A 214,046-nucleotide genomic window follows, 5' to 3' on the forward strand; every position below is an offset into this window, starting at 1 on the left:
CGTCTGGGCCGTTTGACGCCGATCGAGTTCGAGACCATCATGAACCAGAACCTGGCCCTCGCGGCCTAACCGAAACTGTCACCACTTCGTTCAGCAGACCCGTGTCACCGCGCTGCGCTCGTTGCAGTTCGGTGGCCAGCTTCACGCGCTGCGCCTCCCCACCGGAGAGCTCTGTGGCCGGCTGTCCCAAGCGCAGATAACCGAGCCCGACATCGACCAGCGAGGTGAGGGAGCGCATCACGTCGTACTCGCCGGCGAAGAACTCGTGAGCCTCTTCGACGCTCATCGCGAGGATTTCCGCGATGTTGCGCCCTCGCCAGGTGATCTCCAGGGTGCTCGATTGATAGCGGGTGCCATGGCAGTCGGGACACACGGTGTAGACCGAGGGCAGGAAGAGCAGCTCGACCATCACGGAGCCTTCACCCTCACAGGTCGGGCAACGGCCGCCGGCGACATTGAAGGAGAACCAACCGGGCTTGTATCCGCGGGTCCGAGCTTCCGGCGTCTCGGCGAACCGGCGCCGCACATGATCGAAGAGTCCTGTGTAGGTCGCGACGTTGGAGCGGGGCGTGCGGCCGATGGGTTTCTGGTCGATGCTCACCACACGCCGGACGGTCGTGAGATCGCCCTCGACCGACCCTCCGAGTTCGTCGGGCTCGTCAGTGAGGAGCAGGGCGTCGGCCTCAGCGCTTTCCTCCTCGACGCGAGGGGCGTCTCCTTGCCTGGCGCCGATGAGGGCGGGCAGGACTTGACTGACAAGGCTGGACTTCCCCGACCCTGACACGCCAGTGACAGCCGTGAGCGTTCCGAGCGGTAGCGCCACAGATACGTCCCGCAGGTTGTTGCGGGTGACGTGCTCCAGCTGCAACCAGTCGTGGGCGGCACGGGGCTGGTGCGGTGGAAGGCCGCTGCCCCCGAAGATGTATCCGCGCGTCACCGACTCGTCGACCTCCGCGAGCCCGTCCGTGGGTCCGCTGTAGATCACGCGCCCGCCGCGTTCCCCGGCTCCGGGGCCGATGTCGACCAGCCAGTCCGCGTGCCGCATGACGTCGACGGAATGCTCCACCACGAAGAGGCTGTTGCCGCGCTGCTTCAGTCCGTCGAGGATACCCAGCAGCGCGGTGACGTCGTGCGGATGGAGACCGGCTGACGGTTCGTCGAGGACGTAGACCACACCGAACAGTTCCGACGTGAGCTGCGTGGCGAGTCGAAGTCGTTGTAGCTCCCCTCCGGACAGCGTCGGCGTAGTGCGACCTAGCGAGAGGTAACCGAGTCCGAGATCGATGATGGGGCGCAGGCGGTCCAGCAATTCTGCGCCCAGGCGGGCTGCCGCGGCGCGCTTCTCGACAGACTGATTCGGTGTGCGACGGACATCCGGCGCAGCGGAGTGCGCGGAGCCGCCAGCAGCAACGCGCTGCGCGACGGCTTCACGTCTCGTCGCGACGTCTACCGGGCCGGAGGTCTCGCCCTCGCGGTCAGACTCGGCGACGACGGACTCGAGGAGCTCAGCCAATTCACGCAGTGGCAAGGCCGAGAAGTCCGCGATATCGAGTCCTTCGAAGGTCACCGTCAGTGCTTCGGGTTTGAGCCGCTTCCCATGGCACACCGGGCAGACCGCCGCGCTCATGAACTGGGCTACGCGGCGCTTCATCGACGCGCTCTTCGTGTTCGCGAAAGTGTCGAGCACGTACCGCCGCGCGCCGACGAAGGTGCCCGAGTAGCTCGGTTCGATTCCTGCTCGGATTGCCCGGCGCGCCTCGGCGAGTGTGAGTCGAGAGTGGACGGGAACGAAGGGGGTCTCGTCGGTATAGAGGATCCAGTCCCGATCCTTCTTCGGCAGATCCTTCCACGGTACGTCGACGTCATAGCCGAGCGCGACGAGCACGTCCCGCAACTGGTGGCCGTGCCAGGCGGTCGGCCATGATGCGATGGCGCGCTCCCGGATGGTGAGTGAGGGATCGGGCACCATCCGCTCCTCGGTGACCGCGTACACTCTGCCGATACCGTGGCACTCGGGGCACGCGCCCTGCACGGTGTTCGCGGAGAAGTCCTCGGCGTAGAGCATCGGCTGACCATCTGGGTATTCACCGGCTCGCGAATAGAGCATCCGAACCACACTCGACAGCGTGGTGATGCTGCCTACAGAGGAGCGCGCGCTGCGCCCTCCGCGCTGCTGCTGCAAGGCGACTGCGGGCGGCATCCCGGTGATGGAGTCGACGTCGGGGACACCCGCCTGGTCGATCAGTCGCCGCGCGTACGGGGCAACTGACTCCAAGTAGCGCCGCTGCGACTCCGCGTACAACGTGCCGAAAGCCAAGGAGGACTTCCCGGATCCGGACACGCCCGTGAACACAACCATCGCGTCACGCGGAACCGTGAGATCGACGTCCTTGAGGTTGTGTTCGCGGGCACCACGTACCCGGACATCGGGCTGGACGTGGGTGGACACTGAGGAAAGGTGATCCATTTCGGAACTGTACCAAGCGGGTGTCGTGGTAAGCAGGTTCATCGACCGTGGGAAGCAAGCTGATGCGGCTGTTCAATCGCCCCGGGCCAACCGGGTACGAGTAGGTAGACGAGCATCGCGATGGCTCGGAGCAACTGTCCGGTGCCGATCACCCTGCGAGGGCCAACTCGGTCGACCTCGACTCAGGAGCGCACTTCCTGGGTTCGTATGCCTCGGCGGCTGGCTTCGAGGGCTGAGGTGAGCGTTCGAGCGTCGTAGCTACCAAGCAACCGTCGGCCGCCTATGAAGAACGTCGGGGTGGCGTGCGCCCCGCTTGCATTGGCGCTTTCGAGATCCCGCTCCACACGGGCACGTACGGCGGCACTGTCGAGGTCAGTCGTGAACTGGGCGACATCCAGGCCCAGCTCTTCGGCGTAGCGGATCAGATCTTCGCGCTCGAGCGCATCTTGCCGCGTGAAGACGAAGTCCAGCCACGGCCAGAACATCCCCTGATTCGATGCCGCCTCCGACGCTCGTGCGGCTATGGGGCCGTGAGGGTGATGTGGCAGGTGGCGAACGACATACCGGAGATCGTCCCCGAACCGGCTGCGAAGGTCCTCCCAGGAACCCGTTGCGTGCGCGCAATAGGGGCATTCGAAGTCGATGAACTCGACGAGCGTGAGCTGGGCGTCCTCTGGTCCGCGGATGTGGTCGACTTCAGGATCAACGGGTGGTGTGAGCACCATCGGCAGATCTGCCGTCTCCTCTCCCCAGCGTTTCGCAGCAACCCGGAAAATCAGCCAACCAAGCGCGGTAGCGAACACCATCGCGACCAACACGCCGACGGTCGCTTGCCGACCCAGGTCGGACGTCGAGCCGAACGCCAGGCCGATCACCAGGAGCGACACGGTGAACCCGATCCCTGAAAGCGCCGCGCCGCCAAACACGCTGCCCATCCCGACACCCTCGGGTAGCCGACCGGCTCCAAGCTTCACAGCGACGAACGTGGCGAGACCGATGCCGAGAAGTTTGCCGAGCACGAGACCCACGATGACTCCCCACGTCACCGAGGACTGGAAGGAATCGACGAGCATGCCGCCGCGCAGGTCGACGCCAGCGTTCGCGAGGGCGAAGATCGGGACGATGACGAGCGCGGTCGGCATGCGCAAGACCTCGTGCATGCGTTCATTTACCGAGATACCTCGCGCCAAGCCTCGATCGACTGCGCGGGCCGATGCCGCGCTCGGCGACTGCCAGAAGTCGCGAAACAGCTGACGAGCCGCGACCACCTGGTGCCGACGCGTCGGGTAGGCGGGGATAAGGAGTCCTGCGACCATGCCCGCGAGGGAGGCGTGGACTCCGGAGTCAACGGTCGCGAACCAGAGCACAATGACAATCAGCACGTACGGTGTGGCGCTCCATTGCCGCGAACGACCCAGAAGCCACAACCCGGCGAGGCAGGCAACTGCGATCAGCAGCGGAACGAGCCGGATCTCGTCGCTGTAGACAATGCCGATGATGGAGACGGCGAGGAAGTCATCGACGACGGTGATGGTGAGGAGGAACACCCGCAACTGGCCGGAGAGTTTCGGGCCGACGAGCGCGAGGGCACCCAACAGGAACGCGGTGTCGGTACCGACCACGGCGCCCCATCCACCGAGCCCGTCGCCGCCCGCGGCGGCCACGATCAGGATGTATAAAACTGCGGGCAGTGCCACGCCGGCGACGCCAGCGATCAACGCGAGACGCGCGCGGCTGGCGTCTCGGAGCGACCCATGCGCGAACTCCTGTCGCACCTCGAGGCCAACGACCAAGAAGAAGACCGCCATGAGGCCGTCGTTGATCCAGTGGTGCAGGTTCATGTGCAGTCCGAACCCGCCGACATCGACCCCGATCTCGACATCCCACAGCCCGAAATAGGCCTCGGAGAGTGGCGAATTCGCCCAGAGCAGGGCGACCGCTGCGACGACGACCAAGAGCACAGCCGAACCCGACTCCGTGCGAATCGTTCGCCAAAGAGTGCGCCGTTCTATCTGCCCGCTCGTCATGTGGGAAGCATATCGGGGCCCAAGGGCAGCGCCCGGCGGCGAGTGAAGCGCCCTGGGTCTGATGGAGACTCGCGCTATTTGATTCCGACCAGCAGATTGCGGTCGTTGGGGACAGCATAGAACGCGTTCTCGAACTCGACGGGCGGGACGTCGCCGAGATAGCCATGCAGGCGTTGCGTGTTATGCCAGTGCACCCACCCGACTTTGGCGGTGCCGAGGCGCTTCGACAACTCGTGGCTTCGGTACACAGTTGGCGTGCTCAAACCCCAGCTGCGTTCGCCAGGAACCGCTAGATTCCGCAGTTCTACAGGGGTGAACGGCAGTTCCAAAGGGTTTGAGTAGACGCTCGCCAAGTCAGCTTCAGAGAAACCCCCGGTCAGATACGAATCTGACCGGGGGTTTCCGCATCTGAGCCGGATCGCCCGAGCAGGCTGTCAGCTGGCGTCGCGCAGGACCTCGCGCAGCGCCTCGTACTGCGCCTTGGGGTTGTCGTGCATGTCGTAGAGCAGGCCCGCGCCCTGGCCGGTGAACCAGCCGGGGATCCACGAGTTGGCGTCCGAGACGCCCCAGACCGTGTACGAGTTGCACGCCTCGACCGCGAGGCAGTCCTCGAGGGTCTGCGCCCACCAGTCGATCTGCTGGGCCTCCTCGGCCGGGTCCGCCGGGGTGTTCGTGTAGGTCCCGTTCGGCTTCTGCGTGACGAACGTGCGCACGTCCACCTCGGTCATCGCGACCTCGAGGCCCAGGGCGGCGAACCGCTCCAGGTTGTTCCGCAGGTCGGGGTAGCCGTACTGCGTGTCCAGGTGACCCTGGAAGCCGACGCCCTCGATGGGCACTCCGTCGGCCAGCAGGTCCTGCACGAACGTGTAGGCGAGGTTGCTCTTGGGGCCGGTGAACTCGAGGTTGTAGTCGTTGTAGAACAGCACCGCCTCGGGGTCGGCCTCCTTGGCCCAGCGGAACACGTCGGCGACGTACTGCTCGCCGGGCAGGCCGAGCTCCTCGTACGCCTGGTACCAGATCGTCTCGCGGAAGGTGCCGTTGTCGTCGATGACCTCGTTGACGACATCCCACTGCTGGATGTCGCCGGCGAAGTGCGCCGCGACCGTCTTGACGTGCTCCTCGAGGATGGCGCGCAGCTCCTCGGCGCTGTAGTCGCCGGTGGTCAGCCACGCCGGCAGCTGGTTGTGCCACACGAGCGTGTGCCCGCGCACGACCTGGCCGTTGGCCTCGGCGTTGGCGATGAGCGCCTCCGCGGCCTCCCAGTCGTAGACGCCGGGCTGCGGGTTCAGGGCCTCCCACTTCATGACGTTCTCGGCCGTCACGCTCGAGTACTGGGTGTTCACGATGTTGCGGTACTTGACGTCGCTTGCGAGCAGGTCGGTGTTCACGGCCACGCCGATCTCGATTCCGGCGGCCTCGGCGAGTGCGCGCAGGGTGTTCTCGCCGATCGCCGCCGAGTGCTCGGAGGCGTTCGGGTCGGCGGGCGGGGCCGGTGCGGCGAGGGCCGCGCTCGGGGCCAGTGCCACTGAGGCCAGCGCCAGGGCGGCGCCGACGAGCAGGGGGCGGGTGGTGCGCATGAATGCTCCTTTGCATCGGGGGTGGTCGCCGGGACGCGTTGCTGATCCGGCGACTGTCGTATGGTAGGCACCGATAAGTGGGCGATGTCAACAAATTAGTCACAACTCGGTCCGCGGGGTGCCGCGCAGGGGATCGCCCGAGTCGCGCGCGGGATCGGGTGATGGAGCGGGTGAGATCCGGCGTCCGCCCGGCGCGCGGCCGGTGATGCGACTTGGCTGAGCTCGTGCGGAGCCGCCGCGAGAAGCGGCGGCCGCGGGTCGTCATCGTCGACGTCCCGGGTCGTGCCGTATCAGCACGGCGGCTCCCGCATCTGTGCAGGTGACGCGGGCCGTCCCCCTCGGCCCCACGGAGAGAGCAGGGACTATGAAGAGGACGATGACGGGCTGTGCCGTCGCGCTCATGATGATGCTGGCGGGCGCGGGTGCCGCGCACGCGGGCGAGGCGAACGGCAACGGCGACCCGACCGAAGGGCCCGGGCACGCCGCATCGGAGTGCGTGTACTCCGGCCTGGACACGGCGGACGCCGTGGAAGGCAACCCTCCGGGCTTCGACGACGACATGCTGGCGATGCGGGGCAACCAGAGCCCGGCCGGCAAGGACCGGTACCACGGCGTGCAGAGCTTCGGCATCTACGCGAGCGCCGGCATCGATCTGGGCGTGAATCCCGGCATGGCATGCCGCGGCGGCGGCCACGCGGAGTGATCCGCGCGTCGCGCCGGCTCGGCTGACCAGAGCGGAGCCCCCGGCCGGACCTCGATCCGACCCGGGGGCTCCGCTTCGTCCGTGCGATGCTCACGGCATCGTGAGGGCCTCCATGTAGATCGCGATGACCGTCTCGATGTGCGCGTCGAAGAACCGGTCGATGCCCTTGGCGTCGGACAGCAGGTACTCCGGCACGTCTCCCTTCGGGATCGTGAAGCGGCCGAAGAGCGCGAAGCTGTCCGGCACGCCGCGCGCGTCGGCCTCGGCCAGCGCCCAGGCCAGCTGGGAGTCCGTCAGGGGCGGCACGCCGATCTCGCCGGGCGCCGAGAGGAAGAGATCCGACAGCTGGACGTAGAACCAGTTGCCCGAGTGCGCGGCGCCGACGCTGCCCTGATCGGAGCGCTTGACGACGTAGCACTCGTGGGCCGAGGCGGCGCCGGTGCCGGCGAAGACGAGACCGAGTGCCAGCGTGGCCGTGGCGGCGGTCGTGACGAGGGACTTGCGGATCATGGGTGGTGCTCCTGCTTCATCGAAGGCGACGCCGACGGCGGCGGTCGCCGCCACCGGTCCCGGGCCGCGACGGCGGCCCGGGGAGGAGGAGCGGCCTCCGTGCGGACAGATACATCCGGATCCGGCGGACATCGGCGGGTCGCCGAGCGCCGGCCCGGGCGGACGGCTCAGCGGGTCGCGCCCAGCCGCGCCGAGAGCTCGTGCGCATGCGCGAGCAGGATCCGCCCGAGGGAGGGGATGCGGTCGGGGGAGAAGCGGAACTCCACGCCGGTCAGGCTGAGGGCGTACTCGGGCCGGCCCTGGCGGTCGAACACGGCGGCACCCATGCCCCAGCTGCCCTCGACGATGAGGCCGGGGTTGAGCGCGTAGCCCTGGTCGCGGGTCTCTGCTCGTCGCTCCCGCAGGCGTTTCACATCGTGGGCGGCCCCCCAGTGGTCGCCGAGCTCCGGATGCCGGGCGAGGTAGGCCTCGGCCTCGGCGTCGGGCAGGTACGCGAGGATCGCGGTGCCCGCGGAAGCGACGCCGAGCGGGAAGCGCACGCCCTCGCTCAGCACGAACGAGCGGATGGGGAACGCGCCCTCCTCGCGCAGCAGGCAGACGGTCTCGTCGCCGCGTCGCACCGACAGGAACGCGCTCTCCTCGGTGCGGGCGGCGAGCGAGCGCACGATGTCGCGCGCGACGGCCGTCACGTCGTACCGCGCGGCGGCGACGGTGCCCATGACGTACAGCTCGGGGCCCGGCAGCCAGCGCCCGGTCTCGTCGTCGCGGTCGACCATGCCGGCCGCGCGCAGTGCGCCGAGCAGCCGGTGCGCGGTGGCGCGGGACAGGCCGGCGTCGCGAGCGAGCTCGTGAGAGGTGCGCCCCTCCACGCCCGCCGCGGTGACGAGCCGCAGCAGATCGGTCGCGCGGGTCACGGCCTGGGTGCCGGGGATGGCCGCACCGCGACCATCGGCCGGCTGGGCCCGGGGGGTGTCCACGATGTGGACGCTATCGCCGGAACCGTCCACATCGCAAGACGCCGGTTGCCTCCCCGGGGGAGGAGGGGCAGTGTCGGATCGATACCCGTTCAGGGACCGACGAAGGAGTCATGCGTGATCGACAAGACCATCGCATCCGCCGCGGAGGCGGTCGCCGACATCCCGGACGGCGCCAGCCTGGCGGTCGGCGGGTTCGGCCTGTCCGGCAACCCGACGGCGCTCATCCAGGCCCTGCTCGAGCAGGGGACGACGGACCTCGAGATCGTGTCGAACAACTGCGGCGTGGACGACTGGGGCCTCGGGGTGCTGCTGGCCGCTCACCGGATCCGCCGAATCACCGCGTCGTACGTCGGCGAGAACAAGGAGTTCGAGCGACAGTTCCTCTCCGGCGAGCTCGAGGTCGAGCTGACCCCGCAGGGCACGCTCGCCGAGAAGCTCCGCGCGGGCGGGTCCGGCATCGCCGCGTTCTACACGCCGACGGGCGTCGGGACGCAGGTCGCCGAGGGCGGGCTGCCCCGGAAGTACGACGGCTCGGGCGGGGTGGCGATCGCGAGCCCGCGCAAGGACACCCGCACGTTCGCGGTGAACGGCGTCGAGCGCGAGTACGTGCTCGAGGAGGCGATCGTCACCGACTTCGCGCTCGTGCACGCACTGAAGGGCGACCGGCACGGCAACCTCGTGTTCAACAAGGCCGCGCGCAACTTCAACCCGATCGCCGCCACGGCGGGGCGGGTGTGCGTCGCCCAGGTGGAGCGGCTCGTGGAGCCGGGCGAGCTCGACCCCGACGAGATCCACCTGCCGGGCGTGTTCGTGCACCGGATCGTCGAGGTCGGCGGCGACATCGAGAAGCGCATCGAGAAGCGCACCGTGCGCGCGAGCGAGGAGAACTGACATGGCGCTGACACGCGACCAGATGGCGGCCCGCGCGGCGCGCGAGCTCGCGGACGGGCAGTACGTGAACCTGGGCATCGGCCTGCCGACGCTCGTGCCGAACTTCGTGCCCGAGGGCATGACGCTGGTGCTCCAGTCGGAGAACGGCATCCTCGGCGTCGGGCCGTACCCGGCCGAGGACGCGGTCGACCCGGACCTGATCAACGCGGGCAAGGAGACGGTCACGGTCCTTCCCGGGGCCGCGTTCTTCGACTCGGCGACGAGCTTCGGCATGATCCGCGGCGGCAAGATCGACGCCGCCATCCTCGGCGCCATGCAGGTCTCCGCCCGCGGGGACCTCGCGAACTGGATGATCCCCGGCAAGATGGTCAAGGGCCCGGGCGGCGCCATGGACCTCGTGCACGGCGCGGGACGCGTGATCGTCCTGATGGAGCACGTCGCGAGGGACGGATCGCCGAAGATCGTGAACGAGTGCTCGCTGCCGCTGACCGGGCGCGGCGTCGTCGACCGGATCGTCACCGACCTCGCCGTGATCGACGTCACGGCGGAGGGGCTCGTGCTGATCGAGACGGCGCCCGGGGTTACCGTGGAAGAGGTCATCGCTGCGACGGAGCCCGCGCTGATCGTCGCCGTCGAGGAGGACGTCGCATGAACGGATCCGACATCGTCATCGTCGCTGCGGCGCGCACGCCGCAGGGTCGCCTGCGCGGGCAGCTCGCCTCGTTCTCGGCGCCCCAGCTGGGGGCCCTCGCGATCCGCGGCGCGCTCGAGCGCGCGGGCATCGCGGCCGAGGAGATCGACGCGGTCATCCTCGGTCAGGTCCTGCCCGCCGGATCCGGGCAGAACCCGGCCCGCCAGGCCGCGATCGGGGCCGGCATCGGATGGGATGTGCCCGCCCAGGCGGTCAACAAGGTCTGCCTGTCCGGGCTGACCGCCGTGATCGACGCCGCGCGCATGATCACCCTGGGCGACGCCACGGTCGTGGTCGCCGGCGGCATGGAGTCCATGACGCAGGCGCCGCACCTGCTTCCCGGATCGCGGGTCGGCCATGCCTACGGATCGATCGAGCTGCTCGACCACATGGCCTACGACGGGCTCACCGACGCGTACGACGGCGAGAGCATGGCCGCGTCCACCGAGCGTCACAACGCGCGGTTCGGTCTGACGCGCGCGCAGCAGGACGAGGTGGCGGCGCTCTCGCACCAGCGCGTCGCGGCGGCCCAGGAGGCGGGCCTGTTCGACGCCGAGATCGTGCCGGTCGAGGTGCCGCAGCGCAAGGGCGACCCGGTCGTGCTCACGCGGGACGAGGGCGTCCGCCCCGACACGACCGTCGAGTCCCTCGCCGCCCTGCGCCCCGCGTTCACACCGGATGGCGCGATCACCGCGGGCAACTCCTCGCAGATCTCGGATGGCGCGGCCGCGGTGGTGCTCACCACGCGGGCCCATGCCGCCGAGCGCGGGTGGCCGGTGCTCGCCGCGCTGGGCGCGTGGGCGCAGACCGCCGGGCCGGACAACTCGCTGCAGGCGCAGCCGGCGCAGGCCGTCCGCCGCGCCTGCGAGCGCCAGGGCATCGCGGTCGCCGACCTGGACCTCGTCGAGATCAACGAGGCGTTCGGCGCGGTGGTGGCGCACTCGCAGGCGGAGCTCGGCCTCTCGAGCGAGGTCGTCAATCCGCACGGCGGAGGCATCGCGCTCGGACATCCGATCGGCGCCTCCGGCGCGCGCCTCGTCGTCCACGCCGCCCACGAGCTCGCACGGCGCGGCTCCGGGATGGCCGCGGTGTCGCTGTGCGGCGGCGGGGGACAGGGCGACGCGCTCATCCTGGTGCGCTGACCAGTGGCGCTCCTCCGATCGATTCTTTCGGTTCGGCGCGGATCCTAGCGCTGAGTCGTTAGGGACCAAATGTTCCCGTACTCTTGACATCATGGGGGTACTTCACTATGGAACCGAGTCTTCACCGATCCACATCGACGACCGCGCGCTCGCGCACCTGAAGGTCGTCATCGTCAGCAAGCTGCGTCGCCAGGAGAGCTTCACCGTCTCGTGGCAGCACCCGGAGGAGGACGGTGCCGGGCGCAGCACGATCTGGGTGCACCCGTCGATCCCGGTCCGCTTCGAGTTCGACGACGCCGTGTCGGTGGAGCTGAACCGCGAGTGGCTGGAGGAGCTGGCTCACTCGGCCAACGCGCTGGGCGGGATCGCGCTCGTCTCCGAGCACGTCAACTCCGAGCCCGAGCCGACCGCGCGCGCCGGCGATCTCGTCACCGCGGCCTGACTCCGTACCCGCGACTTCACGTCCCACCGCACCGACCTCACGAGGCTCCCGTCACCAGACGGGAGCCTCTTCTCGTGTGGGGACATCAGGCGTAGCGGAGGGTGCGGGACCGCACGCGGCTCACATGTACGGGAACGGCGCGGACTGCACCCGCAGCTCGATCGCATCGGCGGCGAGCGAGGCGCCGACCCACGTCTCGGCGTCGACGGTCAGCTCCTCGCGCGCGACGAGATCGCCCGCCACGATCTCGAGCTCGTGCGCCCCGGGCTCGACCTCGAACTCGAGCGCCTCGGCGAGCCCGATCTGGTAGCGCGTCCTCGGTCGCAGGTCGGCCAGTAGGGACCCGTCGAGGCGCACCTCGACGGGCCGGCCCTCCCAGCCGTCCTGCAGCTCCACGTGGAGTGCGGTCACTTCTTCGTCGTCCCCTTCGATGATCCGCCGGTCCGGCGCCGGCTCGCGGCCGGCTTCGACGCGGTGCGCGACGCCGAGGCGCGCGAGGGGCGGCTCGGCGCGAACGACGCTGCGGTGGCGGCCACCTCCTCGAGCACGCGGGGGAGCACCCCGCGCGACTTGAACACGTCGTGCATCGACATCTGCAGCTCGGCGGCCTCGCCGGCGGCGCCCTCGCGGGCGACATCCTGCGTGAACGCGTCGACCAGGTCGTGCACCCGGATGTGACCGAGCGACTCGGCGGCCTCGGCCGTCGCGAGCGTGGCCGCGGCGATCTGGACCGCCTCGTCCACGTCGGCCTTGCGGGTCCGCACCCGGCCCCCGGCCTCCGCGAGCGACGTCGCGGCGGCGCCGTCCGGGATCTCGAGCAGCTTGTAGTCGCGCGCGAGCGGACGCGCGATCGCGACCGCCGCATGGATCGCGGCGCGCGAGCCCGGCAGGCGGTCGATCGTCTCGCGGAGGGTGTCCTTCGCGGAGGCGTCGATCTCGGTGCCCGCGAACGCCAGCGCCCGGCCGACGCCCTCGTTGAGGAAGTCTCCCGCGAGCTGCGCCTCCTCGAACGACCGCGGCGGCGCGACCTTGAGCGAGAACGGCTCGGACCGCACGGGATGCCCGTCGATCTCGACCACGGCGACGACCCGGTACTCGCCGGGCTCCGAGACGTCCCAGCCGTTGAGCCCCGCGAACACCGGCAGAGACGCGTACAGCGACTCGCCGGGGTTCAGCACGGTGGCCTTCGACTCGGTGCAGGTGCGGGCGAACGGCACCCACTGCCGCGCGTCCTTCCCGTGCGCCGACACGATGGTCAGGATGTGCTGGGGGTTCAGGACGTCGCCGGGCACGATCTTCGGGGCGCCGCTCGTGTTGGTCAGCTTCACCTCGAGCACGACGGGCTCGAGGAAGTCGAACACGGCCCTCTCGCGGTTGGCGCGCACCTCGAAGCGGTACTCGGCGGGAGGCAGCATGCCGAACGCCTGCTCGAACGCGTGGTGGTCGAACCAGTCCGCATTGCCCATCTGCACGAACCGCGACGGCGCGTGCCGCAGGAACAGCAGCTCCTCGTTCGAGAACCGGTACGCGAAGTCGGAGAAGAACGCCGCCTGACCTCCCGACACGAAGTACGGGTAGTTCATGAACGAGCGCGCCTCCGGCTGGTCGGAGAGCGGGATCCACGGCGTGCCGAGGGACTTCTGCCACGAGTGCGCGAGGTTGAACGCGTGCCCCATCTCGTGCACGGCCGTCCAGAACCGCATGCGGCGGTCCCACGCGTCGGGCGCGGCGTCCCCTGAGGGGGCGTCGCGGATGAACGAGTCGGTGAAGATCGCGGTGCCCTGCCGGTGGTTCGGCCCGATGTCGTCGAACATGATGCCGCCGAGCCCGTGCCCCATGTCGTGCTGGCGCGCCCAGAAGGTCCACAGCGACCACTGCGGCGCGTTCGCGAAGCGCGACCAGTAGGTCTGCATCGCGTCGTGCATCTCGGCGTCGCTCCAGGTGCTGTTCGCCCCCGCGCCGCTCACCGGCACCGTGCCGTCCGGGGCCCGCTTCACATCGAATCCCGCGCGACGGAAGACGTCGTCGATCGACAGCGACTCGTTCGCGAGCGACGCGGGGCGGTTCGGGTGGTCGTGCGTGCCGATCTCGAACACCGGCTCGGCGTCGCTCGTGGAGTCGAACTCGAACTCGACGCGGTGGAAGTACGGCGTCGTGAAGGAGTACACCCGGGTCAGGCTGGCTCCGCTCCTGCTGCTGTAGACGACGACGGCCTTGCCGCCGCCCGCCAGCAGCGACGGCGTCGCCTTGATGTCGACGTGGTCGAACGCGAAGCCCGCGGGTCCGTACCCGTCGGTGTACGTGATCGGACCGGCGTACCGCCAGCTGCCGATCCGCGCGATGCTCGCGATCCAGGTGCGCGGCGTCGACAGCAGCGCGGTGCTTCGACCGCTCGCCGTCATCTGCGGGTAGGACCCGTCGACGTCGAGCCGGAGCTCCTCGAACAGCAGCGCCGGGATGAACGCCGAGCCGTGATCGACGTCCGGCACGTCCTCCTCGACCTCGACGCCGCCGCCCGGCGTGGGGAGCGGCCCCTCGATGGGGATGCGCGGCGGGAACTTGATGGGAAGCCGCTCGGGCTGGAGCGGCGGGCCGAACCGCCGCCAGGTGTACGTGCCGCTCACGCGCAGCCTCAGCGGGAACGGGATCTTCTTGAGTGGCAGGTCACCGATGAGCAGTCGATCGAGGTCGACCGTCCCCACTTCTTCGACGTCGATGATGGTCATGACTCCTCCTCGAGTGGCGAAGACGTCCGTCGTCTTCGTTGACGGGGAGGAGGGGCGGTCCGAGCGGGGTGATACGGCGGGGCGACCTCCTCCGCGACGTCCCCCTTCGCGGCGTCGATGCGGTTGAATGAGCGCGTGGACGAAGACGTCGAGCTGGCCGCGCTGCGCCGCCGGGCCTACGGGCCGGACGCGGACATCGACGCGGCCGGGCTCGCCAGGCTGACGGAGCTCCAGAGCCGATCGCACGACATGCCCGACCTGGTCGAGGCCGTTCCCGCCGAGCTCCGCCCGGTTCCGGAAGCGGAGGCGGCCGCGGCGCCCGCGGCCGCCGCGTCCGATCCAGCGCCGGCGAGCGCGCCCACCCTGCGCGACCGCGTGCGGATCGGCTGGCCCCTGCTCCTGGCCGGTGCGCTCGGGGGCGCCGTCCTCGCGGGCGCGGTGGGCGCCGGGGCGTCCCAGTTCGACCGGCCCTACGCGACGCTCACCGCCCCCGCCGGCGCCGAGCCCTCGGACCGCGGGCCGTTCGGCTCGGGCATCCCGTACGGGACGGTCGGCGAGATCGAGGTCGGCACGTCCGTCCAGGCCGGCGAGCCGTGCCTCTGGCTCCGCGTGCCGATCGAGTTCGCCGACGGCTTCTTCGGGGACGAGATGACCGAGCCGATCGAGTTCGCGGACTGCGCGCCGGAGCCGTTCATCCCTCGCCTGCGGCTGACGGTGGGCGCGATGAACGGCGGCTGGGGCTCCACCTTCCCCGTGACGGCCGACGCGTTCCCGGATGTCCCCGCGGGGTCGTCCCTGGAGTTCTCGCTGCGCGACGACGTCGTGATCGTGCGCCTCGCCGAACCGGCGACCCCCAGCCCGGCCCAGGACCCGGCAGACGGCGCGACGTAGGTCAGACGTCGAGGCTCTGCCCGGGCTCGAGCGCGTGGAACACGCCGCCGTTCTGCTCGGTGGCCCACTGCATCCGGCTCAGGTGCATCTTCCGGCCCGTGACGGACAGGGTCATGTCGTGCGTGCCGAAGGCGCGGCGCGGCTTGACGTCGAGGATGAAGTCCATGGCGTCGCCGAGCCGCAGCCACGGGGCGCCGGTCGGCGCGGCCAGCGTTCCGACCTCCACGCCGTCCGGCACGGTGAACGAGTCGCCCGGGTAGTACAGCTCGTCGTTGACGAGCACCCCCACGTTGTCGATCACGGGGATGCTCGAGTGGATGGGCTCGTGCACGCCGCCGAAGAACCGCAGCGAGAACGCGCCGATCGTGAGCTCGTCGCCGGGCAGCACGACGGCCGGATGACGATCCTCGATCTGGGCCGCGACCGCGGCGGTCGTGTAGATCGGCACGTCCGGCGCGGCCGTGAAGATGCGCGCGAGGTTGTCGGCGGTCCAGTGGTCGGCGTGCTCGTGCGTGATCACGATCGCGTCGAGGGCGTGCAGATCGCCCAGGGCCGTCGTGAACGACCCGGGGTCGATCAGCAGCGTGCGCCCCTCTGCCTCGATGCGGAGGAGGGCGTGCTCGTGCTTCGTGATGCGCATGTCAGAAGTCAACCATCCGAGGTCCGCGGCCGGCGCGGATCGGTGGGGATGACGCGTCGGGAGGGCGCGACACGCGCGGGATGCGTCTCCGGGCCGCCTCGATTTGTTCACCGCCCGGACCTCGTGCCATACTCTTCTAGTTGCCGGAAACGGGAACGGGATCCGAAAGGGTCCGAAGTACGGCCCCATCGTATAGCGGCCTAGTACGCCGCCCTCTCACGGCGGTAACGCGGGTTCGAATCCCGCTGGGGTCACACACAACGCAGGAAGCCCGGTCCGAATGGACCGGGCTTCCTGCGTTCCGCGTCGCATCAGCGCCCGAGGATGCGGTCGCGCACCTGGCGACGCAGCACCTTGCCGATCAGCGAGCGCGGCAGGTCATCCATCACGACGATCCGTCGCGGCACCTTGTACGCGGCCAGATGCAGGCGGCAGAAGTCGCGGAGCGCGTCGGGCTCGATGGCCGCGCCGTCGCGCAGGACCACGGCCGCCGCCACGGCCTCGCCGCCCTCGCCGCGGGGCACGGCCACGACCGCGGCCGCGGAGACGTCGGGGTGAGACTCGAGCGTCTGCTCGACCTCGGTCGGCGAGACGTTGAACCCGCCCGTGATGATCAGCTCCTTGAGCCGGTCGACGATCGTCACGAACCCGTCCGGCGACACGGTCGCGACGTCGCCGGCGCGCAGCCAGCCGTCCGGCAGGAGGGCGGCGGCCGTCTCGTCGGGACGCCGCCAGTAGCCCCGGAACACCTGCGGGCCGCGCACGAGCAGCTCGCCGGGCTCGCCCGGAGGCACGTCCTTCGCGGGATCGTCGGTGTCGACCACCCGGATCTCGGTGCTCGGGAAGGGGACGCCGACCGTGCCGGGCCGGCGGGTCGGCCCCATGGGATTGCCGAGCGCGACCGGCGAGCTCTCGGTCATCCCGTACCCCTCGACCAGCAGGCCGCCCGACGCGTCCTCCCAGCGGTCCACGGTGGCCACCGGCAGGCTCATCGCGCCGGAGATCGCGAACCGGATGCTCGTGACGTCGATCCTGCCGTGCGCCGCGGCCCGCGCCAGCGCGTCGTAGATCGGGGGGACGGCCGGGAGGAACGTGGGCGGGCTCTTGCGCGCCGCCTGGGCGACGAGGTCGACGTCGAAGGTCGGGAACAGGACGAGCCTCGCCCCGATGCTCAGGGCGAACGTCAGGCACAGCGTCATGCCGTACGCGTGGAAGAGCGGCAGAACCCCGTAGAACGTCTCGGCGCCCTGCCGCAGCCCGGGCACCCACGCCTCGCCCTGCATCGCGTTCGCGCGGAGGTTGCGGTGCGTGAGCATGGCGCCCTTCGGGGTGCCCGTCGTGCCGCTCGTGTACTGCAGCAGCGCGATGTCGTCCAGGCCCGGGCCGGGTACGCGGCGCGGCAGGCGCCGGCCGCCCGTGAGGTCCGCCCAGGTCAGCACGCGGCGGGCCTTCGGCTTCGCGGTCAGCTTCGCTCGCGCGTCGCGCGCCCTGCGGATCGGCAGCCGCAGGGCGAGCCGCTTGCCGAACGGCAGGGCCTCGGTCAGATCGACGCTCACGATCACGTCCGGGCGCACGTCCGACGGGAACTCCGCGACGGTGTCGTAGGCCTTGTCCCACACGATCGCGTGGCGGGCGCCGTGGTCCTCGAACTGATGGCGCAGCTCCCGCGCCGTGTAGAGCGGGTTGTGCTCGACCACGATCGCGCCCAGCCGCAGCACGGCGTAGAACGCGACGACGTGCTGCGGGCAGTTCGGCAGGACGATCGCCACGCGGTCGCCCTTCGTCACCCCGCGCCGCCGCAGCCCCTCGGCCGCCATCGCGATCTCCCGCCCGAGCTCCCGGTACGTCGTGGTCGCGCCGAAGAACTCCAGTGCGGTGGCGCCCCGGTACCGCCGTACGCTCGCATCGAGCATCTCCGGCAGCGTCTGGGTGACCTCGCCGATCTCGGCCGGCACCTCCGGGGGATAGGCGGCGAGCCAGGGCTTCGACGCGTACGGGTGGGATGCGGTCACGGGTCCTCCTCGGATCGGGGCGGGGTGGCACACACTACGGTGCCGCCTCATGCGATCGCTCGTGAGGGGGTTGACGCGCGGCCCGACCTCAGCGGAGGAGATCTCCGCGGATCCGGATGCTTCAGCCTCGGAACCTCCGAATCGGTGGATTCCTCCTCGCTCAGCGGCGTCCTAGTCTCCGGCCTCCTCGACCCGCGCGCCCCGGCGACTCCGCGCCGCGCGCAGGATCGCCCACACGATCAGCCAGGCCAGCCCGATCACGGCGAGCCAGGGGAGCAGGAAGCCCAGCGCGATCACGATGCCGTTCAGCGTGGCGAGCAGGCCGTTCCAGCCGGCCTCCAGGCCGTCCCCGAAGCCGGCCGGGTCGGGCTCGACCGGCGGCGCCTCCTCGGTCAGGGTGACCGAGAGCGTCGACATCGCCACCTGGCTCTCGTAGTACTCGAGCTGCTGCTCGAGCGACTCGAGCTCGGCCTGACGGGCCGAGAGCTGCGCCTCGACCTCGACGAGGTCGGCCACGCTGCCGGACTGCTCCAGCAGCGCGGTGAGCCGCTCGACGGACGCCCGTGCGGCATCGATCCGGGCGCGCAGGTCGCGCGTGACGGTCGACACGTCCTCGGTGCCGACGCGGGTGCCGGTCACCTCGCCCACGTCGTCGAGCCGCGCCATGACGGCGTCGAGCCGATCCGCCGGGACCCGGATGGACACCCAGCCGCCGTTCGGCGGCACCGGGATGTACTCGGTCACGACGCCGTCCTCGGTCGTGCGCGTCGCGTCCTCGCCGATCGACAGGCTCTCGACCCAGCCGTCGAACTCGGTCGCGAGCGCCGAGATCTCGTCGGCCGCGGCCGACACGTCGTCGACCACGATCGTCGCGCTGCCGGTGCGGATGACCTCGCGCGCGACCTCGCCGGCGTCGTCCGCGGCGCCCGGCCGGACCGCGCTGTCCTCGGCCGTCCCGGCGTCCGGTGCGGGCGCGCCCTCGGGGACAGCGCCCGACTCGCCACCGCCGGACTCGGCGCCGTCGCGCGACAGGGTCACGCCGGAGTCCGCGCCGCTCCCGGCCCCGCCGATGCCCTGCAGCACGGCGGGGGAGATCACGGCCGCCACCGCCACGATGGCCGCCGCCGCGCCCACGCCCTGCCACACGCGGCGCCTCCGACGCGCGCCGGAGCGCACCTCGCGCCGCTCGCGGCCGATCGCGTCGAACACGCGGGTCTCGATCCGCGCGAGCGTCTCGTCGGACACCTCGGGCAGGACGTCGTCCCGCCGGGTCTCGTTCTCGCTCATCGCGCTTCCTCCGTCTCTCTGGCGACGCCCCGCAGTCTGCTGCGGATGCGGGAGAGACGATTCCGGACGACCCCGTGCGCGACGCCGAGCTCGTCGGCGGCCGCCTGATACGCGTAGCCCTCGCCGATGCAGAGCCGGAAGATGCGCTGGTCGATGGGGCTCAGGCCCTCGACCTCGCGGAGGATCCGGTCGGCGAGGTCGGCGTCGATCACCTGCTGCAGCACGTCGGCGTCGAGGTCGGGCTGGCGCTCGTCGAGCGCGTCGGCCTCGGCCCGGCGCCGCGCCCGCAGCCGGTTGGCGGCCTGGAAGCGGCAGATGGTCGCGAGCCACGGCAGCAGCGAGTCGCCCGCGAGCTCGAGGCCGCGGAGCTTGCGCCACGCCACCACGAACGTCTCCTGCGTGACGTCCTCGGCGTCGGCCGCGGAGCGCAGCAGGCCGTGCGCGATCCAGTAGACGGGCCGCGCGTGCCGCCGGTACAGCAGCCGGAACGCGTGCTCCATCCCGTCCGCCGCCCGCGCGACGAGCTCGGCGTCGCTCATGGTGTCGCTCATCGCACCGCCATCCGGTCCCGGCGCCCGGCGGGCGCCTGTGTCGTCTCTCACCCTGTCAGTGTCCGGATGCCGCCGATCGTCTCGGTTCCGTATCGGATCGGCGCGCATCGGCGGCGCGGGCGGCCGGGTATCCTGGAGACGCGAGAGGGAGTATCCCGGCAACGCGCGCTCGTCATCACGGATCTCGACGGTGGGATCCCGGGCCCGCACCGCACGCGCCTCGGGCGCAGCGCGGGGGAGAGACTCTCGACGCATCCCCGTGCCTGCTGAAGGCCGTATCGAAAGGCCCTGAATGGACCTCGCTCTGCCCGTGTGGTTCGAGGTCGGCTCGCTCGTCGTGCTGACCGCGATCCTGATCCTCGACCTGCTTCTCATCCTGAAGCGGCCGCACATCCCCTCCACGAAGGAGTCGACCCTCTGGGTCGTCTTCTACATCGTGCTCGCGCTGATCTTCGCGGTGCTGATGTGGGTGTTCGCCGGCGCGACGCCCGCGCAGGAGTTCCTGCTCGGCTGGATGACCGAGTACAGCCTGTCGATCGACAACCTGTTCGTCTTCGTGCTGATCATGACCCAGTTCGCGGTGCCCCGGAAGCTCCAGCAGGAGGTGCTGATGGTGGGCATCATCATCGCGCTCGTGCTGCGCGGTGCGTTCATCCTGCTGGGTGCGGCCCTGATCGAGAACTTCTCCTGGATCTTCTACGTCTTCGGCGCGTTCCTCGTGTACACGGCGATCCGCCAGGCGATGCCCGAGAAGCTCGAGGAGGACGAGAAGCAGGAGACCGTGATCGTCCGGTTCCTCCGCCGCTTCGTCGACATCAGCGACCACTACGACGGCGCCAAGCTGCGCACCGTGGTGGACGGCAAGCGCCACTTCACCCCGATGCTGCTCGTCTTCGTCGCGATCGGCGTGACCGACCTGATGTTCGCGATCGACTCGATCCCGGCGATCTACGGCCTCACGCAGAGCCCGTTCATCGTGTTCACGGCGAACATCTTCGCCCTCATGGGCCTCCGCCAGCTCTACTTCCTGCTGGGCGACCTGCTCGAGAAGCTGCGCTACCTGCACTACGGCGTGGCGTTCATCCTGGCGTTCATCGGCGTGAAGCTGTTCCTGCACGCGATGCACGTCAACGAGCTCCCGTTCATCAACGGCGGCCACCACATCGAGTGGGCGCCCGAGATCAACAACTGGGTCTCGCTCGGCGTGATCGTCGCGTCCATGGCCGTGGCCACCGTCGCGAGCCTCATCGCCTCGTCGCGCGAGAAGCGCACGGAGTCGATCCAGCGCTGACGTCGGCCGGCTCGAGCCGGTCGCATGAGCGATCTGACACGCGGCGCGGGGATCTGCTGAGAGAGCGGATCTCCGCGCCGCGTCCGTCTGTGCACTCTGCGCGCGAAACGTCCCCTCTGCGTGCAGGATGTTACGCTGGAGACATGCGGTTCGCGGGCCTCCTTCTTCTTCTGCGCCGCGACGGGAATCTGCTCTAGGCCTTCCCCGTCGCGGAGTTCGTCGAGGCCGACATCCGACGACGCAAGGAGAAAGACCCCATGAGCACCACCGAATTCCCCGCCGATCCGGCCGCCATCCCGGACCGCCCTCGCACGCTCGCCGAGAAGGTGTGGGACGACCACCTGGTCGTCAAGGGCGAGGACGGCCAGCCCGATCTGATCTACATCGACCTGCACCTGGTCCACGAGGTCACGAGCCCGCAGGCGTTCGACGGCCTGCGCGCCGAGGGGCGCCCCGTGCGCCGTCTCGACCTGACGATCGCGACCGAGGACCACAACACCCCGACGATCGACATCGACAAGCCGATCGCCGACCTCACCAGCCGCACCCAGATCGAGACGCTGCGCCGCAACGCCGAGGAGTTCGGCGTCCGCATCCACTCGCTGGGCGACAAGGAGCAGGGCATCGTCCACGTCGTCGGCCCGCAGCTGGGGCTGACGATGCCGGGCATCACGGTCGTGTGCGGCGACAGCCACACCTCGACGCACGGCGCGTTCGGCGCCATGGCGTTCGGCATCGGCACGAGCGAGGTCGAGCACGTCCTGGCGACGCAGACGCTGCCGCTGAAGCCGTTCAAGACCATGGCGATCACGGTCGAGGGCGAGCTGAAGCCCGGTGTGACGGCCAAGGACATCATCCTGGCCGTGATCGCGAAGATCGGCACGGGCGGCGGCCAGGGCTACGTCCTGGAGTACCGCGGCAGCGCCATCCGCTCGCTCTCGATGGAGGGCCGGATGACGATCTGCAACATGTCGATCGAGGCCGGCGCCCGTGCGGGCATGGTCGCGCCCGACGACATCACGTTCGAGTACCTGAAGGGCCGCCCGCACGCCCCGCAGGGTCAGGACTGGGACGACGCGGTCGCGTACTGGCGCACGCTGCCCACCGACGAGGGCGCCGTGTTCGACGCCGAGGTGTTCATCGACGCGAACGAGCTGGAGCCGTTCGTCACGTGGGGCACCAACCCGGGGCAGGGCGTGTCGCTGAGCGACGCCGTGCCGGCTCCCGAGTCGTTCACCGACCCGAACGAGCGCGCGGCCGCCGAGCGGGCGCTGCAGTACATGGACCTGACTCCGGGCACCCCCATGAAGGAGGTGCCGGTCGACGCGGTCTTCATGGGCTCGTGCACCAACAGCCGGATCGAGGACCTGCGCGCGTTCGCGTCGGTCATCAAGGGCCGCAGAAAGGCCGAGGGCGTGCGCGTCATGGTCGTGCCGGGCTCGGCCCGCGTGCGCCTGGAGGCGGAGGCCGAGGGCATCGACAAGATCGTCACGGAGTTCGGCGGGGAGTGGCGCTTCGCCGGCTGCTCGATGTGCCTGGGCATGAACCCCGACCAGCTGGCTCCGGGGGAGCGCTGCGCCTCGACCAGCAACCGAAACTTCGAGGGCCGGCAGGGCAAGGGCGGCCGCACCCACCTGGTGTCCCCGCTCGTCGCCGCGGCCACCGCGGTGCGGGGCACGCTGTCCAGCCCCTCCGACCTGGAGCCGGTCGACGGCGCCGAGGTCGCCATGACGCAGTTCGCGCAGACCGGGGCGGAGGCCTGACATGGAGAAGTTCACGACGCACACCGGTGTCGCCGCGCCCCTGAAGCGCTCGAACGTCGACACCGACCAGATCATCCCGGCCGTCTACCTGAAGCGCGTCACCAAGACGGGCTTCGAGGACGCGCTGTTCGCGGGCTGGCGGCAGGATCCCGAGTTCGTCCTGAACCAGGAGCCGTTCCGCGCGGCGTCCATCCTGGTGGCCGGCCCGGACTTCGGCACCGGCTCGAGCCGCGAGCACGCCGTGTGGGCGCTGCGCGACTACGGCTTCAAGGTCGTGCTGAGCCCCCGCTTCGCGGACATCTTCCGCGGCAACTCGGGCAAGCAGGGCCTGCTCACGGGCGTGATCGCCGAGGACGACCTGGAGCGCTTCTGGGCCGCGATCGACGCGCAGCCGGGCGTCGAGATGACGGTCGACCTGGTGGCGCGAACCGCCACTGTCGGGGACTTCACGGCCGGTTTCGACATCGACGATTACACTAGGTGGCGGCTCCTCGAAGGGCTCGACGACATCGGGCTCACGCTGCGCAACGAGGACAGGATCGCGCAGTTCGAGGCCCGCCGCGAGGCGTGGAGGCCCCGGACCATCCCGGTCCTGTGACCTCGGGGCAACCGCCCCGCGACGATCGTCAGCACCCCCGGGCGCCGAGGATCCGGCCCGCCTCGTGACCGAATGCGGCTCGTGCCGCGAAGACCCTAGTGAGGCACCACCACATGACACTTCTCGGCGACGCGCATACTCCCGGAACCCCGGCCCCTCTGGCCGGTGAAGTGCTCGAGATCCGCGGCGGCCGGCCTCTGAAGGGTCAGGTCGACGTGCGCGGGGCCAAGAACCTCGCGACCAAGGCCATGGTCGCGTCGCTGCTGGGCGAGACGCCCAGCGTGCTGCGCGACGTGCCGGCGATCCGCGACGTCGAGGTGGTGCGCTCGCTGCTCGAGGTGCACGGCGTGCACGTGAGCGAGGGCGAGGAGCCCGGCTCGCTCGTGCTCGACCCGGCCGACGCCAAGTCGGCGAATTTCGAGGAGATCGACGCGCACGCCGGCTCGTCGCGCATCCCGATCCTGTTCTGCGGCCCGCTGCTGCACCTGCTGGGTCAGGCGTTCATCCCCGACCTCGGCGGGTGCCGCATCGGCGACCGCCCGATCGACTTCCACCTCGACGCGCTGCGCCGCTTCGGCGCGATCGTCGACAAGCAGCCCAGCGGCATCCGCCTGTCGGCGCCCGAGGGTCTGCACGGCGCGAACATCGAGCTGCCGTACCCGAGCGTCGGCGCCACGGAGCAGGTGCTGCTCACGGCCGTGCGCGCCAAGGGCGTCACCGAGCTGCGCAACGCCGCGATCGAGCCCGAGATCATGGACCTGATCGGCGTGCTGCAGAAGATGGGCGCGATCATCTCCTACGAGCCCAACCGGGTCATCTTCATCGAGGGCGTGGACGAGCTGCGGGGCTACGACCACCGCTCGCTGTTCGACCGCAACGAGGCCGCGTCGTGGGCGTGCGCGGCGCTGGCCACCGACGGCGACATCTTCGTCAAGGGCGCCCGCCAGTACGAGATGCTCACGTTCCTGAACGTGTACCGCAAGGTCGGAGGCGACTTCGACATCACCGACGACGGCATCCGCTTCCGTCGCGGCAGCGCGCCGCTCAAGCCCGTCATCGTCGAGACCGACGTGCACCCCGGCTTCATGACCGACTGGCAGCAGCCGCTCATCGTCGCCCTGACGCAGGCCAACGGCCAGTCGATCGTCCACGAGACCGTGTACGAGAACCGCCTGGGCTTCACGCACGCGCTGAACCAGATGGGCGCCGACATCGTCGTGCACCCCAAGGGCCTCGACGGCCCCTACCGTCGTGTGCCGCGCCGCGAGCTCGAGCAGGCGGCCGTCATCAACGGCCCGACGCCGCTGCACGCCGCGGACATCGTCGTGCCCGACCTGCGCGGCGGCTACGCGTACGTCATCGCGGCCCTCGCGGCCGAGGGGACGTCGCGCGTCTCGGGCGTCGGCATCATCAGCCGCGGCTACGAGAAGTTCTTCGACAAGCTCACGGCGCTCGGCGCCGACTTCGACGTCGTCGGCTGAGCGGGGCGGGGATGAGCTCCTCGGAGAAGAGCCGGCCGAGTTGGTTCTGGCCGCTCGCGGCGATCGTGATCCCGGCCGTCGGCCTGATGGCGCGGATCCGGATCGCCGGCGCGGAGAAGATGCCGCGCGACGGCGCGTACATCCTCGCGCCCAACCACGTCAGCGAGCTGGATCCGCTGATGGTCGCGGTCGCCGTGTGGCGGATGGGCCGCGCGCCGCGGTTCATGGCCAAGGACAGCCTGTTCCGCGTGCCCGTGCTCGGCGCCGCCCTTCGGGCGACCGGCATGGTTCCCGTGGCGCGCACGTCGTCGCGTGACGGCGCCGCGCAGACCATGGCGCAGGCGACCGCGCTCGTGAAGGACGGGCGTGGCGTGATCGTGTACCCCGAGGGCACGCTCACGCGCGACCCGCACCTGTGGCCCATGCGCGGCAAGTCCGGCGCCGCGCGCCTCGCGCTCGCGGGCGACCTCCCGCTCATCCCCGTCGCGCACTGGGGGGTCCAGGACATCATGGGCCGCTACGCGAAGGGTCTCAGCCTCTGGCCGCCGCGCAAGCTCGTGCGCATGGCCGTCGGCGACCCCGTGGACCTGTCCGATCTGAAGGACCGCCCGACGGACCCGGCGGCCATCGCGGAGGCGACGTCGCGCCTCATGGCGGCGATCACCGCGCTGCTCGAGGGCATCCGCGGCGAGAAGGCGCCGGACGAGCGCTGGGACCCGTCCTCGCACGGCCAGTCCGAGACGGGTCGCCTGTGAGCCGCCGCGTCGACGCCCCCAAGGTCGTCGTGGTCGGCGCCGGCAGCTGGGGCACCACCTTCGGCAAGGTGCTGGCCGACGGCGGCGCCCAGGTCATGATGTGGGCGCGCCGCGCCGAGCTCGCGCACGAGATCGACGAGGCCAAGCGCAACTCGAAGTACCTGCCGGGCATCAACCTGCCGCGCACGCTGCACGCCACGCACGACCTGCGCAGGGCGCTCGACGGCGCCACCCAGGTGTACCTCTCGGTGCCGAGCCAGTCCGCGCGCGAGACGCTGCGGGCCCTCCGCCCACACGTGCGCGAGGAGTCCGTGCCGATCGTGAGCCTGATGAAGGGCGTCGAGAAGAAGACCGGGCTGCGGATGAGCCAGGTCATCGAGCAGGAGCTGCACTGCGACCCGCTGCGCATCGCGGTGGCGAGCGGGCCGAACCTGGCGCTCGAGATCGCGCGGGAGCAGCCGACGGCCGCCGTCATCGCGTCCAGCAGCCAGGAGACCGCGGACGCCGTCGCACGCCGCGCGCGCAACACCTACTTCCGGTCCTTCGTCAACACCGACGTGATCGGCACCGAGTTCGGCGGCGTGCTCAAGAACCTCATCGCGGTCGCGATCGGCATCGTGGACGGCGTCGGCTACGGCGAGAATACGAAGGCGTCGATCATCACGCGCGGCCTGGTGGAGATGACCGACTTCGCCGTCGCGTACGGCGCGCAGCCCGGCACCCTGCAAGGGCTGGCCGGACTGGGCGACCTCATCGCCACGTGCCAGTCGCCGCTCAGCCGCAACAACACCGCCGGGCGCCTGCTGGGCCAGGGGTACACGTTCCAGGACGTCGTTCGCCAGATGGACCAGACGGCCGAGGGACTCGGATCGGTCGCGCCGATCCTCCAGCTCGCCAAGGAGGCGGGCGTCGAGATGCCGATCGTGCAGCAGGTCAAGATGGTGCTGGACGGCACCATGAACCCGCGCGAGATCGCGCCTCATCTCACGACAGACGACGACACGCCGCAGGGCGAAGGGACGCAGAATGGCCAGCACGACCGTGGCGGTGCTCTTCGGAGGGCGATCGAGCGAGCACTCGATCTCCTCCGCGACGGCGGGCGGGGTCCTCGGAGCGATCGACCGTGACCGCTTCCGCGTGATCCCGGTCGGGATCACGCGCGACGGCCTCTTCGTGCTGGAGCAGGACGAACCGGCTCGCTTCGCGCTGGACGCCGCCAAGCTGCCCGAGGTCGTGGACAACGGAACGCGCATCCTGTGGCCCTCGTCGGCGGGCGACCGCACGCTGCGCGTGGTGCGCGCGGACGGCGCGGTCGAGGACCTCGGCGAGGTCGACGTGGTCCTGCCCATCCTGCACGGCCTGCACGGCGAGGACGGCACCATCCAGGGCTTCCTCGACATCCTCGAGCTGCCCTACGCGGGCGGCGGCGTGCTCGACTCGGCGCTGTGCATGGACAAGCACTTCATGAAGGTCGCCCTGCAGGCCGAGGGCCTGCCTGTCGCGCCGTGGGTCACGGTGCGCGGCGCGCGCTGGGCGGCCGACGCCGATGGCGTGCGCGCCGACATCGAGGCGCTGGGCTACCCCGTGTTCGTGAAGCCGGCCCGCGCGGGCTCGAGCGTGGGCGTGTCGAAGGCCCATGACGAGAGCGAGCTCGACGACGCCATGCGCGTCGCCCTGGCCGAGGACGACAAGGTGCTGATCGAGACGGGGATCGTCGGCCGCGAGATCGAGGTCGCGATCCTCGAGGGCCGCGACGGGGGCCGCCCGCGCGCGTCGCTGCCGGGGGAGATCGTGCTGACCACGCGCGAGTTCTACGACTTCGAGGGCAAGTACCTGGGCGGCGACGGCGCCGAGGTCGTGTGCCCCGCGACGCTCACCGAGGACGAGACCGAGCGCATCCGCGAGACCGGCCGCCGGGCGTTCGAGGCGGTCGACGGCCGTGGGCTCGCGCGCGTGGACGTGTTCCTCACCGCGGACGGCGAGGTCGTCATCAACGAGCTCAACACCATGCCGGGCTTCACGCCGATCTCGATGTACCCCAAGTGCTGGATCGCCTCCGGGATGACCTACGGGGAGCTCATCACCGAGCTCATCGAGCTCGGCCTGGCCCGCGCGGCCTGACCCGGGCGGGGCGCGGCCGCGCGGCGTCGGCTACTCGTCGACCTTCGTGGCCTCGTCGGGGTCGACGCACCGGCTCTCGGCGGGGATGGACGACACCAGGCGGCTGACGGCGGCCAGCACCTGATCGGGGCTGATGCGGCTCGTGTCGACGTAGACCTGCGTCGCCGGCGTGCGGCCGTAGGTCGTGATGCGCTGCATCGGCAGGGCCTCCGGATCGACGATCCAGTCCACGCCGTCGAAGGTCACGCACTGCAGGGTCGTGGGTCCGGGGGGAGTGACGCCGCAGCTCAGGATGACCGCCGTGCCCTCCTCGTCCGCCCACGCGCCGGTCGACTGGGCGTCGGTCCAGCGGCGCTCCAGGTGCTGGATCGCGTCGGGCAGGCGCACGGTGACGTCCGCGCACAGCGGGTCGTTCGCATCCTGCGCCGCCTCGAGATGGACGGTCGCGGCGCATCCGGACAGGCCGAGGGCGAGCACGAGCGCGGCCGCTGCGGCGAATCGACGGATCACCCGAAGAGTCTAGATCCGGCATCCTGGGCGTCCGGTCGGGGCCTCGAAACCGCAACGCCGCGCCGAGACTGCAACGCCGCGCTGAGACCGCCGCGGGCCACTGCACTCTCAGCGCGGAGTTGCAGTGTCGGGGACCGCCGCGCATACGCTGAGGGGATGCACGACGCTCCCGCGCCCGAGACGGATCCCACGGTCGGCGAGCTCAGCGAGGCCGAGGTGCTGCGTCGCATCGCCGCCCGCACCGGACGTGCGGCGGCCGCGCACGTCGGGCCCGGTGACGACGCCGCGGTGGTCGCGGCGCCCAGCGGATCCGTCGTGGCGACCACCGACACGCTCGTGCACGGGCCGGACTTCCGGCTCGCGTGGTCGAGCGGCTACGACCTCGGCTGGAAGGCGGCGGCGGTGAACCTGGCCGACGTCGCCGCGATGGGCGCCCGTCCGACCGCGCTCCTGGTGGCCCTCGCGATGCCCAACGACACTCGGATCTCGTTCGTGGAGCGGCTCGCCGACGGCCTGCGCGAGGCGTGCGACGCGCTCGCCCCCGGCTGCGCGGTCGTGGGCGGCGACCTCACGGTGTCCGCCACGCTGACCGTCGCCGTCACGGCGCTCGGCGACCTCGAGGGACGCGACCCCGTGCTGCGCTCGGGCGCGAGGCCCGGCGACGTGGTCGCGCTCGCGGGCGAGCTCGGGATGGCGGCCCGCGGCCTCGCCGTGCTGTTCGGCCGATTCCGCGACGCCGACGGGGCCCCCGTGCCCGTCGATCCGGGCCGGGTCGCGGCGGGGGAGTCGGATGCGCTCGCGGCGCAGCTGCGCCCCGTGCCTCCGATCGGGCTCGGACCCATGGCGGCGGTCGCCGGAGCCACGGCCATGATGGACGTCTCGGACGGCCTGGGGCTCGACGCCCGTCGCATGGCCGACGCCTCCGGGGTCTCGATCGACCTCGATCGCGCCGCGTTCGGCGACGACCCGGTGACCGCGCTCGAGGGCGGCGAGGACCACGCGCTCCTCGCGACCTTCGCGGGCGACGCGATCGCGCCGGGCTTCCGCCCGATCGGACGGGTCGTCGAGCGCGGCGAGGCGCCTGTGCTCGTCGGCGGGCTGCCGTACGCGGGCCCGGGCGGCTGGGACCCCTACCGCGACTGGGACTCGGCCGCCGGCTGACCCCACCACAGCGCGGTGTCGCCGTACGCGCGGTCGCGCAGCGGCTCGAGGCCGGCCGCGGCCCAGTCAGGGGCGCCCGAGCGCGAGGAGCGCTCCACGACCACGACGGCATCCGCCGACAGCAGCGGCGCGAGCGCCGCGAGCACCGCGTCGAGCTCGGCGCCGGGAAGGTCGTAGGGCGGATCCAGGAACGCCAGGTCGAACGGGCCGGTCGCACCGCGGAGCCACGTGCCGACCGCGGCGGCGTGCACGCGCACGGGCGGCGCGCCCCCGCCGATCGAGCGCCGCACGCCCTCCGCGTTGCGGCGCGCGATCGCGGCGGCCGCCTTGGCGCGCTCCACGAGGTCGACTGCCGCGGCGCCGCGGCTGGCCGCCTCGAGTCCCAGCGCGCCGGACCCCGCGTAGAGGTCGAGCACGCGCGCGCCGTCGAGCGCGCCGGCCACCTCGAGCGCGGCGAACAGCGACTCCCGCACGCGGTCGCTCGTCGGGCGCGTCCCCGCCGACGGCACGTCCAGCCGCACGCCGCCCGCGGCCCCGGCGATGATCCTCGTCACCCGTCCACGGTATCCGCTCGCCGGCCCGGCGCTGTCGGCACCCCGACCTAGACTCGGGGCATGTCGTTCACGCTCGACACGCCGCTGAGCCTCGCGCTCGGCGACAAGGCGGCCAAGACGCTCTCGCGCGCGTTCGGCATGGCCGTCGTGGGCGACCTGGTGGCGCACTACCCGCGCCGCTACGCCGTGCGCGGCGAGCTCACGCCCATCCTGGACCTGCCGCTCGGCGAGCTCGCGACCGTCGTCGCCGAGGTCAGAAGCGTGCGCCGCCGGCGGATGCGCAACCGCCGCGGCGAGCTGCTCGAGGTCGTGATCGGCGACGGCGTGGGCGAGCTCACGCTCACCTTCTTCGGCCAGGCGTGGCGCGAGAAGGAGCTCAAGCGGGGCCGACGCGGCGTGTTCTCGGGCAAGGTCGGCGCCTTCAAGGGCGTGCTGCAGTTCGCGAACCCGGACTACCAGCTGTTCGAGGACGACACGGCCGCGCTCGCGAAGGCCGACGAGATCGTGCGCACGCCCATCCCGATCTATCCCGCGACCGCCGCCGTGACGAGCTGGAAGCTCCAGACCTGGATCGGCGAGGTGCTCGACCGGCTCGAGGACATCCCGGATCCGGTGCCCGACGAGCTGCGGTTCCGCGAGGCGCTGCTGACGGCGCGCGAGGCGCTCGAGTGGATCCACCGCCCCGAGACGCGGGCGCAGATCGACGCCGCCCGCCAGACGCTCCGCATGCACGAGGCGCTCGTGCTGCAGACCGCGCTCGCGCAGCAGCGGCAGTTCGTGCGGATGATGTCGGCCACGCAGCGCCCGGCGCGGCCCGGCGGCCTGCTGGAGCGCTTCGACGCCGCCATGCCGTTCGAGCTCACGCCCGACCAGGCGGCGGTCGGCCGGTCGATCGCGACGGACCTTACGGCCGACTGGCCCATGAACCGGCTCGTGCAGGGCGAGGTCGGCTCCGGCAAGACGCTCGTGGCGCTGCGCGCCATGCTGCAGGTCGCCGAGTCAGGCGGGCAGTCGGCCCTCATCGCGCCGACCGAGGTCCTCGCCGGGCAGCACCTCCGCTCGATCACCCGGATGCTCGGTCCGAAGCTCGCGCCGGAGCTCATGCCGACGCTGCTGACGGGCCAGATGCCCGCCGCGGACCGGCGCAAGGCCGCGCTGCGCGTCGCCTCCGGTCAGGCGCGCATCGTGGTGGGCACGCACGCGCTGCTCAGCGAGGGCACCACGTTCGCCGACCTCGGGCTGGTCGTCGTGGACGAGCAGCACCGCTTCGGGGTCGAGCAGCGCGAGATGCTGCGGGCGAAGGGCACCAGCCCGCACGCGCTCGTCCTGACGGCGACGCCCATCCCGCGCACGGTCGCGATGACGGTGTTCGGCGACCTGGACGTCTCGACCATCCGCACGATGCCGGCCGGGCGCGCCGGTATCCAGACGTTCGTCGCGCCCATCGCCGAGAAGCCCGGCTGGTTCGGCAGGGTCTGGGAGCGCGTGGCCGAGGAGGTCGAGCGCGGGCACCAGGTCTTCGTGGTCTGCTCGGCGATCGACGCCGAGAACGCGAAGGCCGTCGCACCGGGCGAGGACGACGGCTCGGGGGAGTTCGCGCCTCCCGTCGAGGGCGAGGCCGCCCGCCCGCACTGGGGCGTCGTGCAGGTCGCGGACATGCTCGCCCGCCATCCGCGCGTGGGCGAGCTGCGCATCGCGACCCTTCACGGCCGGATGCCCTCGGACGAGAAGGACCGCATCATGCAGGACTTCGCGCGCGGGGACATCGACGTGCTCGTGGCGACGACCGTGATCGAGGTCGGCGTCGACGTCCCGAACGCGTCGACCATGGTGATCCTGGACGCGGACCGGTTCGGCGTCTCCCAGCTGCACCAGCTGCGCGGCCGCGTGGGCCGCGGCGGCGTGCCCGGCCTGTGCCTGCTCGTGACCGAGGCCGAGCAGGGAGCGACAGCGCGCGAGCGCGTCGACGCCGTGGCGGCGACGCTCGACGGCTTCGCGCTCGCGGAGGTCGACCTCGAGCTCCGCGGCGAGGGCGACGTGCTGGGCGATGCGCAGTCCGGCGCGCGCTCGTCGCTGCGGCTGCTGCGCGTGGTCAAGGACGCCGACCTGATCGCCCGCGCGCGCGGCGAGGCCGAGCGCATCCTCGAGGGCGACCCGACGCTCGACCGCCACCGAGGGCTCGCGGAGGCGCTCGCGCGCCGCATGACGCAGGAGGAGCGCGCCGCCCTGGCGAAGAATTGACGCGGCGCGGGGCAATGCCGACGAAGGAGGCGTTGATGCGCGCCGGGTCAAGGTCGAGCGAGCGGAGCGAGCCGAAACCCGGTCCTCCCGAGACTCGTGGATAGGCTGACGCGTATGAGCAGCCGGATCGCCGTCGTCCCCGGATCCTTCGACCCGCCGACGCTGGGGCATCTCGACGTCATCCGCCGGGCCGCAGCCCTGTACGACGAGCTGCACGTGCTCGTGGTGCACAACCCCGACAAGGCCGGCATGCTGCCGATCGCCCAGCGCGTCTCGCTCATCGAGCAGTCGATCGCCGAGGACGGCATGGACGGCAACGTGATCGTGGGCTCGTGGAGCGTCGGCCTGCTGGTCGACTACGCGCAGGAGGTCGGCGCGGGCGTGCTCGTCAAGGGCATCCGGTCGCAGGTGGACGTCGCCTACGAGACGCCGATGGCGGTCGTCAACCGGCACCTGGCCGGCATCGAGACCGTGTTCCTGCTGCCCGAGCCGTCTCACGCGCTGGTGTCGAGCTCACTCGTCCGCCAGGTCGCGGGGCTCGGCGGCGACGTGTCGCCGTTCGTGCCGCCGGCGGTCGCGCGCTTCCTCGCCAAGGCGAGCGCCCGGGACTTCTGACCCGCGCCTGGGCGTCCGCCGGGCACCGGCCCGTCGCGGCCTCCCGGAACGACCTCGCGAGTAGCATCGAAGCGTGAGATCCCGACTTTCCGGCCCGTTCGTCCTGCCTGCGCGCGACATCGTGCGCACGCCGGGCGAGATGCGCGAGCACCGCCTGACCATCCCCGCGCCCGAGAAATGGGGCGAGGGTCTCGTCGCCGTGCCTCAGGGCAAGGACCTCGAGCTCGACGCGCGCCTGGAGTCCGTGCACGAGGGCATCCTCGTCTCCGGCACGCTCGACACCGAGTACGAGGGCGAGTGCGGGCGCTGCCTGCGCGAGATCGTCGCGCCGCTCGAAGTCGAGTTTCAGGAGCTTTTCGAGTATCCTGGGGAGGAAGCGGCTGACTTCGAGGTTCAAGACGACCACGTGGATCTTGAAACTCTGGTCAGGGACGCGACCGTTCTGGCGCTCCCGTTTCAACCGGTCTGTCAGCCGGATTGCCCCGGGCTCGACCCGAACACGGGCGAGCGGCTGACCGAATCGGGAAGCGCGCAGCAGGCGCCCGTCGACCCTCGATGGGCCGCGCTCCAGAACCTCACCGACCACGGATCGGCGTCTGACGCCGCCCGCGACACAGAAGAGAGCTGAATCATGGCTGGTAACCCTCCGAAGCGGAAGGTCTCCCGTTCCAACACCCGTTCGCGCCGCGCGCAGTGGAAGGCCGAGGCCCCCGCGCTCGTCAAGACCGTCGAGAACGGCAAGGTCGTCTACAGCCGTCCGCACCAGGCGAAGGTCGTCACCGACTCGCAGGGCACCGAGCTGTTCCTGGAGTACAAGGGCCGCAAGGTCGCCGACGTCTGATCCGGCTGCCGTGACGGATTCCGTTCGCGGACCTCAGCACCTGACCGAGAAGCTCGGCGTCGACATCGACGCCGAGCTTCTCGGTTTGGCGCTGACGCACCGCTCCTTCGCCTACGAGAACGGCGGCATCCCGCACAACGAGCGCCTGGAGTTCCTGGGCGACTCGGTGCTGGGGCTGGCCGTGACGACGATGCTGTACTCGCGTCATCCCGAGCTCGAGGAGGGAGCGCTCGCCAAGCGCCGCGCCAGCGTCGTGTCGACCGTCGCCCTCGCGGAGATCGCCCGCGGCATCGGGCTGGGCGATCACCTGCGCCTCGGCCGCGGCGAGGAGCTCACCGGGGGCCGCGACAAGGACTCGATCCTCGCCGACGCCATGGAGGCCGTGATCGGCGCCACCTACCTGTCGGCCGGGAGCGAGGCGGCGACCGCGATGGTGCTCCGCCTCATCGAGCCGCTGCTGAAGGACCCCGAGCGCTACGGCGCCGCGATGGACCCGAAGACCGCGCTGCAGGAGATCGCCGCGCGTCAGGGGCTCACGCCGCCCGTGTACGCCGTCGAGGCCAGCGGCCCGGACCACGACCGCCGCTTCGTCGCCACGGTCGCGGTGGGGGAGCTCACCACCACGGGCGAGGGCACCAGCAAGAAGACCGCCGAGATGGCCGCCGCGCTCGAGGCGTGGCGCCGGCTCAGCGACCGCGTCACGGCCTGACGCCGCCGATGCCGGAGCTGCCCGAGGTCGAGGTGGTGCGCGCGGGCCTGGCTCCCGCCGTCACCGGAGCACGCGTGCTCGGCGTCGAGGCGCACGATGCGCGCGCGCTCACGCGGCACCTCGGCGCACCGGACGACTTCGAGCGCCGCCTGACGGGGCGCCGGATCACCGGCACCGCGCGTCGCGGCAAGTTCCTGTGGCTGCCGCTCGGCGACGATCCCGCCGCGGGGCCCGAGGCCGTCATGGTCCACCTCGGCATGAGCGGCCAGATGCTGCTGCGCGCGCCGGGGGCGCCGGCCGAGCGGCACGAGCGCGTGCGGCTCGCGATCGAGCACCCCGAGCACGGCGAGCTCGCGGTCGTGTTCGCGGATCAGCGCACGTTCGGATCGCTCGCGATCGACGCGCTGATCCCGACGCCCGACGGGCATCCGGGCGGCTTCGGCGACGCCGCGCCGCTCGTGCCCGCACAGGCCGCGCACATCGCGCGGGATCCGATGGACCCGGCGTTCGACGATGCTCTGTTCCGGCGCCGGATCGCGGGCAAGTCGTCGGCGATCAAGCGGGTGCTGCTCGACCAGACGGTGGTGAGCGGCATCGGCAACATCTACGCCGACGAGGCGCTGTGGGCCGCGCGCGTGCACCCGGAGACCCTGGCGCGCGACCTGTCGACGCGCGCGATGAACCGCCTGCTCGCCGAGGTGCGCGCCGTGCTCGCGAAGGCGCTGGCTGAGGGCGGCACCAGCTTCGACGCGCAGTACGTCAACGTGAACGGCGAGGCGGGGTACTTCGCGCACAGCCTCAACGCCTACGGGCGGCACGGGAAGCCGTGCCCACGTTGCGGGCGCGCGATCGTCCGTGTCTCCTTCGCGAACCGCTCGAGTCACTACTGTCCCGCGTGCCAGCGCCGCGCCCGATCGGTGATATCCGGCACCGATTAAGCGAATTCGCTTATGTGGTTTCGGTATCAGTGATACGGTGAAGGCATGGTCGTAGCCGTCATCGCAGACATCGTGGCCTCGCGGGAGGCCCCCGACCGCGACGTGCTGCAACGCGAGATCGAGTCCGCGGCTCTCGCGATCGAGGAGGCGCGCCCGCGCGCGGTGCAGCGCTGGTGGCCCACGGTCGCCGACGAGTTCCAGGCCGTGTACGGCACCGTCGAGGACGCCCTGGTCGCGACGCTGTACCTGCAGCTCGCCCTGCCCAAGGGCGTCGCGTGCCGCTTCGGGCTCGGCCTCGGCGACATCAAGCCGGTCGAGTCGATGCTGGCCGACGCGATCCAGGACGGACCCGGATGGTGGGCCGCGCGCGAGGCCGTCGAGCGCGCGGAGGCGCTCGAGCGCGGCCGGCTGCCCGGCACGCGCTCGCGCTTCGTGGTGCATGAGACCCAGCCGGCCGAGGCGCGCGCCCAGGAGGCCGTGGTCAACGCCTACCTGGTGCTGCGCGACCAGGTCGTGGCCGACATGAGCCCGCGCGCCCGGCGCGTGGCGTTCGAGAGCTGGCGCGGACAGCAGCAGAAGGACATCGCGGCGCGCGAGGGGATCACGCAGGCCGCGGTGTCGCAGTCGATCAACAAGCCGCTCGTGCGGGCCCTGCGCCTCGGCGCAACCGAGCTGGGCGAGGCGGGCGGCCCGCCGAAGGGCTGACCCGGGTCAGCGCGGCGCGAGCGCGAGCGCCACGGCGTCCCCCGCGAGGCGGGCCGACGTGTCGGCGTCGCGCATCCACAGCGGCACCGCGCGCGTGCGGATGCCGATCCGCTCGAGCGGCTCGACCGCGCCGGCATCCGCCTCGTCGACGAGCCAGCCGTCGAGCAGCCCGCCCGACGCCCTCGCGCCGTAGTGCTCGGCGACGGCCTCGGCCGAGGTCTCCACGCCGATCGTGGCCAGGCACGCGTCGGCCATCCCGCGCACCACGGCGCCCGAGATGATCCCCGACACCCCGACGATCGGCGCATCCGCGACCGCGAGCGCCTCGCGCATCTCCGGCACGGCGAGCACCGGGCCCACCGACACGACGGGGTTCGACGGCGCGATCAGGATGACATCGGCCCCAGAGATCGCCTCCAGCGCGCCATCGGAGGGGACGGCCCGCTCGATGCCGCGCTGCACGAAGCCGGTCGCGGGCAGGGCCGCGCGGTGGTGCACCCACCACTCCTGGAAGTGGATCGGGTCGCCGTCGGCCAGGATCACGTGGGTGTCGATCTCGCTGTCGGTCGCGGGATGCATCGTCACGCCGAGGTCCCACCGGGAACCGAGCCGCCGGTAGACCTCCGACACCGTGAGGCCCGCGCGCAGCCACGCCGTGCGCGCGATGTGCGTGCCGAGATCCAGGTCGCCGAGCGTGAACCACTCCGGCGCCGTGCCCCAGGCCGCCAGCTCGGCCGAGACGCGCTCGGTCTCGCCCGCGCGGCCCCAGCCCCGCTCGGCGTCGTTCACGCCGGCCAGCGCGTACAGCAGGCTGTCGTGGTCGGGGGCGATCCGCAGCCCCGACACCCACCAGTCGTCCGCGGTGTTGACCACCACGTCGATCCGGTCCTCGCCGCCGGTCCGCCGCACGTGCTCGCGCAGCCCCCTGACGAACCGGGCGCAGCCGACGCCGCCGCCGATCACGGTGAATCTCATGTCACCAGTCAACCAGCGGCGGCGCCGGCCGGGAGCTACGCGAGCTTCTTCTCCCACGCGCCCGCGTACGACGCCGGAACGAAGCCCACGGCCTCGTTCACGTCGAGCATGTACCGGTTCTCCTCGGGCACGATCTCGTGCCAGCGCCTCAGCCCGACGCACTTGACGATCGCGCCGAGCCGGCGACCGCGGTGCTCCGGCATCACGAGCGTGCCCCACTGGGAGGTCGGGCGGGTGCGATCCGGCCCGATCTGCAGCTCGTTGAACGCCGCGACCTCGCCCGTCGGCTCGTGGATGACCAGGGTCACGCCCATGAGCGTCCCCGCCTCGGCGAACCGCCCGTCGCGCTCGAACACGCGCTCCGTGTCCCAGACCGACTGCTCGGCCGACAGCTCGCCGACGGGGACGTCGGAGCTCATCCGCGCGATCGCGGCGGCGTAGCCGGCGGCGTACTCGGGTGGGGTGGCCCCCGACCACCAGACCGCGCGGTAGTCCGGTCCGGCCTTGGCGAGCGCCTGCTCGAGCAGCCGGTCGACCGCGTCGTAGGAGCCCTGCAGGTCGAACACGCTGTTGCGCTCGACCTGCCCCAGCGCGTAGCCGTTGCGCATCATGCGCCGGTACCCGGCGTCGAGGGGAATCCATCCGGCTCCCGTCGGCGGGGTCACGCGGTCCTCGACGGGCTCCGCGCGGTGGATGGTCCACGACTGCAGGATGCGGCGGCCCGACTCGCGCGCCATGCGCTCGAGCTCGGCGAACAGCGCGTCGGCGACGGGACCGTCGTCGTGCTCCGCGGCGAGCGACACGTCGATCTCGGCCGACTCCTGGGTGGTCTTGTCGAGCTCCAGGTAGGCCATGCCGGCCGGCTCGCCGTCCACCCGCGCGGCGATCACCCGCGTCGCGCGGTACGGCGTCTCGCGCCACCGGACGATCAGCTCCCGCGGATCGTCGTCGTGCAGGTCGGTGCCGGACTCGCGTCGCCACGCCTGGTTCGACAGCTCCGCGAGGGCGACGAACTCCGCCGCCTCCGGGGCGTCGAGCGTCTCGGGCACGGCGACCGACTCGATCCGGATGTCCATCACAGTTCCTTCTTCCACTCGCCTGACGTGGCCGCGGGAGCGAACCCGACGGCCTCGTTCACGTCGAGCATGAACCTGTTCTCCTCGGCGTTGAACGTCATGACCCGCGGCGAGGTCGGCACGAGCTCGTGCCAGCGGATCAGGCCGAGGCACTTCACGATCGTGCCGAGGCGGTGCCCGCGGTGCTCCGGCAGCACGAGCGTTCCGTAGTTCTGCGTCGGGCGCGAGCGGTCACGTCCAATCACGAGCTCGTTGAACGCGGCGACGGCGCCGGTCGGCTCGTGGACGACCGCCGCGACCGCCATGAGCTGGCCGGCGTCGGCCTGGAGCCGCTCGCGGTAGCGGATGCGCTCCGCGTCCCAGGCCTCGGGCTCCCAGTCGAGCTCTCCGCTCGGCACGTCCGTGGCCATCCTGCCCACGGCGTAGGCGTAGCCGTCCACGAGCTCGTCGGCGGCCGGCGACGGCCACCACACCGGGCGGTACTCGGGCCCGGCCGCGGCCAGCGCGGTCTCGAGCATCCGCTCGGCACGCGTCAGCGACGCCGCGAACTCGAACGTGCTGACGCGCTCGACCTGACCCAGCGTGTACCCGTGCCGAAGCAGACGCCGCGTGCTGTCCGCCTCGAGCGGGACGGAGCCGATGCCCGCCGGCGACGGGAGGCGTTCGCCCGGCACGTCGATCGTGGTGAGGTTCCAGGTGTACAGCACCGAGCGGCCTGCGTCGCGCGCGAGGCGCTCGGCCTCCTCGATCAGCGCGTCCTCGATGCCCGCGCCGCGGGCGTCGGGCGCGACGTGGAAGCCCGCGTTCGCGGAGCGCTCGCCGTCGAGCGGGACGTCGAGCTCGAGGACGCCGACCACGCGGTACTCGAGCCGCGCCAGGCGGACCCGGCGGTCGACGTACCGGGTGGCGCGCAGGCCGGCGAGCCACTCCGCGGGCTCGGCGTCGAACAGCGTCGTGCCGGTGTCGTGCCGCAGGGCGTCGGTCATGACGCGCGCCGCGGCGAGGAGGTCGGCGGCCTCGGGGGCGTCGACCGAGGAGGGGAGCCGGAGCGCGTCGATGCGCAGGCCGGCGAGAAGGGATCCCGTCGTGGGGGACATGGTGGAGCTTTCCTTCCGGATGGAGGTTCGGCCGGGCGGGGGATCGCCCCGCCCGGCCGGGGTGGGGTTCGTCAGCGGCCGAACTGGCCGGTGTAGGCGATCAGGCCGCTGGCGGCGCGGGCCCGTTCGAGGGCCGCGCGGTGTTCGCGGATCGCGCGCTCGGCGAGGGCCTCGCGCAGGTCGCGGCGTTCGATCGTCTCGGCGTCGCGCGGCTCGGGGCGGGTGCCCCACAGCAGCAGCTTGAGACCGATCCACATGGCCACCCGGTCGGGAAGCGCGGTGCGTGCAGAGCGGTTCTGCAGCGCCTGCGCGGCCTGTTGGGGAGGCCCCGGCGGATGCGACGTGCGCGCCGCGAGGCTCTCGGCCTCGTGGCGGTTGTCGCGGCGACCGGTGATGAGCGTGTTCGACATGGTGTTCTCCTCAGGAGCGCCCCGGACAGGGGCGGATGGACGTCCCCACGGCTCGGGGGACGGGGATTGCGGCGACCCTCGCGGAGAAGCGGGATCGCGGAAGGCGCGGACCGCGGAGGCCGGGTCAGGCGCGGAGCCGACGGAGTCGGCGCGGGGACCATTCGGCGCGGGCGGTCATGACGACCGGCGGAGGCGCGGCGGAGGTCCGGAGGCGGGGCCGGGTCGCCCGGGGTGGGCGACGGCGGACGTCAGCCGAGGATGCGCGCGGCGCGGTGCGCCGCATCGAGCGCGCGGATGGGGCCGGACGCCTTTCCGGTGAACCGGGTCACTGGTGCAGTGATCATGAACATGACGCCCTCCTCTCGATCTCGCGGGCTTGCGGAGAATGACGCTATAGCGGCGCGGACGTCGTCGTCAAGCGGATTCTCAGATTCGATGCGAACCGCGTGCGCGCTGCGCGGTGCGGCGAGGCCCGTCCGGTAGCGTGAATCCCGGCGATTTCCAGGGATCGCGGCCCCGTGCGGGCACCGGAATCGAGAGGACCGCGGATGCACCTGAAGAGCGTGACGCTCAAGGGCTTCAAGTCGTTCGCGCAGCCCACCACGTTCGCGCTCGAGCCGGGTGTGACCGCGATCGTGGGGCCCAACGGATCCGGCAAGTCCAACGTCGTCGACGCGCTCGCGTGGGTGATGGGCGAGCAGGGCGCCAAGACCCTGCGCGGCGGCAAGATGGAGGACGTCATCTTCGCCGGCACGGCGACGCGCGGGCCGCTCGGCCGCGCCGAGGTGCAGCTCACGATCGACAACTCGGACGGCGCCCTGCCGATCGAGTACAGCGAGGTGACGATCAGCCGCACGCTGTTCCGCAACGGCTCGAGCGAGTACGCGATCAACGGCGAGTCCTGCCGCCTGCTCGACGTCCAGGAGCTCCTGAGCGATTCGGGTCTGGGGCGCGAGATGCACGTGATCGTCGGCCAGGGCCGCCTCGACGCGGTCCTGCAGGCGACCCCCGAGGACCGGCGCGGGTTCATCGAGGAGGCCGCGGGCATCCTGAAGCACCGCCGCCGCAAGGAGAAGACCCTCCGCAAGCTCGAGGCGATGGAGCAGAACCTGACGCGCCTGAGCGACCTGGCGGGGGAGATCCGCCGGCAGCTCAAGCCCCTCGGCAAGCAGGCCGAGATCGCGCGCGAGGCGCAGACCATCGCGGCGATCGTGCGCGACGCCAAGGCGCGCCTGCTGGCCGACGAGGTCGTTCAGCTGCGCGCCGCGCTCGCGGACCACGCGCGCAGCGAGCAGGAGCGCCACACCGAGCGCCTGGTGCTGCAGGAGCAGGCCGACGGCGTGCGCGCCCGCATCGCCCAGCTCGAGCGCGAGCAGAACGCCGAGGCGGTCGACGAGGCCCGGCGCGTGGCGTTCGCGCTCGAGCAGGTGCAGGAGCGGCTGCGCGGCCTGTACACGCTGGCCAACCAGCGCCTGGCGCTGCTCGGCGCTGACGAGGACCCGAGCACGGTGGCCGTCACGGTCACGCAGGCCGCGATCGACGAGGCGCGTGCGGAGATCACGCAGATCTCCGACGGTCTGGGCGATGCGCAGGACGCCGTCCAGGAGGCCGCGCGCGCCGTGATGCGCGCGCGGGCCGAGCTCGACGCGCTCGACGCCGACATCGCCGAGCAGAGCGCGCTCGTGTCGGAGCACGACATGCGGCTGACCGCCCTGCGCGGCTCGGCGGAGGCGGCCCAGTCGGCTCTGGCAGCCGTCCGCGGCGCGGTGCTGCGTCAGCAGAACGCGCTCGACGCCGCCGATCAGCGCCGGATCGAGGCGGCCGAGGCGCTCGAGCAGATCGACCCCGCCGTGGTGTCCGAGGGCACCGCCGCCGAGCACCAGGCGGCGTACGAGGCCGCGCAGCGCGAGACCGCCGACGCCGAGGCCGAGCTGGAGCGGATCCGCGAGACCCACCGCACGGCCGAGCGCGAGGCCGACGCCCTGACGGCGAAGGTCGCGGCGCTGTCGAGCGCGCTCGACGTCCAGAACGGCGCGGCGGCGCTCGTGGCGCGCGGAGGCGAGGGCGTGCGCGGGCTCGTGGGCGACGCGGTGCACGTCGACGCGGGCTACGAGGCCGCCGTCGCGGCGGTGCTCGGCCCCCTCGCCGAGGGCGTGCTCGTGGACTCGCGCGCCGCGGCGTACGCCGTCGCCGAGGGCGCCGCGGAGTTCGGCGTGCTCGACATCGTGATCGCCGAGGCGGACGTCGACGTCGCCGCGCTTCCGTCGGTCGCAGGCGTCGTCCGGGCGCGCGACGTCGTGCGCGCGCCCGAGGGCGTGCTGCGCATCCTGGACCACGTGGCCATCGCGGACGACCTCGCAGCGGCCCGCGCCGCGTTCGACGCCGCGGGCGCGGACGTCGGCGGCCGGCTCGTCGTGGTGACCCGTGCGGGCGAGGTGTGCACGGCGCAGACACTGCGCGCGGGCACGGGGGAGCGATCGCGGCTCGAGCTGCAGGCGGAGCGCGACGCGGCCGCCGCGCGGCTTGACGAGGTCCGCGTGCAGGTCGAGGCCCTGACCGTCGAGCGCAGCGAGGCGAACGAGCGCCTGCAGACCGCACGGCGCGTCGGCAAGGAGGCGCTGCAGGCGCTGCGCGAGCACGATGCGCAGCTCGCGCAGCACGCCGAGAAGCTCAACCGCGCCACGGTGCGCCACGAGTCGGCCGTCGCGGAGTGCGAGCGGCTCGAGGCGGGACTCGCCCAGGCGCAGGGGGCGGTCGCCGACGCCGAGACCAAGGCCAAGGCCGCCGCCGACGAGCTCAACCGGGCCCTCGAGAAGCCCCGCCCCATCCTCGACGCCTCGGCGCGCGACGGGTATCTCGCCGCCCTCGACGCGGCCCGCGAGGAGGAGATGCGCGCGCGCCTGGAGGTCGAGACGCTCCGCGAGCGCGTCCGGGCCGCCGAGGCGCGCGCGGCGAGCCTGGAGCGCCAGCGCGAGCGGGAGCGCGAGGCGGCCGCTCAGGCGGCCCGCCGTGCCGTGATCCGCCGCGCCCAGCGCGAGATCGCGGAGGGCGTCGCGGCCGAGCTGCCGCGCCTGCTGGACTCCGTGGACCGGTCGGTCGCGGAGGCCCGCCTGGCGCTGGCCGAGGCCGAGAGCGCGCGCAGCGCGGTATCGAGCGAGCTGCGCGAGCTGCGCGGCCAGGAGGCCGCCCTGCGCGAGCGCCTCACCGGGCTGACCGAGAGCGTGCACGGCCTCGAGCTCCAGATCCACGAGAAGAAGCTGCACGTCACGAGCCTGCTCGAGCGGGTGTCGAGCGAGCTCGGCCTGAACGAGGACGTGCTGGTTTCGGAATACGGTCCGGACCAGCCGGTTCCGCGCGATGTTGCCGACATCGGCACCCCGGACGACGCGCACGCCGAGAGCGCGGAACATGCCGCGGACGACATGCCCGCCACGCTGCCGTACGACCGGAGCATGCAGGAGCGCCGCCTCCGCGACGCGGAGCGCAAGCTCGCCCAGCTGGGGCGGGTGAACCCGCTCGCGCTCGAGGAGTTCGCCGCGCTGGAGCAGCGCCACAGGTTCCTCACGGAGCAGCTGGACGACCTCCTGCAGACCCGCAAGGACCTGATGACGATCATCGCGGACCTGGACGAGCGCATGCAGGTGATCTTCGAGGCCGCGTTCGAGGACACCAAGACGGCCTTCGCCGAGGTCTTCCCGATCCTGTTCCCCGGCGGCACGGGATCCATCGCGCTCACCGACCCCGAGAACATGCTCACGACGGGCATCGAGGTCTCGGTGCGGCCGGTGGGTAAGAAGATCGAGCGGCTCTCCCTGCTGTCCGGAGGCGAGCGGTCGCTCGCCGCTGTGGCGTTCCTCACCGCGATCTTCAAGGCGCGGCCCAGCCCGTTCTACATCCTGGACGAGGTCGAGGCGGCGCTTGACGACGCCAACCTCGGGCGCCTGCTGGGCGTGTTCGAGCAGCTGCGCGAGTCCAGCCAGCTGATCGTGATCACGCACCAGAAGCGCACGATGGAGATCGCGGACGCGCTGTACGGCGTCTCGATGCGCCAGGACGGCGTCTCGGCCGTCGTCGGCCAGCGGATCTCCGAGCGCGCGGCCTCGTGAGCGCCGCGCCCGCGCCCGATCGACTCGAGGCGTTCGACCGGCTCGCGCCGCGCCTGCGCCGGCGCCCCGACGTCGAGGCGCACGATCTCGTGGCCGCCGACGCGAGCGACCGGCTCATCCTGAGCGAGGCGGGCGATCTCGGCGACGAGGTCATGGTGATCGGCGACCGATACGGCGCGATCACGCTCTCGCTGCTGGCCGCCCAGCCGGACATCCGGATCCGCGTGCATCAGGATGCGATCACGGGGAAGCGGGCCCTGCGGCTCAACGCCGAGGAGCTCGGGCTCCCGCTCGATCGGGTCGCCTGGCAAGACCTCGGCCCGGAGCTGGCGGAGGGAGCCGCGACCGTGCTCATGCAGCTGCCGCGCTCTCTGGACGCGCTCGACGAGATCGCCCAGGGCGTCGCGGCGTCCGCGGCGCCCGGTGCCCGCCTCGTCGCGGGCGGGCGCGTCAAGCACATGACGCTCGCGATGAACGACGTGCTCGCGCGCCACTTCGAGGAGGTGACCGCCAGCCGGGCGGCGAGCAAGTCGCGCGTGCTGCACGCGTCGGGCCCGATCCCGACGGAGCCGTCATGGCCCCGGCGTCAGGAGCACTCCGATCCGCGCATCACGGTCTGCGCGCACGGCGCCGCGTTCGCCGGGACGTCGATCGACATCGGCACGCGCTTCCTGCTGCGGTTCCTGCCGGACATGCGGGAGGCGGCCTCGGCGATCGACCTCGCGTGCGGCACCGGCGTCCTGGCGACCATGCTGGCGCGCGAGCGGCCCGGCATCCGGGTCGTCGCGACGGACCAGTCCGCCGCCGCGGTCGCTTCCGCCCGCGCCACCGCAGCGGCGAACGCCGTCGCCGACCGCGTCGACGTCGTGCGCGACGACGGGCTCGGATCGCAGCCCGGTGCGTCGGCCGACCTCATCCTGCTCAACCCGCCGTTCCATTCCGGCGCCGCGGTCACCGACGCGATCGCCCCGCGGCTGCTCGCCGACGCGGCGCGCGTGCTGCGCCCCGGCGGGGAGCTCTGGTGCGTGTACAACTCGCACCTCGGCTACCGCCCGATCCTCGAGCGCCTCGTCGGCCCGACCCGTCAGGCCGGCCGCAACCCGAAGTTCACGGTGACCGCGAGCGTGCGTCGCGCGGACTGAGCGCGCGTCAGCGGCCGAGGACCTCGGAGTAGAGCTCGATGGTGCGGTCCGCGATCGACAGCCACGAGAACTCGCGCTCGGCCCGCTCGCGGCCGGCCTCGCCCAGCGCGCGGGCGCGGTCGGGGTCCGAGACCATGTCGGTCAGGGCCGCGGCGAGATCCGCGACGAAGCGGTCCGGGTCGGTCGGGGTGCCGGTGCCGTCGTCCAGCTGGTCGATCGGCACGATCGTGCCCGTGACGCCGTCGGCCACGACCTCGGGGATGCCGCCGGTGCGGGTCCCGACGACCGGGGCGCCGCACGCCATGGCCTCGAGGTTCACGATGCCGAGCGGCTCGTACACGGAGGGACACGCGAACGTCGTCGCGGCGCTCAGCAGGGCGCACAGCTCGGGGCGCGGCAGGTGGCGGTCGATCCACACGACGCCGGAGCGCTCCTGGCGCAGCTCGGCGACCAGGCCCTCGACCTCCGCCATGATCTCGGGGGTGTCCGGGGCGCCGGCGCACAGCACCAGCTGCACCTCGGGCGGCAGCAGGCGCGCCGCGCGCAGCAGGTACGGCAGGCCCTTCTGGCGCGTGATGCGACCGACGAACACGACGGACGGGCGATCCGGGTCGACCCCCAGCGCACGGACCGTGTCGGGGTCGTCGACGCGCTGCCAGGCGCTGAGGTCGATGCCGTTGTAGACGACCTTGACGCGGTCCGGCTCGAGGTCCGGGTAGACGCGCAGCAGGTCGCGCCGCATGCCCTCGCTCACGGCGACGACCGCGTCCGCCTGCGTCAGCGCGTCCCGCTCGATCCAGCTCGACAGGCGGTAGCCGCCTCCGAGCTGCTCGGCCTTCCACGGACGCAGGGGCTCGAGGCTGTGCGCCGTGGCGATGTGCGGGATGCCGTGCAGCATCTTCGCGACGTGGCCCGCGAAGTTCGCGTACCAGGTGTGCGAGTGCACCAGGTCGGCGCCCGCCGCATCCGAGGCGATCTCGAGGTCGACGCCCATGGTCTGGAGCGCGCCGTTGGCCGACGCGAGTCCCGACGGGATGCCGTACGCGAACGTGCCCGGCTCGTCGCGGGCGGCGCCGAAGCACCGCACCAGGACCTCCAGGTCGACGCCCGGCCGCGGCAGGCGCAGCGCCTTCGCGAGCTCGGCGACGTGGACGCCCGCGCCTCCGTAGATCTCCGGCGGGTACTCGCGGGTGAGCAGATCGACGCGCATGCAGTCACCGTACTGCGTCGCGGCCCTCCGCGACGCCCCATGACAATCGGATCCTTCGAGTGATCGGCTAAGTCGCACTCCCGCTGGGGGCGCATACGACAGTAGTGTCGGGCTCGAGGTCCGACGAAGGGCAGGTGACCGCATGGCGGCGACGAAGAAGGTTCTCGGTATCGTCCTGGCAGGCGGTGAGGGCAAGCGATTGATGCCCTTGACGCTGGACCGGGCGAAACCGGCAGTGCCGTTCGGTGGGCACTACCGCCTGATCGACTTCGCGCTGTCGAACCTGATGAACTCCGGTCTGCGCCAGGTCGTCGTGCTGACCCAGTACAAGTCCCACAGCCTCGACCGGCACATCTCGACGCTGTGGCGCCTGAACGGTCTGTTCAACTCGTACGTCACGTCGGTGCCGGCGCAGCAGCGCCTCGGCAAGCGCTGGTACCTCGGCTCGGCCGACGCGATCCTGCAGAGCCTCAACCTCGTCTACGACGAGAAGCCGGACTACATCGTCGTGGTCGGCGCCGACCACGTGTACCGCATGGACTTCGAGCAGATGATCGAGGCGCACATCGCCTCGGGCGCGGAGTGCACCGTGGCGGCCATCCGGCAGCCGATCTCGCTCGCCAACCAGTTCGGCGTGATCGACGTCGACCCCGAGAAGCCGGACAGCATCCGCGAGTTCCTCGAGAAGCCCGAGCACCCGCAGGGCCTTCCCGACTCGCCCGGGGAGGTCCTCGCATCGATGGGCAACTACGTCTTCACGGCGGATGCGCTGGTGGACGCGGTGCTCGCGGACGGCGAGCGCGCCGACTCGAAGCACGACATGGGCGGCGACATCGTGCCCTACTTCGTGGAGCGCGGCGCGGCCGGGGTCTACGACATGAAGCACAACGACGTGCCGGGCAGCACGGCGCGCGACCGGTACTACTGGCGCGACGTGGGGACGATCGACTCGTACTTCGACGCGCACCAGGACCTGATCTCGGTGCTGCCGGTGTTCAACCTGTACAACGACGAGTGGCCGATCTTCAGCCGGCAGGACAACATGCCTCCCGCGAAGTTCACGCGCGACGCGCGCGGCACGCTCAGCACGGTCATCGACTCGATCGTGTCGCTCGGATCCGTGATCTCGGGCGCGCACATCGAGCGCAGCGTGCTGGGAGCGCGGACGGTCGTCGAGTCGGGGGCCATGCTGAGCGACTCCATCGTGTTCGAGCAGTCGCGCATCGCGGCCGGGGCCACCGTGCGCCGCGCGATCGTCGACAAGAGCGCGATCGTGGAGTCCGGGGCGACCGTGGGCGTCGACCCCGAGCTGGACCGCTCGCGCGGCTTCACGGTCACCGACAGCGGCATCACGGTCGTCGGCAAGGGCGTGCGCGTCACGCGCGACTGAGCCCCGCGCGCATCCGCATAGGCTGGACCCATGGCGGAGAAGTGGTCCCTGGGTCGTGCCCTGCGCGGCGTGTTCGTGCGTCCGACGATCGACGAGGACACCTGGGACGGGCTCGAGACCGCCCTCATCCAGGCGGACTTCGGCCCGGACATCACGGAGCGCGTCGTCGAGCAGCTGCGCGCGGACGTCGAGCGATACCGCACGACGGACCCGCGCGACCTGAACCGCATGCTCCAGGAGACGCTCGAGGAGCGCTTCGCGAAGTACGACACGACCCTGAAGCTCACCGAGCGACCCGCCGTGGTGCTCGTGGTGGGCGTCAACGGCGTCGGCAAGACCACGACGATCGGCAAGTTCGCGCACTTCCTGCGCCGCTACGGGCGCTCGGTCGTGGTCGGGGCCGCCGACACGTTCCGCGCCGCCGCCGTCGACCAGCTGGCGACGTGGGCCGAGCGCGGGGGCGCCGCCATCGTCCGCCCGGAGCGCGAGGGCCAGGATCCGGCGTCCGTCGCGTTCCAGACGATCGACCACGCCAAGCGCACGGGCACCGAGATCGTGCTCGTGGACACGGCCGGGCGCCTGCACACCAAGGGCGGGCTCATGGACGAGCTCACCAAGATCCGCCGGGTGATCGAGAAGCAGGCGCCGATCAGCGAGGTGCTGCTCGTGCTGGACGCCACGACGGGTCAGAACGGCGTGATGCAGGCCGAGGCGTTCCTGCAGCACGCGGGCGTCACGGGCCTCGTGATCTCGAAGCTCGACGGCTCGGCCAAGGGCGGCTTCGTCCTCGCCGTCCAGGAGCGCACGGGCATCCCGGTCAAGCTCGTCGGCCAGGGCGAGGGCATCGGCGATCTCACCGGTTTCACCCCGCATGTGTTCGTCCAGTCGCTGGTCGAGGGCGCCGTCGACTGACGGCGCGGAGCGTCGCGGCGGCCGGCGGGGTCGCGTCGCCGCGGTGCGGGGACACGCTCGAGATGCGCAACCTACCGCCGCGGCGGTGCGACTGCTTACATAGGTCTATGGCGATCGAACACGACTTCTTCGGTCTTCTGGAGTCCGGTCCCGACGGCTCGATCTTCTGGTCGGAGAACGTCGATCTGGGCGACCAGAACGTGACGGTCGACCTGACCGCGCCCGACCAGGACGACGTGTCCCCGGCCGCCCTCGACGCGGCGGCCGCCATGGTGTCGGCGCTGGAGGAGCTGGATCGCCGCGCCCGCGTCGCGATGCTCGCGGAGGTGGACAACCGCGCGAGCGAGGTGACCGAGTACATCCTGATGCAGCAGGAGACCCTGGGCGACGAGCTCGAGGACTACCTGGTGGACATCAGCGGCGAGCCCGCGGTGGACATCATCCGGTCGCTGCAGCTGATGAGCATGACGATCCTCGCCGACGAGCACGGCGGCGACGACCCGTTCGCGGTGCTCGAGTACGCGCTCGACCCGGATGCGGCCGACGACGTGCTTCTCGTGAACCTGGACTCGGCCGGCTCCGTGCTGTCGGTCACCAGCGCCGACTGACGCCTAGCCGAGCGCGGCGGCCACCAGGTCGCGGGTGAACGCATGCTGCGGATCGCCGAACACGGACTCGGTGCCGCCCTCCTCGACCACGACGCCGTGCCGCATGACCGCGACGCGGTCGCTCACCCTCCGGACGACCGCGAGGTCGTGCGAGATGAACACGATCGCCAGGCCCTCCGTCCGCTGCAGGTCCAGCAGCAGGTCGAGGATGCCCGACTGCGTCGTGACGTCCAGCGCCGACACCGGCTCGTCGCAGACCAGCACGTCCGGGTCCGCCGCGAGGGCGCGCGCGATCGCGACGCGCTGGCGCTGGCCTCCCGACAGGCTCGCCGGGCGGCGCCGCAGCACCGCGGCGGGGTCGAGTCCGACGCGCTCGAGCAGCGCGGTGGGCGAGGGCGCGGCGCCGCGCCGTGCGAGGCGCAGAATGCGCTCGACCGTGTGCCGCGGATCGAACGAGCCGAGCGGATCCTGCGGCACGAGCCGCATCCGCGCGCCCTCCGCCCGGTGCACCTCGCCGGCGTCGGGGCGCTCGAGACCTGTGAGCAGCCGGGCGAGCGTGGTCTTTCCCGAGCCCGACTCTCCGACCACCCCGAGCACCTCGCCGCGCCGCACCGACACGTCGACGCCGTCGACCGCCGCGAACGCTCCCGACGGGCCCGGGTAGCGGCGCACCAGTCCGGTGGCCTCGATCACGGGTCCGCCGGGTGCTGCCGCCGTGGGCTTCGGGCCCGTGGGGGCCGCCGCGAGCAGCGCGCGCGTCGCGGGATGCGCGGGCGCGTGGAGCACCTGTTCCGCGGACCCGTGCTCGACGATGCGCCCGCCGTCGATCACCGCGATCCGGTCGGCGACGCGCGCGACGGCGGACAGGTCGTGCGTGATGAGCAGCAGTCCCGTGCCCTCGTCGCGCAGGCGGCCCAGCAGGCCGAGGACGCGCACGGCCGTCGTCGCGTCCAGGGCCGTGGTCGGCTCGTCGGCGACGATCAGCCGCGCCCCGCCGACCACCGCCGACGCGATCAGCGCGCGCTGGCGCATCCCGCCCGACAGCTGGCCCGGGCGCTGCCGCAGGCGCGCATCGGACTCCACGCGCGCCGGGCCGCCGAGCGGGAGGCCGGCCGCATCGAGCGCGTCCAGCACGCGGGATCGCCGCTCGGCGCGCGGGACGCCGCGGACCGCGAGGGTCTCGCCGACCTCCGCGCCGATCGTACGCAGCGGGTCCAGGGACTGCAGGGCGTCCTGCAGCACGAGGGACACGTCGGCGCCGCGCAGCGCGCGCCACGCGCGCTCGGGCAGCCGGCGCGCATCGCGCCCCGCGATGTCGAACACGTCGGCGGCGACGCCCGCGCCGTCGCGGCGCGTGAGGCCGAGCAGGGTGCGGGCGAGCACGGACTTGCCCGCACCGGACTCGCCCACGACGGCGAGGCATTCGCCGGGCGCGACCTCCAGGTCGACGCCGCGCAGCACGTCGGCTCCGCCGAGCCGCACGCGCAGCCCGCGGACGCTGAGCAGGGGAGTCGTCATGAGCCCGCCGATCCGGCGCCGGACGCCCGGCGGCCCAGCACGGTCAGGACGGTCGCGGTCGCGACGATCGCGAGGCCGGGCAGCACGGTCATCCACCACGCCGTGCCGATGTACACGCGACCCGCGTTGAGCATGGCGCCCCACTCCGGCGAGGGCGGCAGCGCGCCCAGCCCCAGGAAGCTGAGGGCCGACACCCACACGATCGCCTGGCCGACGCCGAGCGTCGCGGTCGCGACCAGCGGCCACAGCGTGTTGGGGGCGATGTGGCGCGCGAACACCGCGACGGGTCCGACGCCCTCGTGCCGCGCATACGCGACGTAGTCGCTGCGGACCACGCCCCGCACGCGGGCCCGCAGGATGCGCGCGTACCCGGGCGCGGTCGCGGCGCCGATCGCGATGACGGACGCCTGCGTGCCGGGCCCGATGACGGCGACCAGGAGCAGCGCCATCACGAGCGTGGGGAGCGCGAAGAGGACCTCGACGACGCGGGCGATGGCGGCATCCAGCCAGCGCGGGCCCAGGGCGCCCGCGAAGCCGAGCACGAGGCCCGCGCCGATGCCGATCCCGGTGGCGGCCAGGCCGATGCCGGCCGATGCGGCCGCGCCGTGCACCACGCGCGTGAACAGGTCGCGCCCGGACTCGTCGGTGCCGAACGGATGCGTCCACGACGGCGGCGAGAACGCCTCGGCGGGCGCGATCGCGAGCGGATCGCCGGGGGCGAGCACGCCGGGCGCGACGACCGCGAGCAGGATGGCCGCGAGCCCGAGCGCCGCGACGACGCCGCCGGGACCGAGGCGCCGGAGGATCCGCGCGGCATCGGCCGCCATGACGCTCACGATCCCACCGCCAGCTCGGGCGTGCGCATCGCGTGCGGCGCACGGGGCGTGCGCAGCCGCGGATCCACCACGAGCTCGACCGCGTCGACGACCGTTACGACGACCACGTAGAGCAGCGCCACCACCACGACCGCCCCGATCACGAGCGGCACATCGCGCGACATCGCGGCGTCGAGCAGCAGGCGACCGAGGCCGGGGCGCGCGAACAGCGCCTCGACCACGACCGCGCCGCTCAGCAGGTGGCCGAACGCCCAGCCCGACAGGGACAGGGCCGGAAGGCTCGCGTGCCGCAGCGTGTGGTGCAGCAGCACGCGCGGCTCGCTCGCCCCGCGCGACCGCGCGGTGACGGCGAACGGCGACGCGTCGGCCTCCAGCAGAGCGTCGCGGGACACCTGCGCCAGGAAGCCCGCGATCGGGATCGCGAGCGTGACGACGGGGAGGACCAGGCCGGCCGGGCCGGCGCCGGAGCTGGTGGCGGGAAGAATCTGCAGCGACGACGCGAACACCAGGATGAGCACCGCGCCGAGCCAGAACTGCGGCATCACGGTCGCGACCAGCTCGAGCCCCCGCAGCACGCCCACCGCGGCGCGACCGGCCCGGCCCCGCCATCCCGATCCGGCGCCCGCGGTCGCCGCGATCGTCGAACCGGCGACCGCGAGCGCCCACGCGAGCAGCAGCGCGAGGACCGCGAGCAGCAGCGTCCCCGGGAGCTGGGCGCCGATGAGCTCCGCGACCGGCTGGCGGCGGGCATACGAGTCGCCGAGCTGGAACGTCGCGACGCGCCACAGCTGCGCGAGGTACTGCACGACCAGGGGATGGTCGAGGCCGTACGCCGCGCGCGCCTGGGCGACCGCCTCCGGCCCGGCCTGGGAGCCGGGTCCGCCGAGGATCGCCTCGAGCGGGTCGCCGGAGGCGCGCAGCGCGAAGAACACCGCGGTCGCGACGACCCAGATCACCAGCAGCGCGGAGCCGATCCGGCCCAGCAGCCAGCGCAGCCAGGCCGGGAGCCCGCGCGCCAGTCGCGCGGGGAGGGGATCAGCCGACGAGTCGGGCATCGACGAAGGTCGGCGTCGCGACCGTGCCGAGCGTCGTCACGCCCGTCACGCCGCGCGTGAGGAAGTGGTTCTGCTGGTCGTACAGCGGCAGGATCGTGAAGCTCTCCAGGATGCGCTGCTGCGCCTGCGCGTACAGGTCGGCGCGGGCCGCCTCGTCGTGCGTCGCCGAGGCCTGGTCGAGCAGCGCGTCGAGCTCGGGGTCGCTCAGCTGGGCGTGGTTCGCGAAGTAGCCGGACGGCGCGGGCACGATGCCGTCCGAGTGGTACAGCACGCGGAGCACCTCGGGACCCACGCGCGTGTAGGGCGCGCTCACGGCCTCGTACTCGTTCGCGCCGAGCGCGCCGTACCAGGTGGACAGGTCGACGGGGGAGAGCTGCACGTCGAAGCCGACCGCGGCCGTGTTGGCCTGGATCTGCTCGAACAGCGACTGCTCGGCCGCGACGGACTGGTTGGTGCTCACGGGGAAGCGCACCGTGAGGCGCTGCCCGTCCTTCATGCGCGTGCCGTCCGCGTCGCGCTCGGTCCACCCGGCCTCGTCGAGCAGCGCGTTCGCGGCATCCGGGTCGGTGCCGAACAGCGACTCGTCCGAGACGCCCATGGGCTCGGTGCTGCCGAGCGGCGAGTACGAGCGCGTGACGGTGCCGAGGTAGAGCGACTCGATGCCCGGGTTCGGGTCGGCCGCGCGGATGAACGCCTCGCGCACGCGGGCGTCGTCGAACGGCGTCTGGCCGGCGTTGAGCTCGATGCGGTTGACCGAGCCGGGGCGCGGCGCGTCGATGTGCTCGATCTCGTCCCCCTGCTCGGCCGACACGATCGCGTCGGGCTGCGGGTTGTCGATCACGTGGACCTCGCCCGAGGCGAGCGCGGCCTGGCGCGTCGCGGCGTCCGGGATGAAGCGCCACACGATCTCGTCGAGGTAGGCGGGCCCCTCGTGCTCGCCCTGCGGGCCGGGCGAGGCGTAGTCGTCGTTGCGGACCAGGGTGATCTGCTGCTGGGGCACCCACTCCTCGACGATGAACGGGCCCGTGCCGATGGGCGCGGCGCAGTTCTCCTCCATGCCCCGCTCGATGCCGGCGGGCGACTGGATGGCGGTCCACGGCATGCTCAGCGACTCCAGCAGCGCGGAGTCGGGCTCCGAGAGGTGGAAGCGCGCGTGGGTCTCGTCGACGACCTCGACCTCGGCGACCTTAGACACCGCGAGGTAGCCGGTCGACGACGCGGTCTCGGGGTCCTGCAGGTGCTCGATGTTGACCTTGACGGCCTCCGCGTCGAACGGCGTGCCGTCGGTGAAGGTCACATCCTCGCGCAGCGTGAGGTCCCAGGTCAGCCCGTCCTCGGACACCTCCCAGTCCTCGGCGAGCCACGGCGTGATCTCCCCGTCGGCCGTGCGGCCGACGAGCGGCTCGAGGTACTGCGAGCTGATCAGAGCCTGGGGGTAGTTGCCGCCCACGTGCGGGTCCAGGCAGGTCGGCTCCGCGTCGCCGGTGGCGTACACGAGCGTGCCGCCCGTCGCCGGCTCGGCCGCCTCCTGGCCGGCAGGGGAGCAGGCGGTCGCGATCAGGGCGACGGATGCCGACAGGGCGAGCAGGGACAGGGCGCGACGGAGCATGGGGACCTTCGTGAGGGATCTGCTGTGCGGTCCGAGGATTCCGGACCGCGTCCAAGAATAGTCCCGCGGGGAGGGGCGGGCTCCGGCCCGCAGGACGGCGGTCCGGCTCACGCGCTCGCGTGCGCGGGCATGTCCTTGATGTGGTTCGTGATGCGCACGGTCGAGCAGCGCCGGCCCTCGTCGTCGGTGATCACGATCTCGTGAACCGCGACCGTCCTCCCGAGGTGCAGCGGCGTGCACACCGCGTGCACGTGGCCCGACGTCGCCGATCGGGTGTGCGTCGCGTTGACGTCGACGCCGACCGCGAGGCGGCCGGGGCCCGCGTGCAGGTTGGCCGCGACCGATCCGAGCGACTCGCCCAGCACGACGTACGCGCCGCCGTGGACGAACCCGACCGACTGCCGGTTGCCGAGCACGGGCATGCGCGCCACGGAGCGCTCGACCGTGAGCTCGAGGAACTCGATGCCCATCCGCTCGGCCAGCTCGCCGGGGCCCTGCTGAGCCACGAAGTTGCCGGCGGCGTCGGTCGTCGTCCCGGTGTCGGCGTCGGTCATGTCCGCTCCTCTCATGCCCGGCCCGTGAATGCCGGTCGGCGCTTCTGCTGGAAGGCCGCGAAGCCCTCCCGGTAGTCGTCGGTGTCGCACAGCGCAGCCTGCGCGCGGTTCTCATCCGTCATCGATCGCCAGAATCCCACGCGCTCGTCGCGCAGCGCGGCGATCAGCCGCTTGGATGCGACGAACGCCTGCGTCGGCCCGTCCGCGGCCTTCGCGGCGGCGGCGCGCGCCGCGGCCAGGACGTCGTCGTCGGGCAGCGCCTGTGAGAACAGCCCCAGCGCCACAGCCTCCGCGCCCGTCATGAGGCGACCCGTGTAGATCAGGTCGAGCGTGCGGTGCGAGCCGAGCCGCTCGAAGAACAGCGCGTGCCCGCCGGAGTCGAGCGTCGCGCCGAGGTTGACGAACGGGCTGCCGATCTTCGCCGACTCGGCGACATAGACGACGTCGCTCGCGATCAGCAGGCCCAGGCCGACGCCGAGGCACGCACCGTGCGCCACCGCGAACGTCGGGGCCGGGAACTCCGCGATGCGGCGCATCACCGGCTCCACCCGGCCCTCGAGGTAGCCGAGCACGTCGTCCTCGCGCGGATCGACGCCCGCGATGTCGCGGCCCGCGCAGAACGCCCGGCCCTCGCCGCGCAGCACGAGCGCCCGGACGCCCGCCGCCTCGGCCTCGGCGTGCGCGGCGCCGAGCGCGTCGAGGTCTTCGGGGCCCAGCGCGTTGAGCTTCGCGGGCGCGTTCAGCGTGACCTCGGCGACGCCGCCCTCGATCGTCAGGTCGATCATCCGGACTCCTCGGTTCTGCGCCCGTCAGACGTCGTAGTCGACGACGACGCGGTCGGACGTGGGGTGGGACTGACAGGTGAGCACGTAGCCGCGCTCGATCTCGTCGGGCTCGAGCGCGTAGTTCTCGCGCATCGTGACGCTGCCGTCGAGCACGCGGGCCCGGCACGTGCCGCACACGCCGCCCGCGCAGGCGAACGGGACGTCGGGCCGCACGCGCAGCGCCGCGTTGAGGATCGACTCATTGGCGCTCACGGGACTCTCGACCGAGGCCGACGTGCCGTCGAGTGTGAAGTCGATGCGGAACGTCTTCTCGCCCTCCCTCACCTGCACGGGGCGTCCGCGCTCGGGCGGCGCCTGGCCCGGCTCGCCGGTCGTGAAGAGCTCGTACCGAATGTGCTTCGGGTCGACGCCGTGCTCCTCGAGCAGGTCACGGCACAGCTGCACGAGCTCGAACGGCCCGCACAGCGCCCACTCGTCGACCGTGTGCACGGGGATGAGCACGTCCAGGATCGTCCGGAGCTTCGCCTCGTCGAGGCGACCGGAGAGCAGGGGAGCGGTGCGCTGCTCGCGCGAGAGCACGTGGTGCAGGGCCAGCCGGTCGGGGAAGCGGTCCTTCAGATCGGCGAGCTCCTCGACGAACATGACGTCGAGCGACGAGCGGTTCGTGTAGAGCAGCGTGAACCGCCCGGTCGCGCTGTCCTCGAGCACGCGGTGCGCCATCGTGATCACGGGCGTGATGCCCGATCCGGCGGCGATGCCGACGACGTGCCGGCCCTCGAGGTCCGCGAGGTTCGACGTGAAAGTGCCCTGGGGGCTCATGACGTCGAGCTCGTCGCCGGGCCGCAGCTGCTCGTTGGCCCACGGCGAGAAGACGCCGTGGTCATCGCGCTTGACCGCGACCGACACGCGCCCGGGCGCCGGCGGGCGGCAGATCGAGTACGATCGGCGCACCTCGTGCCCGTCGATGGTCGCGCGCAGCGCCAGGTACTGGCCGGGCAGGTAGCGGTACTCGCCCTCGAGCTCCGGCGGCACGGCGAACGTGACCTCGACCGCGGACTCGGTCAGCGGGCGCACGTCCTGGACGCGCAGGCGGTGGAACGTGGCGCGCTTCTTCGCGCCGATGTCGGTGGCGGGCATCAGTGCACCTTGAAGAAGTCGAACGGCTCCTGGCACTCCAGGCACTCGTACAGGGCCTTGCAGGAGGTCGAGCCGTAGCGGGAGACCTCGCGCGTGCGGAGGGAGTGGCATCGCGGGCATTTGACCGCGACCGGCACGGGCAGCGGGCCCCGGCGGACGGGCGCGCGGCCGTTGGGCGGGGCGATGCCGTAGCGCTCCAGCTTGACCCGGCCGGCCTCGCTCATCCAGTCCGTGGTCCAGGCCGGCGAGAGCGTGAACGCGACGTCCACGCGGTCGTAGCCCGCCGCCGTGAGCTGCAGGATGACGTCGTCGCGCATCTGCTCGATCGCGGGGCATCCGGAGTACGTCGGCGTGAGCACGACCTGCACCCGATGCCCGTCGGAGTGCACCGAGCGGAGCACGCCGAGGTCCTCGATCGTGAGGACCGGGACCTCGGGGTCGGCCACCTTCGCGGCGATGTCCCAGGCGGCCGCCGACGCGGGGTCGGCCGGGCGGACGCCTGTGGCGTCGGACTGCGTGACCACGGCGCTCACCACTTCGCCGTTCACCACTTCGCCCCGGGATGACGCCGCGCGAGCCACTGCATCTCGGCGAGGATGTAGCCCAGGTACGACGTGTGGGAGCCGGAGCGGCCGCGCGCCATCGCGGGCTTGGCGGCCGGACGCTCGAGCTCCGCCTCCGCGAAGACGGCGTCGATCGCGGCGTCGAAGCCGGCGCGCAGCGTCGACGGCCGCGGCACGACGTCGCCGAGGCGGTCGATCAGCTCGTCGTCCTGGAACGGCTCGTCCGCGTACGCCCAGATGTCGCCGAGCGCGCGGACGATCCGGCGCCGCGACTCCTCCGTGCCCCCAGCCAGGCGCAGCGTCCACTGCACCGCGTGGTCCCGGTGATACGCGACCTCTCGGGCCGCCTTGGCCGCGATCGCCTGCAGGCCGGGATCGGGGCTGTGCTCGAGCGCGTCGTAGAGCTCGACCTGATAGGTCGAGAACAGCAGCTGCCGCGCGATCGTGTCGGCGAAGTCGCCGTTGGGCTGCTGCACGAGCCAGCAGCAGCGGAACTCGTGCTCGTCGCGCCAGTACGCGAGGTCGTCCTCGGTGCGGCCCGACGCGGTCCCGGCGTAGCGGAGCAGGGCGCGGGCGTGCCCGAGCAGATCCAGCCCGATGTTGCCCAGCGCGAGGTCCTCCTCCAGCTCCGGCGCGCGCGAGATCCACCACCCGAGCTGCTGGGACAGGATGAGCGCGTCGTCGCCGAGCCGCAGGGCGTACTCGGCCACGTCGGGCGACGCGATCCCGCCGGCCCCGGGGAGCTCGTCGGCGAGGTCCAGGGCGTCGACCGCCACGTCGCCGTGGTGGTCGAACTCCCCGTCGTGCCCGTGGTCGACGGGCGCCTCGGCGGTCACAGGTGCTTCACCCCCTCGGCGCGCGTGTAGTACACCGCGTGCCGGTAGTTCTTGCCCGCGGGCGACTCGAAGAAGGCGCCCTTCGCGTCGGGGTCGCTGGTCGTGATGGCGGCGGCGGGGACGACCCAGATCGACACGCCCTCGCCGCGCCGGGTGTACAGGTCGCGCGCGTTGCGCAGCGCCATCTGCTCGTCGGGCGCGTGCAGCGACCCGACGTGCACGTGGCTCAGGCCGCGGTTCGCGCGGACGAAGACCTCCCAGAGGGGCCAGGTCTCGGCGGGGGAGTCACCGGGGGTGGACATCGTCGTCTCCTCGTAGCGGGGTGGCGGGGATCAGGCCGCGAAGCGGGCCTTCTCCTGCTGCTTGCGGGCGTACTCGGCCGCGGCCTCGCGGACCCACGCCCCGTTGTCGTGGGCGTCGCGGCGGTGGCGCAGGCGGTGGGTGTTCATGGGACCGCGGCCGTCGAGCACGGCGTGGAACTCGTCCCAGTCGATCGGGCCCGAGATCCAGCGGCCCGTCTCCTCGTCGAAGCGCAGGTCCTTGTCGGGGCACTCCAGGCCCAGCGCCTCGAACTGCGGCACGAGCATGCCCACGAAGCGCGAGCGCAGCTCGTCGTTCGAGAACCGCTTGATCTTCCAGGCCATGGACTGCGCCGAGTTGGGGGAGTCGTCGTCGGGCGGGCCGAACATCATGATCGAGGGCCAGTACCAGCGGTTCACGGCGTCCTGCGCCATCTGCTTCTGCTCGGGGGTGCCCTGCGACAGCTCGAGCAGGATCTCGAAGCCCTGGCGCTGATGGAACGACTCCTCCTTGCAGATGCGCACCATCGCGCGGCCGTACGGTCCGTACGACGCGCGGCACAGCGGCACCTGGTTGCAGATCGCGGCGCCGTCGACCAGCCAGCCGATCGCGCCCATGTCGGCCCACGTCGGGGTGGGGTAGTTGAAGATCGACGAGTAGCGCGCGCGGCCCTCGATCAGCTGCTGCGTCATCTCGTCGCGCGTGATGCCGAGCGTCTGGGCGGCCGAGTAGAGGTAGAGCCCGTGACCGGCCTCGTCCTGCACCTTGGCCATCAGGATGGCCTTGCGCTTCAGGCTCGGGGCGCGGGTGATCCAGTTCGCCTCGGGCTGCATGCCGATGATCTCCGAGTGCGCGTGCTGCGAGATCTGGCGGATGAGCGTGCGACGGTACGCGTCGGGCATCCAGTCCCGGGGCTCGATGCGCTGGTCCGCCTCGATCAGGGCGTCGAACTGCGCCTGCGCCTCCTGGGCGTCCAGCTCCGGTGCGGTCGTCGTCGACATCGCTGGCCTCCTCGCCGTCGTCCCGGATCGGATCCGGGAAGTTCGCTTCCAGTAATTACTTACCGAACATTCAGTGAGTATACTCGCCACAGGTCGGCCCGCAACACGGCGGGTGCGGAACGCGAAGGAGCGTGCATGACTGCCGAGCAGGTGGAGACGTTCGAGGACACGATCACGCCGGATCCGGCCTGGCGTGCGACCACGATGGCGCCGACGGACTACACGAAGCAGCACTTCGGCATCGAGATCGAGGCGCTGGAGCCCGGCCGGGCCGTGCTGTCGATGACCGTGCTCGACTGGATGGCCAACGGCTTCGGGATCACCCACGGCGGCATGGTGTTCACGCTCGCGGACACGGCCTTCGCGTACGCGTGCAACGAGGGCGAGGCGATGGTGGTGGCGCAGGCGGCCGACATCACGTTCCTGCGCGCGACGCGCGCCGGCGACCGGCTGACCGCCACGGCGGAGCGCCGCTGGGTCGGCGGCCGCAACGGCATCTACGACATCACCGTGACCGACGACTCCGGCGAGCCCGTCGCCGAGTTCCGCGGCCGCTCCCGGGCGCTCGCGCCGGGCCGCGGCGACTGACCGACCGAAGACATCCAGTGACGAAGGAGTCCGAGATGACCGACACCATCACCCCGCCCGCTCCGGTCGAGGCGGCGCCCGCGTACACCGAGCCGCCCGCCGGCCCGGCCGCGCCCGAGACGCTCGACCGCGCCGCGCTCGAGGCGCTCCAGCTCGAGCGCCTCCAGTGGACCGTGCACCATGCCTACGAGAACGTGCCGCTGTACCGCGAGAAGTTCGACGCGGCAGGCGTGCACCCCGACGACATCCGGACGCTCGCCGACGTCGAGAAGCTGCCCTTCACGACCAAAGAGGACCTGCGACGGAGCTACCCGTTCGGGATGTTCGCGGTGCCGATGACGGACGTCCGCCGCATCCACGCGTCGTCCGGCACGACCGGCCGTCCGACCGTGGTCGGCTACACCGAGGGCGACCTCGACCGATGGGCCGACCTGATCGCGCGGTCGCTGCGTGCCGCGGGCGTGCAACCGGGCTGGAAGGTGCACAACGCGTACGGCTACGGCCTGTTCACGGGCGGGCTCGGCGCGCACTGGGGCATCGAGCGCCTCGGCTGCGTGGCGATCCCCGTGTCGGGCGGGCAGACCGCGCGGCAGGTGCAGCTCATCCGGGACTTCGAGCCCGACGCCATCCTGTGCACGCCGAGCTACCTGCTCACGATCGCCGACGCGTTCGAGGAGCAGGGGCTCGATCCGCGCGAGACGTCGCTCAAGGTCGCCGTGTGCGGCGCCGAGCCGTGGACCAACGAGATGCGCCGCGAGCTCGAGCAGCGCATGGGGCTGAAGGCCGTCGACATCTACGGGCTGTCCGAGGTGATGGGTCCCGGCGTCGGCCAGGAGAGCGTCGAGACGCAGGACGGTCCGCACATCTGGGAGGACCACTTCCTGCCCGAGATCGTCGGCGACGACCTGCAGCGGGTCGCGGACGGCGAGCGCGGCGAGCTGGTGTTCACGACGCTCACGAAGCAGGCGTTCCCCGTCATCCGGTACCGCACGCGCGACCTGACGCGCCTCATGCGGGGCTCGGCATACCCGGCGATGCGGCGGATCGAGAAGATCACCGGCCGCAACGACGACATGATCATCCTCCGCGGCGTGAACCTGTTCCCGACGCAGATCGAGGAGATCGCGCTCGAGATCGAGCACCTCACGCCGCACTTCATCCTGGAGCTGACCAAGCGCGGCCGGATGGACGAGCTCACCGTCAAGATCGAGTGCACGCCGGGCATCGAGAAGGAGACGTCCGAGGCGGCCGCGAAGATCCTGCAGGCGCGGGTCAAGGAGCGCATCGGCACGACGGTCGACGTCGTGATCGTGTCGACCGGATCGCTGCCGCGGTCCGAGGGCAAGTACAAGCGCGTCTACGACCTCCGCGACCAGGCGTGAGCGGCTCCCGGGTGCCCGCGGCGATCTGCGGCAGGATGGGACGATGAGCACGACCACGGATGTCCCTCCCGCCCGCCGCGGGCGCCCGGGGTACGACCGCGACGGCATGCTTGAGGTCATCGTCGCGGCGTTCAACGACCACGGCTACGACGCCACGTCGCTCGGCATCATCGCCCAGCGCCTCGGCCTGTCGAAGTCGGCGGTGTACCACCACTTCGCCTCGAAGGAGGAGATGCTCGAGCTCGCGCTCGAGAAGGCGCTCGGCGAGCTGCAGGCCGTGTTCGAGGCGCCCGAGGCGAACGAGGGGCCGGTCGACCTGCGCATCCGGTTCGTGCTGCGCGGCGCCGTCACGGTCGCGTGCGAGCAGCTGCCCTATCTGACGCTGCTGCTGCGCCTGCGCGGCAACACCGACGTGCAGCGGCGCGCGATGGAGCGCCGGCGCGAGCTCGACCACCGGCTGCGCCGCCTGTTCGAGCTCGCCCGCGAGGAGGGCTCGCTGCGCGACGACATGGATCCGGGCGTCGCGGAGCGGCTCACGTTCGGCCTCGTGAACTCGATCGTCGAGTGGTATCGCCCCGACGGCCCCATGAACCCCGACCAGCTCGCCGACGCGGTCGTCGCGTTCGTCCGCAGCGGCCTCCGCGTCAGCGAGACCCGCGACTTCCGCTGAATATTCGGGTCACACGCTGCGGCCTGCGGACCTGTTCCGCCGTGCGAGCGAAGCGAGCGTGGAGCGCAGCGACTGCCGACCACCTCGAATCCGCGACGTCCCTCGTCGATGGAGCGCAGCGACAGCGATCGATCCCGAGTCCCGGCGCGAAGCGTCGGGCGAAGGATCGATGACGTTCACTGCACTACCCGCGAAGCGGCGAAAGAACAGGAGACTTCGACACCAGCGTCAGCACGTCGTAGGTGGCGACCGTCTCGCCGTCCTGGTTGGTGAGGACCGCGTCCCAGTGCACCTCGCCGTACTCGTCGGTCTCGCGCGGGATGATCTGCTTGGCCGTGAGCGTGACGCGGATGCGGTCGCCGGGGGAGACCGGTGTGAGGAAGCGCAGGTTCTCGAGACCGTAGTTCGCGAGCACCGGGCCCGGCTCGGGGTCGACGAACAGGCCGGCGGCGAAGGACACCAGCAGGTAGCCGTGCGCGACGCGGCCCGGGAAGAACGGATTGGCGGCGGCGGCCTCCTCGTCCATGTGGGCGTAGAACGTGTCGCCCGTGAACTCGGCGAAGTGCTCGATGTCGGCCAGGGTCACCTCGCGCTCGGCCGAGACGACCTGGTCGCCGATCCGCAGCTCCTCGAGCGACTTGCGGAACGGGTGCACCCCGTCGGCGTTGGCGCGCGCTCCGGTGTGCCACACCCCGGTCACGGCCGTGAGCATCTCGGGCGATCCCTGGATGGCTGTGCGCTGCATGTAGTGGAAGACGCTCCGGATGCCGCCCAGCTCCTCGCCGCCGCCCGCGCGGCCCGGGCCGCCGTGCACCAGCATCGGCAGCGGCGAGCCGTGGCCTGTCGACGACCGGGCGTCGTCGCGGTCGAGCAGCAGCATGCGGCCGTTCGCCGACGCCACGCGGCGCGTGAGCCCCGCCACGAAGGCCGGATCCGCCGACGCCACGCTGGTGACCAGCGAGCCGCCGCCGCGCACCACGAGATCGGCGGCCTGCTCGGGCGTCTCGTACGCGATGATCGACGACACCGGCCCGAACGCCTCGGTGTCGTGCACGCGCTCGGCGAGCGGGTCCGCGAACCGCAGCAGGATGGGGGAGAGGAAGGCGCCCTCGCCCGCCGACCCGCCGTCGGCGTCGCCCACGACGACCTCGCCCCCGCCCTCGATGAGCCTGCGCACCTGACGCAGCACCTCGTCGCGCTGCTCGACCGAGGCGAGCGCGCCCATCGTCACGCCCTCGGCGCGCGGGTCGCCCACGACGACCTTCTCGTCGATCCGGGCGCGGACCGCGTCGATCACGGCGTCCGCGGTGGCGGCCGGCACGATCGCGCGGCGGATGGCGGTGCACTTCTGGCCGGCCTTGGCCGTCATCTCCGTCACGAGCTGGCGCACGTACGCGTCGAACTCCGGCGTGCCGGGCGCGGCATCCGGGCCCAGCACCGACGCGTTGATCGAGTCGGTCTCGGCGTTGAAGATCACGCCGCCGCGCTGGACCGCATCGTGCCGGCGCAGCGAGTCGGCGGTCGACGCCGATCCCGTGAACGACACCACGTCGCCCAGGCGCGTGTGCTCGAACAGCTCGCGGACGGATCCCGACACGAGCTGCACGGATCCGGCCGGCAGCAGGCCCGACTCCACCAGGATCCGCACCAGGTGCTCGGTGACGTACGCGGTCGGGGTGGCGGGCTTGATCACGCTCGGCATGCCGGCGAGGAACGCAGGCGCGAGCTTCTCCAGCGGGCCCCAGACCGGGAAGTTGAACGCGTTGATCTGCACGGCTACGCCGGGCAGGGTCGTGCGGATGTGGCGGCCGAGGAACGACCCGTCCTTGGCGAGCACCTCGAGCGGACCGTCGAGCTGGACTGTCGCGTTGGGCAGCTCGCGGCGGCCCTTGCCCGAGTACGTGAACAGCACGCCGATGCCGCCCTCGACATCGACCCAGGAGTCCGTCTTGGTCGCGCCCGTGCGGTACGACAGGTCGTACAGCTCGTCCTTGCGCTCCTGCAGCGCGAGCGCCATCTTCTTCAGCAGCACGGCGCGCTGGTGGAACGTCAGGGCCCCGAGGCTCGCCTGACCGACGGTGCGGCCGTGCTCCAGCACGGCGCCGAGGTCCAGGCCCTCGCTCGAGACCGCCGCGACCACCTCGCCCGTCGAGGCGTCCCGCACCTCGGCGCCGGCGGCGCCCTCGGCGGGGCTCCACCAGCCGTCCTGCACGTAGCTCTGCAGCATCCGGGTCGCGGTCGTCGAAGCGCTCATCGTGTCGTCTCCTTCGCGGCGGCGTCGCCGCCCTCGGTCCAGTCGTAGAACCCTCGTCCGGCCTTGCGGCCGATCCTGCCCTCGGCGACCATGTCGCGCAGCAGCCGGGGCGGGGCGAAGCGGGGGCCGAGCTCGCGCTCGAGCTGCTCGGCGATGCCGAGCCGCACGTCGAGGCCCACGATGTCGGTCGTGCGCAGCGGCCCGGTCGGGTGGCGGTAGCCGAGCTCCATGGCGAGGTCGATGTCGGCGGGGCTCGCCACGCCCTCCTCGACCATGCGGATGGCCTCCAGCGCGATCGCGACGCCGAGGCGGCTCGACGCGAAGCCGGGGGAGTCGGTCACCGTGATGGGCGTCTTGCCGAGGGCCTCGATCCAGCTGCGCGCCGCCTCGGGGAGCTCGGGCGCGGTCTGCGCGCCGACCACGATCTCGACCAGAGACGACGCCGGCACCGGGTTGAAGAAGTGCAGGCCGATCAGGCGCTCGGGGCGCTCCAGGCCGTCGCTCAGGCGCGCGAGCGGGATTGACGACGTGTTCGAGGCGAGGACGGCGTCGGCCGCGAGCACGGCCTCGACGCGCGCAAGCGCCTCGAGCTTGAGATCGAGATCCTCCGGCACCGCCTCGATCACCAGCCCGTGGGCCGCGAAGGCGGCCGCGTCGGTCGTCACCGTGAGCCGGTCGCGCAGCTCCGCGGCGTTGCCGTCGAACCCGCGCGCGATGGAGCGGTCGATGCTCTCCTCGATCCGGGCGCGGGCGGCGTCCGCGGCGTCGAGGTCGCGCTCGACCACGGTGACGTCGGAGCCGGCGAGCAGGAAGGCGTGCGCGATCCCGCCGCCCATGCGGCCGCCGCCGAGCACGCCCACGCGGGCGGGGGTGTGAGGGGTCATCGGGCCTTCTTCCTCTCGAGGAACGCGGTCATCCGGCGCTCCTTCTCGGGGCTCTCGAACAGCACGGCCTGCTCCTCGAGGTCGATGTCGGGGTGCGCCTCGCGCGGGGCGAGCAGCGCGCGCTTGGTGGCCTGCGTCGCGGCGGGGTCGAGCGCGGCGATCCGCCGGGCGATGCCCTCCGCCTCGGCCATCGCCTCGGTCGGCTCCGCCACGCGCGTCACCAGTCCCGCCGCGAGCGCCTCGTCGGCGTCGAGCACGCGTCCCGTGAGCAGGATCTCGGCGGCGAGCGGCTCGCCGACGATCTCCCGCAGGCGCCAGGTCGCGCCGGCCGCCGCGATGATGCCGAGTCCGGTCTCGGGGTTGCCGATCTTGAGCGAGGGCGTTCCGATCCGGATGTCCGCGGCGTACGCGAGCTCGGCTCCGCCGCCGAGCGCATAGCCGTCGATCACCGCGATCACGGGCATGGGCAGCCGCCGGATGCGCTCGAAGCATCGCGTGTTGATGCCGGCGCGGGCGTCGGCGGCGCGGCGCCCGCGCAGCTGCGCGATGTCGGCGCCGGCCGCGAACGTCCCGCCCGCTCCCGTGAGGATGAGCGTGCGCGGCTCGTCCTCCAGCGCCTCGCACAGCGCGTGCAGCGCGTCGACGAGGTCCTGGTCGATCGCGTTGCGCTTCTCGGGACGGTCGAGCGTCGCGGTCACGTGCGTGTCGTGCCGCTGGATGCGCAGGGTCTCGCTCACCCCGTGACCTCCTCGTCGCGCGGGCCGCCGCGTCGTCGCGGAGGCGAATTCCTGACCGAACGGTCGGTGATGAAGTCAGGATAGGCGGCAAGGGGCGCGCGCCGCAAACGGCGCGCCCGTCATCCCGCTGAGCCCGGCCCTACGCTGGAAGCCATGAGCACCTCGCGCGCCGGCCGCCCCAAGGCGTCCTCGCGCGAGACGCTCGCCGAGGCCGCGAGCGAGCTGTTCCTCGAGAAGGGCTACGACGCCACGTCGATCGCCGACATCGCCGCGCGTGCGGGCGTGAGCCGGTCGAGCTTCTTCAACTACGTCGATTCCAAGGGCGCGCTGCTGTGGGGCGGGCTGGACGAGCGGCTCGACGCGCTCGAATCCGATCTCGACGAGCACGGGGTGCGCGACGCGGTGCGCCGGGTGGCCGTGGGTCTCGCGCCCGACGCGCTGGCGCTCGCGTTCGCGAACGCCGAGGCGATGGGGCTCGTCGCCGAGCTGGAGCGCGAGGCCGCGCTGCGGCGCGCCCGCATCGGCCGGGCCGTGTCCCGCGCGCTGCGGCGCCGGGGGCTCGATCCGCTCGCGGCCGACGTCGCGGGCGCCGCGTACGGCGGCGCCGTGCTCGCGGCCGTGGAGCGCTGGGCCCTCGCGGGCCCGGGGCGCAGCGATCTCGAGGCCACGCTCGACGCCGCCCTCGCGGCGATCGCGAGCATCCCGGTCGACTGAGCGCGGCCCCTCGTGAGAGGGATCAGACCGCCTGCAGGAAGCCGCCGTCGACGTCCGCGGCGATGTGCGCCAGGTGCGGCGGGATCTCGCGGCCCTTCGACAGCATCGACTGCGCCCACAGGCGCCCGGCGCGGTACGACGAGCGCACGAGCGGGCCGGCGAGCACGCCGAGGAACCCGATGCACTCGGCCTCGGCCTTGAACTCGATGAACTCCTGCGGCTTGACGTAGCGCGCGACCGGCAGGTGGCGGGGCGTCGGACGCAGGTACTGCGTGATCGTGATGATGTCGCACCCTGCGTCGTGCAGATCCTGCAGCGCCTCGATGACCTCCTCCGGCTCCTCGCCCATGCCGAGGATGAGGTTCGACTTCGTGATGAGCCCGGCGCGGTGCGCCTGCGTGATCACGTCGAGCGAGCGCTCGTAGCGGAAGGCGGGGCGGATGCGCTTGAAGATCCGCGGCACGGTCTCGACGTTGTGCGCGAACACCTCGGGACGCGCCTCGAAGATCTGGCCCAGGAACGCCGGGTCGGCGTTGTGCTCGTTCGCCAGCAGCTCGACACCCGTGTTCGGGTTCAGCTCGTGGATCTTCCGCACGGTCTCGGCGTTCAGCCAGGCGCCCGTGTCGGGCAGGTCGTCGCGCGCGACGCTCGTGACGGTCGCGTAGCGCAGGCCCATGCGCTGCACGCTCTCGGCCACGCGACGCGGCTCGTCCGTGTCGTAGTCCGCGGGCTTGCCCGTGTCGATCTGGCAGAAGTCGCATCGGCGCGTGCACTGCGAACCGCCGATGAGGAAGGTCGCCTCCTTGTCCTCCCAGCACTCGTAGATGTTGGGGCAGCCGGCCTCCTGGCAGACCGTGTGCAGGTCCTCGCCCTTCACGAGCGACTTCAGCGCCGTGTACTCCGGGCCCATCTTGGCCTTGGTCTTGATCCACTCGGGCTTGCGCTCGATCGGGGTCTGCGCGTTGCGCACCTCGAGGCGCAGCAGCTTGCGGCCCTCGGGCACGGCGGCGCTCACGCGGCGACCTCCGCCCCGGTCGCGGCCGCGGCGCGGGCGAACTCCGCCACGAAGGCGGCCGACACGACGTCGACGACGTCGCGCGGCGCGATCCTCTCGCCGCGCACCTCGCTCACCGACGTGACGCCGGCGTCCGCGATGCCGCACGGCACGATGCCGTCGAACCCGTCGAATGCGTTGTCGCAGTTGAGCGCGAAGCCGTGCATCGTGACGCCGGCCTGCACGCGCACGCCGATGGCTGCGATCTTGGCGGGGGAGCCGATCACCGGCTGCACCCACACGCCGCTGCGCCCGTCGACCTGCATGCCCTTCACTCCGAGCTCGGAGAGCGCCGCGATCAGCGCGCGCTCGAGTCGGCGGACGTGGCCGACGGTGTCCTTCGAGTCGCGCAGCCTCACGATCGGATAGCCGACCAGCTGACCCGGGCCGTGCCACGTGATGCGCCCGCCGCGGTCCACCTTCACGACCGGGGTGCCGTCCTTCGGCATGTCCTCCGGCTGCGTGCGCACGCCCGCCGTGTACACGGCCTCGTGCTCGAGCAGCAGCAGCGTGTCGGGCCGCGCGCCCGAGAGCACGTCGGCGTGGACGCTGCGCTGCAGGTCCCAGCCCTCCAGATAGGGCACGTAGGCCGGTGCGAGGCCGACCTGGACGACGTCGAGCATCGGAAGTCCTCCCTGAGGCTCGTGGCCTCGGATAGTTGGATCGCGTCCAACAATACCCCCGGGGGTCCGAGGCGGCGTCGAGGGCGGGCGGGGTCCGCGCCGGTAGAATCTTCAGCATCATGGCTACCTTCGGCACGCTCTCCGACCGGCTCACAGAGACCTTCCGCAACCTCCGCACGAAGGGCAAGCTCTCGCCGGCCGACGTCGACGGCACCGTCCGCGAGATCCGGCGCGCGCTGCTCGACGCGGACGTCGCGCTCACGGTCGTCAAGGACTTCACCGCCAAGGTGCGCGAGCGCGCGCTGGGCGACGAGGTCAACAAGGCCCTCAACCCGGCCCAGCAGGTCGTGCAGATCGTCAACGAGGAGCTGGTCGGCATCCTGGGCGGGCAGCAGCGCCGCCTCCAGTTCGCCAAGACCCCGCCGACCGTCATCATGCTCGCCGGTCTGCAGGGTTCCGGTAAGACGACGTTCGCCGGCAAGCTCGCGCGCATGCTCGAGAAGGACGGGCACACCCCGCTCCTGGTCGCCGCGGACCTGCAGCGCCCCAACGCCGTGAACCAGCTGCAGGTGGTCGCGGAGCGCGCCGGTGCCGCGATCTACGCCCCCGAGCCGGGCAACGGCGTCGGCGACCCCGTGCGGGTCGCGCGCGACGGCGTCGAGTACGCCAAGCAGAAGCTGCACGACGTCGTCATCATCGACACCGCCGGCCGCCTCGGCGTCGACGCCGAGCTCATGAAGCAGGCCGCCGACATCCGCCGGGTGACGAACCCCGACGAGGTGCTGTTCGTCATCGACGCGATGATCGGTCAGGACGCCGTGAACACGGCCAAGGCCTTCCAGGAGGGCGTCGACTTCACGGGCGTCGTGCTGTCGAAGCTCGACGGCGACGCGCGCGGCGGCGCCGCGCTGTCGGTCGCATCGGTCACGGGCCGCCCGATCATCTTCGCCTCCACGGGCGAGGGACTCGAGGACGTCGAGCCGTTCCACCCGGACCGCATGGCGAGCCGCATCCTCGACCTGGGCGACATCCTGACCCTGATCGAGCAGGCGCAGCAGGCCTTCGACGAGGAGCAGGCGGCGAAGGTCGCCGAGAAGTTCGCGAAGGACCAGTTCACGCTGGACGACTTCCTCGAGCAGATGCAGCAGCTGAAGAAGATGGGCTCGATGAAGAAGATGCTCGGCATGCTGCCGGGCATGGGCCAGATGAAGCAGCAGCTCGACGACTTCGACGAGCGCGAGATCGACCGCACCGAGGCGATCATCCGCTCGATGACGCCGGCGGAGCGCCAGAACACCAAGATCCTCAACGGCTCGCGCCGCGCCCGCATCGCGCGCGGATCGGGCATGACCGTGACGGATGTCAACCAGCTCGTCAACCGCTTCGAGCAGGCGTCCAAGATGATGAAGACCGTCGCGCGCGGCGGCATGCCGAACATCCCCGGCATGGGCCCCGTGCCCGGCATGGGCCGCCCCGGCGGCTCGTCGAAGCGCGGCAAGCAGGCCAAGAAGGGCGGCTCGCGCTCGGGCAACCCGGCCAAGCGCGCGGCCGAGAACGCCGGCCTCGCGGCGCAGCAGCCCACCGGCTCGGGCTTCGGCCTGGGCGGCGCCCCCAAGCCGAGCGAGGCGGATCTCGCGGAGATCCAGAAGCTCTTCGGAAGGAACTGACACGCCGAACGGCCCCGGGGACGGATCCCCGGGGCCGTTCGTCCCCCTCCCCGCGGGTCAGCGCACGTCGTCGTCGACCCAGTCCATGGCCTTCGTGACGGCCTTGCGCCACAGGCGCAGCTGGCGGTCGCGCTCGGCGGCCTCCATCGACGGCTCCCAGCGCTTGTCCTCCTGCCAGTTGGCGCGGAGGTCGTCGAGGCCCGCCCAGAAGCCGACCGCGAGCCCGGCGGCGTAGGCCGCGCCGAGCGCCGTCGTCTCGGCCACCACGGGGCGCACCACCGGCACGCCCAGCACGTCGGCCTGGAACTGCATCAGCGCGTCGTTGGCGACCATGCCGCCGTCGACCTTGAGCTCGGTCAGGTCGACGCCCGCGTCGGCGTTGACCGCGTCGAGCACGTCGCGCGTCTGGTACGCGACGGCCTCGAGCGCCGCCCGGGCGATGTGGCCCTTGTTCGCGTAGCGGGTGAGGCCCACGATCGCGCCGCGCGCCTCCGGGCGCCAGTACGGGGCGAACAGGCCCGAGAACGCCGGGACGATGTACACGCCGCCGTTGTCCTCGACCGACTTGGCGAGCTCCTCGACCTCCGGGGCCGATCCGATCAGCCCGAGCTGGTCGCGCAGCCACTGGATCAGCGATCCGGTGACGGCGATCGACCCCTCCAGCGCGTAGTGCGTCGGCTGGTCGCCGAGCTTGTAGCCGACGGTCGTCAGCAGCCCGTTCTTCGAGTGGACGATCTCCTCGCCCGTGTTGAAGATCAGGAAGCAGCCCGTGCCGTAGGTGTTCTTGCTCTCGCCGGTGTCGAACGCCGCCTGGCCGAAGGTCGCGGCCTGCTGGTCGCCCAGGATGCCCGCGATGGGCGTCTCGCGCAGCAGCGACGAGCTCTCGGCCGTGCCGTACACCTCGGACGAGGAGCGGATCTCGGGCATCATCGAGCGCGGCACGCCGAACACCTCGAGGATGTCGTCGCGCCACTCGAGCGTCTCGAGGTCCATGAACAGCGTGCGCGACGCGTTCGTGACGTCCGTGGCGTGCACGCCGCCGTCGACGCCGCCCGTGAGGTTCCACAGCACCCAGCAGTCGGTCGTGCCGAACATCAGCTGGCCGGCCTCGGCCTTCTCGCGCGCACCCTCGACGTTCTCGAGGATCCACGCGATCTTGGTGCCGGAGAAGTACGTCGCGAGCGGCAGGCCCACGATGTCCTTGAAGCGGTCGCCTCCGCCGTCCGCCGCGAGGCGGTCGACGATGCCCTGCGTGCGCGTGTCCTGCCAGACGATCGCGTTGTACACCGGCTTGCCGGTGGTGCGGTCCCACACCACCGCGGTCTCGCGCTGGTTGGTGATGCCGACCGCGGCGATGTCGTGGCGGGTCAGATCGGCCTTCGCGAGCGCGACGCCGATCACCTCCTGCACGTTGCGCCAGATCTCCAGCGGGTCGTGCTCGACCCAGCCGGGCTGGGGCAGGATCTGCTCGTGCTCCTTCTGCCCGACCGAGACGATCGAGCCCTTCTTGTCGAAGACGATGGCGCGACTCGACGTCGTGCCCTGGTCGATCGCGATGATGTAGTCAGCCATGGGATTCTCCTTCGAATGGGCGGCGTTCAGCCGAGGCTGAGCAGGGGGCGGGCGAGCGCGGCGAGCGCGCCGCCGATGAGCGGGCCGACGACCGGCACCCACGAGTAGCCCCAGTCGCTGGAGCCCTTGCCCTTGATGGGCAGGAGGGCGTGGGCGATGCGCGGGCCGAGGTCGCGGGCCGGGTTGATCGCGTAGCCGGTCGGGCCGCCGAGCGACGCGCCGATGCCCACCACGAGCAGGGCGACGGGCAGGGCGGTCAGCGGACCGAGGCCGCCGGGGGTCCCGACCTCGACGTCGCCCCACTGGGCGAACGCGAAGATCACGAACACGAGCACGAACGTGCCGATGATCTCGGTGATCAGGTTGTGGCCGTACGAGCGGATGGCGGGGCCGGTGGAGAAGACGCCGAGCTTGGCGTCCGGGTCGGCCTCCTCGTCGAAGTGCTGCCGGTAGGCGGCCCACGCGAGGACCGCGCCCAGGAACGCGCCGACGAGCTCGCCGGCGGTGGCGATCAGGAACATCGGGAAGGTGATGTTCCCCGCGATCAGCAGGCCGATGCCGACGGCGGGGTTGAGGATCGAGCCGGAGTACACCGAGACGAGGACGCCCGCGAACACCGCGAGACCCCAGCCCCAGTTGATCATCAGGAAGCCGCCGCCGAAGCCCTTCGCCTTCACGAGGATCGCGTTGGCCACGACGCCCGCGCCGAGGAGGATCAGCATGCCTGTGCCGATCACCTCTGACAGGAAGTACAGCCCGAGATTCACTTCATCCATGTCTTCTTCGACCTTTCGGATTCATCACGCGGCTCCTCTGCCGCGTGAAGGGGGACACCCGGGGATCCGCCCCGGTGCGGGGTTCAGGGCAGCGTCACCCCGTGGCGCGTCGTGAGCAGCTGCCGGGTCTGGTGCACCTCGTCGTCGCGACGCGCGTCGCTCCAGCCGAGCAGGGGGGCGAGCGCCTCCGCGACCTCCTCGAGCACGGCCGCGTCCGCGTCGCCCGTGAAGGCGAGCGACGTGCGGCGCAGCACCACGTCGGCGAGGTGGACGACGTGCTCGCGCGCGACCATCCAGTCGAGCTCACCCGTCGAGAGGCGGCCGCCGGCGAGGAGGCGGTCGTCCTGCTCCTGGATGTGCGCCCAGACGGCCGCCGCGCGGGTGCCGTACCGCTCGAACAGGGTCGCGGCGCGGTCGCCCGCGCCGTCCAGGTGCAGGCGGAACCACGCCTCGCGGTCCGAAGTGGTGCGCGGGAAGTCGCGCCCGCCGCCGATCGTGCGCCCGGCGGTGCTGACGCGGCGTTCGCGGCCGAGCAGCTCGAGGACCTTGCCGGACAGCGCCTCGCCGAGCGCGCGGAAGGTCGTCCACTTGCCGCCGACCAGGCTCACGAGCGGGGCCCGCCCGGAGGAGCGCTCCACCTCGATCCGGTAGTCGCGCGACACGAATCCGGGCGCGGTGTCCTCGTGGCGCGGCAGCGGGCGGATGCCCGAGAAGCGGTACACGATCTGGCCGCGGTCGACCGCGATCGACGGGAAGACGTGATGGATGAGGTCGAAGAAGTAGTCGACCTCGGCCTCCGTGCACACCGCGGGCTCGCGCGGGTCGGCGTCGATGTCGGTGGTGCCGACGAGCACGCGGCCCTTGAGGGGGTAGATCAGCACGATGCGGCCGTCGGAGTGCTCGAAGAAGATCTCGCGGCCGCCGGTCGCCTTCAGCAGCTCGGGGTGGTCGAGCACGATGTGCGATCCCTTGGTGCCGCCCATGAACGCCGTGCTCGTGCCGAGCGCCTCGTTCGTGAGGTCGGTCCACGGGCCGGAGGCGTTCACGACGACGTCGGCCGCGACCGGGAACTCGGCGCCGGTCTCGCGATCACGCAGCAGCACGCCGCGCTCGTCGCGGCCGATCGCCTCGACGTAGTTCAGGGCGCGTGCGCCGCCGGTCGCGGTCGCGGGGTGGGCCTCGAGGCCGTCGATCAGGACGTCGAGCGCGAGTCGCTCGGGGTCGTGCATCGACGCGTCGAAGTAGGTGGCCGTGTACTTGATCTTCGGATCCAGCATGGGCAGCTCCTCGAGCGAGCGGCGCCGGCCGTGGAACCGGTGGCGCGGCACCGTGCCGCCCGCGCGGGAGAACGTGTCGTAGATCGTCAGGCCGACCTTGATCAGGAACGCGCCGCGCTCGGTCGGCTTGCCCTGCCGGTGGGTCAGGAAGCGCAGGGGAGCGGAGAGGACGCCCTTGAACGTCGAGTAGATCGGGATCGTCGTCTGCAGCGGCTTGACGTAGTGGGGCGCGATCTTCAGCAGGCCGTTGCGCTCCTGCACCGACTCCTTGACGAGGCGGAACTCGCCGTTCTCCAGGTAGCGGATGCCGCCGTGGATCATGTGGCTCGACGCGGCCGAGGCGCCCGACGCGAAGTCCCCGCGCTCGACGAGGAGGACGTCGACTCCCTGCAGGGCGAGGTCGCGGAACGTCGAGATGCCGTTGATGCCGCCGCCGATGATGAGGACCGTGGCCCGCCCCGTCTCTCGCACGGCGGCGACCTCGGGGCGCTCCTGCGTACCGGGCTGGTTCATCGTCGACCTCGTTCCTCTCGACTGCCTCTGTCGATGGGAGCCAGCATCCGCCCCCGGCGCACATCCGCGCAATTCGAGTGCACAAACGTGCACGCGGGTGCAGAATGGGGCTCATGGTGGACCAGATCGAGGCGGTGCCGCGCACCCCGCCGACCGACCGGCGGGCCCTCGCAGCGCACAAGGCCGCGCAGCTCTACTACATGCAGGACATGACGATGGAGGCCATCGCCGCCGAGCTCGCGGTGTCGCGGTCATCCGTGTCCCGCCTGCTCAGTCACGCGCGCGACATCGGCATCGTCGACATCCGGATCACCTCGCCGCTCGAGGGCGGGGTGTCGCTCGAGCGCGAGCTGCGCTCGCGGTTCCGGGTCGCGGCGCACGTCGTGCCGATGCCGGCGAGCGTGAGCGAGATCGAGCGCCTGGAGCGCGTCGCGATCACGGCCGCGCGCCTGCTGACGCAGTTCGTGGACTCCAACATGACCGTGGGGATCGCATGGGGATCCACGCTCAGTGCGATCAGCAGGCACCTGCCGGCCAAGGAGCTGCACGACGTGACGGTCGTGCAGCTCAACGGCGCGGGCAACGTGCAGACCACGGGCATCGAGTACGCCAGCGAGATCATGCAGCGCTTCGGCGCGGCGTTCGGGGCGCGCGTGCAGCAGTTCCCGGTGCCGGCGTTCTTCGACGATCCCGCGACGCGCGAGGCCATGTGGCGGGAGCGGAGCACCCGTCGCGTCCTCGAGATGCAGGCGCGGATGGATCTCGCGGTGTTCGGCGTCGGCTCTCCCGCGGCGGACGTGCCGAGCCGCGTGTACGCGGGCGGCTATCTCGACCGCGCGGACTACACGAGCCTGGCCGAGGACCGCGCGATCGGCGACGTCGCCACGGTGTTCTTCCGCGCCGACGGCTCGTGGCGCGACATCCGGCTCAACGCCCGCACCACGGGCCCGGGGTTGGACCGGTTGCGTCGCGTGCCGCGGCGCATCTGCATCGCCGCGGGCGTGCACAAGGCGGCCAGCCTGCGCGCCGCGATGGCGGCGGGGCTCGTCACCGACGTCGTGATGGACCAGGGCCTCGCGAGGGAGGTCGTGGAGCTCGGCTGACCGGGGCGCTCAGATGCCGAACGGCGCGGAGAGCGGGTCGATCCTGCTGCGGTCGCGCAGCGTCGGGCCGTTGCGGAACTCGCGCATGAGCATCTTCGCGACCTCCCGCAGGTCGCCGTCCGCGGCCTCCGCGACCGCGATCTGCCGCTGGTAGCTCGCGCCGCGCTCGAGGATGCCGCGGATGCTGGTGAACTCCCGCGCGCATTTGAGCTCGACGGCGATCGGCTCGAGCCGGTCGAGCGTCTCGAGCAGGTGCTGCTGCACCGGCACCTGGGTGCCCTCGCGGTCGACGATCACCTCGGCGTCGAGCCCGTAGCGCGCGGCGCGCCACTTGTTCTCGCGCGTGAACCAGGGCTGGAGCACGGGCAGCTCACGGCCCTCGTCGATGTCGCGAGAGAACGACTCGACGAGGGTCTGCACGAGGGCCGCGACGGCCGCCAGTTCCGGCAGGGTCGACATCCCGTCGCACGCGCGCACCTCGATCGTCCCCCAGTGCGGAGCGGGGCGGATGTCCCAGCGCACCTCGGTCGCGTCGGCCATCACGCCCGTGCGCGTCATGTCGTCGAGGTACGCCTCGTACTCCGACCAGGACCTGAGCTGCCACGGCAGGCCCGTCGTCGGCAGCTGCTGGAACACCAGCGCCCGGTTCGAGGCGTAGCCGGTGCGCTCGCCGGCCCAGAACGGGCTCGACGCCGACAGCGCCTGCAGGTGCGGGATGTAGCCGGTGAGGGCGTGGATGATCGGGAACACCTTGTTCACGTCCTCGACGCCCACGTGCACGTGGATGCCCCAGATCATCATGTTGCGACCCCACCACTGGGTGCGCTCGATCAGCGCGGCGTAGCGGTTCTTGTCGGTGACGGTCTGCCCGTACCACTTGGCGAAAGGGTGGCTCCCGGCGCACATCAGCTCGATGCCGCGCGGATCGGTCTGCGTGCGCACAGCGTGGATCGCGTCCGAGATGTCGTGGATCGCTGCCTCCACCGTGTCGCCGACGCCGCTCGTGACCTCGACCGTGTTGGTCAGCAGCTCGGCCGTGACCGTGTGGCGCTCGAGCGCGGTCAGCTCCTCGAGGGCCGGCATGATCTCCGGGGCTCGGCCGACCAGATCGCCGGTCTCGCCGTCGGCCAGCATCAGCTCCCACTCGATGCCGACGGTGGAGCGGGCGGAGGGCGCGAACGCGATCGTCATTCGCCCAGTGTCCTGGCCCGGCACGCCAGGGGCAACTTGTACGCGGGGCCCCGCGTCATCTGGCAGAATGGAGGGTCGGACCGGGTGCTCGACCCTCTATCCAGCGCCCAGAGTCCTCCTCTTGAGCTTCCGCCGGTGTGCACCCCACTACCTGGCGACTGGTTCGTCTCGCTTTACACACCACACAGGAGAATCGTGGCTGTCAAGATCCGTCTGAAGCGCCTGGGCAAGATCCGTGCGCCGTACTACCGCATCGTCGTGGCCGACTCGCGCACCAAGCGCGACGGTCGTGTGATCGAGGAGATCGGCAAGTACCACCCGACCGAGGAGCCCTCGTTCATCGAGGTCGACTCGGAGCGTGCGCAGTACTGGCTGTCGGTCGGCGCCCAGCCGACCGAGCAGGTGCGCGCCATCCTCAAGATCACGGGCGACTGGGGCACCTTCAAGGGTGAGAAGGATGCGAAGAGCACCCTGAAGACCCGCGAGGAGAAGGCCGGCTACGTGGCCGACTCGTCGAAGAAGTCGGTCGTCAAGCCCAAGGTCGAGAAGAAGGCCGAGGAGCCCGCCGAGGCTCCGGCCGCCGAGGCCGAGGCCGCAGAGTAATCGTGCTGGCCGCCGCGCTCGAGCACCTCGTCAAGGGGATCGTGGATCACCCGGACGACGTGCGCATCGACTCGTCCACCTCGCCTCGCGGGGACGTGCTGGAAGTGCACGTCCACGCGGACGACCGTGGGCGCGTCATCGGGCGCGGCGGCCGTACCGCGAAGGCCATCCGCACGCTCGTGTCGGCCCTGGCGGACGGTCGTCGCGTGCGCGTCGACGTCGCGGACGACTGATCGTGGCCGCAGGAAAGCCCGCCAAGAACCAGCTTCGCGTCGGCCGCCTCGTCAAGGCCCACGGCCTCAAGGGCGCGCTCAAGCTGGAGCTGTACACCGACGACCCCGACGGGCGGTTCACGCCCGGGGCGACGTTCACCCTGCAGGTGCCTGAGCACTCGCAGTGGCACGGCAAGACCATCACCGTGCGGGAGTTCCGCTGGATGAACCAGCACCCCGTCGTCTTCTTCGAGGGCGTCGACGACCGCAACGCGGCCGACACCCTCGTGCGCGCCATCCTGTGGATCGACCAGGATGAGGACGCGCCCGCCGAGCCCGACGCCTGGTACGACCACCAGCTGGTGGGTCTGGACGTCGTGCGCGACGGCGTCGTCGTCGGAAAGGTCGCGCGGGTCGACCACTTCCCGGCGCAGGACCTGCTCGTGGTCCGCGCCGGCGAGGACGAAGTGCTCGTGCCGTTCGTCTCGGCCATCGTGCCTGAGGTCGACATCGAGGGCGGCCGCGTCGTCGTGACGCCGCCCGCCGGTCTGTTCGAGGAGCTGCCCGAGCCCGAGACGCCTGAGGCGGAGACGCCCGCGTCCGAGGACTGACCCGATGCGCATCGACATCGTCACGATCTTCCCGGCGTTCTTCGATGTGCTCGACGTCTCGCTGATCGGAAAGGCCCGCGACAAGGGCCTGCTCGACCTGCGCGTGCACGACCTGCGCGACTGGACCCACGACCGCCACCGCACGGTCGACGACACGCCCTACGGCGGCGGCGCCGGCATGGTCATGAAGCCGGAGCCCTGGGGCGAGGCGCTCGACGAGATCCTCCAGGACGACGCCGTGCTGGTGGTTCCGACGCCCTCGGGCGAGGTCTTCTCGCAGCCGATGGCGCGCGAGCTGGCGCAGGAGTCGCAGCTCGTTTTCGCGTGCGGCCGGTACGAGGGCATCGATCAGCGCGTGATCGACCACTACGCGTCGCGGGGCCGCGTGCGCCTCGTGAGCATCGGCGACTACGTGCTCAACGGCGGCGAGGTCGCCGCCATGGCGATGATCGAGGCCGTCACGCGGCTCGTGCCGGGCTTCATGGGAAACCCCGAGAGTCTGCTCGAGGAGTCTCACGAGGACGGCCTTCTCGAATACCCGATCTACACCAAGCCCGCCGTCTGGCGCGGGCTGGAGGTGCCGCCCGTGCTGCTCAGCGGCAACCACGGCGCGGTCGCCGCCTGGCGCCGCGAACAGAGCCTCGAGCGCACCCGCGAGCGTCGCCCCGACCTGCTGGCTGACTGACTGACGTCAGAAGGGCGGCGGGTCGCTCCCGAAGTCGGCGCGCGCGATCTCCGCGGACGCTTCGAACCGGACGACCGGGGTGGGTTTGTGCTTGTAGGCCCTGCCGGTGGGACTGATGACCTCCATCACCCCGCCGGGCCCGTGGCGGAAGTCCCAGTTCGAGTTGTGTTTCAGGACGTGGTGGGCGCGGCACAGGTTGGCGAGGTTGCGGACGTCCGTGACCCCGCCTTCCGAATACGGGATGGTGTGGTCGTCCTCGCACCGGATCGCGGGTTGCCGGCAGCCGGGGAAGCGGCAGTGCTCGTCCCGGGCGACCAGGAAGCGGCGCTGCGCTTTCGTGGGCGTGTAGGTGTCGACGGTCTTCAGGCACCCGGTGTCGGGGTCCTGGAACAAGCGCGTCCACTTGGCGGCCTCGCCGGCCAGGCGGCGGGCCGCGTCGGCGGGTATGGGTCCGTAGCCGGCGAGGAACGCGGACTCGTCGCCGACGCCGGTGAGGGTCTGCCACGGGACGGTGACCTGAACGGTGGCGGTGATCTTCGTGAGGGCGTCGCCGCCGTGCTGGTCGATCAGCTCGGCGGTGGGGAGGCCGGCGAGGGCGATCTCGGCGAACACGTCCGCCCGGATCTGATCCAACGTCCGCTCGTCGGTCTCATCCTTGGTGCGGTGGATCGTGCGGGCCATCTGGGTGGCCCGGTCGTGCATCGCGTACACCGTCACCGCCGGACCGATGTAGGTCAACTCCCCCATCCCGTCCGGGAGCGGCGCCGCCCGCAGGGAGCGGTCGGCCATGGCCTCTTCGTGCCGCTCCTCCAGTGGCAGCGGCTCGATGTCGTCCGCGAGCTTCCGCGCGACGGAGCCCAGCTGGCCGGCGGTGAGCTTCTCCGCCCGTGGCAGGATGATCCGCTCGAACTCCGCCCGGGAGTCGTCATCCTCGAGGCGACTGCCGGCGTCGAGGATGGCTCGCACGTGCGGCTCGCTGATCCGGCCTTCCTCGAACAGGGCGAATGTGGCCGGGAATCCGTCGATGAGGTCGACCGCCCACTCCATCCGGGCCCGGATCGTGCGGTCTGACGTCCGCCCGGCGACCGCGAACTCCGCGGCCATGGACCTCAGCGGGTGCTCGAACTCCGAACCCGTCCCACCCCGGCGGGTCTGGGCTTCGGCGATCGCGCGGCCCTCGGCGAGGATCCACGCCTGCCGGGCCTTCGCCTGGGCGATGATGACCTGCTGCTCCAGGTAATCGTCGACGAGCTCTGACGTGCGGGCGCGTTCGGCCGGGGTGGGAGCCCACCGGGTCGAAGTCGCGGCCCGATTCTCCTCCGGGCCACCGACATTCACCGGGCCGGAAAGCGCAGATCAGCGATTCAAACCGAATCTGTGGAGAAGTCCTCGCGGGGGCATCCTGTGGACGAGCGGTGGGCCGGTCGGCAGGGAGGGTTCGGACACGTTTCGACTCCGGCGCTGGCGCGCCTCCGCTCAACGACCACAGGGTGGGGGCGGCGCTGGCGCTCGCTTCGCTCAAGGCCCGGAGGGGTGGGCCGGCGTTGGCGCTCGCTTCGCTCAACGACCGAAAGGGGGAGCCGGTCTCGACGGGCAGACGCTCGCGGCGTAGTGGGCGGGCATTCCGGGAGGTCGAGATGAATGCCAAGCGGACCCTTCAGAAGGCGGCGGTCGCCTGCGTCGCCGTGGCCGGGGCGGTCGTCCTGTTCGCGCCCGCATACTCGACGGCGAGCATCGGCGCCGACGGGGTCGAGCGGGCCGGCAGCGCCTCGGTGCTGCAGCACGTCGGTCCCTGGACGCTGCTGCTCGTGCTGATCCCCGCGGCCATCGCCGCCGTGCCGCTGGTCGCGGCGCCGTGGCCGGGGCAGTCGTCCACGATCGTCTCGGCGTCCCTGATGGTGGCGTGGGGCATCGTGGGCGCGGCGAGCATCGGCGTCCTCTACTGGCCGGCCATCCTGTGCTCGGTCGCGTCGGTGTTCGCGCCTACGCGGTCACCACGCGGGTCAGGGTCACCACGGCGTTCTTGAACTCCGGCATCGACGAGATGGGATCGAGTCGGTCGCTCGTCAGCAGGTTCGCGCTCGCGCCGTCGGGGAAGTGGAACGGGAGGAACACGGTGTCGGGCCGGATGTCCGAGCTCACGCCCACGCGGGCCTCGACGGCGCCGCGCCGGTTCTCCAGCCGCACGAGGTCGCCGTCGGCGACGCCGCGATCGCGGGCGGTCGCGGGATGCAGCTGGGCCACGAGCTCGGGACGGGCGTCGTTGAGCTCCGGCACCCGGCGGGTCTGGGCGCCCGACTGGTAGTGCTCGAGCAGCCGACCGGTGATGAGGCTCAGCTCGCCGCCGTGCGGCGTCTCGGGGGAGTAGGAGCGGACCGCCACGAGCCGTGCGCGGCCGTCCGCGTGCGCGAACCGGTCGGCGAACAGCCGCGGCGTGCCGATCCCTCCCGGCGGGTACGGCCAGTGGGCGCCGACGCCCTCCGCCTCGAGCGCGTCCAGCGTCGCGTGGCTGAGGCCGGAGTAGTCGGCGAGCCCGCCCGCCGAAGCGCGCGCCAGCTCGTCGAACACCAGCGACGGATCCAGGTCCCACGTGCCCGGGGCGTCGAACCGGCGGGCGAGCTCGGCCATGATCCACAGCTCGCTGCGCGGCCCCGCGGGCGGCTCGAGGGCGCGGCGCCGGCGCAGCACGCGGCCCTCGAGGTTGGTCATCGTGCCGTCCTCCTCGGCCCACTGCAGCACGGGCAGCACGACGTGGGCCAGGCGCGCGGTCTCGGACAGGAAGAAGTCGCTCACGACGAGCAGGTCGAGGCGCGCGAGCGCGTCGCGCACCGACTGCACGTTGGGCGAGGACACCACGACGTTCGAGCCGTGCACCAGCAGCGCCCGCACGCCGCCGGGGCGGCCGCAGCTCTGCAGCAGCTGCACGGCGGGGATCCCGGGCCCGGGGATGATTGCCGGGTCGACGCCCCACACGGCCGCGACGTACTCGCGAGCGGCCGGGTCGTCGATCTTGCGGTAGCCCGGCAGCTGGTCGGACTTCTGACCGTGCTCGCGGCCGCCCTGCCCGTTGCCCTGGCCCGTCAGCGTGCCGTAGCCGCTGCCCGGAGTGCCGGGCAGCCCCAGCAGCAGCGCGAGGTTGATCGCGGCGGTGGCGGTGTCGGTGCCGTCGGCGTGCTGCTCGACGCCCCGCCCCGTGAGGATGTACGTCGATCCGGATTCCGCCAGCCGCCGCGCGAGCGACTGGATCGCCGCGGCCGGAACGCCCGTGACCTGCTCGGCGCGCTCGGGCCACCACATCGAGACCGAGCGGCGCAGCGCCTCGAAGCCGCGTGTGCGTCGGTTCACGTAGTCAGCGTCGAAGAGACCCTCGGCGATCACGACGTGGATCAGACCGAGCAGGAGGGCGAGGTCGCTGCCCGGCACGGGCTGCACGTGCTGGCCCGCGCCGTCCGCCGTGAGCCGGGCGGTCGTGCTGCGACGCGGATCCACGACGATCAAGCCGCCGCGCGCCCGCGCGCCCTGCAGGTGCGACACGAACGGCGGCATGGTGTCGCCCACGTTCGAGCCGAGCATCAGGATGGTCTCAGCCGTGTCCAGGTCCGTGAGCGGGAACGGCAGCCCGCGGTCCACGCCGAACGCGCGGTTCGCGGCGGCCGCGGCCGACGACATGCAGAACCGGCCGTTGTAGTCGATCCGGGACGTGCGCAGCGCGATGCGGGCGAACTTGCCGAGCTGATACGCCTTCTCGTTCGTGAGGCCGCCGCCGCCGAAGATCCCGACCGCGTCGGCGCCGCTCTCCCGCTGGATCGCGCGGAGGCGCTCCGCGATGAGGTCGAGGGCCTCGTCCCACGTGGCCGGGTGCAGCTCGCCGTCCGCGCCGCGCACGAGCGGGGACGTGAGCCGGTCGGGCGCGGCGAGCAGCTCGTTCGAGCTCCAGCCCTTGCGGCACAGGCCGCCGCGGTTCGTGGGGAACTCGCGCCCCTCGACCGACACCGGCAGCCGCTCGCCGGGCGTCGGCGTGAGGGTCATGGCGCACTGCAGCGCGCAGTACGGGCAGTGGGTCGCGGCCGTCTGCGCGGGGGCGGACGGCGCGTCGGTCAGCGAAGCGGGCGTCATGCGGGCGCCACCTCGCGGGCCGAGATGAGCTCGGCGATCCGCGCGCGGCAGCCGCCGCAGCCGGTGCCGGCGCGCGTGCACCGGCCCACATCCGCCACGGTCTCGCAGCCGTCGTCGACCGCGTCCTCGATCGTCCCGGCCGTGACCCCGTTGCACACGCACACCGTGGCGTCGCGCCCGGTCGCGATCGGGCCCTGGTCCTCGTCCGCGTCGAGGCGCAGCAGCAGGGATCGGTCGGCCGGCAGCTCGCCCGCACGCGCGTACAGAACGCTCAGCTCCGCGGCGGTGCGCGGCATCCCGACCGACACGAAGCCCGTGAGGACGCCGTCGCGGCTGACCATCTTCACGTACGTGCCGTGCTGCGGGTCGGCCCACATCGCCACGCCCGGGGCGGTCTCTCCCGCGGGAACGGGGGCGAACGGGTCGGCCGACACGTCGCCCGCCGAGACCAGGTCCACCTGCTCCGCCTTGAGCGCCACGACGCCCGGCACGTCCTCCGCGAACGGCATCGCCTCCAGGCCGTCGAGCTCGGCGCGCAGCGCACGCGCGAGCCATTCGGCCTGGCGCCAGCCGGGGCCGATCAGGCCGCTGGGCCCGCCCGGCACGTGCGCTTCGTGCAGCAGCGTGGGGTCGCCGCCGTGCTCGAACACGTGCGCGCAGTCGCCGATCGCGTGGATGTCCGGGTCCGTCCACGAGCGCAGGCGCGCGTCGACGAGCACGCCGCGGTCGACGCGCAGCCCGGCCGTCTCGGCGAGCTCGGTGCGCGCCCGCACGCCGCACGACAGCACGAGCAGGTCGCCCTCGATGCGGCGGCCGTCCGAGCTCACGAGCGCACGGAAGCGGCGCACGCCGTCGCCTTCATCCCGCGCGATGATCGCCTCCGCGCGCGTGTGCGGCACGACGTGGACGCCGGCGCTCTCGAGCGCCGCCGCGAGCACCGAGGCCGATCCGCGGTCGAGCTGACGCGGCATCGGCATGGGGCCGAAATGCGCGACCTGCGGGACGGCGCCCGCGCGCGCGAGCAGAAGGGCCAGCTCGATCCCGAGCACCCCGGCGCCCAGCACGACCACGCGGCCGCCCGTCGCGACCACGCCGCGCACGTGCTCGGCGTCCTCGGGGGTGCGCAGCACGCACACACCCGAGGTCAGGGCGAGATCGAGGCCGGAGTCGTCCGGTCCCAGGTGCTCCAGCCCGTCGAGCATCGGCACGATCGCACGCGCGCCCGTGGCGAGCACGACGCGGTCGTACGCGAGGCGGCGCCCGTCGCTCAGCTCGACCTCCCGTGCGCCGCGATCCAGCGATGTCGCGCGCACGCCGGTGACGACGTCGGCGCCGGCGGCGCGCAGCTCGGACAGATCGGCGATCGCGAGGTCGTCGCGCTCCAGCTCGCCCGTGGCGTACTCCGCGACCAGCACGCGGTTGTACGGCTCGTGCGTCTCGGCGCCGACGATCGTCAGCGCGACGCGTCCCGTCGCGATCTCGGGGAGCAGCTCCTCCGCGAAGCGCACGCCGACCGGGCCGAGCCCGATGAGCACGACCCGGAGGGCGGGGGAGTCCTGGAACATCCGGCCCCTCAGATCCGGTGACCGGCGAGCGAGGCCCGCGGCACGATGTACACGACGGCCGTGATGGTCATGAGCACGGCGTAGGCGGCCACGAAGCCCCAGAACGCCGCGACGTAGCCGCCGGTCGCCGCGTGCGACGCGTTCAGCACCTGCGGGATCACGAAGCCGCCGTAGGCGCCGATCGCCGAGATCAGGCCCAGCGCGGCCGCGCCCTGGCGCTGCGTGCTGACGGCGTGCGGGTCGCCCGCGGTCGCCGCGCCACGCGCCGCGAAGATGCTCGGGATCATCCGGTACGTCGCGCCGTTGCCCATGCCCGTGGCGACGAACAGCAGCAGGAAGCAGCCCAGGAACACCCAGAAGCTGCCGAGCGGCAGGGTCAGGATGAGCGACAGCGCGCCGAGGATCATGACGCCGAACGCCGCGACCGTCATCCGCGCCCCGCCGAAGCGGTCCGCGAGCTTGCCGCCGTACGGGCGGGCGAGGGACCCGACGAGCGCGCCCATGAACGCCAGCGACAGCGACGCCCCGGCCACCTGGAAGGTCGAGAACTCGGGGAACTGGTCGGCGATCAGCTTGGGGAACACGCCCGCGAAGCCGATGAACGAGCCGAACGTGCCGATGTACAGCACGGCCATGATCCACAGGTGCGGCTCGCGCAGGGCGGACGCGGCGCCCGCGAAGTCCGCCTTGGCGGAGGACAGGTTGTCCATGAAGCGGTACGCGCCCCACATCGCGACGAGGATCAGCGGGATCCACATCCAGCCCGCGAGCTGGATGTTGAAGGTGCCGGCCGCGCCGAGCGTGACCGCGATGGGCACGAGCAGCTGCGCGATCGCGGTGCCGATGTTGCCGCCGGCCGCGTTGAGGCCGAGCGCCCAGCCCTTCTCGCGCTGCGGGAAGAAGTACGTGATGTTGGCCATCGAGCTGGCGAAGTTGCCGCCACCCACGCCGCCGAGCGCGGCGATCAGCAGCAGCACGCCGAACGGCGTCTCGGGGTTCTGCACCGCGAAGCCGAGCGCCGTGGCGGGGATGAGCAGCAGCGCGGCCGACACGATGGTCCAGTTGCGGCCGCCGAACGTCGCGACCGCGAACGTGTACGGGAAGCGCAGCGTGGCGCCGACGAGGCTGGGCAGCGAGATCAGCCAGAACGACTCGGTGGTCGTGAGCGTGAATCCGGCGTTCGGCAGCATCACGACGACGATGCTCCAGAGCTGCCAGATGATGAAGCCGAGGAACTCGGCGAAGATCGACCAGCCCAGGTTGCGGCGGGCGATCGCACGGCCCTGCGACGCCCAGAACGCGGCGTCCTCGGGGTTCCAGCCGTCGATCCAGCGGCCGGGGCGGAAGGTCAGGGTGGTCTGCGGCGCCTCGATGACGGAGGCGGACGGGGCGGTGCCCGATGCGGTGATGCTGGGTGCGGTGGAGCTGAGCGGCGTGGCCATGGCGACTCCTCGGAGGTCAGCGGATGCGGGGGACATCGGGTGGGGCGATTCCGACCGTAGGGCGGGCGTGTTTCGGCGCCGCGCGTGCGCCCGTTACCTCTCCATCACCGTTCGATCACCGCCCGGGCGCAGGTCGGTTGAGGGCTTCGTCACACGCCGGAAACATCGCGCCCCGGTGGCCGGCCGGAGGGTGCGGCTCCGGGAGCCGAGAGGTCTCGGCGAGCGGAGCCGGCCGGCGCCGGGGTCCTTAGACTCGGAGCATGGATGATGCCGGGAAGCCGCCGCGCGCCGCGGTGATCACGGTGAGCGACCGCTCCGCGCGGGGCGAGCGCGAAGATCTGTCCGGGCCCGAGGCGGTCGCGGCGCTGCGCGTCGCGGGCTTCGACTGCGACGACGCCGTGGTGGTGCCCGACGGCGCCGAGAGCGTCGAGCGCGCGCTGGCCGCCATGATCGCGGCCGGGGCGGGCGTCATCGTCACGACGGGCGGCACCGGGCTCGGTCCGAGGGACCAGACGCCCGAGGGCACGCTGCGCGTGATCCAGCGCGAGGTGCCGGGCATCGCCGAGGAGCTGCGGCGGATCGGTGCGGCCGAGAAGCCCGCGGGGATGCTGTCCCGCGGCGTCGCGGGCGTCGCGCACGGCACGCTCATCGTGAACCTGCCGGGCTCGCCCGCGGCCGTGCGAAGCGGCATGCCCGTCGTGGTGTCGATCGCCCGTCACGCCGCCTCGCAGCTCGCCGGGGAGGACCATTGAGCGCCGGCACAGAGGACGCTCTCGCGGCGGAGACCGTGCGGATCGCGCGGATCTCGGCCACGCCGATCCGGCTGGACGAGCACGTCGCCGCGATCGACGACCCGCGGATGGGCGCCGAGACCTCGTTCGTGGGGCGCGTGCGCGATCACGATCCGGATGCGCGCGGCGCGGTCTCGGCGCTGGAGTACACGTCCCACCCCGACGCGGAGGCCACGCTGCACGCGATCGCGCTGCGCGCGGGGGAGGCCCACGGCGCGATCGTCGCCGTGAGCCATCGCATCGGCCGTCTGGAGGTGGGCGAGGCGGCGGTCGTGATCGCGGTCGCCGCGCCGCACCGCGCCGAGGCCTTCGCCGTCTGTCGCGAGGTCATCGAGGACATCAAGCGCGAGCTCCCGATCTGGAAGCGGCAGATCGAGGCCGACGGCACGGCGGAGTGGAAGGGCCTCGGCGGCTGAGCGCGCCCGGCGCGAGAATGCATTCCTGAGGGATCGGAAAGAAAGCCGAATCCTTCTGCGGTGTGTCGGTTGATTCGCGTCGCGCACCGGCGCATTCTCGGAATCAGCCGGCCTCAGAGGTGAGTCGGCGGAGACGGAGGACCCGAATGTCCATCGCAGTCACGGGAGCCAGCGGACGGCTCGGCTCGTACATCATCGACGCCCTCGTCGAGCGCGGCGTCTCGCCCACCGACATCGTCGCCATCACCCGCACGCCCGAGGGGGTGCGGTTCCGGGACCGCGCCGTCACCGTGCGGCAGGCCGACTACGACGATCCGGCCTCACTCGACCTCGCCTTCCGGGGCGTCGAGCGGCTCATGCTCGTGGCGGGCACCGAGATCGGCCGGCGTCTCGGCCAGCACCGCAACGTGATCGCGGCCGCCGAGCGGGCCTGGGTGGGGTGCATCGTCTACACGAGCATGCTCGGCGCGGACACCGCCGGGCTGACCCTGGCCGAGGAGCACCGCGAGACCGAGGCGGCACTGCGGCAGACCCGCATCCCCACGACGTTCCTCCGCAACGGCCTCTACCTCGACACGTTCATGGAGCAGGCCCCGCAGCATGTGGCGCGCGGCGAGGTGCTGGGCGGCCCGGGCCGGATCGCCGCCGCGCATCGCCGCGACTACGCCGACGCCGCCGCGGCGGCCGTGCTCACGCCGTGGGCCGGGCGGGTCTACGAGCTGGGCGGAAGCCCGTTCACGCTCGAGGAGTACGCGCGCGAGCTCTCCCGCGTCTCCGGCAAGGACGTGGCCTACCGGCCGCTGCAGGGGGACGCGCTGCGCGCCGCCCTGGTCGCGCAGGGCATGACGGAGACCGAGGCCGTGCTGGCCGTGGAGCTCGACGAGGCCGCGGCGCGCGGTGCGCTCGACACCGACTCCACCGAGCTGGTGGAGCTCAGCGGCCGTCGCCCGACCACGCTCTCGGACGCCGTGCGCCAGGCGCTCGCGCCGCAGGTCGCGGCTGCCTGACCGCGGGGGCCGGCTGACCGCCGGACCGCCTGACCTCCCGGCTCAGCCTCCCGCGAACGGCGGCAGCACGTCGACCGTCGCGCCGGCGGCGAGCGGCGCGTCGTCGTCGCGACGCTCGCCGTCGACGAGGACAGCGCACCGCGGCAGAATGCCCGCGAGCGCCGGATGCTCGGCGATCAGCGCGGCGCGGAGCGCGCCGAGCGTGGCCTCGGTCCGCTGCTCCTCGGCGCGGCCGGCGGCCTCCTCCGCCGCGGCGAAGAAGCGGACCCGGCTCACGCCGGCTCCCCGCCGGTGCGCGAGCGCCACGCGTGCGCGAGCTCCGTGACGTCCGCGACCGCCTGGGCGATGTCGTCGGGAGAGCCGCCTGCGCGGCCCGCCGCGAGACCCGCGAGGAACGCGGTCAGCGGGGCGGCCGGGCGAGCGACGCCGTGCGCGACGTCGCGTGCGAGGTCGAGGATCAGCGTGACCGGGACGTCGTCGGGCGACAGCCCGAGGGTCTCGCTCGCCGCGCGGGCCCACTCGTCGAGCGCCTCGGGGGGAAGCGTGCGATCGCTCATCGTTCAGTCCTCCTCGCGCGTCCAGGATCCGCTCCGCCCGCCGGTCTTCGCGACGATCCGGGCGTTCTCGATGCGGGCCGAGCGATCCATGCCCTTCACCATGTCGACGACCGACAGCGCCGCGATCGCGACGGCCGTCAGGGCCTCCATCTCGACGCCCGTGCGGTCGGCCGTGCGCACCGTGGCCTCGATCGCGACGCCCTCGTCCTCGACCGCGAGGTCGACGGCCGCGCCGTGCACGCCGATCACGTGCGCGAGCGGCAGCAGCTCGGCGCAGCGCTTCGCGCCCTGGATGCCGGCGATCCGCGCGACCGCCAGCACGTCGCCCTTGGGCACTGCGCCGTCGCGCAGCGCCGCCACGGTCTCGGGGGCGACGCGCACGAAGCCCCGTGCGGTCGCCGAGCGGACGGTCGGCTGCTTGTCGGTCACGTCGACCATGCGGGCGTGACCGGCGGCGTCGAGGTGGGTGAAGCTCATGGCAACAGCATGACATCGACGAGGTCGCCCTCGGCGACCGCGTCGACCTCGGCGGGCACGACCGCGTAGGCCTCGGCGCGCGCGAGACCGGCGGCCAGGTGCGAGCCCGAGCCACCGGCGGTCGCGGGCCGCACGGTCCAGCGCGCCGGGTCGGAGCGGTCGATCGCGGCCGGCACGTACTGGCGGCGTCCCGGGGGCGTGCGCCAGCCCGTCGCGGCGGGAAGACGGAGCACGGGGCGCTGCAGGTCCTCGCGGCCCTGCATCGCGAGCAGCGCGGGGCGCACGAAGGTCTCGAACGACACGGCCACGCTCACAGGGTTCCCCGGGAGCCCGAACAGCAGCGCCCCGTTCGACAGCCGCCCGAAGGCCTGCGGCTTGCCGGGCTGCATCGCGACCCGGGTGAAGGCGATCTCGCCCTCGAGCGCGTGCCGGACGACCTCGTACGCGCCGGCGCTCACGCCTCCGGACGTGATCACGACGTCCGCCTCGCTCGTCTCGGCGAGCAGCGCGCGCAGCTCGTCGGGGTCGTCGGACACGCACGCGGCCCGCAGCAGCTCGGCGCCGGTCGCGCGCACGAGCCCCGCGAGCAGCACCGAGTTCGACTCGGGGATCTGGCCGCGCTCGAGCTCGGCGCCGGGCTCCACGAGCTCATCGCCGGTGGAGACGACCACGACGCGCGGGGGCCGCGCCACGATCACGCGGTCCACTCCGGTCGCGGCCGCGGCCGAGAGCTCGAGCGGTCCGAGCCGCGCGCCGGCCGGGATCACCAGACTGCCCGCCGGCTGGTCCTCGCCGCGACGACGGATGTGCGCGCCGACGGCCCGGGGAGCGCGGATCACCCGGATGTCGCCGAGCGAGTCGGCGAGGCCTCCGGCCGTGTCCTCGAACGGCACGATGGCGTCGGCGTCGCTCGGGACCGGTGCCCCCGTCATGATGCGCGCGGCCTCGCCGGGCGCCAGCGCAGGGTCCTCGGACGATCCCGCCGGGAGATCCGCGACGACGCGGAGCACGATGGGCTCGTCGGCCGACGCGTGCGCGACATCCGCGCAGCGCACGGCGAAGCCGTCCATCGCGGAGTTGTCGAACACGGGCACGTCGACCCGTGCGTGCACGGGCTCCGCGAGCGTCAGCCCGACAGCGCCCGGCAGCGTCAGGGTGATCGGGCCGTTCGGCTGGATCGCGGCGAGCACGTCCGCGAGCTGCTCTTCCACGGTGCGGAGCGGGCCGGGCGCGGTCATGTCGTCACCGCCGGCTCGACCAGGGGCTCCGGCCAGGTGCGGATGCCGCCGTCCAGGGTCCGGGCGTCGATCCCGTGTGCCGCGAGCAGCGCCGCCCCCTCGGCCGAGCGCACACCGCTGAGGCACACGACCACGACGGGGCGCCCGTCCGCCGCGTCGCGCACGCGGGCGGTCGCGGCGCCCGGATCGGCGCGCAGTTCGCCGAGCGGCACGTGGAGCGCGCCGGCGATCGTGCCGGCCCGCACCTCGTCCGGCTCGCGGACGTCCACCACGAGAGGCGCGGCGGGCGAGCCGAGCGCGCCGGCGAGCTCGGCGGGCGGCACGCGCGCTGGCCCGGACGCGGCCGGCGCCGCGACCGCGGCCTCGGGCGAGCGTCCGCGCAGCGGCACCTCGCGCTGCGTCGCGCGCAGGCCGTCGATCACGAGGATGCGGCCCAGCAGAGGCGCGCCGATGCCCGCGATCAGCGTGATGGCCTGGGTCGCCATGAGCGCGCCGACCTGCAGGCAGAGCGATCCGAGCACGCCGACCTGCGCGCACGTCGGGACATCCCCGGCGCTTCCGGCCGGGTAGAGGTCGGAGAGCCGCACCGCGGCCGCGCCGGCCGGTGGCGCGGACCAGAACACGGTCACCTGCGCGTCGAAGCCCTGCACGGTGCCCCAGACGAGCGGCACGCCGAGCACGTCGCACGCCTCGGCCACCGCAAGGCGCGTGTCGAACGTGTCGCTGCCGTCCAGCACCACGTGCGCCCCGGCCAGCAGCCGGGCGGCGTTTTCGGGCGTGAGGCGCTCGCGCACGGAGCGCACGCGCCCCTCCGGCGCCAGGTCGGCGGCGGCACGCGCGGCGGAGTCGACCTTCGGACGGCCGACGTCGGCCATCCGGTGCAGCAGCTGCCGCTGCAGGTTCGAGGTCTCCACCACGTCGTCGTCGATCACGGTCAGCGTGCCGACCCCCGCCGCCGCGAGCGCCAGCACGGCGGGCGAGCCGAGGCCGCCCGCGCCGACGATCGCGACGTGGGCCGCGGCGAGCCGGCGCTGTCCGAGCTCGCCGAGCGGTGCGAGCACGTGGTGCCGCGCGGTGCGTGCGCTCTCCGCGGCGCTCAGCGCGGCGACCGGCTCGACCAGCGGCGGCAGCGGGACGGGGGTGGGGGACATGCCGACAGCCTACGGCCGCGGGGGGCGGCCGTGGATCGGCCCGCGCGCCGCATCGCGGCCGGCTGCGCGTGCCAGGATCGGAGCGTGCGTGCCCTCCGGATCGTGGCGGCCGCCGCCACCGCGGCGGCGCTGGCCGGATGCGCGCCCGCGGCTCCCGAGGGCGGTGCGCTGACGGTGTACGCGGCCGCGTCGGTCGCGCCCGCCATGGAGGAGATCGCCCAGGCGTTCGAGGCGCGGTATCCCGGCGTCGATGTGCGGCCGATCGTCTCGGACGGATCCCAGGTTCTCGCGACGCAGCTCGAGGAGGGCGCGCCGGCCGACGTCTTCGCGAGCGCGGACGAGGCCACCATGGCGCGCGTCGCCCCGCTGATCCACGATCCCGCGGTGCTCGCGACGAACACGCTCGTGCTCGCGGTGCCCCCGGGGAATCCGGCGGGCGTGCAAGCGCTCGAGGATCTCGCGCGCCCGGATGTGACCGTCGTGCTGTGCGCCGAGGACGTGCCGTGCGGCGCGGCGAGCGCGCGGCTCCTCGATGCCGCGGGCGTCGCGGTCGAGCCCGCGAGCCTCGAGCAGAACGTCGGCGGCGTGGTGACGAAGATCGCGGTGGGGGAGGCGGACGCCGGGCTCGTGTATCGCACGGACGCCCTCCGCGGCGACGTCGTCGCGATCGAGGCGGACGGGGCCGACGAGGTGGTGAACCGCTATCCCATCGCGGTGCTCCGCGCCGCGCCGAACCCGGAGGCGGCGCGGGAGTTCGCCGAGTTCGCGGCCGGGCCCGAGGGGCGCGCGATCCTCGCCGAGCTCGGCTTCGGGGCGCCGTGACGCCGCGGGCGGGCTGGCGCGGGAGCGGCGGGGTGCGCGGACGGCGCGGTCCGCGCCAAGATCGGGTGTCGGATGTCGAATCGGGGGAGACGACCATGACGGATGACCGACGCGCGCGCCCGCCGCGCGCGAGAGACGCCGCCGCCGGGCACCTGCCCCGCATCCTGGCGCTCCCGGCGATCCTGGGCCTCGCGCTGCTCGTCGTGCCGCTCGGGGGTCTCGTCGCGCGCGCGGACTGGAGCCGGCTGTGGGTCGACGTGTCGGCCCCCGCGGCGCGCGACGCGCTCGTCCTCTCGCTCGTCACGGGCGCGATCGCGACCGCCGTCTGTCTGGCGCTCGGCGTCCCGCTGGCGCTGCTGATCGCGCGGTCGCGGTCGTGGATCGCAGCGGTGCTGCGGGTGCTGGTGACCGTTCCGCTCGTGCTGCCGCCCATGGTGGGCGGCGTCGCGCTGCTGCTCCTGTTCGGGCGCACGGGGCCAGTCGGCGGGTGGCTCAACGGAGCGGGGCTGGCCCTGCCGTTCACGGCGGCGGCGGTCGTGATCGCCCAGGTGTTCGTCGCGCTGCCGTTCCTGGTGCTCGCGGTCGAGGCCTCGGTCCGCTCGATCGGGGTCGACTACGAGCGCACTGCCGCGTCGCTCGGGGCGGGGCGCTGGCACGTGCTGTGGCGGGTCACGCTGCCGCTCGCGGCGCCGGGCCTGGTCGCCGGCGTCGTACTGTGCTTCGCGCGCGCGATCGGCGAGTTCGGCGCGACCGCGCTGTTCGCGGGCAACAGCCCCGGCGTCACGCAGACCATGCCCCTCGCGATCTACACGGCCTTCAACGGCTCCGGCGTCGACCAGGGTCCCGCCGTGGCGCTGTCGCTGCTGCTGCTCGTCACGGCCGTCGCGGTGCTGCTGCTCGTGCGCGGCTGGCGACCCGGGAGCGTGCGATGAGCCGCGCGGTCGTGCCCGCCGGCACGCACCCCGTGGATGGGGCGGACGCGGCCCTCGAGGCCGACGTCGTGGTGCGCCGCGGCGCGTTCCGGCTGGACGCCGCGCTGCGCGCGCCGCACGGCGCCGTGACCGCCGTGATGGGACCGAGCGGCGCCGGCAAGTCGACGCTGCTCGCCGCGCTGGCGGGGGATGTGCGGCTCTCTTCCGGGTCCATCCGCCTGCCGGACGGCACCGTGATCACCCGCCGCCGGCACCTGCCCGCCTCGCGGCGCGGCGTCGTCCTGCTCGGCCAGGATCCGCGGCTGTTCCCACACCTCTCCGTCCGGGACAACGTCGCGTTCGGGCTCGCCGTACGGGGCACGCGAAAGGACGTCGCGCGCCGGGCGGCGGACGAGTGGCTGTGGCGCGTCGGACTGTCGGGCTCGGGCGATCACCGCCCCCGTGAGCTCTCCGGCGGTCAGCAGCAGCGCGTGGCGCTGGCCCGCGCCCTGGCCGTGACGCCCCGCCTGCTGCTGCTCGACGAGCCCCTCACCTCGCTCGACGCAGAGACTGCGGCGGACATCCGCGCCGTGCTGCACGATCAGCTGTCCTCCACGCGGACGACCGCGCTCATCGTGACGCACGATGCGTTCGATGCCGCGGCGCTCGCGAGGCGGGTCGTCGTGATCGAGCGCGGCGCCGTCACGCAGGAGGGCGCCGTGCGGGACGTGCTCGAGGCTCCCGCGACGGGCTTCGTGGCGGCTGTCGCCGGGCTCAACCGCGTGCATGGTGTCGCGGACGGGGGCGCCTGGCGCGCCGACGGAGTCGACGGCGACGTGCGGCTCGCGGCGGCGTCGGCGGCCGAGGTCCCGGACGGCGCCGGCCTCGTGGCGGTGTTCCGCCCCGCGGACGTGCGCGTCGAGCGCGCCGCGGAGGACACCTGGACCGGCGCGCTCCGCCTCGCGCGCGAGGAGCCGCGCCCGGTGGGGCGCTGGCTGGCCCGCGTGGTGCGGCTGGAGCCGACGCCCGGCGGCGCGCGTGTGCACACCAGCCGTCCCGACGTGGTCGCGGAGGTCACGGCCGCCCAGCTCGCGGCCCTGGAGCTCGCGCCCGGCGATCCGGTGCGGCTCGCGCTCGAGCCCGAGGACGTCCGCCTGCTGCCCGCGGGCTGACGCCTCACGGCATGTGCGGGCGGCGGCGGCGCGCGCCCCCGCCGCCCGGGAGGACATGTCGCGGGTGGCGCCACGTGCGCCGACGGACCGTAGGCTGGATGGATGAGGCGAGGGTCATGACCGCGGTGCCGGTCGCGATCGGCCGCCGGGCGGAGCCCGTCGGCGACCTCGCCGCGTCCGGCCCTCTGGTCGACACCTTCGGGCGCGTGCACCGCGACCTGCGGATCTCGCTCACGGACCGGTGCTCGCTGCGCTGCACGTACTGCATGCCGGAGCAGGGCAACGAGTGGCTCGCGAAGACGAGCATCCTGACCCTGGACGAGATCGACCGCGTCGCGCGCATCGCGGCCGCGGCGGGGATCACGACGTTCCGCCTCACGGGCGGCGAGCCGCTGCTGCGCACGGACATCGTCGACGTGGTGCGCCGGCTCGCGCGGATCGAGGGGCCCGACGGGCCCGTGCAGATCGCGATGACGACCAACGGCATCCGGCTGCGGGAGTCCCTCCCGGGGCTGATCGACGCCGGGCTGTCGCGCCTGAACATCTCGATCGACACGCTGCGCCGCGACCGCTTCCGCGATCTCACGCGCCGCGACCGCCTCGACGACGTGCTCGACGGCATCGCCGCGGCGGCCGAGTCGGGGCTGAGCCCGCTCAAGCTCAACGCGGTCGCGATGCGCGACGTGAACGACGACGAGCTGGTCGACCTGGTGGAGTTCGCGGTCGGGCACGGCGCGCAGCTGCGCTTCATCGAGCAGATGCCGCTCGACGCCGGCCACACCTGGTCGCGCGAGCGGATGGTGACGCGCGAGGAGATCCTCGCCGCGCTGTCCGTCCGGTGGGAGCTGACGCCCGTGCCGGGGCGCGGCGGCGCGCCGGCCGAGACGTGGCTGCTCGACGGCGGCCCTGCGCGCGTCGGCGTGATCGCGTCGGTCACGGCGCCGTTCTGCGGGGCGTGCGACCGCCTCCGGCTCACCGCGGACGGCCAGCTGCGCAACTGCCTGTTCTCGACGACCGAGTTCGACCTGCTGCCCATCCTGCGCGGCCATCCCGACGATCTGGACCGCGACCTGGACGCCATGCTGCGCGGGTGCATCCTGCGCAAGCTCCCGGGCCACGCGATCGACGATCCGTCGTTCCTCCAGCCCGCGCGGGGAATGAACGCGATCGGCGGCTGAGGGATCGGGCCGGCGTGGATCAGGCCAGTGCGGAGGCGCCCTCGCGGTAGCGCTCGGCGATCACCTGGGCGACGCGGAGGTCGGGGGCGAGCGGAGCGGTGACGACGTCGGCGCCCGCGTCGGCCACGAGGTTGGCGAAGTAGCCCGGCGCGAGCACGTAGCTGGCGGCGACCACGCGCGGCGCGCCGGCCGCCCGGGCGGCGTCGACCGCCGCCGGGATCCGCGGATCGGCGCCGGCCGCGTAGCCGACCGTCACGGGCCGGTGGAGCAGCGCGGCGAGCAGCTCGCGCATCGCCTCGACGTCCGTCGCGGCCTCGGGGCGCGACGAACCGGCGGCGGAGAGCACGACGTGGTCGCCGTCCGCGAGCCCCGACTCCGCGAGCCGCTCGGACAGCACCTCGGCCAGGAGCGGATGGGGGCCCAGAGGAGCGGTCGCCGTCACGTCGGCGCGCGTCGCGGCCGCCCGCGCGATGTCGACGCCCGTGTGGAAGCCGGCCGACAGCAGCAGCGGCACGATCACCGCCGGGCCGTCCGTCGCGGCGACCACGTCGTCGATCGATGGGTCCTGCACATCCACGAACGCCTCGGCGACGGGGACCTCCGGCAGGAGCTCCCGCACCTGGTCGATGAGCGCGTGGACGGCGTCGCGGCCCTCCGTGAAGCGGGTGCCGTGCGAGCACGCGATGAGGGTCGGCGTCGCGGTCATTCGGGATCCTCCACATTGAGACGGTAGCCGCGCTTGACCACCGTCTTGACCACGTCGGGAGCGCCCAGGGCCTCTCGCAGGCGCGCGACCGCCATCTCGACCGCGTGCGCGCTGTCGCCCGAGCGGGGCAGCGCACGCTGCAGGTCGGTGCGCGACACGACGCCGCCTCCGGCGCGGAACAGCGCGGCGAGGACGTCGCGGCTGGTGGGGGAGAGCGGGACGAACCGCCCGTCGAGCACGGCGCCGGCGCTGCGCAGCTCGAGCCGCCCGGCCGGCGTCAGGTGGGACGGGGCATGCCCGCCGCCGAAGTACGTGACGACCGCCCGCACGAGGGAGCCCAGCCTTCCGCGCTCCGCGATCAGGGTCTCGATGCCGGCCGCCACGAGCGGCTCCGCCGTGATCGGCCCCACCGCGGTCATGAGGAGCTGCCGCTCCGCGGCGAGCATCCGGATGTCCTCCAGCGCTCCGGCGCGCTCGGCCTCCTTCAGCCACTCGGCCGCTCCCGGCGCCGAGGTGAACAGCACCGCGTCCAGCTCTCCGCGTGCGGTGGCGAGCACGCTGTGGCGCACGACGGCGGGGTCCGGCGGCGGTCCCCAGCGGTACACCGTGAGGCTCACGACCTGGGCCCCGTGCGACTCGAACAGCTCGTCGAGCCCGTCGGCCCCGGAGCCGTGATGCTGCACGGCGATGCGCTTGCCCGACACGCCCTCGGCCACGAGGTATTCGCCGAGCTCGGCGGCGGTCTCGGACTCGGCGACCCAGTCGGCCGTGAGCCCGGCCTGCTGGATCGCGCCGCGCGCCTTGGGGCCGCGGGCGACCAGCTGCGCGCCGCGGAAGGCCGCGAGCAGCTCGTCGGCCAGCCCCGCCTCCTCGGCCGCCTCGATCCAGCCGCGGAAGCCGACGCCCGTGGTCGCGACCACGACGTCCGGCGGGTCGGCGATCAGCTCGCGCGTGCGGGAGATCAGGGTGGCGTCGTCGATGTGCGACTCGATCGTGAGCGCGGGCGCCTGCTGCACGGTCGCGCCGTGGCGCTCGAGGGCCGCCGTGAGCTCGCTCGAGCGGCGGTCGACCGCGATGAGGATCGCGCAGCCGGTGAGCGCGTTCGAGAGCAGGCGGGCCGCGGGGGAGGGTTCGGGTGCGGTGTCCGGCACGTGGTTCACGTCCTCAGTGTCGGGGGTGGAGATTTCGCGGATGTGACGCGACGGCCCGTCGGGTGCGGACCGGGTCGGGTCAGGCCGCGTCGCCCGCGAGCGCCGCGGCCGGCGCGGGCAGCAGGAGGTCGAGGCGCGCGACCTCGCCGATCACGATCACCGCGGGATTGCGCACGCCCGCCGCGCGGGCGTCGGCCACCGCCCGCGCCAGGGTCGTGCGGGTCGTGCGCTGCCGGGGCGTGTGCCCGCTCTCGACGATCGCGATCGGCCGGGTCTCGGGCGCTCCGGCCTCCAGCGCGCCCGCGACGATGCGCTCGAGCGCCGCGACGCCCATGAGCACCACGGTCGTGACGGAGTCGTCGGCGAGCGCCGCGAGCGTGGATGCGGTCAGCGGCGCCTGGCCGTTGACGACGTGCATGGCGCCCGAGACGCCGCGGTGCGTCACGGGGATGCCGGCGGCCTGGGGGACCGACACGGCCGACGTGGGCGCGGGGACGACCTCGACCGGCACGCCCGCCTCGAGGCACGCGGTGACCTCCTCGCCGCCGCGTCCGAACACGAACGGATCGCCGCCCTTCAGGCGCACGACGCGGCGCCCGGCGCGGGCGTGCTCGACGATCAGGGCGTTGATCCGGTCCTGGGGCACGGGGTGGTGCCCGGGGCGCTTGCCGACGTCGACGACCTCGACCTCGGGGTCGAGCTCGCTCAGCACGTCGACGGGACCCAGGCGGTCCGCGATCACGACGTCCGCCTCCGCCAGCAGCCGCCGCGCGCGCACGGTCATGAGGTCGACGGGGCCCGGGCCGCCGCCGACGAGGGCGACGCGGCCGCGCGCCGTCTCGCGCACGCGGCGCAGCGGCAGGGCGCCGCGGTCGGCGAGGGCCGCGATCGCGTTGCGGACCCGTGCCGCCCGGCGCGGGTCGACGCCGGCATCCGACGCGACGCCGATCACGACGTCTCCGGAGCGGGTCTCGGCGGTCAGCCGCGCGGATCCGTGTGCGCCGTCCGACGCGTTCACGCAGAACGTGCGGCGGGCCTCGCACCACGCCGCGACGTCGGCGTCGAGGCGGGCGCTTCCGGTCGCGGTGTGCACGAGCCACGCGCCGTCGACGTCGTCCTCGCGCACGGGGCGCGGTGCCCAGGCGATGCCGTGCCGGTCGACGAGCTCTCGCGTCGCCTCCGACAGCTCGGGGGCGACGACGCGGACGACCGCGCCCTCATCGAGCAGGCGGGGGAGACGGCGGGCGGCGACCGAGCCGCCTCCGACGAACAGCACGTCGCGTCCGGCGAGCGACAGCCCGAGCATGGTCGTCACGATCGCGCTCCGTCCCACTTGATGTACACGTCCCCGTCCGAGACCGCGACGGGGAAGACGGGGATGTCGCGCGCATCCTTGCCCTGGGTCTCCACGACCATCCCGGTGCGGAGGTCCCACGCCTGCTTGTGGAGGGGCGAGGCGATGGTGGGCACGTCCTCGCGCGCCCCGTCGTCGTCCGAGTATCCCGGAGGCGTGTTTCCCGACGGCGTCGCCGTGTTTCCGAGGGATTTCGTCCCGACGATGCCGCGCGAGAGGACGTTCGCGCCGCCGTACGGGTCGTAGTTGGAGACCGCGCGGACCGTGCCGTCGGTCAGCAGGAACAGCGCGACCTGCGTCGCGCCGCCCAGCAGGGCCGCGCGGCCGCGCTCGACCTCGAGGTCGCTCAGGGCGCACACGCGCACCCAGCCGGATGCGGAGCCGGCGGCGGGCGCCGCGGTCTCCGGGCGGTCTGTCTCGGGACGGGCGACCAGCGTCATCAACGCACCTCCAGCGTGGTTCCGGCGATCAGGACGGGGCCGTCTCCGCGCTCGGCGGCCTCGCGCTCCTCGGGCGAGGCGGGGCGCACCTGGCCGCGCTCGGGCACGTACGCGAGCGAGGGATCCGGAGTGTCGGGCGCGTTCACGAACGACGCGAAGCGCTTGAGCTTCTCGGGGTCGCGCAGCGTCGCGGCCCACTCGTCCTCATAGTTGTCGACGTGGCGCGCCATCTGCGCGTCCAGGTCGGCGCAGATCCCCAGGCTGTCATCGAAGATCACGCGGCGCAGCTCCTCGATGCCGCCCTCGAGCTCCTCGAACCACGGGGCCGTGCGCTGCAGGCGGTCCGCCGTGCGGATGTAGTACATGAAGAACCGGTCGATCGCCGTGATCAGCGCGTCGTCGTCCAGGCCCTCGGCCAGCAGCTGCGCGTGGCGGGGCGTGAAGCCGCCGTTACCGCCGACGTACATGTTCCAGCCGTGCTCGGTGGCGATCACGCCCACGTCCTTGCCGCGGGCCTCGGCGCACTCGCGCGCGCAGCCCGAGACGCCGAGCTTGAACTTGTGCGGGGCCCGCAGGCCGCGGTAGCGCAGCTCGAGCTTGACGGCCATGCCGACCGAGTCGAGCACGCCGTAGCGGCACCACGTCGAGCCCACGCACGACTTCACGGTGCGCAGCGACTTGCCGTACGCGTGGCCCGACTCGAAGCCGGCGTCCACCAGGCGCTGCCAGATCAGCGGCAGCTGCTCGAGGCGCGCGCCGAACATGTCGACGCGCTGGCCGCCCGTGATCTTCGTGTAGAGGCCGAAGTCCTTCGCGATCTGGCCGACCGCGATCAGGCCCTCGGGCGTGACCTCGCCGCCGGGCATGCGCGGCACGACCGAGTACGAGCCGTCCTTCTGCAGGTTGGCCATCACGTGGTCGTTGGTGTCCTGCAGCGTCGCGTTCTCGCCGTCGAGCACGTGCGCGCCCACCAGGCCCGACAGGATGCTCGCGATCGCCGGCTTGCAGATGTCGCAGCCGCGGCCGTGGCCGAAGCGCTCGATGATCGCGCTGAACGTCGTGAGCTCCGACACCCGGATGGCGTCGAACAGCTGCCGGCGCGACATGTCGAAGTGCTCGCACATCGCGTTGCTGACGGTCTGGCCGAGCTTGGTCAGCTCCTTGCCGACGATCTTCTTGACCGCCACGAAGCAGGATCCGCAGGTGGCGCCGGCCTTGGTGCACGTCTTGACGGCGGTGGCGTCCATGCAGCCGTCCTCGTGCACGGCGCCGCGGATCCGGCCCGCGGTGACGCTCGAGCACGAGCAGACGATCGCCTCGTCGGGCAGGTCGCCGGTCGGGGCCTCGACGCCGTCGGCCGGCATCAGGTACGCGGCGGGGTCCCCGCCCAGGGCACTGCCCACGAGCGGGCGCAGCGAGCCGTACGCCGACGCGTCGCCGACCAGGATGCCGCCGAGCAGGGTCTTGGCGTCGTCCGAGAGCACGAGCTTCTTGTAGACGCCCGCGACCGGGTCGGTGTAGACGACGTCCAGCGCGCCGGGCGTGGTGCCGAACGCGTCGCCGAAGCTCGCGACGTCGACCCCCGACAGCTTCAGCTTGGTGGAGTCGTCGTATCCGGGGAACGCCGCGGCGCCGCCGAGCAGGCGGTCGGCCGCGACCTCGGCCATGGCGTAGCCGGGGGCCACCAGGCCCACGCAGCGGTCCTCGAAGCTCGCGACCTCGCCGATCGCCAGGATGGCCGGGTCGCTCGTGAGGCAGCCCTCGTCGATCACGACGCCGCCGTGCGCGCCGATCTCGAGGCCCGCCTCGCGGCCCAGCTCGTCGCGCGGGCGCACGCCGACCGTGAAGATCACGACGTCCGTGCGGGCGTACGAGCCGTCGCGGAACTCGAGGCCCGTGACGTGACCCGAGCGATCCGGGTCGAGGCGCGTGGTGCGGCTCTCGGTGCGCACCGCGATGCCCTTGGCCTCGATCAGGCGGCGCAGCGTCGAGCCGCCCGCGAGGTCCAGCTGCGCCGACATGAGCCGGTCCGACGACTGCACGACCGTGCACTCCACGCCGAGGCCCTGCAGCGCGCCCGCGGCTTCGAGGCCGAGCAGGCCGCCGCCGATCACGGTGCCCGCGAGCGGCCGGCCGAGCTCGGCGGAGCGGGACTCCACGAACGCGCGGATGCCCGCGACGTCGTCGAGCGTGCGGTACACGAACGTGCCGGGCAGGTCGGCGCCGTCCGCTCCGGGACGGGCCGCGTAGGAGCCGGTCGCGAGCACCAGGCGGTCGTAGGCGATCTCGGCGCGCGAGCGCGTCGTGACGGTGCGCGCCGAGCGGTCGATCCGGATGACGGGGTCGCCGGGCGTGAACGAGAGGCGCTCGTCGTCGAGCACGCCGCGGTCGAGCGTGAGGTCGTCGGCGCCCGCGCCCGAGAAGAAGCCGGTGAGGCCGACGCGGTCGTACGGGTGGCGGCCCTCGTCGCCGATCAGCGTGACGCGCACGTCGGCGTCGGTGCGGCTCAGCAGGCTCTCGACGAAGCGGTGCGCCACCATGCCGGCGCCGACGACGACGATGCGACGGGGTGTTTCGGTCGAGGCGGTCATCTCGCTCCTGCCGGTGGGGGACGGTGTGGATCCCACGGTAGGAACGGCGTGTTTCGCCGCGGCGCGGCGTTCGATTACCCCGAGCGAACGATTCCCTCACGTCGGGGCGGCGCCGCGTGTGAGTTCCGCGCGGCGCGAGACGTCATCTCCGGCACGAGACCGCATCCCCGGCCCGAGACCGCATCCCCGGCCCGAGACCGCGGTGGTCCGCTGCGGTCTCGGGGCGGCGTTGCCGTCTCGGCGGGGGCCTCGCTCAGAGGCCGGCGCGGTCGGTGAGGACGATCGGGCCGTCCTCGGTGATCGCGATGGTGTGCTCCGAGTGCGCGCCGCGCGAGCCGTCGGCGCTGCGCAGCGTCCAGCCGTCCGGGTCGGTGATGAGCTCGTCGGTGGTCTGCAGGAACCACGGCTCGATCGCGATCACGAGGCCCGGCTTGAGCGGGAAGCCCCGGCCCGGGCGGCCGTCGTTGGGGACGTGCGGGTCGCCGTGCATGATGCGGCCGACGCCGTGGCCGCCGAAGTCCGTGTTGATGCTGAGGCCCTCGCCGCGGGCGACGGCCGCGATCGCGGCCGAGATGTCGCCGATCCGGTTGCCGACCGTGGCCGCGGCGATCGCGGCGTCGAGGGCGCGCTCGGTCGTGTCGATCAGCGCGAGGTCCTCGTCGCGCGGGGTGCCGACCACGAACGACACGGCCGAGTCGGCGACCCAGCCGTCGACGGACGCCGCGAAGTCGAGCGTGACGAGGTCGCCGTCGCGCAGCGCGTAGTCGAAGGGGAGTCCGTGGAGCACGGCGTCGTTGATCGACGTGCAGATCACCTTGCCGAACGGGCTCGCGCCGAACGAGGGGTGGTAGTCGATGTAGCAGGACTCCGCGCCGGCCCTGCGGATCATGTCGTGCGCGCGCCGGTCGAGCGCGAGCAGGTTGGTGCCGACCTTGGTCTCCTCGCGCAGGGTCGCGAGCACCTCCGCGACGAACCGGCCCGCGGGCCGCATCTGCTCGATCTCGGCCGGGGTGCGCAGTTCGATCATCAGAGTCCTCTCACTCGCGTCCATTCTCCCTGATCCCGTCTGGACGGCCGGTGGCATCCTGTGTCTTCCTCATGGATCGGGATCCGACCCGCCCGTCGGCGGGGGAGCGCGCCTAGCATCGGGACATGGCCCTCCGTCGTCTGCTCTCCCGCTGGCTGTGGCCCGCGGCCGTCGTGCTGCCCGTCTGGCTGCTGATCGGCTGGGGCGTGTCGGGGGCGAACGGATGGGCCTTCCTGTGGGTGCTCTTCATCGCCGTGCCGTCGGTCCTGATCGGCCAGGTCGTGCTGATCCTGCTGAACCGCGCCCGCCCGTCCGTGCGGCGGACGGGTGCCGTGTCGTGGCTCGACGTGGCGGGCTTCGGGGTCTGGCACGCCCTGACGATCGCGGTCGGTCTGTTCGTGGAGGCCTGGTTCGGCCTCACGCTGGCGCTCGCGATCCTCGCCGCCGTCGGCCTCCTGTGGCTGCAGCTCTGGCAGCTGTGGCGCGAGGCGTCGCCGTCGCGGCTGCTCCGCACCCCCTCCACGTCGAACGTCATCGTCATCGACGAGCGCTGACGCGCCCGGGCCCGGCCGGCGGCGTGCGATCGGTTCTGATAAGATCGCTGTTTGTGCCGTGGCCGGTGCAGCTGTCGCTGTGCCCGCTTCGCCGCTCTGCCTCAGGGGAGCCGAGGGTCGTCCGACCTCACAGCACACGCAGACAACCACCATCTCAGACGCGGCCGACCTGTGGCGGCCGCAGGAAGTGATCCGATATGCACATCCTCGACACCGTCGACGCCGCCTCGCTGCGCACCGACATCCCCGAGTTCGGCCCCGGCGACACCGTCAAGGTCCACGTCAACATCGTCGAGGGCTCGCGCTCGCGCATCCAGGTCTTCCAGGGTGTCGTGATCGGCCGCCAGGGCGACGGCGTCCGCGAGACCTTCACGGTCCGCAAGATCAGCTTCCAGGTCGGCGTGGAGCGCACCTTCCCGGTGCACTCGCCGGTCATCGACCACATCGAGGTCGTGACCCGCGGTGACGTGCGCCGCGCCAAGCTGTACTACCTGCGCAACCTGCGCGGCAAGAAGGCGAAGATCAAGGAGAAGCGCGACAACGGCTGAGCCCGCGTCCCACTCCCATGGAACCCCGCGACCGATCGGTCGCGGGGTTCCGTGCATCCGGGGAGGGGCGGCGACGCGACGCGCGCGACGTGCGCGGATCGTCGGCGGGCCGACGGTCGCACGGGTCCGGATGTGCGAACCTGGAAGGAGCGCTCCGGACCGGGCGCGGCAGTCGAAGGAACCCATGAGCAGCGAGCCCCCCGCCTCCGCAGCGCCCCTGCACCGTCGCGACGCGCGGGAGGCCGCGGCGCACGCCCCGCGGCGGGGCCGCGGCTGGCTCGCCTTCCTGCGCGACGTGCTCGTGATCGTCCTGATCGCGGTGGTCGTGTCGTTCCTCGTGAAGACCTTCGTGGTGCGCTCGTTCTTCATCCCGTCAGCGTCGATGGAGGACACGCTCGTCATCAACGACCGGATCCTGGTCGACGAGCTGACGCCCGACTGGTCCGGATACGACCGGGGCGACGTCGTCGTGTTCGCCGACCCGGGCGGCTGGCTCGACCCGACGCCCGAGCCGCCGCGGTCGCCGTTCGAGACGGGCGTGGACTGGCTGCTCAGTCTCGTGGGCCTGTCCGCCTCCGACTCCGACGACCACCTCGTCAAGCGGATCATCGGTCTCCCCGGAGACCACGTCGTCTGCTGCAACGCGTTCGGCCAGATCACGGTCAACGACGTGCCGATCGACGAGATGGGCTACATCAAGCTGCCCGCCGGCGACACCGAGGCGTCCGAGGTCGAGTTCGACGTGACGGTGCCCGACGGATCGCTGTGGGTGCTGGGCGACAACCGCGACCGGTCGAAGGACTCGCGCTACAACACGGACCAGCCCGGCGAGGGATTCGTGCCGCTCGACAACGTGGTGGGCCGGGTGTTCCTGCGGACCTGGCCGCTCGAGCGGTTCGGCCCCATCGACGGACACCACGAGGTGTTCGCCGGCGTGCCAGGGGCCGCCGACGCGATCGAGGAGGCGTCGCGCTGATGGCCGTCGCCGTGCCCACCCTGTCGCTGGAGCGGCGCCTGCTGCGCGAGACGCCGCTGGTCTTCGCGTGCGACGAGGTGGGGCGCGGCGCGCTGGCGGGGCCGGTCGCGGTGGGCGCCTCGGTGATCGACGCGGCGTCGGCGCGGCGTCGCGTGCCCGAGGGGCTGCGCGACTCGAAGCTCGTGCCCGAGCCGAAGCGGGCCGCCGTGGCCGAGCGCGCCGCCGGATGGGTGCGCGCCAGCGCCGTCGGGTGGGCCGAGGCCGACGAGATCGACGAGGTCGGGATCATCCGGGCCCTCGGGCTCGCGGCCGTGCGGGCGCTGGCGGCGCTCGAGGAGCTGGGCTTCGCCCCGGCGACCGGCGTCGTGCTGCTGGACGGCAACCACGACTACATCACCCCCGTCTCGCGCCCGGCCGGCGGGGCGGGGCTCACGGTGCGGCCCGTCATCAAGGCCGACCGGGACTGCGCATCGGCGTCGGCCGCGTCGGTCATCGCGAAGGTCGCCAGGGACGCCCGCATGGTGGCCCTGCACGACGAGCACCCGCACTACGACTGGTGCAGCAACAAGGGCTACGCCAGCCCCACGCACCGCGCCGCGATCCGCGAGCTCGGCCTGAGCGCGCACCACCGGCGCTCGTGGGCGATCGCGGACGCCCCGACGCTGTTCTGACCGGGCCCGGCCCCGCCTCGGCGGCGTGCGCTCCGGGCCGGTCCGGCGCGCTCCCGCGCGGCCATAGGATGGAGTCACCATGGATGACGAGGTCTTCGACGACTACGACCGCGAACTCGAGCTGGCGCTCTACCGCGAGTACCGCGACGTCGTCTCGCAGTTCCAGTACGTGATCGAGACGGAACGGCGCTTCTACCTCGCCAACGACGTCAGCGTCGTGCGTCACGACACCGAGCACGACTTCTACTTCGAGCTGACGATGACCGACGTCTGGGTGTGGGACATCTACCGCGCCGACCGCTTCGTGAAGTCGGTGCGCGTCCTGACGTTCAAGGACGTCAACATCGAGGAGCTCTCGCGGCGCGACTTCCAGCTGCCCGAGGAGCTCTCGATCGACGGCAAGTAGCCGGCCCTCGTCCACAGGCCGCGTCCACGGCCGGATCTCCGCCTGAGCGGCCGTCGGCCGCTCGCGGCGCCGCGATCCCCGGCACGCTCGGGGCATGGCACGCAAGGACGAGCTGGGCCGGGCGGGGGAGGACCGCGCCGCCGCGTATCTGACGGAGCGCGGGTACGAGATCCTCGACCGCAACTGGCGCTGCCCCGCGGGCGAGATCGACATCGTCGCGGCCCGACCCGGGCGCCTGGCGGTGGTCGAGGTGAAGACGCGCAGCGGGATCGCGTACGGGCATCCGTTCGCGGCGATCGACGATCGCAAGCTCGGCCGGCTCTGGCGGCTGGCGCTGGCGTGGGCCGCCGCCCATCCCGGACACGCGCGCCGCCGCCGGATCCGGGTGGACGGCATCGCGATCATCGGGCGCGACCCGCGCACGGCGACGCTCGAGCACCTCGAGGGGCTGCGGTGAGGGTCGCGCGCACGTGGGCCGTTGCCCTGACGGGTCTGCGCGGCGAGCTCGTGGAGGTCGAGGCCGACCTCACGGCGCAGACGCCCGAGTTCAAGCTCATCGGGCTGGCGGACAAGGCGCTCGGCGAGGCTGTCCGGCGCGTCACGAACGCGTGCGAGAACAGCGACATGCGGCTTCCCGACCGGCGCCTCACGGTGAACCTCTCGCCGGCCGGGCTGCCGAAGCAGGGAACGGGCTTCGACGTCGCGATCGCAGTCGCGGCGCTCGCGACGGACGGTCTCATGCCGCCCGAGTCCCTGGCGCGCACGGTGCACATCGGCGAGCTCGGCCTGGACGGGCGGCTGCGGCCGGTCCCCGGCGTGCTGCCGGCCGTGCACGCGGCCGCGCGGCGGGGCTTCGACCGGTTCGTCGTCCCGCACGCCAACCTCGCCGAGGCCGAGCTCGTGCCCGGCGTCGAGGTGCTGGGGGCCGTCAGCCTGGCGCAGGTGGCGCGCTGGCACGGCGCCGACGTCGAGGTGCCCGACGTCGAGCCCGTGCCGGGGGAGGCGCGGCGCCCGCGCGCCACCGAGCGCCTGGACCTGGCGGAGATCGTGGGGCAGCCCGCCGCGGTCGAGGCGCTGATCGTGGCCGCCGCGGGCGGGCATCACCTGCTCATGTCGGGGCCTCCCGGAGCGGGGAAGACCATGCTCGCGCGGCGCCTGCCGGGCATCCTGCCGCCGCTCGACGACGACGCCGCGCTCGAGGTCGCCTCGCTCCGGTCGCTGGCCGGAGAGCCCGTCTCGAAGCTGGACCGCACGCCGCCTTTCGAGGCGCCGCACCACTCCGCGTCGATCGCCGCGCTGATCGGCGGCGGCTCGCGCACGGCGCGACCCGGGGCGATCGCGCGCGCGAGCCGCGGCGTCCTGTTCGTCGACGAGGCCGCGGAGGCGCCCGGCGGGGTGCTCGACGCGCTGCGGCAGCCGCTCGAGCAGGGCCGGATCGAGATCCACCGCGCCGGATTCCGGGCGGAGTTTCCCGCGCGGTTCCAGCTCGTGCTGGCGACCAATCCGTGCCCGTGCGGCGAGTACGGCGTGCGGGGCGGCGCGTGCGCCTGCGCGCCCAGCGTGATCCGGCGCTACCTGTCCCGGCTGTCGGGGCCCCTGCTGGACCGGATGGACATCGATCTGCGGCTGCAGCGCGTCGCCTCGTCGCACCATGACGGCACCGCGCCGGTGAGCACCGCCGAGGCGCGCGAGCGGGTCGCGGCGGCCCGGGAGCGCGCCGCGGCTCGGCTGCACGGCACGCCGTGGCGGGTCAACGCCGACGTGCCCGGCGCGTGGCTGCGGCAGGGGCCGCGTGCCATCGCCCCGGACGCGCGGCGCACGCTCGAGACGGCCCTGCAGCGCGGCGCCATCACGCTGCGCGGCTATGACCGCATCCTGCGCCTGGCATGGACCATCGCCGACCTCGCCGGGCGCGACGAGCCGTCGACGGCCGACGTCGGTCAGGCGCTGTTCCTGAAGAAGGGGGTGACGGAATGAGCGAGCCCGGCGTGCTGCGGGACGGCGGCCTGCGCGAGGCCGTCGGCCTGGTCCGGTCGACCGTGACGGATCCGGACGTGCGCGCGGCCCGCCTGGTGTGGAGCGCTCTGGCCGAGCCTGGGGACTCCGTGGCCGGGTCCCTCGTGGCCGCGCTGGGCGCGGTGGACGCGCTGCGGACCGTCGAGCGCGCGGCGGCCGGCGGTCTCATGCCCGGCGTGCCGGGCGTCGAGCCGCGGGAGCTCGCGGTGCAGCTCGAGCGCTGGCGACCCCGCCTCGGCGCCCGACTGCTCGCGGCGGTGGCGCACGAGGCGGCCCGGGCGGGCCTGACGCTGCTCGCGCCGGAGGGCGCGGTCTGGCCCGAGCGGCTCGCGGACCTCGGCGCGCACGCCCCGGTGGCGCTGTGGGTGCGCGGCGACGCCGCGGCGCTCGGCGCGCTCGACCGCTCGGTGGCGCTCGTCGGGGCCCGCGCGTCCACGGCCTACGGCGAGCACGTCGCCGGGATGCTCGCGGGCGACCTGGCGGGGGAGGGTATCGCCGTCGTGTCCGGCGGCGCGTACGGCATCGACGGCGTCGCGCACCGCGCGGCGCTGGGCGCCGGCGGCCTCACGGTCGCCTTCGTCGCGGGCGGCGCGGATCGGGTCTACCCGGCCGGGCACGCGCACCTGTTCGCGCGCATCGCCGAGCGGGGCGCGATCGTGGGGGAGGTCGCACCCGGCGGCACGCCGACCAAGTGGAGGTTCCTCCAGCGCAACAGGCTGATCGCCGCCGTGAGCGCCGCGACCGTCGTGGTCGAGGCGGGCCGGCGCAGCGGCTCGCTCAACACCGCCGGGCACGCGGCTGCGCTCGGGCGTCCGCTCGGCGCGGTGCCCGGCGCCGTCACGAGCGCGACGTCCGACGGCTGCCATCGGCTGCTGCGCGAGTTCGACGCCACCTGCGTCACGTGCGCGGCGGACGCGCGCGAGCTCCTCGGCGAATGGGGCCCCGGCGGGGCGGCGCCCGCCGACGACCGCCCGCGCCCCGAGGCCATCCGCGTCCTGGACGCGCTGGCCGCCCGCGCCTGGCGCGACCTGGCCGACGTCGCGCGTCGATCGGGAATGTCCTTCGCCGAGGTGCAGGCCGAGCTCGGCCTGCTGGAGCTCGACGGCCGGGTCGAGTCCTCGGCCGACGGATGGCGCCTGGCCCGCTGACGCCGCGACACGCGCGATCGGCTCTTGACTAACCACAGCTAAACCGGTCAAGTGAAGTCCGGGCGGGCAACGACGCCGGCCCGGAACAGGAGGAGCACCCGTGGGTGACCAGAAACTCTCGCGACGCGACATGATGCGGATCGCCGGCTCGGTCGCGGCAGGATCCGTCCTCGGAGCGGCGTCGATCGGCGCCGGATCCGCCGCGTTCGCCGCGCCGGGCGGCAACAAGCCCCGCCCCGTGAAGCAGGGCCCCGGCATGGTCTGCGACGTCGAGGTGAACAATCAGAGCATGCTCAACGTCGGGCGCTACAAGCTCGCCAAGAGCGGCGCGAACGCGTTCGACATCGGCATCGTCTTCGCCTCGAACATCAACAACGACGGCACCGGCAGGGCCGTGGTGCACCACAACGAGAACGTGACCCGCGTGCTGCAGAACGTCGACACCGAGATCCGTCCGCTGCAGAAGCAGGGCATCAAGGTGCTGCTGTCGATCCTCGGCAACCACGGCGGCGTCGGCTTCGCGAACTTCCAGACCTACGAGGAGGCCGACGCCTTCGCGGCGCAGCTCGCCGACGCCGTGTACACGTACGAGCTGGATGGCATCGACTTCGACGACGAGTGGGCGCGATACGACCTCGGCCACCCGGTCAACGCGTGGTCGTTCCCGTACCTGGTCAAGGCGCTCCGCACGCGGATGCCCGACAAGATCATCTCGCTGCACTGGTACGGCCCGATCACCGAGACGCTCGAGTACGAGGACATCCGGGTGGGCGAGCTCATCGACTACAGCTGGAACGCGCTCTACGGCACGTGGATCGTGCCGGAGGTCCCCGGGCTCGGGAAGGACGCGCTCGCTCCGGCCGCCGTGAACCTGACGGCGACCGATCCCGGCACGGCGACGCTGCTCGCGACCCGCACGGTGGCCGAGGAGTACGGGCTCTACAACACCTACAACCTGACGTCCGCGGACGCGTCGGCGTACCTGACGCCGATCACGATCGCGATGAACGGCGAGCGCACGGTCTACACCGGCTGATCGTCCCCCTGACCGGCCGCCCGTCCCCATCCCGTCGGGGGCGGGCGGCCTCTTCATGCCGCGGGAGGGCCTCGCGCCCAAGCGGCTCAACGCGGGAGCCTCGGATGCGGCCGCCGCGCGCGTCGAGCTCGAGGCGGTGGCGTCGTGAACGACACCTCGGAGTTCGAGCGCATCATCGCGCTGCTGCTGCCCGCGCTGGGTGAGACGCTCGCGATGGTCGCGATCGTCATGTTCCTCGTGGTCCTGCTCGGCACCCCGCTCGGCGTGCTCGTGTTCAACCTGTCGGAGGGCGGGCTGTTCCCGGACCGCCTGCTGCACGGCGTGCTGAGCTGGCTCATCAGCATCGGGCGGTCGCTGCCCTTCCTCGTGCTCATGGCGGCGCTGATCCCGTTCACGCGGCTGGTCGTCGGCACGAGCATCGGCATCCCGGCCGCCGTGGTGCCCATGACCCTCGCGGGCACGGCGTTCTTCAGCCGGATCGTCGAGAACGCGATCCGCGCGGTCCCGCCGATCCTCGTCAAGGTCGCGCGCGCGTCCGGCGCCTCCAACGGCCAGATCATCACCAGCGTCCAGCTCAGCGAGGCCGTGCCCATCCTGCTCGGCGGCCTCACGATCAACTCGATCGCGATGGTCGACTACTCGGCGATCGCCGGCACGATCGGCGCAGGCGGTCTCGGCTACGTCGCCGTCACGTACGGCTACCAGCGGTTCGACCAGCCGGTCATGCTCGCGACGATCATCGCGCTCGTGCTGTTCGTCGGAGCGATCCAGCTGGTCGGCGACCGGCTCGTCCGTCGCGCGACGCCGGAGCTGGCCCGCTCGGCCGGCCGGCCCCGCCTGCTGCAGCGCGCCCGCTGATCCCGCACCCCACCCCACCCGAATACCCACCCGAAATCGGAGCATCCCCATGACCGACACCCCCACGCTCGTCAAGCCGAGCGCCGGCGCCCCCGACGGGCCCGATCTCGAGCTCGAGCTCAAGCGCCGCTCGAAGTGGCCCTGGATCGTCGGCGGAGTCGTCGCGGCCGCCGCGATCGCCGCCGTCCTGATCGTCCCCCGCCTCGGCGGCACGGCCACGGCGAACGAGACGCCCGGCGCCACGCTGTACATCACGACCGTCGAGGGTCAGCCCACCGAGACCGCGCTCATCGAGTTCGTGGCAGAGGAGGTCGCGCCCAAGTACGGCATCGAGGTGGCCTTCCGCGGCCTCGCCGACAGCACGACCCTGAACCGCGCCGTGAGCGAGGGCGAGGTCGCCGGCACGATCTACCAGCACAAGCTCTGGCTGGGCCAGGTGCTCGAGGCCAACCCGGACTTCCAGCTCGAGGCCGCGACCCCCGTGTTCCGCTGGGGCTTCGGCCTGTGGTCGGACAGGTGGGAGAGCGTCGACGAGCTCCCGCAGGGCGCGACCGTCTCGCTGTACTCCGACCCGGCCAACGAGGCGCAGGGGCTCTGGGTGCTGCAGGAGGCCGGCCTGATCGAGATCGACCCCGCGGTCGAGTACTACGAGGCCACGGTCGACGACATCGTGTCGAACCCGAAGGACCTGCAGTTCCGCCTGCTCGACTTCGCCGCCCAGTCGCGTGCGCTGCCCGACCTCGACGCCGCCGTCGGCTACACCGAGTACTACCTCTCGGCGCAGATCCCGATCGAGAAGCAGATCTTCGCGCCGACCCCGCCCGACGAGTTCGCCGGTCAGCTGACCATCGGCAGCAAGTGGAAGGACACCGAGAACATCCAGAAGCTCGTGGCCGCCTTCCAGGACCCGGCCGTCCAGGAGTGGCTCGCCACGAACGAGACGCCGCGCAACATCCTGCTGCCTCTCGCCGGCTACTGAGCCGGCGCATCGACCGCGGCCCGGGGGACATCCGTCTCCCGGGCCGCGGCGCGTCCGCCGGGCCGTGGGTCCACCCGCGCGCGAAGCTGGGAGCGTGCTGCTGACCCGGGCGATCGAGGCGTTCGCGGCGCACCTGTCGACAGTGCGCCGGCTCTCGCCCGCGACGGTGAGGGCGTATCGCAACGACCTGCGCGATCTGCAGGCGACGATCGGGGATCTCGAGCTGCGCGACGTCGACCTCGAGCACCTGCGCGAGTGGCTGTGGCAGGCGACCAAGCGCGGCGACGAGCGCTCCACCCTCGCCCGCCGGACCTCGTCGGCACGCGCGTTCTTCCGGTGGGCGCACGAGGAGGAGCTCGTGCCCGCGGACCCCAGCCTCCGGCTCGTCGCACCGAAACGGGGACGAACGCTGCCGCACGTCGCCGCGGCCGAGGCGCTGGGCGGCGTGCTCGACCGGCTGGGGCGGGCCGCCGCCGAGGGCGACCCGGTCGCGCTGCGCGACCACGCGCTCCTGGAGCTGCTCTACGGCGCGGGCATCCGCGTCTCGGAGCTGTGCGGGCTCGACGTCGACGACCTGGATCTCGACCGCGGCACGGCGCGCGTGCTCGGCAAGGGATCGAAGGAGCGCGTCGTGCCGTTCGGCGCGCCCGCCCAGCGGGCGCTCGGCGCCTACCTGACCCGGGGGCGCCCCGCCCTGGCGGCCCGGGGCGCGGGAGCCGGTCCAGCCGTGTTCCTCGGCGTGCGCGGAGGCCGGATGGGACCCCGCGCGGTGTACGACCTCGTCACGCGCGAGGTCGGGCCCGTCGTCGGCTCGAGCGCGGTCGGGCCGCACACGCTGCGCCACTCGGCCGCCACCCACCTGCTCGACGGCGGCGCCGACCTGCGCGCCGTGCAGGAGCTGCTCGGCCACGCCAGCCTCGGCACGACCCAGATCTACACGCACGTCTCGTCCGAGCGCCTCGCCGCCGCTTATCGATTGGCTCACCCACGTGCCTGAAGCTCGGGCCTGACACGTCAGCAGCAGGGCAGCAGCACGGCGCGGGGGACGCCGCCGAGCAGCAGCAGCGGATTGACGTACTCGCCGTGCAGGCGCACGGCGAGGTGCAGGGAGCCGGGTGCCGCGTGGCCGCCCGTGGCGACGCGACCCACGACCTGCCCGCGTGCCACCGCGTCGCCGGGGGAGAGGTCGGTCTCGACCGGCTCCAGCGTCGACACCAGCCCGCCGCCGTGATCGATCGTGAGCAGCGGGCGGTCGACCACCGTCCCCGAGAACGCCACGACGCCGGCCGCCGGCGCCAGCGCATCCGCTCCCACGGCCGACGCGACGTCGACGCCCCGGTGGCCGGGGCCGTACGCATGCGCGGGCGCGACGAACGGGGCGACGATCCGCACGCCGCCCGAGACCGGCCAGCGCCACGGCTCCGGCGTCTCGATGCGCGCCTCGGGACCCACGCCGCGCGAAGCGCCTCCCGCGGCCTCCGCCGCGCCGCCCACCAGGGCCAGCGCGAGCGCGAGCCCCGCGAGCAGACGCACCATCGGACGACGCATGATCCCAGCCTGTCGCCGACGGATGCGCGGCGGCGTCGAGGCCCGGCACCGCGCGGACAGCCGGGCCATCCGGAGCCCTGGGGACGAGCCTCGGCACGGCCGGTGAGCACGGGGCGCCGGCGCGCGGCGCGCGGGGGCGCGCCTGATACACTGAAGGTCGCATCCCGTGTGTCGGGATGACTCCGCGTGCCCAGAGCGGCGCCCGGTCTCCGGATCGGGCGACGCGGCATCCACCCCCATCGGTCCCTCTCACGAGGGCGGGAGTGCGCCGGGCACCAGGCTCGCCGGTCGACGACCGGCAGATCAACCGCAATGGCATGCGCCGGCTCGCCCGGACGTGCCCAGATACAAGGAGACAGACCATGGCTGTGGTCACCATCCGCCAGCTGCTCGACAGCGGCGTGCACTTCGGACACCAGACCCGTCGGTGGAACCCGAAGGTCAAGCGCTTCATCCTCACGGAGCGCAGCGGCATCCACATCATCGACCTCCAGCAGTCGCTGACGTACATCGACAAGGCGTACGACTTCGTCAAGGAGACCGTCGCCCGCGGCGGCACCGTGCTGTTCGTCGGCACGAAGAAGCAGGCCCAGGAGGTGCTCGCCGAGCAGGCGACCCGCGTCGGCCAGCCCTACGTCAACGAGCGCTGGCTCGGCGGTCTGCTGACCAACTTCCAGACCGTGTCGAAGCGCCTCGCGCGCATGAAGGAGCTCGAGGAGCTCGACTTCAACGACCCGGCCGGCACCGGCTTCACCAAGAAGGAGCTGCTGCTCAAGAAGCGCGAGCTGGACAAGCTCCACAAGTCGCTGGGCGGCATCCGCAACCTCACCAAGACCCCGTCGGCCCTGTGGGTCGTCGACGCCAAGCGCGAGCACCTCGCGATCGACGAGGCCAAGAAGCTGGGCATCCCGGTGATCGGCATCCTCGACACCAACGTCGACCCCGACGACCTGCAGTACCCGATCCCGGGCAACGACGACGCCATCCGCTCGGTCTCGCTGCTGACGCGCATCATCGCCGACGCCGCCGCCGAGGGCCTGCAGCAGAAGCACAACCCCGAGGGCGACGCCGAGCCGCTCGCCGAGTGGGAGCGCGAGCTGCTCGAGCAGCCGACCGAGGCGCCCGCCGAGGCCGCTGTCGAGGCGCCCGCCGAGGCCGAGACCCCGGCCGCCGAGTCCACCGAGAAGTAAGTCGTCCGGATCCGAACCGGATCCACCGAACCTGAGGAGCCAGAACCCATGGCCAACTTCACCATCGCCGACATCAAGGCGCTGCGCGAGCAGCTCGGCACGGGCATGGTCGACACCAAGAAGGCGCTCGAGGAGGCCGACGGCGACGTCGAGAAGGCCGTCGAGATCCTCCGTCTCAAGGGCGCGAAGGGCAACGCGAAGCGTGCCGACCGCTCGACGAGCGAGGGCCTGGTCGTCGCGCGTGAGCTGAACGGCAAGGTCACCCTGCTCGAGCTCGCGTGCGAGACCGACTTCGTGGCGAAGAACGAGCGCTTCATCGCGCTCGCCGACAAGGTCGTGGACGCCGCGGCCGCCGCCGGCGCCGACTCGGCCGAGGCCGCGCTGGCCGCCCCCGCGGGCGACCAGACGGTCGAGCAGCTGATCTCGGACGAGGCCGCCATCATCGGCGAGAAGGTCGAGCTGCGCCGCGTGCGCACGCTGTCCGGCGACGCCTTCCAGGTGTACCTGCACAAGACCAGCAAGGACCTGCCTCCGCAGGTCGGCGTGGTCGTGGCCTACACGGGCGGCGACGCCGAGACGGCTCGCGGCATCGCGCAGCACATCTCGTTCGCCAACCCGTCGTACCTGACGCGTGACGAGGTCCCCGAGGCCGAGGTCGAGAAGGAGCGCCAGCTCGTCACCGAGCTCACGCGCCAGGAGGGCAAGCCGGAGGCCGCCCTTCCGAAGATCGTCGAGGGCCGCCTCAACGCCTACTTCAAGCAGGTCGCCCTGCTCGACCAGGCGTACGCGAAGGACGACAAGCAGACCGTCAAGCAGGTGGCCGACGCCGCCGGCATCACGGTCACGGGCTTCGCCCGCTTCAAGGTCGGCGCGTAAGCAGCCGAGAAGGGGCCCGGATCCACGGATCCGGGCCCCTTTCCGCGCCCCGACGCGGGAGAACCCGGGGTGCTGCCGCCGTTACCGGTAGCGTGAGAAGGCGACGAAAGGGACACACACGTGATCGATGAGAAGACCGGGCGCCGCCGCGTCCTGCTGAAGCTCTCCGGCGAGGCCTTCGGCGGAGGCCAGCTGGGTGTGAACCCGGATGTCGTCAGCCAGATCGCGCGCGAGATCGCCGAGGCGACCGACACGGTCGAGATCGCGATCGTCGTCGGCGGCGGCAACTTCTTCCGCGGCGCCGAGCTGAGCCAGCGCGGCATGGACCGCGGTCGCGCCGACTACATGGGCATGCTGGGCACCGTCATGAACGCCCTCGCCCTGCAGGACTTCCTCGAGCAGGCCGGCGCCGCCACGCGCGTGCAGTCGGCCATCGCGATGATGCAGGTCGCGGAGCCGTACATCCCGCGCCGGGCGGCGCGCCACATGGAGAAGGGCCGCGTCGTGATCTTCGGCGCCGGCGCCGGCCTGCCGTACTTCTCGACCGACACGGTCGCGGCGCAGCGCGCGCTCGAGATCGGCGCCGACGAGGTGCTCGTCGCCAAGAACGGCGTGGACGGCGTCTACACCGCCGACCCTCGCACCGACCCGACCGCCACCAAGCTCGACACGGTCAGCTACTCGGACGCGCTCGTCCAGGGGCTCAAGGTCGTCGACTCGACCGCGTTCAGCCTCTGCATGGACAACCGGATGGACATGCGCGTGTTCGGCATGGAGCCCGCGGGCAACGTGACGCGCGCCCTGCGCGGCGAGAAGATCGGCACGCTCGTCACCGCCTGATGCCGCCCGGCGCGACCGCACCGCGCGGCCGCGCCGTCTCCGTCGGCGCCGCGCCGCGCCGACTAAAGTGGATGCAACACCTGATGAATGGAGTCACCGTGATCGCGGACGTCCTGGCAGAAGCCACCTCCCGCATGGACCGCGCCGTCGAGGCGGCGAAGGAGGACTTCGCGACGGTCCGCACGGGACGCGCGAACCCGCAGCTGTTCCAGAAGCTCCTCGTGGACTACTACGGCACGCCGACGCCGCTGCAGCAGCTGGCCGCGCTCGCCAACCCCGAGGCCCGCACCCTGATCGTCACGCCGTACGACAAGTCGGCGCTGAAGGCGATCGAGGAGGCCATCCGGAACATGCCGAACCTCGGGGCCAACCCGACCAACGACGGCAGCATCGTCCGCATCACGATGCCCGAGCTCACCTCGGAGCGCCGCAAGGAGTTCGTCAAGCTCGTGCGCAGCAAGGGCGAGGACGCCAAGGTGCGCATCCGCGGAATCCGCCGTCAGATCAAGGACGACCTCGACTCGCTGAAGGACGAGATCGGCGAGGACGACATCGCGCGCGGCGAGAAGGAGCTGGACGCCATCACGAAGGCGCACGTCGACAAGATCGACGAGGCCCTCAAGCACAAAGAGGCCGAGCTTCTCGAGGTCTGATCGATGACCGACGTTCCCGAAGGCAAGGGCGGCGCGCCGGATCCGGCGCACCCCCGGCCGTCGACCCCGCGCCCCGAGCACGGCACCGACTTCCACGCCAGCATCCGCGCCGCGCGCACGGAGTTCGAGCAGCACGTGGCGCAGGCCAAGCACGAGTTCGACGAGCGCAACGCGCGCATCAAGCAGCGCACGGGGCGCGACCTCATCCGCGCGACCGCGATCGGCGTCGGCATCGGCGTGATCACGGTGTCCTCGCTGATCTTCGTGAAGTGGACGTTCGTGCTGTTCGCGCTGGCCGCCGCGGTGCTGGGCGTGTTCGAGCTGACGCGCGCTCTGCAGGCGGGCGGACGAAGGATCGATCTCGTGCCGCAGCTCGCCGCGGCCGTGCTGCTCGTCGTGTCGGGCTTCCTCGGCGATCCGTGGCTGCACTGGTCGATGCTGTTCATCGCGATCGCGCTGGTCGTCGTGTGGCGCCTCCTGGCCCAGATGGCGGCCCAGGACGGCCGCGAGTACGTCGACGTGCTGCGGGACGCCGTGGCGAGCGGGTTCGTGACGGTCTACGTGCCGTTCCTCGCCAGCATGGCCGTCGTGCTGCTGCGCGAGGAGGGCGGCGAGTGGTGGGTGCTGGCGTTCATCATCATCGTGGTGATCGCCGACACGGGGGCCTACGCCGCGGGACTCGCGTTCGGGAAGCACCCGATGGCGCCGCGCATCAGCCCGAAGAAGACGTGGGAGGGCTTCGTGGGCGCCGTGGTCGCGTCGCTCGCCGCCGGCGCGCTGCTCGCGCAGTTCATGCTGGGCATCCCGTGGTGGGCGGGCCTGATCGCGGGCGCCGTTCTGGTCGCGACCGCGACGGTCGGCGACCTCGGCGAGTCCATGCTCAAGCGCGACCTCGGGATCAAGGACATGAGCTCGTGGCTCCCGGGACACGGGGGAGTGCTCGACCGCCTCGACAGCATCCTGCCGTCCGCCACGGCGGCGCTCGCGCTGCACCACCTCCTCGCCCCGCTGGCCGCCGCATGACCGGCGCGCCGCCGTTCCCCGCGGCCCGCGGACGTGAGAAGGGCTACGACCGCGCGGCGGTCGACGCGTTCCTCGCGGAGGCGCGCGCCGCCTTCGAAGCGGGCTCCGAGTCGGCGCTCGACGCACGCACCGTGCGCGAGACGGCGTTCCCCCTCCGGCGCGGCGGGTACGACGTGGGTGCCGTGGATGCGGCGCTGGCCCGCATCGAGGACGCGTTCGCGGCCCGCGAGCGGGAGCGGGCGATCGCCGAGAGCGGCCCGGAGGCATGGGTCGAGCGGGCTCGCGCCGAGGCCCAGGTCATCCTCGACCGGCTGACCCGGCCGCGCGGCGAGCGCTTCGACCGGGTGGGGCGCCTGGCCTACGGCTACGCCCCCGACGAGGTCGACGCGGTCGCCGAGCGGCTCACGCGGTTCTTCGAGTCGGGTGACCCGGTCACGGTGGAGCAGGTCCGCGCCGCGGCGTTCCGGCCCGTGCGCGGCGGCTACCGGGAGGAGCAGGTCGACGCCGTGCTCGACGCGGTCGTCGACGTGATGCTCGCGGTCCGCTGAGGCCGCATCCGGCCCCGCGGCCGGCATGGGCAGTTGCGCCCGTGACATCCCCGTGACATTCACAGCCCCCGCTGGGTTAGACTCGGGGAACTGTGACTTCTGCCCAGAACCGCCCCACGACGACGCTTTCCCGACGCGACGCCCGTGCGCTGGCCACCCGGAGGCCCGCGCCCGCACGCGTCTCGTCGCCCGCGCCCGCACGGCTGAGCCGTCGCCGCGGCGTCCTGAACGTGTTCGCGGGGGTCGCCGCCTTCGGCTTCCTCGCCGCGTATCTCGTCCCCACGACGGCGGCGCTGGCGGAGGGTGCGCCGGTCTCGGCCTACGAGACCGCGACCGCAGATGCCCAGGCCTACGTGGCGTCGGCCGACTTCGCTCCCGCGGGCAGCCTGCAGTACGGCACGTACGCCGTGGAGCTGGCCGCGGACGAGAGCGGCAAGCCGCACCCCAAGGCCACCCTCGAGGTGTGGCAGGAGTACGCCGCCTCGATCGGCGTGGACGTCCCCGAGGGGGCCACGCGCGACGAGATCCGCGAGCTGGTCGCCGAGAAGGAGGCCGCCGACGCGGCGGCAGAGGCGGAGGCCGAGGAGGCAGCCGCGTCCCAGGCGCAGCCCGCCGCCGCGAGCGCCGGCACGACCTGGCAGACGCCCTTCTACACGGGCGGCGGCGCGCCGGCGGACTGGATGGCCGCCGCGGGCATCGCCCAGAGCGACTGGGGCTACGTCGACTACATCGTGTCGCGCGAGAGCGGCTGGAACCCCAACGCCACGAACCCGTACTCGGGCGCCTGCGGCCTCGTCCAGGCCCTGCCGTGCAGCAAGGTGCCCGGCGGCGGCTACGACCCGGTCGCGAACCTGACGTGGGCGAACGGCTACGCCGTGGGCCGCTACGGCAGCTGGGCCAACGCGTACGCGTTCTGGACCGCCAACCACTGGTGGTAGGTCCTGCGCCATGCCCCGCTCGAACCGCCGTCGCCGGGATGACCGCGACGACGACTCGCTCGATCGCCTGATCGCCGGCTGGCGCCGCACGGAGACCCGCCGCGGTCGCGAGTACTCGGTGCAGCCCGTGAGCGGGGCGCGATCCGAGAAGACCTACACGTGCCCGGGATGCGGCGGGGAGATCGGCCTCGGCGTCGCACACCTCGTGGTGTGGCGCGAGGACGGCGTGCTCGGGCCGCAGGCCGACCTGGCCGCGCGCCGGCACTGGCACACGCACTGCTGGAAGACGGCCTGAGGCCGCGGAAGGACGAACATGGAGATCCGTGGAGCCGTGACGCTTCCCGCACGCCGCGAGGACATCGAACTGCGCACGAGCGACGGGCTGACGCTCGTGGGCGAGCTCTCGCTGCCCGCCGATCGCGATCCCGTCGCGACGCTGGTGACGCTGCACCCCCTGCCGACCCACGGCGGATTCATGGACTCGCACATCATCCGCAAGGCCGCGGCGCGGTTGCCCGCGCTGGCCGACCTGGCGGTGCTGCGCTTCAACACGCGCGGCACGACGTCGCCGCGCGGCACGAGCGAGGGGTCCTTCGGCGACGGCGTCGCGGAGGAGACCGACGTGGCCGCAGCCATGGCGTTCGTCGCGGAGCGCGGCCTGCCGGACCCGTGGCTCCTGGGCTGGTCCTTCGGCACCGAGCTCGCCCTCAAGTACGGACGCCGCCACGACGTCCGGGGCGCCATCCTGCTCTCGCCGCCGCTGCACCGCGCGACGGACGACGACCTGCGCGCGTGGCGGGACGACCCGCGTCGCCTGGTCGCGCTCATCCCCGAGTTCGACGACTACCTGCGCCCCGCCGAGGCGGCCGAGCGCTTCTCCCTCATCCCGCATCTCGAGCTGATCCCCGTCGAGGAGGGCAAGCACCTCTGGGTCGGGGAGAAGCAGACGTTCCGCGTGCTGAGCGAGATCGTCCGGGTCGTCAACCCCGCCGCGCTCCCCCTGCCGAGTGAGTGGCCCTGATCACCGCTCGTTCATGCGCGGGATGACCACCTGGCGGTAGATGATCAGGACGCTCGCCGCGACCGGGATCGCGATCAGGGCGCCCAGGAGGCCGAGCAGCGCGCCGCCCGCCAGGGCCGCGACGACGACCACGCCACCGGGCACCGAGACCGCGCGGCTCATGATGCGCGGCGACAGCACGTACGCCTCGATCTGCATGTAGATCAGGTAGTAGATGCCGGCGATCAGCGCCGTCGTGGGGGAGCCCAGGCCCGGCAGAAGGCAGGCCAGCGTGATGATCGTCGAGCCGGTGAGCGTGCCCACCAGCGGGATCATCGACCCGAGGAAGGCCACGACCGCGAGCACGGCCGGGAACGGCGCCTGGATGATGTTGAGGAACACGATGCTGAGCACGCCGTTGATCAGCGCGAGGCTGACCTGGCCCATGACGTAGTAGCCGACGGAGTCGGTGATCTGGTCGCCGAGGGAGACGAACGTCGGGCGCTTCGAGGCGGGGGCGAGCTGGTAGATCGCGCGCTTGAGCGACGGCGTCGAGGCTGTGAAGTAGATCGTGAGGATCAGCACGATGAACGCGCCGAACAGGCCGTTCACGACGCCGAACGTGAGGCCCACGACGCTCTCGCTGATCGTGTCGATGTTGCCGAGCAGCCAGTCGTTGACGTTCTGGAAGATGTCGTCGATCTGCAGGGACGGGAACAGGCCGAGCAGCCAGACGCGGAGATCCTCGAGCAGCGTGCCTCGGTTCACGATCTGGGTGATCTGCTCGACGAGCTGTCCCCCCTGCGCGACCAGCACGGGGAGGATGATCAGCGCGATCCCCGTGAACAGGCCCAGCACCGCCACGAGCGTGATCAGCACGGCCGCCCAGCGCGGCAGGCGCCTGCGCTCGAGCCACGACACGACCGGGTCCAGGCCGAGCGCGATGAACAGCGCCGTGCCGACGTACAGCAGGATCGTCGACAGCGTCTGCACGCTCTGGAGGAGCAGGATTCCCAGTCCCACGCCGAGCGTGGCGACCAGGGCGACCCGGAACGGGTTGTGGATCTTCAAGCGTCCTCCTCGGGGCGTGTCCGTGAGGTCAGGATAGGGGGATGAGGGGACGTCGCCGTGCCGCGACCTGCTCCTGGGCGACACTCAGGACGGTTTCGCTAGTCTGATCTGATGTCCCGCCCGTACGGCAGGACACGAGCTCTGTCGCGTCGGGCGATCAGCCCGGTGCCGCGGACTCGTCGAGTGCCGAGACCCGCCGGCCCGAGCAGCGGGTCGTGTGAGGAGTCGGATTCGTGCGTTTCGTCTGGGCGGTCGTCGCCTTCGTGCTCGCAGCCGCGCTGATCGGCGCGGGGATCGCGCAGCGCACCGTGTTCCTGGGGCCCGACACCGCCACGGTGCGGATCGACACCCCGGAGGAGCAGCCGTACACCCTCATCGACGCCGAGGTGTTCCGCACCCATTCGGGCACGCAGACGCTCGAGGTCGCCGGGACGGAGCGGATCTACGCCGCGTACGGGCGCACGGCCGACATGGAGGCGTGGCTCTCCGACGCGCCGTACAACCACGTGACGCTGGATGACCAGGGCTCGGCCGTCACCGAGGTCGTCCAGCCCGACGGCGACGCGGAGTTCGAGGGCCGCAACCCCGAGGGCTCGGACCTGTGGCTCGAGGAGTACGTCGCGGAGGGCGAGCTCTCCACCCGCCTGCAGCTGCCCGACGGCGTGAGCGTGCTGATCGCGTCGGACGGCGCCGCTCCGGCCCCGGCGGACATCTCGATCGTCTGGCCGATCTCGAACGCGACGCCCTGGGCCGGACCGCTCATCGTCGCCGGCGGCCTGCTGCTGCTGCTCGGCGTGCTCCTGTGGATCCTGGGCATCCGTCACGTCCGACGCTCGCGCGGCCCGCGCCGCAAGGGCCCCGTGCTCCCGCCGACCGAGCCCATCGCGGTCGGGGCGGGGCGTCGTCGCGCGGCCGTGGCACCCGCGGAGCCGCGCAAGGAGCTCACCGAGGGCGGCGACGACACCGCGCCCGATGCCGACGCCGCAGGCGACGGCGACTCCGGGCCCCGTGACGACAAGGGCGCGGAGGGCCGCGCCAACCGCCGCGCGCTCCTGTCGCTGCCGGTGCTCGGCCTCACGGCCGCGCTCGTGACCGGCTGCTCGCCCGACGTGTGGCCGCAGGTCACGCCGACCCCGACGCCGTCGCCCAGCGCCACGGTCGTGACGCCCGAGAACCAGCAGGCTCCCGCGCTCACGGACGTGCAGGCCGCGCGCATCGTCGAGGACATCGCGGCCACGGTCGCCGAGGCGGACGAGAACCGCGACCTCGACCTCGCCGGCACCCGCCTGGACGGCGTCGCGCTCGCGATGCGCGAGGTGAACTACCGCATCCGCGAGGACGTCGAGGACCACCCCGCTCCGGCGGCGATCGCGGGCGAGAAGGTCAGCATCTTGCTGCCGCAGGCTTTCGACGAGTGGCCCCGCACGGCCATGCTGATCGTCGAGGGGGAGGACCCCGCGACCCCGCCGAACATCATGATGATCGCGCAGGCCGACCCGTGGTCGAACTACAAGGTCACGACGATCGCGAGCATGGAGGCCTCCGCGGAGGTCCCCGAGCTGCCGCCGTCGTGGCTCGGGTCGCCCGTCGTGCCGCCGGACTCGTCGTTCCTGTCGATCGCGCCGCAGGATCTCGCGGCGGCGTATGCCGACGTGCTGGGCCGCGGCGAGGAGAGCGAGTTCGCCTCGCTGTTCGACCTCGAGGCGGACACGTTCCGCGTCGCGGTCGAGGAGAAGCGCGCCCAGACGCTCGAGAGCTTCAACGAGACGGGCGCCGAGACGGGGTCGATCGAGTTCGGCCAGGAGCCCGGTGACAGCGATCCGGTCGCGCTGGCCACGCTCGGCAGCGGGGCGATCGTGGCCGTGACGGTCGACGAGATCGAGACGGTCAAGCCGACCGAGGACGACGCCGTCATCAAGCTCGAGGGCGACCGCGCCATCTCGACGCTGACGGGTGAGACGACCACGGGCACGGGCGTGCGCACGACGTACACCGACCAGCTCTTCTTCGCGGTTCCCGCACCGGGCTCGACCGAGAGGATCCGGCTGCTGGGCTACGCGTCGGGCCTGCGCGGTGCCGAGATCCTGGAGGAGGACGAGTGATCGCTCGTGCTCAGAGCAACCCTCGAGAGGTGACCGATGAGTGACGCCGCCGCATCGCCGCTGAGCGCCGCCGCCCTGCGCGGCGCCGTCGACCTGTCCGCACTGAAGAACCGGCCGGCCCCGGGCGCGCCCGGCGCCGGACAGCCGCCCGTGGGCGCCGCGGCCGGCGCGCCGTCGGTCGTCTTCGACGCCACCGAGCAGTCGTTCCAGGAAGTGCTCGAGCTCTCGCGCCGCGTCCCCGTGGTCGTGGCGCTGTGGTCGCCGCGCAGCGGCCCCGTCGACGCGGGGCTCGAGAACGCGGTGCGCGCGCAGGGCGGCCGTCTCGTGCTGGCCCGCGTGGACGTCGACGCCAATCCGCAGCTCCTTCAGGCGTTCCGCCCGCAGTCCATCCCGATGGCCGTGGCGATCGTCGCCGGCCAGCCCGTCCCGCTGTTCGCCGGCCCGGTGCCGGAGGATCAGCTCGCGCAGGTCTTCGCGCAGCTGCTCCAGCTCGCGGCGCAGAACGGCGTGACCGGCACGGTGCCGGTGGACGGCGCGGACGAGGCTCCGGCCGAGCCGCCCCTGCCGCCGCTGCACGCCGAGGCGTACGCCGCGATCGAGGTGGGCGACTACGACCGCGCGATCGCCGCGTACGAGAAGGCGCTCAAGGAGAATCCGCGCGACGAGGAGGCCCAGGCGGGCCTCGGCCAGGTGCGGCTGCTGTCGCGCGTGAAGGGCCTGGACCTGCAGGCCGCGCGCCAGGCCGCCGCGGCGGCGCCGACCGACGTGGAGGCCCAGCTGCGGGTCGCCGACCTCGACATCGCCGGTGGGCACGTGGACGACGCCTTCGACCGCCTGCTCGAGCTGTTCGCGGCGCTGCCGGCCGACGAGCGCGCTCCCGTGCGCGAGAGGCTCGTGGAGCTCTTCGGCGTGGTCGGCGCCGCCGACCCGCGCGTGGTCCGCGCGCGCGGACGGCTGACCTCGCTGCTGTTCTGACCCCGTCCGGATGACCGTCTACCTCGACCACGCCGCGACCACGCCGCTGCGCCCGGAGGCGCGCGACGCCTGGCTCGCGGCGGCCGAGACGGTCGGGAACGCCTCGTCCATCCACGGCGCGGGGCAGACCGCCCGCAGGCTGCTCGAGGACGCGCGCGACCGCCTGGCGGCCGCGCTGGACTGCCAGCCCATCGAGGTCGTGTTCACGTCGGGCGGCACCGAGTCGATCAACCTCGCGCTCAAGGGCCTGTGGTGGGCCCGCCCGGCGGGTCGGGACGCGATCGCGCTGCCCGACGGCGAGCACCACGCCACGCTCGACGCCGTCGCATGGCTGAGCGAGCACGAGGACGCCCGCGTGGTCCCCGTGCCGCTCGACGGCGCGGCGCGCATCCTGCCCGAGCGTTTCGCGGCGGCGCTCGACGACCGCACGGCGCTGGCCACCGCGCTCGTGGCCAGCAACGAGGCCGGCACGGTGAACGACGCCCCGGGTCTTGCGGCCATCGCCGCCGAGCGCGGCGTGCCGCTCCATGTCGACGCCGTCGCCGCCTTCGGGCATGTGCCGGTGACGTTCCGCGGCTGGCGCGGCGACGCGCGGGGCGCCGCAGGGCTCGTGGCCCTCAGCGTCTCGGGCCACAAGGTCGGCGCTCCGGTGGGGACAGGCGCCCTGGTCGTCTCCCGGGAGGCCTCCCTCACCGCCCTGCAGCACGGCGGCGGGCAGCAGCGTGCGCTGCGCGCGGGGACGCAGGACGTCGCGGGCGCCACGGCACTCGCGGTCGCGGCCGAGCTCGCCGGGCGCGAGCGCGAGGCCGAGGCCGCCCGGCTCGGCGCCCTGCGCGATGAGCTCATCGCGCGCGTGCGCCGCGACATCCCCGAGGCCGTGCTGCTCGGCGATCCGGTCGACCGGCTGCCGGGCAGCGTCCACCTGCACCTGCCCGGCGCGCCGGGGGAGTCGCTGCTCTACCTGCTCGACCGCGAGGGCATCGCCGTGTCGACGGGCTCGGCCTGCCAGGCCGGGGTGCCGGAGCCGTCGCACGTGGTGCTCGCGATGGGGCGCGACGAGCGCGCCGCCCGCGAGGTCCTCCGCATCACGCTCGGCCGGACGACCACCTCGGCCGACGTCGACGCGATCGCCGCGGCCCTGCCGGAGGCCTACCGGCGCGCCGCGCGCCGCTGAGCGGCCGCGTCGCGGTTCCGGATCCCGGATGGGCGGTGCCTGCCGTGCTGGTGGGGTCCCATCCGCCCCATCCGTCGCATCGGTCCGGCTTTCGGCACCGGGCGGCCGCTGACAGGCTGGGCTGGCCGTTTGCAGGCTCAGGAGCCTCACGGGGCGACGTGCGTCACATCCAGCCTGTGAGGGACCGCGTCCGGTGGTCGTAACGGAGCCCGGCCCCCGCCCAGCGACCGGTTCGTACACTTGACGGATGCGGATCCTGGCGGCGATGAGCGGCGGCGTGGACTCCGCCGTCGCGGCCGCGCGGGCCGTCGAGGCGGGGCACGACGTGGTCGGCGTGCACCTCGCGCTGTCGCGCGCGGGCGGCACGCTGCGCACCGGCAGCCGCGGCTGCTGCACGATCGAGGACGCCATGGACGCCCGCCGCGTCGCCGACCGCCTGGGCATCCCGTTCTACGTGTGGGACTTCTCCGAGCGCTTCCGCGACGACGTGATCGACGACTTCGTGGCCGAGTACCAGGCCGGTCGCACGCCGAACCCCTGCATGCGCTGCAACGAGCGGATCAAGTTCGCCGCGCTGCTGGAGCGCGCGCTCGAGCTCGGCTTCGACGCCGTCTGCACGGGCCATTACGCGATCCTGCGCGAGGGCGAGCGCGGCCTCGAGCTGCACCGCTCGAGCGAGGAGGCCAAGGACCAGTCGTACGTGCTCGGCGTGCTCACGGCGGAGCAGCTCGCGCACACGTACTTCCCGCTCGGCGACACGCCCTCGAAGGCGCTCGTCCGCGCGGAGGCCGAGGCGCGCGGGCTCGCGGTCGCCGCCAAGCCCGACAGCTACGACATCTGCTTCATCCCCGACGGGGACACGCGCGGCTGGCTCGCCGAGAAGGTGGGCACGGCCCCGGGCGAGATCGTGGACCGCAGCGGCGCGGTCGTGGGGAGCCACGACGGCGCGCACGCCTTCACGGTCGGCCAGCGCAAGGGCCTGCGCCTGGGCGTTCCGGCGCCGGACGGCAAGCCGCGCTTCGTGCTCGAGGTCCGCCCCGTCTCCAACACCGTCGTGGTCGGCCCCAAGGAGGCGCTCGCGATCGGCGAGCTCGCCGGCAGCCGCTACACGTGGGCCGGGGCCGCCCCGGAGGACGCCGCGACGGCGTTCCCATGCGACGTGCAGGTCCGCGCCCACGCCGACCCGGTGCCCGCGACGGCCGTGGTGCGCGACGACGAGCTCGTCGTCACGCCGCAGGACCCGCTGCACGGCGTCGCCCCGGGCCAGACCGCGGTGCTCTACGACGGCACGCGCGTGATCGGCCAGTGCACGATCGACCGCACGGTGTCGGCCGCGCCCGTCCCGGCCTAGCTCCGGGCCCCGGCGCGGCGCAAGCGGCGGAGGAACGTCGGACCCCGTTCATAGACTGGGCAGGTGGCTGACGGCGAGATCGACCTTCCCGAACTGACCCTCGACGAGGCGCGCGCCGAGGCGCGCGAGCTGACCGACCGCATCCTCGAGGCGAAGGACGCCTACTACGGCCGCGACGTCTCGCTGGTCGACGACGCGACCTACGACGGGTGGATGCGGCGGCTCGAGCAGCTCGAGCGCGCGCACCCCGAGCTGCAGGGTCAGGACTCGCCGACGCAGATGGTGGGGGCGGCCGAGGGCACCGCGCTCGCGACGATCGAGCACGCCGAGCGGATGATGAGTCTCGACAACGTGTTCACGGTCGACGAGCTGCGCGACTGGTGCGCCAAGACGCAGGATGCCGCGGGCCGCCAGGTCGCGTGGCTGACCGAGCTCAAGATCGACGGCCTGGCGATCAGCCTGCGCTACGAGAACGGCGTGCTCACGTCGGCTGCCACCCGCGGCGACGGCCGGGTGGGAGAGCTCGTCACGGAGAACGCCCTGCGCCTAGCGGACATCCCCGAGCGCCTGGCGGGCGAGGGCCACCCGGCGATCGTCGAGGTCCGCGGCGAGGTCTTCATCCCGGTCGCCGCCTTCGAGCGGCTCAACGCGCTGCAGGCGGAGCTGCGCGACCGCGCGGTCGCCGAGGCGCGCGAGCGCTTCGGCGCGCGCCGCGCGGCGGCCGGCGAGTTCGACGAGGAGCGTGCCCGCACGGCGGCCGCGCGCCGGTTCCCCGCCTTCGCCAACCCCCGCAACGCCGCGAGCGGCGGCCTGCGGCAGCAGCTCGACAAGAAGCAGGGCCTCGACCTCGAGGCCGCCCTCGCGCGCGTCGGATCGCTGCGCCTGTACGTGCACGGCATCGGCGCGTGGCCGGACCCGCCCGTGGCCGCGCAGAGCGAGGTCTACGCGCTGCTGAAGGACTGGGGCCTGCCGATCAGCCCGCACCCAGCCGTGTGCCACGGCATCGACGAGGTGCTCGCCTTCGTGGAGCGCTACCGCGAGCAGCGGCACGCGATCGAGCACGAGCTCGACGGCATCGTCGTGAAGGTCGACGAGCTCGCGCTTCACGACGAGCTGGGCGCCACCAGTCGTGCGCCGCGCTGGGCGATCGCGTTCAAGTACCCGCCCGAGGAGGTGCACACGCGTCTGCTGGACATCGTGGTGTCGGTGGGGCGCACGGGCCGTGCCACGCCATACGCCGTCATGGAGCCCGCCCACGTCGCCGGGTCCGTCGTGCGTCAGGCCACGCTCCACAATCAGGACGTCGTCAAGGCCAAGGGCGTGCTGATCGGCGACACGGTCGTCCTCCGCAAGGCGGGCGACGTCATCCCGGAGGTGCTCGGACCCGTCGTCGAGAAGCGCGACGGCACGGAGCGCGCGTTCGTGATGCCCGCGGAGTGCCCCGAGTGCGGCACGCCGCTGCGGCCCATGAAGGAGGGCGACATCGACCTCCGCTGCCCGAACGCGAAGGACTGCCCCGCGCAGGTGCGGGGCCGCGTCGAGCACATCGGGTCCCGCGGCGCGCTCGACATCGAGGCGCTGGGCGAGGTCACGGCGGCCGCGCTGACCCAGCCGGACGCGCCGGCCGACCCTCCGCTCCACACCGAGGCCGCGCTGTTCGAGCTGACGCTGGATCAGCTCGTCCCGATCGAGGTGGTCGTCCGCGACGCCGAGACCGGCGAGAAGCGCGTCGACGAGAAGACCGGCGAGTACGTGCGCCGAGCCCCGTTCCGGCGCAATCCGACGGCGGCCGAGCGCAAGCAGGGGATCGAGGGGCCGCAGCCGTCGGCGCAGGCGCTCAAGCTCCTCGAGGAGCTCGAGAAGGCGAAGACGAAGGAGCTCTGGCGCCTGCTCGTGTCGCTGAACATCCGCCACGTCGGCCCGGTCGCTGCGCGCGCCCTGGCGGCGTGGTTCGGCTCGCTGGACGCCGTCATGGCCGCGGGCCGCGATGAGCTCGCCGCGGTCGAGGGAGTGGGCCCCACCATCGCCGACTCGCTGACCGAGTGGTTCGCGGTCGACTGGCATCGCGAGATCGTGGAGCGCTGGCGCGCGGCCGGCGTGCGGTTCGAGACCCCCGGCCACCCCGGGCCGGGCGCCGCGACCGCCGCCGGGGGCGTGCTCGAGGGGCTGACGATCGTCGCGACCGGATCGCTCGAGGGGTACACGCGCGAGGGCGCGCAGGAGGCGATCCTCAAGGCGGGAGGCAAGGCCGCGTCCAGCGTGAGCAAGAAGACCGACTTCGTGGCCGCCGGGCCCGGTGCCGGATCCAAGCTCGCGAAGGCCGAGCAGCTCGGCGTGCGGATCATCGACGCGGCCCAGTTCCACCTCCTCGTCACGGAAGGCCCGGGAGCGCTCCCATCCTGACTACGCTCGAGGTATGCAGCAGCGCACTCTCGGACGCACCGGACGCGACGTCTCCGTTATCGGCCTCGGCACCTGGCAGCTCGGGGCGGACTGGGGAGACGTCGACGAGGCCGACGCCCTCGCCGTGCTGGACGCGGCGCACGAGGCGGGGGTCACGTTCTTCGACACCGCGGACGTGTACGGCGACGGCCGCAGCGAGCAGCTGATCGGCCGCTGGCTGCGGAGCAACCCGGGCTCGGACGTGGTCGTCGCGACCAAGATGATCCGCCGCGCCGAGCGCCCCGACCTCGCTCACGCGACGCTCGAGAACTTCCGGGCCTGGACCGACCGGTCGCGCCGCAACCTCGGCGTCGACACGCTCGACCTGGTGCAGCTGCACTGCCCCGCGAGCGAGGTGTACGAGGCCGACCGCGTCTTCGACGACCTGGATGCTCTCGTGGCGGACGGCGCGATCGCGGCATACGGCGTGAGCGTCGAGACCGTCGCCGAGGCGCTCCGGGCGATCGAGCGCCCCGGAGTCGCGAGCGTGCAGATCATCCTGAACGCCTTCCGCCGCAAGCCGCTCGACGCCGCCCTGCCCGCCGCCGTCGAGGCCGGCGTCGGCATCATCGCCCGCGTCCCGCTCGCGAGCGGCCTGCTGAGCGGCCGGTACACGCGCGAGACCACGTTCGCGGCCGACGACCACCGCACCTACAACCGGCATGGCGAGGCGTTCGACGTGGGCGAGACGTTCTCGGGCGTCGACTACGAGACGGGCGTCGACGCCGCGGCGCGGTTCGCGGGCCTCGCCCGGGAGGCCGGGCTCGAGCCGGCGACGGCGGCCCTCGCATGGGTCGCCCAGCAGCCCGGCGTGACCACGGTGATCCCGGGGGCGCGGAACCCGGACCAGGCCCGGGCGAACGCCGCGGCGGGCGAGGTCGGGCCCCTTCCCGAGGCGTTCCTCGACGGCGTGCGCGACCTCTACGACGAGGCCATCCGCCCGCTGGTGCACGACCGCTGGTAGCCCGGGCCGGGGGAGCGGCCGAGTGGCGCGACGTGCTCGCGGTCGCCTAAGGTAGGCGGCCGTGCCCGGGAACCGCCGGGCGCTCGAGGAGGAGCACCACCCATGTCCCCACACACCTGGCTGATCATCGCCCTGGTCATCTACTTCGGCGCCATGATCGGCATCGGCGTCTACGCCGCCACCAAGACCAAGGACCACGAGGACTACATGCTCGGCGGCCGCAACCTGCCGCCGGCCGTCGCGGCGCTGAGCGCCGGAGCATCCGACATGTCCGGCTGGCTCGTGATGGGTCTGCCCGGCGCCATCTACGCCGCCGGCCTGATCGAGGCGTGGATCGCGATCGGACTGACCGTCGGCGCCTACCTGAACTGGAAGTTCGTGGCGCCGCGTCTGCGGGCCTACACCGAGGTCGCGAAGAACTCGATCACGATCCCGAGCTTCTTCGAGAACCGCCTGCGCGACCGCACGCGCCTGCTGCGCATCGTCTCGGCCGTGATCATCCTCGTGTTCTTCACGCTGTACATCTCGAGCGGCATGGTCGCGGGCGGCGTGTTCTTCGAGAGCTCGTTCGGCGGCGACTACACCGTCGGCATGCTGCTCGTCGGCGGCGTGACGCTCGCCTACACGCTGTTCGGCGGCTTCCTCGGAGCGTCGTTCACCGACTTCGTGCAGGGCCTCATGATCCTCGCCGCCGTGCTCATCGTCCCGGTCATCGCCGTCGTCGCGGTCGGTGGCGTCGGCGAGTTCGGCGCGGCGATCGACCCCGCCCACGTGTCGATGCTGGGCGGCGAGGCGCTCACCGGCGCCGCCGCGATCGGCATCGTATCGTCGCTCGCGTGGGGCCTCGGCTACTTCGGTCAGCCGCACATCATCGTGCGCTTCATGGCGCTGCGCAGCGCGGCCGAGGCCAAGACGGCCCGCCGGATCGGCATGGCGTGGATGATCCTGTCCCTCGCGGGCGCGGTCGCCGCGGGCTTCGTGGGGATCGTGTTCTTCCGCGAGACCGGGGCCGAGCTCGCCAACCCCGAGACGGTCATCCTGGTCATGGCCCAGGCGCTCATGCACCCGCTGGTGGCGGGCCTCGTGCTGTCGGCCGTCCTCGCGGCGATCATGTCGACCATCTCGAGCCAGCTCATCGTCACGTCGTCGGCCCTGGTCGAGGACATCTACCGCGTGGTGGCGAAGCGCACGCCCTCGCAGCGGACGCTCGTCGTCCTCGGGCGCGCGTGCGTGCTCGTGGTCTCGATCGTCGCGGTCCTGCTCGCCCTGAACCCCGAGAGCACGATCCTCGACCTGGTCGGCTTCGCCTGGGCGGGCTTCGGCGCCGCGTTCGGCCCGATCATCCTGCTGTCGCTGTTCTGGCGACGCCTGACGGCCTCGGGCGCGCTGGCCGGCATGGTCGTCGGCGCGGTCGTGGTGTTCACGTGGCCGCTGCTCGGCACGGGCCTCTACGAGATCGTGCCCGGATTCGCACTCAACCTGCTCGTGGCGGTCGCCGTGAGCCTCGCGACCGCGAAGCACGACGAGGACATCCAGGACGAGTTCACCCGCACGGGCGCGATCGTCACGCAGCGTCCGGTCGCCGAGCCGACGCGCTGACCGTCGAGACGAGGACGCGCCCCGGGACGAGGTCCCGGGGCGCGTCGCCGTCTGAGCTCAGTCGCGGCCGTGGCGCGGCTTGCGCGCCGGGCGGTCGTCGCGCGCCGGCCGGCGGTCGCCGTCGCGCGGAGCACGGCGGGCACCGGGTCCGCGGTCGGGCTTGATCTCGATCAGGCGGCCCGAGATGCGGGTGTCGCGCAGCTTCTCGAGCACGCGGCGGTCGAGGTTCGCGGGCAGTTCGACGATCGAGAAGTCGGGGCGGATGTTGATGGCCCCGAAGTCGTCGCGGCCGAGGCCGCCCTCGTTCGCGAGCGCGCCGACGATCTGCCGCGGCTCCACCTTGTGCCGGCGGCCGACCTCGATGCGGTACGCCTCGTAGTCGCCGCGCCCGCGGCGCGCGGGCCGCTCGTCGCGCCCCGCGCGATCCGCCCCGCCGCGCTCGCGCTTCGGCCGGTTGTCCGCCGCCACCGCCGCGGCGAGCGCGTCGTCCTCGGCCTCGATCAGCAGCGGCTTGTCGCCCTGCGCGACGATCGCGAGCGCGGCCGCGACGTCCGCCTCGGGCACGTCGTGGTTCCGGACGTAGTGGGCGATCACGTCGCGGTACGTGTCCAGCCGCTCGGTGTCCTGCAGCGCCGCGGTGATCGCGTCGTCGAACCGGGCCAGGCGCGTGGTGTTCACGTCCTCCGCGGTCGGCAGCTGCATCTGGGTGGGCTGCTGGCGCGTGGCCTTCTCGATGTGGCCGAGCAGGTAGCGCTCGCGCGGCGTGATGAAGCTGATGGCGTCGCCCGTGCGCCCCGCGCGCCCGGTGCGGCCGATCCGGTGCACGTACGACTCGGTGTCGGTCGGGATGTCGAAGTTCACGACGTGGCTGATGCGCTCGACGTCGAGACCGCGCGCGGCGACGTCGGTCGCGACCAGGATGTCGAGCTTGGCCTCCTTGAGCTGGTTCACCGTGCGCTCGCGCAGGTTCTGCGGGATGTCGCCGTTGATCGCGGCCGCGGAGTAGCCGCGTGCGCGCAGCTTCTCGGCGAGCGTCTCGGTCTCGTTCTTCGTCCGGACGAACACGATCATGCCGTCGAAGTTCTCGACCTCGAGGATGCGCGTGAGCGCGTCCACCTTCTGCGCGTACGAGACGACCAGGTAGCGCTGCGTGATGTTCGCGTTCGTGGCCGTCTTCGACTTGACCGAGATCTCCTCGGGGTCGCGCAGGTACTGCTGGGCGATCCGGCGGATCTGCGGGGGCATGGTCGCCGAGAACAGGGCGACCTGCTTGTCCTCCGGCGTCTGCGACAGGATCTGCTCGACGTCCTCCGCGAAGCCCATCTTGAGCATCTCGTCCGCCTCGTCGAGCACGAGGTAGTCGAGCTCGGAGAGGTCGAGCGTGCCCTTCGCGAGGTGGTCCATCACACGGCCGGGCGTTCCGACCACGATGTGCACGCCGCGTCGCAGCGCCGACAGCTGCACGCCGTAGCCCTGACCGCCGTACACGGGCAGCAGGTGCACGCCCTTCATGCGCGTCGCGTACGCCTCGAAGGCCTCGGCGACCTGCAGCGCCAGCTCGCGGGTGGGCGCGAGGACCAGGGCCTGCGGCGTCTTGCGGGACACGTCGAGGCGCTCGAGGATCGGCAGCGCGAACGCGGCGGTCTTGCCCGTGCCGGTCTGCGCCATGCCGACCACGTCGCGGCCGGCGAGCAGAGTCGGGATCGTGGCGCGCTGGATGGGAGAGGGCGTCTCGTAGCCCAGGTCGCGGATCGCGGCCAGCACGGGGCCGGTGATGCCGAGGTCGTCGAAGCCCGGGAGGACGTCGGTGCTGTCAGGGGTCGCGCTCTCGGGCGAGGCGGCGTCGTCAGGGGTCACGTCGCCACGGTATCGGCTGCCGGTTGTGAATCAACCGGTCAGCTCGACACGAGCGCCTGGAGCCGCTCGCGCACGCGGCGCCGCAGGACCTTCCCGATCATCGACTTCGGCAGCTCGTCCACGACGAAGATGCGGCGGGGCACCTTGTACGGGGTGAGGATGCCGCGTGCGAACGCGCGCACGGCCTCGACGTCGAGCTCGGCCCCGGGCTCGACAACCACGGCCGCCACGACCTCCTCGCCGCTGTGCGCGCTCGCAAGTCCCACCACCGCGGCGTCCAGGACATCCGGGTGCTGCCGCAGGGCGCTCTCGACCTCGGTGGGGGCGACGTTGAAGCCGCCCGTGATGATGAGCTCCTTGATCCGGTCGACGATGCGCACGAATCCGGTCTCGTCGATCGTCACGATGTCCCCGGTGCGGAACCAGCCGTCGACGAACACCGCCTCGGTCTCCTCGGGCTTTCCGTAGTAGCCGCCGAACACCTGCGGGCCGCGCACCAGCAGCTCGCCGGGCGCGCCCGGCTCGACGTCGCGCGTCGGCTCGTCGGGGTCCACGACGCGGCACTCCGTCCCGGGGAGGGGCAGGCCGATGGTGCCGGCGACCCGGTTCGCGGCGACGGGGTTGGCCATCAGGACGGGGGAGCACTCGCTGAGGCCGTAGCCCTCGACGAGGAACCCGCCGGTCTCCGCCTCGAACGGCTCGACCAGCGCGGGGGAGAGCGCCATGGCCCCCGAGATCGCGATCTCGATGCCCGCGAGCGACACGCCCCGCCCCTTCGCGCGCGCCAGCAGTCGCTCCGCGATGGGCGGCACGAGGGGCAGGAAGGTCGCGGGGTGCTTCTTGACGACGTCGAGCACCATGTCGGGATCGAACTTGGGGAACAGCACGAGGCGCGCCCCCATCGACATCGCGAACGTGAGGCACAGGGTGAGGCCGTAGGCGTGGAACATCGGCAGCACGGCGTACACGACCACGCCGTCGCCGCGCCGGATGGTCGGCACCCAGGCCCGCGACTGGGCGGCGTTCGCGAGCAGGTTGCGGTGCGTGAGCGCCGCGCCCTTCGGCGTGCCGGTGGTGCCGGACGTGTACTGGATGATCGCGAGGTCGTCGGCCGCGGGCCCCGGGTGGGCGGCGGGAAGCGGCGCGGAGGAGAGCAGCTCCTCCCAGCGGATCGCGCCGCGCACCTTCTCGGTGAGCTGCGCCCGCGCCTCGCGCGCCTTCGCGATCGGCAGGCGCAGGGCGGCGCGCGTGGCGAGCGGCATGGCGCGCGTCACGTCGACCGAGATCAGCGTGTCGACAGCGAGGTCTGCGGGGAACTCCTGCACGGTGCGCGCGACCTTGCTCCACACGATGGCGTGCTTGGCGCCGTGGTCCTCGAACTGCTTGCGCATCTCGCGGGGCGTGTAGAGCGGGTTGTGCTCCACGACGACCGCGCCGAGGCGCAGCACCGCGTAGAACGCGACGATGTGCTGCGGGCAGTTGGGGAGGATGATCGCGACCGGATCGCCCTTGCGCACGCCGCGGGCGTGCAGGCCCGCAGCCGCGCGCTCGATCGCGTCGGCGAGTTGCGCGTAGCTCGTGGTGCGGCCGAAGAACTGCAGCGCGGGCGCATCCGGGAACTCCCGCGCGGACGTGGCGACGATGTCGACGAGCGAGCCCTCGATCGGGCCCAGATCGGCCGGGACGCCCTCCGCGTACGAGGTGATCCAGGGGCGAGGGGGATCGTATTCGGTCACCCGCCCAGCCTAGACAGCGCCCGCCCCGGCGATCGGCGGCGACCGGATGGGCGCCGGGGACGAACCGACCGTTCACCGCCCGGCGCGCGGCGGTTCACCCGGTCGCGACGCGGCTTTCACCGCCCCGGACGAACGTGGCCCGATACGGCCGCCCCGCTCGCCGGGCGGCTCGACGGAGGGACGGGATCGACGTGTCATCACGATCCGCGGCGCCGCTGGCCTGGGTGGAGTCGCCGCTGCGTTCGACCTCGGCGCCTCGCGGCTGGACGCGCTCGCCGACCGCGGCGCGCGCGTGGAACGCCACCGCTTCGAGTGGACCCGGCGCAGCGCGCCGCCGTGCGACATCCGCGGCCGCGTGATCCTCGGCGGCGCCCTGCCGGTCGACGGCCGGATGCCGCTGGCGGCCTACCTGGACTGGGTCGCGGTGGCGGCGGGGAGCGAGGGCGCCGTGTACCTGCCCCACCGGCGCGAGACCGCGCGCCAGCGCGACGCCGTCGCGCGCATCCCGGGCGTCGAGGTGCGGGTGACCGGGCTGCCGCTCGAGATCACGCTGGCGGGGGCGGCCGACGTCGACGTGCTCACGCTGTCGTCGAGCGCCCAGACGACGCTGCCGCTCGTGCTGGGGGAGCGCGCCGCGATCCGCTCTGCGGCCGATGGCCGGGCGGGGGAGCCCGCGTGACCGGCTGCGTCGCTGTCATCCCCGCGCGGGGCGGGTCCAAGGGCGTCCCCGGCGAGAACCTGCGCCGGGTGGGCGGAGTGCCGCTCGTGGTGCGGGCCGTGCGGGCCGCGCGCGCGGCCCACGGCATCGACCTGGTCGTGGTCTCGACCGACGACGACGAGATCGCCCGCGTCGCGGCCGGCGCCGGCGCCCGCATCGTGCGACGCCCCGCCGAGATCTCGGGCGACACCGCCGCGAGCGAGTCGGCGCTGGTTCACGCGCTGGACGAGCTGGCCGCCGACGGGCTGCACCCGCGGGTGCTGGCGTTCCTGCAGGCGACGTCGCCCTTCATCGACGTCGACGCGCTCGGCGAGGCGGTCGGCCGGGTGCTCGCCGGAGAGGCCGACAGCGTGTTCGCGGCCGTGCCGAGCCATGCGTTCCTGCGGCAGCGCACGGCGGAGGGCGTCACCGGAGTCGGGCACGACATGAGCAGCCGGCCGCGGCGGCAGGACCGGGACCCGCAGCACCGCGAGACCGGCGCGTTCTACGTGATGGACACCGCCGGCTTCACCGCCGCACGCCACCGCTTCTTCGGCCGCGTCGACGTGGCCGAGGTGCCCGAGCTGACCGCGATCGAGATCGACACCGCGGACGACCTCGCCGCGGCGAGCGCGCTGGCCGGGCTGCACGCCGGAGCACATGCGCGACGTGCCGCGTGAGACGCCGTAGGGCACGATGACGTACCTCGAGTTCGACCGCGACGCGTACATCGAGATCGGCGACCACGCGACGCTGCGCGGCCTGGACTGGTTCGCCTCGCCGTGGGACGTGCCGTCGGTGGAGTTCCTCGAGGACCTCCGGGTGGTCGCGCACAAGGTCGCGTCGGCGTGCCTCACCGACATCGAGTTGCTCGACGCCCTGCGCGGGACCGGCAAGCCGATCATCCTGTCGACGGGCATATCGACGATGGAGCAGATCGACGCCGCCGTGGAGCGCCTCGGCACGGACCGTCTCGTGCTGATGCACGCCACCTCGACCTACCCCATGGAGCCGGAGGAGGCGAACCTGCGGATGCTGGGCGCCCTCCGCGACCGCTTCCCCCTCGTACCTGAAGTGGGGCGCGGCGCTGCTGCAGCGGGCACCGCGCGAGTGGGAGCGCGAGCTGGCCGTGGTCGAGGGTGCGCTCGTGGTCAGCGAGGCCCAGCAGCGCGCCGCGCTCCATGGCACGGACTTCGCGGGGCGCGACGTGCCGCGCGTCCCCCTCGCGCGCGTCACGGAGGCGGTGCGCGGCGCGCACGCCGTGGTGGCGGCGGCGCACGGACCCATGGCAAGGCTGATGCTGCAGGCGGCCGCGGCCGCCGAGCCGCGGCCGGTGCTCGTGACCGGGCTGCCGGGCATCTCGATCCCCGCGACCCGGCTGGCGCTGGACCGCCGCCACCAGGCCGACCTCATGATCCTGCACTCCCGTCGCGAGGTGCGGGAGTTCGGCCGGCTGGCGGCCGCCAACGGCTGGGATCATCGCCTGGCGCTCAGCTCGCTGCCGTTCCTCTCGCGGGAGCCGGCGACCGGACGGGGCACCGATCTGGTCTTCGCGGCCCAGGCGCTCGTGCCGCGCGAGCGGTGGCATCGCGAGGCGGTCGCGCGCGCGCTCGTGCGCGCGGCCCGCGCGGATCCGTCGCGGCGCGTGGTGCTCACGCTGCGCGGCACGGCCGGCGAGCGGCAGACGCACCACGAGGATCTGCCGTACACCGAGCTGCTCGACAGGCTCGGGAACGTGCCCCCGAACCTGGTGACGTCGACCGCCCCCATGGGCCGCGCGCTCGAGACGGCGGAGGGCATCGAGACCGTGAGCTCGACCGCCGCCGTCGAGGTCGTCGCGCGCGGCGTGCCGGTGCTGGCGCTCGACATGTTCGGCGTGAGCGACGAGCTGATCAACACGGTCTTCGCAGGCAGCGGACTCCTGGGCGGCGCGGACGACCTCGTCGCGCGGCGGTTCCGCCACCCCGATCCCGGCTGGCTCGCGGACAACTCCTTCCATCCGTCGGAGGACGACGACTGGACCGCGGTCGTGGCCGAGCTGGTGGGCCGGCGGCGCGCCGGCGAGCTGCCGCCCCGCGAACCCCTGCCGCGCCGCGGCGGCCCGCTGCGCGAGGCATGGCACCGCAAGCGCGTCCTGGGGCCGTACGACCGCAGCGTCGCGGGCGCGGCCGCGCTCGCGCTCGGGCACCCGGCGCGGGCGGCCGTGATCGGCGCCCACCGCCTCCGTCGGGCGTGGGGCGCGGGGCGCGCCGACTAGACTCGGGGGGTGTCTGAAATCACCCCCGATCTCGTGCGCCATCTCGGTGTGCTCGCCCGGATCCAGCTGAGCGACGAGGAGGTGAGCCGCCTGACCGGCGAGCTCGACGCGATCGTCGACAACATCGCCAAGGTCTCGCAGGTGGCCACCCCGGACGTCCCCGCGACGAGCCACCCGATCCCGATGCAGAACGTCTTCCGCCCCGACGAGGTCGCCGAGACGCTGACCACGGCGCAGGCGCTGCAGAACGCGCCGGACGCCGACGGCTCGCGCTTCCGCGTGACCGCGATCCTGGGGGAGGAGCAGTGAGCGACGTGATCCGCCTGAGCGCCGCCGACCTCGCGGCCAAGCTGGCCGCGCGCGAGGTCTCGAGCGTCGAGGCCACCCAGGCCCACCTCGACCGCATCGCCGCCGTGGACGGCGACGTCAACGCGTTCCTGCACGTGTCGACGCGCGCGCTCGACGTCGCCGCCGACGTCGACCGCCGCCGGGCCGCGCGCGAGGAGCTCGGCCCGCTCGCGGGCGTGCCGCTCGCGATCAAGGACGTGCTCGTCACGACCGACATGCCGTCGACCTCGGGCTCGAAGATCCTCGAGGGCTACATGTCGCCGTTCGACGCGACCGTCGTCGCCCGCTCCCGCGCGGCCGACCTCGTGCCGCTCGGCAAGACCAACATGGACGAGTTCGCGATGGGCTCGTCGACCGAGCACTCCGCGTACGGTCCGACGCGCAACCCGTGGGACCTGGAGCGCATCCCGGGCGGCTCCGGCGGTGGCTCGGCCGCCGCGGTGGCCGCGTTCGAGGCGCCGCTCGCCCTCGGCTCCGACACCGGCGGCTCGATCCGCCAGCCCGCGCACGTGACCGGCACGGTGGGCGTCAAGCCGACCTACGGCGGCGTCAGCCGCTACGGCGCGATCGCCCTCGCCTCGAGCCTGGACCAGGTCGGCCCCGTGACGCGCACCGTCCTGGACGCCGGCCTGCTTCACGACGTGATCGGCGGCCACGACATCCACGACGCCACCTCCATCCCGGACGCGTGGCCGTCGTTCGCCGACGCCGCCCGCGAGGGCGCTCGGGGCGACGTGCTCAAGGGCCTGCGGATCGGCGTCGTGAAGGAACTTCCGGACAGCGGCTTCCAGGCCGGCGTCGCCGCGTCGTTCCACCAGGCGCTCGCGAAGATGGAGGCGCAGGGCGCCGAGATCGTCGAGATCAGCGCGCCGCACTTCGAGTACGCGGTCGCCGCGTACTACCTGATCCTGCCCGCCGAGGCGTCGAGCAACCTGGCGAAGTTCGACTCGGTGCGCTTCGGTCTGCGGCTGGACGTGCCGGGCGGCACGGTCGAGGACGTCATGTCCGCCACGCGCGACGCGGGCTTCGGCCCCGAGGTCAAGCGCCGGATCATCCTCGGCACGTACGCGCTGTCCGCCGGCTACTACGACGCCTACTACGGCAGCGCCCAGAAGGTGCGCACCCTCATCCAGCGCGACTTCGACCAGGCGTTCGCCGACGTCGATGTGATCGCGACGCCGACGGCGCCCACCACGGCCTTCAAGCTCGGCGAGAAGGTCGACGACCCGCTGTCGATGTACCTCAACGACCTGACGACCATCCCCGCCAACCTCGCGGGAGTGCCCGGCATCTCGGTGCCGACGGGTCTCGCGGAGGAGGACGGCCTGCCGGTCGGCATCCAGTTCCTCGCGCCCGCGCGCGAGGACGCGCGCCTCTACCGCGTCGGGGCGGCGCTCGAGGCGATGCTGGTGGACGAGTGGGGCGGGCTGCTGCTCGATCGTGCGCCCGAGTTGAAGGGAGCGGCCCGTTGATGGCGACCGCGAAGCTGATGGACTTCGACAAGGCGCTTGAGCTGTTCGAGCCCGTGATCGGGCTCGAGGTGCACGTCGAGCTCAACACCAGGACCAAGATGTTCTCGCCCGCGGCCAACCCCGCGCACGCCGACAACCACGACGCCGAGCCCAACACTCTCGTGGCGCCCGTGGACCTCGGCCTGCCGGGATCGCTGCCCACGGTGAACGCGGAGGCCATCCGGTCCTCGATCAGCCTGGGTCTCGCGCTCGGGTGCTCGATCGCGCCCTCGAGCCGCTTCGCCCGGAAGAACTACTTCTACCCGGACCTCGGCAAGAACTACCAGATCAGCCAGTACGACGAGCCGATCGCGTTCGAGGGCCAGGTCGAGGTCGAGCTCTCCGACGGCGAGATCGTGGTCGTGCCGATCGAGCGCGCGCACATGGAGGAGGACGCGGGTAAGCTGACGCACGTCGGCGGCGCCACCGGCCGCATCCAGGGCGCCGAGTACTCGCTCGTCGACTACAACCGCGCCGGCGTGCCGCTGGTCGAGATCGTCACCAAGCCGATCTTCGGCGCCGAGCACCGTGCGCCCGAGCTCGCCAAGGCCTATCTCGCGACGATCCGCGACATCGCGATCGCGCTCGGGATCTCCGAGGCGCGGATGGAGCGCGGCAACATCCGCTGCGACGCCAACGTGTCGCTGCGCCCGCGTGGCGAGCAGAAGCTCGGCACCCGCACCGAGACGAAGAACGTCAACTCGATGCGCTCCGTGGAGCGCGCGGTCCGCTACGAGATCCAGCGCCAGGCGGCGATCCTCGCCGACGGCGGCGCGATCACCCAGGAGACCCGCCACTGGCACGAGGACACCGGCACGACGTCGCCGGGCCGCCCGAAGTCCGACGCCGACGACTACCGCTACTTCCCCGAGCCGGACCTGCTCCCGGTCGAGCCGACGCCGGCGCTGATCGAGGAGCTGCGGGCCGCGCTGCCCGAGCCGCCCGCGGCACGCCGCCGTCGCCTGAAGGGCGACTGGGGCTTCACGGACCTCGAGTTCCAGGACGTCGTGAACGGCGGGCTGCTCGCCGAGGTCGAGGCCACGGTCGCCGCCGGCGCGGCGCCGCAGGCCGCGCGCAAGTGGTGGACGGGCGAGATCACGCGCGTCGCCAACGCGCAGGGGCGCGAGCCGGCCGACCTGGTGTCGCCCGAGCACGTCGCGCAGCTGCAGGGCCTGGTCGACGCGGGGACGCTCACCGACAAGCTCGCGCGCCAGGTGCTCGAGGGCGTCATCGCGGGCGAGGGATCGCCGCAGGAGGTCGTCGACGCCCGCGGGCTCGCGGTCGTGTCGGACGACGGCGCGCTGATCGCCGCGATCGACGAGGCGCTCGCCTCGCAGCCTGACGTGCTCGCCAAGATCCGCGACGGCAAGGTGCAGGCCGCCGGCGCCGTGATCGGCGCGGTCATGAAGGCCATGAAGGGCCAGGCGGACGCCGCGCGCGTGCGCGAACTCGTCCTGGAGCGCGCCGCCGAGGCGTGATCATGCTCCGTCCCGACCGAGGCCGGTCGGCGTGGCTCGCGGCCACGCTGATCGGCCTCATCGCCGTGTCCGCGGCCCCCGCACCGGCCGACGCGGTGGCCACGACCTCGCTCGCGTCCACGGTGGAGCCGGCGCCCGCCTCGCGAGAGGAGATCGCGGCCGCGGTGGCGGAGCTCATCGTCGACGCCATGAGCGCCGAGGAGCGCGCGTCGGCCGTCGTGATGGGGCACGTGGGCGGCACGGACGCGGGCGCGCTGGCGCGCTACGTCGACGACCGCGATCTCGGCGGGTTCATCCTGATGGGGTCGAACGTGCCGAAGGACCCTCGGGGCCTCGCACGGCTGACGGACGGGATCGACGGCGAGGACGGCGCGCTGCCCCCGCTCGTCGCCGTGGACCAGGAGGGCGGCGTCGTGTCGCGCCTGGCGTGGGACGACGGACCCGCGGGCGCCGAGCTGGCGCGCCGCTCGCCCGAGTCCACCCGCGAGGCGTTCGACGCGCGCGGCGCGCTGCTCGAGGCCGCCGGCATCAGCGTGAACTTCGGGATCGTCGCCGACGTCGGGACCGCCACCAGCGGGTTCATCCGCCCGCGCACCCTCGGCGGCGACGCCGACGCCGCGTCCGAGCGCGTGGCCGCCGCGGTCGCGGGCGAGCGGCAGCACGCGTTCTCCACGCTCAAGCACTTCCCGGGCCACGGCGCGGCGCCGGGCGACTCGCACAGCGTGATCCCCGAGACGAACATGACGCTCGAGGAGTGGCGGGCCGAGCACGCGCCGCCGTTCGCGTCGGGCATCGAGGCGGGTGCGGAGCTCGTGATGACGGGTCATCTCCGCTTCACCGCCGTGGACGACGTGCCCGCCTCGGTGTCGCCGGAGTGGTACCGGATCCTCCGCGACGACCTCGGCTTCGAGGGCGTGGCGGTCACGGACGACCTGGGGATGCTCCTCGCCTCGGGCGAGGAGCGATACGCCGACCCGGTGGACAGCGCGGTCGACGCGATCGCGGCCGGCGCCGACCTGGTGCTCATGGTGGCCGGCTCGAACGCGCGCACGGCGGGGGACATGGCCGACGGCATCGGCGCGGCCGTCCGCGACGGTGACATCCCGGAGGACCGGCTGCGCGAGGCCGCGACCCGCGTCGTGACCCTGCGGGTTCTCGCGTCGGGCCTGCTGGACGGCCCGGAGTTCGACCCGGCCGGCTGAGCGCGGATGTCCCCGCCCGCGGGGAGAATGGACGCATGGGGCGAGCGGACGGATCGGGGCGCATCGTGTCGCCCGACGACGCCGACGACTCCGGCACCGGCATCCTGCACGTCGACATGGACGCCTTCTACGCGTCGGTGGAGGTGCTCGACGACCCGTCGCTGCGGGGCAAACCGGTCGTGATCGGCGCGCCCGACGGCCGCTCCGTGGTGTCCAGCGCGTCGTACGAGGCGCGGCGCTTCGGCGTCCGCTCCGCGATGCCGATGGGGCAGGCGCTGCGTCTCTGCCCGCAGGCCGTCGTGGTGCTGCCGCACTTCGACCGGTACCAGGCCGTCTCGGCGCAGGTGATGGACGTGTTCCGCAGCTTCACCCCGCTGGTCGAGCCTCTGTCGATCGACGAGGCGTTCCTCGACGTCCGCGGGGCGCGGCGGCTGTGGGGCAGTCCGGGGAGGATCGCGCGGCTCATCCGCGAGCGGATCGCGGCCGAGGTGGGGATCACCGCGAGCGTGGGCGTGGCGGCCACCAAGCACGTGGCCAAGATGGCGTCGACGATGTCGAAGCCGGACGGGCTGCTCATCGTGCCGGCCGACCGCACCCAGGAGTTCCTGGACCCGAAGCCCGTGCGCGCGATCTGGGGCGTGGGGCCGAAGGCCGCCGAGGCGCTCGAGTCGCGCGCGATCCGCACGATCAAGGACGTCCGCACCACGCCGCCGCACGTGCTCGAGCGGATCGTCGGCCATGCGGGCGCCGAGCGGCTGGCGCAGCTCGCGCGGGGCATCGACGTGCGCGAGGTCGAGACCTCGCGCACCGAGAAGAGCATCGGCCACGAGGAGACGTTCGAGACCGACGTCGCGGATGTGGAGCTGCTGCGCGCCGAGCTGCTGCGGCTCTCCGACCGCGTGGCGGCCCGGCTCCGACGCGCCGGCTTCGAGGCGGCGGGCGTGGCGATCAAGGTGCGCTTCTCGGACTTCTCCACGATCACCCGCTCCGCCACGCTGCCGGAGCCGTCGGCCGTGGGCCAGCGGCTCGGCGAGGCGTCGCGGGATCTGCTCGCGAACGTCGACCTGCGCCTGCCCGTGCGTCTCATCGGGGTGCGCGCGGAGCGCCTGCGGCCCGCGGGCGCGGGAGGCGTGGCGCTGTGGGACGACGACGCGGACTGGAAGCGTATCGAGGGCACGCTCGACGACGCGCTCGCCCGGTTCGGGCGCGGCGCCGTCACGCGCGCGACCTTCCTCGGCCGCGAGGACCGCCGGCACCTCCCGTCGCACCCGCGCCCACCTGCCGACTCGGACTGAGTTCCTCTTTCAGAAGCGTCTCGCACGCTGCGGGGCCGCAAGCGGCACCCTTGCGAGCGAGGCTGCTCGCTTCGCTCCCCGCGGCAGCGCTGACGCGCTGCGGGAGTCGCTTCGCTCCACGCTCGCTTCGCTCGCACGAGGTCGTTGCCCGGCCGTTGAGCGGAGCGACCGCACCTCCACCGGTCGTTCAGCGGAGCGAAGCGGAGTCGAAACGGTCGAAGCCTCCCGCTCGGCATCGGCCGACGGGTACGGTGGGGACATGCCCAACATCGCACTCGAACTCGGCAGGCTCTCCGCGAACATCGGCGTGAACAGCGCCTATGGCGAGCAGCAGGACGTCGACGGCGTGCGCATCGTCCCGGTCGCCGCGACCTGGACAGGCTTCGGCGGAGGGTCGGACGAGTCCGGCAACGGCGGCGGGGGCGGCGGCGGCTTCTCGGCACCCATCGGCGCGTACGTGCGCCGCGGCGACACCCTCACGTTCGAGCCGAACATCGTGTCGCTCCTGGCGGTCGGGATCCCGTTCATCTGGGTCACCGGGCGCGTGCTGGCCCGCATCATCCGTGTCCTCAAGAAGTAGCGCCGCAGAGTCCTTCCCGAGCGCTCACGACGCCGCGTTCCGTGCGGTCGCGACCGCGGTCGCGCGCCTGGACGTCGCGGCTCCGCGCGTGCTGATCGACGGGCGCAGCGGCAGCGGCAAGACGACGCTCGCCGCCCGGCTCTCAGCGGAGTGGCCGCGCGCGGGGGAGCGGCCCCAGCTGGTCGCGCTCGACTCGCTCTACCCCGGATGGGACGGGCTCGAGGAGGGGACGCGGCTCGCGCACGAGTGGCTGCTCGTCCCGCACGCCGCCGGGATCGAGGGGCGGTGGCGCCGGTTCGACTGGGACGTGCAGGCGTTCGCCGAGCCGCACGTGGTCGCACCGGACCGTCCGCTGATCGTCGAGGGCTCCGGCGCTCTGACTCCGGCCGCAGCCGGTCTGGTGCACGTCGCCGTGTGGGTCGACGCGCCCGAGCCCTCGCGGAAGGCGCGCGCCCTCGAACGCGATGGCGACACGTACGCGCCCCACTGGGACCGCTGGGCGGCTCAGGAGGCGCGCCACATCGAGACGCACGACCCCCGAGCGCTCGCAGACCTCGTCTTCGATCTGCTCTAGAGGCGGATCAGGCCGTGTCGCCCTGCTCGGCCGCCTGCACGAGGCCCTCGAGGCGGTAGCCGAGCCAGTCGTACACGCCGTAACGCGGGTCGTCCGGGTCGTGATCCTGATCGTCCTCGACGATGCCGAGGCGGTTCGCGATCACCAGGCGCACGGCGGCCAGCGTGCGCAGCCAGGACTCGATGCTGTCTCCCTCGAGCGACACGTCGACCGGCGCCAGCTCGTCCTCCACCCGCTCCACCCGGGCGAGGTCGTCGAGCACCACGCGCGCGTCGTGCGCGCGCCGGCGCAGCAGGTCGGCCCGCGTGACCGCGCGGAACTCGCGGGACGCCTCCGGGTCCTCGGGATACACGTCCGGCGTGAGCCGCTCGATCGCGGGATCCGGGAGCGTGGGCGTGCTGTCCACGAGATCCGCGAACTGCCGCACGAGGTCGGCGAGGTGCGTGACCTCGATGCGGGTCAGGGTCAGCAGGACGATCCTGTCGCTCACTGGGGGCTCCTCCGTACGGTGGCCCACAGGCCGTAGTCGTGCATGGCCTGCGCGTGCAGCTCCATCTGCTCGCGGGCGCCTTCGGCGACGACCGCGTGTCCCTCATTGTGGACCGCGAGCATCAGCTGGGTCGCCCGCTCGACGCTGTACCCGAAGTACTCGCGGAACACACGGACGACGTAGCTCATGAGGTTGACCGGGTCGTTCCAGACCACGGTCTGCCAGGGGACGTCGGCGGCCTCCTGCTCGTGGAGCCGGACGTCCTCATGGAGGTCGGGGAGCGCGGCGCCGACCATCACGCCCACCCCAGCTCGTGCAGGCGCTCGTCGTCGATCCCGTAGAAGTGCGCGATCTCGTGCACCAGCGTCGTGTGGATCTCGTCTCGCAGCTCGTCCTCCGTCTCGCACGCGGCGAGATGCGGCTCGCGGTACACGATGATCCGGTCCGGGAGCTCGCCCATGCCGTATCGATCCCGCTCGGTGAGCGCGAGCCCGTCGTAGAGCCCGAACAGATCGAGCGATCCGTCCTCCGGGCGATCCTCGACGACGAACACGACGTTGTCCAGCCCGTCGACCATGTCGTCGGGCAGCCGATCGAGCTCGTCGACGACGAGCCGCTCGAAAGCGTCGGCGTCCATGTCGATCATGAGGACTTCCGCCAGGAGTGAGTGGGGTGGCTGACGGGGCTTGAACCCGCGACCCCCGCGACCACAACGCGGTGCTCTACCAACTGAGCTACAGCCACCGTGGCCCCCGATGTCTCGGGGACAACCTCTTCATTCTGTCACATGTCCGAGGCAAATGACGAAACGACCGACGAAGCGATCGCGCGTGCCGCGTCGCTGGTGGGACCCGGCTCGGCCACGAACACGGCGCGACGGTAGTACTCGAGCTCGCGGATGGACTCCAGGATGTCCGCGAGTGCGCGGTGGCCGCCGTCCTTCGCGGGCGCGTGGATGTACGCCCGCGGGAACCAGCGCCGCGACAGCTCCTTGACGCTCGAGACGTCGACGTTCCGATAGTGCAGGTAGGTGTCGACCTGGGGCATGTACTTGGCCAGGAACATCCGGTCGGTGCCGATCGTGTTGCCGGCCAGCGGGGCCTTGCGCTCCTGGGGGGCGAAGCGGCGGATGTACTCGAGCGCGAGGCGCTCGGCCTCCTCGAGCGGCACGCCGCCCGGGATCTCGTCCAGCAGACCCGACTTCCGGTGCATCTCCGTGACGAACTCGCCCATGTGATCGAGCGCTGCCTGCGACGGCTTGATGACGACCTGGAAACCGGGGTCGAGGATCCGCAGCTCGAAGTCGGTCACGACGATCGCGATCTCGACCAGCTCGTCGACCGCGAGGTCGAGGCCCGTCATCTCGCAGTCGATCCAGACGAGCCGGTCGTTCTCGGAGGCGCCTACCATGCGCTCCAGCCTATCGACGGCCGCTGACGCACGCCGACGCGGCCGCGTGGGCCGGGCGCGGTACCGTAGTTGCAGGCCCCCTTAGCTCAGTGGACAGAGCAGCAAGCTTCTACCTTGTCGGTCGAGGGTTCGAATCCTTCAGGGGGCGCTTCGCGGTGAACCGTCTGTTCGGTCAGCGGCCCGTTTGCGGGCCCGGAGCTCGCGAGTGTAGTCCCGCCGTCGGGTGCGGCAGGGCTCGCAAGGGCAGTCGCGGCGGCCCTTCGCGCCTCCGCCATGGGGAACGAACCGGCGGTCCTCCGGTGGGTCGACGACCGGGTCCGGCACATCATCCCCGGCATCGAGCAGGTGCCTGCGGAAGCCTGCGCGGTTCGCGGTGCGCCGACGGTGGCAGTTGGCGCACACGACCTCGCACTTCTCGATCTCGGTGAGGATGGCGCGCCACGATCGGGTGGAGGCGCCGACTGCGCGACTGATGTCGAACTTCTTGTCAGTCCCGGGGAGATGGTCGAACTCGAGCATCACCAGGTCCGGCTCGCCGCAGTCGGAGCAGGGGTGCGCTCGGAGGTACTCGACCATGCGCGGGAAATTGCGATGTCGATGGCGCGCTTGAAGCTCGTACAGGCGTTCACGGGAGATGGCCATGCCCGCGACATTAGAACATACCTCCGACATCGCTGCGGGAGTGCGCCCACCGATGTCAAGGGGTTCCGCCCATCCGTTCGCGGGCGTAACGTGCGAGGCGAGCGGAAGGAGTCGACGATGATGACGACGCACACACGGCGTCTCTATGTGGCGTACGGACCGAACGGGGCCGTCGGATCGATCCGGGAGGTCGACGACGGGTCCTGGGCGGTGACCATGAGCGGCGCGGAGGCGCCGATCGGTCAGTATCCGTCGCTGGACATCGCCAAGAACGCGTTGACCTCGCACCTGCGACCGGGGTCCGCACGCCCCGAGTTCCGGGAGCACTGAGCCACCGGAGCACGCCCGCTCGATGCGGGCGACGAACCCCGCGCTCGCCCGGTCATGCAGGGACGGGCGCGGGGTTCGCGCGTGCGCGGGGTGCGCGCGTGTCGAGCAGGCGCAGCGCCACGTCCACGCACGGGCCGATCAGCACCGCGAACGCGACCGTGCCCCAGCCCACCGTGCCGCCCAGAAGCCACCCGAGCGCCAGGACCGTGAGCTCCACGGTCGCGCGAGCGCGCCAGACGGGCCAGCCGGCCCGGCGATGCAGGCCGGTCATGAGCCCGTCCCGCGGGCCGGCCCCGAAGCGCGCGCCGATGTACAGGCCCGACGCGAGGCCGACCAGGGCGATTCCGCCGAACAGCGCGGCGATGCGCCAGCCCAGGGCGTCGATCGGCGGCATCAGGTCGAGCGTCACCTGCAGGGCCGCGCCGACGATCAGGATGTTGAGGATCGTGCCCATCCCCGGCCGCTCGCGGAGCGGGATCCAGGCGAGCAGCACGAGCGCGCCGATCAGGATCGTCACCCATCCGATGCCGATGCCGGTGCGCACGGACAGGCCCTCCGCCAGGACGGTCCACGGATCCAGACCCACGCCCGCCTCCACGGTCAGGGCCACGCCCACCCCGTAGAGAGGGAGGCCGACGAGGAGCTGGACGATGCGGCGGGCGAGGGAGCGGGGCGGCGCGGACGGGTCGGCGGAGGGTGCGGGCATGCCATCAGTCCACCGCGAGATTGGCCTTCGGTAAAGAGGCCAATCCGGCTATGGTGGCTCCATGCTCGACTCCCGACTCTCCGCCCGAGCGCTGGACGCGCTGCTCGGCCCCTGGCGCACGCGCGAGCCCGCCTACGAGGCCCTCGCGGATGCGATCCGGCTGCTGTGCCTGGACAACCGGATCGCGCCGCACACGGCGCTGCCCGCCGAGCGGGAGCTCGCGTCGCGCCTCGGCGTGAGCCGGACGACCGTGGCGGCCGCATACCGCAGCCTGCGCGCGAGCCGGCACATCGACAGCGTCCGCGGCTCGGGCAGCATCACGCGCCCGCTGGGCCGCCGCGACCTCGGCCGGATCGCCGCGGACGAGGGCATGGTCGACCTGCAGCAGGCGAGTCCCGCGGCATGGCCCGGGCTCGCGGCCGTGTACGCCGAGACGGCCGGCGATGCGCCCGCCCTGATGGCCCGGCCCGGCTACGACGTGACCGGCCGCCGCGGGCTGCGCGAGGCGATCGCGCGGCGCTACACCGAGCGCGGCCTGCCCACCGAGGCCGCGCAGATCCTGGTCACGAACGGCGCCCAGAGCGCGATCTCGCTGGTCGCCACGCTGCTCGTCGCGCGCGGCGACCGCGTGCTGCTCGAGACGCCCACCTACCCGCACGCCGCGGAGGCGTTCGCGCGGCAGGGCGCGCGGCTGGTCGGCGTCCCGGTGACCGTGGGCGAGGGGTGGGATCTGGAGCGCGCGGAGCACGCCATCCTGCGCTCGCGCCCCACCGCCCTGTACCTCATGCCGGACTTCCACAACCCGACGGGCGAGTCGATGGCGGTCGAGGCAAGAGGGCGGATCGCCGAGCTCGCGCGATCGGTCGGCGCCCACGTGATCGTCGACGAGACCACCGCGGAGCTCGGCGTCGAACGGGTGATCTCGCCGCTGCCGTTCGCGTCCGTCGACGCGGGCGAGGGCGTGATCACGCTGGGCTCGTTCGGCAAGACGGTGTGGGGCGGTCTGCGGATCGGCTGGATCCGCGCCGACGTCGACATGATCCGCAGGCTCGCCGCCGCTCGGCCGACCACGGATCTCGGCACGCCCGAGTTCGAGCAGGCGGTCGCCGAGCGGCTCCTGCCGCGCATGGGGGACATCCTGATCCAGCGGTCCCAGCTGCTGCGCGAGGGGCGCGACGCGCTCGTGCGCGTGCTGGGACCCGCGGTGCCGGAATGGGACATCCCGTCGGTCGCCGGCGGGGTCGCCCTGTGGGTGGGCCTCGGCGCCCCGCGCAGCTCGGCGCTCACGCTCGCCGCGCGGCGGCGCGGCCTGCTGCTGTCAGCCGGGCCCAGGTTCTCGGTCGGCGGCGGTCACGAGCGCCACATCCGCGTGCCCTTCACGGCTCCGGCGCCGGTGCTCGACCGCGCCGCGCTGATGCTGGTCGACGCCTGGCGCGACGTCGCCGACGGGGGAGCCGAGGCCGGCGAGGCCGCTCCGCTCGACGCCGTCGTCTGAGCCGCGCCGCTGCGCGTCACACGCGCAGGCTCGCGACCGCCTCGTCGGCCGACCAGAACTCGCCGACGACGAGGAAGCGCGCGGTGGCCGCCTGCAGCCTCTCCGCGCGGTACCGCGTGCCGAGCGGGTGCTCGACGACCCGCAGGTGGCCGATCACGGTGCCGCCGCGCCCCAAGACGCGCCAGAGGGCGGCGCCGGCGCGCACGAGCGTCTCGCGTCCTCGGACGGCCGGGGCGGGGACCGGGATGACGGGCGCGGCTGCGGCGAGTGCGGTGTCGTGCATGAGTGCTCCTCTCGCGACAGACGGTACGGGGGGCCGCCGACATCGGCCGGGACCCCGGAACACCTGCGGACGCGTAGCGTTGTGAAGGATGTGCCGCATTCGGCGGCGAGAGGAGTTGGACATGCAGACCTTCGTTCTGGCCGGCGGATGCTTCTGGTGCCTGGACGCGGCGTATCGCGCGCTGTCCGGGGTCGAGAGCGTCGTCTCGGGCTACACGGGCGGAGCCGTGCCTCACCCGAGCTACGAGCTGGTGTGCACCGGCACGACCGGTCACGCCGAGGCGGTCAAGGTCACGTTCGATCCCGAGCGCATCCCGGCCGACGTCATCCTGGACGCGTTCTTCACGATGCACGACCCTCGGCAGCTGAACCACCAGGGGGCCGACACCGGCACGCAGTACCGCTCGGCGATGTTCCCCGCGGACGACGCGCAGCGCGAGCAGTTCGAGGCCGCGCGCGAGCGCGCCTCCGAGATCTGGGATGCGCCGATCGGCGACGTGGAGGGGACGATCGTCACCCGGATCGAGCCGCTCGGCGCGTTCTACGACGCGGAGGACCACCACCAGGACTTCTTCGCGAAGAACCCGAACCAGGGCTACTGCCTGGCGGTGGCCGTCCCGAAGGTCAACAAGGTGCGCGCCCGGTTCGCGGAGTACGTCGCCTGACGATCGCGGGGCTCGTCCCCAGGCGTCGGATCCGCCCCCGTTCCCCATGGAACGGGGGCGGAGCCGCATCCGGGGCCGTCTGTCGCGTCACAGTCGTCCCGAGGCCGACCAGCGGCCGACCGGAGACGTCTCCGGCGAGAGAAGGGACGACCATGGGCGACATCATCACGATCACCGGCAACATCGCGACCGAGCCCGAGCGGAACACGCTGCCGAGCGGCATCGCCGTGACGCGCTTCCGGCTCGCGAGCCCCACACGGAGGTACGACCGCGCGGCGAACGCATGGGTCGACGGCGCCACCAACTGGTACAGCGTCTCGGCGTACCGCGGGCTGGCAGACAACGCCGCGGCGTCGCTGCACAAGGGCGAACGCGTCGTCGTGTCGGGCCGGCTGCGCCTGCGCACGTGGGAGTCCGACGGTCGCAAGGGCATGGAGGCGGAGGTCGACGCCGACGCGCTCGGCCACGACCTGCGGTTCGGCACGACGGCCTTCCAGCGCACGGCGCCGCGCAGCGCGGCCGCGGACGCTCAGGGCGCGAGCGGCGCGCAGGAGGGCGTGCAGGACGACTGGGCGCCGGCGCAGTCCACCGCCGGCGCGGACGATCCCGAGGCGGAGACGCTTCCGGATCCCGAGCTCGCCGACGCCACGCCGTTCTGAGCCGCCGCGCGGCCACCCTAGACTCGGCGGCGTGACCCCGCGACGCGACCCCTCCGCGACGGCCAGCCGCCGCCCGAGGCACGGCCGCACCCGGGCGGGCGCCGTGGCGACGGTGCTCGCGACGGCCGCGATGCTCGCGGGGTGCGCCGCCGACGCGCCCCGCCCGGGCCGGTCCGATGCGCCGACGGTCTCGGCCCCGGCCGCGCCGTCCGCCTCGGCGACGGCATCGGTCGCGCCGTCGGAGCCCGCGGAGGGGTCGACGGCACTGGTGCCCGACGGCACCGCCGCCGACAACCTGGCCCTCTTCACCGAGGTCGCCGAGCGGGTGTGGGCCTCGGACCGCCGGCCCGAGGGGCGTGCCTACGTCGACGCGCTCGTCGCCGCCGGATTCGACAAGGCGGCCATGCAGGTCACCGAGGACCTGAGCACGGTCGGCAACCCCGCTGAGTCCCTGCAGTTCTCGGTCCTGTGGGGCGACGAGTGCCTGGTCGGCCAGGTCGGTCCCGACATCGGCGAGGCCGTCACGCGAGTGCTGCCCGCCCTCGAGGAGGGCACTATGTGCCTGGTGGGGGAGACCCGTCCCATCGACTGGTGAGCCGCGGGTCGCCGCCGCGGCGCCGCGCGGGCCGCATGCGCCCCATCCGTCCAGGGTCAGCGCCCTAGACTGGGAGCCAAATGGCTGAATACATCTACTCAATGGTGCGCGCCCGCAAGAAGGTGGGCGACAAGCTCATCCTCGACGACGTGACGATGGCGTTCCTGCCCGGTGCGAAGATCGGCATGGTCGGTCCCAACGGCGCCGGAAAGTCCACGATCCTCAAGATCATGGCGGGCCTCGACACGCCGTCGAACGGCGAGGCGAAGCTGACCCCCGGCTACAGCGTCGGCATCCTGATGCAGGAGCCCGAGCTCGACGAGTCGAAGACGGTCCTGGAGAACATCCAGGACGGCATCGCCATCAAGGCGAAGGTCGACCGCTTCAACGAGATCTCCGCGCTGATGGCCGAGCCGGACGCCGACTTCGACGCGCTGCTGGCCGAGATGGGCACGCTGCAGGAGGAGATCGACGCGGCCGACGGCTGGGACCTCGACTCGCAGCTCGAGCAGGCCATGGACGCGCTGCGCACGCCGCCGGCCGACGCGGCGATCGCGCCGCTGTCGGGTGGTGAGCGCCGCCGCGTGGCGCTCGCGAAGCTGCTGCTCCAGAAGCCCGACCTGCTGCTCCTGGACGAGCCGACCAACCACCTCGACGCCGAGAGCGTGCTGTGGCTCGAGCAGCACCTGCAGGCGTACAAGGGCGCCGTCATCGCGATCACCCACGACCGGTACTTCCTCGACCACGTCGCGGAGTGGATCGCCGAGGTCGACCGCGGGCGCCTCTACCCCTACGAGGGCAACTACTCGACCTACCTCGAGAAGAAGGCCGACCGCCTCGAGGTCCAGGGCAAGAAGGACGCCAAGCTCCAGAAGCGCCTCAAGGAGGAGCTCGAGTGGGTGCGCAGCAGCGCGAAGGGCCGCCAGGCGAAGTCCAAGGCCCGTCTGCAGCGCTACGAGGAGATGGCGGCCGAGGCCGAGCGCACGCGGAAGCTGGACTTCGAGGAGATCCAGATCCCGGCCGGCCCGCGCCTCGGCAGCGTGGTGATCGACGCGAAGAACCTGAAGAAGGGCTTCGACAGCCGCGGCACGCTGATCGAGAACCTCAGCTTCAACCTCCCCCCGAACGGCATCGTCGGCATCATCGGCCCGAACGGCGTCGGCAAGACCACGCTGTTCAAGACGATCGTGGGCCTCGAGCCGCTCGACGGCGGCGAGCTGAAGATCGGCGAGACGGTCAAGATCAGCTACGTCGATCAGAACCGCTCCAACATCGACCCCGACAAGACGCTGTGGGAGGTCGTCTCGGACGGTCTGGACATCATCACGGTCGGAAAGACCGAGATCCCGTCGCGCGCCTACGTGTCGAAGTTCGGCTTCAAGGGCCCGGACCAGCAGAAGAAGGCCGGCGTGCTGTCGGGCGGTGAGCGCAACCGCCTGAACCTCGCGCTCACGCTCAAGCAGGGCGGCAATCTCCTGCTCCTCGACGAGCCGACCAACGACCTCGACGTCGAGACCCTGAGCTCGCTCGAGAACGCGCTGCTGGACTTCCCGGGCTGCGCCGTGGTCATCACGCACGACCGGTGGTTCCTCGACCGCATCGCGACGCACATCCTGGCGTACGAGGGCACGGACGAGAACCCGGCGCAGTGGTACTGGTTCGAGGGCAACTTCGAGTCGTACGAGGCGAACAAGATCGAGCGCCTCGGCCCGGAGGCGGCCCGCCCGCACCGCACCACGCACCGCAAGCTGACGCGCGACTGATGCGCCGCCCCCTCGAGCAGCCGCGCATGACCCGCGTCCACATCCCGATCCACCGTCGCTGGGGAGACCTCGACGCGCTCGGGCACGTGAACAACACGTCGATGCTGAAGCTGCTCGAGGAGGCGCGCCTGCGCGCCTTCTGGCGGTCCGAGGATCCCGCCGACCAGGCGCCCACCGCTGTGTTCGACGCCGACGTGCTTGAGGGCGGCGGCGCCGTCGCGACCCTCATCGCACGGCAGGAGATCGAGTACCTCAAGCCGGTGCCGTACGGCCACAAGCCGCTCGACGTGCAGCTGTGGCTGGGGCGGATCGGCGGCTCGAGCGCCGAGGTCTGCTACGAGGTGTTCAGTCCCGCCGGCGGCGAGCCGCAGGAGCTCTACGCCCGCGCCTCAGCCGTGGTGGTGCTCGTCGACACCGCCAGCGGCCGGCCCACACGGCTTCCGGCGGCCGTGCGCGACGCCTGGGCGCCGTACGTCGAGGAGCCGATCGCCTTCGGCCGCCGCTGACCGCATCCGCGACGACCCGCGCGGCCTCAGGATGCGGGAGACTGGAAGACGGCCATCTCGCCGACCAGGGAGCCTCATGACCATCAGCACCGCCGACGCCTTCGCGCGCGAGCGATACCCGTACCTTCGCGCGCACGCGGACCGCGTCTACCTCGACTCCGCGGCGACGTCCCAGCGACCGGACGCCGTGCTCGAGGCCGAGGACGCCTTCGCGCGCACCGAGTACGCGGCCGTGCACCGCGGCTCCAGCATGGCGACGGGTGAGGCGACCTGGGCGTTCGAGGGCGCGCGCGAGAGGATCGCGAGGTTCGTCGGCGCGGGGGAGCGCGAGATCGTCTTCACCGAGAACGCCACCGACGCGCTGAACGTGGTCGCCCTCGGCCTGTCGGACGCGTCCGCCGGGCTCGGCGCGCCCGAGCTGGCCCTGAAGCCCGGCGACGAGATCGTCGTGACCACGGCCGAGCACCACGCCAACCTCATCCCGTGGCAGCGCCTCGCGCGCCGCACGGGCGCGATCCTGCGCGCGGTGCCGGTCGACGAGCACGGCGTCTGGTCGGTCGACGACCTCGCGGCCCTCGTGTCGGATCGCACGCGGATCGTCGCCTTCGCGCACGTCTCGAACGTGACCGGCCACATCGCCCCGGTCGCCGACGTCGTGGAGATCGCCCGTTCGGCGGGTGCCCTGACCGTCCTCGACGCGTGCCAGTCCGCGCCGCACCTCCCGCTTGACCTCGGCGCCCTCGGGGTCGACTTCGCCGCCTTCTCGGCCCACAAGATGCTCGGCCCGACCGGCGTCGGCGCCCTGTACGGACGCGCCGAGCTGCTCGACGCGCTGCCCCCGGCGCGGACCGGCGGGTCCACGATCACCACCGTGACGCTCGACGACGCCGAGTTCCTGCCGTCGCCGCAGCGCTTCGAGGCCGGCACGCAGCCGGTCACGCAGGCCGTCGGCTTCGGCGCGGCCGCCGAGCACCTCTCCGGCATCGGCATGGACCGCGTCCGCGCGCACGAGGCCGAGATGGCCGGCCTGCTCGTCGACGCCGTCCTCGCCGTGCCGGGCGTGCGGCTCGTGGGCCCGCAGGCGGGCGCCGAGCGCGCCGGCCTGGTGAGCTTCGTCGTCGACGGCGTGCACGCGCACGACGTCGGCCAGTTCCTGGACGATCGGGGGATCACCGTGCGCACCGGACATCACTGCGCGCAGCCGCTGCATCGCGCGCTGGGCGTCGCCGCGACCACGCGGGCGAGCGCCTACGTGTACACGACCGCCGACGACGTGGCCAGCTTTGGCGCGGCCCTCGCCGAGGTGCGCGGATTCTTCGGAGCGGACCGATGAGCGCCGAGCTCGAGAGCCTGTACCGCGAACTGATCCTGGATCACTCCCGCAACCCAGTCGGCAAGGGCGACCCGTCCACGACCGCGCACACGCACCACGAGCTCAACCCGTCCTGCGGGGACGAGATCACGATGGGCGTCACGCTCGACGCCGACGGGCGGATCTCGGAGCTCGTGTGGGAGGGGCAGGGCTGCAGCATCTCGATGGCGTCCGCGTCGGTCATGGCCGACATGCTCGCGGGCGCGCCCAAGGCGGACGCACTCGAGCGCATCGAGGAGTTCCGCACCATGCTGCGCTCCCGTGGCGCCGGCGAGCCGCCGGAGTCGCTCGAGGACGCGGCGGCGTTCCAGGGCGTCGCGAAGTACGTGATGCGCATCAAGTGCGCGATGCTCGGCTGGGTCGCGCTCGAGGCCTGCCTGAACCAGGCGTGAGGTCCCGCGGCTGATCAGCCGCGCTCGGGCACGCGCAGCATGATCTCCTGCGCCACCGTGGCGAGCAGCTCGCCGTCGCGGGCGTACAGGCGTCCCTGCGTGAGTCCGCGCCCGCCGCGCGCGCTCGGCGACTCCTGCACGTAGAGCATCCACTCGTCGGCGCGCCCGAAGCGGTGCCACCAGATCGCGTGGTCGAGGCTCGCGGTCTTGATGCCCGGCGTCGCCCAGGACAGCCCGTGCGCGCGGAGCACGGACTCCTGGATCGTGAAGTCCGTGAGATACGCGAGCGCCGCGCGGTGCAGCAGCGGGTCGTCCCCGATCGGCCGCCGCAGGCGCGTCCACACCGCCTGCCGGGGCGCGCGCTCCGCGGCCTCGAGGTAGATGTCGCCCTCGACGTGGCGCACCTCGATCGGGTTCGCCCGGATGATGAGGGCGGCCTCCGGACGCCCGCGCACGACGTCGGACGGACCCGGCAGATCCTCGGGCCCGGGCACGTCGGGCATCGGCAGCTGGTGCTCGAGGCCGGGGTCTTCATCCTGGAACGAGGCGATGCCCGAGAAGATCGGCTCGCCGTCCTGGAACGCCTGGATGCGGCGCCGCGAGAACGATCGGCCGTCGTGGATCCGGTCCACGGCGAACGTGAGCGGCTTGCGCACGTCGCCGGGGCGCAGGAAGTAGCCGTGGAACGAATGGGGAGCGCGATCGTCGGGGAGCGTCCGCCCCGCCGCGACGACGCACTGGCCCAGCACCTGGCCGCCGAAGACCCGTCCGCCGGGCATCGGGTGGGACGAGCCCGTGAAGATGTCCTCGCTCGTGCGGGCGCCGGTCTCGCCGAGCGAGAGGACGCGGAGGAGCACGTCGATCGGGTCGGCAGCGGGGGCATCCGGTCGGGTGGCGTCTGTCACCTGCTCAGTCTAGGTTTCGGACGCCTAGGCTTGATCCAGTGACCGCACGCCTCGTCCTCGCAGACGCCCCCACCGCCCAGGATGCCCTGACCTTCGCGCGCCGCGCAGCGAGGACCGGCGACGAGGGCGTGCGGCTGCAGGCGGCGGGCGGCGTGCTCGCCATGTCGACGGCCGCGCTCGCGCCCCGAGGGCTTCTGGACCGCACCCCGACCGTGATCGGGATGCGCGTCGTCGCGGCCGACCCCGAGCTCCAGTGCGACCTGGTGGTGTCGGAGCTCTCCGAGACCGACGACGCCGCCGCGCTGGGCCTGCCGGAGACCGCGCTGGCGCCCGCCTGGGCCGGCATCGCGCCGCCGCGCGCCGGCTGGGAGCCGGTCGGCACGATCGCCGCCGCCACGCTCGCGTCCCGCGCGCAGTGGGGGATCGCCGCGGTCGCGGAGCGGGTGCCGACCGACGCCGGCGAGGACGTGGTCCGCGCCATCCGGGGAGACGTCTGGGGCGCCCCCGACGAGGCGCTGCTCGGCCTGCCGCTCGGCGTCGCGTTCGCCGCGTTCTCGCTCGGCTTCATCGGGGGCGAGGAGGACGCGCGCGTGACGTCGTCGGGCCGATGGACGCGCGTGACGCTGCACCGCGGCCATATCCTCACCCGCGGCCCGGCCGCCACGGGTCTCACCCCCGTGCGCCGCACCGGGAGTTCGCTCTAGCCCGGGCGGCGGCTTCGGGCGTTTCGACTCCGCTCCTTCGTGGCTCCGCTCAACGACCGGAGGGAGGTGTGGGCTCGAACGTGTTGACCATGGCCTGGGCGGCGCGCTCGAGGTAGTCCCAGAGCGTGGCCTCGTGCAGCGGCGACAGGCCGAGCTCGTCGACCGCCTTGCGCATGTGCTTCAGCCAGCGGTCGCGCGCGTCGGGGTTCACGTGGAAGGGCATGTGCCGCATGCGCAGGCGCGGGTGGCCGCGGTTCTCGCTGTACGTCGTCGGGCCGCCCCAGTACTGCTCGAGGAACAGGGTGAGACGCTCCTTGGCTGGGCCCAGGTCCTCCTCGGGGTACATGGGTTTGAGGACCGGGTCCTCCGCGACGCCGCGGTAGAACACGTCCACCAGCTTCACGAACGTCTCGTGGCCGCCCACCGCCTCGTAGAACGTGGTCGACGGGTGCTCGCCGTGGCCCTCGGGCCGGATTCCCATCGTCACAGCGCGGTGTCCTTTCCGTGCGGGTGCGGGCCGTCGCCGTCGGGCGCGAGCTCGGGGGCGTCGGAGGAGGGCGCCGTGTCGTCGACCGGGGCGTCGGCCCCGGCGTCCTCGGCGGCCGGCTTCGTGACAGGTCCCGCGCCGTTCCTGCCCCGGGGCCGCCACGACGGGCGCTCCGGCAGCGGCTGGGGCTCGGTGCGGGGCGGGTTCGCGCCGCGCACGCGCAGCGCGCCGTCGGCGCCCTCGAGCGTGACGGTCGTGAGGGACGGCAGCTCCAGTCCCAGGGCGTGCACGGCGTCGCGCAGGCGCATCCGGAGCTCGCGCGCGACGTCGTCCTTCGCGCTGGGCTTGGCCCGCAGCACGAGCCGGATGCTGAGCGTGTCCCCGTCGACGGACTCGAGCCCCCACACCTCGGGGTGGTCGACGATGCGGGAGCGCCAGCGCGCGTCCTTCGCGAGCTCCTCCGCGGTGGCGAGCAGCGCGTGCTCGACCTCGTCGATGTCGACGTCGGCGGGCAGGCCCAGGTCGATCACGACGCGCGACCAGCCCTGCGACATGTTGCCGATGCGGGTGACCTCGCCGTTGCGGACGTACCAGAGGGTGCCGTTCACGTCGCGCACGTGGGTGATCCGGACGCTGACGAACTCGACGACGCCGGTCGCGAGCCCGAGGTCGACGACGTCGCCGATGCCGACCTGGTCCTCGGCGACGATCAGGATGCCGTTCAGCACGTCCTTGACGATGTTCTGCGCGCCGAAGCCGAGGCCCGCGCCGATCGCCGCGCTGATGAGCGCGAACGAGCCGAGCAGGTTCGGATCGATCGCCTTCACGATCAGGATCAGCGCGATGATGACGATCGTCGTGTTGACGATGTTGTGCAGGATGGAGCCGAGCGTGCGGGTGCGCTGCACCAGCCGCACGGAGGCGAGCGGGGAGCGCTCCAGGGCACGCGTGTCGTCGACCTTGGCGCGGCTCTTGGCGCCGCGGACGATGCGGTCGACCACGCGCCGGATCAGCGAGCGCAGGAGCCACGCGATCAGCGCGCACACCAGGATGATGGCCGCGATGTGGACGAGCTTCCAGCCGATCTCGATCAGCAGCGCGAGCGCCTGCTCGGAGAAGGGCTTGACGTCTTCGGCGGTGTCGGTGGAGATCGTGGGAGTCATCCCCTCCAGCGTATGCGGCGAGCCCCGGCGCCCGCTGTGCGCGGTGCCGGGGCTCGCCGGGAGATCGAGGCGGGTCAGACGACCATCACTCGGCGTCGCGCGCCTGGGCGGCCAGCGCGCGCTCGACGCCCGCGAGGTTCTCGAGCACGATGCGGCGCAGCGCCGCGGGGGCCTCGGGGTTCTCGGCGAGCCAGGCGCGCGTCGCGGTCAGGAGCTCGGCGTCGGCGAGCGGCGCCGGGTAGAGCAGCTCGCACAGGTACTCGGCGATCTTGTACGAGCGCGACTCCCAGATGGGCAGCAGCATGTCGAAGTAGCGCGTCGTGTACTCCGGCAGCAGGTGCCGCGACGCCGGGTGCACGAAGCCGACCGACGCGGCGCGCACGAGCGTGTTCGGCAGCGTGTCCTGCTCGACCAGCGACGCCCACGCCGCGGCCTTGGCCTCGGGGGTGGGGATCGCGGCGCGCGCCTGCGCGGCGAATTCGCCGCCCTTCGCCGTGTTGTCGGCGGCCAGGGCCTCGTCGATCGCGGCGTCGTCGGCGATGCCGCCGGCCGCGAGGGAGACCAGCAGCTGCCACGACAGGTCGGTGTCGATCGCGAGGCCGTCGAGCGCGATCTCGCCCGAGCGGAGCTGCCGGACGGTCTCCCACTGCGCCGGGGTGGACGCGGCGGAGGCGAAGGCCGTCACGAACTGGAGCTGCGCGTCGCTGCCGGCCTCCGCGGCCTGCGCCAGCCGCCACAGTCCCTCGGCGACCTTCGCGCGCGCCGCCTCGCGGCCCTCGGGCGCGACGTACGCGTTCGCGGCGAGCTGCAGCTGCGCGAGCGTGGTGCGGATCGTGGTCGACTCGGTCTCGCGGCCGATGTTGCGCAGCACGAGGTCGATGTAGTCGGCCGCTGCGGACTCGGCGTCCCGGGTCTGGTCCCACGCGGCGCCCCACACGAGCGACCGGGCCAGCGGGTCGGCGATGTCGGCCAGGTGGTCGATCGCCGTCACCAGGGAGCGGTCGTCCAGGCGGATCTTGGCGTAGGCCAGGTCCTCGTCGTTGAGCAGGACGAGCGCCGGGCGGCGGGCGCCCTTGAGCTGGGGCACCTCCGTGAGGTCCCCGTCCACATCGAGCTCGACGTGGTGGGTGCGCGTGAGCGCGCCGTCGACGAGGTCGTAGAACCCGATGCCCAGGCGGTGCGGGCGGATGGTCGGGTAGTCCGCCGGGGCGGTCTGCGTGATCGCGAAGCGCGAGATCGTGCCGTCGGCCGCCTCGTCGATCACGGGCGACAGCGTGTTGACGCCGGCGGTCTCGAGCCACTTCGCGGACCATCCGGACAGGTCGCGCCCGCTGGTCCGCTCCAGCTCGACGAGCAGGTCGCTCAGCTCGGTGTTGCCGAACGCGTGCTTGGCGAAGTAAGCGCCGACGCCCGAGAAGAACGCGTCGATCCCGACCCAGGCGGCCAGCTGCTTCAGCACCGATCCGCCCTTGGCGTACGTGATGCCGTCGAAGTTGACCTGGACGTCCTCGAGGTCGTTGATCTCCGCGACGACGGGGTGCGTGGACGGGAGCCGGTCCTGGCGGTAGGCCCAGGTCTTCTCCATGGCGTTGAACGTCGTCCAGGCCTCGGTCCACTCGGTCGCCTCGGCGGTGGCGATGGTCGAGGCCCACTCGGCGAACGACTCGTTGAGCCACAGGTCGTTCCACCACTTCATGGTGACCAGGTCGCCGAACCACATGTGCGCGAGCTCGTGCAGGATCGTCACGACGCGCCGCTCCTTGACGGCGTCGGTGACCTTGCTGCGGAAGACGTACGTCTCCGTGAACGTCACGGCGCCCGCGTTCTCCATCGCACCGGCGTTGAACTCGGGCACGAAGAGCTGGTCGTACTTCTCGAACGGGTACGGGTAGCCGAACTTCTCCTCGTAGTAGGCGAAGCCCTGGCGCGTCTTCTCGAAGATGTAGTCGGCGTCGACGTGCTGCCAGAGGCTCTTGCGCGCGAAGATGCCGAGGGGGATGACCCGGCCCTCCGAGTTGGTGAGCTCCGAGCGGGTCTCCTCGTACGGCCCCGCCACGAGCGCCGTGATGTAGGACGAGATGCGCTGCGTGGGCGCGAAGCCCCACGTGGCGTTCTGGCCGTCGTCGTGGGGGATCGGCTCGGGCGTCGGAGCGTTGGAGACGACCTTCCATCCGGCGGGGGCCGTGACGGTGAACTGGAACGTCGCCTTGAGATCGGGCTGCTCGAACACCGCGAACATCCGGCGCGAGTCCGGCACCTCGAACTGCGAGTACAGGTACACCTCGTCGTCGACGGGGTCGACGAACCGGTGCAGGCCCTCGCCTGTGTTCGTGTAGAGGCAGTCCGCGTCCACCACCAGCTCGTTCTCCTCCTCGAGCTGGTCGAGCTGGATGCGGGAGTCGTGGAAGACGGCGGCGGGGTCGAGCTCGCGGCCGTTCAGCGTGATCTCGCGCACCTCGCGCGCGATCAGGTCGATGAAGGTGGACGCTCCGGGGGTCGCCGCGAATCGCACGACGCTGCGCGATCCGAAGATCTCCGCGCCCTTCGTGAGGTCGAGCGAGACCTCGTAGGAGCGCGTGTCGACGACGGCACGGCGCTCATGCGCTTCGATGCGGGTGAGGTTCTCTCCAGGCACTGATGAGCTCCCGTGGGATCTGGGTCGGGGGGGTGCGGCCGCCCGTGGTGCAGGCGGCAACTGGTCAAGCCTACGTCGTCGGGCCCCTGCGCTCACGGAAGCCGGATGCGCCGCGTCCCCGGACTTCTACAAAGGTGAGAAAATGGAGCACGTGAACGAGCAGCGCGACGAGACCCAGACCACCGCAGCGACCCTCGAGCAGCGAGGCCCGCTGTTCGCCTCGGCGGCTGCATCGTCGGGGGAGCCGTTCATCGAGACGCCGGTCGCGTACGACGCGATCCTCCTCGCCAGCTTCGGCGGCCCGGAGGGGCAGGACGACGTCATCCCGTTCCTGCGCAACGTCACGCGGGGCCGCGGCATCCCGGACGAGCGGCTCGAGGTCGTCGCCACGCACTACCGTCATTTCGGCGGGGTCAGCCCGATCAACGCGCAGAACCGAGCGTTGAAGGCGGCCCTCGAGGCCGAGATCGCGCGTCGCGGGCTCGACCTCCCGGTGTACTGGGGCAACCGGAACTGGGCGCCGTTCCTCGACGAGGCCGTGACGGCCGCGGACGCCGCGGGCGATCGCCGCCTCCTGGCGATCGCCACCAGCGCCTACAGCTCGTTCTCGAGCTGCCGCCAGTACCGCGAGGACTTCGCGCGCGTCCTGACCGAGACGGGACTGGGCGATCGCGTCACGATCGACAAGGTCCGTCAGTTCTTCGATCACCCGGGATTCGTTCAGCCGTTCGTCGACGGCGTCGAGGCGGCCGTGCGTGGGTTCCTCGCCGACGGCGTGGCCCCCGAGCGCATCACCGTGCTGTTCTCGACCCACAGCGTGCCGATGCAGGACGCGGAGCGTTCCGGCCCGCGCGACGTCGACTGGGGCGAGGGCGGCGCCTACGCTGCCCAGCACTTGGCCGTCGCGGAGGCGGTCATGGCCGACATCGCGCAGCGTCTGCCGGAGGCCGCCGACGTGCCGTGGAAGCTCGTCTACCAGTCCCGCTCCGGCCCCGCCTCGCAGCCGTGGCTCGAGCCGGACATCAACGACGTGATCGCCGAGCTGCCTGACGCGGGAGCCGAAGCCGTGGCCATCGTGCCGCTGGGGTTCGTGAGCGATCACATGGAGGTCATGTGGGACCTGGACAACGAGGCGATGCAGTCCGCGGCGGATGCGGGCATCCGCGCGGTGCGGACGCCGACGCCCGGGGTCGACCCCGCATACGTGTCAGGGCTGGTCGACCTCGTGGAGGAGCGTCTGCGGGGCACACCCGTCTCCGAGCGCCCGCACCGGACCGCGCTGGGGCCGTGGTTCGACGTCTGCCGTCCAGGCTGCTGTGAGAACGTCCGCGCCGGATTCAAGCCCGCGGCCGCGGGCATCCTGCCCTGATTCGAGTCAATAGGATCGTCCCCATGCGCATCCACATCGCGACCGACCACGCCGGCCTCGAGTTCTCGACCCAGCTGCAGCACCACCTCGCCTCCCAGGGGCACGAGGTCGTCGACCACGGGCCGATCGAGTACGACCCGGTCGACGACTACCCGGCGTTCTGCATCCGCGCGGCCCAGGCGGTCGTGAGCGACCAAGCGGCGGGCGTCCCCGCGCTCGGCATCGTGTTCGGCGGCTCCGGGAACGGCGAGCAGATCGCCGCGAACAAAGTCGCGGGAGTGCGCGCGGCGCTCGTGTGGAGCATCGCGACGGCCGAGCTCGCCCGCGAGCACAACGACGCCAACGTGATCGCGATCGGCGCGCGGCAGCACTCGTTCGACGACGTGGTGCGCTTCATCGACCGCTTCATCGAGACGCCGTTCTCGAACGACGAGCGTCACGTGCGCCGCATCGCGCAGATCGCCGCGTACGAGACGGACGGGACGCTCGAGCCCGACCCGCGCGCGGCCTGATGCCCGAGGGCCATTCCGTCCATCGCATCGCGCGGCAGTTCGCACGCAATTTCGTCGGCCGGCCCGTCACGGCATCCAGCCCGCAGGGACGCTTCGCCGCGGGCGCGGCCGAGCTCGACGGGCGCGTGCCGACGCAGGCGCGCGCGGTCGGCAAGCAGATGTTCCTCGAGTTCGACGGCGACGTCTGGCTGCGCGTGCACCTCGGGCTCTACGGGGCGTGGGACTTCGCGGGCGAGATCCTCGTCGACCCGACGATCGCGGCGGCCAACGGCCGGATGGGCCAGACCAACCAGCGCGGCACGGACCTCGCCGCACCCGACGACGCGCCCGTCTTCGACGACGCGGGGGAGAACTCGCTCGCGTCGATCGGCGCCCCTCGCCGCACCCGCGTGCACGTGCGGATGTCGGAGCAGACGAAGGGGCTCGACGAGGCCGACGGCCTCGAGGCGCCCGACGCCGAGTGGCCGCCGCCCGTCGTGGGCCAGGTCCGGCTCCGCCTGATGACCGACGTCACGTGCGCCGATCTGCGCGGGCCGACCGCGTGCGTGGTCGAGACCCCGGAGCAGGTCGACGCCGTGATCGCGCGCCTCGGACCGGATCCGCTCGTGGGCGACCCGGTCGAGAACGAGGAGCGGTTCGTGCGCGCCGTGCGGCGGCGGAACGTCGCGATCGGTCAGCTGCTCATGGACCAGGCCGTCGTCAGCGGCATCGGGAACGTGTACCGGGCCGAGATGCTCTTCCGCGCGAACCTCGATCCGCACACCCCGGGCAGGGCGATCCCCGAGGAGGTCGTGCGCGGGCTGTGGCGCGACTGGGCGGGCCTGCTGCGGATCGGCGTCGAGACCGGGCAGATGATGACGATGGACGGCCTCGAGGGGGACGCCTGGCGGCGCGCCATGGCCCACCGCGACGACCGCCACTGGGTGTACCACCGCGCGGGGCTGCCGTGCCGGGTGTGCGGCACCGAGATCGTGCTCGAGGAGATGCAGGCCCGCAAGCTGTACTGGTGCCCGCGCTGCCAGCGCTGAGCGCCGCCGTACGATCGGTCGCATGCGCCAGAACCCGAGCTTCGCGTTCACCGATGTGGGCGAGCTGAGACGGCTGATCGACCGGAACCCGTGGGTGACGCTCGTCAGCGACACGGATGAGGGCCTCGTGGCCTCCCACTACGCCGTGCTCCTGGACGACGCGCGCGACGACCTCACGATCGTGGGGCACGTCGGCCGGCCCGACGATGCGATCCACGGGCTCGGGGAGCGGGAGCTGCTCGTGGTCGTCCAGGGGCCGCACGGCTACATCTCGCCCGGCTGGTACGGCGACGGCCCGGCGGTCCCCACATGGAACTTCGTCTCGGCGCATCTCGCCGGCGTCCCCGAGATCCTGAGCACCGAGGAGAACCTCGCGGTGCTCGACCGGCTCGTCGCTCGTTTCGAGTCACGCCGCGACGACCCGCGGCTGATGTGGGAGCGTCCGAACGACCGCGACTTCGTCGAGCGGCTCGAGCGCGGCACCGTCGGCTTCCGCCTGACGCCGACGCGCGTGACCGCCAAGCGCAAGCTCAGCCAGAACCGGCCCGACGAGGTCGTGGAGACGATCATCGGCGAGCTGGCGGGCGACGGCCCGTTCCGCAACCCTGCGCTGGCCGAGGAGATGCGCCGGAGCCAGGACGCGCGCGCGGCCGCGAGGGCCCGCGCCGAGGAGGAAGCCCGATGACGGCGGCGCGTGGCGCCCGCGTGGACGTGATCTCGGATGTCCGGATCGCAGGCGAGGGCCGCGAGCTGCTTCCCCTCGCGGCGATCGATCCCGGCGCCCGGTACGACGTGCACCTCGCCCACGGGATCATCGCCGACATCGCGCCCGCGGGCGCCCTGCCCCGGCGCGGCACGGTGCTCGACGCGGACGGCGCGTGGCTGATCCCGGGGCTGTGGGACCACCACGTGCACGTGCTGCAGTGGGCGCTCGGCCTCGAGCGGGTCTCGGTGAAGGACGCCGCGTCGCCCGCCGAGGCCGCGCGGCTCGCGGCAGCCGCGCCGGTGCGCTCCGACGGGCGCCGGATCGCGGTCGAGATGCGCGACGCGCTGTGGCCCGAGCCGCCGTCGACCGCGGCGCTCGACGCCGTCACGGGCGACGTGCCGACCTACCTGCTCAACCTCGACCTGCACTCGGTGTGGATGAACTCGGCCGCGCTGCGGCGCGAGGGGATCGCGTCGGACGGCGTGGGCGTCGTGCGCGAGGAGGCGGCGTTCGCGATCGCCCGGGTGCTGAACGACGTGCCGGTCGCCGACGGGGACGCGGCCGTGGCGCGCGCGGCGCAGGCGGCGGCCGGGCGCGGCCTGGTCGGGCTCGTAGACCTCGACATGACGTGGAACGAGGACCCGTGGCGTCGCCGGCTGGCCGGCGGGTTCGACGCGCTGCGCGTCGACTTCGGCATCTACCCGCAGCACCTCGACCGCGCGGTCTCCCTGGGCCTGCGTTCCGGGGATCCCCTCGACGCGTCCGAGCTGGTGCGGGTCGGCCCTCTGAAGGTCATCACGGACGGGTCGCTCGGCACGCGCACGGCGGCGTGCTCGCACGGCTATGCCGACGACCCCGCCAACCACGGCGTGCTCACGGTCGGAGACGACGAGCTCGTGGAGCTCATGACCGCCGCGACCGCGGCCGGGATCGGATGCGCGATCCACGCGATCGGGGATGTCGCCAACACGCGCGCGCTCGACGCCTTCGGCGCGACGGGGGCCGTCGGCCGGATCGAGCATGCGCAGCTCGTGCGCCATGCCGACCTGGCGCGGTTCGCGCGTCTCGACGTGGGCGCGAGCATCCAGCCGGCCCACGCAGTCGACGACCGCGACCTCGCCGACGAGCTGTGGCCGGGGCAGACCGCCTTGGCGTATCCGATGCGGTCCCTGCGCGATGCGGGCGCGAACCTGCTGCTGGGCTCGGACGCGCCGGTCGCGCCGCTCGACCCGTGGGCGTCGATGGCGGCCGCGGTGTTTCGGACCCGTGACGGCCGGGCGCCGTGGCGCCCGGAGGAGCGTCTCGATCCGGCGACGGCCCTGGCCGGCTCGACATACGGCGGCTCGCTGGCGGGCGCGCGCATCGAGCCGGGCGCTCTTGCGGATCTCGCGGTCGTCGCCCACGACCCGCTGACGGCTTCGGAGCCGGACCTGAGGACCATCCCGGTGCACGCCACGATGATCGCGGGGCGCCTCACCCACCTCGCCTGAGGGCGGCGAGCACACGACGAAGGCCCCGGACGCGTCCGGGGCCTTCGTCGTGGAGGCGGCTTACTCGGCGATGTGGGCGACGAGGAACCAGCGGTCCTTCTCGAGGCCCGCCTTGATGCCGATCGCGATGTCCTGGCTGGTGAGGTCGATCTCGTCCAGGCCGTCGATGGCGGCCTGGAGGTCGGCGATCACCTTGTCGATGTCCGCGACGACCGCGCGGATGACGTCGCCCGACTGCGCGAAGCCGGCGGACACCGCCGTGCCCGCGCCCTTCTGGGCGACGGCCTCGAGTCGTGCGTCGATCGGGAGGCCGAGCGCGACGATCCGCTCCGCGGCCTCGTCCGCCCAGGCGCCGGCGTGCTCGACGAGGGTGTCGAGGAACTCGTGCACGCCGATGAAGTTCGCGCCGCGCACGTGCCAGTGCGCCTGCTTGCCGTTGACCGTCAGGGCCTGCAGGCCGAGGACGACGGGGGAGAGGAACTGCGAGGCGCCCGCGGCGACGGTCGGGTCGGCGGCAGTGGTCGAGATGGTCTGGTTCTTGCTCATGACGTTCCTCCGGTTGATGGCTCAGGTGCCTTCTACGTAGCTCCAACGCTACTCACGCCACGGCATTCCGCAAGCAAGTGAAGGCTGGGCTAATTACCGCTTCACCGGGGGAAAGCAAGGCTATCCATACCTCGGGTGGGCGCACGTCGCGCTTGCCGCCCCCGGATGGATGCCCCGCCTCGCTCAGGCGGGGACGATGTGCGCATCCGGGCCGGGGAACACCAGGCCCTCGTGTCCGTCCGCCCACCGCACCAGGTACGGCGGCTCCCCGTCGGCGCCGCGCACCTCGAGCACCACGGCCTCACGGCGGTGCTGCTCGGCGGTGTGGCCCTCGACCACCAGTCGATCTCCGCTCTTCGCGCCCATGTGCGACCTCCCGTCATCTTCGAATGGGCCTGTCTCCACGATGCTCCGAAGGGCCGGTCCAGGCAAGGGCCCGGAGGCGCTCGGGCGCACGAGGGCCTAGCATCGGCCTCATGCCGGTCTCGACGCTCGCCTCGATCCTCCCGCTCGACGACGACGTGCCCGCCCTGCACCCCGACGCGTTCGTGGCGGACGGGGCGCGCATCGTCGGCGCGGTCGCGCTGGGCGACCGGGCGAGCGTCTGGTACAACGCCGTGGTGCGCGGGGACGTGGAGTCGATCACGATCGGGGCCGGGAGCAACCTGCAGGACAACGTCTCGGTGCACGTGGATGCCGCGAATCCGGTGGAGATCGGCGAGCATGTGTCGGTCGGGCACAACGCGGTCGTCCACGGCTGCACGATCGGCGACGGCTCGCTCATCGGCATGGGCAGCGTCGTGCTCTCGGGCGCGGTGATCGGCGCCGGAAGCCTGGTCGCGGCGGGCGCGGTGGTGCTCGAGGGCACGGAGATCCCGCCGCGGTCCCTGGTCGCGGGCGTGCCTGCGAGGGTGCGCCGGGAGCTCACGGACGAGGAGGTCTCGTCCCTGCGCGCCAACGCGGAGCGCTACGTCGCCCACGCCGAGCGGCACGGCTCGGCGCTGAGGGGGAGCTGAGCGGTCTCAGCCCGCGACGAGGTCGTGCGCGAGATGCGCGGCCTCGGCCCGGTTCGACGCGCCCAGCTTGCGCAGGATCGCCGACACGTGGACGCTCGCGGTCTTGCCGCTGATGAACAGCCGCTCGCCGATCTGACGGTTGCTCAGCCCGGCGGACACGAGCTCCAGCACCTGACGCTCGCGCTCGGTGAGGCCGTCGGCGGGAGTGCGTGAGCCGTCGCGGAGCAGGCCGCTGGAGCGTCCGAAGCCGAGGGCCGCGTCGCGCACCGCCAGCACGCCGAGCGCCTCGGCCTCGTCGACGGCGTGCTGGAGCGTCTCGCGCGCCGCGGCACGGTCGGCGTCGGCGAAGCGCGCCTGGGCGAGCCGCAGCCGGCTGTACGGGCGCACGAGGACGGGCAGCCGCTCGTCCGCGGCCGCCGTCGCGGCGGCGTCCCAGGCTGCGGCCGTCTGAGCGAGCTCGGCCTCGATGAGAGGGCGCCAGGCCGCGTGGGTGGGCCACCACGCGAACCGGTCGAGGATCGCCCGCAGGGCGGCCGGGGCACCATCCGCCGCATCGGCGTCGACCGTGCCCTCGCCCGCGCGCGCGATGACCCGGGCGACGCTCCAGCCGAAGGGCGGCACGTGCCCCGGATGAAGGCGCTCGGGATCCGCGGCGAGCAGCGCCTGCGCGTGGCGCCAGGCCGCGGCCACGTCGTCGGTCGCGAGCGCGACCTCGGCCGACACGTGGCTCACGGTCAGCCTCGACTGCAGCTCGAAGGCTCCCGTGGACGCGAACATCGCGAGCGACCGCTGCAGGGTCTCGTGCGCGCCCTCGGCGTCGCCCCGCCACAGCTGCAGCCAGGCCTTCCCGCGTGCCAGATACGAGCGCGAGGTCGACGGCGGGGCGACCTGAAGGGACCGGTCCAGCAGCTCCGCTGCCTCGTCCCAGCGGCCGAGCGCCATGAGCGGGTCCACCGCGTTCGAGGCGAGCACCATGCCCGATGTGCGGTCCGCGCCGAGCCTGCGCGCGGCGACCATCCCCTCGCGCGCGATGTCCAGCGCCCGCGGGAACTCGCCCAGGTGGAACGCGAGATCGGACGCGTTGACCCAGTACCGCAGCAGCGCCGTGCCGTCCTCGCCCGCGAGCTCGCGCGCCCGCTCCAGACCCGTGATCGACTCCTGTACGCGCCCCAGATGACCGTGGCACAGCGCGGCGATGTTGACGCCCACGGACTCGAGCCGCCGTGCTCCCGCCGCATGCGCGAGCGCCGCGCCCTCGGTCGCGAGGGTGAGCGCATCCTCGTCGTCGCCGTTCAGCATCAGCCGGCCGGCGAGCGAGATCATGACGTCCGCGCGCATGGTCTCGATGCCGGGCTGCGAGGCCAGCCCGTCGAGCGTCGCGAGCGCCGCGCGATACGCCTCGACGGCCCCGGGCCTCGCGATCTGCGCGAGACCGCGACCCTGGTTGTTCAGCAGCCGCGCGTGATCCAGCGTGCCCGGCGGGCATTCCGCGAGAGCGGACCTCAGCACCGCGAGCGAACGCTCCACGTCGCCGGCGTTGCGCAGATACGTCGCCGTGCGCCCCATGAGCTCGAGGCGGGACATGCCGCCGGTCGCCTCCGGATCGTCGACCACGTCCCACAGCGAGAGCGCGCGCTCGGCGTGCTGCGCCGCCGACGCGTAGCCCATCGCGGTGCGCGCCTCGCGCATCGCGCGCAGCCAGGCGGGGAACGCGCGGCGCGCGTCGCGGGCGCCGGACCAGTGGTGGGCGACGGACGCGGCGACCGGCCGCCCGCGACCGGCGCAGGCCTCGTACTCGAGCGCGTAGCGCTCGTGCAGCGCTCCCGCTCGCCGGGCAGGACGTCGTCGAGGATCGCCTCCCGCACGAGGGCGTGCCGGAAGCAGTAGCCGGTCTCGGTCGCGAGGATCACGCCGGACGCCACCGCCTCGCGGATCGCGGGTTCGATGTCGTCGGGCTCCGCTCGGAGCACGGCGGCCAGGAGGTCGTGGTCCACCTCGACGCCCCCGACGGCGAGGTGGCGCGCGATCCGCTGGGCCTCTTCGGACAGGCGCTCGTAGCGCACGAGCAGGAGCTCGCGAAGGCCCTCCGGGAGCTGGGGCGCGCCGTCGCGGCACCCGTCGAGGTCGACCAGCTCCTCGATGTAGAAGGGGACCCCGTCGGTGCGCTCGAGGAGCGCGTCGACCTCGGCCTCGGCGGGCGGGGCGCCCGTCAGGGCCTGCATGAGGAGCCGTGTGCCGCGGCGGTCCAGCCGCGCCAGCTCGACGCGCCTCGCGCGCCGGTCGCGGGCGAGTTCGGCGAGGAAGGGCCGCGCGACGTGCCCGCGGCCGATCTCGTCGGAGCGGAAGGAGACCAGCAGCAGGACGCGGGCGTCCGTGAGTGCACGGGTGAGGAAGCGCAGCACGGCGAGGCTCGCCGGATCGACCCAGTGCAGGTCCTCGATCACGAGCACGACCGGCGCATCCGCGGCCGCGGCCTCGAGCAGCAGCGCGATCGCCTCGTGCAGTCCGCCCGGCGCGGCCGGGGCGCCCGCGTCGCCGAGTTGCGGGAACAGGCCCTGCAGTGCACGATGACCGCCCGCTCCGACGACCGCGCGCAGCTCGTCGCCGTGCTCGATCGCGAGCGGCCGAAGCGCACCCGCGATCGAGGTGTAGGCCTCGCCGGCGCCGCCGAGGTCGACGCAACGCCCCACGAGCACGCGCGCCTCGCGGGCGTGGCGCTCGAGGAACTCGGTCACGAGGCGGGTCTTGCCGATGCCGGCCTCGCCGCCCACGACGACCGTGCGCGGCTCGCCCGCGGCGACCTCCGAGAGGGCGGCCGCCAGCTCCGCGAGCTCGGTGTCGCGCGCGACGAGATCGACTGTGTGCGGTCTCACCTCTTCATGGTCGCACCGGCCGCCGACATCGGCGCCGGCCGCGGCGACGAGATCAGGCACCGAGCCGCGGCAGCAGCCGGTGGAGCGCCCGCCGGGGCCGCGCGCCGGAAGCCGGACGGTCCTCCCGCCGCTCCTCGAGCGCGCGCAGGCGCGCGATCCGGAGCTCGGCGGCGCGGACGTCCTCCTCGTACCGGATGATCCCGATCATCGGATCGATGTGCATCTCCCGCTCCATCCCCTGTGGTGGGGCCGCACTGTCGGCGGCCGATGGGTCCACGCTCGTCTCTGAGGTGGGGCGGGGACATCGGGAGGATGCCGTATCTCTCGTGCTCCGGGGCCCGGTCGCCCGCATAAGGCGGGAGCGTCGGGGGTGGTGCGCGGAATCGGCTAGACTCGAACGCGCTGCCCGGCAGCCCCGGGGATGTAGCTCAATGGTAGAGCCCCAGTCTTCCAAACTGGCTACGCGGGTTCGATTCCCGTCATCCCCTCCGCACGCGGCCCCGTGAAGACCCGCCGACTTCGTCGGCTAGACTTCACGGGGCCGTTTCGTGTTCCCAGCGGGGGATCCCCGGGGCGTAGCTCAGCTTGGTAGAGCGCCCGCTTTGGGAGCGGGAGGCCGCAGGTTCAAATCCTGTCGCCCCGACATACGGCCACCCAGACCTATGAGCCCGACGCGCGGCCTGCGCGCGGGCACCGCAACGAGGAGAACGAAACCTTATGGTCAACAGCACCGTCGAGAAGCTCAGCCCGACGCGGGTGAAGCTGCACATCACGGTCAGCCCCGAGGAGCTCAAGCCGAGCATCCAGCACGCCTACGAGCACATCGCCCGCGACGTGCAGGTCCCCGGCTTCCGCAAGGGCAAGGTTCCGGCTCCGATCATCGACCAGCGCATCGGCCGCGGCGCCGTCATCGAGCACGCCGTCAACGAGGGCCTCGACGGGTTCTTCCGCGCCGCCGTCGCCGAGCACGAGCTGAAGATGCTCGGCCGCCCGTCGGCCGACATCGTCGAGTGGCCGAGCGAGAAGGACTTCTCGGGCGACCTGGTCGTCGACGTCGAGGTCGACGTGCGCCCCGAGTTCGACCTGCCCGACTACGAGGACCTCACCATCACGGTCGACGCGACCGAGGTCGACGAGTCGGCGCTCGACGAGGAGCTCGACCGCCTGCGCGCCCGCTTCGGCACGCTCATCCCGGTCGACCGCCCGGCCGCCAAGGGCGACTTCGTCGAGCTGGACCTGGTCGCCACGATCGACGGCAACGAGATCGACCGCGCCGAGGGCGTCTCGTACGAGGTGGGCTCGGGTGAGCTGCTCCAGGGCATCGACGAGGCCATCGAGTCGCTCACCGCGGGCGAGGACACCACGTTCCGCTCGACGCTCGTCGGCGGCGACCACGCCGGCGAGGAGGCCGAGGTGGCCGTGACGGTCAAGGCCGTCAAGGAGCGCGAGCTGCCCGAGGCCGACGATGACTTCGCCCAGATGGCGAGCGAGTTCGACACGATCGCCGAGCTGCGCGACAGCCTGCGCGAGCAGGTCGAGTCGCGTGGCGCGTTCTCGCAGGGCTCGGCGGCGCGCGACAAGCTCGTCGAGACCCTCCTCGAGAAGGTGGAGATCCCGGTCCCCGCGCAGCTCATCGAGGACGAGGTGCACAACCACCTCGAGCAGGAGAACCGCCTCGAGGACGACGCGCACCGCGCCGAGGTCGCGGAGGCCAGCGAGAAGCAGTTCCGCACGCAGATGCTGCTCGACGCCCTCGCCGAGAAGCTCGAGGTGCAGGTCTCGCAGGACGAGTTCACGCAGTACCTGATCCAGATGTCGGGCCAGTACGGCATGGCGCCGCAGCAGTTCATCGAGGCGCTCCAGCAGGGCAACCAGCTGCAGGCGGTCATCGGCGACGTGGCCCGCAACAAGGCGCTCGCGATCGTCCTGGGCAAGGTCGAGGTCGTCGACACCAACGGCAAGGCCGTGGACCTGTCGGGCTTCGCCGCGACGGACGAGGACGAGGCGGCCGCCGCCGAGGAGGCCGCCGCCGAGAAGCCCGCGGCGAAGAAGGCCCCCGCCAAGAAGGCGCCCGCGAAGAAGGCCGCGGCCGAGGAGTCCGCGGACGCCGACGAGGCTCCGGCCGAGAAGGCTCCGGCCGAGAAGGCTCCGGCCAAGAAGGCGCCCGCCAAGAAGGCTCCGGCCAAGAAGGCCGCCGCCGAGGAGGCCCCGGCCGAGGAGGCCGAGGCCCCCAAGAAGACCACGCGCAAGAAGAAGGTCGAGGTCGAGGCCGCGGAGTGATCCGCGACTGACGCCCGCGAGGGGGACGGATGCCGTGGCATCCGTCCCCCTTTCCGCACCCCGAGGAGGACCATGACCGCTCACGGCTTCGACGACTGGCAGCGGCGGATCGACGCGGTCTGGGCGGATCCCGCGCTGACGGATGAGGATCGCGTGGCGCGCATCGACGCACTGGCCGCCGAACGGGGCCCGGATGACGCGGTCGCGCTGTTCGAGCGCGCCGGCGCGCGCGACAGCGCGGGCCTCGAGACCGAGGCGGAGCCGCTGTACCGGCGCGCGATCGAGGCGGGGCTGGACGATTCCCGGCGGACGCAGGCGACCATCCAGCTGGCGAGCACGCTGCGCAACCTGGGCCGCGTGGACGAGAGCCTCGCATTGTTGCACGCCGAGTCGGAGCGCGGAGGCGCGCTGCGCGACGAGCTCGCCGCGTTCACGGCCCTCGCCCTCGTCTCGAGCGGCGATCCCGTGCGGGCGGCGTCCGTCGCGCTGACGGCGCTCGCTCCGCACCTCGGGCGCTACTCGCGCTCGGTCACCGCCTACGCGGCCGAGCTCGTCGAGGTCCGCGAGCCCTGAGGCTGCTCAGGCGCGGATGATCGCGCCGGACCGCGGCGGCACGGAGCCCGCCTCGAGCGGACGCGTCGCGAACAGCACCTCACGCGGCTCGCCGATCTCCAGCGGCGCGTCGGCGAGGTTCACGACGATCTCGAGCGCGCCGCGGCGCAGGCGGATCCACCGCGGATCCTCGCTCCACTCGGCGCTCAGGCGGGAGAACCGCGGGTCGGTGAGGTCCGGCTCCCGGCGACGCAGGGCGGCGAGCTCACGGTGCACGGCCAGCAGCCGCGTGTGCCGCGAGTCGCCGGCCTCCTCCGGGTACGGCTCGGCCCAGTCGAGCTTGGATCGCCGGAACGTCTCCGGATCCTGCGGGTCGGGGACCACCTCGGGGTCCCAGCCCATCCGTGCGAACTCCGCGATGCGGCCCTTGGCCGTGGCGGCACCGAGGTCAGGCTCCGGATGCGCCGTGAAGAACTGCCACGGCGTGGATGCCGCCCACTCCTCGCCCATGAAGACCATGGGCGTGAACGGCCCGGCCAGCGTGAGCATCGCGGCGATCGCGAGCGCGTCGTCGTCCAGCGTCTGCGAGAGCCGGTCCCCGGTGGCTCGGTTGCCGATCTGGTCGTGGTCCTGCGCGTACGCGACCAGTCGCCAGGTCGGGGTCTCGGGCGGGATCGGGTGGCCGTGCCGGCGCTCCCGGAACGACGACCAGGTGCCGTCGTGGAAGAACCCGCGCGTGGCGGCCTTGGCCAGCGCCTCGATCGGCTCGAAGTCGGCGTAGTAGCCGGCCGTCTCGCCCGTGAGCGCGACGTGCACGGCGTGGTGGTAGTCGTCGCTCCACTGCGCGTGCAGGCCGTACCCGCCCGCCTCGCGCGGCATGATCAGCTTCGGGTCGTTCATGTCCGATTCGGCGATCAGCGTGAGCGGGCGCCGCAGGTGGGCGCTCAGCGCATCGACCCGCTCGGCCATCTCCTGCAGCAGATGCGTGGGGGAGTCGTCCACCAGGGCGTGCACGGCGTCCAGTCGCAGGCCGTCGACGTGCATGTCCCGGAGCCACATGAGCGCGTTGTCCACGATGTAGTCGCGCACCTCGCGGCGGGACAGGTCGACCGACGAGCCCCACGTGTTGGCGCTGTCCTCGCGCAGGTACGGCGCGTACCGCGGCAGGTAGTTGCCGCTGGGCCCGAGGTGGTTGTAGACGACGTCCTGGATGACCGCCAGGCCCGCCGCGTGGCACGCGTCGACGAACCGCCGATAGGCGTCGGGGCCGCCGTAGGTCTCGTCGACCGCGTACCAGAGCACCCCGTCGTAGCCCCAGTTCCAGTCGCCGTTGAAGGAGTTCACCGGCAGCAGCTCGACGAAGTCGACCCCGAGGTCGACCAGGTGCGGCAGGCGGCCGATGGCGGCGTCGAGCGTGCCCTCGGGGGTGAAGGTGCCGAGATGCATCTCGTAGATGAGCGAACCGGCCAGCTGCCGGCCGGTCCAGCGGTCGTCCGTCCACGCGAAGCCGCCGAGGTCGTGCACCCGGCTCAGGTCGTGCACGCCCCGCGGCTGCCGCAGCGAGCGGGGATCGGGCAGCGGGGTCGGATCGTCGTCGAGCAGGAAGCCGTAGTCCTGCCCCGGCCGCTGCTTGACGTCCGCGCGCCACCAGCCGTCGGGGTCCCGGCGCATGGCGTGCTCGGCGCCGTCCAGGAGCAGGCGGACGGACGCCGGGCGCGGCGCCCACAGCTCGAAGCTCACGACGCGTCCTCCTCACGCAGCAGCAGGGCCACGGGGTATCGCGCCAGCAGGCCCGCCAGGCCGACGGCCCCGCCCTGCACGCTCTCCCCGGTGATCGTCTCGGTGTAGCGGCCGGGCGGCACGAGCACGACCGTGGCGCCCCAGCCCCCGCGGCGCTCCAGGCCGATCGGGAGCCGCGTCGCGACGGTGACCGCCCCGCCCCGGTCGAACGCGATCGCGTGGTCCGTGGCCGCACCGACGACCTCCAGCCCCGCGTAACGGGTGAACAGCTCGGGTCGGTCGCGACGCGCGTGGAGGGCGCGGGTCGTGACCAGGAGCTTGGCGGCTCCGGTCTCGTCCAGCTCGGGCACCTCGCCCGAGCCGATCCCCTCCAGGATGGCGCGCCGCGCGTCGTAGTCGACGGGCAGCCGGTTGTCGGGGTCGACGAGCGACCGGTTCCACAGCTCCGAGCCCTGGTAGACGTCCGGGACGCCCGGCGCCGTCAGCTGGAGGAGCTTCGCCGAGACGGAGTTCGACCATCCCGCCGCCTGCACGAACGCGACGCACTCCTCGAGCGCGGTGCGGGCGACGTCGTCGTCGAACGCCGCGTCGACGAGCGCGTGCAGCCGCGTCTCGAACTCCTCGTCGGGCTCCGTCCACGTCGTCCCCGTGCCGGCCTCGCGGGCGGCCTTCTCGGCGTACGCGTGCGCGCGCTCCCGGGACAGCGGCCACGCCCCGAGGATCGAGGCCCACAGCAGCGCCTCCAACGGCCCGTCGCCGAGCGGCGCCCGGCCGCGCAGCGTGCGCAGGGTGCTGGCCCAGAGCCCGGGCACCTCGGCCAGCGCGTCGATCCGCGCGCGGGTGTCTTCGCCGCGCTTGGTGTCGTGCGTCGACAGGGTCGTCATGGACAGCGGCCAGGAGGCCTGCCGGACGCGCTGGCGGCGGTGGAACTCCGCGACGTCGATCGCGAACTCGGACGGGTGGCCGCCCACCTCGTTCAACGACGCGAGCCGCCCGTACCGGTAGAACGCGGTGTCCTCGACGCCCTTGGCCATCACGGCGCCGGACGTCTGCTGGAACCGGATCGCCGCGGCGTGCGCCGGATCCGACAGCGCCGGCAGCAGGCGGTCGATCGCGGCGGCGAGGTCGGGGCGGCGCCCGCGCGCCGCGTGCGCGGCCTCGTGCAGGTGCTCGATCCCGGCTGGCAGGTAGGAGCGGTACACCGGGAAGCACGCGAGCAGCTCGGCGAGCGCGTCCTCGGCATCCGGCCCATCCGGGACCAGCCGGGCGAGCCGGCGCACCTCGGCGTGGAGCAGCCGGTCGGCGATCGCGCGCTTGCCGTCGTGCACCATGGCGGCCCAGTCGACGGCGCCGCCGCGCGATTCGACCTCCAGCTCGTCCAGCGCGCCCCGGCCGGCGGGGTCGACCAGCACGCGGTCGACGTCGCCGAGCGCGTCGTATCCCGTGGTGCCCGCCGTCGCCCAGTGGGCGGGCAGCTCCTCGCCGGGCTCGAGGATCTTCTCGACCAGCACGTACGCACCGTCCGTCGCCTCGGCCAGCCGCTCGAGGTAGCCGCCCGGATCCGTGAGCCCGTCCGGGTGGTCGATGCGCAGCCCGTCCACGAGCCCCTCGCGCACCCAGCGCAGGATCTCGGCGTGCGACTCGTCGAACACCCACGGCACCTCGACCCGCACCGCCGCGAGCGTCGAGACGGCGAAGAAGCGCCGGTAGTTCAGCTCGGAGTCGCCGCGCCTCCAGTGCACGAGCTCGTAGTGCTGGCGCGCGTGCACCTCGGCGGGCGGGGCGCCGTCGTCGCCCGTGCCCGGCGCGAGCGGGAAGCGGTGATCCCAGTACCGCAGCGTGCCGTCCTCGACCCGCAGGGGCGGGTCGTCCTCGCCCAGCACCGGGATCCGGATGCGCCCGCCGCCCGCGTCCCAGTCGATGTCGAACGCGTCGGCGTAGCGCGAGCCGCGGCCGTGCGTCAGCACGTCCCACCACCAGGGATTGAGGTGCGGCGTCGCGACGCCGACGTGGTTCGGCACGACGTCGGCGAGCACGCCGAGGCCCGCGTCGCGGGCCGCCTGCGCGAAGCGGGCCAGCCCCTCGGCGCCGCCGCGCGCCGGATCGACCTTCGAGTGGTCGACGACGTCGTAGCCGTGGTTCGATCCCGGCTCGCTGGCCAGGAGCGGAGAGAGGTACACGGTGTCGATCCCGAGATCCGCCAGGTATCCGACGATCTCCGCGGCGGCGTCGAGCGGGAACTCCTCGCGGATCTGGAGCCGGTAGGTGGCGCGGGGGACGCGGCGGCTCATGCCTTGCCCCGCATGTGGCGCACCGACGCGGCGGGGGAGTAGTCGGTCGCCGCCTCGGGGTCGCGCCACTCCTGCAGCACCACCACGGAGCGCGCCTCGACCGGCAGGGCGCTGCCGGCCTCGCGCTGCGACGGATCCGGTCCGTTCGCGGTGTTGAGCACGATCTCCCAGGACGCGCAGTACTCGGCGGCCGGCAGCGTGAAGTCCACGGGCTCGGAGTGCGCGTTGAAGCAGATCAGGAAGTGCCGGTCCGTGATCCGCTCGCCGCGCGAGCCGCGCTCGTGGATGCCCTGGCCGTTGAGGAACACGCCCAGCGAGCGCGCGTAGCTCGTCTGCCAGTCGCTGTCGTCCATGGCCGTGCCGTCGGGGCGGAGCCACGCGATGTCCGGCACCGGGCCGCCCTCGCCGCGCCACACGACGCGCCCGTCGAAGTAGCCCCAGCGGCGGAATGCGGGGTGCTCCCGGCGCAGTCGGGCGACGTGGGCCGTGAACTCGATGAGCGGCTCGTCGGCCTCGTCCCAGTGGATCCAGCTGAGCGGCGTGTCCTGCGCGTAGCCGTTGTTGTTGCCCTCCTGCGTCCGGCCGAGCTCGTCGCCGTGGAGCAGCATCGGCACGCCCTGCGACAGCAGCAGGGTCGCGATCATGTTGCGCTGCTGGCGGGCGCGGAGCTCGAGGATCTCCGGATCGTCCGTCGGTCCCTCGACGCCGAGGTTGTACGAGCGGTTGTGCGACTCGCCGTCCTTGCCGCCCTCGCCGTTCGCGTCGTTGTGCTTCTCGTTGTAGGACACGAGGTCGCGCAGCGTGAAGCCGTCGTGCGCCGTGACGAAGTTGATGGACGCGATCGGGCGGCGCGCATTGGCCTCGTACAGGTCCGCGGAGCCCGTGAAGCGCGACGCGAACTCGCCCAGGGTCGCCGGCTCGCCGCGCCAGAAGTCCCGGACCGTGTCGCGGTACTTGCCGTTCCACTCGGTCCACTGCGGCGGGAAGTTGCCGACCTGGTAGCCGCCGGGGCCGACGTCCCACGGCTCCGCGATCAGCTTGACCTGCGACACCACCGGATCCTGCTGCACCAGGTCGAAGAAGCTGGAGAGCCGGTCGACCTCGTAGAACTCCCGCGCGAGCGTCGCGGCCAGGTCGAAGCGGAACCCGTCGACGTGCATCTCGGTCACCCAGTAGCGCAGCGAGTCCATGATGAGCTGCAGCGAGTGCGGGTTGCGGACGTTGAGGGTGTTCCCCGTGCCCGTGTAGTCCATGTAGTACTGCTTGTCGTCCTCCACGAGGCGGTAGTACGCGGCGTTGTCGATGCCCTTGAACGACAGGGTCGGCCCCAGGTGGTTGCCCTCCGCGGTGTGGTTGTAGACCACGTCCAGGATGACCTCGATGCCGGCCGCGTGCAGCGCGCGCACCATGGCCTTGAACTCCTGCACCTGCTCGCCCTTGTCTCCGCTGGACGAGTACTCGCCGTGGGGCGCGAGGAACCCGAGCGTGTTGTAGCCCCAGTAGTTGCGCAGCCCCCTCTCCAGCAGCACCGAGTCGTGCACGAACTGGTGCACGGGCATCAGCTCGATCGCGGTGATGCCCAGGCGCTGCAGGTGCGCGATGACCGCGGGATGCGCGACGCCTGCGTATGTGCCGCGCTGCTCCTCGGGGATCTCGGGGTGCAGCTCCGTGAGGCCCTTCACGTGCGCCTCGTAGATGAGAGTGCGGCCGTACGGCGTGCCGGGGCGGCGGTCGCCGCGCCAGTCGAAGTACGGATTGATCACGACCGACCGCATGGTGTGCGGGGCCGAGTCGTCCTGGTTGCGCACGTCGGGGTCGTCGAACGTGTGGTCGAACAGGGCGGGATCCCAGTCGATCGAGCCGGACATCGCCTTGGCGTAGGGGTCGACCAGCAGCTTGCTCGGGTCGCAGCGCAGGCCGTTCGCGGGGTCGAAGGGCCCGTGCACGCGGTAGCCGTACTCCTGGCCGGGGGCCACGTCGGGCAGGTACGCGTGCCACACGTTGGCGTCGACCTCGATGAGGGGCACGCGCGTCTCCGTGCCCGCGTCGTCGAACAGGCACAGCTCGACCTTCTCGGCGACCTCGCTGAAGAGGGCGAAGTTCGTGCCGTCGCCGTCATAGGTCGCGCCGAGGGGATAGGGACGTCCGGGCCACGTTTCCATGCGCACCTGCCGTTCTGGTTGTGGTCCTGAGGAGGGTCTCGGCTCGACGCTAGCGGGGTCCCGGACGCCGGGAAAAGGGCTTGCCGGTTGAGCACGGACCCGGTACCGCGCGCCCCACGCTGGGCCTCCGCGACGCGAACGTATGCCCACGGCGAACACGCGCGAGGCCCGGATACCCCGCGGGTAGGGTCATATCGACGCACCACTGAATGGAGTGAGAATGCCCGAACCGCTGATGGCACAGAGTGTCTTCGACCGGCTGCTGAAGGACCGCATCATCTGGCTTGGCTCGGAGGTGCGCGACGAGAACGCGAACGAGATCTGCGCGAAGATCCTGCTGCTCGCCGCCGAGGACTCGCAGAAGGACATCTACCTGTACATCAACTCGCCCGGCGGCTCGATCACTGCGGGCATGGCGATCTACGACACCATGCAGTTCGTGCCGAACGACATCGTCACGGTCGGCATCGGCATGGCCGCCTCGATGGGTCAGCTCCTGCTCACCAGCGGCACCAAGGGCAAGCGCTACATCACCCCGAACGCCCGCGTGCTGCTGCACCAGCCGCACGGCGGCTTCGGCGGCACGGCCAGCGACATCCAGACCCAGGCCCAGCTGATCCTCGACATGAAGCGCCGCCTGGCCGAGATCACGGCCGCACAGACCGGCAAGACCGTCGAGCAGATCAACGAGGACGGCGACCGCGACCGCTGGTTCTCGGCCGAGGAGGCCCTCGCGTACGGCTTCGTCGACCACATCCGCGAGCACGCCGTCGACGTCACCGGTGCCGGCGGCACCGACCGCGCGGCGAACTGAGCCGGCAGCCACAGAGAAGGACGTATCGAAGATGCACACCCCCTACACCGGCCAGACGTCGCCCCAGGGCCTGCAGATGCCCGGCAGCCGCTACATCCTGCCCCAGTTCGAGGAGCGCACGGCCTACGGCTACAAGCGTCAGGACCCGTACAACAAGCTGTTCGAGGACCGCGTGATCTTCCTCGGCGTGCAGGTCGACGACGCGTCGGCCGACGACGTGATGGCGCAGCTGCTCGTCCTGGAGAGCCAGGATCCGGACCGCGACATCATCATGTACATCAACTCGCCCGGCGGCTCGTTCACGGCCATGACGGCGATCTACGACACGATGCAGTACATCTCGCCCCAGATCCAGACCGTGGTCCTGGGACAGGCGGCCTCCGCGGCGGCCGTACTGCTCGCGGCCGGCGCGCCCGGCAAGCGCCTGGCGCTGCCGAACGCGCGCATCCTGATCCACCAGCCCGCCGTGGGCGAGGCCGGCCACGGCCAGGCGTCGGACATCGAGATCCAGGCGGCCGAGATCCTGCGCATGCGCACGTGGCTCGAGGAGACGCTGTCGAAGCACTCCAACCGCTCGGTCGAGCAGGTCAACAAGGACATCGACCGCGACAAGATCCTCGGCGCGGTCGACGCGGTCGAGTACGGCCTCGTCGACCAGGTGCTCACGACCCGCAAGCGCCAGGCGATCGCCAAGTAGTCGCCGACCTCCGTCGGCCCGACGCCCCGGATCCCGCGTGGGATCCGGGGCGTCGTCGTATCTCCGCGGTAACGTCCTCGAAACCCCGGCCCGGGACCATGGGCCGCGACGGAGCGGATCGAAGGGGGAGCATGACGAGCGTTCAGACCAGGGGCGGGCGCCGCGACGGCGTGTTCGTGAAGGCGATGGGATCGGTCGACGCGCTGTTCGTCGGCTTCGGCGCCATGATCGGCTTCGGCTGGATCACGCTGACCAGCGGCTGGCTCACCTCCGCGGGCACGTGGGGAGCCATGCTCGCGTTCATCGTCGGCGGGGCCATCATGGTCCTCGTCGGCCTGGTGTACTCGGAGCTCGTGTCGGCCATGCCGCACGCGGGCGGCGAGCACAACTACCTCATGCGGGGCATGGGACCGCGCTGGTCGATGCTCGGGTCGTGGGCCATCACGGGCGGCTACATCACGGTCATCCTGTTCGAGGCCGTCGCGACGCCGCGCACGTTCGACTACCTGTTCCCGGGCCTCGCCTCGCTCATGCCGATGTACACCGTCGCGGGCTTCGAGGTCGGGCTGCCGTGGGCGCTCGTCGGCGTCGTGGCCGCGGTCGTCGTGACGTGGATCAACATCCGCGGCGTGAAGATCACGTCGCTCGTGCAGACCTTCGTGGTGTCGTTCCTCCTCCTGGTCGCGGCGCTCCTGGTCTTCGGAGGGTTCGCGGGCGGCGACGTCGCCAACACCGAGCCGCACTTCGTCGGCGGCGTCGCGGGGTTCGCGATCGTGCTCGGCGCCGTGCCGTTCCTGTTCGTCGGCTTCGACGTGATCCCGCAGGCGGCCGAGGAGATCGACCTGCCGCCGAAACGGATCGGACGGGTGCTCATCCTGTCCGTCGCGATGGCCGTGGCGTTCTACCTCGTGGTGATCTACGTCACCTCGCTGGCCATGCCGGCGAGCGAGCTGGCCTCGTTCGACCTCGTGACCGCCGACGCGCTGGCCATCATGCTGGGCGCGGACTTCTGGGGACGGGTCGTGATCGCGGGGGGCCTGGCCGGCATCCTGACCTCGTGGATCGGCTTCCTGCTGGGAGCGTCGCGCCTGCTGTGGGCGATGTCGGTCTCGGGCATGATCCCGGAGTGGTTCGGGAAGGTGCACCCGAAGTACCGCACGCCGTCGAACGCGCTGCTCTTCATCGGCGCGCTGTCGGTCCTCGCCCCCTTCGGCGGCACCGCGGTGCTGGGCTGGGCCGTCGACGGCGGCTCGCCGATGATCGTGCTCGCGTACGCGCTCGTCGCGCTGTCGTTCTGCCTGCTGCGCGTCAAGGACCCGGGGATGTCGCGCCCGTTCCGCGTGGGGCGCGGGCGCACGACCGGGATGGTCGTGGGCGTCGCGGCGACCGTGCTGTGCGTGCTGCTGTTCCTGCTCTACATCCCCGGTCTCACACCCATCAGCATCACGCTCGCCTGGCAGTCGTACCTGATCTTCGCGGTCTGGATGGTCGTCGGCGTGGTGTTCGCGCTCCGGCTCCCGAGCGGCATCAAGGCCGGGCCCGACACCGAGGCGATCCTGATCGCGGAGATCGCCGCTCGCCGCGGGCGCTCGGCGAAGGGCTGACCCGAGTCCGTGCGACGGACCGTGACAGGACTGTCACCGAATACGTCGCGCGTCGCGGCCCGGTGTCGGCGGCAGCGGTTAGGCTCGTGGAAGCTCGAACGGAAAGGCCCGAGGAGGACACATGGCTCGCATCGGTGAGAGCGCCGACCTGTTCAAGTGCTCCTTCTGCGGGAAGAGCCAGAAGCAGGTCCAGCAGCTGATCGCCGGCCCCGGCGTCTACATCTGCGACGAGTGCGTCGAACTCTGCAACGAGATCATCGAAGAGCGGATGGCCGAGTCCCAGGGCGGGGGAGAGGTCGCGGAGTTCGACTTGCCCAAGCCGCGCGAGATCTTCCAGTTCCTCGAGGAGTACGTCGTCGGCCAGGAGCCCGCCAAGCGCGCGCTCGCGGTCGCGGTCTACAACCACTACAAGCGCGTCCGCGCGCGCGGCGAGCTGAAGCCCGCCGACCAGAAGGCCGAGGACGTCGAGGTCGCCAAGAGCAACATCCTGATGCTCGGCCCGACCGGCTGCGGCAAGACCTATCTCGCCCAGACCCTCGCGAAGCGCCTGAACGTGCCGTTCGCCGTGGCCGACGCGACGGCCCTCACCGAGGCCGGGTACGTGGGCGAGGACGTCGAGAACATCCTGCTCAAGCTGCTCCAGGCCGCGGACTTCGACGTCAAGCGCGCCGAGACCGGCATCATCTACATCGACGAGGTCGACAAGATCGCCCGCAAGGCCGAGAACCCGTCGATCACGCGCGACGTCTCGGGCGAGGGAGTGCAGCAGGCGCTGCTGAAGATCCTCGAGGGCACGGTCGCCTCGGTGCCGCCGCAGGGCGGCCGCAAGCACCCGCACCAGGAGTTCATCCAGATCGACACGACGAACGTCCTGTTCATCGTCGCGGGGGCGTTCGCCGGACTCGAGGACATCATCTCGTCGCGCGTCGGCAAGCACGGCGTCGGCTTCGGCGCCCCGCTGCACGACAAGAGCGACGACAGCGCGCTGTTCGGCGAGGTGCTGCCGGAGGACTTGCACAAGTTCGGCCTGATCCCCGAGTTCATCGGACGCCTGCCCGTGATCGCCTCGGTGCAGCCGCTCGACCAGGACGCGCTCATGGAGATCCTGACCGCGCCGCGCAACGCGCTGGTCAAGCAGTACCAGCGCATGTTCGAGCTCGACGGCGTGCAGCTCGAGTTCGAGGAGGAGGCGCTCCGTGCGATCGCCGACCTCGCGGTGCTGCGCAAGACCGGCGCGCGCGGCCTGCGTGCGATCCTGGAGGACGTGCTCGGCCCGATCATGTTCGAGATCCCCTCGAGCGACGACGTGGCCAAGGTCGTCATCACGCGCGCCGCGGTCGAGGACGGCGCCGAGCCGACCCTCGTCCTGGCCCAGAAGAAGAAGAGCGCCTGACGCGTCAGGGCTTGCCGACGGCGAGCCTCGAGCGCACCTCGGCGTCCTCGTCGAGGAACTCCGGCTCGGCCTCCGCGCCGACCGCGTCGAAGTAGCGGCTCAGGAAGCATCGGAACGCGGCCGCGTACGCGATGTCGGCGATCTCGAGGTCGCTGAAGCCCACCTCACGCAGCCGCGTGATGTCGCTCTCGCGGATCCGGGAGGCGTCGACCGCGATCTGCTCCGCGTAGTCCAGCATCGCGACGTCCCGCTCGCTGAGGCCCGCGCTGCGGTGGTCCGCCTGGATGGCCAGGGCGCGATCGCGGCCGACGAAGCGCGTGAGGCCGCGGAAGTACACGTGGCTGCAGTAGCTGGACGGCACGTGCTTGGCGACCACCAGCGTGATCATGCGGAAGGCCTCCAGACCCAGCGAGAAGCCGTCGCGCATCTGGTGGAGGAGGCGCTCCACGGGAGCGATGAGGTCCGGTCTGGCCGAGAGGCTCCGGGTCGCGTTCATGACGGATCCCATGGCCTCCCGCTCCGCCGCGTAGACCTCCGCGATCTCTCCGTCCGCCTCTTCGTCAGACACGGTCCTCAGGTACATGGCGCCTCCCGTCGGCCCCCCTGCGCGAAGCGTAGACCCGGCGGGGGCGCCGCCGACAGGCCTCAGCCCGTGAGGCCCCGCCGCCTCAGCAGCGGCGCGATCTCGGCGTCTCGCCCGCGGAAGTCGCGGTAGGCCTCGAGCGGATCCTTCGAACCGCCGACGCCGAGCAGGCGCCGGCGGAACCGGTCGCCGCTCCCGCGCGCGAGGCCGCCGTTCTCGCGGAACCACTCGACCGTGTCAGCGTCGAGCACCTCGGCCCAGATGTACGAGTAGTAGCCGGCGCTGTACCCGCCCGAGAACACGTGGGCGAAGTACGTCGACGAGTAGCGCGGGGGGACCGCGGGGTCGTCCAGGCCGATCTCGGCCAGCGCCGCGGCCTCGAACGCCGCGACGTCGGTCACGGACTCGGCCTCCTCCGGCGACAGCGAGTGCCATGCCTGATCCAGCCAGGCGGCGGCGAGGTACTCGCTGGTCGCGAAGCCCTGGTTGAACGACTCCGTGGCCCGCAGCCTCTCGACCACGTCGCCAGGGAGCGGCTCCCCGGTCTCGTGGTGCACGGCGTAGTTCGCGAGCACCTCCGGCCAGAGGATCCACATCTCGTTGACCTGGCTGGGGAACTCGACGAAGTCGCGATGCACGGCCGTGGCCGCGAAGTGCGGGTAGGTCACGGTCGCGAACAGGCCGTGCAGCGCGTGCCCGAACTCGTGGAAGAGCGTGGTGACCTGATCCAGCGTCAGCAGCGTCGGCTCTCCGGGGGCGGGCTTGGGGACGTTGAGGTTGTTGACCACCACGGGCTGGGTGCCGCGCAGCCGGGACTGCTTCACGATCGAGTTCATCCAGGCGCCGCCGTGCTTCGAGTCGCGCGTGTAGAGGTCGAGCACGTAGAGCCCGAGCGGCGAGCCGTCCTCGTTCACGACCTCGAACGTGCGCGCATCCGGGTGGTAGGCCGGGATGTCCGCCCGCTCGCGGAAGGTCACGCCGTACAGCAGGGTCGCGGCGTGGAACACGCCGTCGCGCAGCACGCGCTCTGCCTCGAACCACGGGCGCAGCGCGGTCGTGTCGAGGTCGTACTCGGCGGCCCGGACCCGCTCGGTCCAGAAGGCCCAGTCGTGCGCGGCGAGCTCATACGGCTCCGGCTCGGTCTCGTCGACCAGCCGCTGCAGCGCGGCCTTCTCTGCCCGCGCGTTGCGGGCCGCCGGCGCCGCGAGGTCGAGCAGCAGGCCGCGGACAGCCTCCGGTGTGCCGGCCGTCTGATCGGCGGTCACGTAGGCCGCGTGCGACGCGTAGCCGAGCAGCCGCGCGCGCTGCGCGCGCAGACGCACGATCTCGAGGAGCACGGGGCCGTTGTCGTGCGCGTCCCCGCGCGAGCCGCGGGCGAGCGAGGCGGCCATGATCCGCTCGCGCGCCGCCCGGTCCGTGAGCTGCGCCAGGTAGGGGTGTCCGGAGAAGAGCGTGAGGGTGACCAGCAGCCCGCCGTCCAGACCGCGGTCGCGCGCCGCCTGCGTCGCGGCCGACAGCTCGCCCGGCGTCAGCCCGTCGAGCGCCGCGGCGTCGTCGAAGACGACCGCGAGGTCGTTGGTGTCGGCGAGCAGGTTCTTCTCGAACTGGTTGGTGAGCTCCGACAGGCGCCGGTTCAGCTCGGTGAGGCGCGCTTTCGTGTCGTCATCGAGCGCGGCTCCCGCGTGGGTCATCTCGCGGAAGTGCCGCTCGACCAGGCGGCGCTCCTCGGGCTCCAGGCCGAGCTCCTCGATGCGGTCGTGCAGGGCGCGGATGCGCGCGTACAGGCGGGCATCGAGCTGGATGGCGTCGGTGTGGGCCGACATCAGGGGCGCGAGCCGCTCGTCGACGTCCTGGATCGCGGGCGTCGCGTCGGCCGCGCTCACCGTGTAGAAGGCGAGCAGCACGCGCTCCAGCAGGGCGCCGGCCCGCTCCAGCGCGACCATCGTATTGTCGAACGTCGGCTCGTCCTCGCGGGTGGCGATCGCCTCGATCTCGGCGCGATGCTCGGCGAAGGCTGCCTCGAATGCCGGGAGGTAGTGCTCCGGCCGGATCGCGGCGTAGTCGGGCACCCCGTACGGCAGGGGCGAGGGGGCGAGCAGGGGGTTGAACTCGGGCGCCTCGGTCATGCGTCCCACCCTACGACGCGGTGCCGCCGAGTCTCTGCAAAGAAATGCTTGCAAAGAAATCTTTGCAACTGTACGGTCGATGCCATGGACGACAAGAGCGAGACCACCGAGGCGCGAGAGCATCGCGTGCTCGGCGTCGCCGCGCTGCGTGCGCTGGCCCATCCGCTGCGGATGCGGATCCTCGACATCCTGAGTCAGAACGGCCCCCAGACCTCCAGCACCCTCGCGGAGCTCACGGGCGAGTCGTCCGGCTCGACGAGCTACCACCTGCGGATCCTCGCGCGCCAGGACCTCATCCGCGAGATCCCCGAGCGCAGCACGGGGCGCGAGCGCTGGTGGGAGCGTCCGCACGAGTCGCTCGCGTTCGGCGACACGGAGGAGACCCGCTCGCCCGCCGGCCGCGCCGCGCTGCAGGCCGCGACCGCCGAGTTCCATCGCCGCCGCGCGCAGGAGCTGGAGGAGTTCTTCACGAGCCGCATCGATCGCGAGCCGGAGGCCTGGCGGGAGGTCAGCGCGTCGTTCACGACCACGACCCGGATGAACCCGGATCAGCTCGCGGCCCTGGGAAAGCAGATCGAGGAGCTCGTGCGCGAGGCCGGGGCGCGCTATCGGGACCAGCAGGGCGACGACGTGCGGGCCGTGAGCATCCGTGCCGACCTGTTCCCCCTGCCCGAGATCGGAGGCACCGCATGACCGCCGTCTCCTTCCCCAAGCCGACCGCCGCGATGCCCTCGCTGCGGATCACGACGGCGGAGCGCCTCGCCCTGCGTGCGGCCGACGCGCTGGCGGCGCACATCCACCGGCAGGCGATGCGCCGCGGCGCGCGGCTGATGGCCGACCTCGAGCGCGAGCGGCTGCTCGGCGAGGCGCGCATGGCCGCCGCGCACGCGTCGGCGCGCACGCTGCCGCGGCTTTGAGGGAGTGACGACGAAGGCGCTGCGGATCGATGATCCCCGGCGCCTTCGTCACGAGCGGTCTAGCGCTCCTCGTCGTCCATGCCGTCGATGTGGCCCACGACCGGCAGTCCCTGAGCGTCCAGCGTCACGGTGACGCCGGTGTCGAGCTCGGCGATCGGGCGGCCCTCCAGCCAGGTGAGCGTCCACCCGGGCTTCGGCCCCTCCGGCAGGTGCTGCTCGACCTGCGCGATCGTCTCGTGCAGGTCGGCCGGCACCGAGGCGGGCGGCGTCGATCCTGCGGTCCAACGGGTTCCCAGCTGCATCATGCCTCCGTCTCCGCGAGGTCGATCCGCGTCACCGCGAACTCCTCGCCCTCCGTGATCTCGAGCTCCGCGATCCGGCCCACGGCCTTGAGGTCGTCGGCGGCGAGACGCAGCGCGGAGGCCTTGTCCGCCGGCGCGGTGATGGCCGCGAAGGCGACGGGCGTCTTCTGGGATGCCTTGGCCTCTGTCTTGGCGCGGCGGACGCCGATCAGCGCCTCGCTCGCGGCCGCGAGCACGGCCGGGTCGCCCGCGGCGCCGGTGGCGGTCGGCCAGGGAGCGGTGTGGATCGAGCCCTCCTGGAACCAGCTCCACGACTCCTCGGTCGCGAACGTGAGGACCGGCGCGAGCAGGCGCAGCAGCGCCTCCAGCGCGGTGCGCAGCGCGACGGCCGCCGAGCGGCCGGCGTCGCCGCCCGCGTAGGCGCGCTCCTTGACCAGCTCGAGGTAGTCGTCGCAGAACGTCCAGAAGAACGACTCCGACAGCTCGAGCGCGCGGGCGTGGTCGTACGCCTCCAGCGCGTCGGTCGCCTTCGCGATCACGTCGTCGAGCGTCGCGAGCATCGACAGGTCGAGCGGCTCGGTGACCTCGGCGCCCGGCGCGCCCAGCGCACCCGGGGCCTCGAAGCCCAGCACGAACTTCGCGGCGTTGAGCACCTTGATCGCGAGGCGGCGGCCGATCTTGATCTGCGTCGGGTTCTGCGGGTCGAACGCCGCGTCGGTGCCGAGGCGGCTCGACGCCGCCCAGTACCGCACGGCGTCGGAGCCGTGCTGGTCGAGGATGTCCGCGGGCGTGACGACGTTGCCCTTCGACTTCGACATCTTCTTCCGGTCGGGGTCGACGATGAAGCCCGAGATGGCCGCGTTGGCCCACGGGGCGCGGTCGTCCTCGAGGGCGCTGCGCAGCAGCGTCGAGAACAGCCACGTGCGGATGATGTCCTGGCCCTGCGGGCGCACGTCGAACGGCGCGACGAGCTGCCACAGCTCCTCGTCGCGCTGCCAGCCGCCGGCCAGCTGCGGGGTGAGCGACGACGTGGCCCACGTGTCGAGCACGTCGGTCTCGGCGTCGAACCCGCCCGGCACGCCGCGCTGATCCTCGGTGAAGCCCGGCGGCACATCCGTCGACGGGTCGACCGGCAGCTGCGCGGCGTCCGGCACCAGCACACGGTCGTAGTCACGCTCGCCGTTCTCGTCGAGCGCGTACCAGACGGGGATCGGCACGCCGAAGAAGCGCTGGCGCGAGACCAGCCAGTCGCCGGTGAGGCCGTTCACCCAGTTCTCGTAGCGCACGCGCATGAACTCGGGGTGCCACTCGATCTCGCGACCCAGCTCGAGCAGGCGGTCGCGGAGCTCCTCGTTGCGGGCGCCGTTGCGGATGTACCACTGGCGGGTCGACACGATCTCGAGCGGGCGGTCGCCCTTCTCGTAGAACTTCACGGGGTGCGTGAACGGGCGAGGCTCGCCGATCAGCTCGCCGGACTCGGCGAGCAGCTCGACGACGCGCTTCTTGGCGCTGAACACCGTCTTGCCGGCCAGCTCGGCGTAGTGCGCCTTGGCCTGCTCGGTCGCGATCACGTCGGGGGCGTCGGCCACGATGCGGCCGTCCTGGCCGATGATCGTGCGGTTCGGCAGATCCAGCTCGCGCCACCAGATGATGTCGGTCACGTCGCCGAACGTGCAGATCATGGCGATGCCCGATCCCTTGTCCGGCTGCGCGAGCGGGTGAGGCAGCACGGGCACCTCGACGTCGAACAGCGGCGTGCGCACGGTGGATCCGAACATCGGCTGGTAGCGCTCGTCGTCCGGGTGGGCGACCAGGGCCACGCACGCGGCGAGCAGCTCGGGACGGGTCGTCTCGATCTCGATGTCGCCCGATCCGTCGGACTTGTGGAACGCGAGACGGTGGAACGCCGCGGGCTGCTCGCGGTCCTCGAGCTCGGCCTGCGCGATCGCGGAGCGGAAGTCGATGTCCCACAGGGTCGGGGCGAGCGCCTGGAACGCCTCGCCGCGCTCGACGTTGCGCAGGAAGGCCAGCTGGCTCGAGCGGATGGTCTCGTCCGAGATCGTGCGGTAGGTCTGGGTCCAGTCCACCGACAGGCCGAGCTTGCGCCACAGGTCCTCGAACGACTTCTCGTCCTCGACCGTGAGCTTCTCGCACAGCTCGGTGAAGTTGCGGCGGCTGATCGGCACCTGGTCGGCGGCCTTGAGGTTCTTGGTCGTGCCCTCGAACGGCGGCGTGAAGTCCGGGTCGTACGGAAGCGACGGGTCGCAGCGCACGCCGTAGTAGTTCTGCACACGGCGCTCGGTCGGCAGGCCGTTGTCATCCCACCCGATCGGGTAGAACACGGTCTTGCCGCGCATGCGCTCGAAGCGCGCCTTCACGTCCGTGTGCGTGTAGGAGAACACGTGGCCGATGTGCAGCGATCCCGACGCGGTCGGCGGGGGAGTGTCGACCGAGAAGACGCCCGCGCGGCCCTGGCTCTGCGCGGCGGCGCGGTCGAACAGGTACGTGCCCTGCTGCTCCCACGCGGCGCCCCACTTGTCTTCGAGACCCTCGAGGGCGGGCTTGTCGGGAATGGCGGCCATAGAGGATCTCCTGAAGCTATATGCGGCACGGTGTCTGCGTGCCTGAGTGTGGGTTGCCCGGCCAGTCTATCGGGGACCGCAGCCGCGGTATCCCCGGACGCCCGCGTCCGCGTAGAATCGGAGGACCAGCATCGATCCGGCCATCACCGGGGAGCTCGCGGAAGAACAGGCCTCGGCCCCAGTAGAACCGCGCGGGGCAGGCCCGTCACAGCCGCAGTGAGAGTGGTGGCGTCCCGTCGGCGCCGCAACGCGGGGTGGTACCGCGGCCGCATGGTCGTCCTCGCAGTCCCATATCGGAGCTGCTGGAGAGACATGACCTACCCCAAGTCCTCGTTCGGACCCGCCGCCGACGCCGTCACGCCGAGCCCGCGCTTCCCCGACATCGAGCGCGAGATCCTCGACTTCTGGGCGCAGGACGACACCTTCCGTGCGTCGATCGCGCAGCGGGACGGCTCCGAGGAGTGGGTGTTCTACGACGGCCCGCCGTTCGCCAACGGCCTGCCGCACTACGGCCACCTGCTGACCGGCTATGCCAAGGACCTCTTCCCGCGCTTCCAGACCATGCGCGGCAAGAAGGTCGACCGCGTGTTCGGATGGGACACGCACGGCCTCCCGGCCGAGCTCGAGGCGATGAAGCAGCTCGGGATCACCGAGAAGAGCGAGATCGAGGAGATGGGCATCGCCGCGTTCAACGGCAAGGCCCGCGAGTCGGTGCTCGCCTACACGCGCGAGTGGCAGGACTACGTCACGCGCCAGGCCCGCTGGGTCGACTTCGAGAACGGGTACAAGACGCTCGACACCACGTTCATGGAGAGCGTGCTGTGGGCGTTCAAGACGCTGCACGACCGCGGCCTCGCGTACGAGGGCTACCGCGTGCTCCCGTACTGCTGGCGCGACCAGACCCCGCTGTCCAACCACGAACTGCGGATGGACGACGACGTCTACAAGAACCGCCAGGATCCGTCGGTGACGGTGAGCTTCCCGCTGGTCGGCGAGAAGGCCGCGGCGCTCGGCGTCGAGGGCGCGCGGGCGCTCGCCTGGACGACCACGCCCTGGACCCTGCCCACGAACATGTCGCTCGCGGTCGGCCCGCAGATCGTCTACGCGGTCGTCCCGGTCGGCCCGAACGGGCTGAAGGAGGGCGCGCAGGGGGACGAGTTCCTGCTCGCCGAGGACCTCCTGGGCGGCTACGCCAAGGACCTCGGCTACGAGTCGGCGGACGACGCGAAGGCCGCCGTCCGCGTGCGCGTCACGGGCGAGGACCTGCGCGACGTGCGCTTCGAGCGGCTGTTCGACTACTTCGCCGACACCGAGAAGTGGGGCACGCAGAACGCGTGGCGCATCCTCGTCGACGACTACGTCACGACCGGCGACGGCACCGGCATCGTCCACCAGGCCCCGGCCTACGGTGAGGACGACAAGCGCCTGAACGACGCCGCCGGCATCCCGACCATCGTGTCGCTCGGCGACGACGGCCGGTTCCTCGACATGGTGACCGACGTGGCGGGCGAGCTGTGGCTCGACGCGAACATGAAGCTCGTGCGCCTGCTGCGCGAGCACGGTCGCCTGCTGCGCCTGCAGTCCTACGAGCACTCGTACCCGCACTGCTGGCGCTGCCGGAACCCCCTGATCTACAAGGCCGTGTCGAGCTGGTTCGTGCGCGTCACGGAGTTCAAGGACCGCCTGCTCGAGCTGAACGAGCAGATCACGTGGGCGCCCGAGAACGTCAAGCACGGCCAGTTCGGCAAGTGGCTCGAGGGCGCGCGCGACTGGTCGATCAGCCGCAACCGGTTCTGGGGATCGCCGATCCCGGTGTGGAAGTCGGACGACCCGAACCACCCGCGCGTCGACGTGTACGGCTCGCTCGAGGAGCTCGAGCGCGACTTCGGCGCGCTGCCCCGCAACGAGCAGGGCGAGGTCGACCTGCACCGTCCGTACATCGACGACCTGACGCGCCCGAACCCCGACGACCCGACCGGCAAGAGCACGATGCGCCGCATCGAGGACGTCTTCGACGTCTGGTTCGACTCGGGCTCCATGCCGTTCGCGCAGGTGCACTACCCGTTCGAGAACCGCGACTGGTTCGACACGCACGCGCCCGCCGACTTCATCGTCGAGTACATCGGGCAGACGCGCGGCTGGTTCTACGTGATGCACGTGCTGTCGGGCGCGCTGTTCGACCGCCCGGCCTTCACGGGCGTCTCGTGCCACGGCATCGTGCTGGGCAACGACGGGCAGAAGATGTCCAAGTCGCTGCGCAACTACCCGGATGTCAGCGAGGTGTTCGAACGCGACGGCTCCGACGCCATGCGCTGGTTCCTGATGTCGTCGAGCGTGCTGCGCGGCGGCAACCTCATCGTGACCGGGGAGGGCATCCGCTCGGGCGTGCGCGAGTTCCTGCTGCCGCTGTGGAACTCGTGGTACTTCTTCTCGACCTATGCCAACGCGGCGGGCGGCCCCGACGGCGCCGGCTACGAGGCCACGTGGCGCACGGACTCGACGGATGTGCTCGACCGGTACATCCTGGCGCTCACGGGCGACCTGATCCGGGACGTGGCCGCCGACCTCGAGCAGCTGGACTCCACGACCGCGGCCGCGCGCCTGCGCGACTTCGCGGAGGTGCTGACCAACTGGTACATCCGCCGCTCGCGCGACCGGTTCTGGACGGGCGTGACCGAGGATCCGCGGTCCCGCGAGGCATTCGACACGCTGTACACGGTGCTCGAGACCGTCACGCGCGTCGCGGCGCCCCTCGTGCCGCTGATCGCGGAGCGGGTGTGGCAGGGCCTCACGGGCGGTCGCAGCGTGCACCTGACCGACTGGCCGGATGCCGCCGCCTTCGCCGACGCGGCGGACATCCGCGAGGCCATGGACGCCGTGCGCGAGGCCTCCAGCGTCGCGAACGCGCTGCGCAAGAAGGAGGGCCTGCGGGTGCGCCTTCCGCTCGCGAAGCTCACCGTCGTGACGGCGCACGCGGGCGCGCTGTCGCAGTTCGAGGACATCCTGCGCGACGAGCTGAACGTCAAGGCCGTCGAGCTGGTCGAGCTGGGCGAGGGCACCGCCGCCGAGTACGGCATCTCCCACCGCCTGACGATCAACGCGCGCGTGGCCGGACCGCGCCTGGGCAAGCAGGTGCAGCAGGCGATCCGCGCCGCGAAGGACGGCTTCTGGACCGAGCAGGACGGCGTTGTGACGGTCGACGGCCTGGCGCTCGAGCCGGGGGAGTACGAGCTGGTGCTCGAGACGACCGGCCGCCCGGAGGGCGAGGCGCTCGCGCTGCTGCCGGGCGGGGGCTTCGTGCTCCTCGACACGACCACGACCCCCGAGCTCGAGGCCGAGGGGCTGGCGCGCGACGTCATCCGCGCCGTGCAGGACACGCGCAAGGCCGCCGGCTTCGACGTCAGCGACCGCATCCGCCTGACGCTCGCGTTCGCGCACGCGGACGACGCCGCGGCGGTGGAGAGCGCGTTCGACGTGGCCGACATCGCCGGGGAGACCCTGGCCGTCGAGCACGCCCTCGTCAGCGGCTCGGACGCGGGCGAGGCCGAGCACTCGGCCGTGATCGGCAAGGGCACCTACGCCAACGCGGGCGACTTCGTCGTCGCGGTGAGCCGGATCGGAGCGGGACAGTGAGCGACGCAGACGACATCGTCGAGGGCACGCCGGAGGACCGGCGCCGCGCCGACGCCGTGTACGAGGCGCTGCTGCAGCGCGCCGGCGAGCGCTGGGTGCAGCCGCGCGTGGAGCGCACGCGGCGCGTGCTCGAGCTGCTGGACGACCCGCAGCGCACGTACCGCGTGATCCACGTCACGGGCACGAACGGCAAGACGTCGACGAGCCGGATCATCGAGAGCCTGGTCCGCGCGCACGGGCTGCGCACGGGGCTGTTCACGAGCCCGCACCTTGAGCGGTTCACGGAGCGGATCCTGATCGACGGCCGCCCGATCGCGGATGCGGCGGTCGCGGACGCGTGGGACGAGATCGAGCCGTTCGTCGACATCGTCGACGCGGAGCTCGAGGCGGGCGGCGAGGAGCCGCTGACGTTCTTCGAGCTGCTCACCGTCCTCGCATTCGTCGCCTGCGCCGACGCGCCGATCGACGTGCTCGTGCTCGAGGTCGGCATGGGCGGCGCCTGGGATTCGACCAACACGGCCGACGGCGACGTCGCGGTCTTCGCGCCGATCGACCTGGATCACGCCGACCGCCTCGGCGACACGATCGCCGAGATCGCGACCGTCAAGGCGGGGATCATCAAGGACGGCGCGCGCGTCGTCTCGGCCCGCCAGGCGCCCGATGCCGAGCGCGTGCTGCGCCGTGTGGCGGCCGAGAAGGGCGCCGAGATCGCGTTCGAGGGCGCGGAGTTCGCCCTCACGGACGACCGGCTCGCGGTGGGCGGCCAGCTCATCACGGTGAAGGGCCTGGCGGGGGAGTACCCCGAGGAGTACCTGCCGCTGTACGGCCGCCACCAGGGGGCCAACGCGGCGCTCGCGATCGCCGCGGTCGAGTCGCTCATCGGCGACGCGTCGCAGCCGATCGCCGGCGAGGTCCTCACGGAGGGGCTCGCGGAGGCGACCTCCCCCGGCCGCCTGCAGCTCGTGGGCGTCGAGCCGACCGTGGTCGTGGACGCCGCGCACAACCCGCACGGCGCCGCCGCGCTCGCGACCGCGCTGCGCGAGGCGTTCGACTTCGACGAATGGGGCCTCGTGCTGGGCGTGCTCGGCGACAAGGACGCGATCGGCATCCTGCGCGAGCTCGCGCCCATCGCCGCGCACGTGTTCGTCACGGCGCCCGACTCCGACCGCGCGACGGACCCCGACGGGCTCGCCGACCTGGCGGAGAGCGCCGGCCTGCGCGTGACCGTGCACCCGAACCTGCCCGAGGCGGCCGACGCCGCGCGCGAATGGGCCGCCTCGGCGGAGCGCCGCGCGGTCGCGATCGCCGGATCCGTGGTGCTGGCGGGTGAGGCCCTCACGCTGTCCGAGGCCGAGGACTGGAAGTCCGGATGGCGGAGCTGACCCCCGAGCGCGCGCCGCGCTACCGGTCGCTCCCCGAGAAGCTCGGCCAGGTCGTGCTGGGCTTCGAGGCGATCGTCGTGTTCCTCGCCGGCCTGGTGATCTACGGCCTGCGCGCGCTGCCCGAGGGCGTCGCCCCGTGGTGGGGCATCGTCGCCGGCGCGGTCGTGGCCGTGGCGATGCTGCTCACGACGGGGCTGCTGCGGCACTCGTGGGGCTTCGGCATCGGATGGGCCCTGCAGGCGGTGGTCGCCCTCGGCGCGTTCGCCGTGCCGGCCATCCTGGTCGTCGCGCTCGTCTTCGGCGGCATGTGGGCGTATGCGACGATCGGAGGGGCACGGATCGAGCAGCGAGTGATCGAGCAGCGTGTCCAGAGCGAACGAGACAGCAAGGGATAAGACATGGCCACCGAAGAGACCCTCGTCCTGATCAAGCCGGACGGCGTCGCGCGCGGACTGACCGGAGCGATCCTCGCCCGCATCGAGGCGAAGGGCTACTCGCTCGTCGACATCCGCCTCGTCGAGCCCAGCCGCGACCTGCTCGCGCAGCACTACGCCGAGCACGAGGGCAAGCCGTTCTACGAGCCGCTCCTCGAGTTCATGATGTCGGGCCCGGCCGTCGCGATCCGCGTCGCCGGCAACCGCGTGATCGAGGGCTTCCGCTCGCTCGCCGGCACGACCGACCCCACCACCGCGGCGCCCGGCACCATCCGCGGCGACTTCGGCCGCGACTGGGGGGTCGCCGTGCAGCAGAACCTCGTGCACGGCTCGGACTCGCCCGAGTCCGCGCAGCGCGAGCTCGGCATCTGGTTCCCCTGAGCCCCGGCATCGGAACGGCCCCGGAGCGATCCGGGGCCGTTCCGCGTCTCAGAACAGGGCGTCCAGCACCTCGAGCCGCAGCTCGGCCAGCACCGCGATCGCCGCATAGCTGAGCACGGCCATCAGCGGAAGCCAGCCCATCAGCCGGTCCGCCGCGGCGCGCATGCGCGCGGGTGCCGGGAGGGCGCCGATCCGCACCGCGTGCAGCAGCACCGCGTAGAAGGACGGGATGGTCACGACCCAGGTCACCATGCACCACGGGCACAGCGTGCCGAGCACGTACACGCTCTGACCGATCAGCCATACGACAAAGCCGAACGCGGACGCCATCCCGAGCAGGAACACGGCCCAGAACCACCGGGCGAAACGCGCCCCGGCCAGGATCGCCGCGCCGACGACGACCGGGGCGATCCATCCGGCCAGGCCGAGGATCGGGTTCGGGAAGCCGAAGACCGCTCCCTGCCAGGACTCCAGGTTGCGCCCGCACTGCACGAGCGGGCTGAAGTCGCACGACGCGGACGCGCCCGGGTTGTCCAGGAGGTGCAGGCGCTCCAACGTGAGCGAGAAGGCCGCCCACCATCCGACGGCGCCCGCGATCACGAGCCAGACGGCGAGGGCCACGGGACGGTTTCGCGGTGCGGTCACCGGCTCATTCTCACCCCGCCGGGCTGTGCGGCCGCCGACACGGGGCCCGGCCGGCGCCGCCGAATGCGCGATCCGCGCCCGTGGTGCGATAATGACTCCTGACGCACACCGCGGCCGCGCCGCGACCCGCGTCGAATGAAGACTTCGGGGCAAGGGATGCTCCGCGCGACCAGAGCCGAGAGCCGGTCGCAGGCCGAGTGAGAGTTCGCGGGGCCGCCCAGGGGCGGCGCCGCCAGAGATTTCCGGGCGACGCGCGGATGTCCGCCCGCAGGGAGTACGCCAGCGATGGCTGAACAGAACAATGAGCACAGCGACGACAGCACCTTCGACGAGCCCTCGAGCGCGATAGCGCCCGAGACGGCCGCGGAGGCCCCCGAGGCGGAGCCGGCCGAGCAGACGCCCACCGAGGAGACGCCCGCCGAGCAGGAGCAGCCGGCTGAGCAGCCCGCCGATCCGGAGGCGCCCGCCGAGCCGGAGGCGGCCGAGCAGCCTGCCGAGCAGGCCGCGCCCGCAGCCGAGGACGCCCCCGCCGATGAGCCCGCGGCGGAGCAGGCCCTCGCTGAGGACACGGCGCCCGAGGACACCGCGCCCGAGGAGACCGCGCCCGCGCCCGAGGAGCCGGCCGAGCCGGAGCTCCCGACCGCCGTCAGCCTGGGCCTCCTGCCCGAGAACTTCGTGTCGCAGGTGTCGACCGCGCTGCACTTCTACGCACCCGACGTCCAGCCGCTTCCCGCGCTGCCGGAGCCGGAGGAGCCCGCCCTGAGCGGCCGCTCCTCGCGTCGCCGTCGCCGTCGCGGCGGCGGGGACGCCGGCGAGGAGCAGCAGCAGGCCGAGCCGCGCGCGGAGGAGCCGCGTCGTCGCCAGCGCGTGGTCGAGGTCATCACCGAGCCGCAGCGCATCAAGGGCTCCACGCGCCTGGAGGCCAAGAAGCAGCGCCGTCGTGACGGACGCGAGGCGGGCCGCCGTCGCCCCGTCGTGACCGAGGCGGAGTTCCTGGCCCGCCGCGAGGCCGTCGACCGCCAGATGATCGTCCGCTCCAAGAACGGCCGCGTGCAGATCGCGGTGCTCGAGGACAACGTGCTCGTCGAGCACTACGTCGCCCGCAGTCAGGACGCGTCGCTGATCGGCAACGTGTACCTCGGTCGCGTCCAGAACGTCCTGCCCAGCATGGAGGCCGCGTTCGTCGACATCGGCCGCGGTCGCAACGCCGTGCTGTACTCGGGCGAGGTGGACTGGGACTCGGTCGAGACCGGCAACCAGCCGCGCCGCATCGAGCTCGCGCTCAAGCCGGGCGACAAGGTGCTCGTCCAGGTCACCAAGGACCCCGTGGGCCACAAGGGTGCGCGTCTGACCAGCCAGATCTCCCTGCCCGGCCGCTACCTCGTCTACGTGCCCGGCGGCGCCATGAACGGCATCTCGCGCAAGCTGCCCGACACCGAGCGCGCGCGCCTGAAGAAGATCCTCAAGGAGGTGCTTCCCGAGTCGTCCGGCGTGATCGTGCGCACGGCCGCCGAGGGCGCCACGGAGGAGCAGCTGACGCGCGACGTGAACCGCCTCACGTCGCAGTGGGCCCACATCAACGCCATGGTCGAGAAGGGCAACGCGCCCAGCCTGCTTCACAGCGAGCCCGACCTGCTGGTCAAGATCGTCCGGGACGTCTTCAACGAGGACTTCTCGAAGATGCTGATCCAGGGCGACGACGCGCAGCAGACCATCACGAGCTACCTCGAGGGCGTGGCCCCCGACCTGCTCGACCGCATCGAGAAGTACGAGGGTGACCGCGACCCGTTCGACGCGTTCCGCATCACGGAGCAGATCGAGAAGGCCCTCGACCGCAAGGTCTGGCTGCCCTCCGGCGGCTCGCTCGTGATCGACCGCACCGAGGCCATGACCGTGGTCGACGTCAACACCGGCAAGTTCGTCGGATCGGGCGGCAACCTCGAGGAGACGGTCACCAAGAACAACCTCGAGGCCGCCGAGGAGATCGTCCGCCAGCTGCGCCTGCGCGACATCGGCGGCATCATCGTGGTCGACTTCATCGACATGGTGCTCGAGTCCAACCGCGACCTCGTGCTGCGCCGCCTGGTGGAGTGCCTGAGCCGCGACCGCACGAAGCACCAGGTCGCCGAGGTCACGTCGCTCGGCCTCGTGCAGATGACGCGCAAGAAGCTCGGCCTGGGCCTGCTTGAGACGTTCAGCGAGCCCTGCGAGGTGTGCGCGGGCCGCGGTGTCATCGTGCACCACGACCCGGTCGTCAAGCACCGCCCGGCCGGCGGCAACGGCGGCAGCGGGGGTGGATCCGGCTCGGGTCGGCGCTCGCGCGGCGGCAGCGGCTCGTCCGGCGGGGGCTCCGCGGCCTCCCAGGGCGGCGGCAGCCCGGCCGCGAGCAACGGCGGCACGCACGTCATCACCGAGGGCGTGAAGTCGGCGCTCGCGCAGATCGCCGCCTCGACGATCGCCCACCCGCCCGAGAAGGCCGAGCCGCAGCAGCCTCAGATCCAGATCGAGCTTCCCGAGGGGCCGCGCACTCCCGCCGCGCCCGAGGGCCAGCCCGACCGCCCGAAGAAGTCGCGCCGCAAGCGCGGCGGCGGCGAGGCCCCCGCGGCGCCGAAGACCGAGACCGAGCAGCTGCTCGACTCGGTGCTGAACGCGCTGCCCGAGCCGAAGGCGCCCGGACAGGGGCGCAGCCGCAGCCGCCGGGTCACGACCGCCGCCCTCACCGGCACGGCCGTCTCGGTCACGCCGGTGCAGGTCACCGAGGACTAACCCCAGGTCATCCGTTCGCCGCCCGTGGGTCCGCCCGCGGGCGGCGAACCGCGTTCCGGGCCGCGCCGGGCTAGAGTCCGCGGCGCTCGCGCGCGGTGACGCGCAGGCCCGAGGCGATCAGCGCGCGCACGAGGTGCTTGCCGTCGACGTGGCGGGCGCCGCCGGCGACCAGCCGCGGGATCATGTCGGCGGGCACGTCGTAGTGGTCCCGGTCGAACGCCCGCGCGGGCACGTCGTGCGCGGCCGCGAAGGCGTGGAGCTCCTCGAGGTCGGCGTCGCTGACGAGGTGCGCCCACAGCCGGCCGTGCGCCGGCCAGATCGGGTCGTCGACGAGAATGGCCACGCGGTCGAGCCTAATGACCGGCTGCGGCGCAGGGCGCGGGAACGGCGGCGACGCGCCGGTCGCGTGCTTTTGCCGGATGTGTCCGGAATCGGGTAGAGTAGACCTTTGGTGCGTCCCCTGTGTCGCGCGCCCTCGACGGCGGCGCGGCGAAAGTCTTGCAGACGCCCCCGCGGCCAGCGGCAGCAAGCGAAGTCTTTCCGTGAGATCCGGAAGCCCCGGGGCTTCCCCAATGAAAACAAGGTGTGAAGTGGTTTACGCAGTTGTGCGCGCCGGCGGCCGGCAGGAGAAGGTCGAGGTCGGCACCATCGTTCAGCTCGACCGTGTGCAGGCTGCCGCGGGCGAGACCATCGAGCTGCCCGCCGTGCTCTACGTCGACGGCGACACCGTGACGACCGACGCCGAGAAGCTCGCCAAGGTCAAGGTCACCGCCGAGGTCGTCGGCAACCTGCGCGGCCCGAAGATCGTCATCCAGAAGTTCAAGAACAAGACCGGCTACAAGAAGCGCCAGGGCCACCGTCAGGACCTCACGCGCGTCAAGATCACCGGCATCAAGTAAGCGCGGAGGGTTCACCGAAATGGCACACAAAAAGGGCGCAAGCTCCACTCGTAACGGTCGCGACTCCAACGCCCAGCGACTGGGCGTGAAGCGCTTCGGCGGCCAGGTCGTCAGCGCGGGCGAGATCCTCGTCCGTCAGCGCGGCACGCACTTCCACCCCGGCGCGAACGTCGGCCGCGGTGGCGACGACACGCTCTTCGCCCTCGCCGCCGGTGCGGTCGAGTTCGGCAACAAGGGCGGCCGCAAGGTCGTCAACATCGTCGCCGGCGAGTAACACTCCCGGTGGGCTTCACGGACGGGGCGGGCTTCGGCCCSCCCCGTCCTGTCATTTCCCGGATGCCCGGCATCCACATCCAGAAGAGCGGTAGGGATCATGGTCACGTTCGTCGATGAGGTGACGCTTCATCTGCGTGCCGGCAAGGGCGGCAACGGCTGCGTCTCGGTGCACCGCGAGAAGTTCAAGCCGCTCGGGGGCCCGGACGGCGGCAACGGCGGCAACGGCGGCGACATCGTGCTGGTCGCCGACCCGCAGACCACGACGCTGCTGAGCTACCACCACTCGCCGCACCGCTCCGCGGGAAACGGCGGCTTCGGCATGGGCGACCACCGCTCGGGCGCGGTCGGCGAGACCCTCGAGCTGCCCGTCCCCGTCGGCACCGTGGTGAAGGACCCCTCCGGCGAGGTCCTCGCCGACATGATCGAGCCCGGCATGCGCTTCGTCGCCGCGCCGGGCGGACGCGGCGGCCTCGGCAACGCCGCTCTCGCTTCGCCCAAGCGCAAGGCGCCCGGCTTCGCGCTGCTCGGCACCCCCGGCTGGGAGGGCGACGTCGTCCTCGAGCTCAAGACCGTCGCGGATGTGGCCCTCGTGGGCTTCCCGTCGGCCGGCAAGTCGAGCCTGATCGCGGCGATCTCGGCCGCGCGGCCCAAGATCGCGGACTACCCGTTCACGACCCTGCACCCCAACCTGGGCGTCGTGCAGGCCGGCGACGTGCGCTTCACGGTGGCCGACGTGCCCGGCCTGATCGAGGGCGCCAGCGAGGGGCGGGGCCTCGGCCTCGAGTTCCTCCGCCACGTGGAGCGCTGCACCGCGCTCGTGCACGTGCTCGACTGCGCCACGCTCGAGCCCGGCCGCGACCCGCTCAGCGACCTCGAGGTCATCCGCGCCGAGCTCGGCGCCTACCCCGTTCCCGAGGGTCAGGTGCCCCTTCTCGAGCGCCCGCAGATCGTCGTGCTGAACAAGATCGACGTGCCCGAGGCCGAGGAGCTCGCGTCGTTCGTGCGCCCCGACCTCGAGGCGCTCGGCTACCGCGTGTTCGAGATCTCGACCGTCGCCCGCCGCGGCCTCCGCGAGCTGACCTTCGCGCTCGGCGAGATCATCGAGGAGCACCGCAGGACGCAGCCGGTCGCCGCCCCCAAGGAGTGCATCATCATCCGCCCCAAGGGCTCCGAGAAGGAGTTCAGCGTGCGCGTCGAGGGCGGCACGTACGGCCCGGTGTACCGCATCCTGGGCGAGAAGCCCGTCCGGTGGGTGCAGCAGACCGACTTCCAGAACGAGGAGGCCGTGGGCTTCCTGGCGGACCGGCTGGAGAAGCTGGGCGTCGAGGACGAGCTGTTCCGCGCCGGTGCCGTTCCCGGATCGACCGTGGTGATCGGCGAGGGCGAGTCGATCGTCTTCGACTGGGAGCCGTCGATCAGCTCTGCCGGCGAGCTCATCCAGGCACCGCGCGGCACCGATCCGCGCCTGCTGCAGGACACGCGCCGCACGAACGTCGAGCGCCGCGCGAAGTACCGCGAGCGGATGGACGCCCGCGCGGCCGCCCGGGCCGAGGCCGAGGAGCTGCGTCGATCGCGTCGGGAGGACGTCGAGGAGGACGAGCTGCCGTGACCGCGCGCGACCGATCCGAGCTCGCCACCGCGCAGCGCATCGTCGTCAAGGTCGGCTCGTCGTCGATCAGCGGCGAGTCCTCGTGGCGCATCCCGATGCTCGTCAAGGCGCTCGCCGACGCGCACCGGCGCGGCGCCGAGGTGCTGCTGGTCTCGTCCGGCGCCATCGCGACGGGCATGCCGTTCCTGAACCTCGAGACGCGCCCCACCGACCTCGCCACGCAGCAGGCCGCCGCGGCCGTGGGGCAGAACGTGCTCGTGTTCCGGTACCAGGAGGCGCTGCGCCCGTTCGGCATCGTCGCGGGCCAGGTGCTGCTGACCGCGGGCGACTTCGACAACCACACGCACCGCAGCAACGCGCAGCGCGCGATCGAGCGCCTGCTCGGGCTGCGCATCCTGCCCATCGTGAACGAGAACGACACGGTCGCGACGCACGAGATCCGCTTCGGCGACAACGACCGGCTCGCGGCCCTCGTGGCGCAGCTCGTGGAGGCCGACGCCCTCGTGCTGCTCAGCGACATCGCCTCGCTGTACACGCGTCCGCCGAGCGAGCCCGGCGCCGAGCCGCTCGACGTGATCGCGCACGACGCGGACCTCAGCGATCTCGAGTTCGGATCCACGGTCGTCAACAGCGTCGGCACCGGGGGAGCGGCGACCAAGGTGTCGGCCGCGCGTCTCGCCGCGAGCGCCGGGATCGGCGTGCTCGTCACGAGCGCCGACCTCGTCTCCGAGGCGCTGTCGGGCGGCCCGGTCGGCACGTGGTTCGAGCCCTCGCCGTCCCCGACCGTGCGGCCGCTCGGTACACTCGCGGAATAGCCCCACCGCGTCTTCCGACCACCCTGGAGATCCCGAAATGAGCACCGTCGACGTCCCCGAGGTCACGATCGACACACCCCAGGACCGGCTGCGTCTCGCGAAGGACGCCGCCCGCGTCACCGCGCGCCTGACGAGCGGTCAGAAGGCCGATGCGCTCCACGCGATCGCCGACGCCCTCCTCGCGCACGCGGACGAGATCATCGCCGCGAACGCGGACGACCTCGCCCGCGGAGAGCGCGACGGGATCGGCGCGGGGCTGCTGGACCGGCTGCGCCTCGACTCGGCGCGCGTGGAGGGCCTCGCGTCCGCGGTGCGCGACATCGCCGCGCTGCCGGATCCGGTCGGCCAGGTCGTGCGCGGGCACCGGATGCCCAACGGCGTGAACCTCGAGCAGGTCCGCGTGCCGTTCGGCGTGGTGGGCGCCATCTACGAGGCCCGGCCCAACGTGACGGTCGACATCGCCGCCCTGGCCCTGCGGTCGGGCAACGCGGTCGTGCTGCGCGGCGGCAGCGCCGCGGCGTCCTCCAACGCCGTGCTCGTCTCCGTGATGCGGGACGCGCTCGAGCAGCAGGGGATCGCGCCCGACGCCATCCAGACGGTCGATCCCTTCGGGCGCGACGGCGCCAAGGCGCTCATGCACGGTCGCGGCTTCATCGACGTGCTCGTTCCGCGCGGCAGCGCGGGACTCATCGAGGCGGTCGTGACGGAGTCGACCGTCCCGGTGATCGAGACCGGCGCGGGCAACGTCCACATCGTGCTGGACGAGAGCGCCCCCGACGAATGGGCGCGCGACATCGTCGTGAACGCCAAGGTGCAGCGCCCCAGCGTGTGCAACGCGGTCGAGACGGTCCTCGTGGTCCGCGGCGCGGCGGAGCGCCTCGTGCCGCAGGTCGCGTCGGCGCTGCAGGAGCGCGGCGTGACCGTGCACGGCGACGCTGACGTGCAGCGGCTGGCGTCGGGCGCCGTGGCGGCGACCGAGGAGGACTGGGCGACCGAGTACGGCACGCTCGACGTCGCCTTCGGCGTCGTCGACAGCCTCGACGACGCGATCGCGCACATCCGCCGATACTCGACGGGTCACACCGAGTCGATCATCACGACCGACATGCGCAACGCCGAGCGCTTCCTGGCCGAGGTCGACTCGGCCGTCGTGCTCGTGAACGCGTCGACGCGCTTCACAGACGGCGGGGAGTTCGGCTTCGGCGCCGAGGTCGGCATCTCGACGCAGAAGCTCCACGCGCGCGGCCCGATGGGCCTTCCCGAGCTGACCAGCACGAAGTGGCTCGGCCGTGGCGCCGGGCAGGTGCGCGCCTGAGCGATAAGCTGTAACGACACGATCCACGACGCGTGTCACAACCCGAACGGAGCACGAATGGACTTCGCCGCAGCGCTTGCGGTCGCCGCCGCTGAGACCGAACATCACGGCAACCCGATGCTGACGACCCTGCCCTTCGGGATCACCGCGGCGGTCGTGTTCGCGCTCCTGGCGATCGTCACGGCGTCGTATCGGAACGTGTCCAACCGTCACGCCCACAAGGTCGAGGCGCACGTCGAGCACGAGACGGGTCACGGCCACTAGGTCGTCCGGGTGACGGTGCAGCCGAGGCCTCCGCGGATCGGGGTGATGGGCGGGACGTTCGATCCCATCCACCATGGTCACCTCGTGGCCGCCAGCGAGGTCGCGCAGTCCTTCGACCTCGACGAGGTCGTCTTCGTGCCGACGGGTCACCCGTGGCAGAAGGAGGACGTCTCGCCGGCGGAGAGCCGGTACGAGATGACCGTGATTGCGACCGCCTCGAACCCCCGGTTCACCGTCAGCCGCGTGGACGTCGACCGCGACCGCCCCACCTACACGGTCGACACGCTGCGCGACCTCAAGGCGCAGCGGCCGGACGCCGAGCTCTTCTTCATCACGGGCGCGGACGCCGTGGCGCAGATTCTCAGCTGGAGAGACCACGATGAGCTGTGGGATCTCGCCCATTTCGTCGCGGTCTCGCGTCCGGGGCACATCCTGGACATCGAGGGACTGCCGAGCACTGACGTGAGCCAGCTGGAGATCCCCGCGCTGGCGATCTCGTCGACCGACTGCCGCGACCGAGTGCGCCGCGGATTCCCCGTCTGGTACCTCGTGCCCGACGGCGTCGTGCAGTACATCGCGAAGCATCATCTGTATCGGAGCAAGGCATGAGCACACCGGACCAGCCTTCGCAGCCGCTCACTCGTCGCAGGCTGCGCGAGTTGAAGATGACCGGACAGACCCCGGTGATCACCCCCGAGGACATCGCGCGCGCCGCGGTGCAGCCGGAGCCCGAGGCTCCGGTCGCCGAGACCGCGCCCGCCGCCGAGGCTCCCGAGACCGCGGAGACGCCCGAGGCGGAGCCCGCGGACGCAGACAAGCCCTTCGCCCTGCCGGAGACGTCCGTCGAGTACCCGGTGCTCGCCGCCCAGGCGGACGAGCCCGTGGACCGGCCCGAGACCGCCAAGGCCGAGGAGGCCGCCGCGTTCGAGCGCGCCGCGCAGGAGTCGACCGCGCCGGGCACGGGCGGGCGGCCGCTCACGCGGCGGGAGATCCGCGAGCAGGAGCGCCTCCGCACCGCACAGCTCCAGGTCGTGCTGCCGCCCGTCGAGGGCGTGCCGGCCATCCCCGTGCAGGGACCCGAGGAGCGGCCCGCCGAGGACGCGACCCCCGAGCCCGAGGGTGCGGAAGCGCAGGAGGCGCAGCTCGCCGCGATCGAGACCGTCGTCGTCGGTGAGAACGAGACCTCCGTGGTGTACGAGGTCGTCGAGGTCCCGTTCGCCGACGAGCCGCGCGGCGACGGCGAGGTCACGCAGGACGAAGAGCCGGCCACCGCGGACGAGGTCCACGAGCTGGTCTACGAGGACGAGGCGGACGAGCAGGATCGAGCCGAGGACCCGGACGGCGGCGACGTCGAGGCGGCCGAGCCGGCGCACCGGGCGGACGAGGAGTTCGCCGACCGCGCGGTCGAGACCGTGTTCGTCGTCGAGGACGCGCCGACCGGGGAGGTCCGCGCCGCCGAGGAGAAGCAGCAGGGGGCCGCGCCGACGTTCGGCCAGCGGCTGTTCGCTCCCGAGCCCCGTGAGGACCAGCCGGAGTCGTTCGAGCAGATCCTCACGCACGCGGCCGACTCGAGCGGCTCGTCCACGGCCGGCAGCACCCTCATCCTGGCATCCGACCCGAGCACGATCCCGCTCTCGGCGCCGATCACGGCGACCGGCGAGCTGATCGTCACGAGCTCGCACACGCTGCCCGAGGGCTTCGGCTCGCGCGGTCACGCGCAGGGCGCGCAGGACGGCAAGGAAGTGGATGTCGTGCTTCTCGACGGCGAGCTCCCGCTCGCGTCGTCGCCGATGCCGCTCTCCGCGAGTGACGCGGTGAGCACATCGAAGAGCCCGTCGGAGGTGATCCGCCCGCCGGCACCGGAGAAGACCCACCGCCTGACTCTGCTGCTCGGCATCACGGCGGGCGTCCTGGGCATCGCACTCACCGGCGTGGTGGTCGCCGCCTTCACGACGGGAGTTCTGGGCTGATGGCCTCTGCCGAATCGATCGACATGCTGAAGATCGCCGCGGACGCGGCGTCGTCGAAGGGCGGCGAGGACCTCGTCGTCCTCGACGTGTCGGAGCCGCTGCCGCTGGTGGACGTGTTCCTCCTCGTCACCGGCCGCAGCGAGCGCAACGTCGCCGCCATCGCGGACGAGATCGAGGACAAGCTGCACGAGGCCGGCGTCCGCCGCCTGCGCCGCGAGGGCCGCGCCGAGTCGCGCTGGGTGCTCCTCGACTTCGGCGACCTCGTCGTTCACGTGTTCCACCAGGAGGAGCGCGCCTTCTACGCGCTCGAGCGCCTGTGGAAGGACTGCCCGGTGCTGCCGGTCGAGGTCGACACGACGCGCCCGGCGGAGTGAGCCGATTTCACGTGCGCGTCGACGTGTTGTAAGCTGAATGAGTTGCCCGGGGCTTCTACCGGGCAGCATCTGGGCCTGTGGCGCAGCTGGTAGCGCACCTGCATGGCATGCAGGGGGTCAGGGGTTCGAGTCCCCTCAGGTCCACCATTGAACCCCCGGTCTTCCGGGGGTTTTTCGCATCCCCGGCCGACCCGGGGACCGTCCATCCCCCTCGCCTCCCCGGACTCCGCATGGCCTCCACTCTCACCACGGGCAGCCCGTGGCGCGTCATCCTGTCGTTCACCGTGCCCCTGCTGCTTGGAAACGTCGCGCAGCAGCTGTATCAGTTCGCCGACACCGTGGTGGTGGGGCGCTGGCTGGGTGTCGACGCGCTGGCCGCCGTCGGCGCGACCGGACCGCTGCTGTTCCTCCTGCTCGGCTTCGCATGGGGCCTCACGTCGGGGTTCGCGATCCCGACCGCCCAGGCGTATGGCGCGCGGGACGACGACGCCGTGCGACGGTCGGTCGCATCCGGTGCGATCCTCACCGGCATCGCGAGCGTCGTGATCACCGTGGTGGCCCCGCTCGTGGCGCGGCCCGGGCTGGAGCTGCTGCAGACGCCACCCGAGCTGCTGGAGGCCGCGACGGTGTTCACCCAGGTGAGCTTCCTCGGCGCGGGCGCGACGATGTTCTTCAACCAGCTGTCGGGCATCATCCGCGCGATCGGAGACAGCCGCACGCCGCTGCTGTTCCTCGCTCTCGCGTGCGGGCTCAACGTCGTGCTCGTGATCCTCATGGTCGGCCCGCTCGGGTGGGGCGTCGCCGGAGCGGCGCTCGCGACCGTGCTGTCGCAGGCCGTGTCGGTCGCGCTGTGCCTGCTGTACGTGTGGCGGCGCATGCCCGTGCTGATCGTGCGACGAGCGCAGTGGCGGGTCTCGCGTGCCGACCTCGCCGAGCACCTGCGGCTCGGACTGCCGATGGGCTTCCAGGCGTCGATCATCGCGATCGGCATCCTCACCGTGCAGGTCGCGCTGAACACGCTCGGGTCCGAGGCGGTGGCCGCGTACACGACCGCATCGCGCGTGGACAGCCTCGCTCTCGCGTTCCTGCAGTCGCTCGGCCTCGCGGTGTCGATGTACACGGCGCAGAACCTCGGCGGCGGGCGGCCCGACCGGATCCGCCGCGGCGTCGTGCAGGCCGTGCGGATGGCGCTCGTGGGATCCGTGCTGCTCGGCGTCGTGCTCGTCGCGTTCGGCGCCTCGATCATCCGGGTGTTCGTGGGCGACGGCGCAGACGAGGTCGTCGAGCTCGCGCACCTGATGCTCGTGATCAACGGGGTCACGTACTCGTTCCTCGGAGTGCTGTTCGTACTGCGCGGGGCCCTGCAGGGGCTGGGGCAGGCGATGGTGCCCACCGTGACCGGCGTGATCGAGCTCGTGGCGCGCATGTTCGCCGCGATCGCTCTCGGCGGGGTGCTCGGGTTCTTCGGCGTCGCGGCGAGCAACCCGCTGGCGTGGCTCGCCGCGCTGTTCATCCTCGTGCCGGCCTACGTGCGCGCGCACCGCCGCCTGGCGGCCATGCCGATCACCGCCGAGGTGACCACGGCCACGACGCCGATCGCCGTGATCGGCCCCACGGACGGGTCCATGGTCGTCGACGCCGTGCTCACCGCGCCGGTTCCGGTGGTCGTGCCGCGGCGGATGCCGTTCGCGCGGTCCGGGCGCTGAGCGGCTGATCTCGGGCTGACCGTCGGGTCAGACGGGCGTCTCCACCTCGCCGTCGCCCCGCTCTGCCGCGCGACGGCGCCGCGTCCGGTCCAGCACGGCCATCGCGGGAGTCGCCGCGACCCCATGGATCAGGACCGATCCCAGGATGACGAGCGACACGACGGCCCACAGGCGCTCGGCTCCCGGGAACTCGCCGTTCTGCAGCGCATAGGCGATGTAGAACAGCGACCCCACGCCGCGCACGCCGAAGACGGCGATCACGCCGCGTTCGCGCGGACCGGTCTTGCCGGGGGTGAGGCCGAGCCACCCCGTGACGGGCCGGATCACCAGGAGGAGGACGGCGGCGAAGAGGACGTCGGGGACGGTGATCGACTCGAGCAGTCCGCGCGCCACGGCTCCGCTCAGCAGGATGAGCACGACGACCGTGAGCAGACGCTCGATCTGCTCCACGAACGTGTGGAGCACCGAGTGGAGACCGTGCGCGTGCTCGCCGGCCCGGATCGTGCAGGCGCATACGAACACGGCGATGAAGCCGTAGCCCTCCGCCACCTCGGCGACGCCATAGGCGAGGAACGTCGCGCCGAGCGCGATGAAGCCGTCGGCGCGATCCGCGAAGCCGAGGCGCTCGGAGATCGACGAGAAGAACATCCGCCGCAGCGCCCATCCGACCGCGAGGCCTGCCACGAGGCCGATGCCGATCCGCCAGACCACATCGATCAGCAGCCACTCGCCGAGCCAGCCCGAGGGCGCGAGGCCGGCCATGCTGACCGCGATCGCGGCGTAGGTGAAGGGGAACGCCAGCCCGTCGTTGAGGCCCGCCTCGGACGTGACGGCGAAGCGCGCCTCGTCGTCGTCGCTGCCCTCCTCGGTGAGGGGCTCGCTGACCTGCACCTCGCTCGCCAGCACCGGATCGGTCGGTGCGAGCGCCGCGGCCAGCAGCAGGGCGGCGGCCGCGCCCAGCCCGAGGCCCCACCAGCCGACGATGGCCACAGCGACGATCGAGAGGGGCACGTGATTCCCAGCAGCCGCCACGTGGTCGACCACGTGCGCCACGCGAATCTCCTGTTGATCGCCAGCCCGGCGCCCATCAGTGACACGATCACGCAGACCTCGGTGATGTGCAGCGCGAGCTCGGGGTGTGCGATCGGATCGGGGTCCGGAAGGCCGGGGAAGAGCGCGAAGGCGCCCATGCCGGCCGCGACGAACACCATGGGCATGGATACGGGCACCCTGCCCAGCAGGCGCGGCAGGAGCGCCGCCACCAAGGTCGCGATGCTCGCCGCGAGGTACAGCAGGCCCACCGGATCCAACGCCATCCCGCCATCCTCGTCGCGGTGGCGTGCAGGCGCGAGCACTGGCGACGTCGCCTGCGTGTGTGCTAGCCGGGTCGGGTTCGGACGGCTCGCATCCGCTCGAACGCTCCGGCGCGACCGACACAGCGCTGACAGATGTGAACGCATCGCGCTGACAGGCGTCACGCGCTCGGTGGTGACCAATCTCTCGGCCCCTGCGCGGGCTTGATCGGTTCGACCCAGCCCGCTTTCGAGAGACGAATGGCTGATCTCGGTTCGGACGGCCAGACGCCGCCGCGGTGCATATTCACACCAGACCGGGCGGCGGCGTGCGAATAATCGGATCGGGCCCGACGCTCATTCTGGCGCTCGGTCAGCCGCAGCACGATTTCCGCGTGATAGGCCAACCGTGCGTCGGGGCGGAGCCAGAGGAACGACTTCGCCCATTGCCGGTCCCAATCGGCCGCGCAGAGGCAGGCGAGCACGAGGGGCCCGAAGATCAGGGACAGTCGCACCTGCTGTTCAGCCTCGGGAGGAAATGCGCCCGCGATCGCATTGATGGTCAGGCTCAGCGCGTCCAAGGCGTTGCGAATAAATTCGACCATTTCCGCCATTTCCTCGATCGCGCAAGCCGTCCCGCACATTGTGGCACGAAGGTCGAAGCAGTTGGGAAGACAGTATGTGAGCCGCCCCCCCCCGAATTCACGTGGGTCCGAAAGGATTCGTACGTCGGCGTCGGCCTCGCCGGAATCGCATAGGCGCATCATGGTGTCGACGGTCACTGGGAGCATCGACGCCGGCTGCGCCGCCTCGCTCGTCCTGAGGGTCGACACGGCGACCGCGCCCGGCGCTGACGTCCTCTGGCAGCGGACCGGACGTCGGCGGTCCTCGTCTCAGTCGCTCATTGCCGTTCCCCACAGGCTGCGCGACATTCGAACGAATGTCCGAGGCCCCTGGGATGATGGGGGCATGCCACGGTTCACGGATGCGGATGCCTCGGGGTGGGAGTTCACCCCGGGTGAGTTGGCGCGGACGCGGGAGATCGTGGAGCGGTTGAAGGCGATCCGGGTCGAGCGGGCGGGGCTGGATGCCGAGGAGGCGGCGCTGCAGGCGGAGGCGATGGGCATCGCGATCGATCAGATGGGGCGGATGCCGGATGCGAGCGTGTACGAGTTCCCGGTGCGGTCCATGGCCGCCGAGCTCGCGCTGGCGACGAGGGAGTCGCCCCGCGCGGTGCAGGGCCGGATGGACCGCGCGCACACGCTGGTGACGCGGTTCCCGGCGACGCACGCGGCGCTCGGGGAGGGGCGGATCACCTCCCGGCACGCGCAGGTCATCGCAGAGGCCGGTGCGGACCTCGATGAGGATGCGGTGCGGGCGGCGTTCGAGTCGGAGATCCTCCCGCTGGCGGAGAAGGCGACCCCGCACCGGACCAAGGCCCTGGCTGCGCGGGTGGCGGAGAAGTATCAGCCGGTGTCGGCGACGGTGCGGCATGAGGAGGCGCGGGAGCGGCGGGGCGTGTGGGTGGAGGACCAGCCGGACGGGCAGGCGGGGATGCGGTGCGGGCGGCGTTCGAGTCGGAGATCCTCCCGCTGGCGGAGAAGGCGACCCCGTATCGCACCAAGGCGCTGGCTGCGCGGGTGGCGGAGAAGTATCAGCCGGTGTCGGCGACGGTGCGGCATGAGGAGGCGCGGGAGCGGCGGGGCGTGTGGGTGGAGGACCAGCCGGACGGGCAGGCGGTGCTGTGCATCAGCGGCCCCGCGTACRTGATCCACGCSGCCCATGATCGGCTGACCGCGCAGGCCCGGGTSGTGAAGCGCGCCCGTGGCGGGTCGGAGGATCCGGCGGTCGCGGCGGACGAGCGGGGCCTGGGGCGGCTGCGGGCGGATCTCGCACTGGATCTGCTGCTGTCGGGCATGCCGTCGGGTCACCCGGTCGAGCAGCACATCAACGCGAGCATCGAGGTCACGATCCCGGTCACCACCCTCGCCGGTCTCGACGACGAGGCGGCCCTGTTGGCGGGGCATGAGCCGATCGATGCGGACACCGCCCGCCGGCTGGCGGCGGGTGCGGTGGGGTGGGAGCGGCTGTTCCTGCACCCCGACACCGGGGCCCTCCTCACGGTCGATCACCGCACCCCGACGGCGGCGCAGCGGCGGTACCTGCTGGCGCGGGATGGGACGTGCCGGGTCCCGGGGTGCGCCACGAAGGCGAAGCACTGCGACATCGACCACACGATCCCGTGGTCCAAGGACGGGCCCACCAGCGTGGACAACCTGGCGCACCTGTGCGAGCCGCATCACATGATGAAGCAC

Annotated in this window: 206 protein-coding genes, 6 tRNA genes and 3 pseudogenes; 129 read left to right on the plus strand and 86 right to left on the minus strand. The window is 72.4% G+C overall.

Features of this window, described 5'->3' with window-relative positions; genetic code table 11:
* Window positions 1-37: 37 nt before the first annotated feature.
* The 4 genes and pseudogenes from ASD19_RS08010 to ASD19_RS08020 all read right to left on the minus strand — a co-directional run bounded on the left by ASD19_RS08010 (window position 38) and on the right by ASD19_RS08020 (window position 6,071).
* The gene (locus ASD19_RS08010) at window positions 38-2,467 is read right to left on the minus strand and encodes an excinuclease ABC subunit UvrA (protein ID WP_235563004.1); all 2,430 of its coding nucleotides are present in this window, start codon (window positions 2,465-2,467) and stop codon (window positions 38-40) included.
* A 182-nt stretch (window positions 2,468-2,649) separates the two neighbouring features.
* On the minus strand, window positions 2,650-4,494 hold the full coding sequence (gene nhaA, locus ASD19_RS08015; protein ID WP_055990932.1) for a Na+/H+ antiporter NhaA: 1,845 nt from the start codon (window positions 4,492-4,494) through the stop codon (window positions 2,650-2,652).
* Window positions 4,495-4,568: 74 nt separating this feature from the next.
* Window positions 4,569-4,712: pseudogene (locus ASD19_RS14350) on the minus strand (IS3 family transposase); the annotation flags it as partial.
* Between the two features lie 216 nt (window positions 4,713-4,928).
* Window positions 4,929-6,071, minus strand: a complete 1,143-nt coding sequence (locus ASD19_RS08020) for an endo-1,4-beta-xylanase (protein ID WP_055990935.1) — start codon at window positions 6,069-6,071, stop codon at window positions 4,929-4,931.
* Window positions 6,072-6,447: 376 nt separating this feature from the next.
* Here ASD19_RS08020 and ASD19_RS08025 point away from each other — a divergent pair, with 376 nt between their 5' ends.
* Window positions 6,448-6,774: a hypothetical protein gene (locus tag ASD19_RS08025; RefSeq protein WP_200941089.1), complete on the plus strand. Its 327-nt coding sequence runs from the start codon at window positions 6,448-6,450 to the stop codon at window positions 6,772-6,774.
* 90 nt (window positions 6,775-6,864) lie between these two features.
* Here ASD19_RS08025 and ASD19_RS08030 read toward each other — a convergent pair whose 3' ends face one another.
* Together ASD19_RS08030 and ASD19_RS08035 are read right to left on the minus strand one after the other, a co-directional pair.
* On the minus strand, window positions 6,865-7,284 hold the full coding sequence (locus tag ASD19_RS08030) for a hypothetical protein (protein WP_055990941.1): 420 nt from the start codon (window positions 7,282-7,284) through the stop codon (window positions 6,865-6,867).
* 167 nt (window positions 7,285-7,451) lie between these two features.
* Window positions 7,452-8,261, minus strand: coding sequence for an IclR family transcriptional regulator (locus ASD19_RS08035; RefSeq protein WP_235563005.1), 810 nt, complete (start codon window positions 8,259-8,261; stop codon window positions 7,452-7,454).
* Window positions 8,262-8,375: 114 nt separating this feature from the next.
* Between ASD19_RS08035 and ASD19_RS08040 the strand changes: the two genes are divergently transcribed.
* From ASD19_RS08040 to ASD19_RS08055, 4 genes are all read left to right on the plus strand, one after another.
* Entirely contained in the window at window positions 8,376-9,152 is a 777-nt protein-coding gene (locus tag ASD19_RS08040; protein WP_055990944.1) for a CoA transferase subunit A, read from the plus strand.
* Window position 9,153: 1 nt separating this feature from the next.
* A complete protein-coding gene (locus ASD19_RS08045; RefSeq protein ID WP_200941090.1) occupies window positions 9,154-9,804 on the plus strand; it encodes a CoA transferase subunit B in 651 nt (216 codons plus the stop codon).
* Window positions 9,801-10,985: an acetyl-CoA C-acetyltransferase gene (locus ASD19_RS08050; protein WP_055990947.1), complete on the plus strand. Its 1,185-nt coding sequence runs from the start codon at window positions 9,801-9,803 to the stop codon at window positions 10,983-10,985. Before ASD19_RS08045 ends, ASD19_RS08050 begins: the two co-directional genes overlap by 4 nt.
* Window positions 10,986-11,076: 91 nt before the next feature.
* Entirely contained in the window at window positions 11,077-11,427 is a 351-nt protein-coding gene (locus tag ASD19_RS08055) for a DUF7882 family protein (RefSeq protein ID WP_055990949.1), read from the plus strand.
* Between the two features lie 120 nt (window positions 11,428-11,547).
* On the opposite strand, the gene ASD19_RS08060 is transcribed toward ASD19_RS08055, so the two are convergent.
* Together ASD19_RS08060 and ASD19_RS08065 are read right to left on the minus strand one after the other, a co-directional pair.
* The gene (locus ASD19_RS08060) at window positions 11,548-11,838 is read right to left on the minus strand and encodes a hypothetical protein (RefSeq protein WP_055990952.1); all 291 of its coding nucleotides are present in this window, start codon (window positions 11,836-11,838) and stop codon (window positions 11,548-11,550) included.
* Complete coding sequence (locus tag ASD19_RS08065; RefSeq protein WP_055990956.1) at window positions 11,835-14,153, minus strand: hypothetical protein; 2,319 nt, start codon at window positions 14,151-14,153, stop codon at window positions 11,835-11,837. Before ASD19_RS08065 ends, ASD19_RS08060 begins: the two co-directional genes overlap by 4 nt.
* A 135-nt stretch (window positions 14,154-14,288) precedes the next feature.
* Here ASD19_RS08065 and ASD19_RS08070 point away from each other — a divergent pair, with 135 nt between their 5' ends.
* Window positions 14,289-15,044, plus strand: a complete 756-nt coding sequence (locus tag ASD19_RS08070) for a hypothetical protein (RefSeq protein ID WP_055990959.1) — start codon at window positions 14,289-14,291, stop codon at window positions 15,042-15,044.
* A 1-nt stretch (window position 15,045) separates the two neighbouring features.
* Here the strand turns inward: ASD19_RS08070 and ASD19_RS08075 are convergent, their stop codons facing one another.
* Entirely contained in the window at window positions 15,046-15,684 is a 639-nt protein-coding gene (locus ASD19_RS08075; RefSeq protein ID WP_055990962.1) for an MBL fold metallo-hydrolase, read from the minus strand.
* A 181-nt stretch (window positions 15,685-15,865) separates the two neighbouring features.
* Here ASD19_RS08075 and ASD19_RS08080 point away from each other — a divergent pair.
* Window positions 15,866-15,938, plus strand: a tRNA-Glu gene (locus ASD19_RS08080).
* A gap of 57 nt (window positions 15,939-15,995) precedes the next feature.
* On the opposite strand, the gene ASD19_RS08085 is transcribed toward ASD19_RS08080, so the two are convergent.
* The 3 genes from ASD19_RS08085 to ASD19_RS08095 form a co-directional block, all read right to left on the minus strand.
* Window positions 15,996-17,696, minus strand: a complete 1,701-nt coding sequence (locus ASD19_RS08085) for a long-chain-fatty-acid--CoA ligase (protein ID WP_055990965.1) — start codon at window positions 17,694-17,696, stop codon at window positions 15,996-15,998.
* A gap of 171 nt (window positions 17,697-17,867) precedes the next feature.
* Entirely contained in the window at window positions 17,868-18,983 is a 1,116-nt protein-coding gene (locus ASD19_RS08090; protein ID WP_055990967.1) for a DUF4349 domain-containing protein, read from the minus strand.
* The gene (locus ASD19_RS08095; RefSeq protein WP_055990970.1) at window positions 18,980-19,534 is read right to left on the minus strand and encodes an RNA polymerase sigma factor; all 555 of its coding nucleotides are present in this window, start codon (window positions 19,532-19,534) and stop codon (window positions 18,980-18,982) included. The genes ASD19_RS08090 and ASD19_RS08095 overlap by 4 nt, the downstream gene beginning before the upstream one ends.
* Window positions 19,535-19,826: 292 nt before the next feature.
* Here ASD19_RS08095 and ASD19_RS08100 point away from each other — a divergent pair, with 292 nt between their 5' ends.
* The 7 genes from ASD19_RS08100 (at window position 19,827) to ASD19_RS08130 (ending at window position 27,543) form a co-directional block, all read left to right on the plus strand.
* Entirely contained in the window at window positions 19,827-20,825 is a 999-nt protein-coding gene (locus ASD19_RS08100; protein WP_055990973.1) for a TerC family protein, read from the plus strand.
* 257 nt (window positions 20,826-21,082) lie between these two features.
* Window positions 21,083-22,588, plus strand: coding sequence for a 3-isopropylmalate dehydratase large subunit (gene leuC, locus ASD19_RS08105; RefSeq protein ID WP_055990976.1), 1,506 nt, complete (start codon window positions 21,083-21,085; stop codon window positions 22,586-22,588).
* A 1-nt stretch (window position 22,589) separates the two neighbouring features.
* Window positions 22,590-23,186 carry a 3-isopropylmalate dehydratase small subunit gene (leuD, locus tag ASD19_RS08110; protein ID WP_055990980.1) on the plus strand — a complete coding sequence of 199 codons (597 nt, stop codon included), beginning with the start codon at window positions 22,590-22,592 and terminating at the stop codon, window positions 23,184-23,186.
* A gap of 113 nt (window positions 23,187-23,299) precedes the next feature.
* On the plus strand, window positions 23,300-24,667 hold the full coding sequence (gene murA, locus ASD19_RS08115) for a UDP-N-acetylglucosamine 1-carboxyvinyltransferase (RefSeq protein WP_055990983.1): 1,368 nt from the start codon (window positions 23,300-23,302) through the stop codon (window positions 24,665-24,667).
* Window positions 24,668-24,678: 11 nt separating this feature from the next.
* Window positions 24,679-25,422, plus strand: coding sequence for a lysophospholipid acyltransferase family protein (locus ASD19_RS08120; protein ID WP_055990986.1), 744 nt, complete (start codon window positions 24,679-24,681; stop codon window positions 25,420-25,422).
* Window positions 25,419-26,549: an NAD(P)H-dependent glycerol-3-phosphate dehydrogenase gene (locus ASD19_RS08125; protein ID WP_055990989.1), complete on the plus strand. Its 1,131-nt coding sequence runs from the start codon at window positions 25,419-25,421 to the stop codon at window positions 26,547-26,549. The genes ASD19_RS08120 and ASD19_RS08125 overlap by 4 nt, the downstream gene beginning before the upstream one ends.
* Window positions 26,449-27,543 (plus strand): D-alanine--D-alanine ligase family protein, encoded by a 1,095-nt coding sequence (locus ASD19_RS08130; RefSeq protein WP_055990992.1) that lies wholly within the window; start codon window positions 26,449-26,451, stop codon window positions 27,541-27,543. The genes ASD19_RS08125 and ASD19_RS08130 overlap by 101 nt, the downstream gene beginning before the upstream one ends.
* A 30-nt stretch (window positions 27,544-27,573) precedes the next feature.
* On the opposite strand, the gene ASD19_RS08135 is transcribed toward ASD19_RS08130, so the two are convergent.
* The gene (locus tag ASD19_RS08135) at window positions 27,574-28,053 is read right to left on the minus strand and encodes a DUF3515 family protein (RefSeq protein WP_055990995.1); all 480 of its coding nucleotides are present in this window, start codon (window positions 28,051-28,053) and stop codon (window positions 27,574-27,576) included.
* A 156-nt stretch (window positions 28,054-28,209) separates the two neighbouring features.
* Between ASD19_RS08135 and thiL the strand changes: the two genes are divergently transcribed.
* On the plus strand, window positions 28,210-29,214 hold the full coding sequence (gene thiL, locus ASD19_RS08140; protein ID WP_055990998.1) for a thiamine-phosphate kinase: 1,005 nt from the start codon (window positions 28,210-28,212) through the stop codon (window positions 29,212-29,214).
* Here the strand turns inward: thiL and ASD19_RS08145 are convergent.
* Window positions 29,184-29,768 carry an RsmD family RNA methyltransferase gene (locus ASD19_RS08145; RefSeq protein ID WP_055991001.1) on the minus strand — a complete coding sequence of 195 codons (585 nt, stop codon included), beginning with the start codon at window positions 29,766-29,768 and terminating at the stop codon, window positions 29,184-29,186. The genes thiL and ASD19_RS08145 overlap by 31 nt on opposite strands.
* Window positions 29,769-29,828: 60 nt before the next feature.
* Between ASD19_RS08145 and ASD19_RS08150 the strand changes: the two genes are divergently transcribed.
* The 7 genes from ASD19_RS08150 (at window position 29,829) to ASD19_RS08180 (ending at window position 35,817) form a co-directional block, all read left to right on the plus strand.
* Window positions 29,829-32,009, plus strand: a complete 2,181-nt coding sequence (locus tag ASD19_RS08150; protein WP_055991004.1) for an ATP-dependent DNA helicase RecG — start codon at window positions 29,829-29,831, stop codon at window positions 32,007-32,009.
* Between the two features lie 114 nt (window positions 32,010-32,123).
* The gene (gene coaD / locus ASD19_RS08155; protein ID WP_055991006.1) at window positions 32,124-32,624 is read left to right on the plus strand and encodes a pantetheine-phosphate adenylyltransferase; all 501 of its coding nucleotides are present in this window, start codon (window positions 32,124-32,126) and stop codon (window positions 32,622-32,624) included.
* 139 nt (window positions 32,625-32,763) lie between these two features.
* Complete coding sequence (locus tag ASD19_RS08160; protein WP_055991447.1) at window positions 32,764-33,252, plus strand: YceD family protein; 489 nt, start codon at window positions 32,764-32,766, stop codon at window positions 33,250-33,252.
* Window positions 33,253-33,255: 3 nt separating this feature from the next.
* Window positions 33,256-33,465 carry a 50S ribosomal protein L32 gene (rpmF, locus tag ASD19_RS08165; RefSeq protein ID WP_050721097.1) on the plus strand — a complete coding sequence of 70 codons (210 nt, stop codon included), beginning with the start codon at window positions 33,256-33,258 and terminating at the stop codon, window positions 33,463-33,465.
* Between the two features lie 10 nt (window positions 33,466-33,475).
* Complete coding sequence (rnc, locus tag ASD19_RS08170) at window positions 33,476-34,174, plus strand: ribonuclease III (RefSeq protein ID WP_055991009.1); 699 nt, start codon at window positions 33,476-33,478, stop codon at window positions 34,172-34,174.
* Window positions 34,175-34,182: 8 nt separating this feature from the next.
* Complete coding sequence (gene mutM / locus ASD19_RS08175; RefSeq protein ID WP_055991450.1) at window positions 34,183-35,112, plus strand: bifunctional DNA-formamidopyrimidine glycosylase/DNA-(apurinic or apyrimidinic site) lyase; 930 nt, start codon at window positions 34,183-34,185, stop codon at window positions 35,110-35,112.
* A gap of 45 nt (window positions 35,113-35,157) precedes the next feature.
* Complete coding sequence (locus tag ASD19_RS08180; RefSeq protein ID WP_055991013.1) at window positions 35,158-35,817, plus strand: SatD family protein; 660 nt, start codon at window positions 35,158-35,160, stop codon at window positions 35,815-35,817.
* A gap of 6 nt (window positions 35,818-35,823) precedes the next feature.
* Here ASD19_RS08180 and cofD read toward each other — a convergent pair whose 3' ends face one another.
* The 4 genes from cofD to ASD19_RS08200 form a co-directional block, all read right to left on the minus strand.
* Window positions 35,824-36,792, minus strand: a complete 969-nt coding sequence (cofD, locus tag ASD19_RS08185; protein ID WP_055991016.1) for a 2-phospho-L-lactate transferase — start codon at window positions 36,790-36,792, stop codon at window positions 35,824-35,826.
* A 35-nt stretch (window positions 36,793-36,827) separates the two neighbouring features.
* Window positions 36,828-37,868, minus strand: a complete 1,041-nt coding sequence (locus ASD19_RS08190) for a GNAT family N-acetyltransferase (protein ID WP_055991019.1) — start codon at window positions 37,866-37,868, stop codon at window positions 36,828-36,830.
* Window positions 37,868-38,965: a GNAT family N-acetyltransferase gene (locus ASD19_RS08195; protein WP_055991022.1), complete on the minus strand. Its 1,098-nt coding sequence runs from the start codon at window positions 38,963-38,965 to the stop codon at window positions 37,868-37,870. The genes ASD19_RS08190 and ASD19_RS08195 overlap by 1 nt, the downstream gene beginning before the upstream one ends.
* A 71-nt stretch (window positions 38,966-39,036) precedes the next feature.
* Window positions 39,037-39,375, minus strand: a complete 339-nt coding sequence (locus ASD19_RS08200) for a hypothetical protein (RefSeq protein ID WP_055991025.1) — start codon at window positions 39,373-39,375, stop codon at window positions 39,037-39,039.
* Between the two features lie 548 nt (window positions 39,376-39,923).
* On the opposite strand from ASD19_RS08200, the gene smc reads away from it, so the two are divergent.
* A complete protein-coding gene (gene smc, locus ASD19_RS08205) occupies window positions 39,924-43,481 on the plus strand; it encodes a chromosome segregation protein SMC (protein WP_055991029.1) in 3,558 nt (1,185 codons plus the stop codon).
* Window positions 43,478-44,623, plus strand: a complete 1,146-nt coding sequence (locus ASD19_RS08210; protein WP_055991031.1) for a class I SAM-dependent methyltransferase — start codon at window positions 43,478-43,480, stop codon at window positions 44,621-44,623. Before smc ends, ASD19_RS08210 begins: the two co-directional genes overlap by 4 nt.
* Window positions 44,624-44,630: 7 nt before the next feature.
* Here the strand turns inward: ASD19_RS08210 and glgA are convergent, their stop codons facing one another.
* Window positions 44,631-45,833 carry a glycogen synthase gene (gene glgA, locus ASD19_RS08215; protein ID WP_055991034.1) on the minus strand — a complete coding sequence of 401 codons (1,203 nt, stop codon included), beginning with the start codon at window positions 45,831-45,833 and terminating at the stop codon, window positions 44,631-44,633.
* A gap of 142 nt (window positions 45,834-45,975) precedes the next feature.
* On the opposite strand from glgA, the gene glgC reads away from it, so the two are divergent.
* From glgC to ASD19_RS08230, 3 genes are all read left to right on the plus strand, one after another.
* Window positions 45,976-47,223, plus strand: a complete 1,248-nt coding sequence (gene glgC / locus ASD19_RS08220) for a glucose-1-phosphate adenylyltransferase (RefSeq protein WP_055991037.1) — start codon at window positions 45,976-45,978, stop codon at window positions 47,221-47,223.
* A gap of 30 nt (window positions 47,224-47,253) precedes the next feature.
* Entirely contained in the window at window positions 47,254-48,135 is an 882-nt protein-coding gene (ftsY, locus tag ASD19_RS08225; protein ID WP_055991040.1) for a signal recognition particle-docking protein FtsY, read from the plus strand.
* Window positions 48,136-48,242: 107 nt separating this feature from the next.
* The gene (locus ASD19_RS08230; protein ID WP_055991043.1) at window positions 48,243-48,743 is read left to right on the plus strand and encodes a DUF2004 domain-containing protein; all 501 of its coding nucleotides are present in this window, start codon (window positions 48,243-48,245) and stop codon (window positions 48,741-48,743) included.
* 3 nt (window positions 48,744-48,746) lie between these two features.
* On the opposite strand, the gene ASD19_RS08235 is transcribed toward ASD19_RS08230, so the two are convergent.
* The 11 genes from ASD19_RS08235 to paaA form a co-directional block, all read right to left on the minus strand.
* Window positions 48,747-50,261, minus strand: a complete 1,515-nt coding sequence (locus ASD19_RS08235) for an ATP-binding cassette domain-containing protein (RefSeq protein ID WP_055991047.1) — start codon at window positions 50,259-50,261, stop codon at window positions 48,747-48,749.
* Entirely contained in the window at window positions 50,258-51,088 is an 831-nt protein-coding gene (locus ASD19_RS08240; protein WP_055991049.1) for an ABC transporter permease, read from the minus strand. The genes ASD19_RS08235 and ASD19_RS08240 overlap by 4 nt, the downstream gene beginning before the upstream one ends.
* Before the next feature lie 5 nt (window positions 51,089-51,093).
* Window positions 51,094-52,152, minus strand: a complete 1,059-nt coding sequence (locus tag ASD19_RS08245; RefSeq protein WP_082543095.1) for an ABC transporter permease — start codon at window positions 52,150-52,152, stop codon at window positions 51,094-51,096.
* The gene (locus tag ASD19_RS08250; RefSeq protein WP_055991052.1) at window positions 52,133-53,761 is read right to left on the minus strand and encodes an ABC transporter substrate-binding protein; all 1,629 of its coding nucleotides are present in this window, start codon (window positions 53,759-53,761) and stop codon (window positions 52,133-52,135) included. The genes ASD19_RS08245 and ASD19_RS08250 overlap by 20 nt, the downstream gene beginning before the upstream one ends.
* Window positions 53,762-53,868: 107 nt before the next feature.
* Complete coding sequence (locus ASD19_RS08255) at window positions 53,869-54,315, minus strand: PaaI family thioesterase (RefSeq protein WP_055991055.1); 447 nt, start codon at window positions 54,313-54,315, stop codon at window positions 53,869-53,871.
* Between the two features lie 11 nt (window positions 54,316-54,326).
* Window positions 54,327-55,100, minus strand: coding sequence for an enoyl-CoA hydratase/isomerase family protein (locus ASD19_RS08260; protein ID WP_055991058.1), 774 nt, complete (start codon window positions 55,098-55,100; stop codon window positions 54,327-54,329).
* A 24-nt stretch (window positions 55,101-55,124) separates the two neighbouring features.
* A complete protein-coding gene (paaE, locus tag ASD19_RS08265; RefSeq protein ID WP_055991061.1) occupies window positions 55,125-56,237 on the minus strand; it encodes a 1,2-phenylacetyl-CoA epoxidase subunit PaaE in 1,113 nt (370 codons plus the stop codon).
* A complete protein-coding gene (gene paaD / locus ASD19_RS08270) occupies window positions 56,237-56,761 on the minus strand; it encodes a 1,2-phenylacetyl-CoA epoxidase subunit PaaD (RefSeq protein WP_055991455.1) in 525 nt (174 codons plus the stop codon). The genes paaE and paaD overlap by 1 nt, the downstream gene beginning before the upstream one ends.
* Window positions 56,762-56,781: 20 nt before the next feature.
* Window positions 56,782-57,636: a 1,2-phenylacetyl-CoA epoxidase subunit PaaC gene (paaC, locus tag ASD19_RS08275; protein ID WP_082543096.1), complete on the minus strand. Its 855-nt coding sequence runs from the start codon at window positions 57,634-57,636 to the stop codon at window positions 56,782-56,784.
* Window positions 57,633-57,938, minus strand: coding sequence for a 1,2-phenylacetyl-CoA epoxidase subunit PaaB (paaB, locus tag ASD19_RS08280; RefSeq protein ID WP_055991064.1), 306 nt, complete (start codon window positions 57,936-57,938; stop codon window positions 57,633-57,635). The genes paaC and paaB overlap by 4 nt, the downstream gene beginning before the upstream one ends.
* Window positions 57,939-57,968: 30 nt before the next feature.
* A complete protein-coding gene (gene paaA, locus ASD19_RS08285; RefSeq protein ID WP_055991067.1) occupies window positions 57,969-58,937 on the minus strand; it encodes a 1,2-phenylacetyl-CoA epoxidase subunit PaaA in 969 nt (322 codons plus the stop codon).
* 135 nt (window positions 58,938-59,072) lie between these two features.
* Here paaA and paaI point away from each other — a divergent pair, with 135 nt between their 5' ends.
* Genes paaI through ASD19_RS08300 form a run of 3 tightly spaced genes read left to right on the plus strand, consistent with a single transcriptional unit; the run spans window position 59,073 to window position 61,577 of the window.
* Entirely contained in the window at window positions 59,073-59,525 is a 453-nt protein-coding gene (gene paaI / locus ASD19_RS08290) for a hydroxyphenylacetyl-CoA thioesterase PaaI (protein ID WP_134745198.1), read from the plus strand.
* A 35-nt stretch (window positions 59,526-59,560) separates the two neighbouring features.
* Window positions 59,561-60,907, plus strand: a complete 1,347-nt coding sequence (paaK, locus tag ASD19_RS08295) for a phenylacetate--CoA ligase PaaK (RefSeq protein WP_055991070.1) — start codon at window positions 59,561-59,563, stop codon at window positions 60,905-60,907.
* A 43-nt stretch (window positions 60,908-60,950) separates the two neighbouring features.
* Window positions 60,951-61,577, plus strand: a complete 627-nt coding sequence (locus tag ASD19_RS08300; RefSeq protein WP_055991073.1) for a TetR/AcrR family transcriptional regulator — start codon at window positions 60,951-60,953, stop codon at window positions 61,575-61,577.
* A gap of 184 nt (window positions 61,578-61,761) precedes the next feature.
* Here ASD19_RS08300 and paaZ read toward each other — a convergent pair whose 3' ends face one another.
* From paaZ to ASD19_RS08315, 3 genes are read right to left on the minus strand one after another with little or no spacing between them, the layout of a single operon-like run.
* Window positions 61,762-63,831: a phenylacetic acid degradation bifunctional protein PaaZ gene (gene paaZ / locus ASD19_RS08305; protein WP_200941091.1), complete on the minus strand. Its 2,070-nt coding sequence runs from the start codon at window positions 63,829-63,831 to the stop codon at window positions 61,762-61,764.
* Window positions 63,828-64,715 (minus strand): 3-hydroxyacyl-CoA dehydrogenase family protein, encoded by an 888-nt coding sequence (locus ASD19_RS08310; RefSeq protein ID WP_055991078.1) that lies wholly within the window; start codon window positions 64,713-64,715, stop codon window positions 63,828-63,830. Before ASD19_RS08310 ends, paaZ begins: the two co-directional genes overlap by 4 nt.
* Window positions 64,712-65,452 carry an enoyl-CoA hydratase/isomerase family protein gene (locus ASD19_RS08315; RefSeq protein ID WP_055991081.1) on the minus strand — a complete coding sequence of 247 codons (741 nt, stop codon included), beginning with the start codon at window positions 65,450-65,452 and terminating at the stop codon, window positions 64,712-64,714. Before ASD19_RS08315 ends, ASD19_RS08310 begins: the two co-directional genes overlap by 4 nt.
* 153 nt (window positions 65,453-65,605) lie before the next feature.
* On the opposite strand from ASD19_RS08315, the gene ASD19_RS08320 reads away from it, so the two are divergent.
* Window positions 65,606-66,166, plus strand: coding sequence for a TetR/AcrR family transcriptional regulator (locus ASD19_RS08320; RefSeq protein ID WP_055991083.1), 561 nt, complete (start codon window positions 65,606-65,608; stop codon window positions 66,164-66,166).
* A 22-nt stretch (window positions 66,167-66,188) separates the two neighbouring features.
* Here ASD19_RS08320 and lipA read toward each other — a convergent pair whose 3' ends face one another.
* Window positions 66,189-67,181 carry a lipoyl synthase gene (lipA, locus tag ASD19_RS08325; protein WP_082543097.1) on the minus strand — a complete coding sequence of 331 codons (993 nt, stop codon included), beginning with the start codon at window positions 67,179-67,181 and terminating at the stop codon, window positions 66,189-66,191.
* A complete protein-coding gene (gene lipB / locus ASD19_RS08330; RefSeq protein WP_055991087.1) occupies window positions 67,178-67,843 on the minus strand; it encodes a lipoyl(octanoyl) transferase LipB in 666 nt (221 codons plus the stop codon). The genes lipA and lipB overlap by 4 nt, the downstream gene beginning before the upstream one ends.
* A gap of 119 nt (window positions 67,844-67,962) precedes the next feature.
* Here lipB and ffh point away from each other — a divergent pair, with 119 nt between their 5' ends.
* A complete protein-coding gene (gene ffh / locus ASD19_RS08335; RefSeq protein WP_055991090.1) occupies window positions 67,963-69,510 on the plus strand; it encodes a signal recognition particle protein in 1,548 nt (515 codons plus the stop codon).
* Between the two features lie 57 nt (window positions 69,511-69,567).
* On the opposite strand, the gene glpK is transcribed toward ffh, so the two are convergent.
* From glpK to ASD19_RS08350, 3 genes are all read right to left on the minus strand, one after another.
* Window positions 69,568-71,082: a glycerol kinase GlpK gene (glpK, locus tag ASD19_RS08340; RefSeq protein ID WP_055991093.1), complete on the minus strand. Its 1,515-nt coding sequence runs from the start codon at window positions 71,080-71,082 to the stop codon at window positions 69,568-69,570.
* Between the two features lie 26 nt (window positions 71,083-71,108).
* Window positions 71,109-71,858, minus strand: a complete 750-nt coding sequence (locus tag ASD19_RS08345; protein WP_055991097.1) for an MIP/aquaporin family protein — start codon at window positions 71,856-71,858, stop codon at window positions 71,109-71,111.
* Between the two features lie 83 nt (window positions 71,859-71,941).
* On the minus strand, window positions 71,942-73,648 hold the full coding sequence (locus tag ASD19_RS08350; protein ID WP_055991100.1) for a glycerol-3-phosphate dehydrogenase/oxidase: 1,707 nt from the start codon (window positions 73,646-73,648) through the stop codon (window positions 71,942-71,944).
* Between the two features lie 113 nt (window positions 73,649-73,761).
* Here ASD19_RS08350 and ASD19_RS08355 point away from each other — a divergent pair, with 113 nt between their 5' ends.
* On the plus strand, window positions 73,762-74,751 hold the full coding sequence (locus ASD19_RS08355) for a sugar-binding transcriptional regulator (protein ID WP_055991103.1): 990 nt from the start codon (window positions 73,762-73,764) through the stop codon (window positions 74,749-74,751).
* Between the two features lie 9 nt (window positions 74,752-74,760).
* Here ASD19_RS08355 and ASD19_RS08360 read toward each other — a convergent pair whose 3' ends face one another.
* Window positions 74,761-75,942 carry a glutamate--cysteine ligase gene (locus ASD19_RS08360; RefSeq protein WP_055991106.1) on the minus strand — a complete coding sequence of 394 codons (1,182 nt, stop codon included), beginning with the start codon at window positions 75,940-75,942 and terminating at the stop codon, window positions 74,761-74,763.
* Between the two features lie 195 nt (window positions 75,943-76,137).
* Between ASD19_RS08360 and rpsP the strand changes: the two genes are divergently transcribed.
* From rpsP to trmD, 4 genes are read left to right on the plus strand one after another with little or no spacing between them, the layout of a single operon-like run.
* Entirely contained in the window at window positions 76,138-76,545 is a 408-nt protein-coding gene (gene rpsP / locus ASD19_RS08365; RefSeq protein ID WP_055991108.1) for a 30S ribosomal protein S16, read from the plus strand.
* 2 nt (window positions 76,546-76,547) lie between these two features.
* Entirely contained in the window at window positions 76,548-76,778 is a 231-nt protein-coding gene (locus ASD19_RS08370) for an RNA-binding protein (RefSeq protein WP_055991111.1), read from the plus strand.
* A 2-nt stretch (window positions 76,779-76,780) separates the two neighbouring features.
* On the plus strand, window positions 76,781-77,368 hold the full coding sequence (gene rimM / locus ASD19_RS08375) for a ribosome maturation factor RimM (RefSeq protein WP_055991114.1): 588 nt from the start codon (window positions 76,781-76,783) through the stop codon (window positions 77,366-77,368).
* A 4-nt stretch (window positions 77,369-77,372) separates the two neighbouring features.
* On the plus strand, window positions 77,373-78,053 hold the full coding sequence (trmD, locus tag ASD19_RS08380) for a tRNA (guanosine(37)-N1)-methyltransferase TrmD (RefSeq protein WP_055991117.1): 681 nt from the start codon (window positions 77,373-77,375) through the stop codon (window positions 78,051-78,053).
* 6 nt (window positions 78,054-78,059) lie between these two features.
* On the opposite strand, the gene ASD19_RS08385 is transcribed toward trmD, so the two are convergent.
* The gene (locus ASD19_RS08385; RefSeq protein WP_055991120.1) at window positions 78,060-79,391 is read right to left on the minus strand and encodes an HNH endonuclease signature motif containing protein; all 1,332 of its coding nucleotides are present in this window, start codon (window positions 79,389-79,391) and stop codon (window positions 78,060-78,062) included.
* A gap of 299 nt (window positions 79,392-79,690) precedes the next feature.
* Between ASD19_RS08385 and ASD19_RS14355 the strand changes: the two genes are divergently transcribed.
* A complete protein-coding gene (locus ASD19_RS14355) occupies window positions 79,691-80,080 on the plus strand; it encodes a hypothetical protein (RefSeq protein ID WP_156377157.1) in 390 nt (129 codons plus the stop codon).
* Here the strand turns inward: ASD19_RS14355 and ASD19_RS08395 are convergent.
* The 3 genes from ASD19_RS08395 to ASD19_RS08405 are packed head-to-tail and all read right to left on the minus strand — an operon-like array spanning window position 80,037 to window position 85,176.
* Window positions 80,037-82,169: a molybdopterin oxidoreductase family protein gene (locus ASD19_RS08395; RefSeq protein WP_055991471.1), complete on the minus strand. Its 2,133-nt coding sequence runs from the start codon at window positions 82,167-82,169 to the stop codon at window positions 80,037-80,039. The two genes, ASD19_RS14355 and ASD19_RS08395, sit on opposite strands and share 44 nt — an antisense overlap.
* Window positions 82,166-83,734 carry an FAD-dependent oxidoreductase gene (locus ASD19_RS08400; RefSeq protein WP_055991124.1) on the minus strand — a complete coding sequence of 523 codons (1,569 nt, stop codon included), beginning with the start codon at window positions 83,732-83,734 and terminating at the stop codon, window positions 82,166-82,168. Before ASD19_RS08400 ends, ASD19_RS08395 begins: the two co-directional genes overlap by 4 nt.
* A gap of 8 nt (window positions 83,735-83,742) precedes the next feature.
* Window positions 83,743-85,176, minus strand: a complete 1,434-nt coding sequence (locus ASD19_RS08405; RefSeq protein WP_082543098.1) for an MFS transporter — start codon at window positions 85,174-85,176, stop codon at window positions 83,743-83,745.
* A gap of 260 nt (window positions 85,177-85,436) precedes the next feature.
* On the opposite strand from ASD19_RS08405, the gene ASD19_RS08410 reads away from it, so the two are divergent.
* From ASD19_RS08410 to ASD19_RS08420, 3 genes are all read left to right on the plus strand, one after another.
* The gene (locus ASD19_RS08410; RefSeq protein ID WP_055991127.1) at window positions 85,437-85,928 is read left to right on the plus strand and encodes a MogA/MoaB family molybdenum cofactor biosynthesis protein; all 492 of its coding nucleotides are present in this window, start codon (window positions 85,437-85,439) and stop codon (window positions 85,926-85,928) included.
* A complete protein-coding gene (locus tag ASD19_RS08415) occupies window positions 85,925-86,383 on the plus strand; it encodes a molybdenum cofactor biosynthesis protein MoaE (protein WP_230667915.1) in 459 nt (152 codons plus the stop codon). The genes ASD19_RS08410 and ASD19_RS08415 overlap by 4 nt, the downstream gene beginning before the upstream one ends.
* Before the next feature lie 146 nt (window positions 86,384-86,529).
* Complete coding sequence (locus ASD19_RS08420; protein WP_055991131.1) at window positions 86,530-87,390, plus strand: NmrA family NAD(P)-binding protein; 861 nt, start codon at window positions 86,530-86,532, stop codon at window positions 87,388-87,390.
* A 42-nt stretch (window positions 87,391-87,432) separates the two neighbouring features.
* Here the strand turns inward: ASD19_RS08420 and ASD19_RS08425 are convergent, their stop codons facing one another.
* From ASD19_RS08425 to ASD19_RS08445, 5 genes are read right to left on the minus strand one after another with little or no spacing between them, the layout of a single operon-like run.
* Window positions 87,433-87,666 carry a MoaD/ThiS family protein gene (locus tag ASD19_RS08425; protein WP_055991480.1) on the minus strand — a complete coding sequence of 78 codons (234 nt, stop codon included), beginning with the start codon at window positions 87,664-87,666 and terminating at the stop codon, window positions 87,433-87,435.
* On the minus strand, window positions 87,663-87,947 hold the full coding sequence (locus tag ASD19_RS08430; protein ID WP_055991134.1) for a DUF6457 domain-containing protein: 285 nt from the start codon (window positions 87,945-87,947) through the stop codon (window positions 87,663-87,665). The genes ASD19_RS08425 and ASD19_RS08430 overlap by 4 nt, the downstream gene beginning before the upstream one ends.
* A gap of 3 nt (window positions 87,948-87,950) precedes the next feature.
* Entirely contained in the window at window positions 87,951-88,424 is a 474-nt protein-coding gene (gene moaC / locus ASD19_RS08435) for a cyclic pyranopterin monophosphate synthase MoaC (RefSeq protein ID WP_055991137.1), read from the minus strand.
* Window positions 88,421-89,662: a molybdopterin molybdotransferase MoeA gene (locus ASD19_RS08440; RefSeq protein ID WP_055991140.1), complete on the minus strand. Its 1,242-nt coding sequence runs from the start codon at window positions 89,660-89,662 to the stop codon at window positions 88,421-88,423. The genes moaC and ASD19_RS08440 overlap by 4 nt, the downstream gene beginning before the upstream one ends.
* Window positions 89,659-90,813 carry a ThiF family adenylyltransferase gene (locus ASD19_RS08445; RefSeq protein WP_055991143.1) on the minus strand — a complete coding sequence of 385 codons (1,155 nt, stop codon included), beginning with the start codon at window positions 90,811-90,813 and terminating at the stop codon, window positions 89,659-89,661. The genes ASD19_RS08440 and ASD19_RS08445 overlap by 4 nt, the downstream gene beginning before the upstream one ends.
* A gap of 84 nt (window positions 90,814-90,897) precedes the next feature.
* On the opposite strand from ASD19_RS08445, the gene modA reads away from it, so the two are divergent.
* The 4 genes from modA to moaA all read left to right on the plus strand — a co-directional run bounded on the left by modA (window position 90,898) and on the right by moaA (window position 94,896).
* Entirely contained in the window at window positions 90,898-91,635 is a 738-nt protein-coding gene (modA, locus tag ASD19_RS08450) for a molybdate ABC transporter substrate-binding protein (RefSeq protein ID WP_235563006.1), read from the plus strand.
* 95 nt (window positions 91,636-91,730) lie between these two features.
* Window positions 91,731-92,567, plus strand: coding sequence for an ABC transporter permease (locus tag ASD19_RS08455; RefSeq protein ID WP_055991146.1), 837 nt, complete (start codon window positions 91,731-91,733; stop codon window positions 92,565-92,567).
* Window positions 92,564-93,718 (plus strand): sulfate/molybdate ABC transporter ATP-binding protein, encoded by a 1,155-nt coding sequence (locus ASD19_RS08460; RefSeq protein ID WP_055991149.1) that lies wholly within the window; start codon window positions 92,564-92,566, stop codon window positions 93,716-93,718. The genes ASD19_RS08455 and ASD19_RS08460 overlap by 4 nt, the downstream gene beginning before the upstream one ends.
* A gap of 116 nt (window positions 93,719-93,834) precedes the next feature.
* On the plus strand, window positions 93,835-94,896 hold the full coding sequence (gene moaA, locus ASD19_RS08465; protein WP_200941092.1) for a GTP 3',8-cyclase MoaA: 1,062 nt from the start codon (window positions 93,835-93,837) through the stop codon (window positions 94,894-94,896).
* Between the two features lie 19 nt (window positions 94,897-94,915).
* Here the strand turns inward: moaA and ASD19_RS08470 are convergent, their stop codons facing one another.
* From ASD19_RS08470 to map, 6 genes are all read right to left on the minus strand, one after another.
* On the minus strand, window positions 94,916-95,602 hold the full coding sequence (locus ASD19_RS08470; RefSeq protein WP_055991155.1) for a sirohydrochlorin chelatase: 687 nt from the start codon (window positions 95,600-95,602) through the stop codon (window positions 94,916-94,918).
* Window positions 95,599-96,762: a uroporphyrinogen-III synthase gene (locus ASD19_RS08475; protein WP_442922529.1), complete on the minus strand. Its 1,164-nt coding sequence runs from the start codon at window positions 96,760-96,762 to the stop codon at window positions 95,599-95,601. The genes ASD19_RS08470 and ASD19_RS08475 overlap by 4 nt, the downstream gene beginning before the upstream one ends.
* A 70-nt stretch (window positions 96,763-96,832) precedes the next feature.
* Entirely contained in the window at window positions 96,833-98,059 is a 1,227-nt protein-coding gene (gene cobA, locus ASD19_RS08480; RefSeq protein ID WP_235563012.1) for a uroporphyrinogen-III C-methyltransferase, read from the minus strand.
* Window positions 98,060-98,064: 5 nt separating this feature from the next.
* Window positions 98,065-98,547, minus strand: coding sequence for a nitrite reductase (NAD(P)H) small subunit (locus ASD19_RS08485; protein WP_055991161.1), 483 nt, complete (start codon window positions 98,545-98,547; stop codon window positions 98,065-98,067).
* Complete coding sequence (gene nirB, locus ASD19_RS08490; protein ID WP_200941093.1) at window positions 98,547-101,138, minus strand: nitrite reductase large subunit NirB; 2,592 nt, start codon at window positions 101,136-101,138, stop codon at window positions 98,547-98,549. Before nirB ends, ASD19_RS08485 begins: the two co-directional genes overlap by 1 nt.
* 253 nt (window positions 101,139-101,391) lie before the next feature.
* Window positions 101,392-102,165, minus strand: a complete 774-nt coding sequence (map, locus tag ASD19_RS08495) for a type I methionyl aminopeptidase (protein ID WP_055991164.1) — start codon at window positions 102,163-102,165, stop codon at window positions 101,392-101,394.
* Window positions 102,166-102,290: 125 nt separating this feature from the next.
* Between map and ASD19_RS08500 the strand changes: the two genes are divergently transcribed.
* From ASD19_RS08500 to ASD19_RS08555, 12 genes are all read left to right on the plus strand, one after another.
* Window positions 102,291-102,719, plus strand: coding sequence for a hypothetical protein (locus ASD19_RS08500; RefSeq protein WP_055991167.1), 429 nt, complete (start codon window positions 102,291-102,293; stop codon window positions 102,717-102,719).
* 197 nt (window positions 102,720-102,916) lie between these two features.
* Window positions 102,917-103,267: a 50S ribosomal protein L19 gene (gene rplS, locus ASD19_RS08505; protein ID WP_055991170.1), complete on the plus strand. Its 351-nt coding sequence runs from the start codon at window positions 102,917-102,919 to the stop codon at window positions 103,265-103,267.
* Window positions 103,268-103,451: 184 nt separating this feature from the next.
* A complete protein-coding gene (gene lepB, locus ASD19_RS08510; RefSeq protein ID WP_055991173.1) occupies window positions 103,452-104,243 on the plus strand; it encodes a signal peptidase I in 792 nt (263 codons plus the stop codon).
* On the plus strand, window positions 104,243-104,914 hold the full coding sequence (locus ASD19_RS08515; RefSeq protein ID WP_055991176.1) for a ribonuclease HII: 672 nt from the start codon (window positions 104,243-104,245) through the stop codon (window positions 104,912-104,914). Before lepB ends, ASD19_RS08515 begins: the two co-directional genes overlap by 1 nt.
* A 79-nt stretch (window positions 104,915-104,993) precedes the next feature.
* The gene (locus tag ASD19_RS08520) at window positions 104,994-105,320 is read left to right on the plus strand and encodes a DUF2469 domain-containing protein (RefSeq protein WP_055991179.1); all 327 of its coding nucleotides are present in this window, start codon (window positions 104,994-104,996) and stop codon (window positions 105,318-105,320) included.
* A 94-nt stretch (window positions 105,321-105,414) separates the two neighbouring features.
* Window positions 105,415-105,777, plus strand: a complete 363-nt coding sequence (locus tag ASD19_RS08525) for a YraN family protein (RefSeq protein WP_055991182.1) — start codon at window positions 105,415-105,417, stop codon at window positions 105,775-105,777.
* The gene (locus ASD19_RS08530) at window positions 105,774-107,297 is read left to right on the plus strand and encodes a YifB family Mg chelatase-like AAA ATPase (RefSeq protein WP_055991185.1); all 1,524 of its coding nucleotides are present in this window, start codon (window positions 105,774-105,776) and stop codon (window positions 107,295-107,297) included. Before ASD19_RS08525 ends, ASD19_RS08530 begins: the two co-directional genes overlap by 4 nt.
* Window positions 107,294-108,484, plus strand: coding sequence for a DNA-processing protein DprA (gene dprA / locus ASD19_RS08535; RefSeq protein ID WP_055991188.1), 1,191 nt, complete (start codon window positions 107,294-107,296; stop codon window positions 108,482-108,484). Before ASD19_RS08530 ends, dprA begins: the two co-directional genes overlap by 4 nt.
* Before the next feature lie 100 nt (window positions 108,485-108,584).
* A complete protein-coding gene (locus tag ASD19_RS08540) occupies window positions 108,585-109,520 on the plus strand; it encodes an endo-beta-N-acetylglucosaminidase H (protein WP_235563007.1) in 936 nt (311 codons plus the stop codon).
* Between the two features lie 144 nt (window positions 109,521-109,664).
* Entirely contained in the window at window positions 109,665-110,378 is a 714-nt protein-coding gene (locus tag ASD19_RS08545) for a methionine ABC transporter permease (RefSeq protein ID WP_055991194.1), read from the plus strand.
* Between the two features lie 49 nt (window positions 110,379-110,427).
* Complete coding sequence (locus ASD19_RS08550; protein ID WP_055991197.1) at window positions 110,428-111,357, plus strand: MetQ/NlpA family ABC transporter substrate-binding protein; 930 nt, start codon at window positions 110,428-110,430, stop codon at window positions 111,355-111,357.
* A 94-nt stretch (window positions 111,358-111,451) separates the two neighbouring features.
* On the plus strand, window positions 111,452-112,354 hold the full coding sequence (locus ASD19_RS08555) for a tyrosine recombinase XerC (RefSeq protein WP_055991200.1): 903 nt from the start codon (window positions 111,452-111,454) through the stop codon (window positions 112,352-112,354).
* A gap of 17 nt (window positions 112,355-112,371) precedes the next feature.
* On the opposite strand, the gene ASD19_RS08560 is transcribed toward ASD19_RS08555, so the two are convergent.
* Complete coding sequence (locus ASD19_RS08560) at window positions 112,372-112,905, minus strand: murein hydrolase activator EnvC family protein (protein ID WP_082543099.1); 534 nt, start codon at window positions 112,903-112,905, stop codon at window positions 112,372-112,374.
* Window positions 112,906-113,267: 362 nt separating this feature from the next.
* On the opposite strand from ASD19_RS08560, the gene rpsB reads away from it, so the two are divergent.
* The 9 genes from rpsB (at window position 113,268) to ASD19_RS08605 (ending at window position 119,994) form a co-directional block, all read left to right on the plus strand.
* The gene (gene rpsB / locus ASD19_RS08565; RefSeq protein ID WP_055991203.1) at window positions 113,268-114,095 is read left to right on the plus strand and encodes a 30S ribosomal protein S2; all 828 of its coding nucleotides are present in this window, start codon (window positions 113,268-113,270) and stop codon (window positions 114,093-114,095) included.
* 48 nt (window positions 114,096-114,143) lie between these two features.
* Window positions 114,144-114,971 (plus strand): translation elongation factor Ts, encoded by an 828-nt coding sequence (tsf, locus tag ASD19_RS08570; protein WP_055991206.1) that lies wholly within the window; start codon window positions 114,144-114,146, stop codon window positions 114,969-114,971.
* Window positions 114,972-115,091: 120 nt separating this feature from the next.
* Window positions 115,092-115,811 (plus strand): UMP kinase, encoded by a 720-nt coding sequence (gene pyrH, locus ASD19_RS08575; protein ID WP_055991208.1) that lies wholly within the window; start codon window positions 115,092-115,094, stop codon window positions 115,809-115,811.
* Window positions 115,812-115,909: 98 nt separating this feature from the next.
* The gene (frr, locus tag ASD19_RS08580; protein WP_055991495.1) at window positions 115,910-116,464 is read left to right on the plus strand and encodes a ribosome recycling factor; all 555 of its coding nucleotides are present in this window, start codon (window positions 115,910-115,912) and stop codon (window positions 116,462-116,464) included.
* A 3-nt stretch (window positions 116,465-116,467) separates the two neighbouring features.
* Window positions 116,468-117,487, plus strand: a complete 1,020-nt coding sequence (locus ASD19_RS08585; protein WP_055991211.1) for a phosphatidate cytidylyltransferase — start codon at window positions 116,468-116,470, stop codon at window positions 117,485-117,487.
* Window positions 117,484-118,035: a DivIVA domain-containing protein gene (locus ASD19_RS08590; protein ID WP_055991214.1), complete on the plus strand. Its 552-nt coding sequence runs from the start codon at window positions 117,484-117,486 to the stop codon at window positions 118,033-118,035. Before ASD19_RS08585 ends, ASD19_RS08590 begins: the two co-directional genes overlap by 4 nt.
* Before the next feature lie 92 nt (window positions 118,036-118,127).
* Window positions 118,128-118,973: a lytic transglycosylase domain-containing protein gene (locus ASD19_RS14805; protein ID WP_230667912.1), complete on the plus strand. Its 846-nt coding sequence runs from the start codon at window positions 118,128-118,130 to the stop codon at window positions 118,971-118,973.
* Between the two features lie 10 nt (window positions 118,974-118,983).
* The gene (locus tag ASD19_RS08600; protein ID WP_055991217.1) at window positions 118,984-119,268 is read left to right on the plus strand and encodes a hypothetical protein; all 285 of its coding nucleotides are present in this window, start codon (window positions 118,984-118,986) and stop codon (window positions 119,266-119,268) included.
* 18 nt (window positions 119,269-119,286) lie between these two features.
* Window positions 119,287-119,994: an alpha/beta hydrolase gene (locus tag ASD19_RS08605; RefSeq protein WP_055991220.1), complete on the plus strand. Its 708-nt coding sequence runs from the start codon at window positions 119,287-119,289 to the stop codon at window positions 119,992-119,994.
* Here the strand turns inward: ASD19_RS08605 and ASD19_RS08610 are convergent, their stop codons facing one another.
* Window positions 119,995-121,044 carry an AI-2E family transporter gene (locus ASD19_RS08610; RefSeq protein WP_055991223.1) on the minus strand — a complete coding sequence of 350 codons (1,050 nt, stop codon included), beginning with the start codon at window positions 121,042-121,044 and terminating at the stop codon, window positions 119,995-119,997.
* A gap of 233 nt (window positions 121,045-121,277) precedes the next feature.
* Here ASD19_RS08610 and ASD19_RS08615 point away from each other — a divergent pair, with 233 nt between their 5' ends.
* The 7 genes from ASD19_RS08615 to putP all read left to right on the plus strand — a co-directional run bounded on the left by ASD19_RS08615 (window position 121,278) and on the right by putP (window position 131,651).
* A complete protein-coding gene (locus ASD19_RS08615; protein WP_055991226.1) occupies window positions 121,278-123,146 on the plus strand; it encodes a hypothetical protein in 1,869 nt (622 codons plus the stop codon).
* Between the two features lie 36 nt (window positions 123,147-123,182).
* Window positions 123,183-124,121 carry a tetratricopeptide repeat protein gene (locus tag ASD19_RS08620; protein ID WP_055991229.1) on the plus strand — a complete coding sequence of 313 codons (939 nt, stop codon included), beginning with the start codon at window positions 123,183-123,185 and terminating at the stop codon, window positions 124,119-124,121.
* Window positions 124,122-124,131: 10 nt separating this feature from the next.
* The gene (locus tag ASD19_RS08625) at window positions 124,132-125,295 is read left to right on the plus strand and encodes a cysteine desulfurase family protein (RefSeq protein WP_055991230.1); all 1,164 of its coding nucleotides are present in this window, start codon (window positions 124,132-124,134) and stop codon (window positions 125,293-125,295) included.
* Window positions 125,296-125,542: 247 nt separating this feature from the next.
* Window positions 125,543-126,646, plus strand: coding sequence for a tRNA 2-thiouridine(34) synthase MnmA (gene mnmA, locus ASD19_RS08630; RefSeq protein ID WP_082543100.1), 1,104 nt, complete (start codon window positions 125,543-125,545; stop codon window positions 126,644-126,646).
* 63 nt (window positions 126,647-126,709) lie between these two features.
* The gene (gene ligA, locus ASD19_RS08635) at window positions 126,710-129,049 is read left to right on the plus strand and encodes an NAD-dependent DNA ligase LigA (RefSeq protein WP_055991233.1); all 2,340 of its coding nucleotides are present in this window, start codon (window positions 126,710-126,712) and stop codon (window positions 129,047-129,049) included.
* A gap of 13 nt (window positions 129,050-129,062) precedes the next feature.
* Complete coding sequence (locus ASD19_RS08640) at window positions 129,063-130,052, plus strand: aldo/keto reductase (RefSeq protein WP_055991236.1); 990 nt, start codon at window positions 129,063-129,065, stop codon at window positions 130,050-130,052.
* 102 nt (window positions 130,053-130,154) lie between these two features.
* Entirely contained in the window at window positions 130,155-131,651 is a 1,497-nt protein-coding gene (putP, locus tag ASD19_RS08645) for a sodium/proline symporter PutP (protein WP_055991239.1), read from the plus strand.
* Between the two features lie 57 nt (window positions 131,652-131,708).
* Here putP and ASD19_RS08650 read toward each other — a convergent pair whose 3' ends face one another.
* Both ASD19_RS08650 and ASD19_RS08655 read right to left on the minus strand, forming a co-directional pair.
* On the minus strand, window positions 131,709-133,508 hold the full coding sequence (locus ASD19_RS08650; RefSeq protein ID WP_055991242.1) for a DEAD/DEAH box helicase: 1,800 nt from the start codon (window positions 133,506-133,508) through the stop codon (window positions 131,709-131,711).
* Between the two features lie 38 nt (window positions 133,509-133,546).
* Window positions 133,547-135,244, minus strand: a complete 1,698-nt coding sequence (locus ASD19_RS08655) for a long-chain-fatty-acid--CoA ligase (RefSeq protein ID WP_055991245.1) — start codon at window positions 135,242-135,244, stop codon at window positions 133,547-133,549.
* A gap of 292 nt (window positions 135,245-135,536) precedes the next feature.
* Here ASD19_RS08655 and ASD19_RS14360 point away from each other — a divergent pair, with 292 nt between their 5' ends.
* From ASD19_RS14360 to ASD19_RS14375, 11 genes and pseudogenes are all read left to right on the plus strand, one after another.
* Window positions 135,537-135,923 (plus strand): hypothetical protein, encoded by a 387-nt coding sequence (locus tag ASD19_RS14360; protein WP_156377158.1) that lies wholly within the window; start codon window positions 135,537-135,539, stop codon window positions 135,921-135,923.
* Window positions 135,924-135,991: 68 nt separating this feature from the next.
* On the plus strand, window positions 135,992-136,621 hold the full coding sequence (locus ASD19_RS08665; RefSeq protein WP_235563013.1) for a cytidylyltransferase domain-containing protein: 630 nt from the start codon (window positions 135,992-135,994) through the stop codon (window positions 136,619-136,621).
* Window positions 136,590-137,012 (plus strand): annotated as a pseudogene (locus ASD19_RS14365) (N-acetylneuraminate synthase family protein); the annotation flags it as partial. The gene ASD19_RS08665 and the pseudogene ASD19_RS14365, both read left to right, overlap by 32 nt.
* 19 nt (window positions 137,013-137,031) lie before the next feature.
* A complete protein-coding gene (locus ASD19_RS08670) occupies window positions 137,032-138,198 on the plus strand; it encodes a DUF6716 putative glycosyltransferase (protein WP_327040586.1) in 1,167 nt (388 codons plus the stop codon).
* A 9-nt stretch (window positions 138,199-138,207) separates the two neighbouring features.
* On the plus strand, window positions 138,208-138,507 hold the full coding sequence (gene gatC / locus ASD19_RS08675; protein WP_055991257.1) for an Asp-tRNA(Asn)/Glu-tRNA(Gln) amidotransferase subunit GatC: 300 nt from the start codon (window positions 138,208-138,210) through the stop codon (window positions 138,505-138,507).
* The gene (gene gatA / locus ASD19_RS08680; protein ID WP_055991260.1) at window positions 138,504-140,018 is read left to right on the plus strand and encodes an Asp-tRNA(Asn)/Glu-tRNA(Gln) amidotransferase subunit GatA; all 1,515 of its coding nucleotides are present in this window, start codon (window positions 138,504-138,506) and stop codon (window positions 140,016-140,018) included. Before gatC ends, gatA begins: the two co-directional genes overlap by 4 nt.
* Window positions 140,018-141,535 carry an Asp-tRNA(Asn)/Glu-tRNA(Gln) amidotransferase subunit GatB gene (gene gatB / locus ASD19_RS08685; RefSeq protein WP_055991263.1) on the plus strand — a complete coding sequence of 506 codons (1,518 nt, stop codon included), beginning with the start codon at window positions 140,018-140,020 and terminating at the stop codon, window positions 141,533-141,535. Before gatA ends, gatB begins: the two co-directional genes overlap by 1 nt.
* A 2-nt stretch (window positions 141,536-141,537) precedes the next feature.
* Window positions 141,538-142,737, plus strand: coding sequence for a glycoside hydrolase family 3 N-terminal domain-containing protein (locus tag ASD19_RS08690; RefSeq protein WP_055991266.1), 1,200 nt, complete (start codon window positions 141,538-141,540; stop codon window positions 142,735-142,737).
* Window positions 142,738-142,772: 35 nt separating this feature from the next.
* The gene (locus ASD19_RS08695) at window positions 142,773-144,032 is read left to right on the plus strand and encodes a DNA polymerase IV (RefSeq protein WP_055991269.1); all 1,260 of its coding nucleotides are present in this window, start codon (window positions 142,773-142,775) and stop codon (window positions 144,030-144,032) included.
* Window positions 144,033-144,291: 259 nt separating this feature from the next.
* Window positions 144,292-144,612, plus strand: coding sequence for a hypothetical protein (locus tag ASD19_RS14370; RefSeq protein ID WP_055991272.1), 321 nt, complete (start codon window positions 144,292-144,294; stop codon window positions 144,610-144,612).
* Window positions 144,596-145,186: a hypothetical protein gene (locus ASD19_RS14375; RefSeq protein ID WP_235563008.1), complete on the plus strand. Its 591-nt coding sequence runs from the start codon at window positions 144,596-144,598 to the stop codon at window positions 145,184-145,186. Before ASD19_RS14370 ends, ASD19_RS14375 begins: the two co-directional genes overlap by 17 nt.
* Window positions 145,187-145,193: 7 nt before the next feature.
* Here ASD19_RS14375 and ASD19_RS08710 read toward each other — a convergent pair whose 3' ends face one another.
* The 5 genes from ASD19_RS08710 to orn form a co-directional block, all read right to left on the minus strand.
* Window positions 145,194-145,676, minus strand: coding sequence for a DUF2017 family protein (locus ASD19_RS08710; RefSeq protein WP_235563009.1), 483 nt, complete (start codon window positions 145,674-145,676; stop codon window positions 145,194-145,196).
* Window positions 145,673-145,972, minus strand: a complete 300-nt coding sequence (gene clpS, locus ASD19_RS08715; protein WP_082543110.1) for an ATP-dependent Clp protease adapter ClpS — start codon at window positions 145,970-145,972, stop codon at window positions 145,673-145,675. Before clpS ends, ASD19_RS08710 begins: the two co-directional genes overlap by 4 nt.
* On the minus strand, window positions 145,972-146,322 hold the full coding sequence (locus ASD19_RS08720; RefSeq protein WP_055991281.1) for a metallopeptidase family protein: 351 nt from the start codon (window positions 146,320-146,322) through the stop codon (window positions 145,972-145,974). Before ASD19_RS08720 ends, clpS begins: the two co-directional genes overlap by 1 nt.
* 22 nt (window positions 146,323-146,344) lie before the next feature.
* A tRNA-His gene (locus ASD19_RS08725) sits at window positions 146,345-146,420 on the minus strand.
* Between the two features lie 39 nt (window positions 146,421-146,459).
* Complete coding sequence (orn, locus tag ASD19_RS08730) at window positions 146,460-147,086, minus strand: oligoribonuclease (protein ID WP_055991284.1); 627 nt, start codon at window positions 147,084-147,086, stop codon at window positions 146,460-146,462.
* Window positions 147,087-147,161: 75 nt separating this feature from the next.
* On the opposite strand from orn, the gene ASD19_RS08735 reads away from it, so the two are divergent.
* Window positions 147,162-147,234, plus strand: a tRNA-Arg gene (locus tag ASD19_RS08735).
* Here the strand turns inward: ASD19_RS08735 and ASD19_RS14060 are convergent.
* A complete protein-coding gene (locus ASD19_RS14060; protein ID WP_134745488.1) occupies window positions 147,225-147,728 on the minus strand; it encodes a hypothetical protein in 504 nt (167 codons plus the stop codon). The two genes, ASD19_RS08735 and ASD19_RS14060, sit on opposite strands and share 10 nt — an antisense overlap.
* Window positions 147,729-147,845: 117 nt before the next feature.
* Here ASD19_RS14060 and ASD19_RS08740 point away from each other — a divergent pair, with 117 nt between their 5' ends.
* On the plus strand, window positions 147,846-148,058 hold the full coding sequence (locus ASD19_RS08740; protein WP_055991287.1) for a hypothetical protein: 213 nt from the start codon (window positions 147,846-147,848) through the stop codon (window positions 148,056-148,058).
* Between the two features lie 52 nt (window positions 148,059-148,110).
* On the opposite strand, the gene yczE is transcribed toward ASD19_RS08740, so the two are convergent.
* Window positions 148,111-148,764, minus strand: a complete 654-nt coding sequence (yczE, locus tag ASD19_RS08745; RefSeq protein WP_055991290.1) for a membrane protein YczE — start codon at window positions 148,762-148,764, stop codon at window positions 148,111-148,113.
* Window positions 148,765-148,825: 61 nt separating this feature from the next.
* Between yczE and yczR the strand changes: the two genes are divergently transcribed.
* Complete coding sequence (gene yczR, locus ASD19_RS08750; RefSeq protein ID WP_055991293.1) at window positions 148,826-150,259, plus strand: MocR-like transcription factor YczR; 1,434 nt, start codon at window positions 148,826-148,828, stop codon at window positions 150,257-150,259.
* Between the two features lie 16 nt (window positions 150,260-150,275).
* Here yczR and ASD19_RS08755 read toward each other — a convergent pair whose 3' ends face one another.
* Complete coding sequence (locus tag ASD19_RS08755) at window positions 150,276-150,542, minus strand: hypothetical protein (RefSeq protein ID WP_055991296.1); 267 nt, start codon at window positions 150,540-150,542, stop codon at window positions 150,276-150,278.
* Window positions 150,543-150,663: 121 nt separating this feature from the next.
* On the opposite strand from ASD19_RS08755, the gene msrA reads away from it, so the two are divergent.
* The 7 genes from msrA to sufU all read left to right on the plus strand — a co-directional run bounded on the left by msrA (window position 150,664) and on the right by sufU (window position 156,493).
* Window positions 150,664-151,206: a peptide-methionine (S)-S-oxide reductase MsrA gene (msrA, locus tag ASD19_RS08760; protein ID WP_055991299.1), complete on the plus strand. Its 543-nt coding sequence runs from the start codon at window positions 150,664-150,666 to the stop codon at window positions 151,204-151,206.
* A 152-nt stretch (window positions 151,207-151,358) separates the two neighbouring features.
* Window positions 151,359-151,865 (plus strand): single-stranded DNA-binding protein, encoded by a 507-nt coding sequence (gene ssb, locus ASD19_RS08765; protein WP_055991302.1) that lies wholly within the window; start codon window positions 151,359-151,361, stop codon window positions 151,863-151,865.
* A gap of 31 nt (window positions 151,866-151,896) precedes the next feature.
* Window positions 151,897-152,460 carry a DUF6993 domain-containing protein gene (locus tag ASD19_RS14810; RefSeq protein WP_235563010.1) on the plus strand — a complete coding sequence of 188 codons (564 nt, stop codon included), beginning with the start codon at window positions 151,897-151,899 and terminating at the stop codon, window positions 152,458-152,460.
* Window positions 152,461-152,540: 80 nt separating this feature from the next.
* A complete protein-coding gene (gene ettA / locus ASD19_RS08775) occupies window positions 152,541-154,223 on the plus strand; it encodes an energy-dependent translational throttle protein EttA (protein ID WP_055991305.1) in 1,683 nt (560 codons plus the stop codon).
* Between the two features lie 26 nt (window positions 154,224-154,249).
* Window positions 154,250-154,729 carry an acyl-CoA thioesterase gene (locus ASD19_RS08780; RefSeq protein ID WP_055991507.1) on the plus strand — a complete coding sequence of 160 codons (480 nt, stop codon included), beginning with the start codon at window positions 154,250-154,252 and terminating at the stop codon, window positions 154,727-154,729.
* Window positions 154,730-154,805: 76 nt separating this feature from the next.
* A complete protein-coding gene (locus tag ASD19_RS08785) occupies window positions 154,806-156,062 on the plus strand; it encodes an aminotransferase class V-fold PLP-dependent enzyme (protein WP_082543103.1) in 1,257 nt (418 codons plus the stop codon).
* Window positions 156,059-156,493 (plus strand): Fe-S cluster assembly sulfur transfer protein SufU, encoded by a 435-nt coding sequence (sufU, locus tag ASD19_RS08790; RefSeq protein WP_055991311.1) that lies wholly within the window; start codon window positions 156,059-156,061, stop codon window positions 156,491-156,493. Before ASD19_RS08785 ends, sufU begins: the two co-directional genes overlap by 4 nt.
* Window positions 156,494-156,507: 14 nt before the next feature.
* Here the strand turns inward: sufU and ASD19_RS08795 are convergent, their stop codons facing one another.
* Window positions 156,508-157,398: an acyl-CoA thioesterase gene (locus ASD19_RS08795; RefSeq protein WP_055991314.1), complete on the minus strand. Its 891-nt coding sequence runs from the start codon at window positions 157,396-157,398 to the stop codon at window positions 156,508-156,510.
* A 38-nt stretch (window positions 157,399-157,436) separates the two neighbouring features.
* On the opposite strand from ASD19_RS08795, the gene ASD19_RS08800 reads away from it, so the two are divergent.
* Entirely contained in the window at window positions 157,437-158,102 is a 666-nt protein-coding gene (locus tag ASD19_RS08800; protein ID WP_055991317.1) for a hypothetical protein, read from the plus strand.
* 49 nt (window positions 158,103-158,151) lie between these two features.
* Here the strand turns inward: ASD19_RS08800 and ASD19_RS08805 are convergent, their stop codons facing one another.
* From ASD19_RS08805 to pepN, 3 genes are all read right to left on the minus strand, one after another.
* Complete coding sequence (locus tag ASD19_RS08805) at window positions 158,152-158,583, minus strand: globin (RefSeq protein ID WP_055991320.1); 432 nt, start codon at window positions 158,581-158,583, stop codon at window positions 158,152-158,154.
* A gap of 2 nt (window positions 158,584-158,585) precedes the next feature.
* Window positions 158,586-159,752 carry a mechanosensitive ion channel family protein gene (locus ASD19_RS08810; RefSeq protein WP_082543104.1) on the minus strand — a complete coding sequence of 389 codons (1,167 nt, stop codon included), beginning with the start codon at window positions 159,750-159,752 and terminating at the stop codon, window positions 158,586-158,588.
* A gap of 85 nt (window positions 159,753-159,837) precedes the next feature.
* Window positions 159,838-162,387, minus strand: coding sequence for an aminopeptidase N (gene pepN, locus ASD19_RS08815; protein ID WP_055991323.1), 2,550 nt, complete (start codon window positions 162,385-162,387; stop codon window positions 159,838-159,840).
* Between the two features lie 142 nt (window positions 162,388-162,529).
* Between pepN and ASD19_RS08820 the strand changes: the two genes are divergently transcribed.
* From ASD19_RS08820 to ASD19_RS08840, 5 genes are read left to right on the plus strand one after another with little or no spacing between them, the layout of a single operon-like run.
* Window positions 162,530-163,756, plus strand: a complete 1,227-nt coding sequence (locus tag ASD19_RS08820; protein WP_134745492.1) for a ferrochelatase — start codon at window positions 162,530-162,532, stop codon at window positions 163,754-163,756.
* Window positions 163,757-163,779: 23 nt separating this feature from the next.
* A complete protein-coding gene (locus tag ASD19_RS08825; protein WP_055991326.1) occupies window positions 163,780-164,268 on the plus strand; it encodes a ribose-5-phosphate isomerase in 489 nt (162 codons plus the stop codon).
* Window positions 164,268-165,296 carry an Fpg/Nei family DNA glycosylase gene (locus ASD19_RS08830; RefSeq protein WP_055991329.1) on the plus strand — a complete coding sequence of 343 codons (1,029 nt, stop codon included), beginning with the start codon at window positions 164,268-164,270 and terminating at the stop codon, window positions 165,294-165,296. Before ASD19_RS08825 ends, ASD19_RS08830 begins: the two co-directional genes overlap by 1 nt.
* Window positions 165,297-165,318: 22 nt before the next feature.
* Window positions 165,319-165,981, plus strand: coding sequence for an FMN-binding negative transcriptional regulator (locus ASD19_RS08835; protein ID WP_055991332.1), 663 nt, complete (start codon window positions 165,319-165,321; stop codon window positions 165,979-165,981).
* Window positions 165,978-167,492: an amidohydrolase gene (locus tag ASD19_RS08840; protein WP_055991335.1), complete on the plus strand. Its 1,515-nt coding sequence runs from the start codon at window positions 165,978-165,980 to the stop codon at window positions 167,490-167,492. The genes ASD19_RS08835 and ASD19_RS08840 overlap by 4 nt, the downstream gene beginning before the upstream one ends.
* A 60-nt stretch (window positions 167,493-167,552) precedes the next feature.
* Here the strand turns inward: ASD19_RS08840 and ASD19_RS08845 are convergent, their stop codons facing one another.
* The gene (locus ASD19_RS08845; RefSeq protein WP_055991338.1) at window positions 167,553-168,038 is read right to left on the minus strand and encodes a Dps family protein; all 486 of its coding nucleotides are present in this window, start codon (window positions 168,036-168,038) and stop codon (window positions 167,553-167,555) included.
* 183 nt (window positions 168,039-168,221) lie between these two features.
* Entirely contained in the window at window positions 168,222-168,404 is a 183-nt protein-coding gene (locus ASD19_RS08850; RefSeq protein WP_055991341.1) for a DUF1918 domain-containing protein, read from the minus strand.
* Between the two features lie 110 nt (window positions 168,405-168,514).
* On the opposite strand from ASD19_RS08850, the gene ASD19_RS08855 reads away from it, so the two are divergent.
* Entirely contained in the window at window positions 168,515-169,054 is a 540-nt protein-coding gene (locus ASD19_RS08855) for a gamma carbonic anhydrase family protein (protein ID WP_055991344.1), read from the plus strand.
* Window positions 169,055-169,060: 6 nt separating this feature from the next.
* On the opposite strand, the gene ASD19_RS14930 is transcribed toward ASD19_RS08855, so the two are convergent.
* From ASD19_RS14930 to ASD19_RS14380, 3 genes are read right to left on the minus strand one after another with little or no spacing between them, the layout of a single operon-like run.
* Entirely contained in the window at window positions 169,061-170,638 is a 1,578-nt protein-coding gene (locus tag ASD19_RS14930; protein WP_156377160.1) for a LuxR C-terminal-related transcriptional regulator, read from the minus strand.
* Window positions 170,557-171,927: an ATP-binding protein gene (locus ASD19_RS14820; protein ID WP_162246658.1), complete on the minus strand. Its 1,371-nt coding sequence runs from the start codon at window positions 171,925-171,927 to the stop codon at window positions 170,557-170,559. The genes ASD19_RS14930 and ASD19_RS14820 overlap by 82 nt, the downstream gene beginning before the upstream one ends.
* Before the next feature lie 52 nt (window positions 171,928-171,979).
* Window positions 171,980-172,150 (minus strand): hypothetical protein, encoded by a 171-nt coding sequence (locus ASD19_RS14380; protein ID WP_156377161.1) that lies wholly within the window; start codon window positions 172,148-172,150, stop codon window positions 171,980-171,982.
* Between the two features lie 194 nt (window positions 172,151-172,344).
* Between ASD19_RS14380 and ASD19_RS08865 the strand changes: the two genes are divergently transcribed.
* From ASD19_RS08865 to ASD19_RS08880, 4 genes are all read left to right on the plus strand, one after another.
* Window positions 172,345-172,415: transfer RNA gene (locus tag ASD19_RS08865), tRNA-Gly, on the plus strand.
* Window positions 172,416-172,496: 81 nt separating this feature from the next.
* Window positions 172,497-172,570, plus strand: a tRNA-Pro gene (locus tag ASD19_RS08870).
* 74 nt (window positions 172,571-172,644) lie between these two features.
* Window positions 172,645-174,207 (plus strand): trigger factor, encoded by a 1,563-nt coding sequence (gene tig / locus ASD19_RS08875; RefSeq protein WP_055991350.1) that lies wholly within the window; start codon window positions 172,645-172,647, stop codon window positions 174,205-174,207.
* A 72-nt stretch (window positions 174,208-174,279) separates the two neighbouring features.
* Complete coding sequence (locus tag ASD19_RS08880) at window positions 174,280-174,780, plus strand: tetratricopeptide repeat protein (protein WP_055991353.1); 501 nt, start codon at window positions 174,280-174,282, stop codon at window positions 174,778-174,780.
* A gap of 6 nt (window positions 174,781-174,786) precedes the next feature.
* Here ASD19_RS08880 and treZ read toward each other — a convergent pair whose 3' ends face one another.
* The 3 genes from treZ to glgX are packed head-to-tail and all read right to left on the minus strand — an operon-like array spanning window position 174,787 to window position 180,952.
* Window positions 174,787-176,499, minus strand: coding sequence for a malto-oligosyltrehalose trehalohydrolase (gene treZ, locus ASD19_RS08885; RefSeq protein WP_055991356.1), 1,713 nt, complete (start codon window positions 176,497-176,499; stop codon window positions 174,787-174,789).
* Complete coding sequence (gene treY / locus ASD19_RS08890) at window positions 176,496-178,790, minus strand: malto-oligosyltrehalose synthase (RefSeq protein WP_055991359.1); 2,295 nt, start codon at window positions 178,788-178,790, stop codon at window positions 176,496-176,498. The genes treZ and treY overlap by 4 nt, the downstream gene beginning before the upstream one ends.
* Window positions 178,787-180,952 carry a glycogen debranching protein GlgX gene (glgX, locus tag ASD19_RS08895; protein ID WP_055991362.1) on the minus strand — a complete coding sequence of 722 codons (2,166 nt, stop codon included), beginning with the start codon at window positions 180,950-180,952 and terminating at the stop codon, window positions 178,787-178,789. The genes treY and glgX overlap by 4 nt, the downstream gene beginning before the upstream one ends.
* Window positions 180,953-181,172: 220 nt before the next feature.
* Between glgX and ASD19_RS08900 the strand changes: the two genes are divergently transcribed.
* From ASD19_RS08900 to clpX, 4 genes are all read left to right on the plus strand, one after another.
* On the plus strand, window positions 181,173-181,766 hold the full coding sequence (locus ASD19_RS08900) for an ATP-dependent Clp protease proteolytic subunit (RefSeq protein WP_055991364.1): 594 nt from the start codon (window positions 181,173-181,175) through the stop codon (window positions 181,764-181,766).
* A 31-nt stretch (window positions 181,767-181,797) separates the two neighbouring features.
* Window positions 181,798-182,463: an ATP-dependent Clp protease proteolytic subunit gene (locus ASD19_RS08905; RefSeq protein WP_055991367.1), complete on the plus strand. Its 666-nt coding sequence runs from the start codon at window positions 181,798-181,800 to the stop codon at window positions 182,461-182,463.
* 131 nt (window positions 182,464-182,594) lie between these two features.
* Window positions 182,595-184,067, plus strand: coding sequence for an APC family permease (locus tag ASD19_RS08910; RefSeq protein ID WP_055991370.1), 1,473 nt, complete (start codon window positions 182,595-182,597; stop codon window positions 184,065-184,067).
* Window positions 184,068-184,188: 121 nt separating this feature from the next.
* On the plus strand, window positions 184,189-185,460 hold the full coding sequence (gene clpX, locus ASD19_RS08915; protein ID WP_055991373.1) for an ATP-dependent Clp protease ATP-binding subunit ClpX: 1,272 nt from the start codon (window positions 184,189-184,191) through the stop codon (window positions 185,458-185,460).
* Window positions 185,461-185,464: 4 nt separating this feature from the next.
* Here the strand turns inward: clpX and ASD19_RS08920 are convergent, their stop codons facing one another.
* Entirely contained in the window at window positions 185,465-186,028 is a 564-nt protein-coding gene (locus tag ASD19_RS08920; RefSeq protein ID WP_200941094.1) for a hypothetical protein, read from the minus strand.
* 77 nt (window positions 186,029-186,105) lie between these two features.
* Window positions 186,106-188,169, minus strand: coding sequence for a M3 family metallopeptidase (locus ASD19_RS08925; protein WP_055991379.1), 2,064 nt, complete (start codon window positions 188,167-188,169; stop codon window positions 186,106-186,108).
* An 84-nt stretch (window positions 188,170-188,253) separates the two neighbouring features.
* Between ASD19_RS08925 and ASD19_RS08930 the strand changes: the two genes are divergently transcribed.
* Both ASD19_RS08930 and ASD19_RS08935 read left to right on the plus strand, forming a co-directional pair.
* The gene (locus tag ASD19_RS08930; RefSeq protein ID WP_055991382.1) at window positions 188,254-188,862 is read left to right on the plus strand and encodes an ArsR/SmtB family transcription factor; all 609 of its coding nucleotides are present in this window, start codon (window positions 188,254-188,256) and stop codon (window positions 188,860-188,862) included.
* Complete coding sequence (locus tag ASD19_RS08935; RefSeq protein WP_055991385.1) at window positions 188,859-189,086, plus strand: hypothetical protein; 228 nt, start codon at window positions 188,859-188,861, stop codon at window positions 189,084-189,086. Before ASD19_RS08930 ends, ASD19_RS08935 begins: the two co-directional genes overlap by 4 nt.
* A 59-nt stretch (window positions 189,087-189,145) precedes the next feature.
* Here the strand turns inward: ASD19_RS08935 and ASD19_RS08940 are convergent, their stop codons facing one another.
* Entirely contained in the window at window positions 189,146-189,391 is a 246-nt protein-coding gene (locus ASD19_RS08940; RefSeq protein ID WP_308068132.1) for a hypothetical protein, read from the minus strand.
* Complete coding sequence (gene valS / locus ASD19_RS08945) at window positions 189,388-191,970, minus strand: valine--tRNA ligase (RefSeq protein WP_055991388.1); 2,583 nt, start codon at window positions 191,968-191,970, stop codon at window positions 189,388-189,390. The genes ASD19_RS08940 and valS overlap by 4 nt, the downstream gene beginning before the upstream one ends.
* 312 nt (window positions 191,971-192,282) lie before the next feature.
* Here valS and ileS point away from each other — a divergent pair, with 312 nt between their 5' ends.
* Genes ileS through ndk form a run of 4 tightly spaced genes read left to right on the plus strand, consistent with a single transcriptional unit; the run spans window position 192,283 to window position 197,800 of the window.
* Window positions 192,283-195,603 carry an isoleucine--tRNA ligase gene (gene ileS / locus ASD19_RS08950; protein ID WP_055991391.1) on the plus strand — a complete coding sequence of 1,107 codons (3,321 nt, stop codon included), beginning with the start codon at window positions 192,283-192,285 and terminating at the stop codon, window positions 195,601-195,603.
* The gene (locus ASD19_RS08955) at window positions 195,600-196,985 is read left to right on the plus strand and encodes a bifunctional folylpolyglutamate synthase/dihydrofolate synthase (protein WP_230667802.1); all 1,386 of its coding nucleotides are present in this window, start codon (window positions 195,600-195,602) and stop codon (window positions 196,983-196,985) included. The genes ileS and ASD19_RS08955 overlap by 4 nt, the downstream gene beginning before the upstream one ends.
* Window positions 196,973-197,380: a DUF4233 domain-containing protein gene (locus tag ASD19_RS08960; protein ID WP_055991394.1), complete on the plus strand. Its 408-nt coding sequence runs from the start codon at window positions 196,973-196,975 to the stop codon at window positions 197,378-197,380. The genes ASD19_RS08955 and ASD19_RS08960 overlap by 13 nt, the downstream gene beginning before the upstream one ends.
* Window positions 197,381-197,383: 3 nt before the next feature.
* Entirely contained in the window at window positions 197,384-197,800 is a 417-nt protein-coding gene (gene ndk / locus ASD19_RS08965) for a nucleoside-diphosphate kinase (protein WP_055991397.1), read from the plus strand.
* A gap of 48 nt (window positions 197,801-197,848) precedes the next feature.
* Here the strand turns inward: ndk and ASD19_RS08970 are convergent, their stop codons facing one another.
* Window positions 197,849-198,445 carry a vitamin K epoxide reductase family protein gene (locus ASD19_RS08970; RefSeq protein ID WP_055991400.1) on the minus strand — a complete coding sequence of 199 codons (597 nt, stop codon included), beginning with the start codon at window positions 198,443-198,445 and terminating at the stop codon, window positions 197,849-197,851.
* A 285-nt stretch (window positions 198,446-198,730) separates the two neighbouring features.
* On the opposite strand from ASD19_RS08970, the gene ASD19_RS08975 reads away from it, so the two are divergent.
* Entirely contained in the window at window positions 198,731-201,211 is a 2,481-nt protein-coding gene (locus ASD19_RS08975; RefSeq protein WP_055991403.1) for an Rne/Rng family ribonuclease, read from the plus strand.
* Between the two features lie 70 nt (window positions 201,212-201,281).
* On the opposite strand, the gene ASD19_RS08980 is transcribed toward ASD19_RS08975, so the two are convergent.
* Window positions 201,282-201,554: a DUF4031 domain-containing protein gene (locus ASD19_RS08980; protein ID WP_055991406.1), complete on the minus strand. Its 273-nt coding sequence runs from the start codon at window positions 201,552-201,554 to the stop codon at window positions 201,282-201,284.
* Window positions 201,555-201,801: 247 nt separating this feature from the next.
* Here ASD19_RS08980 and rplU point away from each other — a divergent pair, with 247 nt between their 5' ends.
* From rplU to ASD19_RS09035, 11 genes are all read left to right on the plus strand, one after another.
* Complete coding sequence (rplU, locus tag ASD19_RS08985) at window positions 201,802-202,110, plus strand: 50S ribosomal protein L21 (RefSeq protein WP_055991409.1); 309 nt, start codon at window positions 201,802-201,804, stop codon at window positions 202,108-202,110.
* 19 nt (window positions 202,111-202,129) lie between these two features.
* Window positions 202,130-202,384, plus strand: coding sequence for a 50S ribosomal protein L27 (rpmA, locus tag ASD19_RS08990; RefSeq protein ID WP_055991412.1), 255 nt, complete (start codon window positions 202,130-202,132; stop codon window positions 202,382-202,384).
* Between the two features lie 99 nt (window positions 202,385-202,483).
* Window positions 202,484-203,995, plus strand: a complete 1,512-nt coding sequence (obgE, locus tag ASD19_RS08995; protein ID WP_055991415.1) for a GTPase ObgE — start codon at window positions 202,484-202,486, stop codon at window positions 203,993-203,995.
* Window positions 203,992-204,810: a glutamate 5-kinase gene (gene proB, locus ASD19_RS09000; protein WP_055991418.1), complete on the plus strand. Its 819-nt coding sequence runs from the start codon at window positions 203,992-203,994 to the stop codon at window positions 204,808-204,810. Before obgE ends, proB begins: the two co-directional genes overlap by 4 nt.
* Before the next feature lie 37 nt (window positions 204,811-204,847).
* Window positions 204,848-206,125, plus strand: coding sequence for a glutamate-5-semialdehyde dehydrogenase (locus tag ASD19_RS09005; RefSeq protein WP_055991422.1), 1,278 nt, complete (start codon window positions 204,848-204,850; stop codon window positions 206,123-206,125).
* A gap of 57 nt (window positions 206,126-206,182) precedes the next feature.
* The gene (locus ASD19_RS09010; protein WP_055991425.1) at window positions 206,183-206,389 is read left to right on the plus strand and encodes a hypothetical protein; all 207 of its coding nucleotides are present in this window, start codon (window positions 206,183-206,185) and stop codon (window positions 206,387-206,389) included.
* A gap of 9 nt (window positions 206,390-206,398) precedes the next feature.
* On the plus strand, window positions 206,399-206,998 hold the full coding sequence (gene nadD, locus ASD19_RS09015; RefSeq protein ID WP_268777928.1) for a nicotinate-nucleotide adenylyltransferase: 600 nt from the start codon (window positions 206,399-206,401) through the stop codon (window positions 206,996-206,998).
* Window positions 206,995-208,359 carry a hypothetical protein gene (locus ASD19_RS09020; RefSeq protein ID WP_156377162.1) on the plus strand — a complete coding sequence of 455 codons (1,365 nt, stop codon included), beginning with the start codon at window positions 206,995-206,997 and terminating at the stop codon, window positions 208,357-208,359. Before nadD ends, ASD19_RS09020 begins: the two co-directional genes overlap by 4 nt.
* Entirely contained in the window at window positions 208,359-208,733 is a 375-nt protein-coding gene (rsfS, locus tag ASD19_RS09025; protein ID WP_442922534.1) for a ribosome silencing factor, read from the plus strand. Before ASD19_RS09020 ends, rsfS begins: the two co-directional genes overlap by 1 nt.
* Window positions 208,734-208,804: 71 nt before the next feature.
* Window positions 208,805-208,880 (plus strand) — tRNA-Ala (locus ASD19_RS09030).
* A gap of 83 nt (window positions 208,881-208,963) precedes the next feature.
* Window positions 208,964-210,439 (plus strand): MATE family efflux transporter, encoded by a 1,476-nt coding sequence (locus ASD19_RS09035; protein ID WP_055991432.1) that lies wholly within the window; start codon window positions 208,964-208,966, stop codon window positions 210,437-210,439.
* A 27-nt stretch (window positions 210,440-210,466) separates the two neighbouring features.
* Here ASD19_RS09035 and ASD19_RS09040 read toward each other — a convergent pair whose 3' ends face one another.
* Window positions 210,467-211,492, minus strand: a complete 1,026-nt coding sequence (locus ASD19_RS09040) for a cation:proton antiporter domain-containing protein (protein ID WP_308068134.1) — start codon at window positions 211,490-211,492, stop codon at window positions 210,467-210,469.
* A 421-nt stretch (window positions 211,493-211,913) separates the two neighbouring features.
* The gene (locus ASD19_RS14385; RefSeq protein ID WP_162246659.1) at window positions 211,914-212,513 is read right to left on the minus strand and encodes a hypothetical protein; all 600 of its coding nucleotides are present in this window, start codon (window positions 212,511-212,513) and stop codon (window positions 211,914-211,916) included.
* A gap of 358 nt (window positions 212,514-212,871) precedes the next feature.
* Here ASD19_RS14385 and ASD19_RS15025 point away from each other — a divergent pair.
* Window positions 212,872-213,099, plus strand: a pseudogene (locus ASD19_RS15025) (DUF222 domain-containing protein); the annotation flags it as partial.
* A 191-nt stretch (window positions 213,100-213,290) separates the two neighbouring features.
* On the plus strand, window positions 213,291-214,046 hold a 756-nt coding region (locus ASD19_RS09055; protein WP_162246660.1), incomplete at its 3' end, for an HNH endonuclease signature motif containing protein.

The sequence above is a fragment of the Microbacterium sp. Root53 genome (assembly GCF_001426925.1).
Classification (GTDB): Bacteria; Actinomycetota; Actinomycetes; order Actinomycetales; family Microbacteriaceae; genus Microbacterium.

Bases quoted from the DNA above. Each gene is read 5' to 3' on its own strand.
- ASD19_RS08010 (WP_235563004.1), bottom strand. From the start codon at position 2,467: ATGGATCACCTTTCCTCAGTGTCCACCCACGTCCAGCCCGATGTCCGG.
- nhaA (WP_055990932.1), bottom strand. From the start codon at position 4,494: ATGACGAGCGGGCAGATAGAACGGCGCACTCTTTGGCGAACGATTCGC.
- ASD19_RS08020 (WP_055990935.1), bottom strand. From the start codon at position 6,071: ATGCGCACCACCCGCCCCCTGCTCGTCGGCGCCGCCCTGGCGCTGGCC.
- ASD19_RS08025 (WP_200941089.1), top strand. From the start codon at position 6,448: ATGACGGGCTGTGCCGTCGCGCTCATGATGATGCTGGCGGGCGCGGGT.
- ASD19_RS08030 (WP_055990941.1), bottom strand. From the start codon at position 7,284: ATGATCCGCAAGTCCCTCGTCACGACCGCCGCCACGGCCACGCTGGCA.
- ASD19_RS08045 (WP_200941090.1), top strand. From the start codon at position 9,154: ATGGCGCTGACACGCGACCAGATGGCGGCCCGCGCGGCGCGCGAGCTC.
- ASD19_RS08050 (WP_055990947.1), top strand. From the start codon at position 9,801: ATGAACGGATCCGACATCGTCATCGTCGCTGCGGCGCGCACGCCGCAG.
- ASD19_RS08055 (WP_055990949.1), top strand. From the start codon at position 11,077: ATGGGGGTACTTCACTATGGAACCGAGTCTTCACCGATCCACATCGAC.
- ASD19_RS08065 (WP_055990956.1), bottom strand. From the start codon at position 14,153: ATGACCATCATCGACGTCGAAGAAGTGGGGACGGTCGACCTCGATCGA.
- ASD19_RS08075 (WP_055990962.1), bottom strand. From the start codon at position 15,684: ATGCGCATCACGAAGCACGAGCACGCCCTCCTCCGCATCGAGGCAGAG.
- ASD19_RS08090 (WP_055990967.1), bottom strand. From the start codon at position 18,983: ATGAGCGAGAACGAGACCCGGCGGGACGACGTCCTGCCCGAGGTGTCC.
- ASD19_RS08095 (WP_055990970.1), bottom strand. From the start codon at position 19,534: ATGAGCGACACCATGAGCGACGCCGAGCTCGTCGCGCGGGCGGCGGAC.
- ASD19_RS08100 (WP_055990973.1), top strand. From the start codon at position 19,827: ATGGACCTCGCTCTGCCCGTGTGGTTCGAGGTCGGCTCGCTCGTCGTG.
- leuC (WP_055990976.1), top strand. From the start codon at position 21,083: ATGAGCACCACCGAATTCCCCGCCGATCCGGCCGCCATCCCGGACCGC.
- leuD (WP_055990980.1), top strand. From the start codon at position 22,590: ATGGAGAAGTTCACGACGCACACCGGTGTCGCCGCGCCCCTGAAGCGC.
- murA (WP_055990983.1), top strand. From the start codon at position 23,300: ATGACACTTCTCGGCGACGCGCATACTCCCGGAACCCCGGCCCCTCTG.
- ASD19_RS08120 (WP_055990986.1), top strand. From the start codon at position 24,679: ATGAGCTCCTCGGAGAAGAGCCGGCCGAGTTGGTTCTGGCCGCTCGCG.
- ASD19_RS08130 (WP_055990992.1), top strand. From the start codon at position 26,449: ATGGCCAGCACGACCGTGGCGGTGCTCTTCGGAGGGCGATCGAGCGAG.
- thiL (WP_055990998.1), top strand. From the start codon at position 28,210: ATGCACGACGCTCCCGCGCCCGAGACGGATCCCACGGTCGGCGAGCTC.
- ASD19_RS08150 (WP_055991004.1), top strand. From the start codon at position 29,829: ATGTCGTTCACGCTCGACACGCCGCTGAGCCTCGCGCTCGGCGACAAG.
- coaD (WP_055991006.1), top strand. From the start codon at position 32,124: ATGAGCAGCCGGATCGCCGTCGTCCCCGGATCCTTCGACCCGCCGACG.
- ASD19_RS08160 (WP_055991447.1), top strand. From the start codon at position 32,764: ATGCGCGAGCACCGCCTGACCATCCCCGCGCCCGAGAAATGGGGCGAG.
- rpmF (WP_050721097.1), top strand. From the start codon at position 33,256: ATGGCTGGTAACCCTCCGAAGCGGAAGGTCTCCCGTTCCAACACCCGT.
- mutM (WP_055991450.1), top strand. From the start codon at position 34,183: ATGCCGGAGCTGCCCGAGGTCGAGGTGGTGCGCGCGGGCCTGGCTCCC.
- ASD19_RS08180 (WP_055991013.1), top strand. From the start codon at position 35,158: ATGGTCGTAGCCGTCATCGCAGACATCGTGGCCTCGCGGGAGGCCCCC.
- cofD (WP_055991016.1), bottom strand. From the start codon at position 36,792: ATGAGATTCACCGTGATCGGCGGCGGCGTCGGCTGCGCCCGGTTCGTC.
- ASD19_RS08190 (WP_055991019.1), bottom strand. From the start codon at position 37,868: ATGGACATCCGGATCGAGTCGGTCGCCGTGCCCGAGACGCTCGACGCC.
- ASD19_RS08195 (WP_055991022.1), bottom strand. From the start codon at position 38,965: ATGTCCCCCACGACGGGATCCCTTCTCGCCGGCCTGCGCATCGACGCG.
- ASD19_RS08200 (WP_055991025.1), bottom strand. From the start codon at position 39,375: ATGTCGAACACGCTCATCACCGGTCGCCGCGACAACCGCCACGAGGCC.
- smc (WP_055991029.1), top strand. From the start codon at position 39,924: ATGCACCTGAAGAGCGTGACGCTCAAGGGCTTCAAGTCGTTCGCGCAG.
- glgA (WP_055991034.1), bottom strand. From the start codon at position 45,833: ATGCGCGTCGATCTGCTCACCCGCGAGTACCCGCCGGAGATCTACGGA.
- glgC (WP_055991037.1), top strand. From the start codon at position 45,976: ATGGCGGCGACGAAGAAGGTTCTCGGTATCGTCCTGGCAGGCGGTGAG.
- ftsY (WP_055991040.1), top strand. From the start codon at position 47,254: ATGGCGGAGAAGTGGTCCCTGGGTCGTGCCCTGCGCGGCGTGTTCGTG.
- ASD19_RS08230 (WP_055991043.1), top strand. From the start codon at position 48,243: ATGGCGATCGAACACGACTTCTTCGGTCTTCTGGAGTCCGGTCCCGAC.
- ASD19_RS08235 (WP_055991047.1), bottom strand. From the start codon at position 50,261: ATGACGACTCCCCTGCTCAGCGTCCGCGGGCTGCGCGTGCGGCTCGGC.
- ASD19_RS08240 (WP_055991049.1), bottom strand. From the start codon at position 51,088: ATGGCGGCCGATGCCGCGCGGATCCTCCGGCGCCTCGGTCCCGGCGGC.
- ASD19_RS08245 (WP_082543095.1), bottom strand. From the start codon at position 52,152: ATGCCCGACTCGTCGGCTGATCCCCTCCCCGCGCGACTGGCGCGCGGG.
- ASD19_RS08250 (WP_055991052.1), bottom strand. From the start codon at position 53,761: ATGCTCCGTCGCGCCCTGTCCCTGCTCGCCCTGTCGGCATCCGTCGCC.
- ASD19_RS08255 (WP_055991055.1), bottom strand. From the start codon at position 54,315: ATGACCGACGCCGACACCGGGACGACGACCGACGCCGCCGGCAACTTC.
- ASD19_RS08260 (WP_055991058.1), bottom strand. From the start codon at position 55,100: ATGATCGACCTGACGATCGAGGGCGGCGTCGCCGAGGTCACGCTGAAC.
- paaE (WP_055991061.1), bottom strand. From the start codon at position 56,237: ATGCCCGCCACCGACATCGGCGCGAAGAAGCGCGCCACGTTCCACCGC.
- paaB (WP_055991064.1), bottom strand. From the start codon at position 57,938: ATGTCCACCCCCGGTGACTCCCCCGCCGAGACCTGGCCCCTCTGGGAG.
- paaA (WP_055991067.1), bottom strand. From the start codon at position 58,937: ATGTCGACGACGACCGCACCGGAGCTGGACGCCCAGGAGGCGCAGGCG.
- paaI (WP_134745198.1), top strand. From the start codon at position 59,073: ATGACTGCCGAGCAGGTGGAGACGTTCGAGGACACGATCACGCCGGAT.
- paaK (WP_055991070.1), top strand. From the start codon at position 59,561: ATGACCGACACCATCACCCCGCCCGCTCCGGTCGAGGCGGCGCCCGCG.
- ASD19_RS08300 (WP_055991073.1), top strand. From the start codon at position 60,951: ATGAGCACGACCACGGATGTCCCTCCCGCCCGCCGCGGGCGCCCGGGG.
- paaZ (WP_200941091.1), bottom strand. From the start codon at position 63,831: ATGAGCGCTTCGACGACCGCGACCCGGATGCTGCAGAGCTACGTGCAG.
- ASD19_RS08310 (WP_055991078.1), bottom strand. From the start codon at position 64,715: ATGACCCCTCACACCCCCGCCCGCGTGGGCGTGCTCGGCGGCGGCCGC.
- ASD19_RS08320 (WP_055991083.1), top strand. From the start codon at position 65,606: ATGAGCACCTCGCGCGCCGGCCGCCCCAAGGCGTCCTCGCGCGAGACG.
- lipB (WP_055991087.1), bottom strand. From the start codon at position 67,843: ATGCTCGACGTCGTCCAGGTCGGCCTCGCACCGGCCTACGTGCCCTAT.
- ffh (WP_055991090.1), top strand. From the start codon at position 67,963: ATGGCTACCTTCGGCACGCTCTCCGACCGGCTCACAGAGACCTTCCGC.
- glpK (WP_055991093.1), bottom strand. From the start codon at position 71,082: ATGGCTGACTACATCATCGCGATCGACCAGGGCACGACGTCGAGTCGC.
- ASD19_RS08345 (WP_055991097.1), bottom strand. From the start codon at position 71,858: ATGGATGAAGTGAATCTCGGGCTGTACTTCCTGTCAGAGGTGATCGGC.
- ASD19_RS08350 (WP_055991100.1), bottom strand. From the start codon at position 73,648: ATGAACCAGCCCGGTACGCAGGAGCGCCCCGAGGTCGCCGCCGTGCGA.
- ASD19_RS08355 (WP_055991103.1), top strand. From the start codon at position 73,762: ATGGTGGACCAGATCGAGGCGGTGCCGCGCACCCCGCCGACCGACCGG.
- ASD19_RS08360 (WP_055991106.1), bottom strand. From the start codon at position 75,942: ATGACGATCGCGTTCGCGCCCTCCGCCCGCTCCACCGTCGGCATCGAG.
- trmD (WP_055991117.1), top strand. From the start codon at position 77,373: ATGCGCATCGACATCGTCACGATCTTCCCGGCGTTCTTCGATGTGCTC.
- ASD19_RS14355 (WP_156377157.1), top strand. From the start codon at position 79,691: ATGAATGCCAAGCGGACCCTTCAGAAGGCGGCGGTCGCCTGCGTCGCC.
- ASD19_RS08395 (WP_055991471.1), bottom strand. From the start codon at position 82,169: ATGACGCCCGCTTCGCTGACCGACGCGCCGTCCGCCCCCGCGCAGACG.
- ASD19_RS08400 (WP_055991124.1), bottom strand. From the start codon at position 83,734: ATGTTCCAGGACTCCCCCGCCCTCCGGGTCGTGCTCATCGGGCTCGGC.
- ASD19_RS08405 (WP_082543098.1), bottom strand. From the start codon at position 85,176: ATGGCCACGCCGCTCAGCTCCACCGCACCCAGCATCACCGCATCGGGC.
- ASD19_RS08410 (WP_055991127.1), top strand. From the start codon at position 85,437: ATGGATGATGCCGGGAAGCCGCCGCGCGCCGCGGTGATCACGGTGAGC.
- ASD19_RS08420 (WP_055991131.1), top strand. From the start codon at position 86,530: ATGTCCATCGCAGTCACGGGAGCCAGCGGACGGCTCGGCTCGTACATC.
- ASD19_RS08430 (WP_055991134.1), bottom strand. From the start codon at position 87,947: ATGAGCGATCGCACGCTTCCCCCCGAGGCGCTCGACGAGTGGGCCCGC.
- moaC (WP_055991137.1), bottom strand. From the start codon at position 88,424: ATGAGCTTCACCCACCTCGACGCCGCCGGTCACGCCCGCATGGTCGAC.
- ASD19_RS08440 (WP_055991140.1), bottom strand. From the start codon at position 89,662: ATGACCGCGCCCGGCCCGCTCCGCACCGTGGAAGAGCAGCTCGCGGAC.
- ASD19_RS08445 (WP_055991143.1), bottom strand. From the start codon at position 90,813: ATGTCCCCCACCCCCGTCCCGCTGCCGCCGCTGGTCGAGCCGGTCGCC.
- ASD19_RS08455 (WP_055991146.1), top strand. From the start codon at position 91,731: ATGACGGATGACCGACGCGCGCGCCCGCCGCGCGCGAGAGACGCCGCC.
- ASD19_RS08460 (WP_055991149.1), top strand. From the start codon at position 92,564: ATGAGCCGCGCGGTCGTGCCCGCCGGCACGCACCCCGTGGATGGGGCG.
- moaA (WP_200941092.1), top strand. From the start codon at position 93,835: ATGACCGCGGTGCCGGTCGCGATCGGCCGCCGGGCGGAGCCCGTCGGC.
- ASD19_RS08470 (WP_055991155.1), bottom strand. From the start codon at position 95,602: ATGACCGCGACGCCGACCCTCATCGCGTGCTCGCACGGCACCCGCTTC.
- cobA (WP_235563012.1), bottom strand. From the start codon at position 98,059: ATGCTCGGGCTGTCGCTCGCCGGACGCGACGTGCTGTTCGTCGGAGGC.
- ASD19_RS08485 (WP_055991161.1), bottom strand. From the start codon at position 98,547: ATGACGCTGGTCGCCCGTCCCGAGACAGACCGCCCGGAGACCGCGGCG.
- nirB (WP_200941093.1), bottom strand. From the start codon at position 101,138: ATGACCGCCTCGACCGAAACACCCCGTCGCATCGTCGTCGTCGGCGCC.
- map (WP_055991164.1), bottom strand. From the start codon at position 102,165: ATGATCGAACTGCGCACCCCGGCCGAGATCGAGCAGATGCGGCCCGCG.
- ASD19_RS08500 (WP_055991167.1), top strand. From the start codon at position 102,291: ATGGCCCTCCGTCGTCTGCTCTCCCGCTGGCTGTGGCCCGCGGCCGTC.
- rplS (WP_055991170.1), top strand. From the start codon at position 102,917: ATGCACATCCTCGACACCGTCGACGCCGCCTCGCTGCGCACCGACATC.
- lepB (WP_055991173.1), top strand. From the start codon at position 103,452: ATGAGCAGCGAGCCCCCCGCCTCCGCAGCGCCCCTGCACCGTCGCGAC.
- ASD19_RS08515 (WP_055991176.1), top strand. From the start codon at position 104,243: ATGGCCGTCGCCGTGCCCACCCTGTCGCTGGAGCGGCGCCTGCTGCGC.
- ASD19_RS08520 (WP_055991179.1), top strand. From the start codon at position 104,994: ATGGATGACGAGGTCTTCGACGACTACGACCGCGAACTCGAGCTGGCG.
- ASD19_RS08525 (WP_055991182.1), top strand. From the start codon at position 105,415: ATGGCACGCAAGGACGAGCTGGGCCGGGCGGGGGAGGACCGCGCCGCC.
- dprA (WP_055991188.1), top strand. From the start codon at position 107,294: ATGAGCGAGCCCGGCGTGCTGCGGGACGGCGGCCTGCGCGAGGCCGTC.
- ASD19_RS08550 (WP_055991197.1), top strand. From the start codon at position 110,428: ATGACCGACACCCCCACGCTCGTCAAGCCGAGCGCCGGCGCCCCCGAC.
- ASD19_RS08560 (WP_082543099.1), bottom strand. From the start codon at position 112,905: ATGCGTCGTCCGATGGTGCGTCTGCTCGCGGGGCTCGCGCTCGCGCTG.
- rpsB (WP_055991203.1), top strand. From the start codon at position 113,268: ATGGCTGTGGTCACCATCCGCCAGCTGCTCGACAGCGGCGTGCACTTC.
- tsf (WP_055991206.1), top strand. From the start codon at position 114,144: ATGGCCAACTTCACCATCGCCGACATCAAGGCGCTGCGCGAGCAGCTC.
- ASD19_RS08585 (WP_055991211.1), top strand. From the start codon at position 116,468: ATGACCGACGTTCCCGAAGGCAAGGGCGGCGCGCCGGATCCGGCGCAC.
- ASD19_RS08590 (WP_055991214.1), top strand. From the start codon at position 117,484: ATGACCGGCGCGCCGCCGTTCCCCGCGGCCCGCGGACGTGAGAAGGGC.
- ASD19_RS08600 (WP_055991217.1), top strand. From the start codon at position 118,984: ATGCCCCGCTCGAACCGCCGTCGCCGGGATGACCGCGACGACGACTCG.
- ASD19_RS08605 (WP_055991220.1), top strand. From the start codon at position 119,287: ATGGAGATCCGTGGAGCCGTGACGCTTCCCGCACGCCGCGAGGACATC.
- ASD19_RS08620 (WP_055991229.1), top strand. From the start codon at position 123,183: ATGAGTGACGCCGCCGCATCGCCGCTGAGCGCCGCCGCCCTGCGCGGC.
- ASD19_RS08625 (WP_055991230.1), top strand. From the start codon at position 124,132: ATGACCGTCTACCTCGACCACGCCGCGACCACGCCGCTGCGCCCGGAG.
- mnmA (WP_082543100.1), top strand. From the start codon at position 125,543: ATGCGGATCCTGGCGGCGATGAGCGGCGGCGTGGACTCCGCCGTCGCG.
- ASD19_RS08640 (WP_055991236.1), top strand. From the start codon at position 129,063: ATGCAGCAGCGCACTCTCGGACGCACCGGACGCGACGTCTCCGTTATC.
- putP (WP_055991239.1), top strand. From the start codon at position 130,155: ATGTCCCCACACACCTGGCTGATCATCGCCCTGGTCATCTACTTCGGC.
- gatB (WP_055991263.1), top strand. From the start codon at position 140,018: ATGGCGACCGCGAAGCTGATGGACTTCGACAAGGCGCTTGAGCTGTTC.
- ASD19_RS08690 (WP_055991266.1), top strand. From the start codon at position 141,538: ATGCTCCGTCCCGACCGAGGCCGGTCGGCGTGGCTCGCGGCCACGCTG.
- ASD19_RS08695 (WP_055991269.1), top strand. From the start codon at position 142,773: ATGGGGCGAGCGGACGGATCGGGGCGCATCGTGTCGCCCGACGACGCC.
- ASD19_RS14370 (WP_055991272.1), top strand. From the start codon at position 144,292: ATGCCCAACATCGCACTCGAACTCGGCAGGCTCTCCGCGAACATCGGC.
- clpS (WP_082543110.1), bottom strand. From the start codon at position 145,972: ATGGTCGGCGCCGCGCTCCCCGACCTCCATGAGGACGTCCGGCTCCAC.
- ASD19_RS08720 (WP_055991281.1), bottom strand. From the start codon at position 146,322: ATGATCGACATGGACGCCGACGCTTTCGAGCGGCTCGTCGTCGACGAG.
- orn (WP_055991284.1), bottom strand. From the start codon at position 147,086: ATGGTAGGCGCCTCCGAGAACGACCGGCTCGTCTGGATCGACTGCGAG.
- ASD19_RS14060 (WP_134745488.1), bottom strand. From the start codon at position 147,728: ATGGCCATCTCCCGTGAACGCCTGTACGAGCTTCAAGCGCGCCATCGA.
- ASD19_RS08740 (WP_055991287.1), top strand. From the start codon at position 147,846: ATGATGACGACGCACACACGGCGTCTCTATGTGGCGTACGGACCGAAC.
- yczE (WP_055991290.1), bottom strand. From the start codon at position 148,764: ATGCCCGCACCCTCCGCCGACCCGTCCGCGCCGCCCCGCTCCCTCGCC.
- yczR (WP_055991293.1), top strand. From the start codon at position 148,826: ATGCTCGACTCCCGACTCTCCGCCCGAGCGCTGGACGCGCTGCTCGGC.
- ASD19_RS08755 (WP_055991296.1), bottom strand. From the start codon at position 150,542: ATGCACGACACCGCACTCGCCGCAGCCGCGCCCGTCATCCCGGTCCCC.
- msrA (WP_055991299.1), top strand. From the start codon at position 150,664: ATGCAGACCTTCGTTCTGGCCGGCGGATGCTTCTGGTGCCTGGACGCG.
- ssb (WP_055991302.1), top strand. From the start codon at position 151,359: ATGGGCGACATCATCACGATCACCGGCAACATCGCGACCGAGCCCGAG.
- ettA (WP_055991305.1), top strand. From the start codon at position 152,541: ATGGCTGAATACATCTACTCAATGGTGCGCGCCCGCAAGAAGGTGGGC.
- ASD19_RS08780 (WP_055991507.1), top strand. From the start codon at position 154,250: ATGACCCGCGTCCACATCCCGATCCACCGTCGCTGGGGAGACCTCGAC.
- ASD19_RS08785 (WP_082543103.1), top strand. From the start codon at position 154,806: ATGACCATCAGCACCGCCGACGCCTTCGCGCGCGAGCGATACCCGTAC.
- sufU (WP_055991311.1), top strand. From the start codon at position 156,059: ATGAGCGCCGAGCTCGAGAGCCTGTACCGCGAACTGATCCTGGATCAC.
- ASD19_RS08805 (WP_055991320.1), bottom strand. From the start codon at position 158,583: ATGGGAATCCGGCCCGAGGGCCACGGCGAGCACCCGTCGACCACGTTC.
- ASD19_RS08810 (WP_082543104.1), bottom strand. From the start codon at position 159,752: ATGACTCCCACGATCTCCACCGACACCGCCGAAGACGTCAAGCCCTTC.
- ASD19_RS08820 (WP_134745492.1), top strand. From the start codon at position 162,530: ATGGAGCACGTGAACGAGCAGCGCGACGAGACCCAGACCACCGCAGCG.
- ASD19_RS08825 (WP_055991326.1), top strand. From the start codon at position 163,780: ATGCGCATCCACATCGCGACCGACCACGCCGGCCTCGAGTTCTCGACC.
- ASD19_RS08830 (WP_055991329.1), top strand. From the start codon at position 164,268: ATGCCCGAGGGCCATTCCGTCCATCGCATCGCGCGGCAGTTCGCACGC.
- ASD19_RS08835 (WP_055991332.1), top strand. From the start codon at position 165,319: ATGCGCCAGAACCCGAGCTTCGCGTTCACCGATGTGGGCGAGCTGAGA.
- ASD19_RS08840 (WP_055991335.1), top strand. From the start codon at position 165,978: ATGACGGCGGCGCGTGGCGCCCGCGTGGACGTGATCTCGGATGTCCGG.
- ASD19_RS08845 (WP_055991338.1), bottom strand. From the start codon at position 168,038: ATGAGCAAGAACCAGACCATCTCGACCACTGCCGCCGACCCGACCGTC.
- ASD19_RS08850 (WP_055991341.1), bottom strand. From the start codon at position 168,404: ATGGGCGCGAAGAGCGGAGATCGACTGGTGGTCGAGGGCCACACCGCC.
- ASD19_RS08855 (WP_055991344.1), top strand. From the start codon at position 168,515: ATGCCGGTCTCGACGCTCGCCTCGATCCTCCCGCTCGACGACGACGTG.
- ASD19_RS14930 (WP_156377160.1), bottom strand. From the start codon at position 170,638: ATGTCCCGCCTCGAGCTCATGGGGCGCACGGCGACGTATCTGCGCAAC.
- ASD19_RS14380 (WP_156377161.1), bottom strand. From the start codon at position 172,150: ATGCACATCGATCCGATGATCGGGATCATCCGGTACGAGGAGGACGTC.
- tig (WP_055991350.1), top strand. From the start codon at position 172,645: ATGGTCAACAGCACCGTCGAGAAGCTCAGCCCGACGCGGGTGAAGCTG.
- ASD19_RS08880 (WP_055991353.1), top strand. From the start codon at position 174,280: ATGACCGCTCACGGCTTCGACGACTGGCAGCGGCGGATCGACGCGGTC.
- treY (WP_055991359.1), bottom strand. From the start codon at position 178,790: ATGAGCCGCCGCGTCCCCCGCGCCACCTACCGGCTCCAGATCCGCGAG.
- glgX (WP_055991362.1), bottom strand. From the start codon at position 180,952: ATGGAAACGTGGCCCGGACGTCCCTATCCCCTCGGCGCGACCTATGAC.
- ASD19_RS08900 (WP_055991364.1), top strand. From the start codon at position 181,173: ATGCCCGAACCGCTGATGGCACAGAGTGTCTTCGACCGGCTGCTGAAG.
- ASD19_RS08905 (WP_055991367.1), top strand. From the start codon at position 181,798: ATGCACACCCCCTACACCGGCCAGACGTCGCCCCAGGGCCTGCAGATG.
- ASD19_RS08910 (WP_055991370.1), top strand. From the start codon at position 182,595: ATGACGAGCGTTCAGACCAGGGGCGGGCGCCGCGACGGCGTGTTCGTG.
- clpX (WP_055991373.1), top strand. From the start codon at position 184,189: ATGGCTCGCATCGGTGAGAGCGCCGACCTGTTCAAGTGCTCCTTCTGC.
- ASD19_RS08925 (WP_055991379.1), bottom strand. From the start codon at position 188,169: ATGACCGAGGCGCCCGAGTTCAACCCCCTGCTCGCCCCCTCGCCCCTG.
- ASD19_RS08930 (WP_055991382.1), top strand. From the start codon at position 188,254: ATGGACGACAAGAGCGAGACCACCGAGGCGCGAGAGCATCGCGTGCTC.
- ASD19_RS08935 (WP_055991385.1), top strand. From the start codon at position 188,859: ATGACCGCCGTCTCCTTCCCCAAGCCGACCGCCGCGATGCCCTCGCTG.
- ASD19_RS08940 (WP_308068132.1), bottom strand. From the start codon at position 189,391: ATGATGCAGCTGGGAACCCGTTGGACCGCAGGATCGACGCCGCCCGCC.
- valS (WP_055991388.1), bottom strand. From the start codon at position 191,970: ATGGCCGCCATTCCCGACAAGCCCGCCCTCGAGGGTCTCGAAGACAAG.
- ileS (WP_055991391.1), top strand. From the start codon at position 192,283: ATGACCTACCCCAAGTCCTCGTTCGGACCCGCCGCCGACGCCGTCACG.
- ASD19_RS08960 (WP_055991394.1), top strand. From the start codon at position 196,973: ATGGCGGAGCTGACCCCCGAGCGCGCGCCGCGCTACCGGTCGCTCCCC.
- ndk (WP_055991397.1), top strand. From the start codon at position 197,384: ATGGCCACCGAAGAGACCCTCGTCCTGATCAAGCCGGACGGCGTCGCG.
- ASD19_RS08975 (WP_055991403.1), top strand. From the start codon at position 198,731: ATGGCTGAACAGAACAATGAGCACAGCGACGACAGCACCTTCGACGAG.
- rpmA (WP_055991412.1), top strand. From the start codon at position 202,130: ATGGCACACAAAAAGGGCGCAAGCTCCACTCGTAACGGTCGCGACTCC.
- obgE (WP_055991415.1), top strand. From the start codon at position 202,484: ATGGTCACGTTCGTCGATGAGGTGACGCTTCATCTGCGTGCCGGCAAG.
- ASD19_RS09005 (WP_055991422.1), top strand. From the start codon at position 204,848: ATGAGCACCGTCGACGTCCCCGAGGTCACGATCGACACACCCCAGGAC.
- ASD19_RS09010 (WP_055991425.1), top strand. From the start codon at position 206,183: ATGGACTTCGCCGCAGCGCTTGCGGTCGCCGCCGCTGAGACCGAACAT.
- ASD19_RS09020 (WP_156377162.1), top strand. From the start codon at position 206,995: ATGAGCACACCGGACCAGCCTTCGCAGCCGCTCACTCGTCGCAGGCTG.
- rsfS (WP_442922534.1), top strand. From the start codon at position 208,359: ATGGCCTCTGCCGAATCGATCGACATGCTGAAGATCGCCGCGGACGCG.
- ASD19_RS09035 (WP_055991432.1), top strand. From the start codon at position 208,964: ATGGCCTCCACTCTCACCACGGGCAGCCCGTGGCGCGTCATCCTGTCG.